General features: G+C 59.9%; 208 protein-coding genes, 4 tRNA genes and 2 pseudogenes. 92 read left to right on the top strand and 122 right to left on the bottom strand.

The genetic code is table 11. The features are described 5' to 3' along the window. Positions 1-29 precede the first annotated feature (29 nt). The 5 genes from ACLBW8_RS21600 (at position 30) to pstB (ending at position 8859) form a co-directional block, all read left to right on the top strand. Positions 30-4973, top strand: a complete 4944-nt coding sequence (locus tag ACLBW8_RS21600) for a hemagglutinin repeat-containing protein (protein ID WP_447806255.1) — start codon at positions 30-32, stop codon at positions 4971-4973. Positions 4974-5143: 170 nt separating this feature from the next. Beyond that, positions 5144-6160, top strand: a complete 1017-nt coding sequence (gene pstS / locus ACLBW8_RS21595; protein WP_082895948.1) for a phosphate ABC transporter substrate-binding protein PstS — start codon at positions 5144-5146, stop codon at positions 6158-6160. 82 nt (positions 6161-6242) lie between these two features. Then, positions 6243-7211: a phosphate ABC transporter permease subunit PstC gene (pstC, locus tag ACLBW8_RS21590; protein ID WP_447806254.1), complete on the top strand. Its 969-nt coding sequence runs from the start codon at positions 6243-6245 to the stop codon at positions 7209-7211. After that, positions 7208-8080 (top strand): phosphate ABC transporter permease PstA, encoded by an 873-nt coding sequence (pstA, locus tag ACLBW8_RS21585; protein WP_128589850.1) that lies wholly within the window; start codon positions 7208-7210, stop codon positions 8078-8080. The genes pstC and pstA overlap by 4 nt, the downstream gene beginning before the upstream one ends. After that, the gene (gene pstB / locus ACLBW8_RS21580; RefSeq protein WP_447806253.1) at positions 8080-8859 is read left to right on the top strand and encodes a phosphate ABC transporter ATP-binding protein PstB; all 780 of its coding nucleotides are present in this window, start codon (positions 8080-8082) and stop codon (positions 8857-8859) included. Before pstA ends, pstB begins: the two co-directional genes overlap by 1 nt. A 117-nt stretch (positions 8860-8976) precedes the next feature. On the opposite strand, the gene ACLBW8_RS21575 is transcribed toward pstB, so the two are convergent. The 18 genes from ACLBW8_RS21575 to ACLBW8_RS21490 all read right to left on the bottom strand — a co-directional run bounded on the left by ACLBW8_RS21575 (position 8977) and on the right by ACLBW8_RS21490 (position 22734). Beyond that, a tRNA-Lys gene (locus ACLBW8_RS21575) sits at positions 8977-9052 on the bottom strand. Between the two features lie 63 nt (positions 9053-9115). Further along, on the bottom strand, positions 9116-9793 hold the full coding sequence (gene queC / locus ACLBW8_RS21570; RefSeq protein WP_447806252.1) for a 7-cyano-7-deazaguanine synthase QueC: 678 nt from the start codon (positions 9791-9793) through the stop codon (positions 9116-9118). Between the two features lies 1 nt (position 9794). After that, complete coding sequence (gene queE / locus ACLBW8_RS21565) at positions 9795-10442, bottom strand: 7-carboxy-7-deazaguanine synthase QueE (protein WP_447806251.1); 648 nt, start codon at positions 10440-10442, stop codon at positions 9795-9797. Positions 10443-10606: 164 nt separating this feature from the next. Beyond that, positions 10607-11443, bottom strand: a complete 837-nt coding sequence (gene ybgF, locus ACLBW8_RS21560) for a tol-pal system protein YbgF (RefSeq protein ID WP_064453922.1) — start codon at positions 11441-11443, stop codon at positions 10607-10609. A gap of 6 nt (positions 11444-11449) precedes the next feature. Then, complete coding sequence (pal, locus tag ACLBW8_RS21555) at positions 11450-11950, bottom strand: peptidoglycan-associated lipoprotein Pal (protein ID WP_003209827.1); 501 nt, start codon at positions 11948-11950, stop codon at positions 11450-11452. 55 nt (positions 11951-12005) lie between these two features. Next, the gene (tolB, locus tag ACLBW8_RS21550) at positions 12006-13286 is read right to left on the bottom strand and encodes a Tol-Pal system beta propeller repeat protein TolB (protein WP_152745290.1); all 1281 of its coding nucleotides are present in this window, start codon (positions 13284-13286) and stop codon (positions 12006-12008) included. A 17-nt stretch (positions 13287-13303) separates the two neighbouring features. Next, positions 13304-14377 carry a cell envelope integrity protein TolA gene (gene tolA / locus ACLBW8_RS21545; protein WP_064453923.1) on the bottom strand — a complete coding sequence of 358 codons (1074 nt, stop codon included), beginning with the start codon at positions 14375-14377 and terminating at the stop codon, positions 13304-13306. Continuing rightward, entirely contained in the window at positions 14377-14829 is a 453-nt protein-coding gene (gene tolR, locus ACLBW8_RS21540) for a protein TolR (RefSeq protein WP_161630238.1), read from the bottom strand. The genes tolA and tolR overlap by 1 nt, the downstream gene beginning before the upstream one ends. Positions 14830-14852: 23 nt before the next feature. Next, positions 14853-15548, bottom strand: a complete 696-nt coding sequence (gene tolQ / locus ACLBW8_RS21535) for a protein TolQ (RefSeq protein WP_024077143.1) — start codon at positions 15546-15548, stop codon at positions 14853-14855. Position 15549: 1 nt separating this feature from the next. After that, on the bottom strand, positions 15550-16005 hold the full coding sequence (gene ybgC, locus ACLBW8_RS21530; RefSeq protein WP_064453924.1) for a tol-pal system-associated acyl-CoA thioesterase: 456 nt from the start codon (positions 16003-16005) through the stop codon (positions 15550-15552). A 139-nt stretch (positions 16006-16144) separates the two neighbouring features. Beyond that, positions 16145-17203 (bottom strand): Holliday junction branch migration DNA helicase RuvB, encoded by a 1059-nt coding sequence (gene ruvB, locus ACLBW8_RS21525; RefSeq protein ID WP_064453925.1) that lies wholly within the window; start codon positions 17201-17203, stop codon positions 16145-16147. Continuing rightward, positions 17204-17815 (bottom strand): Holliday junction branch migration protein RuvA, encoded by a 612-nt coding sequence (gene ruvA, locus ACLBW8_RS21520; protein WP_064453926.1) that lies wholly within the window; start codon positions 17813-17815, stop codon positions 17204-17206. Positions 17816-17882: 67 nt separating this feature from the next. Then, on the bottom strand, positions 17883-18407 hold the full coding sequence (ruvC, locus tag ACLBW8_RS21515) for a crossover junction endodeoxyribonuclease RuvC (protein WP_024077147.1): 525 nt from the start codon (positions 18405-18407) through the stop codon (positions 17883-17885). Between the two features lie 157 nt (positions 18408-18564). Then, complete coding sequence (locus tag ACLBW8_RS21510) at positions 18565-19311, bottom strand: YebC/PmpR family DNA-binding transcriptional regulator (RefSeq protein WP_447806250.1); 747 nt, start codon at positions 19309-19311, stop codon at positions 18565-18567. A gap of 150 nt (positions 19312-19461) precedes the next feature. Then, the gene (gene aspS, locus ACLBW8_RS21505; protein WP_064453928.1) at positions 19462-21237 is read right to left on the bottom strand and encodes an aspartate--tRNA ligase; all 1776 of its coding nucleotides are present in this window, start codon (positions 21235-21237) and stop codon (positions 19462-19464) included. 107 nt (positions 21238-21344) lie between these two features. Continuing rightward, on the bottom strand, positions 21345-21566 hold the full coding sequence (locus ACLBW8_RS21500; protein WP_017139808.1) for an FmdB family zinc ribbon protein: 222 nt from the start codon (positions 21564-21566) through the stop codon (positions 21345-21347). Positions 21567-21737: 171 nt separating this feature from the next. Beyond that, entirely contained in the window at positions 21738-22079 is a 342-nt protein-coding gene (locus ACLBW8_RS21495) for a ribbon-helix-helix domain-containing protein (protein WP_064453929.1), read from the bottom strand. A 181-nt stretch (positions 22080-22260) separates the two neighbouring features. Continuing rightward, a complete protein-coding gene (locus ACLBW8_RS21490) occupies positions 22261-22734 on the bottom strand; it encodes a Dps family protein (RefSeq protein WP_003193874.1) in 474 nt (157 codons plus the stop codon). 439 nt (positions 22735-23173) lie between these two features. Between ACLBW8_RS21490 and ACLBW8_RS21485 the strand changes: the two genes are divergently transcribed. Beyond that, positions 23174-23776, top strand: a complete 603-nt coding sequence (locus tag ACLBW8_RS21485; protein ID WP_064453930.1) for a cold-shock protein — start codon at positions 23174-23176, stop codon at positions 23774-23776. A gap of 69 nt (positions 23777-23845) precedes the next feature. On the opposite strand, the gene ACLBW8_RS21480 is transcribed toward ACLBW8_RS21485, so the two are convergent. Together ACLBW8_RS21480 and ACLBW8_RS21475 are read right to left on the bottom strand one after the other, a co-directional pair. Then, positions 23846-24052 carry a SlyX family protein gene (locus tag ACLBW8_RS21480; protein WP_447806249.1) on the bottom strand — a complete coding sequence of 69 codons (207 nt, stop codon included), beginning with the start codon at positions 24050-24052 and terminating at the stop codon, positions 23846-23848. Positions 24053-24055: 3 nt separating this feature from the next. Next, positions 24056-24481: an HIT domain-containing protein gene (locus ACLBW8_RS21475; protein ID WP_221295557.1), complete on the bottom strand. Its 426-nt coding sequence runs from the start codon at positions 24479-24481 to the stop codon at positions 24056-24058. A 744-nt stretch (positions 24482-25225) separates the two neighbouring features. Here ACLBW8_RS21475 and ACLBW8_RS21470 point away from each other — a divergent pair. Further along, complete coding sequence (locus ACLBW8_RS21470) at positions 25226-26524, top strand: OprD family porin (RefSeq protein ID WP_447806248.1); 1299 nt, start codon at positions 25226-25228, stop codon at positions 26522-26524. A 190-nt stretch (positions 26525-26714) separates the two neighbouring features. On the opposite strand, the gene ACLBW8_RS21465 is transcribed toward ACLBW8_RS21470, so the two are convergent. Together ACLBW8_RS21465 and ACLBW8_RS21460 are read right to left on the bottom strand one after the other, a co-directional pair. Beyond that, positions 26715-27557: a mechanosensitive ion channel family protein gene (locus ACLBW8_RS21465; protein WP_064453933.1), complete on the bottom strand. Its 843-nt coding sequence runs from the start codon at positions 27555-27557 to the stop codon at positions 26715-26717. 136 nt (positions 27558-27693) lie between these two features. Next, positions 27694-28179: a YajQ family cyclic di-GMP-binding protein gene (locus ACLBW8_RS21460; RefSeq protein ID WP_053257767.1), complete on the bottom strand. Its 486-nt coding sequence runs from the start codon at positions 28177-28179 to the stop codon at positions 27694-27696. A 123-nt stretch (positions 28180-28302) separates the two neighbouring features. On the opposite strand from ACLBW8_RS21460, the gene ACLBW8_RS21455 reads away from it, so the two are divergent. The 3 genes from ACLBW8_RS21455 to ACLBW8_RS21445 are packed head-to-tail and all read left to right on the top strand — an operon-like array spanning position 28303 to position 31884. Continuing rightward, entirely contained in the window at positions 28303-29220 is a 918-nt protein-coding gene (locus ACLBW8_RS21455) for a putative 2-dehydropantoate 2-reductase (protein ID WP_262666187.1), read from the top strand. Positions 29221-29266: 46 nt separating this feature from the next. Continuing rightward, positions 29267-31303 (top strand): sensor histidine kinase, encoded by a 2037-nt coding sequence (locus ACLBW8_RS21450; RefSeq protein WP_064453935.1) that lies wholly within the window; start codon positions 29267-29269, stop codon positions 31301-31303. Between the two features lie 2 nt (positions 31304-31305). Then, positions 31306-31884 carry a cob(I)yrinic acid a,c-diamide adenosyltransferase gene (locus ACLBW8_RS21445; RefSeq protein WP_447806247.1) on the top strand — a complete coding sequence of 193 codons (579 nt, stop codon included), beginning with the start codon at positions 31306-31308 and terminating at the stop codon, positions 31882-31884. A 128-nt stretch (positions 31885-32012) separates the two neighbouring features. On the opposite strand, the gene ACLBW8_RS21440 is transcribed toward ACLBW8_RS21445, so the two are convergent. The 3 genes from ACLBW8_RS21440 to secA all read right to left on the bottom strand — a co-directional run bounded on the left by ACLBW8_RS21440 (position 32013) and on the right by secA (position 37053). Next, entirely contained in the window at positions 32013-32957 is a 945-nt protein-coding gene (locus tag ACLBW8_RS21440) for a Nudix family hydrolase (RefSeq protein WP_064453937.1), read from the bottom strand. 20 nt (positions 32958-32977) lie between these two features. Then, on the bottom strand, positions 32978-34195 hold the full coding sequence (gene argJ / locus ACLBW8_RS21435; RefSeq protein ID WP_064453938.1) for a bifunctional glutamate N-acetyltransferase/amino-acid acetyltransferase ArgJ: 1218 nt from the start codon (positions 34193-34195) through the stop codon (positions 32978-32980). A 122-nt stretch (positions 34196-34317) separates the two neighbouring features. After that, entirely contained in the window at positions 34318-37053 is a 2736-nt protein-coding gene (secA, locus tag ACLBW8_RS21430) for a preprotein translocase subunit SecA (RefSeq protein ID WP_064453939.1), read from the bottom strand. Between the two features lie 305 nt (positions 37054-37358). Here secA and ACLBW8_RS21425 point away from each other — a divergent pair, with 305 nt between their 5' ends. Then, positions 37359-37814, top strand: a complete 456-nt coding sequence (locus ACLBW8_RS21425) for a DUF721 domain-containing protein (protein ID WP_064453940.1) — start codon at positions 37359-37361, stop codon at positions 37812-37814. A 4-nt stretch (positions 37815-37818) separates the two neighbouring features. Here the strand turns inward: ACLBW8_RS21425 and ACLBW8_RS21420 are convergent, their stop codons facing one another. Further along, the gene (locus ACLBW8_RS21420) at positions 37819-39297 is read right to left on the bottom strand and encodes a helicase HerA-like domain-containing protein (RefSeq protein ID WP_447806246.1); all 1479 of its coding nucleotides are present in this window, start codon (positions 39295-39297) and stop codon (positions 37819-37821) included. 205 nt (positions 39298-39502) lie between these two features. On the opposite strand from ACLBW8_RS21420, the pseudogene ACLBW8_RS21415 reads away from it, so the two are divergent. Together ACLBW8_RS21415 and ACLBW8_RS21410 are read left to right on the top strand one after the other, a co-directional pair. Next, positions 39503-40537, top strand: a pseudogene (locus ACLBW8_RS21415) (HAMP domain-containing protein); the annotation flags it as partial. 93 nt (positions 40538-40630) lie between these two features. Further along, entirely contained in the window at positions 40631-41395 is a 765-nt protein-coding gene (locus ACLBW8_RS21410; RefSeq protein WP_407016290.1) for a methyl-accepting chemotaxis protein, read from the top strand. 36 nt (positions 41396-41431) lie between these two features. On the opposite strand, the gene ACLBW8_RS21405 is transcribed toward ACLBW8_RS21410, so the two are convergent. After that, positions 41432-41602 carry a hypothetical protein gene (locus ACLBW8_RS21405; RefSeq protein WP_167353710.1) on the bottom strand — a complete coding sequence of 57 codons (171 nt, stop codon included), beginning with the start codon at positions 41600-41602 and terminating at the stop codon, positions 41432-41434. Positions 41603-41688: 86 nt separating this feature from the next. Next, positions 41689-42537, bottom strand: a complete 849-nt coding sequence (gene purU / locus ACLBW8_RS21400) for a formyltetrahydrofolate deformylase (protein ID WP_447806245.1) — start codon at positions 42535-42537, stop codon at positions 41689-41691. Between the two features lie 347 nt (positions 42538-42884). Between purU and mvaT the strand changes: the two genes are divergently transcribed. Further along, positions 42885-43259: a histone-like nucleoid-structuring protein MvaT gene (gene mvaT, locus ACLBW8_RS21395; RefSeq protein WP_064453943.1), complete on the top strand. Its 375-nt coding sequence runs from the start codon at positions 42885-42887 to the stop codon at positions 43257-43259. 90 nt (positions 43260-43349) lie between these two features. On the opposite strand, the gene sbcB is transcribed toward mvaT, so the two are convergent. Next, complete coding sequence (sbcB, locus tag ACLBW8_RS21390) at positions 43350-44777, bottom strand: exodeoxyribonuclease I (protein ID WP_447806244.1); 1428 nt, start codon at positions 44775-44777, stop codon at positions 43350-43352. 166 nt (positions 44778-44943) lie between these two features. Between sbcB and ACLBW8_RS21385 the strand changes: the two genes are divergently transcribed. From ACLBW8_RS21385 to ACLBW8_RS21360, 6 genes are read left to right on the top strand one after another with little or no spacing between them, the layout of a single operon-like run. Further along, positions 44944-45636 carry an RDD family protein gene (locus tag ACLBW8_RS21385; RefSeq protein WP_447806243.1) on the top strand — a complete coding sequence of 231 codons (693 nt, stop codon included), beginning with the start codon at positions 44944-44946 and terminating at the stop codon, positions 45634-45636. After that, the gene (locus ACLBW8_RS21380) at positions 45633-46613 is read left to right on the top strand and encodes a stage II sporulation protein M (protein ID WP_447806242.1); all 981 of its coding nucleotides are present in this window, start codon (positions 45633-45635) and stop codon (positions 46611-46613) included. The genes ACLBW8_RS21385 and ACLBW8_RS21380 overlap by 4 nt, the downstream gene beginning before the upstream one ends. Then, positions 46600-48126 (top strand): DUF4129 domain-containing protein, encoded by a 1527-nt coding sequence (locus tag ACLBW8_RS21375; protein ID WP_447806241.1) that lies wholly within the window; start codon positions 46600-46602, stop codon positions 48124-48126. The genes ACLBW8_RS21380 and ACLBW8_RS21375 overlap by 14 nt, the downstream gene beginning before the upstream one ends. Further along, on the top strand, positions 48123-49280 hold the full coding sequence (locus ACLBW8_RS21370) for a DUF4350 domain-containing protein (protein WP_447806240.1): 1158 nt from the start codon (positions 48123-48125) through the stop codon (positions 49278-49280). Before ACLBW8_RS21375 ends, ACLBW8_RS21370 begins: the two co-directional genes overlap by 4 nt. Further along, positions 49277-50272 carry an AAA family ATPase gene (locus ACLBW8_RS21365; protein ID WP_064453949.1) on the top strand — a complete coding sequence of 332 codons (996 nt, stop codon included), beginning with the start codon at positions 49277-49279 and terminating at the stop codon, positions 50270-50272. The genes ACLBW8_RS21370 and ACLBW8_RS21365 overlap by 4 nt, the downstream gene beginning before the upstream one ends. Before the next feature lie 7 nt (positions 50273-50279). Then, a complete protein-coding gene (locus ACLBW8_RS21360; RefSeq protein WP_447806239.1) occupies positions 50280-51611 on the top strand; it encodes a DUF58 domain-containing protein in 1332 nt (443 codons plus the stop codon). Between the two features lie 61 nt (positions 51612-51672). On the opposite strand, the gene ACLBW8_RS21355 is transcribed toward ACLBW8_RS21360, so the two are convergent. Both ACLBW8_RS21355 and ACLBW8_RS21350 read right to left on the bottom strand, forming a co-directional pair. Continuing rightward, entirely contained in the window at positions 51673-52032 is a 360-nt protein-coding gene (locus tag ACLBW8_RS21355) for a PilZ domain-containing protein (protein WP_064455007.1), read from the bottom strand. Positions 52033-52257: 225 nt separating this feature from the next. Continuing rightward, on the bottom strand, positions 52258-52632 hold the full coding sequence (locus ACLBW8_RS21350) for a tetratricopeptide repeat protein (RefSeq protein WP_017139782.1): 375 nt from the start codon (positions 52630-52632) through the stop codon (positions 52258-52260). Between the two features lie 174 nt (positions 52633-52806). On the opposite strand from ACLBW8_RS21350, the gene pyk reads away from it, so the two are divergent. Continuing rightward, positions 52807-54258 (top strand): pyruvate kinase, encoded by a 1452-nt coding sequence (gene pyk, locus ACLBW8_RS21345; RefSeq protein WP_064453951.1) that lies wholly within the window; start codon positions 52807-52809, stop codon positions 54256-54258. 191 nt (positions 54259-54449) lie between these two features. Here the strand turns inward: pyk and ACLBW8_RS21340 are convergent, their stop codons facing one another. Further along, on the bottom strand, positions 54450-55199 hold the full coding sequence (locus ACLBW8_RS21340; protein WP_064453952.1) for an enoyl-CoA hydratase-related protein: 750 nt from the start codon (positions 55197-55199) through the stop codon (positions 54450-54452). A 30-nt stretch (positions 55200-55229) separates the two neighbouring features. Beyond that, positions 55230-56162: an iron-sulfur-binding ferredoxin reductase gene (locus tag ACLBW8_RS21335; RefSeq protein ID WP_447806238.1), complete on the bottom strand. Its 933-nt coding sequence runs from the start codon at positions 56160-56162 to the stop codon at positions 55230-55232. A 221-nt stretch (positions 56163-56383) separates the two neighbouring features. Here ACLBW8_RS21335 and ACLBW8_RS21330 point away from each other — a divergent pair, with 221 nt between their 5' ends. The 4 genes from ACLBW8_RS21330 to ACLBW8_RS21315 all read left to right on the top strand — a co-directional run bounded on the left by ACLBW8_RS21330 (position 56384) and on the right by ACLBW8_RS21315 (position 62846). Continuing rightward, the gene (locus ACLBW8_RS21330) at positions 56384-57907 is read left to right on the top strand and encodes a fumarate hydratase (RefSeq protein ID WP_064453954.1); all 1524 of its coding nucleotides are present in this window, start codon (positions 56384-56386) and stop codon (positions 57905-57907) included. 238 nt (positions 57908-58145) lie between these two features. Continuing rightward, positions 58146-59912 (top strand): ATP-binding protein, encoded by a 1767-nt coding sequence (locus ACLBW8_RS21325; protein ID WP_447806237.1) that lies wholly within the window; start codon positions 58146-58148, stop codon positions 59910-59912. Further along, positions 59906-61231, top strand: coding sequence for a sigma-54-dependent transcriptional regulator (locus ACLBW8_RS21320; protein WP_447806236.1), 1326 nt, complete (start codon positions 59906-59908; stop codon positions 61229-61231). The genes ACLBW8_RS21325 and ACLBW8_RS21320 overlap by 7 nt, the downstream gene beginning before the upstream one ends. A gap of 295 nt (positions 61232-61526) precedes the next feature. After that, positions 61527-62846 carry an MFS transporter gene (locus ACLBW8_RS21315; protein ID WP_221295570.1) on the top strand — a complete coding sequence of 440 codons (1320 nt, stop codon included), beginning with the start codon at positions 61527-61529 and terminating at the stop codon, positions 62844-62846. 139 nt (positions 62847-62985) lie between these two features. Here the strand turns inward: ACLBW8_RS21315 and ACLBW8_RS21310 are convergent, their stop codons facing one another. Next, positions 62986-63741, bottom strand: coding sequence for a COG4705 family protein (locus ACLBW8_RS21310; RefSeq protein ID WP_064453958.1), 756 nt, complete (start codon positions 63739-63741; stop codon positions 62986-62988). A gap of 192 nt (positions 63742-63933) precedes the next feature. On the opposite strand from ACLBW8_RS21310, the gene ACLBW8_RS21305 reads away from it, so the two are divergent. Further along, positions 63934-64566: a flavin reductase family protein gene (locus tag ACLBW8_RS21305; RefSeq protein ID WP_447806235.1), complete on the top strand. Its 633-nt coding sequence runs from the start codon at positions 63934-63936 to the stop codon at positions 64564-64566. Positions 64567-64692: 126 nt separating this feature from the next. On the opposite strand, the gene ACLBW8_RS21300 is transcribed toward ACLBW8_RS21305, so the two are convergent. Beyond that, positions 64693-64941: a hypothetical protein gene (locus ACLBW8_RS21300; RefSeq protein WP_447806234.1), complete on the bottom strand. Its 249-nt coding sequence runs from the start codon at positions 64939-64941 to the stop codon at positions 64693-64695. Between the two features lie 43 nt (positions 64942-64984). Then, positions 64985-65326: an antibiotic biosynthesis monooxygenase family protein gene (locus ACLBW8_RS21295; protein WP_064453961.1), complete on the bottom strand. Its 342-nt coding sequence runs from the start codon at positions 65324-65326 to the stop codon at positions 64985-64987. 328 nt (positions 65327-65654) lie between these two features. Here ACLBW8_RS21295 and ACLBW8_RS21290 point away from each other — a divergent pair, with 328 nt between their 5' ends. Next, entirely contained in the window at positions 65655-66584 is a 930-nt protein-coding gene (locus ACLBW8_RS21290) for an AraC family transcriptional regulator (RefSeq protein WP_064453962.1), read from the top strand. 125 nt (positions 66585-66709) lie between these two features. Here the strand turns inward: ACLBW8_RS21290 and ACLBW8_RS21285 are convergent, their stop codons facing one another. The 4 genes from ACLBW8_RS21285 to edd all read right to left on the bottom strand — a co-directional run bounded on the left by ACLBW8_RS21285 (position 66710) and on the right by edd (position 71818). Then, on the bottom strand, positions 66710-68137 hold the full coding sequence (locus ACLBW8_RS21285; protein WP_447806290.1) for an ATP-binding protein: 1428 nt from the start codon (positions 68135-68137) through the stop codon (positions 66710-66712). 31 nt (positions 68138-68168) lie between these two features. Then, on the bottom strand, positions 68169-68903 hold the full coding sequence (locus tag ACLBW8_RS21280; RefSeq protein ID WP_053257795.1) for a response regulator: 735 nt from the start codon (positions 68901-68903) through the stop codon (positions 68169-68171). Between the two features lie 135 nt (positions 68904-69038). Beyond that, the gene (locus tag ACLBW8_RS21275; RefSeq protein WP_128591785.1) at positions 69039-69995 is read right to left on the bottom strand and encodes a glucokinase; all 957 of its coding nucleotides are present in this window, start codon (positions 69993-69995) and stop codon (positions 69039-69041) included. Next, positions 69992-71818 (bottom strand): phosphogluconate dehydratase, encoded by a 1827-nt coding sequence (edd, locus tag ACLBW8_RS21270; RefSeq protein ID WP_064453965.1) that lies wholly within the window; start codon positions 71816-71818, stop codon positions 69992-69994. The genes ACLBW8_RS21275 and edd overlap by 4 nt, the downstream gene beginning before the upstream one ends. Before the next feature lie 221 nt (positions 71819-72039). Here edd and gap point away from each other — a divergent pair, with 221 nt between their 5' ends. The 8 genes and pseudogenes from gap to ACLBW8_RS21230 all read left to right on the top strand — a co-directional run bounded on the left by gap (position 72040) and on the right by ACLBW8_RS21230 (position 81087). After that, positions 72040-73041 (top strand): type I glyceraldehyde-3-phosphate dehydrogenase, encoded by a 1002-nt coding sequence (gene gap / locus ACLBW8_RS21265; protein WP_064453966.1) that lies wholly within the window; start codon positions 72040-72042, stop codon positions 73039-73041. Between the two features lie 221 nt (positions 73042-73262). After that, positions 73263-73781 carry an RNA polymerase sigma factor gene (locus ACLBW8_RS21260; RefSeq protein ID WP_064453967.1) on the top strand — a complete coding sequence of 173 codons (519 nt, stop codon included), beginning with the start codon at positions 73263-73265 and terminating at the stop codon, positions 73779-73781. 74 nt (positions 73782-73855) lie between these two features. Further along, positions 73856-74824, top strand: a complete 969-nt coding sequence (locus tag ACLBW8_RS21255) for a FecR family protein (protein ID WP_447806233.1) — start codon at positions 73856-73858, stop codon at positions 74822-74824. A 116-nt stretch (positions 74825-74940) separates the two neighbouring features. Then, positions 74941-77505 carry a TonB-dependent receptor gene (locus tag ACLBW8_RS21250; protein WP_447806232.1) on the top strand — a complete coding sequence of 855 codons (2565 nt, stop codon included), beginning with the start codon at positions 74941-74943 and terminating at the stop codon, positions 77503-77505. A 138-nt stretch (positions 77506-77643) separates the two neighbouring features. Further along, positions 77644-78252, top strand: coding sequence for a biliverdin-producing heme oxygenase (locus ACLBW8_RS21245; protein ID WP_447806231.1), 609 nt, complete (start codon positions 77644-77646; stop codon positions 78250-78252). Positions 78253-78407: 155 nt separating this feature from the next. Further along, positions 78408-78809: a YbaN family protein gene (locus ACLBW8_RS21240; protein WP_447806289.1), complete on the top strand. Its 402-nt coding sequence runs from the start codon at positions 78408-78410 to the stop codon at positions 78807-78809. 85 nt (positions 78810-78894) lie between these two features. Then, positions 78895-80229 (top strand): annotated as a pseudogene (locus tag ACLBW8_RS21235) (PDC sensor domain-containing protein); the annotation flags it as partial. A 102-nt stretch (positions 80230-80331) separates the two neighbouring features. Then, positions 80332-81087, top strand: coding sequence for a methyl-accepting chemotaxis protein (locus ACLBW8_RS21230; protein WP_407016289.1), 756 nt, complete (start codon positions 80332-80334; stop codon positions 81085-81087). 139 nt (positions 81088-81226) lie between these two features. On the opposite strand, the gene ACLBW8_RS21225 is transcribed toward ACLBW8_RS21230, so the two are convergent. Next, positions 81227-81790: an NAD(P)H nitroreductase gene (locus tag ACLBW8_RS21225; RefSeq protein WP_447806230.1), complete on the bottom strand. Its 564-nt coding sequence runs from the start codon at positions 81788-81790 to the stop codon at positions 81227-81229. 139 nt (positions 81791-81929) lie between these two features. Here ACLBW8_RS21225 and ACLBW8_RS21220 point away from each other — a divergent pair, with 139 nt between their 5' ends. The 3 genes from ACLBW8_RS21220 to ACLBW8_RS21210 are packed head-to-tail and all read left to right on the top strand — an operon-like array spanning position 81930 to position 85565. Then, the gene (locus ACLBW8_RS21220; protein WP_064453974.1) at positions 81930-83369 is read left to right on the top strand and encodes a di-heme oxidoreductase family protein; all 1440 of its coding nucleotides are present in this window, start codon (positions 81930-81932) and stop codon (positions 83367-83369) included. A 31-nt stretch (positions 83370-83400) separates the two neighbouring features. Next, complete coding sequence (locus ACLBW8_RS21215; RefSeq protein WP_064453975.1) at positions 83401-84465, top strand: imelysin family protein; 1065 nt, start codon at positions 83401-83403, stop codon at positions 84463-84465. 2 nt (positions 84466-84467) lie between these two features. After that, complete coding sequence (locus tag ACLBW8_RS21210) at positions 84468-85565, top strand: DUF1513 domain-containing protein (RefSeq protein ID WP_447806288.1); 1098 nt, start codon at positions 84468-84470, stop codon at positions 85563-85565. Between the two features lie 53 nt (positions 85566-85618). Here ACLBW8_RS21210 and ACLBW8_RS21205 read toward each other — a convergent pair whose 3' ends face one another. From ACLBW8_RS21205 to colR, 7 genes are all read right to left on the bottom strand, one after another. Beyond that, positions 85619-87169, bottom strand: coding sequence for an alginate O-acetyltransferase AlgX-related protein (locus ACLBW8_RS21205; protein ID WP_407016225.1), 1551 nt, complete (start codon positions 87167-87169; stop codon positions 85619-85621). 11 nt (positions 87170-87180) lie between these two features. Then, positions 87181-88608 (bottom strand): MBOAT family O-acyltransferase, encoded by a 1428-nt coding sequence (locus tag ACLBW8_RS21200; RefSeq protein WP_237140865.1) that lies wholly within the window; start codon positions 88606-88608, stop codon positions 87181-87183. 512 nt (positions 88609-89120) lie between these two features. After that, positions 89121-89348, bottom strand: coding sequence for a hypothetical protein (locus ACLBW8_RS21195; protein WP_053257809.1), 228 nt, complete (start codon positions 89346-89348; stop codon positions 89121-89123). After that, positions 89345-90064 carry a lipopolysaccharide kinase InaA family protein gene (locus tag ACLBW8_RS21190; protein WP_447806229.1) on the bottom strand — a complete coding sequence of 240 codons (720 nt, stop codon included), beginning with the start codon at positions 90062-90064 and terminating at the stop codon, positions 89345-89347. The genes ACLBW8_RS21195 and ACLBW8_RS21190 overlap by 4 nt, the downstream gene beginning before the upstream one ends. Before the next feature lie 4 nt (positions 90065-90068). Then, complete coding sequence (locus ACLBW8_RS21185; protein ID WP_128591768.1) at positions 90069-90749, bottom strand: class I SAM-dependent methyltransferase; 681 nt, start codon at positions 90747-90749, stop codon at positions 90069-90071. A 189-nt stretch (positions 90750-90938) separates the two neighbouring features. Then, the gene (locus ACLBW8_RS21180; protein ID WP_064453981.1) at positions 90939-92219 is read right to left on the bottom strand and encodes a sensor histidine kinase; all 1281 of its coding nucleotides are present in this window, start codon (positions 92217-92219) and stop codon (positions 90939-90941) included. Next, positions 92209-92892 (bottom strand): two-component system response regulator ColR, encoded by a 684-nt coding sequence (gene colR / locus ACLBW8_RS21175; RefSeq protein WP_016975511.1) that lies wholly within the window; start codon positions 92890-92892, stop codon positions 92209-92211. The genes ACLBW8_RS21180 and colR overlap by 11 nt, the downstream gene beginning before the upstream one ends. 201 nt (positions 92893-93093) lie before the next feature. On the opposite strand from colR, the gene ACLBW8_RS21170 reads away from it, so the two are divergent. The 4 genes from ACLBW8_RS21170 (at position 93094) to ACLBW8_RS21155 (ending at position 97566) form a co-directional block, all read left to right on the top strand. Then, positions 93094-95043, top strand: a complete 1950-nt coding sequence (locus ACLBW8_RS21170) for an LTA synthase family protein (protein ID WP_447806228.1) — start codon at positions 93094-93096, stop codon at positions 95041-95043. A 75-nt stretch (positions 95044-95118) separates the two neighbouring features. After that, on the top strand, positions 95119-95817 hold the full coding sequence (locus ACLBW8_RS21165; RefSeq protein ID WP_447806227.1) for a response regulator: 699 nt from the start codon (positions 95119-95121) through the stop codon (positions 95815-95817). Beyond that, complete coding sequence (locus ACLBW8_RS21160) at positions 95807-97105, top strand: sensor histidine kinase (RefSeq protein ID WP_447806226.1); 1299 nt, start codon at positions 95807-95809, stop codon at positions 97103-97105. Before ACLBW8_RS21165 ends, ACLBW8_RS21160 begins: the two co-directional genes overlap by 11 nt. A gap of 83 nt (positions 97106-97188) precedes the next feature. After that, positions 97189-97566 carry a hypothetical protein gene (locus ACLBW8_RS21155; RefSeq protein ID WP_447806225.1) on the top strand — a complete coding sequence of 126 codons (378 nt, stop codon included), beginning with the start codon at positions 97189-97191 and terminating at the stop codon, positions 97564-97566. A 77-nt stretch (positions 97567-97643) separates the two neighbouring features. Here ACLBW8_RS21155 and groL read toward each other — a convergent pair whose 3' ends face one another. The 5 genes from groL to ACLBW8_RS21130 form a co-directional block, all read right to left on the bottom strand. Continuing rightward, positions 97644-99290 carry a chaperonin GroEL gene (gene groL / locus ACLBW8_RS21150; RefSeq protein WP_064453985.1) on the bottom strand — a complete coding sequence of 549 codons (1647 nt, stop codon included), beginning with the start codon at positions 99288-99290 and terminating at the stop codon, positions 97644-97646. A 50-nt stretch (positions 99291-99340) separates the two neighbouring features. Continuing rightward, positions 99341-99637, bottom strand: a complete 297-nt coding sequence (locus tag ACLBW8_RS21145; protein WP_017846112.1) for a co-chaperone GroES — start codon at positions 99635-99637, stop codon at positions 99341-99343. A gap of 247 nt (positions 99638-99884) precedes the next feature. Continuing rightward, positions 99885-100361 (bottom strand): FxsA family protein, encoded by a 477-nt coding sequence (locus tag ACLBW8_RS21140; protein ID WP_053257817.1) that lies wholly within the window; start codon positions 100359-100361, stop codon positions 99885-99887. A 66-nt stretch (positions 100362-100427) separates the two neighbouring features. Then, the gene (locus tag ACLBW8_RS21135) at positions 100428-101159 is read right to left on the bottom strand and encodes a HugZ family pyridoxamine 5'-phosphate oxidase (protein WP_447806224.1); all 732 of its coding nucleotides are present in this window, start codon (positions 101157-101159) and stop codon (positions 100428-100430) included. Positions 101160-101271: 112 nt separating this feature from the next. Then, entirely contained in the window at positions 101272-102279 is a 1008-nt protein-coding gene (locus ACLBW8_RS21130; RefSeq protein ID WP_064453988.1) for a DUF481 domain-containing protein, read from the bottom strand. A 182-nt stretch (positions 102280-102461) separates the two neighbouring features. On the opposite strand from ACLBW8_RS21130, the gene ACLBW8_RS21125 reads away from it, so the two are divergent. From ACLBW8_RS21125 to ACLBW8_RS21110, 4 genes are all read left to right on the top strand, one after another. After that, positions 102462-102776: an MGMT family protein gene (locus ACLBW8_RS21125; protein WP_064453989.1), complete on the top strand. Its 315-nt coding sequence runs from the start codon at positions 102462-102464 to the stop codon at positions 102774-102776. A gap of 43 nt (positions 102777-102819) precedes the next feature. Further along, positions 102820-104352, top strand: a complete 1533-nt coding sequence (locus tag ACLBW8_RS21120; RefSeq protein ID WP_064453990.1) for an AmpG family muropeptide MFS transporter — start codon at positions 102820-102822, stop codon at positions 104350-104352. Between the two features lie 109 nt (positions 104353-104461). Next, positions 104462-106177 carry a proline--tRNA ligase gene (locus ACLBW8_RS21115; RefSeq protein ID WP_407016218.1) on the top strand — a complete coding sequence of 572 codons (1716 nt, stop codon included), beginning with the start codon at positions 104462-104464 and terminating at the stop codon, positions 106175-106177. A 20-nt stretch (positions 106178-106197) separates the two neighbouring features. Then, positions 106198-107151 (top strand): hypothetical protein, encoded by a 954-nt coding sequence (locus ACLBW8_RS21110; RefSeq protein ID WP_447806223.1) that lies wholly within the window; start codon positions 106198-106200, stop codon positions 107149-107151. Positions 107152-107283: 132 nt separating this feature from the next. Here the strand turns inward: ACLBW8_RS21110 and dinB are convergent, their stop codons facing one another. Beyond that, a complete protein-coding gene (gene dinB, locus ACLBW8_RS21105; RefSeq protein ID WP_064453993.1) occupies positions 107284-108342 on the bottom strand; it encodes a DNA polymerase IV in 1059 nt (352 codons plus the stop codon). Positions 108343-108622: 280 nt separating this feature from the next. Between dinB and ACLBW8_RS21100 the strand changes: the two genes are divergently transcribed. The 4 genes from ACLBW8_RS21100 (at position 108623) to ACLBW8_RS21085 (ending at position 113192) form a co-directional block, all read left to right on the top strand. Continuing rightward, positions 108623-108699 (top strand) — tRNA-Met (locus ACLBW8_RS21100). Between the two features lie 207 nt (positions 108700-108906). After that, positions 108907-108983: transfer RNA gene (locus ACLBW8_RS21095), tRNA-Met, on the top strand. Positions 108984-109263: 280 nt separating this feature from the next. Continuing rightward, positions 109264-111906, top strand: coding sequence for a bifunctional lysylphosphatidylglycerol flippase/synthetase MprF (gene mprF, locus ACLBW8_RS21090; RefSeq protein WP_221295587.1), 2643 nt, complete (start codon positions 109264-109266; stop codon positions 111904-111906). Beyond that, positions 111906-113192, top strand: coding sequence for a virulence factor family protein (locus ACLBW8_RS21085; protein WP_262666211.1), 1287 nt, complete (start codon positions 111906-111908; stop codon positions 113190-113192). Before mprF ends, ACLBW8_RS21085 begins: the two co-directional genes overlap by 1 nt. Before the next feature lie 150 nt (positions 113193-113342). On the opposite strand, the gene recJ is transcribed toward ACLBW8_RS21085, so the two are convergent. Together recJ and ACLBW8_RS21075 are read right to left on the bottom strand one after the other, a co-directional pair. After that, positions 113343-115052: a single-stranded-DNA-specific exonuclease RecJ gene (gene recJ / locus ACLBW8_RS21080; protein ID WP_064453996.1), complete on the bottom strand. Its 1710-nt coding sequence runs from the start codon at positions 115050-115052 to the stop codon at positions 113343-113345. A gap of 172 nt (positions 115053-115224) precedes the next feature. Continuing rightward, positions 115225-115767, bottom strand: coding sequence for a YaeQ family protein (locus ACLBW8_RS21075; protein WP_064453997.1), 543 nt, complete (start codon positions 115765-115767; stop codon positions 115225-115227). Between the two features lie 149 nt (positions 115768-115916). On the opposite strand from ACLBW8_RS21075, the gene ACLBW8_RS21070 reads away from it, so the two are divergent. Both ACLBW8_RS21070 and ACLBW8_RS21065 read left to right on the top strand, forming a co-directional pair. Beyond that, positions 115917-117116 carry a CaiB/BaiF CoA transferase family protein gene (locus tag ACLBW8_RS21070; protein WP_447806222.1) on the top strand — a complete coding sequence of 400 codons (1200 nt, stop codon included), beginning with the start codon at positions 115917-115919 and terminating at the stop codon, positions 117114-117116. Further along, entirely contained in the window at positions 117116-118000 is an 885-nt protein-coding gene (locus ACLBW8_RS21065) for a TIGR02285 family protein (RefSeq protein WP_447806221.1), read from the top strand. Before ACLBW8_RS21070 ends, ACLBW8_RS21065 begins: the two co-directional genes overlap by 1 nt. 169 nt (positions 118001-118169) lie before the next feature. Here ACLBW8_RS21065 and ACLBW8_RS21060 read toward each other — a convergent pair whose 3' ends face one another. Continuing rightward, positions 118170-118454 (bottom strand): DUF3509 domain-containing protein, encoded by a 285-nt coding sequence (locus tag ACLBW8_RS21060; protein WP_064455009.1) that lies wholly within the window; start codon positions 118452-118454, stop codon positions 118170-118172. A 207-nt stretch (positions 118455-118661) separates the two neighbouring features. On the opposite strand from ACLBW8_RS21060, the gene ACLBW8_RS21055 reads away from it, so the two are divergent. Further along, positions 118662-119324, top strand: coding sequence for a response regulator transcription factor (locus ACLBW8_RS21055; RefSeq protein ID WP_259763464.1), 663 nt, complete (start codon positions 118662-118664; stop codon positions 119322-119324). On the opposite strand, the gene ACLBW8_RS21050 is transcribed toward ACLBW8_RS21055, so the two are convergent. The 12 genes from ACLBW8_RS21050 to ffh all read right to left on the bottom strand — a co-directional run bounded on the left by ACLBW8_RS21050 (position 119293) and on the right by ffh (position 133227). After that, positions 119293-120537, bottom strand: a complete 1245-nt coding sequence (locus ACLBW8_RS21050; protein ID WP_407016215.1) for an EAL domain-containing response regulator — start codon at positions 120535-120537, stop codon at positions 119293-119295. The two genes, ACLBW8_RS21055 and ACLBW8_RS21050, sit on opposite strands and share 32 nt — an antisense overlap. 72 nt (positions 120538-120609) lie before the next feature. Continuing rightward, positions 120610-124188 carry a transporter substrate-binding domain-containing protein gene (locus tag ACLBW8_RS21045; protein ID WP_447806220.1) on the bottom strand — a complete coding sequence of 1193 codons (3579 nt, stop codon included), beginning with the start codon at positions 124186-124188 and terminating at the stop codon, positions 120610-120612. A 111-nt stretch (positions 124189-124299) separates the two neighbouring features. Beyond that, on the bottom strand, positions 124300-125709 hold the full coding sequence (gene thrC / locus ACLBW8_RS21040) for a threonine synthase (protein ID WP_064454000.1): 1410 nt from the start codon (positions 125707-125709) through the stop codon (positions 124300-124302). Between the two features lie 67 nt (positions 125710-125776). Continuing rightward, the gene (locus ACLBW8_RS21035; RefSeq protein ID WP_064454001.1) at positions 125777-127081 is read right to left on the bottom strand and encodes a homoserine dehydrogenase; all 1305 of its coding nucleotides are present in this window, start codon (positions 127079-127081) and stop codon (positions 125777-125779) included. 129 nt (positions 127082-127210) lie between these two features. After that, complete coding sequence (locus ACLBW8_RS21030) at positions 127211-127942, bottom strand: thioredoxin fold domain-containing protein (protein WP_053257833.1); 732 nt, start codon at positions 127940-127942, stop codon at positions 127211-127213. A 169-nt stretch (positions 127943-128111) separates the two neighbouring features. Then, positions 128112-129008, bottom strand: coding sequence for a site-specific tyrosine recombinase XerD (gene xerD / locus ACLBW8_RS21025; protein ID WP_447806219.1), 897 nt, complete (start codon positions 129006-129008; stop codon positions 128112-128114). Between the two features lie 151 nt (positions 129009-129159). Further along, positions 129160-129573 carry an acyl-CoA thioesterase gene (locus ACLBW8_RS21020; protein WP_128591738.1) on the bottom strand — a complete coding sequence of 138 codons (414 nt, stop codon included), beginning with the start codon at positions 129571-129573 and terminating at the stop codon, positions 129160-129162. A gap of 82 nt (positions 129574-129655) precedes the next feature. After that, complete coding sequence (gene rplS / locus ACLBW8_RS21015; RefSeq protein ID WP_003175895.1) at positions 129656-130006, bottom strand: 50S ribosomal protein L19; 351 nt, start codon at positions 130004-130006, stop codon at positions 129656-129658. A gap of 45 nt (positions 130007-130051) precedes the next feature. After that, positions 130052-130825: a tRNA (guanosine(37)-N1)-methyltransferase TrmD gene (gene trmD / locus ACLBW8_RS21010; protein WP_173390389.1), complete on the bottom strand. Its 774-nt coding sequence runs from the start codon at positions 130823-130825 to the stop codon at positions 130052-130054. Continuing rightward, a complete protein-coding gene (rimM, locus tag ACLBW8_RS21005; protein ID WP_447806218.1) occupies positions 130807-131343 on the bottom strand; it encodes a ribosome maturation factor RimM in 537 nt (178 codons plus the stop codon). Before rimM ends, trmD begins: the two co-directional genes overlap by 19 nt. A 5-nt stretch (positions 131344-131348) precedes the next feature. Then, the gene (rpsP, locus tag ACLBW8_RS21000) at positions 131349-131600 is read right to left on the bottom strand and encodes a 30S ribosomal protein S16 (protein ID WP_003175899.1); all 252 of its coding nucleotides are present in this window, start codon (positions 131598-131600) and stop codon (positions 131349-131351) included. Positions 131601-131850: 250 nt separating this feature from the next. After that, on the bottom strand, positions 131851-133227 hold the full coding sequence (gene ffh, locus ACLBW8_RS20995; protein ID WP_010207982.1) for a signal recognition particle protein: 1377 nt from the start codon (positions 133225-133227) through the stop codon (positions 131851-131853). Positions 133228-133460: 233 nt separating this feature from the next. Here ffh and ACLBW8_RS20990 point away from each other — a divergent pair, with 233 nt between their 5' ends. The 3 genes from ACLBW8_RS20990 (at position 133461) to ACLBW8_RS20980 (ending at position 137202) form a co-directional block, all read left to right on the top strand. Then, on the top strand, positions 133461-134273 hold the full coding sequence (locus ACLBW8_RS20990; protein WP_447806217.1) for a cytochrome C assembly family protein: 813 nt from the start codon (positions 133461-133463) through the stop codon (positions 134271-134273). 12 nt (positions 134274-134285) lie between these two features. After that, positions 134286-135524 carry a transporter associated domain-containing protein gene (locus ACLBW8_RS20985; protein ID WP_447806216.1) on the top strand — a complete coding sequence of 413 codons (1239 nt, stop codon included), beginning with the start codon at positions 134286-134288 and terminating at the stop codon, positions 135522-135524. 367 nt (positions 135525-135891) lie between these two features. After that, on the top strand, positions 135892-137202 hold the full coding sequence (locus ACLBW8_RS20980) for an MFS transporter (protein WP_053257838.1): 1311 nt from the start codon (positions 135892-135894) through the stop codon (positions 137200-137202). A gap of 105 nt (positions 137203-137307) precedes the next feature. On the opposite strand, the gene purT is transcribed toward ACLBW8_RS20980, so the two are convergent. The 5 genes from purT to ACLBW8_RS20955 all read right to left on the bottom strand — a co-directional run bounded on the left by purT (position 137308) and on the right by ACLBW8_RS20955 (position 140563). Continuing rightward, on the bottom strand, positions 137308-138489 hold the full coding sequence (gene purT, locus ACLBW8_RS20975) for a formate-dependent phosphoribosylglycinamide formyltransferase (RefSeq protein WP_014719785.1): 1182 nt from the start codon (positions 138487-138489) through the stop codon (positions 137308-137310). 69 nt (positions 138490-138558) lie between these two features. After that, positions 138559-139026 carry a preQ0 transporter gene (locus ACLBW8_RS20970; protein ID WP_053257839.1) on the bottom strand — a complete coding sequence of 156 codons (468 nt, stop codon included), beginning with the start codon at positions 139024-139026 and terminating at the stop codon, positions 138559-138561. A 162-nt stretch (positions 139027-139188) separates the two neighbouring features. After that, positions 139189-139404, bottom strand: a complete 216-nt coding sequence (locus ACLBW8_RS20965) for a DUF1289 domain-containing protein (RefSeq protein WP_060754280.1) — start codon at positions 139402-139404, stop codon at positions 139189-139191. Beyond that, positions 139401-139925 (bottom strand): gamma carbonic anhydrase family protein, encoded by a 525-nt coding sequence (locus ACLBW8_RS20960; RefSeq protein ID WP_064454007.1) that lies wholly within the window; start codon positions 139923-139925, stop codon positions 139401-139403. Before ACLBW8_RS20960 ends, ACLBW8_RS20965 begins: the two co-directional genes overlap by 4 nt. 35 nt (positions 139926-139960) lie before the next feature. Further along, entirely contained in the window at positions 139961-140563 is a 603-nt protein-coding gene (locus ACLBW8_RS20955; RefSeq protein ID WP_017736785.1) for a CoA pyrophosphatase, read from the bottom strand. 147 nt (positions 140564-140710) lie between these two features. Between ACLBW8_RS20955 and ACLBW8_RS20950 the strand changes: the two genes are divergently transcribed. The 7 genes from ACLBW8_RS20950 to nagE all read left to right on the top strand — a co-directional run bounded on the left by ACLBW8_RS20950 (position 140711) and on the right by nagE (position 149218). Further along, positions 140711-141259, top strand: coding sequence for an NUDIX hydrolase (locus ACLBW8_RS20950; protein ID WP_064454008.1), 549 nt, complete (start codon positions 140711-140713; stop codon positions 141257-141259). Positions 141260-141299: 40 nt separating this feature from the next. After that, positions 141300-141803, top strand: coding sequence for a L,D-transpeptidase family protein (locus ACLBW8_RS20945; protein ID WP_064454009.1), 504 nt, complete (start codon positions 141300-141302; stop codon positions 141801-141803). 263 nt (positions 141804-142066) lie between these two features. After that, on the top strand, positions 142067-142825 hold the full coding sequence (locus ACLBW8_RS20940) for a GntR family transcriptional regulator (RefSeq protein WP_064454010.1): 759 nt from the start codon (positions 142067-142069) through the stop codon (positions 142823-142825). A 10-nt stretch (positions 142826-142835) separates the two neighbouring features. Beyond that, positions 142836-143942 carry an N-acetylglucosamine-6-phosphate deacetylase gene (gene nagA, locus ACLBW8_RS20935; RefSeq protein ID WP_262666217.1) on the top strand — a complete coding sequence of 369 codons (1107 nt, stop codon included), beginning with the start codon at positions 142836-142838 and terminating at the stop codon, positions 143940-143942. After that, positions 143935-144945: an SIS domain-containing protein gene (locus ACLBW8_RS20930; RefSeq protein ID WP_447806287.1), complete on the top strand. Its 1011-nt coding sequence runs from the start codon at positions 143935-143937 to the stop codon at positions 144943-144945. Before nagA ends, ACLBW8_RS20930 begins: the two co-directional genes overlap by 8 nt. Positions 144946-144974: 29 nt before the next feature. Further along, positions 144975-147485, top strand: coding sequence for a phosphoenolpyruvate--protein phosphotransferase (gene ptsP / locus ACLBW8_RS20925; protein ID WP_447806215.1), 2511 nt, complete (start codon positions 144975-144977; stop codon positions 147483-147485). A 26-nt stretch (positions 147486-147511) separates the two neighbouring features. Then, positions 147512-149218, top strand: coding sequence for an N-acetylglucosamine-specific PTS transporter subunit IIBC (gene nagE / locus ACLBW8_RS20920; protein WP_447806214.1), 1707 nt, complete (start codon positions 147512-147514; stop codon positions 149216-149218). Positions 149219-149346: 128 nt separating this feature from the next. Here nagE and ACLBW8_RS20915 read toward each other — a convergent pair whose 3' ends face one another. The 5 genes from ACLBW8_RS20915 to purL form a co-directional block, all read right to left on the bottom strand. Further along, positions 149347-149610 (bottom strand): DUF6124 family protein, encoded by a 264-nt coding sequence (locus ACLBW8_RS20915; protein WP_064454015.1) that lies wholly within the window; start codon positions 149608-149610, stop codon positions 149347-149349. A gap of 386 nt (positions 149611-149996) precedes the next feature. Next, the gene (locus ACLBW8_RS20910; protein WP_447806213.1) at positions 149997-150284 is read right to left on the bottom strand and encodes a HigA family addiction module antitoxin; all 288 of its coding nucleotides are present in this window, start codon (positions 150282-150284) and stop codon (positions 149997-149999) included. Positions 150285-150298: 14 nt separating this feature from the next. Then, positions 150299-150577, bottom strand: coding sequence for a type II toxin-antitoxin system RelE/ParE family toxin (locus ACLBW8_RS20905; RefSeq protein ID WP_447806212.1), 279 nt, complete (start codon positions 150575-150577; stop codon positions 150299-150301). 330 nt (positions 150578-150907) lie between these two features. Beyond that, positions 150908-151219 carry an NGG1p interacting factor NIF3 gene (locus ACLBW8_RS20900; RefSeq protein WP_447806211.1) on the bottom strand — a complete coding sequence of 104 codons (312 nt, stop codon included), beginning with the start codon at positions 151217-151219 and terminating at the stop codon, positions 150908-150910. A gap of 4 nt (positions 151220-151223) precedes the next feature. Further along, a complete protein-coding gene (gene purL / locus ACLBW8_RS20895; protein ID WP_407016208.1) occupies positions 151224-155120 on the bottom strand; it encodes a phosphoribosylformylglycinamidine synthase in 3897 nt (1298 codons plus the stop codon). Between the two features lie 286 nt (positions 155121-155406). On the opposite strand from purL, the gene mltF reads away from it, so the two are divergent. Continuing rightward, the gene (gene mltF, locus ACLBW8_RS20890) at positions 155407-156867 is read left to right on the top strand and encodes a membrane-bound lytic murein transglycosylase MltF (RefSeq protein WP_447806210.1); all 1461 of its coding nucleotides are present in this window, start codon (positions 155407-155409) and stop codon (positions 156865-156867) included. Between the two features lie 138 nt (positions 156868-157005). On the opposite strand, the gene ACLBW8_RS20885 is transcribed toward mltF, so the two are convergent. The 5 genes from ACLBW8_RS20885 to treP form a co-directional block, all read right to left on the bottom strand. After that, positions 157006-157284: a PTS transporter subunit EIIB gene (locus ACLBW8_RS20885; protein WP_221295593.1), complete on the bottom strand. Its 279-nt coding sequence runs from the start codon at positions 157282-157284 to the stop codon at positions 157006-157008. A 2-nt stretch (positions 157285-157286) separates the two neighbouring features. Then, positions 157287-159818, bottom strand: coding sequence for a phosphoenolpyruvate--protein phosphotransferase (gene ptsP, locus ACLBW8_RS20880; protein WP_447806209.1), 2532 nt, complete (start codon positions 159816-159818; stop codon positions 157287-157289). Positions 159819-160002: 184 nt separating this feature from the next. After that, the gene (locus ACLBW8_RS20875; protein ID WP_064454023.1) at positions 160003-161223 is read right to left on the bottom strand and encodes a maltoporin; all 1221 of its coding nucleotides are present in this window, start codon (positions 161221-161223) and stop codon (positions 160003-160005) included. A gap of 72 nt (positions 161224-161295) precedes the next feature. Next, on the bottom strand, positions 161296-162942 hold the full coding sequence (treC, locus tag ACLBW8_RS20870; RefSeq protein WP_447806208.1) for an alpha,alpha-phosphotrehalase: 1647 nt from the start codon (positions 162940-162942) through the stop codon (positions 161296-161298). Between the two features lie 124 nt (positions 162943-163066). After that, entirely contained in the window at positions 163067-164509 is a 1443-nt protein-coding gene (gene treP / locus ACLBW8_RS20865) for a PTS system trehalose-specific EIIBC component (RefSeq protein WP_064454025.1), read from the bottom strand. Positions 164510-164760: 251 nt separating this feature from the next. Between treP and treR the strand changes: the two genes are divergently transcribed. Then, complete coding sequence (gene treR / locus ACLBW8_RS20860; RefSeq protein WP_447806207.1) at positions 164761-165465, top strand: trehalose operon repressor; 705 nt, start codon at positions 164761-164763, stop codon at positions 165463-165465. Between the two features lie 206 nt (positions 165466-165671). Here the strand turns inward: treR and guaA are convergent, their stop codons facing one another. From guaA to ACLBW8_RS20840, 4 genes are all read right to left on the bottom strand, one after another. Continuing rightward, a complete protein-coding gene (gene guaA / locus ACLBW8_RS20855) occupies positions 165672-167249 on the bottom strand; it encodes a glutamine-hydrolyzing GMP synthase (RefSeq protein ID WP_064454028.1) in 1578 nt (525 codons plus the stop codon). Between the two features lie 81 nt (positions 167250-167330). Continuing rightward, entirely contained in the window at positions 167331-168800 is a 1470-nt protein-coding gene (guaB, locus tag ACLBW8_RS20850) for an IMP dehydrogenase (RefSeq protein WP_003209646.1), read from the bottom strand. Between the two features lie 104 nt (positions 168801-168904). Further along, the gene (locus tag ACLBW8_RS20845; RefSeq protein WP_058422675.1) at positions 168905-169453 is read right to left on the bottom strand and encodes a hypothetical protein; all 549 of its coding nucleotides are present in this window, start codon (positions 169451-169453) and stop codon (positions 168905-168907) included. 150 nt (positions 169454-169603) lie between these two features. Then, positions 169604-170371, bottom strand: a complete 768-nt coding sequence (locus tag ACLBW8_RS20840; protein ID WP_447806206.1) for a sulfite exporter TauE/SafE family protein — start codon at positions 170369-170371, stop codon at positions 169604-169606. 99 nt (positions 170372-170470) lie between these two features. Between ACLBW8_RS20840 and ACLBW8_RS20835 the strand changes: the two genes are divergently transcribed. From ACLBW8_RS20835 to leuA, 4 genes are all read left to right on the top strand, one after another. After that, entirely contained in the window at positions 170471-171361 is an 891-nt protein-coding gene (locus ACLBW8_RS20835) for a LysR family transcriptional regulator (protein WP_447806205.1), read from the top strand. A 10-nt stretch (positions 171362-171371) separates the two neighbouring features. Next, on the top strand, positions 171372-172751 hold the full coding sequence (gene xseA / locus ACLBW8_RS20830) for an exodeoxyribonuclease VII large subunit (protein ID WP_064454031.1): 1380 nt from the start codon (positions 171372-171374) through the stop codon (positions 172749-172751). 3 nt (positions 172752-172754) lie between these two features. After that, positions 172755-173576 carry a peptidoglycan DD-metalloendopeptidase family protein gene (locus ACLBW8_RS20825; protein WP_262666229.1) on the top strand — a complete coding sequence of 274 codons (822 nt, stop codon included), beginning with the start codon at positions 172755-172757 and terminating at the stop codon, positions 173574-173576. A 323-nt stretch (positions 173577-173899) separates the two neighbouring features. Further along, the gene (gene leuA, locus ACLBW8_RS20820; RefSeq protein WP_053257867.1) at positions 173900-175579 is read left to right on the top strand and encodes a 2-isopropylmalate synthase; all 1680 of its coding nucleotides are present in this window, start codon (positions 173900-173902) and stop codon (positions 175577-175579) included. Positions 175580-175731: 152 nt separating this feature from the next. On the opposite strand, the gene ACLBW8_RS20815 is transcribed toward leuA, so the two are convergent. The 21 genes from ACLBW8_RS20815 to trmJ all read right to left on the bottom strand — a co-directional run bounded on the left by ACLBW8_RS20815 (position 175732) and on the right by trmJ (position 194570). Further along, entirely contained in the window at positions 175732-176523 is a 792-nt protein-coding gene (locus ACLBW8_RS20815) for an amidohydrolase (RefSeq protein ID WP_221295598.1), read from the bottom strand. Continuing rightward, entirely contained in the window at positions 176511-177659 is a 1149-nt protein-coding gene (locus ACLBW8_RS20810) for a pyridoxal phosphate-dependent aminotransferase (RefSeq protein ID WP_221295599.1), read from the bottom strand. The genes ACLBW8_RS20815 and ACLBW8_RS20810 overlap by 13 nt, the downstream gene beginning before the upstream one ends. Before the next feature lie 134 nt (positions 177660-177793). Next, on the bottom strand, positions 177794-179263 hold the full coding sequence (gene der / locus ACLBW8_RS20805; RefSeq protein WP_064454035.1) for a ribosome biogenesis GTPase Der: 1470 nt from the start codon (positions 179261-179263) through the stop codon (positions 177794-177796). Between the two features lie 135 nt (positions 179264-179398). Further along, on the bottom strand, positions 179399-180550 hold the full coding sequence (bamB, locus tag ACLBW8_RS20800) for an outer membrane protein assembly factor BamB (RefSeq protein WP_064454036.1): 1152 nt from the start codon (positions 180548-180550) through the stop codon (positions 179399-179401). Further along, the gene (locus tag ACLBW8_RS20795; protein ID WP_177410102.1) at positions 180543-181160 is read right to left on the bottom strand and encodes a tetratricopeptide repeat protein; all 618 of its coding nucleotides are present in this window, start codon (positions 181158-181160) and stop codon (positions 180543-180545) included. Before ACLBW8_RS20795 ends, bamB begins: the two co-directional genes overlap by 8 nt. A 65-nt stretch (positions 181161-181225) precedes the next feature. Further along, entirely contained in the window at positions 181226-182515 is a 1290-nt protein-coding gene (hisS, locus tag ACLBW8_RS20790; RefSeq protein WP_064454038.1) for a histidine--tRNA ligase, read from the bottom strand. 21 nt (positions 182516-182536) lie between these two features. Then, the gene (gene ispG, locus ACLBW8_RS20785; protein WP_064454039.1) at positions 182537-183646 is read right to left on the bottom strand and encodes a flavodoxin-dependent (E)-4-hydroxy-3-methylbut-2-enyl-diphosphate synthase; all 1110 of its coding nucleotides are present in this window, start codon (positions 183644-183646) and stop codon (positions 182537-182539) included. A gap of 2 nt (positions 183647-183648) precedes the next feature. Further along, positions 183649-184650 carry a RodZ domain-containing protein gene (locus ACLBW8_RS20780; RefSeq protein ID WP_447806204.1) on the bottom strand — a complete coding sequence of 334 codons (1002 nt, stop codon included), beginning with the start codon at positions 184648-184650 and terminating at the stop codon, positions 183649-183651. Beyond that, positions 184650-185408 (bottom strand): type IV pilus biogenesis/stability protein PilW, encoded by a 759-nt coding sequence (gene pilW, locus ACLBW8_RS20775; protein WP_128590182.1) that lies wholly within the window; start codon positions 185406-185408, stop codon positions 184650-184652. The genes ACLBW8_RS20780 and pilW overlap by 1 nt, the downstream gene beginning before the upstream one ends. Before the next feature lie 12 nt (positions 185409-185420). Continuing rightward, positions 185421-186569, bottom strand: a complete 1149-nt coding sequence (gene rlmN / locus ACLBW8_RS20770; RefSeq protein WP_064454042.1) for a 23S rRNA (adenine(2503)-C(2))-methyltransferase RlmN — start codon at positions 186567-186569, stop codon at positions 185421-185423. 29 nt (positions 186570-186598) lie between these two features. Further along, positions 186599-187024, bottom strand: coding sequence for a nucleoside-diphosphate kinase (gene ndk, locus ACLBW8_RS20765; protein ID WP_003175956.1), 426 nt, complete (start codon positions 187022-187024; stop codon positions 186599-186601). An 88-nt stretch (positions 187025-187112) separates the two neighbouring features. Continuing rightward, the gene (iscX, locus tag ACLBW8_RS20760) at positions 187113-187313 is read right to left on the bottom strand and encodes a Fe-S cluster assembly protein IscX (protein ID WP_064454043.1); all 201 of its coding nucleotides are present in this window, start codon (positions 187311-187313) and stop codon (positions 187113-187115) included. Between the two features lie 14 nt (positions 187314-187327). Continuing rightward, positions 187328-187669, bottom strand: coding sequence for an ISC system 2Fe-2S type ferredoxin (gene fdx / locus ACLBW8_RS20755; RefSeq protein ID WP_015885743.1), 342 nt, complete (start codon positions 187667-187669; stop codon positions 187328-187330). Positions 187670-187672: 3 nt separating this feature from the next. After that, positions 187673-189535: a Fe-S protein assembly chaperone HscA gene (gene hscA, locus ACLBW8_RS20750; protein ID WP_064454044.1), complete on the bottom strand. Its 1863-nt coding sequence runs from the start codon at positions 189533-189535 to the stop codon at positions 187673-187675. A 51-nt stretch (positions 189536-189586) separates the two neighbouring features. Then, the gene (gene hscB / locus ACLBW8_RS20745) at positions 189587-190108 is read right to left on the bottom strand and encodes a co-chaperone HscB (RefSeq protein ID WP_064454045.1); all 522 of its coding nucleotides are present in this window, start codon (positions 190106-190108) and stop codon (positions 189587-189589) included. Between the two features lie 8 nt (positions 190109-190116). Further along, entirely contained in the window at positions 190117-190440 is a 324-nt protein-coding gene (gene iscA / locus ACLBW8_RS20740) for an iron-sulfur cluster assembly protein IscA (RefSeq protein WP_003209680.1), read from the bottom strand. 28 nt (positions 190441-190468) lie between these two features. Beyond that, a complete protein-coding gene (iscU, locus tag ACLBW8_RS20735; RefSeq protein WP_003175965.1) occupies positions 190469-190855 on the bottom strand; it encodes a Fe-S cluster assembly scaffold IscU in 387 nt (128 codons plus the stop codon). Positions 190856-190954: 99 nt separating this feature from the next. Next, positions 190955-192169 (bottom strand): IscS subfamily cysteine desulfurase, encoded by a 1215-nt coding sequence (locus ACLBW8_RS20730; RefSeq protein WP_010207898.1) that lies wholly within the window; start codon positions 192167-192169, stop codon positions 190955-190957. Between the two features lie 50 nt (positions 192170-192219). Then, positions 192220-192711, bottom strand: a complete 492-nt coding sequence (gene iscR / locus ACLBW8_RS20725) for a Fe-S cluster assembly transcriptional regulator IscR (protein ID WP_003194020.1) — start codon at positions 192709-192711, stop codon at positions 192220-192222. Between the two features lie 300 nt (positions 192712-193011). Further along, on the bottom strand, positions 193012-193797 hold the full coding sequence (cysE, locus tag ACLBW8_RS20720) for a serine O-acetyltransferase (RefSeq protein ID WP_447806203.1): 786 nt from the start codon (positions 193795-193797) through the stop codon (positions 193012-193014). Between the two features lie 2 nt (positions 193798-193799). Next, positions 193800-194570: a tRNA (cytosine(32)/uridine(32)-2'-O)-methyltransferase TrmJ gene (trmJ, locus tag ACLBW8_RS20715; RefSeq protein ID WP_447806202.1), complete on the bottom strand. Its 771-nt coding sequence runs from the start codon at positions 194568-194570 to the stop codon at positions 193800-193802. A 145-nt stretch (positions 194571-194715) separates the two neighbouring features. On the opposite strand from trmJ, the gene suhB reads away from it, so the two are divergent. Next, positions 194716-195531 carry a type III secretion system regulator SuhB gene (gene suhB, locus ACLBW8_RS20710; RefSeq protein ID WP_038446303.1) on the top strand — a complete coding sequence of 272 codons (816 nt, stop codon included), beginning with the start codon at positions 194716-194718 and terminating at the stop codon, positions 195529-195531. Positions 195532-195736: 205 nt separating this feature from the next. On the opposite strand, the gene ACLBW8_RS20705 is transcribed toward suhB, so the two are convergent. From ACLBW8_RS20705 to queA, 6 genes are all read right to left on the bottom strand, one after another. Continuing rightward, positions 195737-196279: a glycine zipper 2TM domain-containing protein gene (locus ACLBW8_RS20705; protein ID WP_053257883.1), complete on the bottom strand. Its 543-nt coding sequence runs from the start codon at positions 196277-196279 to the stop codon at positions 195737-195739. Positions 196280-196402: 123 nt separating this feature from the next. Continuing rightward, positions 196403-197317, bottom strand: a complete 915-nt coding sequence (gene secF / locus ACLBW8_RS20700; RefSeq protein WP_053257884.1) for a protein translocase subunit SecF — start codon at positions 197315-197317, stop codon at positions 196403-196405. A gap of 9 nt (positions 197318-197326) precedes the next feature. Beyond that, on the bottom strand, positions 197327-199198 hold the full coding sequence (secD, locus tag ACLBW8_RS20695; protein WP_221295603.1) for a protein translocase subunit SecD: 1872 nt from the start codon (positions 199196-199198) through the stop codon (positions 197327-197329). Positions 199199-199260: 62 nt separating this feature from the next. After that, on the bottom strand, positions 199261-199599 hold the full coding sequence (gene yajC, locus ACLBW8_RS20690; RefSeq protein ID WP_053135483.1) for a preprotein translocase subunit YajC: 339 nt from the start codon (positions 199597-199599) through the stop codon (positions 199261-199263). A 43-nt stretch (positions 199600-199642) separates the two neighbouring features. Further along, positions 199643-200758 carry a tRNA guanosine(34) transglycosylase Tgt gene (gene tgt / locus ACLBW8_RS20685; protein WP_003175976.1) on the bottom strand — a complete coding sequence of 372 codons (1116 nt, stop codon included), beginning with the start codon at positions 200756-200758 and terminating at the stop codon, positions 199643-199645. Between the two features lie 5 nt (positions 200759-200763). Further along, positions 200764-201828 carry a tRNA preQ1(34) S-adenosylmethionine ribosyltransferase-isomerase QueA gene (queA, locus tag ACLBW8_RS20680; protein WP_447806201.1) on the bottom strand — a complete coding sequence of 355 codons (1065 nt, stop codon included), beginning with the start codon at positions 201826-201828 and terminating at the stop codon, positions 200764-200766. A 108-nt stretch (positions 201829-201936) separates the two neighbouring features. Between queA and ACLBW8_RS20675 the strand changes: the two genes are divergently transcribed. Together ACLBW8_RS20675 and ACLBW8_RS20670 are read left to right on the top strand one after the other, a co-directional pair. Continuing rightward, a tRNA-Leu gene (locus tag ACLBW8_RS20675) sits at positions 201937-202021 on the top strand. 94 nt (positions 202022-202115) lie between these two features. Further along, entirely contained in the window at positions 202116-202445 is a 330-nt protein-coding gene (locus tag ACLBW8_RS20670; RefSeq protein WP_447806200.1) for a hypothetical protein, read from the top strand. On the opposite strand, the gene ACLBW8_RS20665 is transcribed toward ACLBW8_RS20670, so the two are convergent. Next, complete coding sequence (locus ACLBW8_RS20665) at positions 202395-203042, bottom strand: LysE/ArgO family amino acid transporter (RefSeq protein WP_447806199.1); 648 nt, start codon at positions 203040-203042, stop codon at positions 202395-202397. The two genes, ACLBW8_RS20670 and ACLBW8_RS20665, sit on opposite strands and share 51 nt — an antisense overlap. A gap of 134 nt (positions 203043-203176) precedes the next feature. Here ACLBW8_RS20665 and ACLBW8_RS20660 point away from each other — a divergent pair, with 134 nt between their 5' ends. Beyond that, complete coding sequence (locus ACLBW8_RS20660) at positions 203177-203869, top strand: NBR1-Ig-like domain-containing protein (protein WP_447806198.1); 693 nt, start codon at positions 203177-203179, stop codon at positions 203867-203869. A 6-nt stretch (positions 203870-203875) separates the two neighbouring features. Here the strand turns inward: ACLBW8_RS20660 and ACLBW8_RS20655 are convergent, their stop codons facing one another. Next, positions 203876-204511: a LysE family translocator gene (locus ACLBW8_RS20655; RefSeq protein WP_064454052.1), complete on the bottom strand. Its 636-nt coding sequence runs from the start codon at positions 204509-204511 to the stop codon at positions 203876-203878. A gap of 133 nt (positions 204512-204644) precedes the next feature. Between ACLBW8_RS20655 and ACLBW8_RS20650 the strand changes: the two genes are divergently transcribed. Together ACLBW8_RS20650 and ACLBW8_RS20645 are read left to right on the top strand one after the other, a co-directional pair. Beyond that, complete coding sequence (locus ACLBW8_RS20650; protein WP_053257892.1) at positions 204645-205016, top strand: PH domain-containing protein; 372 nt, start codon at positions 204645-204647, stop codon at positions 205014-205016. A gap of 155 nt (positions 205017-205171) precedes the next feature. Further along, positions 205172-205948, top strand: coding sequence for a M12 family metallopeptidase (locus ACLBW8_RS20645; RefSeq protein WP_447806197.1), 777 nt, complete (start codon positions 205172-205174; stop codon positions 205946-205948). 215 nt (positions 205949-206163) lie between these two features. On the opposite strand, the gene ACLBW8_RS20640 is transcribed toward ACLBW8_RS20645, so the two are convergent. Further along, positions 206164-206472 (bottom strand): DUF3077 domain-containing protein, encoded by a 309-nt coding sequence (locus tag ACLBW8_RS20640; RefSeq protein WP_447806196.1) that lies wholly within the window; start codon positions 206470-206472, stop codon positions 206164-206166. A 550-nt stretch (positions 206473-207022) separates the two neighbouring features. On the opposite strand from ACLBW8_RS20640, the gene ACLBW8_RS20635 reads away from it, so the two are divergent. The 4 genes from ACLBW8_RS20635 (at position 207023) to ACLBW8_RS20620 (ending at position 209308) form a co-directional block, all read left to right on the top strand. After that, positions 207023-208159 (top strand): colicin E3/pyocin S6 family cytotoxin, encoded by a 1137-nt coding sequence (locus tag ACLBW8_RS20635; RefSeq protein WP_447806195.1) that lies wholly within the window; start codon positions 207023-207025, stop codon positions 208157-208159. Further along, entirely contained in the window at positions 208156-208380 is a 225-nt protein-coding gene (locus tag ACLBW8_RS20630; protein ID WP_064454056.1) for a DUF7683 domain-containing protein, read from the top strand. The genes ACLBW8_RS20635 and ACLBW8_RS20630 overlap by 4 nt, the downstream gene beginning before the upstream one ends. A gap of 165 nt (positions 208381-208545) precedes the next feature. Further along, on the top strand, positions 208546-208833 hold the full coding sequence (locus tag ACLBW8_RS20625) for a colicin E3-like toxin immunity protein (RefSeq protein ID WP_447806194.1): 288 nt from the start codon (positions 208546-208548) through the stop codon (positions 208831-208833). 4 nt (positions 208834-208837) lie between these two features. Further along, entirely contained in the window at positions 208838-209308 is a 471-nt protein-coding gene (locus tag ACLBW8_RS20620) for a hypothetical protein (RefSeq protein WP_064454057.1), read from the top strand. Here the strand turns inward: ACLBW8_RS20620 and ACLBW8_RS20615 are convergent. Both ACLBW8_RS20615 and ACLBW8_RS20610 read right to left on the bottom strand, forming a co-directional pair. After that, positions 209265-210647, bottom strand: a complete 1383-nt coding sequence (locus ACLBW8_RS20615; RefSeq protein WP_447806193.1) for an ATP-binding protein — start codon at positions 210645-210647, stop codon at positions 209265-209267. The two genes, ACLBW8_RS20620 and ACLBW8_RS20615, sit on opposite strands and share 44 nt — an antisense overlap. Beyond that, positions 210644-211306 (bottom strand): response regulator, encoded by a 663-nt coding sequence (locus ACLBW8_RS20610; RefSeq protein WP_259763449.1) that lies wholly within the window; start codon positions 211304-211306, stop codon positions 210644-210646. Before ACLBW8_RS20610 ends, ACLBW8_RS20615 begins: the two co-directional genes overlap by 4 nt. Before the next feature lie 147 nt (positions 211307-211453). On the opposite strand from ACLBW8_RS20610, the gene ACLBW8_RS20605 reads away from it, so the two are divergent. The 5 genes from ACLBW8_RS20605 to ACLBW8_RS20585 all read left to right on the top strand — a co-directional run bounded on the left by ACLBW8_RS20605 (position 211454) and on the right by ACLBW8_RS20585 (position 216262). Continuing rightward, a complete protein-coding gene (locus ACLBW8_RS20605) occupies positions 211454-211720 on the top strand; it encodes a PepSY domain-containing protein (RefSeq protein WP_053257899.1) in 267 nt (88 codons plus the stop codon). Continuing rightward, a complete protein-coding gene (locus ACLBW8_RS20600; RefSeq protein WP_447806192.1) occupies positions 211720-212265 on the top strand; it encodes a cytochrome b/b6 domain-containing protein in 546 nt (181 codons plus the stop codon). Before ACLBW8_RS20605 ends, ACLBW8_RS20600 begins: the two co-directional genes overlap by 1 nt. A gap of 23 nt (positions 212266-212288) precedes the next feature. Continuing rightward, positions 212289-213557 (top strand): sialidase family protein, encoded by a 1269-nt coding sequence (locus ACLBW8_RS20595; protein WP_447806191.1) that lies wholly within the window; start codon positions 212289-212291, stop codon positions 213555-213557. Further along, positions 213557-214168 (top strand): hypothetical protein, encoded by a 612-nt coding sequence (locus tag ACLBW8_RS20590; RefSeq protein WP_064454062.1) that lies wholly within the window; start codon positions 213557-213559, stop codon positions 214166-214168. Before ACLBW8_RS20595 ends, ACLBW8_RS20590 begins: the two co-directional genes overlap by 1 nt. Before the next feature lie 72 nt (positions 214169-214240). Beyond that, the gene (locus ACLBW8_RS20585; RefSeq protein WP_447806190.1) at positions 214241-216262 is read left to right on the top strand and encodes an LTA synthase family protein; all 2022 of its coding nucleotides are present in this window, start codon (positions 214241-214243) and stop codon (positions 216260-216262) included. Here the strand turns inward: ACLBW8_RS20585 and ACLBW8_RS20580 are convergent, their stop codons facing one another. Then, a complete protein-coding gene (locus ACLBW8_RS20580; protein ID WP_064454063.1) occupies positions 216263-216637 on the bottom strand; it encodes a c-type cytochrome in 375 nt (124 codons plus the stop codon). It abuts the gene before it with no gap. Between the two features lie 182 nt (positions 216638-216819). Here ACLBW8_RS20580 and ACLBW8_RS20575 point away from each other — a divergent pair, with 182 nt between their 5' ends. The 4 genes from ACLBW8_RS20575 to ACLBW8_RS20560 all read left to right on the top strand — a co-directional run bounded on the left by ACLBW8_RS20575 (position 216820) and on the right by ACLBW8_RS20560 (position 222382). Continuing rightward, positions 216820-217200, top strand: a complete 381-nt coding sequence (locus ACLBW8_RS20575) for a response regulator (RefSeq protein ID WP_128590155.1) — start codon at positions 216820-216822, stop codon at positions 217198-217200. 195 nt (positions 217201-217395) lie between these two features. Continuing rightward, entirely contained in the window at positions 217396-218010 is a 615-nt protein-coding gene (locus tag ACLBW8_RS20570) for a biliverdin-producing heme oxygenase (RefSeq protein ID WP_447806189.1), read from the top strand. After that, entirely contained in the window at positions 218007-220235 is a 2229-nt protein-coding gene (locus ACLBW8_RS20565) for an ATP-binding protein (RefSeq protein WP_447806188.1), read from the top strand. The genes ACLBW8_RS20570 and ACLBW8_RS20565 overlap by 4 nt, the downstream gene beginning before the upstream one ends. 248 nt (positions 220236-220483) lie before the next feature. Continuing rightward, entirely contained in the window at positions 220484-222382 is a 1899-nt protein-coding gene (locus ACLBW8_RS20560; RefSeq protein ID WP_447806187.1) for an alkaline phosphatase D family protein, read from the top strand. Between the two features lie 112 nt (positions 222383-222494). Here ACLBW8_RS20560 and ACLBW8_RS20555 read toward each other — a convergent pair whose 3' ends face one another. Further along, complete coding sequence (locus ACLBW8_RS20555) at positions 222495-223523, bottom strand: amino acid ABC transporter substrate-binding protein (RefSeq protein ID WP_064454068.1); 1029 nt, start codon at positions 223521-223523, stop codon at positions 222495-222497. Between the two features lie 144 nt (positions 223524-223667). On the opposite strand from ACLBW8_RS20555, the gene ACLBW8_RS20550 reads away from it, so the two are divergent. From ACLBW8_RS20550 to ACLBW8_RS20535, 4 genes are all read left to right on the top strand, one after another. Then, positions 223668-224561, top strand: coding sequence for a LysR substrate-binding domain-containing protein (locus ACLBW8_RS20550; protein WP_407016183.1), 894 nt, complete (start codon positions 223668-223670; stop codon positions 224559-224561). 89 nt (positions 224562-224650) lie between these two features. Beyond that, entirely contained in the window at positions 224651-225901 is a 1251-nt protein-coding gene (locus ACLBW8_RS20545; RefSeq protein ID WP_262666244.1) for a 2-aminoadipate transaminase, read from the top strand. A gap of 161 nt (positions 225902-226062) precedes the next feature. Then, entirely contained in the window at positions 226063-226533 is a 471-nt protein-coding gene (locus tag ACLBW8_RS20540; protein WP_447806186.1) for a DUF6622 family protein, read from the top strand. A 69-nt stretch (positions 226534-226602) separates the two neighbouring features. After that, on the top strand, positions 226603-227319 hold the full coding sequence (locus tag ACLBW8_RS20535) for a hypothetical protein (protein ID WP_447806185.1): 717 nt from the start codon (positions 226603-226605) through the stop codon (positions 227317-227319). Positions 227320-227740 lie beyond the last annotated feature (421 nt).

The raw sequence follows: 227740 nt of genomic DNA, 5'->3' as shown, positions 1-227740 counted from the left end.
GGATCAGCCAACACAGAGCGAAATTATTTATGCCGACTGACACACATACGTTTCACCTTTCACCTCAAGGCAGACTGCGCTGGGCCATCGCCAGCCTGTTTCTGCTGCCGCAACTGGTGGTGGCCGCAGGGTTGACCGTCGTCGAAGGGCCCGGCGGTACGCCGCAACTGCAAAACCAGGGGGGCGTGCCGATCATCAACATCGTCGCGCCGAATGCCGGTGGCCTGTCCCATAACCAGTTTCTGGACTACAACGTCGACCGCCAGGGCGTCGTGCTGAACAACGCCTTGCAGGCCGGCCAATCCCAACTCGCCGGGCAGTTGGCAGCCAACCCGCAGTTCCAGGGCCAGGCGGCGAGCGTAATCCTCAACGAAGTGATCAGCCGCAACGCCTCAACCCTCAACGGCGCCCAGGAGATTTTTGGCCGGGCGGCCGACTATGTGCTGGCCAACCCTAACGGCATCTCTGTCAACGGCGGCAGTTTCATCAACACCCCGAATGCCAGCCTGGTGGTGGGCCGCCCTGAACTCAACGACGGCAAGCTGCAAGCCTTGAACACCCGTGATGCCCGTGGCCAGCTGACGGTACAAGGCCAGGGCCTGCAAAACCGCGAGGGTTCGATCAACCTGATCGCGCCGCGCATCGACAGCGACGGTCGCCTGAGTGCGCGTGATCAATTGAACCTCACCGTCGGCCGCAACCAGGTCGACTACGCCAGCGGCCAGGTGCGCCAGGTAGACCCGGCCAGCAAAACCCAGGACCAGCGTATCGACGCCCGTCTGTTCGGGGCGATGCAGGCCGGGCGCATCAACATCGTCAGCACCGCCGACGGCGCCGGCGTGCGCGTGGGTGCCGTAAACGTGGAGGGGCGTGATGGGGTGAAGATCAGCTCGGCCGGCGACCTCGATATCAGCGGCCAAGTCCACGCCAACAGCCTCGACGCCACCCGCGCGAGCGTGCAAAGCCGCCAGGGCGATGTCGACGTGCACAGCGCCAAGGACCTGAGCCTGGCCGCCACCGATGTCAGCGCGCGCAACGTCAAACTCGACGCCGGCCGCAACCTGACGCTTGGCAGCCTGGAAAGCCGCAAGCTCCAGGAAAAGCGTGAACAGTGGGACAACAGCAACTTCCTGTTCACCTATGAAACCTATGACCGCACCACCACCGACAAGGACTCGCGCCAGCACGGCAACAAGGTCGTAGCGCAACAGGACGCAGCGCTCTCGTCCGGCGCCAAAACCGAGATCAAAGCCAGCAACGTGGAAGCGGGGGCTGCTTTACACGTCAACAGCGGCGCCGACCTTCAGGTGATCGCTGCCACCGAAACCCATGAAACACGCGATCAGGGCAATCATCGCAAGCACCTGTGGAAAGCCAACTGGGACACCTCCAGCAGCGAACAGCGCAGCGTCACCAGCAGCCTCAAGGCCGGCAAGGCCCTGGAGCTGACCAGCCAGCAGAAACTGCAATTGCAAGGCGCCGAGCTGAAAACACCGGGTGACCTCCAATTGGCCGCCCGCCAAGTGGACATCACCAGCGCCAGCCGCACTCAGCGCAGCAGTAATACCGCGTACTCCGGCGACCTGACAGGTGGCAGCTTCTTCGGCAAAAACGGCGACGGGGATAAAGGCAAAACCTTGAACACCGGCAGCAAGGTCAACGCCGACGGCAAGCTGATCGTCAAGGCGGATGAGGTGCGCATCAGCGGCAGCCAGGCCCGTGGCGGCAAACAGGCCAGCGTGATCAGCGACAAAGGTTCGCTGGTGATCGACGGCGTACAAGACACGTCCCACGACAATAGCTACAGCAAGGACAGCAAATTCTTCGGCATCTCCAAGGATGAAAGCCGCCAGAACCTCAAGGACAGCACCGTGGTTGCCAGCAACCTGCGCTCGGACAGCAACCTCAAGCTGCAAAGCGCCAAGGACATCCACGTCAGTGGCTCACACGTGTCCGCCGCCGGTGAACTGCAGGCGGATGCCAAGGGTGATATCAAGGTCACTGCTGCTGAAAACACCTCCCACGACACCACCAGCACCCACACCCGAGGCTTCGAGGGCTACGCCAGGGAAACCGCCGATGGCACCCGCCAGTACCGCGCGGGCGTGAGCTACGAAGACCAGCAGCACACCAACAAGACCGACACCACGCAACAGCAGGCGTCCAGCCTCAGCGGCGGCAGCGTGGCCGTTACGGCCGGTGGCGACGTAAGCATCAAGGGCTCCGACCTCAAGGCCACCGAGGGCGATGCGACCTTGAGCGGCAAAAACGTCGAACTGCTGTCGGCCCATGACAGCACTCACAGCGACACCGACCAGACCACCATCGGCGGCGGCGTCTACTACACCGCAGGCCTTGACCGCGCCGGCAACGGCGCGCAGTTCAGCCACCAGAGCAGCAATGACACCCGCAGTACAACCACCGCGCAAACCAGCAACGTCGCGGCGGCCGGCAAACTGACCCTCAACGCCGGCAACACCCTCACCAGCCAGGGCGCGCAGGTGCAGGCCGGTGCCGAGTTAGTGGTCAATGCAGGTCAGGTCGATAACCAGGCGGCGCACAACAGCGAGACCAGCACCCACAAGGAGAACGGTTGGACCGCCGATGTCGGCGCCAATGTCGAATACAAAGGTGTCACCCGGCCTATCGAAAAAGCGATCGAAGGCATGGCCCAGGCCAAATTCCATCAGCCAGGTTTGCTTGATGCCTTCGAGCAACCCAATGTCGGGCTGGATGTGGAAGTCGGTCATACCAGCAAAAGTCGCACACAGCAGGACAGCACGGCCGTGGTCAGCCAGTTCAGTGGTGCCACGGTGCAGGTCAATGTTGCCAACAAGTTGCAGGATGAAGGCACTCAATACCGCGCCACCGATGGCGGCCTGAAGATCGATGCCGGCGAGCATGTCGCCACGGCGGCGGCCAATACCCACAGCAGCAGCGAGCAAGGCGTGGACGCCAAGACGGGCGTGCGGGGCTACACCACCACCGGTGAAGACCTGAACCTACGCGGCAGCGGCACAGGCGGCAGCAGCGACGTGCGCCAAACCGCCAGCACGGCGGTGGTCGGCAGCTACGCCGCCACCCAAGGCGTGAACATCGAGGCCAAGGGCGATGCACGTTATGAGGGCAGCCAGTTCAACGGTGGCCAGGCGGGCATCAACCTCAAGGCGGGGGGTGAGTTGGCGCTCAATCAGGCCAACGATACCCAGAGCGAAACCAGCAGCAGTCTGCGCGGCAATGGTTCATTGACCGTGGGCACGGCGCCAGGCGCGAACGGCACAAACGTCAACCTCGGTGCCGGTGTGCAGTTGGACCATAAGCAACTGGACACCCGCGACAGCCAGGCACGTGTCGCGACGCTTCAGGGCAGCGGGCCCGTCGCACTCAGCAGCGGCGGCGACATGACCCTGCAAGGCACCCAGGTCGGCAGCAGCACCGCCAACACCGGCGATATCAGCCTGACTTCCGGCGGCAAGCTGGACCTGCAAGCGGCAACCGACACCCACGTGAGTAACGGCAGCAACCTGGGCGGCGGCCTGACCGTCGGTGCCGGCAAGACCAGCAGTGCCGAAAGCAGCGGCAAGACCGGCAACCTGAGCGCCAACTTCAACATCGGCAAGGTCGCCGAAAACGATCAGACCGCAGTCGTTGGGCAGTTGCACAGCAACGGCAAGGTCAGCCTCGCCAGCGGCGCGGATGCGAAGGATGCCATCCACTTGCAAGGCACGCAGATCACCGCTGCCAGCGTCAAACTCGACGCGCAAAACGGCGGCGTCCTGCAAGAGTCGGCGCAGTCCACTCAGGCCCATGACAGCTGGGGCGTCACCCTCGGCGCGGGCGGCAGTGGCGGCAAGACCACCCTGGCCGATGCCGGTGAGCACGACACACCCAAGACCCAACTTGGCATCAATGCCCGGGCCAAGGTCGATGTGGATCACCTGCAAAGCACTGCACAGCACGACAGCCTGATCAAGGCAGATAGCGTGACGATCAACAGTGCCGGCGATACCCACCTGGCTGGCGCACGGATCGAAGCGGGTCAGGTGAGCGGCAAGGTTGGCGGGGACTTGGTGGTCGAGAGTCGCCAGGACCACATCAGCAGTACTCAGGTCAATGTCGATGCCAAGCTCGACGTCGAGAAAAACCAGCCCGGCGTGGTCAACAAACTGGCCAAGACCACCGGGCCGCTCAAGGACAAGGTGCAAGCCAAGGCCGAGGGCGCCTTCGACAAGCACCGCGAAAAGCTGGAGAACGCCGTCGACAAGGGCACCGAACACCTCGCTTCGGCCAGGGAAAACGTGGCCAACGCCAAGGAGCGCCTGGGCGAGAAACTCACCCGTAGCGACAGCTACGACGTGAACCCGCAACCCCGTGGAGCGATCGGTACCCGCGTCGACAAAGCCAAGACGTACCTCGCGGACAAGAAGGATGCTTTGGGCTCTCACCTGTCCAACCTCAAGGATAAGGTTTGGCCAAAAACCAGTGACAGCGTTGCCGTCAGTGGCAAGAACACCCCTGGCAGCTCGGTGGCTGATACCGCAGAAAGCGTGCTGTTCGGTGACAAGAGCGGTAAAACCACCTACACCCCGACCTTGAACCTGGATGTCAGCCGTGTCGCCAAAGACAGCGTCGCTCAAGCGTCCGGTATCCGGGGTACTCAGGGCGTCAATCTGCAGGTGAGCGGTGAAACGCACCTGACCGGCGCACGGATCAGCGCGCCGGCAGGCAACGTCGATCTGGGCGGTTCCAAGGTGAAGGCAACGACGTTGGCAGGCAGCGATTATCGCGTCGATGTCGGGCTGAACGTTTCAAAATCACCGGTCAACCTGGTGCTGGGCGCCAAGGACGAATTAACCCAGAAACAGGACGACGCCACACGTAAGGATCAAGCCATCAACCTTGGGCCGCTGCGGGTAGGCGGGCACAGTGACAGCCAGCAATTGCAGGCGGGGATTGATCAGGACGTCAACTAAGCAGCAATGCCCCGGTGGAAAACGTTAAGCCCTTTTCACCGGGGTAAACATTTCTAAATGTTTCTTCATAAAGCCAAACCGTCATTAAACAGACACATCCCAGGAATTAAATCGTCACGTCTTAGACAGGTGGACCTATCCACTTACCCCTTCCTTGAGGTGTTGTCGTGATGTTGCCGAGCAAAAAAAGTCTGTCCGTTTTGTTGACCGCCCTGTGCCTGAGCGGCGTGGCCCACGCCACTGACGTTACCGGTGCCGGGTCGAGCTTCGTCTACCCGGTGCTGTCCAAGTGGTCACAGGACTACAGCAAGAACTCCAGCAACCGCATCAACTACCAGTCAATCGGCTCCGGCGGCGGTATCGCCCAAATCAAGGCGGCCACCGTTGACTTCGGCGCCTCTGACGCGCCGCTGTCCGCCGATGAACTCAAAGCCGGCGGCCTGGGCCAGTTCCCCAGCGTGATTGGCGGCATCGTGCCGGTGATGAACGTCGAAGGTGTGGCCGCAGGCCAGTTGAAACTCGATGGTGACGTCCTGGCGAAGATCTTTCTCGGTGACATCAAGGCCTGGAACGACCCGGCAATCGCCGCGCTCAACCCCGGCTTGAACCTGCCGGTGGCGAACATCACCGTGGTGCACCGCTCCGACGGCTCGGGCACTTCGTACAACTTCACCAACTACCTGTCCAAAGTCAGCGAGAGCTGGAAAACCAAGATCGGCTTCGGCACCACCGTGCCCTGGCCGGTCGGCGTGGGTGGCAAGGGTAACGAAGGCGTTTCTGCCTACGTGAAGCAGATCAAAAACTCCATCGGCTTTGTGGAATACGCCTACGCCTTACAGAACAAGATGACGTACGCCCAGTTGAAGAATGCTTCGGGGAAGTTCGTCAAACCTGACGCCAAGGCGTTCCAGGCCGCCGCAGACACCGCCGACTGGGCCAACGCCAAAGACTTCAACCTGATCATGACCAACGCGCCAGGCGAAGGCGCGTGGCCAATTACGGCCACCACCTGGATCATCATGTACAAGCAGCCCAAGAACGCCGAGCAGAGCCAGGCGGCGTTCAGCTTCTTCAAGTGGTCACTGGAAAAAGGTCAGCAACAGGCAGCGGCACTGGACTACGTAGCATTGCCGGACTCTCTGGTGACGCGAATCGAAGGTTACTGGAAGTCTGACTTCACCAACTGATTCGCCCTATGACCGCCTTCCTCATTGCTTGAGGAAGGCGGTGAGCACATCTGATATGAACGAAAGCGTCCAAACCCTGGTTATGACAACTCACGCCGGCGACTCAAGGAGCGACAGCCGCGCGGCCCGCGATCAACGCCACGATCTGTGGTTCAAACGCACACTGTTCGGCGCAGCCATGTTGGTCTTACTGCTGCTGGCAGCCATTGCAGCCTCGACGCTTTGGGGAGGCGCACTGGCGTTCAAGACCTTTGGTTTCGATTTCATCACCAGCACCGAGTGGGATGCGGTCAATAACCACTTTGGCGCCGTGGTGCCGATCTACGGCACCCTGGTGACCTCGTTTCTGGCCTTGCTGATTGCCGTCCCGGTCAGTTTCGGCATCGCGATTTTTCTCACGGAAGTCGCGCCGCCCTGGCTGAAGATGCCGGTCGCATCAGCCATTGAATTGCTCGCTGGTATTCCATCGATCATCTATGGCATGTGGGGCCTGTTCGTTTTCGGGCCGTTTATGGCCGAACACCTGTCGCCCTTGATCAATGACTACCTGGGCGCCCTGCCCTTTGTCGGCTCGCTGTTCCAGGGCCCACCGCTGGGGATTGGCATGCTGACCGCCGGCATCGTGCTGGCAGTGATGATCATGCCGTTTATCACGTCGGTGATGCATGAGGTGTTTCGCAGTGTGCCGACGCAATTGAAAGAATCCGCTTACGCCTTGGGCAGCACCACCTGGGAAGTGGTGTGGGACATCGTCTTGCCTTACACCCGGTCGGCGGTGGTCGGCGGCATCTTTCTCGGCCTGGGTCGTGCCCTTGGCGAGACCATGGCCGTGACCTTCGTACTGGGTAACGCCCAGCAGTTTTCCGCCTCGTTGCTGATGCCCAGCAGTTCCATCGCGTCCGTCATCGCCAACGAGTTCAGCGAGGCCTACACCGACCTGCATCGCTCGGCGCTGATCGCCTTGGGCTTCCTGCTGTTTATCGTGACCTTCGTCGTGCTGGCGTTGGCGCGGCTGATGCTGATGCGCCTGTCGCGTAAGGAAGGGCTATGAACGCGAACGAACGCCTTTATCGAAAACGCGCGCTTAAAAACGGCGTGGCCATGTTCCTCAGTTGCGGCGCTACGGCCTTTGGCCTGCTGTGGCTGGCGTGGATTTTAGTGACGACCATCATCAACGGCTTCCAGGCGCTCAACCTGCGCCTGTTTACCCAGATGACCCCACCGCCCGGCACCGAAGGCGGCCTGGCCAATGCGTTTTATGGCAGCGCACTGATGTCCGCTATCGCGTTGCTGATCGGCACACCCATCGGGCTGATGGCGGGCATCTGGTTGGCAGAGTTCGCACGACACTCGCGCCTGGGAACTACCGTGCGGTTCATCAACGACATCCTGCTGTCCGCGCCGTCAATTGTGCTGGGGCTGTTCATCTACACCGGCGTCATCTTGCCGCTGAACCTGCTGACCAATCATCAGGTCGGCTTTTCTGCCATCGCGGGGGCATTGGCCTTGGCCCTGCTGGTAATACCGGTGGTGGTACGCACCACCGATGAAATGCTCCAACTGCAACCCTCGACCATGCGCGAGGCGGCCCTGGCACTGGGTGTGCCGCAATGGAAGCTGACGCTGCAGATCGTGTTGAGGGCGGCCAAAGCCGGCGTGGTCACCGGCATCCTGCTCGCGCTGGCCAGGATTACCGGGGAAACGGCCCCGCTGCTGTTCACCGCCTTCGGCAATCAGTTCTGGAGCAGCAACCTGCTCAAGCCGATTGCCAGTGTGCCTGTGGTTATTTTCCAGTACGCCATGAGCCCGTTCGACGACTGGCATGCGCTCGCGTGGGCCGGTGCATTGGTCCTCACGCTGTTCGTGCTGGTACTCAGCCTGGCATCCCGCCTGATTCTTTTACGCAATAGGTCTCACTGATGGACGCCATCGGCATTGCTCACGAAAAAACCAAAATCCAGGTGCGCGGGTTGGAGTTTTTCTACAACAACCAACGCTCCCTGAAATCCATCGACATCGACATTCCGGAAAAGCGCATCACCGCCATCATCGGTCCCTCGGGCTGCGGCAAGTCCACCTTGCTGCGGGTGTTCAACCGCATCTACTCGATGTACCCCAAGCAAGAAGCGCGTGGCGAAGTGCTGCTCAATGGCGAAAACATCCTCGCCCCCGGCTACTCGATGAACCGCCTGCGCAGCCATGTGGGCATGGTGTTCCAGAAGCCCGTGCCATTTCCAATGTCGATCTTCGACAACATCGCCTACGCGGTGCGCCATCATGAAAAATTGTCCCGGCGCGAAATGAATGACCGCGTCGAGCAAGCCTTGCGCGGCGGCGCCCTGTGGGATGAAGTGAAAGACAAACTCAACCAGAGCGCGCAGAGCCTCTCGGGTGGCCAGCAACAACGACTGTGCATCGCGCGCACCATTGCCCTGCGACCGCAGGTGTTACTGCTGGACGAACCGACCTCAGCGCTCGACCCCATCTCGACCGGGCGCATCGAGCAGTTGATTACAGAGTTGAAGACGCAGTACACGGTGATCATCGTGACCCACAACATGCAGCAAGCCGCGCGGGTGTCGGACAACACCGCGTTCATGTTCATGGGGGAATTGATTGAGTATGGGAATACGGACGAGATCTTCACCAAGCCGCAGATGAAGCAGACGGAGGACTATATTACCGGGCGGTTTGGCTGAGGGCCGCCGATGCACGGCAGTCGGCCGCGTCTGTGCAGGCGGCTTTTTCAGAAGGCAAAAAAAAACCCGGAAATCCTCACTTGCGTGGGCCTTCCGGATTTTCTAAACCGCCAAAAATGGTGGGTCGTGTGGGATTCGAACCTACGACCAATTGGTTAAAAGCCAACTGCTCTACCAACTGAGCTAACGACCCGCTGTGTTGTGGCGCGTATAATACTGATTTCTAAGGATTATTCAACACCTTATTTGAAATAAATCAGAAATAACGCGTTGGGTCTGTAATTCCAGCCGTTTGGAAGCCTTCTGCACGCAGTCGGCAAGCGTCACATTTCCCACAAGCGCGGCCAGCATCGTCTGCCTGGTAGCAGGAAACAGTCAGCGCGTAATCCACGCCAAGTCCTACGCCAGCCTTCACAATGTCTGCCTTGCTCATGTTCTGCAGCGGGGCCTGGATACGAAATCTTTGCCCTTCCACACCAGCCTTGGTCGCCAGGTTGGCCATGCGCTCGAATGACTCGACGTACTCTGGACGGCAGTCCGGATAACCGTTGTAGTCCAGTGCATTGACGCCGATGAAGATGTCACGGGCATTCAAGACTTCGGCCCAACCAAGGGCCAGCGACAGGAACACGGTGTTGCGCGCCGGCACGTAGGTCAGCGGGATGCCTTCGCTGGGCGCCTCGGGCACATCGATGCTGCTGTCGGTAAGAGCCGAGCCGCCGATGCCATTGAGGTTGAGTCCGATCACTTTGTGCTCGACCACACTCAGGTCACGGGCGACACGCGCGGCGGCGTCCAGCTCGGCGCGGTGGCGTTGGCCGTAGTCGAAGCTCATGGTGTAGCAGCGGTAGCCTTGCGCCTGCGCCATGGCAACCATGGTGGCGGAGTCAAGGCCGCCGGACAGCAAGATGACGGCGCGCTTTTGATCCGTCATGTCAGCGCCCCGGCTCGTCATTCCACAGGTATTTATGCAACTGCAATTGCAGGCGTACCGGCAGGTTGTCCGCCACGACCCAGTCGGCCAGGTCGCGGGCGTTCAGGTCATGATGGCTCGGCGAGAACAGCACTTCGCCGGCACGGCGGTCGAGGCCGTATTGGATCAGCTTGGAAGCCGCCCAGTCATAATCGTCACGCGAACAGATCACGAACTTGACCTGATCGTTGGCCGTCAGCAGATCGATGTTCTCGTAAAGGTTACGGTGCGCTTCCTTGGAGCCTGGGGTCTTCAGATCGACCACTCGGCTTACGCGCGAATCCACAGTAGAGATGTCCAGAGCACCGCTGGTCTCCAGCGAGACTTCGTAACCGGCATCACACAGTTGCTTGAGCAACGGGATGGCATTGGGCTGGGCCAGAGGCTCGCCACCGGTCACGCAGACGTAGCGCGGCTTGAAGCCGGCAACCTGCTCAAGGATATCGTCGAGAGTGCGCACAGTGCCGCCACTGAAAGCGTAGGCGCTGTCACAGTATTGGCAACGCAACGGGCAACCGGTCAGCCGTACAAATACGGTGGGCAGGCCAGCGGTTCGCGTTTCACCCTGCAACGAGTAAAAAACTTCGGTAATACGTAATGTGTCTTGCATAGTCGCCACGGGCGTAACAGCTAAACAGGCTGTCCGCCTCCGTCAGGCACTTCAAGGGATTGCGCCAACGCGCCAACCCCGGGAAGCGTGTTTCATAAAAGGGCGTGGATTCTAACGAAAAAACCCGCGCCAGGCGCGGGTTTCTTCTAAACGGGCTACATCGCTTACAAGCGCTGCAGATCCCGCTGGGCCAACTGGGCAGCAGACGTACCCGGATATTGGGCAACCACTTGCTGCAGAATGCCTTTGACCTTGTCGGTATGACCCAGGCGGCGCTCTACGTCAGCCAGTTTGTACAGCGAGTCAGGCACCTTGGCGTGCTTTGGGTACAGCTGGCTGACCTTGGCAAATGCCTGGCCCGCCGCTTGTAAATCACCCTTTGCCAGGTTCACCTCACCCAACCAGTACTGGGCATTGCCCGCGTATTGGCTGTTCGGGTATTTGCGCAGGAATGCGGTAAAAGCCTGGCTGGCCTTATCGAAATCCTTGGCTTTGATCAGGTCGAAGGCTGCATCGTAATACAGTTTTTCCTTCGCCGGATCACCCGGTTCGCTGCTGGCGGCAGGGGCTTGGCCAGCAGCCGCTGCCCCTGCTGCGGCACCACCGGCGGCAGCGCTTGGCGCACCACCGGCAGAAGAATTATCAGGAGTTGCGGCAGGTGTTACGCCGGCTCCAATACGTCGATCAAGATCCTGGTAACGCTCCAGGCCTTCTTGCTTCAGCTGGTTCACTTGATTCTGCAGAACTTCAATGGTGCCTTGTTGCTGCGACAATTGATCCTGCATGCGTTGCAGCTGGTTGAACAGTTCGCCCTGTGCCGAGGGGGCGGACGTAGCCGCCCCCCCAGCATAGGCGCCGTTCGTGCCATAACCCGCTGGCGGATAACTGCTCCCGCTATTGTTATAGCCAGAGTTGCTATCTTCCACAGGAACCGCAGCCCACACCGCAAGCGGTGCGAGGCTGAGAGCCAATACAGTTAGAGCACGACGGCACGTTCGCATGACGAATTACTTACGCAGTTCGACGCGACGGTTTTGAGCCCAGGACTGCTCGTCGTGGCCAGTAGCAACTGGACGCTCTTTACCGTAGGAAACCAGTTCCAGTTGGCCCGGAGCAACACCTTGCAGTACCAGGTAGCGCTGAACGGCTTTCGCACGACGCTCGCCCAGTGCCATGTTGTACTCACGAGTACCACGTTCGTCGGTGTTACCTTCCAGAACAACGCGAGCGCCGTTAGCTTTCAGGTCCTTCGCGTGAACGTCCAGAGCGCGCATGGCTTCTGGCTTCAGGTCCGAACTGTCGTATTCGAAGTAGAAAGTGGTGATAGCGCGCAGAGCAGCTTCTTCGCTCAGGGAGCCGTCAACTGCACCAGTGTTAGCGCCGTAACCAGCGTTTGGATCAACAGCTGCGCCTTCACCGGCATTGTCGCCGCCTTTAGACGAGCAACCAACGGCTACGGACAGAGCCAGAGCCAGAGCAGCAAACTTACCAAACTTCAGCATTTCCATCGTGAAACTCCTAATGAACCCCAGTGTGTTAAGCAAATCTTTTTGTAGCGCCGCGTCAGTTCAGGTAAGGGGACCAGGACGGTTCTCTGACTTCGCCTTGTGCGGTAGGAAGCGGGAGCCTTACGCGTCCATTAATGGACACGAGCATCAAGACTCCCCGGCCCTGCTGGCGGGTGGCGTAGATTACCATGGTGCCGTTGGGCGCAACAGTAGCTGACTCATCAAGGTTGGTGTCTGTGAGGATTTTTACCGTTCCACGCTGCAAATCCTGGGCCGCAACCCGGAAATTAGTGAAACCATCCTGACGGTGAATCATCACCAACGTCTTTTCATCAGCCGAAAGCTTAGGGTTGGCATTGTAGTTACCAATAAAGGTCACGCGTTCTGCGCCACCGCCACCTACGCTTGTTTTGTAGATTTGAGGCTTGCCGCCACGGTCAGAGGTGAAATAGATGGTCGAACCATCCTTACCCCAGAACGGTTCGGTGTTGATGCCCGGGCCGCTGGTAACTCGGCTGATCTGGCGCGAAGCCATGTTCATCACGTAGATATCCGGGTTGCCATCCTTGGACAGCACGAATGCCAGGCGCGAACCATCCGGTGACCATGCCGGTGCACCGTTGAGGCCTTCGAAGTTGGTGATCTGCTCACGACGGCCAGTATCGATGTGCTGGACGAAGATACGCGGACGGCGCTGTTCGAAAGACACGTAGGCAATACGCTTGCCATCCGGCGCGAAGCGCGGCGACAGGATTGGCTCACGGGACTGCAGCAAGGTCACGGCACGTGCACCGTCGTAGTCCGAGCGCTGCAACGTATAACGAGTGTTGTCTACAGAGAAACGCTCAGCCGTTACATAAAGCAGGCGTGTCGAAAACGCACCTTTGATACCGGTGAGCTTTTCAAACGACTGGTCCGAGATGTAGTGGGCCATGTCCCGCAGTTGTTCGGCGGTGCCGGATACGCTGCCGGTCAAGACCTGCTGCTCGGTAGCCACGTTGAACAACGTGTACTGGATCTGCAGGCGACCACCGGCTGGCGTGATGTTGCCGACCATCAGGTACTGGGCGCCAACGGCCTTCCAGTCACGGAACACAACTTCGCTGGCCTGGTTCGGCTGGCTGATCATGTTGCCTTTCGGAATCGGCGCGTAGTAGCCGGAGTTGCGCAGGTCGTCGCTGACGATCTGGGCCATGTCGTCCGGCAGCACGCTGCCGCCCTGCCAGCCGAACGGTACTACCGCGATCGGGGTGGCCCGATCACTACCGCTGGTGACCAGGATGTTCTTTTCATCCGCCGCCGCTATCCCTGCCATACAGCAAATAACGACAAGCATTCCTCGAAGAAGGTTTCTCACAAGGCTAGATCCTCAGGTGTGAATGTCATCTTGAATGAACGATAGGGAGCGAAGTCGCTTGGTTTCATTCCCTGCATCTCGGTCAACCGGCCAATGTTCTTGACCGCGGCAACCGCCGAACTGTCGAACGAACCGTCACCACTGGACTTGGCCACGCTGACCGAAGTCACCGTACCGTCCGGCAACATGCCGATCTGCAGCACTACTGTCATGCCTTTGCGTGCCGAAGGTGGACGTGTCCAGCCTTCCGCTGCCCGTGCCCGAATCAGGTCGTCGAAACTGCCCGCGACTTCATCACCACGTTCATCGGCCAAGGCTTGCTGACGCTGCGGCGTGTCGGAAAGCAAATCTGCCAAGGCCTGGGCCTTTTTCTCTTCGGCGGATTTACGTGCTGCTTCCTGGGCCTTTTTCTTGGTGGCGTCGGCGGCAGCTTTCTTCTTCGCGTCGTCGGCGATCTTTTTCTTCGCCTCGTCTGCTTCAGCTTTTTTCTTGGCGTCTTCGGCGGCTTTCTTCTTCGCGTCTTCGACTATCTTTTTCTTGGCGTCTTCAGCGGCCTTTTTCTTGGCCTCTTCTTCGGCCGCTTTTTTGGCTTCTTCTTCAGACTTCTTCTTGGCTATATCAGCCAATTGTTTCTCTTCAGCCTTTTTAGCTTCGGCAGCTTTGTCGGCTTTCTTGGCTTCATCAGCCTTTTTCGCCTCGTCAGCCTTCTTGGCTTCGTCAGCCTTTTTCGATTCCTCGGCCTTTTGAGCCGCCTCTTCTTTCTTTTGTTCCGCAGCAGCCTTCACCGCTTCCTGCTCGACCTTCTTCTGTTCCATCTGCTCGACTTCGGTCTGGCGCGCAGCCGACTTCTGGGCCTCACCCGCAATCTTCTGATTGGTCTGGGTAGTGGCCTGACTTTTCGATTTCAGCTGATACAGGGTCGCCTGCACGATCGGCTTGGCTGGCGGCAGGTCCGGGGTCATGGCAAAGCTGACGAACAGCATGCCAAACACCAGGACGTGCAGGGCAATTGCCCAGACGCTAGGCCAGAAGAAGCTTTCCGAGGCGGACGGCTCTCGCTGTTGGTGCATCAGGGCGCCTCGGTAATCAAGCCAACGTTACCGACGCCGGCCTTCTGCAGCCCACCCATGGCGCCCATGACGGAGCCATAGTCGACCACTTTGTCGCCGCGAATGAACACTTGCGTGTGCTTGCCGCCTTCGTTGCCGGACCGGATGATCTTGGTCACGGCGTCGGTCATCTGCGGCAAGGTCATGGCCTTGTCCTGCTGTTTCTGAGTGTCGACTTCGCTGCCAAGGTTCCAGTAATAGGTCTTGTCAGCCTTGATCGAAATGGTCAGGACCTGAGTGTTGTTGTCTTGCGGCAAGGCTTCGCTGGAAACCTTGGGCAGATCAACCTTCACGCCCTGATTGAGCATCGGCGCGGTCACCATGAAGATGACCAGCAGCACCAACATCACGTCGATGTAGGGCACTACGTTCATCTCGGCGACCGGCTTGCGCTTTTTGCGAGCTCGAGCGATTAAAGCCATTGGGAATTACCTGCTTATTCTTCGCTGGTGTGCACTTTACGGTGCAGGATCGCCTGGAACTCGTCGGCGAAGGTGTAGTAACGGCTGATCAAGGTTTCGCCGCGTGCGGCAAAACGGTTGTAAGCGATTACTGCTGGGATAGCAGCGAACAGGCCGATCGCGGTAGCGACCAGGGCTTCGGCGATACCCGGGGCCACAGTGGCCAGGGTCGCTTGCTGGGCCTGAGCCAGGCCACGGAAGGAGTTCATGATCCCCCAGACGGTGCCGAACAGACCGATGTACGGGCTGACGGAGCCGACGGTAGCGAGGAACGGCAGGCTCTGCTCCAGTTTCTCTTCTTCGCGTGAAATCGCGACGCGCATGGCACGGGCCACACCTTCCATGACCGCTTCAGGGTCGACGCCCGGCTGCTGGCGCAGGCGCGAGAATTCCTTGAAACCGGCGCGGAAGATCTGCTCGACGCCCGAATCCGGGTCCGGGTTGCTGCCCGCCTGACGGTACAGCTTGGACAGGTCGATACCCGACCAGAAGCGCTCTTCGAAGCTCTCCAGGGCACGTCGACCGGCACGCAGCAAGTTGCTGCGCTGAAAAATCATGACCCAAGAGGTAACCGATGCGGCTACCAGGATCAGCATTACCAGTTGAACCACAACACTGGCATTGCTGACCAGGCTCCACATGGAGGAATGGTCGACGACGGTAGGTTCCACGCTAAATCTCCTGCTTTGATTGTTTACCCGCGCCGCTTACGCCGGCAAAGGCCGCACGTAGAGCTTCGGGAATGGCCCGGGGTTTCAAACTATTGGTGCGCACACAGGCCACCAGGAACTGCCCCTCACAGAGCAGCGTTGCATCCGTTGCCCGCCTGACTTGCTGTTTAAAGCGCAGGCTGACACGGTTCAATTCGATTACTTGCGCGCTGACCAGCAATTCATCGTCCAACCGCGCCGGCGCGTGGTAACGCGCCTCGCTGGAATGCACGACAAACAACAGGTCTTCCCCCGCAAGCGTGGATTGGGCAAAGCCCAACTCCCGTAGCCGCTCGGTTCGAGCCCGCTCCATGAACTTGAGGTAGTTGACGTAATACACGATGCCGCCAGCATCGGTGTCCTCGTAATAAACGCGACAGCGATGTACGAACGACTGATCCCCGTTTTGCGCGCGCATACTCTAGTGCTTACTCCTCAGGTTGCCAATCCGGCCAGGCAACTGTTTTTTCATTCCAAGCAACATTTCTAACGACTGAATGACGACACCAGCCACTAGGACAGCACAAACTTCAGATAAATCGACTGGCGTGACCTTTTTAATCGTCCACTGCATCGAGGAATTCGTCTACTACAGGCATCTCGCCCAATCGTGACGGAATGTTTAACCCGAAGTGCAGATAGGCGTGACGCGTCACCACTCGCCCCCGTGGCGTGCGCATGATGTAGCCCTGCTGGATCAGGTACGGCTCCAGCACATCCTCAATGGTATGGCGCTCTTCACTGATCGCCGCCGCCAAGCTGTCGACGCCTACCGGGCCGCCGTCGAACTTCTCGATCATGGTCAAGAGTAGACGTCGATCCTGATGATCGAAGCCATGCTCGTCCACATCCAACAGGTTCAAGGCCAGGTCGGCCACGGCCTTGGTGATATGCCCCTTGGCCCGCACCTCGGCAAAATCGCGTACGCGACGCAACAAACGGTTGGCGATCCGTGGCGTGCCACGGGCCCGGCGGGCGATTTCAAAGGCGCCTTCCGGGTCCAGGGGCAAGCCGAGAATGCTCGCAGACCGGCTGACGATGGTCGCCAGGTCAGCGGTGCTATAGAACTCTAGACGTTGAACAATGCCGAAACGGTCTCGTAGCGGGTTGGTCAGCATGCCCGCGCGGGTGGTTGCGCCGACCAGTGTGAAAGGCGGCAGGTCGAGCTTGATCGAGCGGGCCGCCGGGCCCTCGCCGATCATGATGTCGAGCTGGAAGTCTTCCATGGCCGGGTACAGCACTTCTTCGACGATCGGCGACAGCCGGTGGATCTCGTCGATAAACAGCACGTCGTGGGGTTCAAGATTGGTCAGCAACGCCGCCAGGTCACCCGGACGCTCCAGCACCGGGCCGGAGGTGGACTTGATCGACACGCCCATTTCATGGGCGATAATCATGGCCAGCGTGGTTTTACCCAGCCCCGGCGGACCGAAGATCAACGTGTGGTCGAGGGACTCACTGCGCCCGCGCGCGGCCTGGATGAACAGCTCCATCTGCTCGCGCACGGTGGGCTGGCCAATGTAGTCGGCCAGGCTCAGGGGGCGGATGGCGCGGTCCTGGACCTCTTCACGGTCGCGCGGGCCGGTGGCCGCGATCAGACGATCAGCTTCAATCACTTAAATCATTCCCTTCAGGGCTCGGCGGATCATGTCTTCGCTGCTCAGGTTCTTATCCTTGATGGCCGACACTGCTTTGCTGGCCTCCTGCGGCTTGTAGCCCAGGGAGATCAACGCGCTGACGGCATCGCTTTCGGCACTGGCAACCTGCCCCACCGGCATATCCGGCTGGTTCGGCACCAGGGCAAACATGCTCGGTACGACTTCCCAGGCCTTGAAGCGGTCCTTGAGTTCCACCAGCAGGCGCTCAGCGGTTTTCTTGCCGACACCCGGCACCTTGGTCAGCGCGGAGGTGTCCTGGGCCGAAACAGCGCGTACCAATTCATCCACTTCCAGGCTCGACATCAACGCCAGCGCAAGCTTGGGCCCCACGCCATTGAGGCGAATCAGTTCGCGGAAGAAGTCGCGGTCGCGCTTGCCTATGAAACCATAGAGCAATTGCGCATCTTCGCGCACCACCAGATGTGTGTGCAGCGTTATTGGCTCGCCGATCGACGGCAGGCGATAGAGGGTGGTCATGGGCACTTCCAGCTCATACCCCAACCCATTTACATCCAGAATCAGGTGCGGCGGCTGTTTTTCAGCCAGGGTGCCGCGCAAGCGTCCAATCACGGTTCAGATCCTTAAAGCTTGGGGTCAGAACAAGGCCTGACCGGAAATAACGATTGCGCTGATGCTATCAGAGACGCAGCCGCCCGCCACGACTGCGTGCCGTGCCCAGGCCATGTGGCAACAGGCTGGAGCGGGTGTGGGCATGGCAAATGGCAATGGCCAGGGCGTCGGAGGCGTCGATTTGCGGTTTTGAGGTGAGCTTGAGCATGTGCATGACCATCATCTGCACCTGCTCCTTGTTTGCCGCACCGGTGCCCACCACGGCCTGCTTGACTTGGGTCGCCGTGTATTCGGCGATTTCCATGCCCTCTTCCGCACCGGCGACGATCGCGGCGCCACGGGCCTGGCCGAGTTTCAGGGCGGAGTCGGCGTTTTTGGCCATGAAGACTTTTTCGATGCCCATGGTGACCGGCCCGTAGGTCTGGATCACTTCACGCACGCCGCGATAGACGATCTGCAGGCGCTCGGCCAACTCGCCCGCGCCAGTGCGGATGCAGCCCGAGGCAACGTAGACGCAGCCACGCGGGGTGTGTTGCACCACGCCAAAACCGGTAATGCGCGAACCGGGGTCGATACCTAGGATTAAAGTCATAACGCCTGCGGGGTGGGGGAAACACAATTCTTGCGGCCAACATCGATCAACTGTGGGAGCTGGCTTGCCTGCGATGCAGGCACCTCGGTGCGTCTTCTAAACCGAGGTGATGCTATCGCAGGCAAGCCAACTCCCACATGTTGATCTACATCATTCTTCAGACTAGCTGTACTGCGACTTCTTCTGGAATGTCGGCATTGGAATAAACGTTCTGCACATCGTCCAGGTCTTCGAGCATATCGAGCATCTTCAGCACTTTCTGCGCGCCGTCCAGGTCCAGCTCGGCGCTGGTGGTCGGCAGCATCACGATTTCCGCGTCAGTGCCTTTGAAACCGGCCGCCTCCAACGCATTACGCACGGTATAGAACCCGGCAAACGAGGTGAATACGTCGATGGAGCCGTCTTCGTTGGTGACTACGTCGTCGGCGTCCGCTTCCATGGCGGCTTCGATCAGTGCGTCTTCGTCCACGCCCGGGGCGAAGGAGATCTGCCCCTTGCGCTCGAACAGGTAGGCCACCGAACCGTCGGTGCCGAGGTTGCCGCCACATTTGCTGAACGCATGGCGCACGGCTGCCGCCGTACGGTTGCGGTTGTCGGTCATGCACTCGACCATCACCGCCACGCCACCCGGGCCATAGCCTTCATAGCTCAGCTCGACCATGTCGTCGGTGTCAGCTGCACCGGCACCACGCGCCACGGCGCGATCAATAATGTCGCGGCTCATGTTGGCGCCCAACGCCTTGTCCAGCGCCAGGCGCAGACGCGGGTTGGAGCCCGGGTCACCGCCACCCTGGCGAGCAGCGACGGTCAGCTCGCGAATCCACTTGGTGAAGATCTTGCCTTTCTTGGCATCCTGACGCTCTTTGCGGTGCTTGATGTTCGCCCACTTGGAATGGCCAGCCATAACACAACTCCGAAATTCTCTAGAAACCTTATCAATCCAGCCCCAGGCCGGACTTCTCTCTTTAAAGCACAACCCTTGTAACGCAAAGGCGCATCCGAAGATGCGCCTTTTTAGACTGCGTAAACCTCAGTGCGCTTTCACGCAGCGGCCTTACTCAGCCTTCGGCGCCTCACGCAGACGGATGTGCAGTTCGCGCAGGGCTTTGGCATCCACCACGCCCGGAGCCTGGGTCATGACGTCCGCAGCACTCTGGGTTTTCGGGAAGGCGATCACTTCACGGATCGACTGGGCGCCGGTCATCAGCATCACCAGACGGTCCAGACCGAACGCCAGGCCACCGTGCGGCGGCGCGCCGTATTTCAGGGCGTCGAGCAGGAAGCCGAATTTCTCTTCCTGTTCCGCTTCGTTGATGCCCAACAGGCGGAAGACCGCTTGTTGCATCTCTTTGCGGTGGATACGGATCGAACCGCCACCCAACTCAGTGCCGTTCAACACCATGTCGTAGGCGCGGGACAGAGCGCCAGCGGGGTTGGCTTCCAGCTCTTGCGGCGAGCACTTCGGCGCAGTGAACGGGTGGTGCAAGGCGCTGAAGCTGCCGTCGTCGTTCTCTTCGAACATCGGGAAGTCGACCACCCACATCGGTGCCCACTTGCAGGTCAGCAGGTCCAGGTCGTGGCCCAGCTTGATCCGCAGCGCGCCCAGGGCTTCGCTGACGATCTTGGCTTTGTCGGCACCGAAGAACACGATGTCGCCGTCAACCGCGCCAACGCGATCGAGGATCGCGTTCAGGTTGTCCAGCGGGATGTTTTTCACGATCGGCGATTGCAGACCATCAACACCGTTAGCACGCTCGTTGACCTTGATGTACGCCAGGCCTTTGGCACCGTAGATGCCGACGAACTTGGTGTAGTCGTCGATCTGTTTGCGCGGCATGCTCGCGCCGCCTGGTACACGCAGGGCGGCGATACGGCATTTAGGGTCGTTGGCCGGGCCGCTGAACACCTTGAAGTCGACTGCTTTGAGCTGGTCGGCCACGTCCACCAGTTCCAGCGGGTTACGCAGGTCTGGCTTGTCGGAACCGTAGCGGCGCATGGCTTCTTCGAAGGTCATGTGCGGGAACTCGCCGAACTCCAGGTCCAGCACTTCCTTGAACAGGTTGCGGATCATTTGTTCGGTCAGGCCCATGATCTCTTTTTCATCGAGGAAGCTGGTCTCGATGTCGATCTGGGTGAATTCAGGCTGGCGGTCGGCACGCAGGTCTTCGTCGCGGAAGCACTTGGCGATCTGGTAGTAACGGTCGAAGCCGGCCACCATCAGCAGTTGTTTGAACAGCTGCGGCGATTGCGGCAAGGCGAAGAAGGAGCCGGCGTGGGTACGGCTTGGCACCAGGTAGTCACGCGCGCCTTCCGGGGTGGCCCGGGTCAGGATCGGCGTTTCGACGTCGAGGAAGCCGTTCTCGTCGAGGAAGCGGCGGATGCTGGTGGTCATGCGCGAACGCAGACGCAGCTTCTCGGCCATTTCCGGACGACGCAGGTCCAGGAAGCGGTAGCGCAGGCGGGTTTCTTCGCCCACGTCGGAATACTCGTTGAGTGGGAACGGCGGGGTTTCCGACTCGTTCAGCACTTCCAGCTCGTAGCCCAGCACTTCGATGGCGCCGGAGGCCATGTTCGCGTTCACGGCACCGGCCGGACGCAGGCGAACCTTGCCGGTGATCTTGACAACGTACTCGCTGCGCACGCGGTCGGCGGCGGCGAAGCTCTCGGCGCGGTCCGGATCGAACACCACCTGGGCCAGACCATCACGATCACGGATATCGAGGAAAATCACCCCGCCGTGGTCGCGGCGACGGTGAACCCATCCGCAAAGGGTGATTTCCTGACCTTCCAGGGTCTCGTTCAGTTGGCCGCAATAGTGGCTGCGCATCATGGTAGTGGTTTCACTTCTCGTAATTCGAAATTCGGTGGAGGCTCGCCTCGTCACCGTACAGTTAAGCAGGGGACGGATAATGCAGGAGCCTGCGCGTAGAGTTCAACTCAGTCTGCTTTGTCGCCGCCCGCCAGGTTCTTCTTGGCGCCGGTCTTGAAGTCGGTCTCGTACCAGCCGCCGCCGCTCAGGCGGAAGCCCGGCATGGACAACATCTTCTTCAGCTCAGGAGCCTGGCAGGCAGGGCAATCGACCAGCGGCGCTGCGCTGATCTTCTGAATGGCTTCCAACTGATGACCACAGGAAGCACATTGATAGTCGTACATGGGCATGGAGATGTCTCGGCGATCAGATCGTTACTGCGCCACGCCCTGCCCTGTGGATAAACCCCAGGCATGCGCAGCAAAGCGCGGGATTATATCTGGTAAATCGAGGCAGTGCAGCCGGCTTTCTGCCCGAAGCCTGGCCCGCCTTGACGGTGGACCCGCTTCGCAACGGCCGTATTAATCGAGGTCAAGGGCGCTGACACGCCCTTTTAATACGTGAACCACGCACACCACCCTGACCAGCCCGCTGAAGTTCTTCACCCCTCCGTACCTCAAATGCACTTCCCGGTCGACGTAAGACAGCAACGCACTGACCGAGCAGGCATTGATCCCGGCTATCTCCGTGAGGATATTCCAGTAGATCTGTTCGAGCCGCAGGCAGGTCGAAAACCCGTTGAGCCTGACTGACCGGGACAATGGCTTGGCCAGCCCCATGTCGAACCCTTTTGCAAAGGGGTCGACCTTTATCTTATGAAAACCACCGGCTTCCATCACTCCATTACCCACACCACGTGACATACACCTGACACTCCATTGCCAAACAGCAGCCCACGGGTTTCTCCCATTGGACAGTGGCTCTATAAAACAGCAGGACGAGAGGGGCAGCCAGAAGACGGGGCGTTGATAATCGTAGGACAACGCCAGGAAGCGCAGAGAAACAAGCGAGCGGCGCCAGGAAGGCGCCACTCAGGCACGAAGCTTATTGATTTTCGAGCAGGGAACGCAGCATCCACGCGGTTTTCTCGTGTACTTGCATGCGCTGGGTCAACAAGTCCGCCGTGGGCTCATCGCTGACCTTGTCGAGCAATGGGAAGATCCCGCGTGCGGTACGTGTCACTGCTTCCTGGCCGGCCACCAGCTGCTTGATCATTTCTTCGGCGCTAGGCACACCCTCCTCTTCCTTGATGGAAGACAGGCGGGCGTAGATCGAATAAGCCCCCGGTGCCGGGAAGCCCAAGGCGCGGATACGCTCGGCAATGGAGTCCACGGCCAGTGCGAGTTCGTTGTACTGCTCTTCAAACATCAAGTGCAGCGTACGAAACATGGGGCCCGTGACGTTCCAATGGAAGTTGTGGGTTTTCAAATACAGTACATAGGTATCGGACAGCAGTCGTGAAAGCCCATCGACGATGGATTTACGATCTTCTTCACTGATACCAATATCGATTGCCATGTTTTTCCCCTTCAATTGACGAATATTCATTGATCAGGTGCAGGACCACTCTAGCAAGAGTACCGCCTGTATGCAGCCCACCTCACGCAGGTGCCGTGCGACAAATCGCCCCGCTCCCCCAAGGCGGTCGCTCGCCTGCGACCGGCGGACAAGCCTTTGCGCCGGTCAGGAAACATTCAAAATGTCGCCCGAACAGCCCGCACCTGTCTAGGACAAGCGTTTGCCGCACAAATGCCCCGCTGGCTTTAACGCCCCGAAATGCTTGATTTGAGTAGGCACAGCCTTTGCTGTTAAATAGACGTCGTGTGGCTAGCCGTTTATTTCTGCGGCCGCCACATAGGCTGATACCCGCGCACGTGCTCAACGCCTCCCATTGTTCAGAAGCGAACCGTGCCAGTCAGCTCTTCCTTGTGATCCTTCTTAACGTGAGTTAATCAAAATGTTGAAAATCGTCCACCTGCTAACGGGCGTTGCAGCTTTGCTGCTGTCCTTTATACCGAGCTTGCAACAGGGAAGCCCTCCCTACCTGGAACAACACGACGCTCTGTACCTGGCCTTGTTCGGCCTTCTTAACCTGACGCTGGTACCGGTAATCCCTTACTGGAACAAAGGCACGCGTCATCAACTGCAAAACCTGGTCAGCGCGTTGCTGGTACTGACCGTTGTCGTTCAAACCCTCACCCTCCTGGCACCGATGCCTGAAGTGGGCGGCCACCCGGCCATACTGCTCAGCCTGGTGATTGCTGTGGTCGCCATCGTTCTTCACCTGGCCATCAGCTTCTACCGTTCGTCCCCTGCCGCTGCGTCGCAAAACTACGACATGACCAACCGGGATACCGGGACCGTCAAGTGGTTCAACACCTCCAAAGGCTTCGGCTTTATTTCCCGCGATTCGGGCGACGATATCTTCGTCCACTTCCGGGCCATCCGTGGCGAAGGCCACCGCGTCCTGGTTGAAGGCCAGCGCGTGGAGTTCTCCGTCATGAACCGCGACAAGGGCCTGCAGGCCGAAGACGTGATTGCGGCATTACCGCGTCGCTGATTCCCACCCGCAGCGCAAAAAAAACCGCGATCCAGCTTGGCTGGGTCGCGGTTTTTTATTGCGTGCTTATTAATAGTGAGGCGGCGGCGCCTCTTCTTCGGATGACTCGAACTGGCCACCCATTTCTTCCTGGCGCTTGAGCAGCGCCATCATCTGCAGTTGCAGGCGCTCAACCACACGTTGCTGAGCGACGAGGATGCCATTGAGGGTATCGATGGTGTCGTCCTGAAAGGCCAGGCGGCTTTCCAGGTCGGTGACGCGTTCTTGCAGGTCCATGAGTCAGTCCTGGGTAAAGATGAAGCCGGCGGGCAATAACACGCGCAGTCGGCTGCGGATCGCCGCCACTTGCTCCTCGGTATAAGGCAAGGCCGGGTGTTTGCCCCAGACCGGTGCGGGCCACGCGGCGTCATCCCGTTTGCGCACAATCACATGCACATGCAGTTGGCTGACAACGTTGCCCAAGGCGCCAATGTTCATCTTGTCGGCCACAAAGCCTTCATTGAGCAGTTGCGCCAAGGCCGTTGTTTCTTGCCACAGTGTTTGTTGATCTGCGACATCCAGCTGAAACACTTCACTGATACCCTCAATGCGCGGCACCAGGATGAACCAGGGGTAATTCGAGTCATTGGACAGCAGCAGGCGACAGAGCGGAAAGTCCCCAATGGCCAGTGTGTCTTGTTGCAGGCGTTGATCTAAGGCGAACACGCGGGCACTCCGTTCGGCAGGTCGATATCAGGTGCCCAGCATACCTTTGAATGCTTGAGGCTTCACAGCGAATGCAGGGGAGCCGTGATGCAACCGAATAAAAAACCTGCCCCCTTTCGAGGCAGCCGAATAATTGAGCTACGCTGATTCGGGCCTGAACGGGGTGCACCAAAATGACCCACCTGTGCTTCAAAGAGATCCGCCAACTACCCACTCAAGGGGGTGAACCGGTAACGTTTTGTTCTGGCGCAGGATTTATGTACCTCCTCACCGGTGACATGCCCGGGCGTCAAGCCCAAACCAAACGACGTAAGAAGCCCGTGCTTATGCGGTTTTTACACTGCCGTAACGGTTTTCACGAAAAAATGACATTCGGTTACCGCTTTGTGCACGCTTGTTGCATTGACACCCGTATAGTCGGCAAGGGCACCCGCCTGGAAGCAGGTGTTTCGCGATAAAAATCAGCAGCGTTTGAGTGCACACCAAGGACGAATTCAAACTTCGAAAGCGGTCTGAAAACAGCACTTAAGTTGTCAGCCTTGTTACATTCGGGCTGTGAATTTGCGACATGGAACTAGCAATTTACGACAGCCTCGTAAAGAAGCTGAAAGGATAGATGGGTAAGTATCGTCAATAGGGTCTGCGTGATATAACTTTGCGCCGACACAAAAAAGAAAGAGCCGCCCAGATAAAAATACAGGTGGGACGGCAGTACTCTTCCTAAAACCAAAGGAGCAAATCACGATGCGCGTGATGAAGTGGAGCATGATCGCCCTGGCTGTTTCAGCAGGCACCTCGCAATACGCAATGGCGTCCGCACAAGACGACGCCAAGGGTTTTGTTGAAGACAGCACTTTCAGCATCAACACCCGGTTGCTGTATTTCAGCCGTGACAAGCGCAACAACGACTCCGGCCAAAGCCGCAGCGAAGAAACCGGTCTTGGTTTCAACGGCCTGTACCAATCCGGCTTTACCCAAGGCACCATTGGTGTCGGTGTTGATGCCATTGGCCTTTTGGGCGTCAAGCTCGACAGCGGCAAGGGTCGCGCCGGTACCGGCCTGTTCCCAACCGGTTCTGACGGTCGCTCGGAAGACGATTACTCCAAAGGCGGCGCTGCGGTTAAGTTCCGTATTTCCAACACCGTGCTGAAAGTAGGTGATCAATACACTACCGCACCGGTGTTCGCCTCCGATGACAGCCGTCTGCTTCCAGAGCTGCCGCAAGGCTTCTCTCTGACCAGCAACGAAATCAAAGACCTGAAACTTGAAGCCGGTCACTTCACCTCGATCGTTGCCCAGGACCACACCTACAAAGACAGTATCAGCAGCTCCGAACCCAACACCGGTCGCGGCCTGAGAGATGCGAACTTCGTGGGTGGCGTTTACGCCTGGACGCCTGAGTTCACCACTAGCCTCTACTACTCGAAAGTCGAAGACTATTGGAAGAAACTCTACGCCAACGTGAACTGGACCCACGCGCTTACCGACAACCAGTCGGTGGCCGTTGACTTCAACATCTACGACACCAAGAGCGATGGCGCCGGTCTGCAACGCGCTGAAAAAGACAACACCACCAAGCTCAACAACCGTGCATTCAGCTTGCAAGGCGCGTATACCCTCGACGCTCACACCTTTACCCTGGCCTATCAGAAGGTTAGCGGTGATGGCGACTACGGCTACGGCGTAGATGGCGGCGGCTCGATCTTCCTGGCTAACTCCGTTGCACGTTCCGACTTCAACGCCGAGGGTGAAAAATCCTGGCAAGCTCGCTACGACCTGAACATGGCCAAATTCGGCGTTCCAGGCCTGAGCTTCATGACCCGCTATGTCACTGGCAGCGGCGCCGACAACGGCACCACCACCAATGCCAAAGAATGGGAACGTGATATCGAAGCCAAATACGTGATCCAGAGCGGCCCAGCGAAAGACCTGAGCCTGCGCGTACGTCAAGCGACCTATCGTTCGTCTGATGGTGTGTACTACGGTTCGGCGTCTATCGACGAGCTGCGTCTGATCGCGCAATACCCGCTGAACATCTTGTAATTGGCTGTTTGATTACAACGATGACTTAAGGCTTCGGCCTTAACTAAAAAGCCGCTCCCTTGCATGCAAAGGAGCGGCTTTTTTATTGCAGTTTTATTTCAATGACGGCATAACTAGCAAGCTAACTAACGAGATTAAACGCTTGCATCGAACCTGACCTATCGGCCAAGTTCGACGTTCGGCTGCTTAGTTATTTTGCAACCGGTTCCTGCATCACGCGAATCACTCGCTGCGGGAACGGAATATCAATCCCCGCGCCTTTCAGGCGGTCACGCGACAGTTCATTCAGCATGAACACAACGTCCCAATAATCTGCAGTCTTGGTCCAGCAACGCAACGACACCGTGATCGAGCTGTCGCCCAGGGTCGACACCACGACCACTGCCGCCGGGTCAGCCATTACGCGCGGGTCTTTCGCCAGTTCCAGCAGCACTTCACGGGCTTTCTGCAGGTCGGCTTCATAGTCGACACCCACGTCGAACACCACCTTGCGGGTAGGCTGACGGTTGGTGTTGGTGATGATGCCGTTGGAGAGGATGCCGTTCGGCACGATCACGGTTTTGTTGTCACCGGTGCGCAGCACGGTATGGAAGATCTGGATGCTGTCGACAGTGCCGGAAGTGCCTTGGGCTTCAATCCAGTCACCGATGCGGAACGGGCGGAACAGCAGAATCAGCACACCACCGGCGAAGTTGGCCAGGCTGCCTTGCAGCGCCAGGCCGATCGCCAGGGTAGCCGCACCGATCGCGGCGACGAACGAGGTTGTTGCCACGCCAATCATCGAGGCCACGCTGACGATCAGCATGACTTTCAGCGCGATATTCGCAAGGCTGGTAATAAAATGCTGCAGTGCCAAGTCCGCGTTACGCAGCGCCAGCAAGCGTCCCACCCGGTGCGTCAGTCGGTTGATGAGCCACCAGCCGATGGCCAGGGTGATTACCGCCAGCAACACCCGGCTGCCATATTCCATAATCATCGGGATCCAAGACTGCGAGGTCTTGATCAGGCGATCCACTTCAGCATTCAAATCCATCTACATTCTCCAGTTTTGCGGATGTGCGGCTTTATTGACTACCTGAAAACGCAATTGAGCCCCGTAGGGCTCAAGTGTAGGCGCAGGTTCTGGGGCGTGGGACGTCAAAAACGCCCACAGGTTCCACAAAGTGCCATCAGTCGCGGAAGTTATTGAACTGCAGCGGCATGTCGAAGGTCTTCGCGCGCAGGGCAGCGATTGCTTCCTGCAAATCATCACGCTTCTTGCCAGTGATGCGAACCTGCTCACCCTGGATGGCGGCCTGGACTTTCAGCTTGGCATCCTTCACATGAGCAACGATCTTCTTCGCCAGCTCTTTGTCGATGCCTTCCTTGAGAACCGCTTCCTGCTTCATCAGCTTGCCGGAGGCGTAGGCTTCTTTGATTTCAAGGCACTGCGCGTCAATCTTGCGCTTGACCAGGGACAACTTAAGGATCTCGATCATCGCTTCCAGCTGGAAATCGGCTTCAGCGGTCAGGTTGACGGTCAGTTCCTTTTCCTTGAATTCGAAGCTGCCCTTGCCTTTCAAGTCATAGCGACGGTCCAGTTCCTTGACGGCGTTCTCGACGGCGTTGGTGACTTCGTGTTTGTCCAGTTCGGATACCACGTCGAACGAAGGCATGTCATTTCTCCAATATAAGGGGCGGGCTCAGTAGAGATGGAGCGCGCCCGAGCTAAAATGCGCAGGCATTATAGCGGTTCTTTCGCCCCGTTCACTGTGAGCGACCCTACGGAGCACAAACTCATGTCGACCACCTGGCATATTCTCGGCGCCGGCAGCCTGGGCACACTGTGGGCCACACGACTGGCGCGCGCGGGCGTGCCCGTCAGACTGATCTTGCGCGATCAAACCCGCCTGGCCAGCTATCAGACGGCAAAAGGCCTGACCCTGGTGGAGCAAGGAGTAGAAAGCACCTACCCAGTGATCGGCGAAACACCTGACAGCCCCGAGCCGATTCATCGGCTGCTGGTGGCGTGCAAAGCCTACGATGCCCAGAGCGCCATCGCACAATTGCAACACCGATTGGTGCCGAACGCCGAACTGATCCTGCTGCAAAACGGCCTCGGCAGCCAGGACGCGGTAGCCGCGCAACTGCCCCAGGCTCGCTGCCTCTTTGCCTCCAGTACCGAAGGCGCATTCCGCGACGGCGACTGGCGCGTAGTGTTTGCGGGCCATGGCTACACCTGGCTGGGGGACGTTGGCCACCCGACTGCGCCGCTATGGCTGGAAGACCTGCACACCGCCGGCATCCCCCACGAATGGAGCACCGATATCCTCACCCGTCTGTGGCGCAAGCTGGCCCTTAATTGCGCGATCAACCCGCTGACCGTGCTTTACCAGTGCCGCAACGGCGGCTTGCAAGCCCATCAGTGTGAAGTCGCGACCCTGTGCGCCGAGTTGGCCGAGTTGCTTGAATGCTGCGGTCAACCGGCTGCCGCCGAACATTTGCACAGCGAAGTGGAAAGGGTGATCCAGGCCACTGCCGCCAATTACTCCTCCATGTATCAGGACGTGGCCAACGCCCGGCGCACCGAAATCAGCTACCTGCTGGGCTATGCCTGCCTGGCGGCTGCCCGCCATCAATTGGTGCTGCCACATCTGCAACAGGTGCAGGCGCGCCTGGTCGACTACTTGCACGCACGCGGATTGGCCAGCGACTGAGGCACGCGCTACCCTGCCTACCTGTCTATCACCTGGGAAAACCCTGATGCCACTGCGCCAGCGTCTTGAAAATCTACCGGTAGGGCAGAAACTGCTGGCCGCCCTGCTGGTGCTGTTGACCACTGTATTGCTGGTGGCCAACCTGACGTTTATCAGTGCTGCCTATTGGATCTCCCAGGAAAGCATGGCGCCCCAGGCACTGCAGGCCATCGGTCGGCTGGTTTCGAGCCCTTCACTTGCCGCCGAAGCCCTCGAGTCCCCAGCCAAGGCCGACGCCCTGCTCAATGAGCTGACCAGCTATTCGCCGTTGCGCGCGGCGGCGTTGTACGACGGCGAGGGCACCCGCCTGGCGCAGATGCAGCACGGCAATCGCCTGCATCTGCCGGACAACTACCGGCATATCGAGGCGTGGCGCCTGACCGAGTTTCGCAGCAACCAGGTCATCACCCTGCCCCGAGCCGGCCAGCCTTCCGGGCATTTACTGTTGGTGGCAAGCAGTGAGCTACCGATGGCCTTCTATACCGGCACGTTGACCGCCAGCCTGGGCATCCTGATTTTCAGTGTGTTGCTCTGGCTGGTCATCGCCCGGCAGATCAAACGCCTGATCACTCGCCCGATCCACGAACTGGAAGAACTGTCGCGCCAGGTGACTCGCGAGGAAAACTACGCCCTGCGCGCCGGACGCGGCAACCATGATGAAATCGGCAGCCTGGCCGAAGCGTTCAACACCATGTTGTCGCGTATCGAAGCCCGCGAGCAACAGCTCAAACGTGCGCGCGACGACTCGCAGGCTGCGTACGACCAGGCCCAAGGCCTGGCCGAGGAGACACGCCATACCAACCGCAAGCTGGAACTCGAAGTCCAGGTTCGCAGCAAGATCGAGAAAAAACTCACCGGTTTCCAGAACTACCTGAACAGCATCATCGACTCGATGCCCTCGGCGTTGATCGCGCTGGACGAACAGCTTTATGTCACCCAGTGGAACCAGGAAGCGACGGCCCTTTCCGGCACGCGCCTGGATGAAGCGTTGAATCAGCCGATCTTCCTTGCGTTCCAGCCGCTCAAGCCCTACCTGCCGCAAATCAAGGCGACGGTTGAGCAGCACACGGTGGAGCGCATTGAGCGGGTCACGTGGGTCAAGGATGACGAGCCCAAGCATTACGCCCTGACCTTCTATCCATTGATGGGCGGCGCCGGGCGCGGCGTGGTCATTCGTATCGACGACATCACCCAGCGCTTGTCCCTGGAAGAAATGATGGTGCAGTCGGAAAAAATGCTCTCCGTCGGCGGCCTTGCCGCGGGCATGGCCCATGAGATCAACAACCCGCTGGGGGCTATCCTGCATAACGTGCAGAATATTCGCCGCCGTCTGTCCCCCGACCTGCCCAAGAACCTGGAGTATGCCGAACAGGCGGGCCTCGAGCTGGACACGGTCAACCACTACCTGCAAAGCCGCGAAGTACCGCAACTGCTCGACGGAATTCAGCAAGCCGGCGCCCGGGCGGCGAAAATCGTTACCCACATGCTCAGTTTCAGCCGCCGCAGTAATCGCCAGATGGCGCCTTGCGATTTGCCGGCACTGATTGATCAGGCCGTGGAAATTGCCGGTAATGACTTCGACCTGACGATCGGTTTCGACTTCAAAGGCCAGGCGATCATTCGCCAGTTCGACCCGCAACTGGGCCCGGTTCCCGGCACTGCCAACGAACTGGAACAGGTGCTGCTCAACTTGCTGAAAAACGCCGCCCAGGCCATTCACCTGCGCGAAGACGACCGCGAGCCGGGACGAATCATCCTGCGCACCCGCCTCAATCCGCCGTGGGCGGAGATCCAGGTGGAAGACAACGGCATCGGCATGAGTGAAAACGTGCGCAAACGCACCTTCGAGCCGTTTTTCACCACCAAGGAAATTGGCCAAGGCACCGGGCTTGGGCTGTCGGTGTCGTACTTCATCATCACCAACAACCATAAGGGCCAGATGGAGGTGCACTCCACCCTCGGCCAGGGCACCTGCTTCACGCTGCGCCTGCCTTTGGCCGGCAGCCAAATGCCACCCAATGAACTGACTCAACTGGAGCAATGACCATGGGCTTTCGCCTGTCGAAGATCTACACCCGCACCGGTGACAAGGGCGAGACGGGCCTCGGCGACGGCCGCCGCGTCCCCAAGGACCACCCTCGGGTGGAAGCGATTGGAGAGGTCGACACGCTGAACAGTCAGTTGGGTTTGCTGCTGGCCAATCTTGAAGAGCAGAGCGGCAAGCATCCGGCACTGACGGATGTGATTGAGGTGCTCACACCCTGCCAGCATCGTTTGTTCGACCTCGGCGGTGAACTGGCAATGCCGGTGTACAAGGCGTTGAATGCGGCCGAAATCGATCGGCTGGAAGCCGCGATTGATCGCTGGAATGAGGAAGTCGGGTCGTTGGAGAACTTCATCCTGCCCGGTGGTTCAGCGCTGATTGCCCAGGCCCACGTGTGCCGCAGCGTAGCGCGCAGTGCGGAACGGCGGTGTCAGCATTTGAATGCGGTTGAGCCGTTGGAAGGCTTGGGGTTGGCGTATATCAATCGGCTGTCGGATTTGTTGTTTGTGGCGGCCAGGGTGATTGCCAAGCGCCAGGGTGTTGCTGAAATTCTTTGGCAGGCAGCTGCTAAGCCACACTGATGTTTTTTTAGTGACTGACCTGGCCTCTTCGCGAGCAAGCCCGCTCCCACATTTGACTGCATTCCAACGTTGGAACTCGGTCGAGTGTGGGAGCGGGCTTGCTCGCGAAGAGGCCCGTCAGAACACCATTAAACCTCAGGCCAGAACGCCCGAATGCCCGCCACACCCTGAGCCCCAGCTTCCCAAGCCTGTTCCCGCTCGGCAGGCCCAACCCCACCCAACAGAAACACCGGCTTGCTGAACCCACGGATCAACTCTGCCGCCTGCTCCCAACCCAGTGGCTGGGCATCAGGATGAGTCTGGGTCGGTTGCACCGGCGACAGCGTGACGAAATCCACATCCATCATTCGCGCCAGCGCCAGTTCTTCGGCGTTATGGCACGAGGCCGCCAACCAGCGATCCTTCGGCAGCGGACGGCCCTTGCTCGCATATTTACGCAACTGCGCCGAAGTCATGTGCCAGCCCGCCGCCGGGAAATCCCCCAGCCATTCAAACGGCCCCTTGAGCATCAACTGCGCCTTGCCGGCACACAGGCCTACAGCGTCCACCGCCAGGTCACGGTATTTCGGGTCGTAACCATTGGGCGCACGCAGTTGAATCAGCTTGATGCCACCCGCGATGGCTTTTTGAATACCGCGCAACAGCGTCGGGGTCTCCAGCTCACCCGGGGTAATCAGGTACTCGGCCGGTAAACGCGCCGCCGCAACGATCGGGGCATTGGCCGCAGGGAACTCATAGTTGGGCAAATCCCGAGGAGCAACCCATTCCAACGGTTGCCCTTCGGCACCATGGGGCTCGCCGGTAAAGGCCGATACTTCCCAGACATCCAGCAACACCTGCTTGTCCGAGTAGTCATGCTGCACCTTGATCAGCGGTCGCGCCGTGGTGACCTGAATGCCCAGCTCTTCCTTCAACTCGCGGGACAGCGCAGTGGCGACCGATTCCTCAGCCTCCACCTTGCCGCCGGGGAACTCCCAAAGGCCGCCCTGGTGCTGAGTATCCGCGCGGCGCGCCAGCAGGATTCTGCCATCGACACCACGGATCACTGCTGCTGCTACATGCACTCGTTTCACCGCGCTTATCCTCTTGGCTATCAGGTGCGGTATTCCGCATTGATCTTCACGTACTCGTGGGACAGGTCGGTGGTCCAGATGGTTTCGCTGCACTCACCGCGACCCAGCTCGATACGAATGGTGATTTCTTCCTGCTGCATCACTGCCGAGCCTTGGGCTTCGGTGTAGGTTTCGGCGCGAGCGCCACGGCTGGCAATGCACACGTCGCCGAGAAATACGTCGATCTTGCTCACGTCCAGGTCAGGCACGCCGGCACGGCCAACGGCTGCGAGGATACGGCCCCAGTTCGGGTCGGAGGCGAACAAAGCGGTCTTGATCAGCGGCGAATGCGCCACGGTGTAACCGACATCCAGGCATTCCTGGTGATTGCCGCCGCCGTTGACTTCAACGGTGACGAACTTGGTCGCGCCCTCACCGTCACGCACGATGGCCTGGGCCACGTCCATGCACACCTCGAACACCGCCTGTTTCAGCGCCGCGAACAGCGGGCCCTCGGTGGAGGTGATTTGCGGCAGGTTGGCCTGGCCGGTAGCGATCAGCATGCAGCAGTCGTTGGTCGAGGTGTCACCATCGATGGTAATGCGGTTGAACGACTTGTTGGCGCCGTCCAGCATCAGGCGCTGCAGCACGTCGCGGGAGACTTTGGCGTCGGTGGCAATATAGCCGAGCATGGTGGCCATGTTCGGACGGATCATGCCAGCGCCCTTGCTGATGCCGGTCACAGTAACGGTCACGCCGTCGTGCACGAACTGACGGCTCGCGCCCTTGGGCAGCGTGTCGGTGGTCATGATGCCGGTGGCCGCGGCAGCCCAGTTATCCACAGACAGGTCGTCCAGTGCCGCTTGCAATGCACCTTCGATCTTTTCCACAGGCAGCGGCTCACCGATCACGCCGGTGGAGTAAGGCAGCACTTGGCTGGCGTCGACGCCGGCCAGTTGCGCCAGCTTGGCGCATGTGCGGGCTGCGGCGACAAGACCAGGCTCGCCGGTACCGGCGTTGGCATTGCCGGTGTTGGTCAGCAGGTAACGGATCGGGCCGGCAACGCGTTGCTTGGCCAGGATAACCGGTGCAGCGCAGAAGGCATTAAGGGTGAACACACCCGCGACAGTCGAGCCTTCGGCACAGCGCATCACCACCACATCCTTGCGCCCCGGGCGTTTGATGCCGGCCGAAGCGATACCGAGTTCAAAACCGGCAACCGGGTGCAATGTGGGCAAAGGACCAAGACCAACAGCCATGAATGCGCTCCTTAAAAATAGGTGATGTGTGTGCCGTCGCTATCGACGGTGAATTAATGGCAAAACGCCGCGACGGCAAAAGCCGGTCGCGGCGCGGGGTGTTGCAGCGTCAGGCAAAAATCTTAGTTGATTTCGCCGTGGCAGTGTTTGAACTTCTTGCCCGAACCGCACCAGCACAGTTCGTTGCGACCCAGCTTCTGATCATTGCGAACCGGGGCTTGAGCCAAGGCCACATCGACCTCCTCGCCCAAGACTTCCGGCGCTTCCAGACCTGGTGCTTCGTCATGCTGGAACTGCATGCGCGCGGCCAGTGCTTCGGCTTCCTGACGCAGGCGAGCTTCTTCCTCGATCGGGTCTTCGCGACGCACCTGAACGTGGGACAGCACACGAATCGAATCGCGCTTGATCGAATCCAGCAGCTCGGAGAACAGCGTGAACGACTCGCGCTTGTACTCTTGCTTCGGGTTCTTCTGGGCGTAGCCACGCAGGTGAATACCATGACGCAGGTGGTCCATGGTCGACAGGTGGTCTTTCCACAGGTCATCCAGCACGCGCAGTACGATTTGTTTCTCGAAGGTACGCAGTGCTTCGGCACTCGCCTGCTCTTCTTTCTCGTTGTACGCGGCGAGCAGCTCGGTCATCAGCTTCTCGCGCAGGGTTTCTTCGTACAGGTGATCGTCTTCGTCCAGCCACTGTTGAACCGGCAAGTCGACACCGAAGTCGTTCTTCAACGCGGCTTCCAGGCCGGCAACATCCCACTGCTCAGGCAGGGACTGTGGCGGGATATGGGCGCTGACGGTGGCGTTGAGCACGTCCTGACGGAAATCGGCAATGGTCTCGCCAATGTTGTCGGCGGCCAGCAACGTGTTACGCATGTGATAGATCACTTTACGCTGTTCGTTGTTGACGTCATCGAACTCAAGCAGCTGCTTGCGAATGTCGAAGTTACGGCCTTCTACCTTGCGCTGGGCCTTCTCGATGGCGTTGGTCACCATGCGGTGCTCGATCGCTTCACCGGACTGCATGCCCAGGGCTTTCATGAAGTTCTTCACCCGGTCCGAGGCGAAGATACGCATCAGGCTGTCTTCCAGCGACAGGTAGAAACGGCTGGAACCGGCGTCACCCTGACGACCGGCACGACCACGCAGCTGGTTGTCGATACGGCGTGACTCGTGACGCTCGGACGCGATGACCTGCAAGCCGCCGGATTCGAGCACAGCCTGGTGGCGTTTCTGCCAGTCGGCCTTGATCTGGGCGATCTGCTCAGGGGTCGGGTTGTCGAGCGAGGCCACTTCCACTTCCCAGTTACCGCCCAACAGGATGTCGGTACCACGACCGGCCATGTTGGTGGCGATGGTGAGTGCGCCTGGGCGACCGGCCTGGGCGATGATCTCGGCTTCTTTTTCGTGGAACTTGGCGTTGAGGACCTTGTGCTCGATGCCTTCCTTGTTAAGCAGGTTGGACACGTGCTCGGAAGTTTCGATGGTGGCGGTACCCACCAGGATCGGACGACCCTGGGCCATGCCGTCCTTGATGTCGTTGATGATTGCCGCGTATTTCTCTTCGGCAGTCAGGAACACCAGGTCGTTGAAATCTTTACGCGCCAGCGGCTTGTTCGGTGGAATCACCATCACGGCCAGGCTGTAGATCTGGTGGAATTCGAACGCTTCGGTGTCGGCCGTACCGGTCATGCCGGACAGCTTGTTGTACAGACGGAAGTAGTTCTGGAAGGTAGTGGAGGCCAACGTCTGGCTTTCAGCCTGGATGTTGAGCCCTTCCTTCGCTTCGATAGCCTGGTGCAGGCCTTCGGACAGACGACGACCCGGCATGGTACGGCCAGTGTGTTCGTCAACCAGTACGACCTGGCCGTCCTGGACGATGTATTCAACGTTGCGATGGAACAGCTTGTGGGCGCGCAGGCCGGCATACACGTGGGTCAACAGGCCCAGGTTGTGCGCCGAGTACAGGCTTTCACCCTCGGCCAGTTCGCCGATCTGGGTCAGCATGTCTTCGACAAACTGGTGACCGGCTTCGTTGAGTTCGACCTGACGAGTCTTCTCGTCGATGGTGAAGTGACCTTCTTTGGTCACCACGCCTTCCACTTCCTCGATGTGCTGCTCCAGACGCGGGACCAACTTGTTGATCTCGGTGTACAGGCGCGAGCTGTCTTCGGCCTGGCCGGAGATGATCAGCGGGGTACGGGCTTCGTCGATCAGGATGGAGTCGACTTCGTCGATCACGGCAAAGTTGAGTTCGCGCTGGAATTTTTCTTCCATGCTGAACGCCATGTTGTCGCGCAGGTAGTCGAAACCGAATTCGTTGTTGGTGCCATAGGTGATGTCGGCAGCGTAGGCGGCGCGCTTCTCTTCCGGCGGCTGGAACGGCGTTACCACGCCGACGGTCAGGCCGAGGAATTCATACAGCGGGCGCATCCAGTTGGCGTCCCGGCGGGCCAGGTAGTCGTTCACCGTCACAACGTGCACGCCCTTGCCGGACAGTGCGTTGAGGTAAACACCCAGGGTTGCCACCAGGGTCTTGCCTTCACCCGTACGCATTTCGGCAATCATGCCTTCATGCAAGGTCATGCCGCCGATCAACTGGACGTCGAAGTGGCGCATGCCCATGACACGCTTACCGGCTTCACGGGCGACCGCAAAGGCTTCGGGAAGCAGCTTGTCGAGGGTTTCACCTTTGGCTATGCGGGCCTTGAACTCTTGGGTCTTGGCGCGCAATTGCTCGTCCGAAAGGGCAACCATCTGCTCTTCGAAGGCATTAACCAGCTGCACCGTCTTGAGCATGCGTTTGACTTCGCGCTCATTCTTGCTTCCAAAAAGTTTCTTTAACAAAGGCGCAAACATATCGGCAGGTTCTTCCACACATAGGGATGGAGGGCGCACCGTGAGTGGCCCGAGCAGCCCTCACGGCCGCATGCGAACGCGCATTCTACCCGGAATCGTGGGTGAGGAAAGTGGCGTTGTTCCCCGATGCTGGCATGGTGCTGTGAGAGGGCCTGTTTAAAATAAGGGCTTTTGCTGGAACTTCAACCCATGGAGCGCAGAAGTTAACTATTGATTTCACGGGCATTGCCCTGTTATCGCATTGCCTGGGGCCGCTCAGGCGCTTTCTGCTAAGATAGCCGCTCTGTTACTTAAGGTGTCTAAACATGGCATTTCGCCCTCTTACAGCCCGCGCCCCCAGCGTGTTGCTTCGCGAAGCCAAGCCGTTGAAAGCCATCTTCGGCCACGCGCAACGCTTGGGCCATTTGCAACGCCTGGTAGAAAGCCAGCTGCAACCTGCCGCCCGCGAGCATTGCCATGTGGCGTCCTGGCGCGAGGGTAATTTGCTGTTAATTGTCACCGATGGCCATTGGGCGACCCGTTTGCGCTACCAGCAAAAACGCCTGCAGCGACAATTGATGGCATTTGATGTATTTGCCAGCTTGACCCGTATCCAGTTCAAAGTGCAGCCACCCACCGTACAGCAAGGCGCGGTGGGGCATACGATGGACCTTTCGGAGAATGCAGCCGAAACCATTCAGGCAACGGCTGACGGGATCAGTGATCCGGGCTTGCGCGCGGCGCTCGAGCGGTTGGCCGCCCACGGCAAACCCAAATCCTGAACCCCTATTTGCGCTTGCTGCCGCCCAGCAACGACCCCAACAACCCCCGCACCAACTGCCGGCCCATCTGATTGGCGGCCTGCTGCATCGCCGACTTGAGTGCCTTGCCAGCCGTAGTGCCCAGAAAGGCACCCGCTTTGTCGGTAAAGCTCGGTTCTTCGGCCGCGGGCTTCGCCTCTTCGGTCACCCCAAGCTCTTTGCGCGCCATCAGCACTTCATAGGCCGACTCCCGGTCAATCGGCTTGTCATACCGCCCCAGCAACGGCGAACTGGCGATCAATGCCGCACGTTCGGCCTCACTCAGTGGCCCGATTCGCGACTGTGGAGGCGCAACCAGCACGCGTTGGACGACTTCCGGTGTGCCCTTTTCCTGCAACGTGCCCACCAATGCCTCACCGGTGCCCAACTCAGTCAGTACCGACAAGGCATCGAACGCCGGGTTGGGCCGGAAACCGTCCGCCACGGCGCGCAAGGATTTCTGCTCTTTAGTTGTGAACGCACGCAGACCGTGCTGAATACGCAAGCCCAATTGCGCCAATACCGTGTCCGGCAAATCACCTGGAGACTGAGTGACAAAATACACACCTACCCCTTTGGACCGGATCAAACGCACCACTTGCTCCAGGCGATCCTGCAACGCCTTGGGTGTATCGGCAAACAACAAATGCGCCTCGTCGAAAAACAACGCAAGCAGCGGTTTATCGGCGTCACCGCGTTCAGGCAACTGTTCGAACAGCTCGGCCAGCAGCCACAGCAGGAAGGTCGCGTAGACCTTTGGCGCTTCATGCACCAATCGGCTGGCGTCGAGCAGGTGGATGCGCCCACGGCCATCGCTGGCCGGCTGCAAAATATCCTCAAGTTGCAGGGCCGGCTCACCAAACAAGGCTTCGGCGCCCTGCTGCTCCAGCACAGCCAGGCGCCGCAACAGCGCCTGGCTGGAGCCGGTAGTCATCAGTGCCGCATCATCGCCCAGCAGCTCCGGGTGATAACGCAGGTGGTTGAGCAATGCCTTGAGGTCTTTGAGGTCGAGCAGCAACAAGCCTTCGCGGTCAGCCACCTTGAACGTGGCATAGAGTGCCGACTGCTGGCTGTCGGTGAGTTCCAACAGGCTGCCGAGCAATAACGGCCCCATTTCGCTGATGGTGGTGCGAAGCGGATGACCGGACTGCCCGTGGATATCCCACAGCGTCACCGGATAAGCCTTGGCCGTATAGTTAAGGAAGGGCATACCCGCGATGCGCTCGGCCACTTTACCTTGCGGGTTGGCCGCTGCCCCCAGACCACATAGGTCGCCCTTGATATCCGCGGCGAACACCGCCACACCCGCATCACTGAAAGCTTCCGCCAGGCGCTGCAACGTGACGGTCTTGCCCGTGCCGGTGGCGCCGGCAATCAACCCGTGACGGTTGGCCAGACGCATGGCCTGGGCGATGGGTTGGCCGTCAAGGCCGGCGCCGATAAGGAGTTGCGAGGAATCAGGCATTTCGTCACCTTTGGTTAATCTTTAGTGCCGCCAGGTCGATACAGACGGATGTACGACCCACAAAGTCTAAAAATAGGTCAGATAGCTCCTATAAGGGACCCACAGAGCTATCACAAGAAATATCACACCTTTTTTGACGCTGTCATTTTGCGTATCCCAAGAGGATGCGCTTCGGATATTAAGACCATAGCGGACCCTACAAGCCATGAATAAAAACCTGCGCTTCAGCCACAAGATCCTGCTTGCAGCCTCCCTTATCGTCATCGCCGCTTTCGCGCTGTTTACCCTCTATAACGACTACCTGCAACGCAACGCGATTCGCGACGACCTCAATAATTACCTGCATGAAATGGGCGATGTCACCGCCAGCAATATTCAAACCTGGCTGACCGGTCGCATTGCCCTGGTGGAGAATGCGGCACAAAACATCGCCATCAATCCTGAACCCAGTGTGGTTGCCAGCCTGCTCGAGCAGAAAGCGCTGACCTCCTCGTTCATGGCAACCTACGTGGGCGACAGCAAAGGCGCCTTCACCATCCGCCCTGACACCAAGATGCCGGATGGCTTCGATCCACGGGTTCGCCCTTGGTACAAAGGCGCCCAGAGCAGCAACGGCTCGACCCTGACCGAACCCTACATCGACGCCGCTACCGGGCAGTTGATCATTTCTGTTGCCACCCCCAGCAGTACCAAGACCGGCCAGAGCATCGGCGTGGTGGGCGGCGACCTGAGCCTGCAAACCCTGGTGGATAACATCGGCGCACTGAACTTCGGTGGCATGGGCTATGCCTTCCTGGTCAGTGCCGATGGCAAAGTGCTGGTGCATCCGGACAAAAACCTGGTGATGAAAACCCTGGCTGACGTGTACCCGAAAAACACACCGAAAATCAGCGGGGACTTCAGCGAAGTTGAAGCCAACGGCAAAGACAACATCGTCACGTTTACACCGATCAAGGGCCTGCCGTCGGTGAACTGGTACCTGGGCGTTTCGGTGGATAAAGACAAATCCTTCGCCATGCTCAGCAAATTCCGCACCTCGGCCGTGATTGCCACGATCATTGCCGTGGTGATCATCATCGCGCTGCTCGGCATGCTGATCCGAGTGCTGTTGCAACCCTTGCACGTGATGACCCGTGCCATGCAGGACATCGCCGATGGCGAAGGTGACCTGACACGCCGCCTGAGCATCCAGAATCACGACGAATTCGGCACGCTGGGTAACGCATTCAACCGCTTCGTGGAACGGATTCATACCTCCATTCGCGAAGTGTCCTCGGCCACCGAGCAGGTCAACGAAGTCGCCCTGCGCGTGGTCAGTGCGTCCAACTCGTCCATGGTCAATTCCGACGAGCAGGCCAACCGCACCAACAGTGTCGCCGCCGCCATCAACGAACTGGGCGCCGCTGCACAAGAGATCGCCCGTAATGCTGCGCAGGCTTCCGGCCAGGCCAGCGATGCGCGGCAATTGGCCGAAGACGGCCAGCAAGTGGTTGATCGCAATATCACGGCGATGACCAAGTTATCCGCGATGATCAGCGCTTCCAGCAGCAATATTGAAGCGCTCAACAGCAAGACCGTGAATATCGGGCAAATTCTGGAAGTCATCACCAGCATCTCCCAGCAAACCAACCTGCTGGCACTTAACGCCGCGATCGAAGCGGCGCGTGCAGGGGAAGCCGGACGCGGGTTTGCGGTAGTGGCCGATGAAGTGCGCAACCTGGCCCACCGCACCCAGGAATCGGCGCAACAAGTGCAAAAGATGATTGAAGAGCTGCAAGTCGGCGCCCGGGAATCGGTCAGCACCATGAGCGAAAGCCAGCGCCACAGCCTCGAGAGTGTGGACATCGCCAACCTGGCCGGCGAACGCCTTAACAGCGTGACCCAGCGCATTGGCGAGATCGACGGCATGAACCAGTCAGTGGCCACCGCTACCGAAGAACAGACCTCAGTGGTGGAGTCGATCAACATGGACATCACCGAGATCAACACACTCAACCAGGAGGGTGTGGAAAACCTGCACTCAACCCTGCGGGCCTGTACCGACCTGGAACAACAGGCAGCACGCCTGAAGCAGTTGGTGGGCAGTTTCCGGATCTGATGCAAGCAGCCCGCCGCCTGGCATGGCGGCGGGCCACTATTCTTCCTTGGGTTCGGCTTTAGCCTGTTCGCGCGCCCATAACTCGACCGCACCGGGAAACTCGGTGCCGTCCTCTGCGTCCAGCTCATCCGGGTCGAACCGGCTCAAACACCCCTCCCCCAGCGTCGCTGGGGCTTTGGAGGTGGCTTTGTCCAGCGGATCGCTCATCAATCAATCCTCAATGACGGGCAAAGAAAAAGGGCCTGGGACGATTTAACGCCCAGGCCCCCTATTCTTCAATAAGCACGTCGCTATCAGAACACGACGGTCTTATTGCCGTGCACCAGCACGCGATCTTCCAAGTGGTAACGCAGGCCACGGGCCAGGACCATCTTCTCGACGTCACGGCCGAAACGCACCATGTCTTCGATGCTGTCGCTGTGGCTGACGCGCACTACGTCCTGCTCGATGATCGGGCCAGCGTCCAGCTCCTCGGTGACGTAGTGGCAGGTTGCGCCAATCAGCTTCACGCCACGCAGGGAGGCCTGATGGTAGGGCTTGGCACCCACAAACGACGGCAGGAAGCTGTGGTGAATATTGATCACCTTACCCGCGTATTCGCGGCACAGTTCCGGCGGCAGGATTTGCATGTAGCGCGCCAGCACGACGACGTCAGCCTTATGCTGCTTGACCAGGCGGGAGACCTCGGCGAACGCCGGCTCTTTATCCTGTGGGTTGACCGGTACGTGGTAATACGGGATGCCATGCCATTCGACCATGCTGCGCAGGTCGTCATGGTTGGAGATCACACAGGCAATCTCACAGTCCAGCTCATCGCTGTGCCAGCGGTGCAACAGGTCAGCCAGGCAATGGGACTCACGACTGGCCATCAGTACGACGCGTTTTTTCTGCTCCGTGTCGGTGATGTGCCAGGTCATCGAAAACTCTTCGGCGATCGGCGCAAACGCCTCACGAAAAGCTTCAAGACCAAAGGGCAGCGTGTCGGCACGAATCTCGTGACGCATGAAAAACCATCCGCTGAGATCGTCCGAGTGATGGCTCGCCTCGGTGATCCAGCCGTTGTGGGAGGCCAGAAAGTTACTGACTTTGGCAACGATGCCAACCCGGTCCGGGCAAGCAATCACCAGCCGAAAAGTGCGCATTAGGGGAAAACTCCAGAACTTCGCAAAGGTCGCCATTCTAGCGATTACGCAGAAAAACTGCAGTATTCCTTGCGGCTTAATCTGCACACATGGCCTGGCGACATCCCTTAATAGCGTAAGGTTTTAGCGCCGCTATATGACGATGCCACCTCACACTCAGGCAGTTATCAAAAATAAAACGGGATTATCTTTACACCCACCACCTACTAATTAACTCGATTGCATAGCTTTGCCACAAACATTCAACGTAATTCACATAAATGTCTCCTTAAATGTTTACTTGGGGAAATTGCCTGACTATTATTGGGCCACTCCTGTCAATCAGTGCTCTACATAAGGTAGTCCCCATGTCTCTGATCAACGAATACCGCGCCACCGAAGAAGCTATCAAAGAGCTGCAAGCCCGTTTGAAGAACCTGTCCCAAGACGACAAGCTGCAAACCGAGCTGGAATTCGAAGGCAAACTGCGCACCCTGATGGGTGAATACTCCAAATCCCTGCGTGACATCATCGCGCTGCTGGATCCGGAATCGAAAATCAAAGCACCCCGTGGCGCTGTGAAAACTACCGGCACCAAGCGTGCTCGCAAGGTCAAGCAATACAAGAACCCGCACAACGGCGAAGTGATTGAAACCAAAGGTGGCAACCACAAGACGCTGAAAGAGTGGAAAGCCAAGTGGGGCGGCGACGTCGTTGAAGGTTGGGCTACCCTGCTGGGCTAAGCCTGGTCGGGCTATCGCCTGATATGCAACACATTAAAAACGCCAGCTTGCTGGCGTTTTTTATTGTCCGAATATTCTCCACTTACCTGACTACAGGTCCAGGCGAGCCGCTAAAGAGTCGGCATATTCCTGCCATTGATCCAGCACCTCGCACTGAACCGATGTAGCACTAACGGCCAACTCCTCACGTGCCTGCTTAAATGCCAACAAGGTATTCGGTGCGCCCCATTCCGGGTTTGACAAACGTTGCTGGCAAAAAAGTTTCCAGCGCTGTTGCTCCTCGTTGTTCAAGGTGTCAGGAAAGTTACGTGCGCGGTAGCGGAATAATAATTCCGGCAATCGATGATCATCAAAAGGCCACTGCTGATGTGCTAACTGTGAAGGTTCTGCCGCCCGGACTTGTTCGCATAAACGCCGGTCGCGGTCACCTATAAAACCGTCATAGAGCTGCTGCTCAGGGTCCTGACTCGGCACAAAATCTTCCTCGGCATAAATCGCCGCCAACTTGTCGCGCCAAACTTCCTGTGCGTCAGTTAGTCGCAGCGCCCGCGCCTGGCAGACATCCATATCCAACTGAAGGCGCTCACGATCCTGCGCCCTTAGCACATTCAAGGGCGCAACGACCGGACAACGGTTGATATGCAACAACTTGAGCGGCACCGGCAGTTCACCGTCCGTCAGGTCTTCACGGCGCGTGTAGAGCCGCTGGCGCAAGGTATTGGCGTCCAGGTCCAGTAAACCCTGCGGGTCGAGCCCGAGGTCACAGACAATCAACGCATTGCGATTGCGCGGGTGCCAGGCCAGGGGCAGTACCACGCCCAGGTAATGACGCGCGGCGGAAAAACGACCTGAGATATGCACCATGGGTTGCAACAGGCGAACCTGATCCATCACACGCTGCTTGCTGCGCAGTTGGAATAGCCAGTCATACAGCTTGGGCTGTTTGTCGCGGACCAAACGGGCCAAGGCAATGGTGGCACGCACGTCCGACAAGGCATCGTGGGCCTGGCCATGGTCTATGCCATTGGCTTCGGTCAAACGCTCAAGCTTGAGGGTGACACGACCGTCCTGCTCGGGCCAGACAATGCCTTCGGGGCGCAGCGCATAGGCTGTGCGGACCACATCGATCAAGTCCCAGCGACTGTTACCGCCCTGCCACTCACGGGCATAGGGATCAAAAAAGTTGCGGTAGAGGCTGTAGCGCGTCATTTCATCATCAAAACGCAAGGTGTTGTAACCGGCTCCACAGGTACCCGGCGCGGCCAACTCGGCGTGCACGCGGGTCATGAAGTCGGCTTCGGCCAGGCCCTTTTCCGCCAGGATGCCGGGGGTAATACCGGTTATCGCGCAGGCGGCCGGGTGCGGCAGGATGTCATCGCTCGGCCGGCAATAAAGGTTGACCGGCGGGCCGACCTCGTTGAGTTCGAGGTCGGTACGAATACCGGCGACCTGGAGCGGGCGATCGCTGCGCGGGTTGATGCCGGTGGTTTCATAGTCGTACCAGAAGATGGTGGTCACGGGCTGTTCCTGTCCTGAAGATCGGCAAAGTCTAGGCGCTGTAATACGTCCGGGGCCAGCGATACCTTACCTGTACAAATATCCAGCAAAACCTTGAATGGTTGCTTCCACCGTCGACACTGCTAGCATCCGTGCATTCCAGCCGCACGCACTGCCAAGGATCGCGATGCCATCAGTTCCATTGGATACCCATTACCAGATCGAGACCCCGGAGGGCATAGACTTGCCCTTGCGCCCGGCCGGGCTGATGCCACGTGCACTGGCCTTTGCTTTCGATTTGGGTTTGCGCGGCCTGGTCATGGGCATCCTGCTCGTACCGCTGGCGCTGCTCGGCAATATCGGTTTCGGCCTGGGTTCGCTGCTGCTGTTCCTGATCAGTTGGTGGTACATGGTGCTCTTTGAGGTGCTCAACCAGGGTTGCTCTCCGGGCAAGCAGGTCATGGACTTGCGGGTAGTACAGGATGACGGCACACCCATTGGCTGGTCCGCCTCACTCATTCGCAACCTGCTGCGTTTTGTCGACATGCTGCCTTTCGGCTACTTCCTCGGCGCCATCAGTTGCCTGCAACACCCCCATTTCAAACGGCTTGGCGACCTTGCCGCCGGCACGCTGGTGATCTACCGCGAACAACCATTGGCTCGCCCCAAGGTGCCTCAGGCCGTCGCCCTGCGCCTGCCCTTTACACTGGAGCTCAGCGAGCAACGTGCCATCCTTGGTTTCGCCGAACGCCAAAGTGAGCTCTCCGCCGAGCGGGTACAGGAACTCGCTTCCATCCTTGCAACGCCGCTGCAAGTCTCTCCAGCTCGCGCCGTGGAGCAACTCAATGGCGTGGCTCGCGGCTTGCTGGGGCCGACATGAAGCAGAGCCTGTTCGAAAGCCGCCATCAGCCGCAGTGGCAAGCCTTTGCCGAACAACTCAAGCAGTTGGAGCAAGGCAAGACCAAAGCCAGCGACGTGGCTGACTTTCCACACCATTATAGACGCGTGTGCCAGCACCTCGCGCTGGCCCAGGAACGTGGCTACAGCAGCTACCTGATAGACCCATTGCAACAACTGGCTCTACGCGGCCACCAACAGCTGTACCGCCATCGGAGCCAATTGGGGGCGAACGTATTGGGCTTCGTCCTGGCTGACTTTCCTCGTCTGGTACGTGAACAGTGGCGCTTCGTTTTGATCGCCAGCCTGCTGTTCTTCGGCAGCCTGGTCGGGGTTGGGTTGCTGGTCTACCTGTTTCCAGACCTGATCTACAGCATCGTCAGCCCCCAGCAGGTGGCCGAGATGCACAGCATGTATGACCCGGATGCCGGCCGCCTGGGACGCGCCGCCGATCGTGCATCCAGTGAAGACTGGATGATGTTTGGCTACTACGTGATGCACAACATCGGTATTGCCTTCCAGACCTTTGCCGCCGGCCTGCTGTTCGGCCTGGGCAGTGTGTTCTTTTTGATTTTCAACGGCCTGATCATCGGCGCCGTATCCGGGCACCTCACAGAGATCGGCTATGGCCAGACGTTCTGGTCATTTGTCATCGGCCATGGTGCTTTCGAGCTCAGTGCCATTGCGCTGGCCGGTGCGTCAGGTCTGCAGATGGGCTGGGCATTGATCGCCCCCGGGCAACTGACACGCGGCGAATCTCTGCGCCTGGCGGCACGCAAGAGCGTGCAGATGCTCTGCGGGGTCATGTTATTCCTGTTGATAGCGGCATTTATTGAAGCCTACTGGTCTTCTTCCAGCGCAATCGCCCCCTGGATCAAATACCTGACAGGCGCCGGGCTGTGGCTGCTGATGGCCGCTTACCTGACCCTTGCCGGACGGACTCACCATGCGCCTGAGTGATGCCAGCGTGGTGATTCGACCCCGCACTTCCTGGGAAGCCATGGACCTGGGCGTATTAATGGCTCGGGAACATCGCCTGCTATTGATGACCAGTTGGGCAATGGTGAGCCTGCCGATCTTCATTGTGCTGACCGCCCTGCTGTGGAATTACCCTTCCACCGCCATGTTTTTGTTCTGGTGGCTAAAACCGGCCTTTGACCGGCTACCGTTGTACATCCTGTCAACGGCCTTGTTTGGCGAGACACCCAGCCTCAAGCAGGCAGTACGCCATTGGCCGCGCCTGCTCAAAGGTCAACTGCTGGCCAGCCTGACCTGGAGGCGATTCAGCCTGAGTCGCAGCTTTGTGATGCCGGTGAGCCAACTCGAAGGCCTGGACGGCCAAGCCCGCCAAAGACGCTTAGGAGTGCTCCTGCAGCGCAACGCCGGTGCTGCACGCTGGCTGACCACCATCGGGGTGCATTTGGAAATAGGCCTTTGGTTCGGTTGCATGGCACTGTTCTATCTATTCATTCCGCAACAACTGGAACTGGATTGGGACTGGCAACGGCTGGCACTGGCAACCGGTTCAGAGGGGTTGTGGCTGGAGCATTTGGGCAACGCCTTTTACGCGTTGATCCTGGTGTTCTGGGAACCCATCTATGTCGCATGCGGTTTCAGCCTGTACCTCAACCGCCGCACTGTATTGGAGGCCTGGGACCTGGAATTGGTGTTCCGCCGGCTGCGCCAACGCCTGAGCAGTATCGTACCGTTGCTGCTGATGGCCGGGTTGATGCTTCTACCGTTCAGCCGCCCTGCCATGGCCGACGCCCCGGAATCTCCCAGGCAGGTCACGACCCAGGCCGCCAGCCAATCGATCAAGACGCTGCTGGACACTCCCCCGTTCAAAAATCGGGAAACCGTCACCCGTTACCGTTTTGGCGATGAACCCCCCACTGCGAAGCACAAGGCGCGCGGTGACGGCAAACTTCCGGCCTGGCTTCAGTCACTGCTGGACACCTTCAACAGCAATACTTTCAAACACGCAGCCTTTGGCCTGGAAATATTGTTATGGAGCCTGCTCGCGGGCTGCGTGGCGCTATTGGTCTGGCACTATCGCGACTGGCTGCGCACCTTTGTCAGCCGACGCGGGTCACTCAAACCCAACGTTGCCAAACCGGCACCCACACACTTATTCGGCCTGGCGCTGGGCACCGACACCTTGCCTGAGGACGTCGCCAGCGCTGCCGAAGAGCTATGGCTGACCCAACCAAGGGAAGCGCTTGGCCTGTTGTATCGCGGCCTGCTCAACCGACTGTTGCACGACTTCAACCTGCCTCTGAAAAGCGCGGACACCGAAGGCCAGGTCCTGGAACGCGTTCATCAATTGCAACAACCGCAGCTACTGGCCTTCAGCGATGAACTGACTCACCACTGGCAAAACCTCGCCTATGGCCACCGTCTTCCCCCCACCTGGGTACAACAGCAACTGTGTCGCGATTGGCGTGCCCTCTTCAGCCCGGGAGCCCCCCAATGAACCGACCCATGCTGTGGGTCGGCCTGCTGCTGGTATGTTTGCTGGGAGCCGGAGGCCTTTACGTTTGGCATATCGCAACGCCCTACGACGAGGTAGTCGACCGTGGCCCGTCGCCGCAAGTCATGGCAAACACCTACCTGGCGGCCGAATACTTTCTACGCCAGCAAGGCCTTGCAGTGGAGCATGCCAACAGTCTTGAAAGGCTTGCCGACCTGCCAGCCAAAGGGCACAGCTTGTTGCTGCTGGGTGAGCGCAGCAACATGACGCCACGCCAGGTGGACCAACTGCTGGACTGGGCAAAATCCGGTGGCCACTTGCTGCTGGTCGCCGAAGCGCTATGGGATGAAGAGACAGGCAACAGCGGCGACCTGCTGCTTGATCGGTTGAACATCCACCAAACATTGAGTGAGGCCGCTGACGAACCTACCTCCTCGCGCAAAAAGACAGCGCCGGACCTAACCAAACTCTATGTCGACAATGAAACCGCCCCGGCCTACTTCAGCTTCGATACCGACTTCAACCTCACCGATCCCAAGCACCTGGCGCAGTTTTCCGCCAACAGCGCCAGGTCCAGCCATTTGATGCAACGCAACTTCGGGCACGGCACCGTAACGGTTGTGACCGACAGCGATCTGTGGAAAACCCCGAGTATCGGCAAACACGATAACGCCTGGCTGTTGTGGTACCTCAACCAGGGCACGGACGTAATCTTGCTGTTCAATAGCGACGTGGACAATCTACTGACCCTGTTGATACGCAACTTTCCCCAGGCCCTGGTGGCGCTCATCGCGCTGATTGCCCTGGCACTCTGGCAGGCCGGTATGCGCCAAGGCCCAATCCGTACACCAGCACCCAAGGCACGCCGGCAGTTGCAGGAACACTTGAAGGCCAGTGCCGACTTCCTGCTGCGACGCAGTGGCCAAGGCACGCTGTTGCAAGCGTTACAGGGTGATGTCCAGCGTGCTGCAAGGCGTCGCCACCCAGGCTTTGAACACCTCGAAACCGCTGAACAGTGGCAGGTACTTGAACGCCTGACGCGCCAACCCTCCCACGTCATCCGCCAGGCCCTCGGCCCACTCCCGGCAAAACGGCTCTCCAGCGCCGATTTCAGCCGGGAAGTAGCATGCCTGCAAACTCTGAGGAACGCCCTATGAGCGATTTTCCAACGGCCACTGACCAGACTGCCGAAAGCCTTCAACACGCCAGCCAACAGGCACAGGCCCTGCGCGTTGAACTGCGCAAGGCAGTGATTGGCCAGGATCAGGTGATCGACGACGTGCTCACCGCACTGATCGCAGGCGGCCATGTACTGCTTGAAGGCGTACCCGGCCTTGGTAAAACGCTGCTGGTGCGCGCGCTGGCCCGTTGTTTCGGTGGCGATTTCGCACGCATCCAGTTCACGCCGGACCTGATGCCCAGCGATGTCACCGGTCACGCCGTGTACGACCTGCACACCGAACAATTCAAGCTGCGCAAGGGGCCGCTGTTCACTCACCTGTTGCTGGCCGACGAAATCAACCGCGCCCCGGCCAAGACTCAGGCCGCCCTGCTTGAAGCCATGCAGGAGCGTCAAGTCACCCTTGAAGGTGAGGCACTGCCCATCGGCCAACCCTTCATGGTGCTGGCGACGCAAAACCCCATTGAACAGGAAGGCACCTACCCGCTGCCCGAGGCCGAGTTGGATCGGTTCATGTTCAAAGTGCGCATGGACTACCCCGATTCACAGCAGGAACTGGATATGGTGCGCGAAGTAACGCGCTCATCCCGGGCCGATATGCTGGACGTGCAGCCATTACGCACCGTGCTGCAAGCCGAGGATGTGCTGCAGTTACAGCGGATTGCCAGCGAACTGGCACTGGATGAACACGTACTCGACTATGCCGTACGCCTGGCCAGGGCTACTCGCAGCTGGCCGGGGCTGACCATCGGTGCAGGCCCTCGCGCCTCCATCGCACTGGTACGCGGCGCCCGCGCCCGTGCTTTGCTGCGCGGGGGCGCGTTCGTCACTCCAGACGATATCAAGGGCTGCGCGTTGGCGGTGCTGCGCCACCGGGTTCGTATCGCTCCCGAACTGGACATCGACGGATTGGAAGTGGACCAGGTGCTCAAGCAGTTGCTGGACCAGATTCCGGCACCTCGGCAATGACCCGTCCATGAAGCCGACTCGTCTGCTGCTGATCTGGCTCGGCGTACTGCTGGGTTTGAACACCCTGCTGGGTGCCGCTGCGGCCTTACAATTCAAGGTGCCCGACACCCTGTATTCGGTGGCTTGGGGCCTGCTGCTTGCGCTGTTTCTACTGGCGCTGCTGGACGCCTTGCGCTTAAGCCGCCTGCCGTGTGCTCGCGTGCGGCGGCAGATGCCAGGCAGCCTGGCCCTGGGTCGCTGGGGCGAGGTGCGTCTGACGCTCGAACATAATTACCCACAGCCGCTGACGGTACAGGTATTCGACCATGCGCCTGACGGCCTGAGCATGGAGAATATGCCCCAATCCATCGAACTGCGCCCCGGTCTAAGCAGCGAACTGGGCTATCGCCTGCGCCCCTTACGACGCGGGCACTTCAGTTTCAGCCGTTGTGAGATTCACCTGCCCAGCCCCTTGGGGCTCTGGTCCGCAAGGCGTCTGGTTGAGGCCCGCGATACGACCCGTGTTTACCCGGACTTCGCCCATCTGTATGGCGCACAGTTATTGGGGGTCGACAATTGGTTGAGCCAACTGGGCATACGTCAACGCCAGCGGCGAGGGCTGGGGCTGGAGTTTCATCAGTTACGCGAGTTTCGCGAAGGCGACAGCCTGCGGCAGATCGACTGGAAAGCCACCGCGCGCCAGCGCACGCCAATCGCCCGGGAATATCAGGACGAGCGCGACCAGCAAATTGTGTTCATGCTTGATTGTGGCCGGCGCATGCGCAGCCAGGACGCAGAACTCTCTCACTTCGATCACGCCCTCAATGCGTGTTTGCTGCTCAGCTATGTCGCCTTGCGCCAAGGCGACGCGGTGGGGCTATGCACTTTTGCCTGTGACCAGCCCCGCTACCTGGCGCCCGTCAAGGGCACCGGCCAACTGAACCTGTTGCTCAATGCCGTATACGACCTCGACACCACCCGCCGCACCGCCGACTACCAAGCCGCCGCCAGCCAGTTACTGGCCCGACAAAAACGCAGGGCGCTCGTCATTGTGGTCACCAATCTACGGGATGAAGACGATGAAGAACTGCTGACGGCGGTTAAACGCATCGGCCGGCAACACCGGGTACTGGTCGCCAGCCTGCGGGAAGACGTGCTCGACCAACTGCGCCAATCCCCCGTGCAAACCTTGCCCGAAGCGCTGGCCTACAGCGGCACCATCGACTACCTCAATAAAAGAAACGATCTGCATGAGCGCTTGAGCGCGCACGGCTTGTCGGTACTGGATACGCTGCCCTCAGGGCTTGGAGCTGCCTTGGTGACGCGTTATCTGGGCTGGAAAAAAGCGGGCGTATTGTGAAACATGCGCACGACCACGGCCTGGTTAATCACACCCAGGCCGGGGCGACAGCGCGCAATGTCTAGGCGGAAGCCTGCAAAGGATCAAAACTGAAGTAATGCCACAGGGCATTGATCAATTGCTCATATGCCTCGGGCGCTTCGACCACACTGAACCCTGAGTCATAGTGTTGCGGGTTGACGTCTTCATGGCTCCATAAGCAGGTTGCGGTGAGGTCAATTGCCTGGAAATCACCGTCAGCTGTAGGAATTTTCAAACGCAGCTCAAACGCCACGTCGACCATCATGGGTAATTGGCTGATCAACATCAGCCCGTCTTTGGACACGTTACCCAAGTAGCCAATAGGCTTGTCCGTTAGCCGGTTGAATACTTTCAGGAAACATGACAACTGGTGCCGCTCAATCCGTCGGTCGGTAAACATGTTGAAATCGCCATCCATTGGCCATGAGTCTGGCCGCGCCAGTGATTCGGAACGGGCGATAGGGCCCGCTCTCCCTGGGGATCAGCGCGACTACAGCATGCGCTATGTCGCTCTACAGCTGCCAACCCCAAGCATTCCATTCGTTTGAACATTACCTTGTACAAACGAACACTCAAAGAATAGCTCAAGACTGGCGCCGGGCGAGCTATAGAATGACAAATATCATCAAAGTGACGCCGGGCGTGGTTGCGCAACGCTCGCGCCGGAATAATGTCCCAGTTGCTGCAGGGTGTCGAGCCGGGCACGGGCACGGTAGGCGTACTCGCTGGACGGGTACTGATTGATGATGAACTGGTAGGTTTGCACCGCATCGACAAACAATTTTTGCCGTTCCAGGCATTGCCCGCGCAACATCGAGACTTCCGGTTGCACATAGCGACGGGTACGGCTCTCGCGGTCTACCTGGGACAACTCCAGGGTAACGCGCTCGCAATCACCCACCCCATAGGCACGGTAAGCATTGTTCAAATGATGGTCCATCGACCAGCGGGTACAGCCGACGACACTGACGGCCAAGGCAGCAATGAGCAAAATTCGCATGGGGTTCTCCTGTCTTGTGCAGTGTATCGACCCCTCGTCGAAAATCTTCAAGGATGTTCGTCTATTCGATTGGAGCGAAAACAAGCGAATCATCGATAAGTAGTGCAAACGAACAATGACTACAACCAAAGAGCATAGTAGCCTTCCCCAGCGCTTGAACTCAGGAGTCTGTGCATGTCCGTCCGTCGTACCAAAATCGTCGCCACCCTTGGCCCGGCCAGTAACTCGCCGGAAGTCCTCGAACAGCTGATTCTGGCTGGTTTGGACGTTGCCCGTCTGAACTTCTCCCACGGCACCCCGGACGAGCACAAGGCTCGCGCCAAGCTGGTGCGTGACTTGGCCGCCAAGCACGGCCGCTTCGTGGCATTGCTGGGTGACCTGCAAGGCCCGAAAATCCGTATCGCCAAATTCGCCAACAAGCGAATCGAACTGAAGATCGGTGACAAGTTCACCTTCTCCACCAGCCATTCGCTGACCGAAGGCAACCAGGACGTCGTAGGTATCGACTACCCGGACCTGGTCAAGGATTGCGGTGTCGGTGACGAACTGCTGCTGGACGACGGTCGCGTGGTCATGCGCGTCGACACAGCGACCCCCACCGAACTGAACTGCACCGTGATCATCGGTGGTCCGCTGTCCGACCACAAAGGCATCAACCGCCGCGGCGGTGGCCTGACGGCGCCGGCCCTGACTGAAAAAGACAAGGCCGACATCAAGCTCGCCGCCGAAATGGAAGTGGACTACCTCGCCGTGTCCTTCCCGCGCGACGCCGCCGACATGGAATACGCCCGTAAACTGCGCGACGAAGCCGGCGGCACCGCTTGGCTGGTGGCGAAGATCGAACGCGCCGAAGCCGTGGCCAATGACGAAACCCTCGACGGCCTGATCAAGGCGTCCGACGCAGTCATGGTTGCCCGTGGCGACCTGGGCGTGGAAATCGGTGACGCCGAGCTGATCGGTATCCAGAAGAAGATCATCCTGCACGCACGCCGCCACAATAAAGCGGTGATCGTGGCGACCCAGATGATGGAGTCGATGATCCAGAACCCGATGCCAACCCGTGCCGAAGTGTCTGACGTGGCCAACGCCGTGCTCGACTATACCGACGCCGTGATGCTCTCGGCTGAAAGTGCTGCCGGCCCGTACCCGCTCGAAGCCGTCCAGGCCATGGCGCGTATCTGCGTCGGTGCCGAAAAGCACCCGACCAGCAAGACCTCCAGCCACCGTATCGGCAAAGTGTTCGAAAGCTGCGACCAGAGCATCGCGCTGGCAGCCATGTACACCGCCAACCACTTCCCGGGCGTTAAAGCGATCATCGCCTTGACCGAAAGTGGCTACACGCCGTTGATCATGTCGCGCATCCGTTCCTCGATCCCGATCTACGCGTTCTCCCCGCACCGCGAAACCCAGGCCCGCGCGGCCATGTTCCGTGGCGTGTACACCGTCCCGTTTGACCCGGCATCCCTGCCGCCAAACCAAGTCAGCCAGGCGGCTATCGACGAACTGCTTAAACGTGGCGTTGTGGAAAAAGGCGACTGGGTCATCCTGACCAAGGGCGACAGCTACCACACCATCGGCGGCACCAACGGCATGAAAATCCTGCACGTTGGCGACCCAATGGTCTGAGTGACACGCTGAAAAACAAAAGCCCCGCCATGTGAATGGCGGGGCTTTTTGTTTTGAAGGCTGGCTTATAGGTTGGATTCAGTGGCCTCTTCGCGAGCAAGCCCGCTCCCACATTCGACCGAGCTCCTTCAGGGGGTACGCAGTAAAATGTGGGGCTTGCTCGCGAATACGTCGGTCCCGTCAACGCACATTCATCGCCGAGAAATAAAGGCCGACAACGCCGCAATCGCTTCCGGCGATTTCAAGCGCTGAGTAAACAACGCCCCCTCTTCCTCGATCACCTGCCGCAACTGCTCGCGATCAACACTTTTCATCAGGTGTTTACTGACCTGCACCGCCCCTGGCGCCAGGGTTTCAAAGCGCTCGGCAATCTCTCGCGCTTTGGCCAACGCCGCTTTGCCGCTGCCCAACGCCTCGGTCGCAATCCCCCATGCCGCCGCCTGCTCGCCCGTAAAACCTTCGCCTAGCAGCAACAATTCTGCCGCTTTCGCATGCCCCAACAGACGCGGCAGGATCAGACTTGAGCCAAACTCGGGGCACAACCCCAAATTAACGAATGGCATGCGCAAGCGTGCATCGCGACTGATATACACCAGGTCGCAATGCAGCAGCAGGGTCGTGCCGATACCGACTGCCGCGCCCGCTACAGCGGCAATGACCGGTTTGCGGCAGTTGAGCAGGCTTTTCATGAAGTGGAACGGTGGGCTGTCGAGGTCACTGGGCGGTTGTTCGAGGAAGTCGGCAATATCGTTGCCGGCCGTGAAGCAGTCGCTACTGCCCTGGATCAACACGGCACTGACGCCTGAGTCCGCATCAGCCTGTTCCAGCGCCTCGGCCAGTTGCGTGTACATGGCGCGCGTCAGGGCGTTTTTCTTGTCGGGACGATTGAGCTGCAAGGTCAGCAGCCCGCGTTCGCGTTGCAGCAGGATGGCGTCAGTCATGGCGAATCTCGCGGCTGTAGAATTCAGCGCTCAACCACGAGGCAGGAACACATCGGCCAGCAGTTGATTGCGCGGCAGCCCGGCCAGGAACAGGCGCTTGGAAAACGCCTCTACGCTGACGGGGTGCCCGCAGAGTAAGGCCAGAGTTTGCCGCGAAACAAGCCGCAGTTGCGCCAATACCGAGTCCAGCTCAGCCGAGGTCCACAGCTCAACCGTCAGGTTCGGATGCTGCGCAGCCAGCTGCGCGAGGGGCTCAGCCAAGTAATGCGCCTCGCCATCATGGGCCAGGTGAATCACGCGAATAGCGCCCTGATGATCCTGGCGCAACGCCTCACGCAACACACCCCACAAAGGGCCCAGGCCCGTGCCGGACGCCAACAGCCATAGCGGCCGCGATTGCCAGTCGGGATCGTAGTGCAATGCCCCTCCCCTTAACTCGCCCAACTGCAACACGTCGCCTACCTGCAACTGCCGGGCGATATCGCTGAACTGGCCGGGCTGACGGCAATCGAGATGAAACTCCAGAAATGCATCTTCCTGGGGCAAGCTCGCCAACGAATACGGACGCGCCACCTGCCCCGCCCACACCACCAGATGCTGGCCGGCCCGGTAGCGAAGGCCACGCTCCGGTTGCAGGCGCAGGCGCAGCACATTCACATTCAACCAATCAACACCCACCACCTTGGCCGGCAAACCGTCACGCAGCGGGTCAAACGCGTCGACCTGCACATCTGCGATGACCTGGCACTGGCAGGCCAACCGCCAGCCATCCTGGCGTTGCGCCGGGGTAAGGGCATCGGGTTGCTTGTCTTCGACCTCACCCCGGCACCGCACCAGACACGCATGGCAACTGCCCGCCCGGCAACTGTAAGGCACAGCCACACCCGCCGTATTCAAGGCATCCAGCAGGTTGCTGCCGGTGGCGACCGACCAGTGGCGTTCGCCGACACGCAGTTCAGGCATATAAGGTCTCAATCAGAAGGGGCTGCGTACAGGGAATCACGCCCGACACAGTTTGACCATAGTCGGGTGTATCGGCCACCGCGCCGGGTTATACTGCCGCGCCTTTTTAGCGTCGCGCCTGCTGCACTCGGCGTGCCTTGGAAAGGTGACTTCAGCCGACCGATGTACCCCACTGAAGCCACCTTTATTGAATGTTCCCGTCTTATAGAGGAGCGCGACTCATGACCGTGATCAAGCAAGACGACCTGATTCAGAGCGTTGCCGACGCCCTGCAATTCATTTCCTACTACCACCCCGTTGACTTCATTCAGGCGATGCACGAAGCCTACCTGCGCGAAGAATCCCCGGCAGCCCGTGACTCCATCGCGCAGATCCTGATCAACTCGCGCATGTGTGCCACCGGCCATCGCCCGATCTGCCAGGACACCGGTATCGTCACCGTATTTGTACGTGTAGGCATGGACGTGCGCTGGGATGGCGCCACGATGAGCCTGGACGACATGATCAACCAAGGCGTGCGCCAGGCCTACAACCTGCCGGAAAACGTCCTGCGCGCATCCATCCTGGCCGACCCGGCTGGCGCGCGTAAAAACACCAAGGACAACACCCCTGCAGTCATCCACTACTCCATCGTCCCGGGTAATACCGTGGAAGTGGACGTGGCCGCTAAAGGTGGTGGTTCCGAGAACAAGTCGAAGATGGCCATGCTCAACCCGTCCGACTCGATCGTCGACTGGGTGCTCAAGACCGTTCCGACCATGGGCGCCGGCTGGTGCCCACCGGGCATGCTGGGCATCGGCATCGGCGGCACCGCCGAGAAAGCCGCCGTGATGGCCAAGGAAGTGTTGATGGAATCCATCGACATCCACGAGCTGAAAAAGCGCGGCCCGCAGAACCGTATCGAAGAGATGCGCCTGGAGCTGTTCGAGAAGGTCAACCAACTGGGCATCGGTGCCCAGGGCCTGGGTGGCCTGACCACCGTGCTCGATGTAAAAATCATGGACTACCCGACCCACGCAGCCTCGCTGCCGGTGTGCATGATCCCCAACTGCGCCGCCACCCGTCACGCGCACTTCGTGCTCGACGGTTCGGGCCCGGCGTCGCTGGAAGCGCCACCGCTGGACGCTTACCCGGAAATCGTCTGGGAAGCCGGCCCGTCGGCCCGTCGCGTCAACCTCGACACCCTGACCCCGGAAGACGTGCAAAGCTGGAAGCCGGGCGAAACCGTCTTGCTCAACGGCAAGATGCTCACCGGCCGCGACGCTGCGCACAAGCGCATGGTCGAGATGCTCAACAAGGGTGAAACCTTGCCGGTGGACCTCAAGGGTCGCTTCATCTACTACGTCGGCCCGGTTGATCCGGTGCGCGAAGAAGTGGTTGGCCCGGCAGGCCCGACCACCGCGACGCGGATGGACAAGTTCACCCGTCAGATCCTCGAGCAAACCGGCCTGCTGGGCATGATCGGCAAATCCGAGCGCGGCCCGACCGCCATCGAAGCGATCAAGGACCACAAAGCCGTGTACCTGATGGCCGTTGGCGGCGCCGCTTACCTGGTGGCGCAAGCCATCAAGAAGTCGCGCGTGGTCGCGTTCGCCGAACTGGGCATGGAAGCTATCTACGAGTTCGACGTGAAAGACATGCCGGTCACCGTAGCGGTGGACAGCAAGGGCGAATCCGTCCACATCACCGGTCCTGCCATCTGGCAGAAAAAGATCAGTGAAAGCCTGGCGGTAGAGGTGCAGTAAGCACTTCCCTCGCAAGGATAAAGGCGACTGCGGCCCCATGGCCCAGTCGCCTTTTTTATTGTGTACGCGGTCATGTGGGAGCGGGCTTGCTCGCGAAAGCGGTGGGTCAGTCAATTCAACTGTCACTGATACACCGCATTCGCGAGCAAGCCCGCTCCCACACAAGCCGCGCTCGCCACAAAATACAGTCCTACTCATGCTATGGTGCTTGCCCCTTACCGCGCCTGCCCATCACCGTATGATCGTGATTCCACGCCCCCTGCGCCTGACCTTCTACTCACTGTTGATCATCGCCGGTGCGGTGCTGGCCGCCGCCTTGGCCACCCGCCATGCCGAGCGCCAGGCCCTGGTGGATGGCGCCGCTCGCGCCAACCAACAGCTGGCGCTGTACGCCAACTCCCTGCACACCCTGATCGAACGCTACCGCGCCCTGCCCGCCGTACTGGCACTGGACTCGGAAATGATCAGCGCCTTGAAAGGCCCGCTGGATGCCACCACCCAGGACCTGCTTAACCGCAAGCTGGCGCGCATCAACGGTGCCGCGCAATCCTCCACCCTGGAGCTGATGGACCGCACCGGCCTGGCCGTGGCGGCCAGTAACTGGAACCTGCCCAGCAGTTATGTCGGGCACAACTACGCGTTTCGGCCTTATTTCAGCCAGACCCTGAGCCAGGGCACCGGGCGTTTTTATGCGGTGGGGGTAACCACAGGCATTCCGGGCTACTTCCTCTCCAGCGCGGTGGTCGATGAACACGAACAGTTCCTCGGCGCCATGGTGGTGAAGCTGGAATTTCCCGAACTCGAACGCGAATGGGCCCAAGGCAATGACCTGCTGCTGGTCAGCGACGCGCGCGGCATCGTGTTTATCGCCAATCAACCGGGCTGGCGTTACCGCAACTTGCGTCCGTTGTCGGCCAGCGACCTCACTGAACTCAAAGCCACCCGCCAATACGACAAAAAACAACTGCGGCCGCTGGACACCCAGACGTTGCAGCGCTTCGACGAGAACAGCCACCTGATGCGCGTCAACGGCCCCGACGGCAGCGCCAACTACATCTGGGAATCCCTGCCGCTGAAGGCCGAAGGCTGGACCTTGCACCTGTTGCGCAAGCCGCAGTTCGCCTTTGAAGACCAACGCAATGCCGGGCTTGCGGCTGCCGGCTCCTGGCTGGCGCTGGTGTTCCTGGTGCTGTTCCTGACTCAACGCTGGCGCCTGGCCCGCTTGCGCCAACGCAGCCGCGAAGAGCTCGAACAGCTTGTAGAGGAGCGCACTCAGGCCCTGCGCACGGCGCAAGATGGCCTGGTGCAATCAGCCAAGCTGGCGGCACTGGGGCAGATGTCCGCCGCCCTCGCCCATGAAATCAACCAGCCACTGACCGCCCAGCGCATGCAGTTGGCGACCTTGCGGCTGCTGCTGGACCATGGCCGCGTGGACGATGCCTACAAGGCGCTCACCCCGCTGGACGACATGCTCACGCGCATGGCCGCACTCACCGGCCACCTCAAGACGTTCGCCCGTAAAAGCCCCAGCGGCCTGCGCGAAAGGTTGGACCTGGCGACAGTCGTCGACCAATCCTTGCACCTGCTCGACGCGCGGTTGCGCGATGAAGCCATCGGCGTGGTGCTGGACCTGACCCGCCCTGCCTGGGTCCGCGGCGATGCTATCCGCCTGGAGCAGGTACTGATCAATCTGTTGCGCAACGCCCTCGACGCCATGGCGGACAAACCGCGCAAACGCCTGGAAATCCGCCTGCACGCCGACCAGCAACTCTGGCAATTGACCGTCAGTGACAGCGGCGGCGGGATTGCCGAAGAGCACTTGAACAGTGTCTTCGATCCGTTCTTTACGACCAAACCCGTGGGGGATGGGCTCGGCCTCGGGCTGGCGGTTTCCTACGCCATCGTGCACGAACTCGGCGGGCGCCTGCTCGCCGGCAACCGTGGCGACGGTGCGGTGTTTACCCTGACCTTGCCGATTGTGCTGGAGACGCCTGAGCTATGTTGAACGCGGTGATTGTGGTCGATGACGAAGCCAGCATTCGCACGGCCGTCGAGCAATGGCTGAGCCTGTCGGGGTTTGACGTGCAGTTGTTCAGCCGCGCTGAAGAATGCCTGGCGCAATTGCCCAAGGATTTCCCCGGGGTGATCTTGAGCGACGTGCGCATGCCGGGCCTCAGCGGCCTGGAGCTGTTGGCCGAAGTGCAACGACGCGATGCCGACTTGCCGGTGATATTGCTCACCGGCCATGGCGACGTGCCGATGGCGGTGGAAGCCATGCGCGACGGTGCCTACGACTTTCTGGAAAAACCCTTCAGCCCGGATGCCTTGCTCAACAGCCTGCGCCGCGCGCTGGACAAGCGCGGGCTGATCCTGGAAAACCGCCGCCTGCATCAACAGGCCGACCATCGGGCGCAGCTGGAATCCAGCCTGCTGGGCGTGTCCCGGAGTTTGCAGAACCTGCGGCGCCAGGTACTTGATCTGGCCAGCTTGCCCGTCAACGTGTTGATTCGTGGCGAGACCGGCAGCGGCAAGGAATTGGTCGCCCGCTGCCTGCATGATTTTGGCCCGCGCGCGAAAAAGCCGTTTGTCGCGCTCAACTGCGCAGCGATCCCCGAGCAGTTGTTTGAGGCCGAGCTGTTCGGCCACGAAAGCGGCGCGTTCACCGGCGCCCAGGGCAAGCGCATCGGCAAGCTGGAGTACGCCCATGGCGGCACACTGTTTCTCGATGAAATCGAAAGCATGCCGCTGGCCCAGCAGGTGAAACTGTTGCGCGTGTTGCAGGAACAGAAACTCGAGCGTCTGGGCTCCAATCAAAGTATTCACGTGGACTTGCGCATCATCGCCGCCACCAAGCCCGACTTGCTCGAAGAGGCCCGCGCCGGGCGTTTTCGCGAAGATTTGGCCTACCGACTGAACGTCGCGCAACTGCGCCTGCCGCCGTTGCGCGAGCGCCGTGAAGATATTCCACTACTGTTCGAGCACTTTGCACACAGCGCCGCCGAGCGCCTGGGCCGCAGCGCAGAACCCTTGAGCGGCGCGCAACTGGGGCGCCTGCTCAGCCATGACTGGCCGGGCAATGTGCGTGAGTTGGCCAACGTCGCCGAACGCCAGGTGCTGGGCCTTGGCGAACCGGAGCCGGAAGGTATCGAAGCGGGGCAATCCCTGGCAGCGCAGCAGGAAGCCTTCGAGGCTCATTGCCTGAAAGCGGCGCTGGTTCGGCACAAAGGCGATATCAAGGCGGTACTGGCCGAGTTGCAACTGCCGCGTCGAACCCTCAATGAAAAGATGCAGCGGCATGGGTTGGTGCGGGATACGTTTCTGTAGGCTGAATTTTTTATTGCCTGGCAGGACGCCTTCGCGAGCAAGCCCGCCCCCACATTCGACCGCATCCCTCCAGTTGGAATGGGATCGAATGTCGGAGCGGGCTTGCTCGCGAAGGGGCCAGTAGCGATAAGCGGATTTCCGCTCATCACCCTCAAACTATCAGCGACTTTCCGCTCAAAAAAATCTTGTAACCCTTCTAAACCGGGCCTTCAGCTATTTGGCACAGCTCCTGCTATAGCCGAACCAGGCAGCGTTCGCGCCGCTCCACAAAAACAATTAGATGAAGGATCCTTCAATGGATAACTCCAACACCTTGCCTCTGGGGTCGGCGGCTGCGCCGGCAAAAGAACGCAGTACGTCCAGCCGGATCAAATCGATCTTCAGCGGCTCCGTCGGCAACATGGTCGAGTGGTATGACTGGTACGTCTACGCCGCCTTCTCGCTGTACTTCGCCAAAGCCTTCTTCCCCGCCGGTTCTTCCACCGCCCAGTTGATGAACACCGCCGCCATCTTTGCCGTGGGCTTCATCATGCGCCCGATCGGTGGCTGGCTGATGGGCCTCTACGCCGACTACAAGGGCCGCAAGGCCGCACTGATGGCCTCGGTATTGCTGATGTGCTTCGGCTCGCTGCTGATCGCATTGACCCCGGGCTACGACACCATCGGCATCGGCGCACCGATCATGCTGGTGTTCGCACGCTTGCTGCAAGGCCTGTCGGTCGGCGGCGAGTACGGCACCTCGGCCACCTACTTGAGTGAAATGGCGACCAAGGAACGTCGCGGTTTCTTCTCCAGCTTCCAGTACGTGACCCTGATCTCCGGCCAGCTCATCGCCCTGGCCGTATTGATCATTCTGCAACAAACCCTGACCACCGAGCAGCTGTATGCCTGGGGCTGGCGCATCCCGTTCGCCATCGGCGCCTTGTGCGCAGTGGTCGCGCTGTTCTTGCGTCGCGGCATGGAAGAAACCGAGTCGTTCACCAAAAAGGAAAAAGCCAAGGAAAGCGCGATGCGCACCTTGATGCGCCACCCCAAGGAAGTGTTGACCGTGGTCGGCCTGACCATGGGCGGCACGCTGGCGTTCTACACCTACACCACCTACATGCAGAAATACCTGGTGAACACCGTCGGCATGAGCATCTCCGACTCCACCACCATTTCAGCCGCCACGCTGTTTCTGTTCATGTGCCTGCAACCCCTGGTCGGCGGGCTGTCCGACAAAGTCGGCCGGCGGCCGATCCTGATCGCGTTCGGCATCCTCGGCACGCTGTTCACCGTGCCGATCCTCACCACCCTGCACACCATCCAAAGCTGGTGGGGCGCGTTCTTTCTGATCATGGCAGCGCTGATCATTGTCAGCGGCTACACCTCGATCAATGCGGTGGTAAAAGCCGAGCTGTTCCCTACGGAAATCCGCGCCCTGGGCGTGGGCCTGCCGTATGCACTGACCGTTTCGATTTTCGGCGGTACCGCTGAATACATCGCGCTGTGGTTCAAGAGCATTGGCATGGAGACCGGTTACTACTGGTATGTGACCGCGTGTATCGCGGTGTCGCTGGTGGTCTACGTGACCATGAAAGACACCCGCAAGCATTCGCGGATTACCACGGACTAAAGGCTGGGCGCAGTAAAAAATGTGGGAGCGGGCTTGCTCGCGAACGCGGTGGATCAGTCAATATTTCCGTTGACTGAAACCCTGCATTCGCGAGCAAGCCCGCTCCCACATTTCGTTGCGTAGCGTTTCTTAAACAGGGTCAGGTCAGCTCTACGGACTGCTGACGACCATACCGGCGCTGCGCATACGACGCCCCGGCAATCATCACCACCAGTACCGCCGCCAACACCGCCGATGAACCGATGGTGCCGAAATCCAGCCCGCCCTTTTCATGAGGTTTGGTGAGGAAGTCGCCCAGGGTCGCACCAAACGGCCGGGTCAATACAAACGCCACCCAGAACAACAGCACCGAGGAGATTTTGGTGAAGTATTTGAGTGCCACTACCACCGCAATAGCCGAGCCGATCAGCAAAGCGCCGCCAGCGAAACCCAACCCGGAATCATCCGCGAGGAAGTCGCCCAACGCGGTGCCCAAGGTGTTCGAGAACAGAATCGCCATCCAATAAAACAGTTCGCCCCGAAAAGTCTGGACCTTGTTCACGTTCAGCGAATCACCGCTGACATGCCACAGGGCAAAGATGATCATCAGGATCGCGATCAGGATCATCGAGCCCGTCGCATAGCCAAGGCCCAGGGTACGGTCCATGAAATCCGACATCGTGGTGCCCGCCGTGCTGGTGGACAGAATCACGATCCAGTACAGCACCGGGTTGTAGGTTTTCGACCAGAGCTGTGTCACCAGGGTGACGAGAAACACACTGATCAGGATCATCGAGCTGATGGCGTACCCGACATTCAGGGTCATCGAGAGCAAATCCCCGGCGGTTTCGCCCAGGGTCGTTGCGCAGATTTTCATGACCCAGAACGCCAGGGTGATCTGAGGAAGTTTGTTCATGGTGCAGAAGGCTCCGAAGCTCAGTCTTTCAATGGGCCGACTTAGGGGGGTGTCGACCTGCCGCGCAGACTGAACGTGGCGCTGTGAAAAATAGGTGGGCACTAAATGAAAATTCCATACAGCCGATGGAAATTCGCCGCCATGAATTGCAGTATGGCGCCTTCAACGAACCCAACAGCAGGAACCCCGGCCATGTCTGACGATATCCATTTTTACGAACCCGCCAATGGCCACGGCTTGCCACACGACCCGTTCAATGCCATCGTCGGCCCACGGCCCATCGGCTGGATTTCCTCCCACGACAGCGAAGGCCGTCTGAACCTGGCGCCCTACAGTTTCTTCAATGCGTTCAACTACATCCCGCCGATCATTGGGTTTTCCAGCATCGGGCGCAAAGACAGCCTGAACAACATCGAGCAGACCGGCGAGTTTGTGTGGAACCTGGCCACCCGCCCGCTGGCCGAGCAGATGAACCAGAGTTGCGCAGCGGTAGCGCCGCAGGTGAATGAGTTCGAACTGTCCGGCCTGACGCCGGTGGCCTCGAAAATCGTCGGCGTGCCGCGTGTGGGCGAGAGCCCGGTGTCGTTCGAATGCAAGGTGACGCAGATTATTCAGCTGCAGCGCGCCGACAAGCAGTTGGTGCCAAGCTGGCTGGTGCTCGGCGAGGTCGTTGCCGTGCACATCGCCAAGTGGCTGCTCAAGGATGGGATTTACGACACCGCCGCCGCCGAGCCGATATTGCGTGGCGGTGGCCCGGCGGATTACTTCCAGTTGGGGCCGGAGGCACTGTTCAAGATGTATCGTCCAGGCGCCACTGCGCGCTGATTGGGATGCAATAAAAATGTGGCAGCGGGCTTGCTCGCGAAAGCGGTGGATCAGTCAATATTTCCAGTGACTGACGCTCTGCATTCGCGAGCAAGCCCGCTCCCACATTTGGATCGGCGGTGTTGTTTAGTTGGCGGCTGTTGACCAGGTCAACTGACCCTCTTCGTCCACATCGACCAGCCGCACCAATTGCGCGGCAGCCGCATCGTCGGCGTCGTCAGCGGTCTTGAACGTTTGTCCCTCAAGGACCTTGTGAAAGCGCGGTGCGCCCATGCCATCCAGTGCCTTGACGGCAATGGCAGCGCTGTAGCCACCCTCTTCTTCTCGCACCAAGGCGGAAACGGCTTCGTGGTGGGCAAACTCTTTACGTGCCATGTTGCAAATCCTGGCCAATGGGAAAGTCGGCCATTCTAAAGCACTAACCGGCCAGTTGCAGGTACTCGCCGTAGGCATGCGCAGCGGATGCCTCGGTAAAGGTCTGGAAGTCCATGCTGCGCACGACCATGTCGTTCAACAGCTCGGTAAAGATCATCAGGGCCGGCGAACTGAAGTAGGCGCTCATCGCCTGCTCGCTGCTCCAGAAGCCAGAGACCAGCCATACATCGGGATCGACCTGGGAATGCTGCAATGAAAACTGCAGGCAACCCTGAGCCTGACGGCCCGGTTCGATCAAACTGCTCAAACGTGCACCGAGTTCGGTGCTGCACCCGGTACGGGCGCGGATAAAGGCCATATGGCTCGCGGGAATGGGGGTGGACATGTTCGACTCTCCCGTTGAGAAGTGATGCTCGGCAAACACTGTGAGGGCGTGTTGCCACAGGATCAAAGATAGCGGCGCAGGTGTGGGCGTGGTTAGTCAATTCCTGCAGGCTTATTGCACAATCCTGCGAGAAGCGTAGATAAGACGTTTGGCACCCGGGATTTATTCCATGCACAGGCTCAGTGTTTCAGGCAGATGACAGGCATCGCGCTTGCCTGATTCACGACGTATCGCAGGATCAGGCAAGGATTGTGCAGAATCGACGTAACACTTTTTGAAACGTCACCGCTAAGCTGAGCCCATCAAAGAAGCTTGTAGAGGACACCCCATGTCGTCGCCGGAACATACGTCCATTCCCCTCGATGCCGAGACGGAAAAACAGCGCGTCGAACTCGCCAGCATCGTGCACCGACATACCTGGGAAGATGGCTCCTACGGCACGGCGATTACCTCGTTGTTCCTGAACCGCCACAACACACCGCGCGACTTCATGCCGGTGCTGGTCGAACCGGCCCTGTGCATCCTTGCCAGTGGTAGCAAGGAAGTGCGCCTGGCAGACGAGATTTTTGCCTACGACCCCCTCAACTATTTGGTGTTTTCGGTCGCAATGCCGGTGGCCGGCCGGATCATCGACGCGACGCCGCAAGACCCTAACCTGTCGGTGCGGATCAATATCGACCCGGCGCAACTGACGGCGCTGATTGCCGAGGCCGGCCCAATGGGCGTGCCATCGCGTCCGACTTCTCGCGGCATGTACGTCGACCGCATCGACGCCCAATTGCTGGACGCCGTGCTGCGCCTGACGCGCTTGCTGGACACCCCGAAAGACATCGCGATGCTCGCACCGTTGATCAACCGCGAAATCCTCTACCGGTTGCTGCGTGGTCCGCAAGGCTACCGACTGTATGAAATTGCCGTGGCCAACAGTCAGAGCCATCGTGTGAGCCAGGCGATCAAGTGGCTGAACGGCAACTATGAGCAGCCGCTGCGTATTGATGACCTGGCCAAGGAAGTGAACCTCAGTGTCTCGACCTTGCACCACCGCTTCAAGGCGATCACCGCCATGAGCCCGTTGCAATACCAGAAGCAGTTGCGTTTGCAGGAGGCGCGACGGTTGATGATCGCCGAAGGGCTGGAGGCCTCGGCGGCGGCGTATCGGGTGGGGTATGAAAGCCCGTCACAATTCAGCCGGGAATACAGCCGGTTGTTTGGGGCGCCACCGCTGAGAGATTTGGCCCGGTTGCGCCAAAGCATCTGACCCAAAGGCGTTCAAAATGTGGGAGCGGGCTTGCTCGCGAAAGCGGTGGATCAGTCAAAGTTTTCGGTGACTGACACTCTGCATTCGCGAGCAAGCCCGCTCCCACATTTGATCCTCTGTGTGCTTTAGTCCAGGGTTCGCGGGAGCTTTAAGGTGACTCGCAAACCACCCTCGCGCAGGTTCTGCAAACTCACTTCGCCGCCATGGCTGTGGGCGATGTTACGTGCGATACCCAGGCCCAGGCCATAACCCTGCTGCTGACCCGCGAGGCGAAAATGCGGTTCAAAGACTTGCTCCAGCCGCTGCTCCGGCACGCCTGGCCCCTCGTCATCAACGTGCAGGATGAATTCCGCGCCATCGTCCTCGATATGCAAGTGGGCGTTCTGCCCGTACTTCAACGCGTTATCGATCAGGTTGCCGATGCAGCGTTTAAGCGCCAGCGGCTTGCCCGGGTACGGTGCCAGGGCGCGGCCTTGCTGGGTGATGCGGCCGTTGCCGTTGGGCGCCAAGTACGGTTCTACCAGGCAATCGAGCACGTGATTGAGGTCGACCGGTTCGATGTTTTCATGGATATCGGTGTCTTTCACGCATTGCAGCGCGCCCTTGACCAACAACTCCAGTTCATCCAGGTCACGGCCGAATTTGTTTTGCAGGTTCTCGTCTTCAAGCAGTTCCACACGCAGGCGCAGGCGCGTGATCGGCGTGCGCAAATCATGGGATATCGCACTGAATAATTGGCTGCGCTCGGTCAGGTAGCGGCTGATGCGTTCACGCATGGCATTGAATGCACGGCCCACTTCCACCACTTCACTGCCGCCGCCTTCGGCCACCGGCTCCACATCCGCGCCCAGGGACATGTCGCGTGCCGCCCGTGCCAGGCGCTTGAGCGGCCGGCTCTGCCAGTGCACCAGCAGGCCGATAAACAACAACAGAAAGCCGCTGGTCAACACGATGAACCACACCTGCTGCGAAGGCAGGCCTTGTTCTTCAAGGCTGGTGTAGGGCTCGGGCAACAGCGAGGCAATGTACAACCACTCGCCCGGCGCAAGCTGGATCTGAGTGACCAACACGGGCGGGTTGACCGGTTCGAGCGTCAGCGCGTAATGCGCCCAGGAGCGCGGCAGTTCATCGAGCTTCAAGCCGGCATTGAAAATACGCAGGTCCTCGGCGCTGACGAATTCCACCGAAATATGCACGTCGCTGCCCAGGGTCTGGCGCAGCACTTCGTCCACCGCTTGCAACACCGCCTGCTTGCGCGGGGTCTGCGGCAATATCTGCATATCCAGTGGGCGATCGTTGAGCGTCACCACAAAGCGGGTGCCACCCATGCTGCGCAGTTGATCAAGCACTAACGGGCGGTAGGCCACCGGCAACGAGCGGAAATAACTCACGCTGGCCGTCATCGAATGCGCCAGGCTGCGGGCGCTGGTGACCAGGCCTTCGAGCTGGGTGGCGCGCAGTTGCGAGACCCAGATCACGCTGGACAGCGCCTGGGCGAACAGCACCGCAAGCAAGGTCAGCAGCAACATCCGCCCCAACAGTGAGCGCGGCACCGGGAAGCGCCGGCGACGCTCGGTCAACGGCTCAGTGGGCATTGCCGGCAACCACGCTGGCTGCCAGTTGATAACCGCTGCCGCGCACGGTGCGGATCAGCCTTGGAGGTTTTTCGGTATCGCGCAGGCGTTGGCGAAGGCGGCTGACGGCCATGTCGACGATTCGGTCCAGCGGCATCAGGTCGCGGCCACGGGTGGCGTTGCCGATAGTGTCGCGGTCGAGAATTTGTTGAGGGTGGTCGAGAAACAATTTAAGCAGGGCAAAGTCGGCCCCGGAGAGAATCACCTCTTCACCGTCAACGTGAAACAAGCGATGGCTGATCATGTCCAGGCGCCATTCATCGAACACCCACACATCGCCGCCGATGCTGCGTTCCTGGCCAAACTGGGCACGCCGCAGCAGGGCTTTGATCCGCGCTTGCAGCTCGCGAGGGCTGAAGGGTTTGCCGATGTAGTCGTCCGCGCCCAGCTCCAGGCCGATCACACGGTCGGCTTCGTCGGAACTGGCGGTGAGCATGATGATCGGCACCTGCGCCTGGCGCGGGTGCTGGCGAATCCAGCGGCAGAGGCTGAAACCGTCTTCGTCCGGCAACATCACATCGAGGATGACCAGGTCGCACGGCGCCTCGTTCATCGCCTGGCGGAACCCCGCGCCATCCGGCACGCCACGCACCTGGAAGCCGGCGCGACTGAGGTAGGTTTGCAGCAATTCGCGGATTTCCTGGTCGTCGTCGACGAGGAGAATCGATTTACTGATTACGCTCACGGGGTCCTCCTTGTTGTTATGGCCAAGCTTAAGTCATTTGTTGCCCTTCGACCTATCGCGAGCAAGCCCGCTCCCACACTTGGAATGCATTTCAAAATGTGGGAGCGGGCTTGCTCGCGAAGAGGCCATCAGTACCTATGCAAAAGCTTGCTCCAGCGCCACTCCCGCCCCGGTCAACCCGGAATACGGCGCAGTCACCAGCCACACCGGAATACCGTTGAAGTAATCGCTCATGCAGCCTTTGTCGCGAAAACTCTTGGCAAAGCCGCTGTTGATAAAGAAGTCGGCAAACCGCGGAATCACCCCGCCCACGATGTACACACCACCGCGTCCACCGGTGGTCAACACGTTGTTACCCGCCACGCGGCCCAGCCAGATGCTGAACTGGTTCAACACTTCAATCGCTACCGGGTCGCCGGCCAGGCCAGCCGCGGTAATGGCTTCCGGCGTGTCCAGCTCCGGCGTGTGCCCATCGACTGCACAAATGGCGCGGTACACACGCGGCAGGCCGCCACCGCTCAAGGCCGTTTCGGCGCTGACATGGCCGATCTCATTGTAGATGTGCTGCCACAGCTGGGTTTCACGCGGGCTGCTCAGCGGCAGGTCGACATGACCGCCCTCCCCCGGCAGCGCCGCCCAGCGACCTTCGCCAAAATCCAGCAAGGTGCCAACGCCCAGGCCAGTGCCCGGGCCGATGACCACAGCAGGGCGCAACGGCTCCGGCGTGCCTTCGCAGACCACGCGGAATTCGTCGGGTTTGAGGCGAGTCATGCCCAGGGCCATCGCCGTGAAGTCATTGACCAGCAGCAGCTCATCCACCTGCAAGGTTTTGCAAAATGCAGTTTTGCTCAGGCGCCAGTGATTGTTGGTGAATTTAAATTCATCGCCACTCACCGGCCCGGCGACCGACAGGCACACCGCACCGATGTCCCCGCTTTCCAGGCCCTCTTCCTTGAGGTAGACCTTGATGGCCTCCTCAGGGCTCTGGTGATCCGCAGTGGCATGCACGCGGATCGAATGCAGTTCCTGATCCCGCCACAACGCAAAACGGGCGTTGGTACCCCCAATATCACCGACCAGCGCAAGCTTCACTTAAGCGTCTCCAAGGCAGAGGTAAAGGCGCTGGCGCCTTGCTCTGCGGAGCTTGCGGCCATGCGCATAAATGCAAACAGTTCGCGACCGGCCCCCACGTTATTGCCCAACAGGCCCGTGGCAGGCGTGCGCGCTGCGAATTCTTCGGCGTCCACCTTAAGCTCCAGGGTGCCCTTCACGCCATCGACGCGAATGATATCGCCATCTTGGACCCGTGCCAGTGGCCCGCCGCTCTGAGCTTCGGGGTTGACATGAATCGCGGCGGGGATCTTACCCGACGCGCCGGACATACGCCCGTCTGTTACCAACGCCACTTTGAAACCACGGTCCTGCAACACGCCGAGGAACGGCGTCATTTTGTGCAGTTCCGGCATGCCGTTGGAGCGCGGGCCCTGGAAGCGCATGACCGCGACAAAGTCTTTTTCCAGTTGGCCGGCCTTGAACGCGTCGGCCAAATCCTGCTGATCCTGGAACACCACCGCCGGGGCTTCGACGATCTGGTGCTCAGGCGCCACGGCGGAGACTTTCATTACGCCGCGACCAAGGTTGCCCTCCATCACGCGCAGGCCGCCTTCCGGTGAAAACGCGCGGGCCACGGGGCGCAGGATGGTTTCGTCGAGGCTTTCGATCGGGCCGTCGCGCCAGATCAGCTCGCCGTCGACCAGGAACGGCTCCTGGGTGTAACGGCTCAGGCCCTTGCCGGCCACGGTGTTGACATCTTCGTGCAGCAAGCCGGCTTCAAGCAGTTCGCGGATCAGGAACGACATGCCGCCCGCTGCCTGGAAGTGGTTGATGTCGGCTTTGCCGTTTGGATACACGTGGGACAGGGTCGGTACCACCTCGGAGAGGTCGGCCATGTCCTGCCAGGTGAGGATGATGCCTGCCGACATGGCGATCGCCGGCATGTGCAGGGTGTGGTTGGTGGAACCGCCGGTGGCATTGAGCGCCACGATGGAGTTGACGATGGATTTCTCGTCGACGATCTCGCCGATCGGCGTGAAGCTGCCGCTGGCCTTGGTCAGGCGGGTGACCTGGTGCGCGGCTTCGCGGGTCAGCGCATCACGCAGCGGCGTGTAGGGGTTGACGAACGAGGCGCCCGGCAAGTGCAGGCCCATGACTTCCATCAGCAACTGGTTGGTGTTGGCGGTGCCGTAAAAGGTGCAGGTGCCGGGGCTGTGGTAGGACTTCATCTCCGATTCCAGCAGCTCTTCGCGGGTGGCCTTGCCTTCGGCGTAGCGCTGGCGCACATCGGCTTTCTGCTTGTTGGAAATGCCCGACGGCATTGGGCCGCCCGGTACGAAGATCATCGGCAGATGACCGTAGCGCAACGCGCCCATCATCAGGCCCGGCACGATTTTGTCGCAAATGCCCAGCATCAGCGCCGCATCGAACATGTTGTGGGACAACGCTACCGCCGTGGACATCGCGATGACTTCGCGGCTGAGCAGGCTCAGCTCCATGCCGGGCTCACCTTGGGTCACGCCATCGCACATGGCAGGCGTGCCACCGGCGAACTGGCCGACCGAGCCGACTTCGCGCAGGGCTTTCTTGATGTGTTCAGGGAAGTGTTCGTACGGCTGGTGCGCCGAGAGCATGTCGTTATATGAAGAAACAATTGCCACGTTGGCGGCATTCATCATGCGCAGACTATTTTTATCTTCAGTGCCGCAGCCGGCGACGCCGTGGGCAAAGTTGGCGCATTGCAGCTTACCGCGCATCGGGCCGTCGCTGGCGGCGCCGCGAATGAGCGCAAGGTAAGCCTCGCGGGTTGCACGACTGCGGGCGATAAGCCGTTCGGTGACCTCAATAACGCGGGGATGCATGTGTAGAACTCCAGGCTAACGGATGTGGCGACCTGCGTTCCTATGCTGATCAAACGCCCGCAGCTCATGGGATGGCAGGGTGTCGTTTGAATCATCGGACCAGTTGATTCAGGTCACTCGTTGTAGATTGAACAAAATATTGCCACTAAAAAGGCTTGTTTTCTATTTTTATGCGAATAATCTTGTAATTCTTACAACAAATCGACGACAGGCACTTTCCAATGACTCTTCGTATCGCAATCAATGGTTTTGGCCGTATCGGCCGTAATGTCCTGCGCGCACTGTATACCCAAGGCTATCGCCAGGATTTGCAGATCGTCGCCATCAACGATTTGGGCGACAGCTCGATCAACGCCCACCTGCTCAAATACGACACCGTACATGGCACTTTCGAAGCAGAGGTCGCCCACGATCAGGAAAGCCTGACCGTCAATGGTGACCGGATTGCCGTCAGTGCCATTCGCAACCCGGCCGACCTGCCGTGGGCTGCGCACAAGATCGACGTGGTGTTCGAGTGCACCGGTCTGTTTACCGACCGTGACAAGGCTGCCGCCCATATTACTGCTGGCGCACGCAAGGTGATCATCTCGGCCCCGGCCAAAGGCGCCGATGCCACCGTGGTTTACGGTGTGAACCATGACATTTTGCGTCAATCGCACCAGATCATCTCCAACGCGTCGTGCACGACTAACTGCCTGGCGCCGGTCGCCCAGGTGCTGCACCGCGAGCTGGGCATTGAAAGCGGCCTGATGACCACCATTCACGCCTACACCAACGACCAGAACCTGACCGACGTCTACCACACCGACCCGTACCGTGCGCGCTCGGCGACCCAGAACATGATCCCGAGCAAAACCGGCGCCGCTGAAGCGGTAGGCCTGGTGCTGCCGGAACTGGCGGGCAAACTGACCGGGATGGCAGTGCGTGTGCCGGTGATCAACGTGTCGCTGGTGGACCTCACTGTGCAGTTGAAAAAAGACGCCACGGCCGAGCAAGTCAACGCCCTGCTCAAAGAAGCCAGCCAGCACTCGAAAATCCTCGGTTACAACACCCTGCCGCTGGTTTCCAGTGACTTCAACCATAACCCGCTGTCGTCGATCTTCGATGCCAATCACACCAAGGTAAGCGGCAAACTGTTGAAAGTGCTGGCCTGGTACGACAACGAATGGGGCTTCTCCAACCGTATGCTGGATAACTGCCTGGCGCTGTGCAACGCCGAGTAATGCTCGGCCTGTGTGGGAGCTGGCTTCTATGGGGGCTGGCTTGCCTGCGATAGCATCACCTCGGTTTGACTGAAATACCCAGGTGCCTGCATCGCGGGCAAGCCCGGCGCCCACAAAAAACCCTTCCCACATTTGATCGGTGCTGGCTCACAGCAATAGCCACTTGCCATTTCAGTTGATGATAAGCATTATCATTAACTGCCTATCGGTCTGGTGTCACTGTGAGCCAATCTCGCTTCAACCAAGTCTTTCTCACCCAACGGGTGATTCTGCTACGCACTTTGCAGCGGATGGTGAATAACCCCAGCACCGCCGAGGACCTGTTGCAGGAAACCTATCTGCGCGTCACCCGGGCCCTCAGCGAGCGGCCGATCGACCACCTTGAACCCTTCGTCTATCAAACCGCGCGAAATCTTGCGTTGGATCATCTGCGCTCGCGCAGGATCCAGGCGCGCACGCTGCAGGAAGATGTCCCGCTGGACGTGCTGCAAAGCGTCGCCGATCCCATCAGCACACCCGAAGACGCGACCCAGGCCGAGCAACTGCTCGAACACCTGAGCGTCAGCCTCGGCCAGTTGAGCGCCCGCCAGCAGCAGATTTTCATCCTCAGCCGCCTGCACGGTTGCAGCTATCAGGAGATTGCCGACCAGTTGCAAGTGTCCTTGAGCACCGTGCAAAAGGAACTGAAATTGATCATGGCCATCTGTGTAGGTGTGGCCGAACGTCTGGATCAGCCTTAAGCTTCACCCGACAGAAGTGTCGATCCAGATTGCAGGAAAAATGAATAGAACGTGGCGAAGACCCGAGGAACACCGTGACGGCCCCGAATAAACTGCGTCCCCATGAGCTGGCTCATGAGGTGTTGCAAGACACGGCTATGGACCAGGCTCTCGACTGGCTGATCGCCTTGCAGTGCCCACAACCCGGGCAGCAAGCCGAGTTCGACGCCTGGCTGGCCAGCGACCCGGCGCACCCGCACGCATTCAGCAAAGCCCAGGCCGCCTGGGGTGGCGCGCCGGTGTACAGCGCCGCTGTGGCGCTGGCCGCGCCGCGCAAGCCGACGGTCTGGCGCCGTATCAAACCCCATTGGAAACCGATTGCCACCGCCGCCGTGCTGTTGGTCGGCCTGTTCAGCTTCAGCAACCTGCCCGTTCGCCTGCAAGCCGACCACCTCACGGTGGTCGGCGAACGCCAGCGTCTGCAGTTGGACGACGGCTCCAAAGTGCTGCTGAACACCAACTCGGCGTTTTCCAGCAGCATCAAGGACCAGCAGCGCGTCGCCCGCCTTTACCAGGGCGAGGCGTTTTTCGAAGTGACGCCCAATCGTGGCCTGCCCCTGGAGATTGACGCAGGCCCCGTGCGCGCCAGCGTGCGCGACACCGACTTCGCCGTGCGTTATCTCAACGGCGAGGCCCAGGTGCAGGTGCAGCGCGGTGATGTCGACCTGAGCAACACGTTCGATGATGCCCGCGTTCGCCTGAGCGCCGGCGAGAGCATCCGTATCGGCCCAAAGGGTTTCGGCCAACCCGCCAAGCTGGATGCCAGCAAGGAGCTGGCCTGGGTCCAGGGCCGGCTGGTGTTCGAAAACTGCCCAATGAGCGAAGTGCTCGCCGAGCTGCGACGCTATTACCCAGGCTGGATCGTCAACAACAACGACAAGCTCGCCAGCACCGCCGTCACCGGCAACTACCGCCTCGACCAGCCCCTCAACGTGGTGCGCTCGCTGGCGCACATCACCTCGGCCAAGCTTTCGGAATACCCGGCGCTGGTGATCCTGAACTAAATGAGAATTATTTTTACTCGATAGTAACCGGCGGTACGTCTCGTTATAGCCAATGCAACTGATTCCTATTTGATTCGGTTCGCAACTATAAGATTCGTATCTCCGGAGCGCTCTCGATGTACTCTCGTTTCAACCGCCGGTCCTCTTCGCCCGTCCTGTCCTTGCTGACCGCTGCCCTCCTGCTGGCCAGCGCGCCGGCCATGGCCGCCACCGCCGCCGAACCTGCCGCGCGCAGTCACGGCAATTACAGTTTCAGCATTGAGCAGCAACCTCTGGTTTCGGCATTGAATGCCTTTACCGCCGTGACCGGCTGGCAAGTCGGCCTGCCCGCGGAGTTGGGCCAGGGCGTATCGTCCCCCGGCGTGCGCGGTGCACTGTCGCCGGAAAAAGCCCTGGACCGGCTGTTGGTGGGGACCAACCTGAGCTATCGCAAACTGGGCAATAACACCATCGTCCTGGAGAAACGTGCGGCGGGCAGCGTGCTCAACCTGCAACAGGTGACCATCAGCGCCACCCGTAACGAGCAGGACGTCAGCAGCGTGCCAAGCACCGTCACTGTTCAGGATCGCAAGGCGCTGGACCGCCAGAACGTCAACACCATTCGTGAACTGGTGCGCTACGAGCCCAACGTGTCGGTCGGCGGCGCAGGCACCCGCGCCAGCAACGCGGGCTACAACATTCGCGGCATCGACGGCGACCGCATCCTCACTCAGGTAGACGGTGTGGAAGTGCCGGACAACTTCTTCAACGGCCCCTACGCCAAGACGCGCCGCAACTACGTCGACCCGGAAATCGTCAAGCGCGTGGAAATCCTCCGTGGCCCGGCCTCGGCCCTCTACGGCAGCAGCGCGATCGGCGGCGCAGTGAGTTACTTCACCCTCGATCCGGACGACATCATCAAGCCCGGCCAGGACGTCGGCGCCCGCCTGAAAACCGGCTACAGCTCCGCCGACGACAGTTGGCTGACTTCCGGCACCGTCGCCGGCCGCGTGCAGGACGTCGACGGCTTGCTGCACCTGAGCCAGCGTAATGGCCATGAAATGGAATCCTACGACGGCAACAACGCCACCGGCCTGGCCCGCACCGGGGCGAACCCGGAGGATGCGCGCACCACCAATATCCTCGCCAAGTTGGGCTGGAACTACGGTGACGACAATCGCCTGGGCCTGACCTACGAGAAGTTCAAGGACGATCGCGACGTTAACTTGAAGAATGCCGTGGGCGGACCGTTCATCGGTGGTCGTGGGATGAATCTGTACCGCGCCCGCTCAGGCAACGACACCATCACCCGTGAGCGCTTCGGCCTGGAAAACACCTTTGCCCTTGAGTCGCCGGTTGCCGATCGCATCAAGACCAGCCTGAACTACCAGATCGCCAAGACCGACCAGACCACCGCCGAAATCTACCAGGCGGGTCGTCGCGTATTACGCACCCGTGACACGCTTTACGAAGAAAAGCAGTGGGTCTTCGACGCCCAACTGGACAAGGCTTTCAGCATCGGTGAAACCGATCACCAGGTGACCTATGGCACCACACTCAAACAGCAAAAAGTGACCGGCTCCCGCGAAGGTTCAGCCTCCTGCCTCGCCGTTGGCTCGGGTTGCACGGCCGTCGGCGCCCCAAGCCCCATGGCCGCCGACAGCGTGAAAAAGTCCAGCGACTTCCCGGACCCGACCATTAACACCTACTCGCTGTTTGCGCAGGACCAGATCACCTGGAACAAATGGACCTTCCTGCCCGCCGTGCGCTACGACTACACCCAGCTCAAACCCAAGCTGACCCAGGAATTCCTCAACACCGTCGACCCTAACCGGATCTACGATCACAGCAATGCGGAAAAAACCTGGCACCGTGTCACCCCTAAATTCGGCCTGACCTACGCGCTGACCGATCACTACACCTGGTTCGGCCAATACGCTGAAGGCTTCCGCACACCGTCGGCCAAAGCCTTGTATGGCCGCTTTGAAAACTTGAATGAGGGCTACACCGTCGAGCCCAACCCGAACCTCAAGCCTGAGAGCAGTAAAGGCGTGGAAACCGGGATTCGTGGCAACTTCGACGAAGGTTCGTTCGATATCGCTGTGTTTTACAACAAGTACCGCGACTTCATCGACGAGGACGCCTCGGTTGCCGGCGGCACCGTGCAACAGTTCGAAGCCAACAACATCAAGCACGCCACCATCAAGGGCATTGAAGCCAAAGGCCGCCTGAACCTCGACGCCTTCGGCGCACCGCAAGGCCTCTACACCCAAGGCTCGGTTGGCTACACCTACGGCCGCAACGACGACAACGGCGAGCCGCTCAACAGCGTAAACCCACTTAAAGGCGTATTCGGCCTGGGTTACGAGCAAGAGCAATACGGTGCGTTGGTCAGCTGGACGCTGGTCAAGAAACAGAATCGCGTCGACAGCACCACCTTCCACGCACCTGATGGCAGCACCAGTGCCCCGTTCAAAACGCCTGGCTTCGGCATCGTCGACCTGACCGGCTACTACAAAGTTACCAACGACGTGACCATCAACGGCGGCCTCTACAACCTCACCGACAAGAAATACTGGAACTGGGATGACGTGCGCAGCTACGACGGTGTCGGCGAAGCGGGTGTTACAGCGCCCGCCAACCTCGACCGCCTGACCCAGCCCGGCCGCAACTTTGCGATCAACCTGATCTGGGACATCTGACCACTTCCTCCTTACCTCGCCACGATTAAACAGCGGCGAGGTGAGGATTTTTTACTGTGCCGCGTCTTCTTGTTCGTCTAGTTGATAACCGCTCTCTTTAGGGCACCCAGGCGCTACTCTTCTCAAGGACTTTTTTCGATGACTGCTTCCCCTACCGCAGAACGCCCAAGCCTGCGCTCCCAGCGCCTGAACCAGATCACTCACGTGCCGCACACCCAGCTCGATGCGCTGGTCAAAGCCCACGCCCCGTTCGAAACCCAAGCCAACTTCGCCCGCTTCGTGGTCGCGCAATACCTGTTCCAATCAGAATTGGTAGCCCTGTACAACGACCCCGAGTTGATCAAGATCGTCCCGGACCTGGCCGAACGCTGCCGCGCCGATGCCGCCAAGCTGGACCTCGGTGACCTCGACACTGAAGTGCCAGCACCGGTCGCCGGCGCCGTGAAAAACCCGAGCAAGGCCGAAGCCCTGGGTTGGCTGTTCGTGTCCGAAGGTTCCAAGCTGGGCGCTGCGTTCCTGATCAAGCGCGCCGTAGGCCTGGGCCTGAGCGAAACCTTCGGGGCCCGCCACCTCGGCGAGCCGGCCGGTGGTCGCGCCGAAGGCTGGAAGCGTTTCACCCGCACCCTCGACGGCCTGGCGTTCAGCGCCGAAGAAGAAGCCGCGGTCGAAAAAGGTGCGATCGATGCGTTTGTGCGCTTCACCGTGTTGCTGGAACAGGCGTACGCTACGGCCCCTGAACTGGCGTAACACTCGAATTGAAATGCAATCAACTGTGGGAGCGGGCTTGCTCGCGAAAGCGCAGGGTCAGTCATGAATATATTGACTGACACACCGCATTCGCGAGCAAGCCCGCTCCCACAGTTGAATCTCATTGCATACTGACTTCTGTGATCACCCAACCCATGACCGGCAAAACCCAATCCACCTCAAAAATGGCGCAGATCCTCTTTGGCCTGCTGGCCTACGTCAGCCTGGGCATTGGGTTGGTGGCGATTGTGATACCGGGTCTGCCCACCACCGAATTCATCCTGCTGGCCGCCTGGGCCGCGACTAAAAGCTCGCCGCGCTTGAGTGCCTGGCTGGAAAACCACCGGCTGTTCGGGCCGATTCTGTTCAACTGGCGCAACGGCAAGATCATCGCGCGCCGGGCCAAAGTCAGCGCCACTGTGAGCATGTTGCTATGTGCCGGTTTGATGCTGGTGATGCTCGACCACGGCTGGCCGATCTACCTGGCGATTGCCGGGATGAGCCTGGGCAACCTGTGGATCTGGTCACGCCCGGAACGGCTTGCAACCCCCGTGTAACGCCGCGTTCAAGCTTTTGCCTACCGCTCATCGCCTCCGCCTCATGAAACATCACGTTACGCCGATGTTCCGGACATAGCGCCGAATGGACTTGGCTCGCCCTGCTTGCTTTCTAACAAGTCCAATCGCGAGTGAACCTATGTTCGACACCCTCTCCATCCGCTTGAAAATAGTGCTGCTGTCGGGCCTTTGCCTCCTGGGGGTGATCGCGCTGATCGTCGGCATCAACCTTTACGAAGCCGACCAGAACAACCGACTGGTCAGCGAATCAAGCTCGCGAATGCTCACCAACAGTGTGCAGAACCTGTTGCAGGCCAAGGCCGCTGAACAGGCCGTACAACTGCAAAAAACCTTCGGCGAAAGCCTGGTCGTCGTCACCGCGCTGGCCGACCAGATCAAGGGCCTGCGCAACACGGCCGCCAAGCGCGGGCTGGACGCAAGCGCCCTGCGTGAAGAACTCAACCAGAGCCTCAAGACCGCCTTCGAGCGCAACAGCAAAGTGCTGGGTATCTGGCTGTCGTTCGAACCCAACGCCCTGGATGGCAAGGACAGCGAGTTCGTCGACGACAAAGCCCGCGTTTCCAACGAAAAAGGTCGCTTCTCCAGCTACTGGAGCCGCGCCGGCGGCGATGGCCTGAACACCGTGATGGTCGAAGACGACCTGATCAAGACCACGCCCAATCTCAGCGGTACGCCCTACAACATCTGGTACACCTGCCCACGAGACACGCGCACTGTGTGCCTGCTGGACCCGTACGCCGACGAAGTCGCCGGCAAGCAGGTGCTGATGACCACCATTTCGCTACCGTTAATCGTGGACGGTAAAGTCATCGGTGTGGTGGGCATCGACCTGGCCTTGAATGCCCTGCAAGCCGCCACGGATGCGGCGCAAAAAGACCTGTTCAACGGTGCCGGCTACCTGGAAATCCTCTCCAGCACCGGCTTGATTGCGGCATTCAGTGGCCAACCGGACAAGGTCGGCAAAAACCTGATCGACACCATTGGCGCCGAAGGCAAAGACATCGTGCAACTGCTGGCCAGTGAAACCCGCATGATCCGCGAACAGGACGACACGATTCGCGCCGTGTACCCGGTGAAACCCATTGCCGATGCAAAATCCTGGGGTGTGGTCATCAAACTGCCGAAAGAAGTGATGCTGGCCGACGCACTGAAACTGCAAGGGATACTCGACAAGGCCCAAAACGCCTCCACGCTCAAAGCGCTGCTGGTCGGCGCGGCCGCCGCCTTGCTCGGCTTGCTATTGATCTGGCTGACCGCCACCGGCGTCACCCGCCCAATCAATACCGTCGCCGCCATGCTCAAGAACATCGCCAGCGGCGAAGGTGACCTCACCCAGCGCCTGAGCTATGCCAAGAAAGACGAATTGGGCGAGCTGGCAAACTGGTTCAACCGCTTCCTCGACAAGCTGCAGCCGACCATCGCACAGATCAAGCAAAGCATCACCGAAGCACGTGGCACGGCAGATCAGTCTTCAGCCATCGCGCGCCAGACCAGCGAAGGCATGCAGGTGCAGTTCCGCGAAATCGACCAGGTCGCCACCGCCTCCAATGAAATGAGCGCTACCGCCCATGAAGTGGCCAACAGCGCCTCCAACGCCGCCAGCGCGGCGCGCGGGGCGGATCAGTCGGCGCGTGATGGCATGTCGATCATTGAACAGAGCACCCGTGATATCACCACCCTCGCCGACGAAGTCAGCAAAGCGGTGAGTGAAGTCGAAGCCCTGGCGGTGAACAGCGAGCAGATCGGCTCGGTGCTGGAAGTGATCCGCAGCATTGCCGAGCAGACCAACCTGCTGGCACTCAACGCCGCCATCGAAGCCGCACGCGCCGGGGAAAGCGGGCGTGGCTTTGCGGTGGTGGCCGACGAAGTACGCAACCTGGCCAAACGTACCCAGGATTCGGTGGAAGAGATTCGCCTGGTGATCGAACGCATCCAGAGCGGAACGCGGGGCGTGGTAGCGACTATGCATTCCAGCCAACACCAGGCCCAGAGCAATGCCGGGCAGATCCATCAAGCGGCGCAAGCGTTAGGCAAGATCAGCGATGCGGTGACAGTAATCAGCGACATGAACCTGCAAATCGCCAGCGCCGCAGAACAACAGAGCGCTGTGGCCGAAGAGGTCAATCGCAATGTTTCGGCAATCCGCACCGTGACCGAAACCCTCACCAGCCAGGCCACTGAGTCGGCGGCCATCAGCAGCCAACTGAACGCGTTAGCCAGCCAGCAGATGAAGTTGATGGATCAGTTCAAGGTGTAACGCCTGACTTGAAAATGATGATGAGCAAATGTGGGAGCGGGCTTGCTCGCGAATGCGGTGTGACAGTCACTGGATGTATTGACTGATCCACCGCTTTCGCGAGCAAGCCCGCTCCCACATAAAGCAGATCTGCGCTTTCTTACAGACCAGTCCAGGCTGTAACAAACGGCGTCAGGTCTTCTTTCGGCGCAGTGCGCGGCGGGTTCTGCGGGGTGCCCAGGTAGAGGAAGCCAATCACTTCCTCATTTGCCGTCAGCCCCAGGCCTTTGGCGACGTGAGCCGAGTAGGACAATTCGCCGGTGCGCCACACGGCACCAATCCCCTGAGCGTACGCCGCCAGCAGAATGCCGTGGGCCGCACAGGCGGCCGCCAGCAGTTGTTCGGACTTCGGCACTTTGAAGTGTTCTTGCAAACGGGCAATCACCACAACGACCAGCGGTGCGCGCAATGGGCCGTTCTGGGCCTTGTCGATGGCGGCTTGCGGCGCGTCGGCGTCCTGCAGTCGCGCGGCTTCGGCCAGCAGCGTGCCCATTTGCTCACGGGCCGCGCCTTCCACGGTCAGAAAACGCCATGGGCGCAGTTGGCCATGGTCGGGCGCGCGCATGGCGGCGGCGAACAGCACGTCGCGCTGCTCCTGGGTCGGTGCCGGTTCCAGCAAACGCGGCACGGAAACACGGTTGAGCAAAGCGTCGAGAGCCTGCATTGGCCACCTCCAGATAAAAATGTGCGGCCATTCTAGCGGTAATGAATCGGATTCCACCAAACGATAATTGCTCTTATTCAATCCGCCCTGCCCTGTTAGACTTTGCGGCCTTATTTTCCGCCTTCGTTCAGGGAATTCGATGTTCCGTTCGTTTCTTCGCCTATGCGCAACATTGATGGCCTTGAGCCTGACTGCTTGCGATGACGCCCCACGCTTCACCAAGGCTGAGCCCGGTGAAGCGCGAGCTGGCGGCGCGACGACGGTCAACAAGCGCGACCAGAACGCGTTTTCCCTGCCCTCGGCCAACCTTGCACCCAGCCGCCGCCTGGACTTCAGCGTCGGCAACAGCTTCTTTCGCAGCCCCTGGGTGATTGCGCCGTCCACCACCACTGCGCGCGATGGCCTGGGCCCGCTGTTCAACACCAACGCCTGCCAGAACTGCCATATCAAGGATGGCCGTGGTCACCCGCCGCTGCCCGATGCGCCCAATGCGGTGTCGATGCTGGTGCGCCTGTCGATCCCCGCGCCTACCTCAGACCTGCCGGCCTATGCCAAGCTCATTGAACAGATCGGCGTGGTGCCAGAGCCGGTGTACGGCGGGCAACTGCAAGACATGGCCGTGCCGGGCGTAGCCCCCGAAGGCAAAGTGCGGGTCGACTACACGCCCGTCAACGTGACGTTCAAGGACGGCACGCAGGTCGAGTTGCGCAAGCCCGCCCTGCAAATCACCCAGCTCGGCTACGGCCCGATGCACCCGGATACACTGTTCTCGGCGCGAATCGCCCCGCCGATGATCGGCCTGGGCCTGCTCGAAGCGATCAGCGACGCCGATATTCTGAAAAACACCGACCCGAACACCGCCGACAAAGACGCCATCGTCGGCCGCGCCAACCAGGTCTGGGATGACGCCCGGCACACCACCGTCCTCGGGCGTTTTGGCTGGAAAGCCGGGCAACCCAACCTCAATCAACAGAATGTTCACGCGTTCTCCGGTGACATGGGCCTCACCACGTCGCTGAGACCCTTCGATGACTGCACCGACGCCCAAGTCGCCTGCAAACAGGCCCCTAACGGCAATGGCCCCGACGGTGAGCCGGAAGTCAGCGATAACATCCTGCGCCTGGTGCTGTTCTACACCCGCAACCTCGCCGTGCCGGTACGCCGTGGCGTCAACACGCCGCAGGTGCTGGCCGGGAAAAACCTGTTCTACCAGGCCGGTTGCCAGGGTTGCCATAAACCAACGTTCACCACGGCCGCCAACGCTGCCGAACCCGAGCTGGCCAACCAAGTCATTCGCCCCTACAGCGACCTGCTGTTGCACGACATGGGCGAAGGCCTGGCCGACCACCGCAGCGAATTCAAAGCCAGTGGCCGCGACTGGCGCACGCCGCCGTTGTGGGGCATTGGCCTGACGCAAACCGTCAGTGGCCACACTCAGTTTTTGCATGACGGCCGCGCCCGCAATCTGCTTGAAGCCGTGCTCTGGCATGGCGGCGAAGCGCAGGCGGCGCAGCAGCATGTGTTGTCCTTTAATGCCGAGCAGCGGGCTGCGTTGCTGGCGTTCCTGAATTCTCTATAAGCTTTGCCCCACTTACCGAAGGGAGCTCGACATGTTTCGTCCCAAGTTGTTGTTCACCAGCCTGGCCGCCCTCGCACTCGGCGCCTGCTCGCCTCAGGACCCGCAAGCCGTGACCTCGGCGGCCATCGCCAAGCAAGTGATCCTGCCGACCTACAGCCGCTGGGTTGACGCCGACCGCCAACTGGCCGTCAGCGCCCTCGCCTACTGCCAGGGCAAGGAAAGCCTGGAGACCGCCCGTGCCGACTTCCTCCACGCGCAAAAAGCCTGGGCCGAGTTGCAACCGCTGCTGATCGGCCCACTGGCCGAGGGCAACCGTTCGTGGCAGGTGCAGTTCTGGCCGGACAAGAAAAACCTGGTGGGTCGCCAGGTCGAGCAACTGGTCACCGCCCAGCCGCAGATCGACGCCGCCGCCTTGGCCAAGTCCAGTGTCGTGGTGCAGGGCCTTTCGGCCTATGAATACATCCTCTACGACGCCAGGACTGACGTCGCCGACGAAACCCAGAAAGCCCGCTACTGCCCGTTGCTGGTCGCCATCGGCGAGCGCCAGAAGGCCCTGGCCGAAGAGATCCTGGCCAGTTGGAACAGCACCGACGGCATGCTTGCGCAGATGACCAAGTTTCCGAACCAGCGCTACGCTGATTCCCACGAAGCCATCGCCGACCTGCTACGCGCGCAAGTGACAGCACTGGACACCCTGAAGAAAAAACTCGGCACGCCAATGGGTCGCCAGACCAAAGGCATCCCGCAACCGTTCCAGGCCGATGCCTGGCGCAGCCAGTCGTCCCTGCAGAGCCTGCAGGCCAGCCTCGCGGCGGCCCAGACCGTGTGGGTCGGTGTCGACAACAAAGGCCTGCGTGGCTTGTTGCCGTCGGAGCAGAAGCCGTTGGCCGACAAGATCGACGCCGCCTATGCCGCTTCCCTGAAACTGTTCGCCGGCAACCCGCGCACCCTCAATGAACTGTTGGCCGACGATGCCGGGCGCCAGCAGCTCAACGATATTTACGACAGCCTCAACGTCGTCCATCGCCTGCACGAAGGCGAGTTGGCCAAAGCGCTGGGCATCCAACTGGGCTTTAACGCCAACGACGGTGACTGATGATGCTCAGGCGACAGGCTTTGGCGGTTGGCAGCGTGCTGCTCAGTGCGATCACGCTGGGTGGCTGGACGCTGTTCAAGCAAAAGGACAAAGGGCCGCTGCTGCTGTCGGCGCGCGATGATGCGGACGGCAAGCACTACGCCGTAGGCTATCGCCTGGACGGCAAGCAGGTGTTTGCCACGCAGGTTGGCCAGCGCTGCCACGACATCATCAACCACCCGACGCTGTTGATTGCGCTGTTCGTCGCCCGTCGCCCGGGCACCGAAAGTTACCTGATCGACCTGCGTGATGGCGCGCTCCTGCAAACCATCACGTCGAACGCCCATCGCCACTTTTATGGCCATGCGGTCATTCACAAAAGCGGCAACTGGCTGTACGCAACCGAGAACGACACCTCCGATCCGGGCCGCGGCCTGCTTGGCGTGTACACGTTCGAAGGCGAGCGACTGGTACACAGCGGCGAAATTTCCACCCATGGTATCGGCCCGCATCAGGTGTCATGGATGCCCGACGGCGAAACCCTGGTGGTGGCCAACGGCGGCATTCGCACCGAAGCCGAAAGCCGTGTGGAGATGAACCTCAACGCCATGGAGCCGAGCCTGGTGTTGATGCGCCGCGATGGCAGCCTGATCAGCAAGGAAACCCTCGGCCAGCAGATGAACAGCGTGCGCCATATGGGGATTGCCAGCGATGGCACGATCCTCACCGGGCAGCAGTTCATGGGGCCGTCCCAGGAGCGTTCCGAGTTGCTCGCGATCAAGCGCCCGGGGCAGCCGTTCGTGGCGTTCCCGGTGGCCGATGAGCAATTGCAGGCGATGGGGCATTACACCGCGAGTGTCGCAGTGCACAGCGAACTGCGCCTGGTCGCACTGACGGCGCCACGGGGCAATCGCTTTTTTATCTGGGACATGGACAGCGGTGAGCTGCGCCTGGATGGGCCTTTGCCGGACTGTGCCGGCGTGGGCGCGGTGGCGGATGGGTTCGTCGTCACGTCAGGCCAGGGGCGCTGCCGCTTCTACGATTGCCGCCAGCAGCAGTTGGTCGCCAAGCCACTGGAATTGCCGGCCGGGCTTTGGGATAACCATCTGCACCTGATCTGATCGCCGTCATGCATAGGGCCACGTATGGCCCTATAGCGGTGGCAGCGTCTTTGTTACTTCTTTTTAACTGCGTCTGCGTTCACGCCGGTAGCCAGGTTCTTGAGTGAAAACCCTGAACAGGCAGTGGTGCTGTCGATGTCAAAGCGAACATTGACGACTTGCTCTGTGGTCGGCCAGCCAGGCGCGCCGGACAGGTCCACAGACGTAGTGCCCTGGTTAATAAAGAACCGGGCGCTGTGGCTTTCCATGAACCCTTCAGTGGGCGTGGACCAGAAAATCTGCACAGGCGTGAGTTTTTCCGCTGGGTTGAAGCATTCTGCATCGAAGGTCAACTGATGCGACTTTGAACCCGTGGCCTGTGGGGCCATGGTGAACACGATGAAAGGGTCCGGGCCAGTAATGTCATAGCGCCCTGCCGTTTTCGTCGTTTTGACGTCGTTGATCAGCGAGACCGTGCCCTTGGCGGACGGCACAAACTCATCGCTATTGGGCGACATCGCATACAGCTCAGGCGGCGAAACGAACAAGCCGATTCGCGACCCGCGCTCTACCACGGAATACACAACGTAGTCAGGTTTGAAGCGCTCAACCAATTTGGTCAGGCTGTCACTGTCGAGGGCATCGTGGTGCACCTGAACCACATTGGAAAAGGTTGCGGCCATGAAGGGAGACATCGCGATGCCATACGAATCGCGCAGCCACAGGACCTTTTTATCATTCAGAGCGTCCTTGGAGACAAATAGCTCAGCGTGATGCGGTGGCTCTGATGGCATATTCTGGCTCGTACCCAGCAATTTCCCCGAGTTGTAGTCGTAACGATCAACCTTGATTTTGTATTTTTCGTCAAAGCTCAGGACAACTCTCTGATCACGCGTCGAGTTTTGCACGCGCTGGAACTTGGCCAAATCACCGCCGCCCTGCGGGAGAATAGAAGCCACTTTACCGTCGGCAGGATCCGGCCAAACCAGCTTCGGCTCAGCTTTGCGCAAGTTATCCGCCAAGGCGGTAAAGGCGATCCAGGCACCCAGGTTGTTCCAGTGAGTGTCGGTCTTGAAGTACAGCGGTGGGTTTTTGTCTTTCGCTGCCAGGAGCGGTGTGAACGCATCGACGTACACCCCTTGCGGAGCAACTTTCAGCAACTGCGCGGTCACAGGGTTGGCCGAATGGGCCGCCCAAGCGGGCAAGAATTCCGGGTAAATGGAATCTTTATCGGGGCCAATCAGCACGCGGTACTGCTTAACGCCGTGGTGTTTGTACCACTTGTCCCACTTGGCCTGCGTGTCCGCGACTTTCTCGACAGTGCTGGCCTCTTGCGGCGTCATACCGGTGCGTTTAACCGAAATAGACTTTATGTAGTCATCGCCCAGGAACAGCCAGCCATCCTTGCCCAGGATCACTTCACCCGGATCGATAGAAACGCCGACCATGCTGTAGAGGCTGCCTAACAACGGCATCGCAAAATCAACGTTATAGAGGAACGAGAGTTCCCACCATTTCACATTTTCATCGGTATGGCCGGGCAAGCGTGTTGCAAGATTGAAGACCGGCGAAATCATCAGGATCAGAAATGCAGAAATGAAAAAGACCGCTATTTTATTTTTCATCACGACACCGATCAAAAGTTAAAATACAAGAAGACGGTGCTGGTCGTCTTCAGGGTGGAATACATGGCAATCGCAAATACCAGCGTCATCCAGATGGTTTTTTTCCAACCAAATGCGCCTTCGACTGTCAACGTGAACGAGTTCTTCATCGGGGTGATAATGAAACCAATCAGAATCATCGCGAAGCAAATCGCGTTCACGGCGATACCCTGTGGAAGCAGGCTCAGCAAGTGATCCGACAGCACGCCGCCCCACGCCAGGTTGGCGGTGGGTATGGCGCTGACCGGTGTACCGGTGATGGAGCCGAAATCAAACATTTTGATAATGATGTTATTCGCGTCCTGCATCGAGGTCGCGCGGAAAAACACCCAGGTGATATTGATAAACAGAAAAGTAACCAGCCAGGCCAGCGGGTTCGGCATGCTCATGCCCAACTGCTTCCAGACTCGATGGATAACCAGTGCACCACCGTGCAACGCGCCCCAGATGACAAACATCCAGCTCGCCCCGTGCCACAGGCCGCCGAGAATGAAGGTCAACATCAGGTTCATGTAGATACGCGGGGATGAACAGCGGTTGCCGCCCAACGGGATATACAGATAATCACGCAGGTAGCGACTCAAGGTCATGTGCCAGCGACGCCAGAAATCCTGGATGTCGAGGGACTTATACGGCGAGTTAAAGTTGATCGGCAGCCAGATATTGAACAACAGCGCCGCGCCGATCGCCATGTCGCAGTAGCCACTGAAGTCAAAATACAATTGGAACGTGTACGACAGGCTGGTGGCCCAGGCGCTGTAGAAGTCATGATGAGCGCCGGGTGCATAGCCTGCGTCCGCCCACACCGAGAAGGTGTCTGCCAAAATGACCTTTTTGAACAGGCCCACGCTGAAAATGAAGATACCCATCAGAATGTTTTTGTGGCGAACAAACAACGTCCAGCGCGATTCAAACTGGGACATCATTTCTTTGTGGTGAAGAATCGGGCCTGCAATCAGATGCGGAAAGAACGTCACAAACAAGGCGTAGTTAATGAAGTCATATTCTTTCGCCTCGCCGCGGTAGCTATCGACCAGGAAAGCGATTTGCGTAAAGGTGTAAAAACTGATGCCCAGTGGCAAGATGATTTGCTCAAACCCGACATGACCACCGGCCAGCGCGTTAAAGTTATCAATCAAAAAGTTTGTGTATTTGAAATAGGCAAGCAACGAAAGGTTTATCGCAATCGCACCGGCCAGCGCCCACTTTTTGGCCCGCGCCGTTTGAAGAGCCTTTGTATACGGCGAGACTAACCAACCGCCCGCGTAGTTAAAGACAATTGAGCCCAGCAACAGCGGCAGGTAGGCGACACTCCAGTAACCATAAAAAAACAAACTGGCCAATACCAACCAGATCTTCCCGGCTGATACCAACCTGGCTTTGTTTAAAATAAAGTACACGGCAAACACTATTGGCAAATACACCAATATGAATATAGAAGAGCTAAAAATCATTGACCCACCCCAAAAAAACAAAACTTGCAGTTAAAGACCACTGCGTTCCAACCCTTATAAGAGCCGCAGGTACCTATTCTTCATGTTTACCACTGCAAGCGTTCATCTTGAGCTATTAACGTTCATCAACATTCACCCGTTCCTTCAGCTACCGATATCCGGTCGATTTTCCTTCTCTCCCCCTTCTGCAATACGCAAAGCGTCGACAGAAGCCCCAGTCGCTGGAAAAAAGGAGAGCGAAGATACCATAGCGCGCAGGAATTCGAGCGTTTGAAACAGGAAAATTCCGACACGTCCGCCAGACATTTCCCAAGGACTCCCTGCACCAATGCATGCTATAGGCGTCAATTTTCAAACAAGGTGAGTCATTGGAACGGACGTCTTTCGGCGGGTATCTGCACCTGCAACAACGTAAAAGGCCCCGCAGTGCGGGGCCTTTTACGTTGGCTGTGATGTATTCAACTCTGCGGTCTCATCCCTTGGGACATCCCGAACATGAATAACAGCAAATCATGATCAGGCTTGACCGCCACACTGGCCTTGGCAACACGTGGTAACAGACATTGCCCGCTACCCTGCACCGCGCTCAGCACTTGTGTGCGAGGTTGTTCCCACGCAGCCAGCGCCAGGGCTGCAATGCCCAACGCGCCTACCAGGAACAAACCTCGTGCTATTTCTAGCTTCATCTGGTTAAACCCTTGATAGCGCTGCCAAACGCCGTCTCGTAAAAGTAGCTGAGTTTTTCCCAGTCGGTACTGCTCCACGACGAATGGCGCCGCAGTTGCAGCATGTCATGGGAAGCCGCCCGATAAGCGGTCAAACGCTGGCGGCACTTTTCGAAATCCAGCAGCGCCACTTCCACATTGGCCGCGTCGCCCTCGCCAGTCACCCGTACAAAGATGTGTTTGATGTACAGGCAACCATGCTGCCAGCGGCCCTTGTGCATGCGTGCCAGGGTGTAGGCCAACTCCTTGAGCACGCGTTCGTGAACCAACTCGCCGTACTGCTCGCGGCCACCGGCGGCGTACCAGTTTTCGATTTCATCGAATCCGTCTAATGACGCGGTCACCAACAGCGCTTTCCACTGGTGCTCCGGATCACGGCGCGCGCCGCAGAACACCAGTTCCGGTACGCGTACATCCAACGAGCGCAGGCCCTTCAGGGCATCGCGCTCGCGCAACACGGTCGGACGTCCAAATGGGTGGAGCCAACTGCGGTAGATGTGCCCGGTCTGGCGCTTGCTGTAGAGCAAGCGGCCATTGGGGCTGATCACCCGTTGCACACCACTTTCCCCCCCACGTCGACGGTTGGGCTCCTCGACCCACTCGCCCCGTTGGCGCCAGAAATAATCAAATCGCTCTTCGGGAGCTACGTGACTGCCTGATACGCACTCAACTGCCATCCTGTTACCTCTTACGCAATACATATACTCGCCACATGGCGTAGAGCGGCATGAAGTCCAGGGACTCCTGAACCCGGAAACCGGCCTGCTCAAACTCTGCCTCAACAGTAGCAGCCGGTAACACAAACCGGTTTTGATAACCTTCCTGCTCACCTTTCTCGCGACGTTTCGCTTCGAGGCGCTTGCGTTTCCAGGCCTTGAAATTGCCATCTACCCACAGCGAAACAATCACGCTGTCGCGGGTAACTCGTTGAAATTCCTTCAGTATCGCCAGCCTGTGTTCCGCATCACCAATGTGGTGCAGCAGGCGCATACAGAAAATGCTGTCGACCGAGTTATCCGGTAAATCAATATCGAACGCAGACGTCTGCAAAGGACGTACCCGTTTCACCACGTCAGCCGGTTGGGCAATAGTGGCGACGTTTAACATCGATGCCGAATTGTCGGCCCCGATAATCACCCGATTGGGCTTTTCCGCCAGTAACGGCCAGAAACGTCCAGCCCCACAGGGCAGGTCCAACACCAAGCCTGGCTCGCCGGCCATGGCCAACGCGCCGCGCGCCAATTGCTCGTCGCGTTTGTGGGACAACCGGCGAGCCAGATTGTCCTGATGTTTGAGCAAATATTCCTGCGCGTGCTGATCGTCGTACTTTTCAGAAAAATCGAGCTTGATCGGGGTAGACATCAACGGTTCTCCAGTTGCTGATGCCTACAACCTTAAGCAGCGAAGTGTGACTAACAGGTCAACCCGTTGTGAAAAACTTGTCCTGTCCAGCCCCATACATTTCAAGACTTTACAGACACAATCAGTGGCATGGGGCCATCTTCGCCGAAAAGCGGGGTACCTGCCGCAGGATAGCGGCAGGGAGGGTGCTCAGGGTTTGACCTGGCTCAACTGCACATGAAAGCGGCAGCCATTGGGCTCCATGGTGCTCAGGCTGACGCTCCAGCCCTGGCTCTCGCAGATCCGTTGCACCAACGACAAGCCTAAACCGAGGCCTTCACCGCGCTTTTCGCTGCCGCGCACAAAGGGCTCGAACATCGCTTCACGCTTGTCTTCGGGAATCCCGACGCCGGAGTCTTCCACGACAAAGCCGCTGGGTTCGAGTGTCAGGCGGATAAAGCCTCGCTCGGTGTAGTGCAGCGCGTTGCGCAGCAAGTTGCCCATCACTGCATGCAAGAAGGTGGTGTTGTAGCGGGTATCCAGGGGATTGCCCGGGAGGTAGATCAATTCAAGGCCTTTGTGCTCGATGGGCTCGCGCCAGATGCCGAGCAAATCTTCGGCCACCTGGGTCAGGTTGACCTGGGGCGACATGGCCGCATCATCGTGTTTGGCACGGGCCAGCATCAGGAAGGTTTGCACCAGCTCGCGCATTTCTTCGCAGGCCCGGGCAATGCGCAGCACCTGATTGCGGCCGCGCTGATCAATGGCGGGGTTTTCCAGCAGCAGCTCACAGGAGCTGGCCAACACCATCAGGGGGGTGCGCAACTCGTGGCTTACATCGCTGGTAAACAATTGCTCACGGGACAATGCCTGCCGCAAGCGGCCCAGGGTGGCGTCGAAGGCCACGGCCAGCTCCCCGACTTCATCGGCCGCGTAATCCGGCGCCAGGGGCGGCGCCAGACCCAGCAACTGGTCACGATGACGAACCTGGCGCGCCAGACGCACCACGGGCGCCATCACCTTGCGGGCCAGCACCCAACCGAGGAACACCGCCAGCGCCAGGCTGAGTACAAAACCCACCAGCACTACGGCAAACAGTACGCGCTCGCGCTCTTCGAAATCGCTTTGGTCTTGCAGCAGGACGTAGCGCCGGCCATCGACCACTTCGACCATGGCGTGGTACGACAGCGACTCGCGAAACACCTCATGAAAGCCCGGTTCCAGATGGCGCAAATCCTTGGGCAGTTCGAAATCCCCGGGCCCGCCGCTGAAATAGAACAATTGATCCGGCTCTGGGCGATGGCTCCAGTCCTCGACACTGTCCATCAGCAACAGGCGCTGCAGGTCGCCGCCCAGGCCGGCCGAAATCAGTTTTTCTTCCACCAGGTGCACGGTCGCAACGATGCCCATGGCGAACGCCCCCGCCACCAGTGCGCTCATCAAGGCAAAGGCGATGATGATCCGCTGGGCGAGGCTTTGCTTAAACTCCATCACGCCCCTCGGCCAGGCGATAACCCACACCGTGCACGGTTTGCAGCAACGGCTTGGCGAAGGGCTTATCGATCACTTGGCGCAATTGGTGAACGTGGCTGCGCAGGCTGTCGCTGTCCGGGCAGTCGTCGCCCCACAGGGCTTCTTCGAGAATTTCTCGGCGCAACACGTGCGGGCTCTTTTGCATCAGCACCGCGAGCAATTTCAGGCCCACCGGGTTGAGCTTGAGCAGGCGCCCTTCGCGGGTCACTTCCAGGGTATCAAGATCGTAATGCAGGTCGGCCACTTGCAGCGCGCGACGGCCGCCCCCTTGCGCACGGCGCAGAACCGCTTCGATGCGCGCGGCCAATTCCGACAGGGCGAACGGTTTGAGCAGGTAATCATCGGCCCCGGATTTGAAGCCCTGCAGCCGGTCATCCAGCTGGTCGCGCGCGGTGAGCATAATTACCGGCGTATCGCGACGAGCGTCTTCACGCAGGCGTTTGCACAAGGTGTAGCCATCGATGCCAGGCAGCATGATGTCGAGCACGATCAGGTCGTAATGCTCGGTGGCGGCCAGGTGCAGGCCCGACAAACCGTCCTGCGCACAGTCTACGGTATAGCCTTTTAGCCCCAGGTAATCGGCCAGATTGGCCAGAATATCGCGGTTGTCTTCAACCAATAAAATTCGCATGGGCAGTGTCTCCGTACGCGGTAACGGCCGTGTTGGCTCGCGCAGCTTAAGGCCAAGCGCGGCTCAGGGATAGAGCTGGACGCCACGTCGATATAGGTTTTCAACCAATTATACAAACCAACAAGTTTTTCACTATAGCTTCACAAACTGGCTACAGTGACAGGCCGAATATCGGCGTCCATTGATATAAGGAATATGGACATGGGGTTTTTCAACACCGCGCCGATGCGCTTTCTGCTGCTCGTAACCGGCGCATGGCTGGTTATTTTCCTGCTTACCCGCACTGTGCTGCTGATCACGCATTTGGATGAAGTCGGTGGCAACCTGCTGCCGGTGTTTGGCGTTGGCTTGCTGTATGACCTGGCTTTCCTGGCCTATGCCGCTTTGCCGCTGGGGCTGTATCTGCTGCTCTGCCCACCCGCACTGTGGCGCCGCCGTGGCCATCGCTGGTTCCTGCAGGCGGTGCTGACCATCAGCCTGTTCGCCATGTTGTTTACGTCGGTGGCCGAGTGGCTGTTCTGGGATGAATTCGGCGTGCGCTTCAACTTTATCGCCGTCGATTACCTGGTGTATTCCAACGAGGTGATGAACAACCTGCTGGAATCCTACCCGATCGGCAAGCTGCTCAGCCTGTTGGCGATGCTAGCGATTGTGCTGAGCCTGGCCTTGCGCAAGCCGTTCAACAGCGCCATGAACGCGCCCCTGCCGCCCCTGCGTGGTCGCTTGTTGAATGCCCTGTGCCTGTTGGTAGTCGCCGGTCTCTTCATGCAATTGATCAGTCAGGACAGCCCACGTTCCTCGGGTGGCAACGCTTACAAGAATGAATTGGCGAGCAACGGCCCGTATCAGTTTTTTGCCGCGTTCCGCAACAACGAGCTGGATTACACACAGTTCTATAAAAGCCTGCCCACCGAGGTTGTCGCCAAGCAATTGCGTGCTGAACTCACCGAGCCCAATGCGCGCTTCATCGGCACCGACCCGCTGGACATCCGCCGTGCAATCACCAACCCCGGCACTTTGCGCAAACCCAACATCGTGCTGGTGACCATCGAAAGCTTCAGCGCCAAATACATGGGCAGCAATGGCGACGACCGCAACCTCACACCCAACCTCGACGCCTTGCGTAAACAAAGCCTGTATTTCAATAACTTCTATGCCACCGGCACCCGCACAGACCGTGGCCTGGAGGCGATCACCCTGGCGATTCCTCCCACGCCCGGCCGTTCAATCGTCAAGCGCATCGGCCGTGAAAGCGGTTTCGCCAGCCTGGGCCAACAACTCGGCGCCATCGGTTACGACAGTGTCTTTGTCTACGGCGGACGCGGTTACTTCGACAACATGAACGCGTTTTTCAGCGGCAACGGTTATCGGGTCGTGGACCAGAGCAGCGTGGCGGAATCGGAAATCTCGTTCAAAAATGCCTGGGGCATGGCCGACGAAGACCTCTACCGGCAAACCCTGAAACTGGCCGATGCCGACTACGCCAAGCAGCAGCCCTTCCTGCTGCAACTGATGACCACATCCAACCATCGCCCTTACACCTATCCGGAAGGTCGCATCGATATCAAATCCGGCAACGGCCGTGACGGCGCGGTGAAATACACCGACCACGCCATCGGCGAGTTCCTCGACGCGGCACGCCAGAAGCCGTGGTTCGATAACACGATTTTCGTGTTCGTCGCCGACCACACCGCCGGCAGCGCAGGCAAGGAAGACTTGCCTATCGCCAACTACCAGATCCCGCTGTTTATCTATGCACCCAAGCTGATCGAGGCCCGGGAAACCGCGCAACTGGCCAGTCAGATCGACCTGGCACCTACGTTGCTGGGTTTGATCAACCTGAGCTACGAATCCACCTTCTTCGGCCGCAACCTGTTGCAAGACAGCCCGCTGCCACCGCGCGTAGTGGTCGGCAACTACCAGCACCTGGGCTTGTTTGATGGCAAGGACCTGGCGATCCTCAGCCCACGCCAAGGCCTGCGTCGCCACGATCAGGCCTTGGGCGAGAGCCAGGAGTTACGCGTGGGCACGGATGACCCGTTGATCCAACGCGCAATTACTTACTATCAGGCCGCCAGTTACGGGTTCACACAGCAATTATTGAGCTGGAAAGCGCCCAAGAACGCGGCGCCTGCCATCAGCGTGCGCTGACGCCCTCGTGAGCCCTTGCCTCCCCATGGCAAGGGCGTAACACTTGCGCCCATTCTCCGGCGATGGCGCCCTCTCATGTCCGACACCCTGCTGCTGATTGAAGACGACCGCCCCTTGGCCGCACTGACGGCCGAATTCCTGCGTGCCGAAGGGTTTACCGTGGCGGTTGAGCACCGTGGCGATCGCGCCGCACAGCGCATTCTTGACGAACAGCCGGCGCTGTTGATCCTCGATGTCATGTTGCCGGGCATCGACGGGTTTACCCTGTGCCGACAGATTCGCGATCAGTACCCCGGGCTGATCCTGATGATGACCGCGCTGGATGAAAACGCCGAGCAACTGACCGGCTTCAACGTCGGCGCGGATGACTATGTCGTCAAGCCTGTCGACCCGCTGCTGTTGCTGGCCCGAATTCGCTCGTTGCTGCGTCGCCATCCTCAAGCCCCGCGTGCTTATTACCAGTGGGGCGCCTTTCGGCTGGACCTGAACAGCCATTTCGCCTGGCTCGACGAGACCCCTTTGCAGTTCTCGGTTGCCGAGTTCGAATTACTGGCGATTTTCGCGCGCCATTGCGGGGTGTTGCTGACGCGGGAAAAACTCCTGCAGAGCCTGCGCGGCCTGGAATACGACGGGCTCAACCGTTCCATCGATATGCGTGTGTCGCGCTTGCGTAAAAAGCTGATGAGCCTGGAATGCCCGGTGACCATCCAGACCATCACGGCCCAAGGCTATCTGTTCGTGGAAAGCCCGCGGGAGGCCCGACATGTTGACTAAGGTGCGGCCCTGGATGGTCGCCGTAGCAGGCGCGGGCTGGGCGAGTTTGACGTTTTATCTGTTGTGGCTATGCGCCAACGCCTCGGTGTTTGTCGGCGAAGACAGCTTTTTGCGCCTGATGGCCGGGCCGGCCTACCTGGTAGCCGAACAGCTCAGAGCCTTGCCGGCCGACCAACGTGAAGCACGCATGGACATCCTGCGCGCGCACTTCCAGTACCCGGTAAATCTGATCACGCTGGACGAGGTCGAGTTGCCGCCGGAAGCGTTGGTCATGCTGGAACATAAACAACCGGCACTGAGCAGCGACGAAGACATCAGCTACTTTCCGCTGGATGACGACACCGTGATCCAATTCGGCCCTATGTGGGGCAGTGCCGAGGTCAAGGATCTGCTGAAATTCCCGGTTTACTGGATCACCGCCGGTGTAGCAGGCCTGCCGGTGCTACTGCTACTCGGGATCGGTTTACGCCTGCACCGCCGTCGCACCACTGACCTGAACACCCTCAAGACCTGCCTTGGCACACTGGCACGCACCCCGAATGTGATGTTGCCTGCCATGGGCAAGGAATGGACGCCGTTGCTGATGACGTTGCAGCAGCACGCGCGGGATATCAGCGCCATGAACGAACGCCACCGCGAAGTCTCCCAGGCCGTGTCCCACGAACTGCGTACGCCTTTGGCGCGCATGCGTTTTGCCTTGACGCTTCTGGGTAAAAGCGAAGACCCGCTCACCCGTACACGCCTGCAAGAACGCTTGCTCACCGATGTCGAAGAGCTCGAAGCCCTGGTTCGCGCCAGCCTCGCCTTTGCCCGACTGGCGGGCGCACCGACCGACCTGCAGCATGAGCCGATCAACCTGCGAGAATGGCTGCACCAGGAGTTTGCCTTGCTCGACGGGCACCACCGCCAGTTGAGCCTGGAAACCGAGCCCGCCCACCTTGAACTGATCGGTGACCGTGCCCTGCTGCACCTGATCGTGCGCAACCTGTTGAGCAACGCCATCACCTATGCACGCGATCAGGTGTGCGTCAGTGCCACTTACCACGGCCAACATCACCTGGTGCTGCATGTAGACGATGATGGCCCCGGCATATTGGCGGAGAACCGCGACAAGATCTTCGAGCCCTTTGTGCGGCTTGCCCTGGGCGGCGATGAGCCCACTGGCTCCGGCCTTGGCTTGGCACTGGCCAAGCGCGCAACCCAGTGGCATCACGGTGAATTGTCGGTATCGCGCAGCCCTTTGGGCGGCGCACGCCTGAGCCTTATTCTGCCACTAAGGCCGATGTAACCTGCGTGTTACAGCCTGTGACAGTGAAGCTTTCGCATTGCTCGTAACCTCACCAACTGAATCCCAGGTTGGAGAGTTCTTTCATGCGTCCCCGTAAGAAGCATTTGTCCACGTTGATGCTGTCGCTGTGCATCGTTTCCGGCTCACTCTTGCCCGGCAATGCGTCGGCCTCGCGCCTGGCGGTCACAGACTCGCCATCGCCACGAATGGAAGACAAACACGCTGGCGACCACACCGCGAATACGGCGCGCCCCGCAAAAACCCAGGGTCTGGTCGTCACACCCGCGCCTGGGAGGCGGCCCAGGCCCTCCGCCCCTGAAAAACTCGCGCACCTGCCTGTCCCTCGCCCACTCAAGGAAGTTGCTGCACCGCAACCCCTGGCACTTATGCCGACTGCCCAAGTGACCTTGGCGCGGGGAATGACCTTCAGGAAGCTGTTGCGACGGCGCACCCTCGGCTGATTCATCATCAAGCCCCATAAAAAAAACCCCGCCTGCATCGCTGCAGGCGGGGTTTTTATTAGCCGGGTAAGGCTGGCTTACATCATGCCGCCCATGCCACCCATGCCGCCCATGTCTGGCATACCGCCGCCAGCCGAGCCTTCTTTCTTCGGTGCATCAGCGATTGCCGCTTCGGTGGTCAGGATCAGACCGCCGATGGAAGCTGCTGCTTGCAATGCCGAACGAGTCACCTTGGTAGGGTCCAGGATGCCCATTTCGATCATGTCGCCGTAGACGCCAGTGGCAGCGTTGTAACCGTAGTTACCTTTGCCGTTCTTGACTTCGTTGACCACAACGCTTGGCTCGTCGCCGGAGTTGGCAGCGATCTGACGCAGTGGTGCTTCAACAGCACGACGCAGTACAGCGATACCCACGTTCTGGTCAGCGTTGTCGCCTTTGAGGTCAACCAAAGCTTCCAGAGCACGGATCAGCGCAACGCCACCGCCAGGTACCACGCCTTCTTCGACGGCTGCACGGGTTGCGTGCAGGGCGTCTTCAACGCGGGCTTTCTTCTCTTTCATTTCAACTTCGGAACCAGCGCCAACCTTGATTACTGCAACGCCGCCGGACAGCTTGGCCAGACGCTCTTGCAGTTTTTCACGGTCGTAGTCCGAGGAAGTTTCAGCAACCTGGGCACGGATCTGAGTGATGCGAGCCTGGATGTCCTGCTCTACGCCAGCACCGTCAACGATGATGGTGTTTTCCTTGGAGATGGTCACGCGCTTGGCGCTGCCCAGGTTTTCCAGGGTAGCGCTTTCCAGGCTCAGGCCGATCTCTTCGGAGATAACGGTACCGCCGGTCAGAACAGCGATGTCCTGCAGCATGGCCTTGCGACGGTCGCCGAAGCCTGGAGCCTTGACGGCTGCAACTTTAACGATGCCACGCATGTTGTTCACAACCAGCGTCGCCAGGGCTTCGCCTTCAACGTCTTCGGAAACGATCAGCAGCGGACGGCCGGCTTTGGCAACGGCTTCCAGCACTGGCAGCATTTCGCGGATGTTCGAGATCTTTTTGTCGACCAGCAGGATCAGCGGGCTGTCCAGTTCGGCAACCATGGTTTCCGGCTTGTTGACGAAGTACGGGGACAGGTAGCCACGGTCGAACTGCATGCCTTCTACAACCGACAGTTCGTTTTCCAGGCCAGTGCCTTCTTCAACGGTGATCACGCCTTCTTTACCGACTTTTTCCATGGCTTCGGCAATGATGTCGCCTATGGAGCTGTCGGAGTTGGCGGAGATGGTGCCTACCTGAGCGATAGCCTTGGTGTCAGCGCATGGCTTGGACAGGTTTTTCAGCTCAGCAACAACGGCGATGGTCGCCTTGTCGATGCCGCGCTTGAGGTCCATCGGGTTCATGCCGGCAGCGACGGCCTTGTAGCCTTCGTTGACGATTGCCTGAGCCAGAACGGTAGCGGTGGTGGTGCCGTCGCCTGCGTCATCGTTGGCACGGGAGGCAACGTCTTTGACCAGCTGCGCGCCCATGTTTTCGAAACGGTCTTCCAGTTCGATTTCTTTAGCGACCGAAACGCCGTCCTTGGTGATGGTCGGAGCGCCGAAGCTCTTCTCGATGATCACGTTACGGCCTTTAGGGCCCAGGGTCGCTTTTACTGCGTCAGCCAGGACGTTGACACCGGTGAGCATTTTTTTGCGGGCGGAATCGCCGAATTTAACTTCTTTAGCAGCCATGATCGATATTCCTTAAATTCTTTGGAGTAACGGAAAAATGAGCGGGAAAATCAGCCTTCCAGTACAGCGAGAATTTCGTTCTCAGCCATTACCAGCAGGTCTTCGCCGTCAACTTTCACAGTGTTGCTGCCGGAGTAAGGGCCGAAAACAACCTTGTCACCGACTTTAACGGCCAGCGCACGCACTTCACCGTTTTCCAGAGTCTTGCCTGGGCCTGCAGCGACGATCACACCGTGGTTGGCTTTTTCAGCAGCCGAACCTGGCAGAACGATACCGCCAGCGGTTTTCTTTTCTTCTTCGCTGCGACGGATAACGACGCGGTCGTGCAGAGGACGAAGCTTGCTCATTGTCGATCTCTCCTAATTGTGTTTTTCATCGGCCGGTATTGGTACCGGCGGGTTGTATTCCGGCTGTGCCGGTCGCGCCTCGCCAAGCAAGACGCGGAAGTCTGTCTGGTGTCGCCACCAGAAACCTTGCGGTGACCGTTACATAAGGGCGCATAAGCTTATTTCAAGGGGCCGCGGCGGAAATTTTTTGCGTGTGCCGGGCGGTAAACGCAACACGGCACCCGAAGGTGCCGTGCCGATTAAGCGGTTATTTACTGTCGCGGTGCTCGAACTCACCTTCGATCACATCACCTTCACGCCCCAACGGTTGGCGCGGAGCCGGGCCACCACGAGGTTGCAGGTCATCGGCGAATGCACGCTGGCGAATCGCAGCCTCCTCGGCACGCTGGCGCATCTTGCCGGCCAGCAGCTTGCGGGTGAACGGCAACAGCATGACCAGGCCAACCACATCGCTGATAAAACCCGGCAGGATCAACAGGCCACCCGCCAGGGCCATCATCAGGCCTTCAAGCATGGTCTGCGCGGGCAGTTCGCCACGGTTCAGGCTTTCACGGGCACGCAACGCAGTTGCCAGGCCGGCGACGCGCAGCACCAGGACGCCGAGCATCGAGCCCGCGATTATCAGCAACAGTGCCGGGAAGAACCCGATCGCACTGCTGACTTGAACGAATACGAACAGCTCCAACACCGGAAACAGCAGAAAGAGCAATAAAAAAGGGCGCATCAAATGGTTCCTCAACGCAAGAATGCCTTGCCAGTTCACCTTAGATGACGTCGCCGTTTCGTGATTTCAAGCGTCGGCGGGTTCTTTTTTCGGCCAAACGTCGGCGTGAGCCAATGAAACCAGGGCTTCGCGTACTTGTGTCGGAGTGTTGCAAGGCTCTGCGAAGGGCAGCCAATGCAGGGACTGACCGATACGCAGGTGCATGCCTTCGCTGTCGATACCGGCCAATTGCGCCGGCTCATGTGCAGGCAAGCCGGCGAGTTCGACGTAATGCGCAATGGCCTTGGTGTGGTCGCTGTTCATGTGCTCGATCATGCTGCGCTCGGTCTTGCCGGCGAACGGGTTGGCGAGGGTCAGCTGATCGACCCAGTGAATCGCGCCAAACCCGCCGATATAGCGGTGCCGCACGGGCTTGAGCACCCAGAAGTCGAAATCGTGGGCTTTGTGATAGTTGGCAGAATCCGGGAAGTAGCGGTAATACCGCTCGGCGGCCGCTTCAATCGCAACCTCATCCTCAAGCTTTTCAGCTTCGGCCAGGTAGGTCAGGCGCCCTACCGCTTGTATATCATCGGCCTCGCGCTCACCCACCAGCAGCGAACACTTGGGATCTTTCTGCAGGTTATGGGTGTGCTGGGCGATACGGCTGATCAGGATAATCGGGCGGCCCTGCTCGTCGAGGCAATAGGGCACGACCGAGCCGAAGGGAAACCCGGGCATGGCTTTGGACAATGTGGAGAGAGCCCCACGGTATTCCTTGAGCAACAGCTCTCGGGCGTTCTTGGCAACCTGCGCGCTCAATGTATGACTCCTCGGGTGTTCAGCCGCCCACAGCGTACGACGTCTATGGGAATGAATCTCAACACAAGGTAATCAATATCCGCGCAGGTTGCCAGAGTGACCGATGCAGCTTTTACCAGGCCACGCCGAACCCTGCGGTGTAGCGAGTCTTGTCCAGGCTGCTCTGCGATTCGCCATTGATGATGTCGCGCTCAGCCTTGAGGTTGAGCGAAGCCCATTCAGTGACTTTGTAACGCAGCCCCATTTCCGCATCCAGGGAGTATTCGGACGGCCCGGCAAGTGGTTTGCCCAATTCACCATTGGTGAAGAACTCCACGGTCTTGCCCACCAGGTAGCGGTTGTAGCTCCACTTCATGGCCAGTGAATAGAAGTTGGTCTTGCCGCCGTCGGCATATTCATAATCGGTGCGGTTAACCAGCGAGCCGAGGGAGAACGCGCCCAGCTCATCGTCCCAGAACTGGTAGCCCGGGCCGGTACCGACGGTGCGCTGGCGGGACAAGTCTTCGACTTTGTCGCGTTTGTAGGTCAGACGCCCCTGCCAGAACCAATGCTCGGTGATAAAGCGGTCCAGGTCATATTCCAGCGCCCAGTTATCGGTGGTGGTCACGTCATCCTGGAACTCGCGGTTGTATTCACCCTTCGCGGTATGGCGCCACTGGCCGTGACGGGCCGAGGTCTTGAAGTCAACGTCGTAGTCGTTGGTGTCTTTGTCGGCGCGCTTGTAATCCAGCGCCAGGTCGACGTTGCCCTTCCACACCAGGTCTTCGATGACCGGCTTGGGCTTGATGATTTGCTGGATGCTGGCCAAGTCCACAGTCTTGGGCGCTTCGCCATTGGCGAGAACGACCTTGCCGTCCTCCGCCGCTTTCAGGGACTTGGCTTTCTCGCCGCTGTAGGCGTCCTGCTTGACCAGCAGTTCCTGATCGCTCTCCAGGGTCTTGACCTGCTTCCAATCTACCGGGATCGCCCCCGCGTAGCTGGTCTGAATCAGCAGTTTGCCACCGTCGAAAACTTTGATCTTGCCGGTCAGGCGGTCACCGTTCTTCAGCCAGACGGTGTCGGCGAGCAAGGGCGTGGAGGCGCTGAAAACAGCAAGGCACAGCAGGGTTCTGGACAACATAAGCGGATTCGGGGCTCAGGATTGGCGAAAAAAGGGGCGCTATCGTGTTAGATAGGTACGACTGACTCAAGTATTTATGATGAGTTCAATGCTCACCACAAAGCTTACAGACGTTTCTTACAAATCAACCGACGATACCTACAGTGAATCAACCTGCCGAGACACCACAAAGCCCCGCCGAAATGCGCCGTACGGCGTTGTACCTGACATTGGCGCAAGTGCCCGAAGGTTGCGTGGTGAGTTATGGCGAGCTGGCGCAGCTGGCCGGGCTGGGCCGTGCCGCCCGCTGGGTCGGGCGCACGCTCAGCCAACTGCCCGAGGACACCCGGTTGCCCTGGCACCGGGTACTGGGCGCCGGTGGTCGGATAAGTCTGCCGGCGGGCAGTGCGTCAGGCGACGAACAACGTGCGCGTTTGCGCAGTGAAGGCGTCAGTATCCTGAACAATCGCGTTGATATTCAGCGTCATGGCTGGCGCCCGGTAGAGCACAGCGGTTAGAGTGCGCGCTTTGTTTCCGCAAATCTGAGGCAGACTCCAGCCCATGCCCCGTAAAACCTGGCGCGCCGCGCTCGCCGCCTATGCCAGCCCCTCGACGTTAGTGCTGTTGTTGCTCGGCTTTGCCGCCGGCTTGCCTTACATGTTGGTGTTTTCGACGCTTTCTGTGTGGTTGCGCGAGGCCGGCGTGGCCCGCGAGACCATCGGCTATGCGAGCCTGATCGGCCTGGCCTATGCCTTTAAATGGGTCTGGTCGCCGCTGCTCGACCAATGGCGCCTGCCGCTGCTCGGTAAACTCGGGCGTCGTCGTTCCTGGCTGGTACTTGCCCAGACGCTGGTGATCCTCGGGTTGATCGGCATGGGCTTCTGCGACCCGCAGAAACACCTCTCCTGGCTGATCGCCATTGCCGTCATCGTTGCCTTCGCCTCAGCCACCCAGGACATCGCGGTAGACGCCTATCGCCTGGAAATCGCCGACGACAGCCGCCAGGCCGCGCTGGCCGCCAGTTACATGTCCGGTTATCGCATCGCCGCCCTGCTGGCCACAGCTGGCGCGCTGTTCTTTGCCGAAGGCTTCGGTTCGACCGGCTTCAACTATAAGCACTCGGCATGGACCGGCACTTATGTGCTGTTCGGCTTGCTGATGATCCCGGCACTGCTGACCACCTTCTTCATGCGTGAACCCGATGTGCCACTGCGCACCCAGTTGCAGGCCGGCCGCTACAGCTTCGCGCACCAATTGGTCTCGGTGTTCGTGCTGATCGTACTGCTGGTGTCGGTCCCCGCGATGTTCACCCAGTTGTACAACACGGATTTCGCCAGCGTGCTGTTCCACGGTGTAAGCCTGTGGGAATTGCTGATGGAAGACCGCGCCTTCCTGCGCGCCATCTTGTACATCATCCTTACCACCCTGTGCCTCTCGGCCATGGGCCGGCGTGGCTTGGCGCCGGTACTGACGCCGGTCAATGACTTTATCCTGCGCTACCGCTGGCAGGCGCTGCTGCTGCTCGGGCTGATTGCGACCTATCGCATGTCCGATACGGTGATGGGCGTGATGGCCAACGTGTTCTACATCGACCAGGGCTTTACCAAGGACCAGATTGCGGGGGTCAGCAAGATCTTCGGCCTGATCATGACCCTGCTCGGCGCCGGTATGGGCGGCCTGTTGATTGTGCGGTTCGGTATCCTGCCGATCCTGTTCATCGGCGGCGTAGCCTCGGCGGCCACCAACCTGTTGTTCGTGATGCTCGCCGACATGGGCCCGGACCTGCAGATGCTGATTTTCACCATCTCCCTGGATAACTTCAGCTCAGGCCTGGCCACCTCGGCCTTTGTCGCCTACCTGTCGAGCCTGACCAACCTCAAGTTCTCCGCCACCCAATATGCGCTGCTCAGCTCCATCATGCTGCTGCTGCCGCGCCTGATTGGTGGCTACTCGGGCGTGATGGTCGAGAAGTTCGGTTACCACAACTTCTTCGTCATCACCTGCCTGCTGGGTGTGCCGACGCTGTTCCTGATTGCGTTGCATTGGTTTCAGGAAAGTCGGCGGGCTCGTTTGAGCCCTTCACAGGAAGACTGACACGACTCGGTCACACATACCCCTCTGCATTCTGATACCTGTACTCCAGCAGTTTGCGCCCGTACAATCCCAAGTCATTTCAAGTCCAAGCAACCGACAACGGCCTACCATGCGTACCAGTCAATATTTGCTCGCCACACAGAAAGAAACGCCTTCCGACGCGGTCGTGATCAGCCATCAGCTGATGCTGCGCGCGGGCATGATCCGCAAACTGGCCTCCGGCCTGTACACCTGGCTGCCCATGGGCTTGAAGGTGATGCGCAAGGTCGAAGCGATCGTTCGCGAAGAAATGAACGCCGCCGGCTCTCTGGAAGTGTTGATGCCAAGTACCCAACCGGCTGAGTTGTGGCAGGAGTCCGGGCGCTGGGAAGAGTACGGCCCTGAGTTGCTGCGCTTCAAGGACCGTCATGGCCGCGATTTCTGCGCCGGCCCGACCCATGAAGAGGTCATCACCGACCTGATGCGCAACGAGCTGAGCAGCTACAAACAGCTGCCGCTGAACCTGTATCAGATCCAGACCAAGTTCCGTGACGAAATCCGCCCACGCTTCGGCTTGATGCGCGGCCGCGAATTCATCATGAAGGACGCCTATTCGTTCCATGCTGACCAGGCGTCGCTGCAGGTCACCTACGACCGCATGCACACCGCCTACTGCAACGTGTTTACGCGGCTGGGCCTGAAGTTCCGCCCGGTTGAAGCGGACAACGGCTCCATCGGTGGCGCCGGCTCCCACGAGTTCCATGTACTGGCCGACTCCGGCGAAGACGACATCGTGTTCAGCAACGGCTCCGACTACGCGGCGAACATCGAAAAAGCCGAAGCCGTACCACGCGAAACGTCCCGCCCGGCGCCAAGCGAAGAGCTGCGCCTGGTCGACACGCCAGAAACCAAGACCATCGCGGCCCTGGTGGAAAAATTCAATCTGCCGATCGAAAAGACCATCAAGACCCTGATCGTGCGCGCCGAAGAAGAAGGCAAGCTGATCGCCCTGGTCATCCGTGGCGACCACGAGCTCAACGAAATCAAGGCAGCCCAGCAGCCAGGCGTTGCCAGCCCGCTGGTCATGGCCACCGACTCCGAGCTGCGCGACGCCATTGGCGCCGGTGCCGGTTCGCTCGGCCCACTGAACCTGCCGTTGCCGATCATCATCGACCGTTCGGTCGAGCTGATGAGCGACTTCGGTATCGGCGCGAACATCGACGACAAGCACTATTTCGGCGTGAACTGGGAGCGTGACCTGCCGGTTCCGACCGTGGCCGACCTGCGTAATGTGGTAGCCGGTGATCCAAGCCCGGATGGCAAGGGCACTCTGGAAATCAAGCGCGGCATTGAAGTCGGGCACATCTTCCAGCTGGGCAACAAGTACAGCAAGGCGATGAAGTGCGAAGTGCTGGGCGAGAACGGCAAGCCGATCACCCTGGAAATGGGTTGCTACGGCATTGGCGTGTCCCGCGTGGTTGCCGCTGCGATCGAGCAGAACAACGACGAGAAAGGCATCATCTGGAGCGACGCCCTGGCGCCGTTCCAGATTGCCCTGGTACCGCTGCGTTATGAAACTGAGCAAGTACGCGAAGCCACCGACAAACTGTATGCCGAACTGACGGCTGCCGGTTTTGAAGTGTTGCTCGATGACCGGGACAAGAAAACCAGCCCGGGCATCAAGTTCGCCGACATGGAACTGATTGGCATCCCGCACCGGATCGTGGTCAGTGACCGCGGCCTGGCCGATGGCAATCTGGAATACAAGAGCCGGACCGAAGCCGAAGCCCAACCGTTGCCGGTGGCTGACGTGCTGTCTTTCCTTCAGGCGCGTATTCGTCGCTGAAAACCAGATCAAGAGAAGTCATGTTCAAGCGAAACACCAGAGCCCTGGGGGGCGCCGCCTTGTGCGGCGCCCTGCTGCTCAGCGGCTGCGCCAACCAGATGTCGCAACGCAGTGAGCACGAGGAGCGGGTCGAGCGTAAGTTGCTCGATCACAGCCTGCAAATCGATGTAGGCGAACCCAAAGTATTGGAGCTTCCACAACGCCGGGTTCGCATTCACGAGCAAAAGACCTTCGAGGTCACCGAATTCGAAGTCACCCGCCGTTACGATCGCTACACCCCCTACCAACCCTGGCGCAAACTCTATGAGATGCCCCTGGGTGCGGTCGCCCTGGTGGCGGGCGCAGGCGCCAACGTGGCGAATATCTTCGCCCTCGGCAACTTGCCCACCAGCATGACGCGCGATTGGCTGACGTACGGCGTGGATGGCATCAACCCGTTCATGAACGTGCAATCCCATGGCCGAGCGCAACAGAACCTGGCCGGTATCGATGAGGTCCAGCGCGACAAGCGCACGGAGTATTCGAGCCTGCCTTGGAGCGAGCGTCCGGTACAGGTCACCGCCGGCAAGCAAACCCATGAGCTGACCACCGACCGCGACGGCGTACTGCGCCTGAACCTGTTGGACAGCCCATTTGCCGAGCAGGACCTGAACCGCATCACCACCTTGAAAATCAGTGTGGAAGATGGCCAGGACGACGTGCATTCGGACTCGACCCTGGCGATCAGCACCACTTTGCGCGGCAAGTTGCTGGAAGCTCATGGCCTGATCTACGACGATCTGGAAGACGACGAAGTCAACCAGTGGGTCCACCGGGTCAAGCGCCTGTCGGAACTGGGCCTGGAAGAAGAAGCCAGCGAACTGGAACAAAGCCTGATCGAACTGACCCGTAACGATCCCGAGTTGCAGCAGGAATTCCTGCAAGCGCTGACCAGGGATGCGGGGCGGCTGGTGGCGGACCCTGCGGCGCGCTGAGAGTCCAGGCCGGGTGACAATCCAAAGGTGGGAGCTGGCTTGCCTGCGATGGCGGTGTATCAGTCAAAGCGTGAGTGACTGACACTGCGCTATCGCAGGCAAGCCAGCTCCCACCGTTTTTTGATCCGGTTTCTACCAGGGAAATTGCAGCTGCTCGTTGCCGCTGCTGAGGTCGAGCAACCGCACCCCAATCCCCAACAACCGCACCGGCTTACCGCCGCGATTGAACGCCTGGCTCAACAGCTGTTGATAACTCTCCAGGTCCCGCCCTGCCCCGGCCTGCTCCAGGGTGGTCTGGGTAAAGTCATGAAACTTCACTTTGACGAACGGCTTGCCCGCGCGGTAACTGCTGTCGATGCGCGCCATGCGCCCGGCCAGGGTTTCCATCAGCTCGGGAAGTTTCGCCAAACAACTTGAAAGATCCGGCAGGTCTACATCGTAGGTATTTTCCACGCTGATGGATTGCCGCCGGCTGTCGTTCTGCACCACGCGGTCATCAATCCCACGGGCCAGGCTCCAGAGCCGCTCGCCAAAGCTGCCGAATTCGCGCACCAGTGACAGCTTGTTCCACTCGCGTAATTGCAGGCAGTCTTCAATGCCCAGGCGCGCCAGCTTATCGGCCGTGACCTTGCCGACGCCGTGCAACTTGTTCACCGGTAACTGCGACACAAAATCTTCGACCTGATCCGGCGTAATCACAAACAGGCCGTTGGGCTTTTTCCAGTCGCTGGCAATCTTGGCTAAAAACTTGTTGGGCGCCACGCCTGCGGACACGGTGATGTGCAACTGGTTGGAGACCCGACGGCGAATGTCCTGGGCGATACGTGTGGCGCTGCCGCCAAAATGCGGGCTGTCGGAGACATCAAGATAGGCTTCGTCCAGCGACAGTGGCTCGATCAGGTCGGTGTATTCGCGAAAGATCGTCTGGATTTCCTTCGACGCTTCTTTATAGGCATCCATGCGCGGCTTGACGATGGTCAGGTCCGGACACAGCTTCAAGGCGTGGCGCGAGGACATGGCCGAGCGAACACCATATGCCCGCGCTTCATAGTTGCAGGTGGCGATCACCCCTCTTCTATCCGCCGAGCCGCCGACCGCCAGGGGCTTTTGCGCCAAGCTCGGGTCGTCGCGCATCTCGATGGCGGCGTAGAAGCAATCACAGTCGACGTGGATGATTTTGCGCTGCGTCATATAAACAGAGGGTGTAATCCAACGGGTGGCCAGTATCGCACTCACCCCTGTATATAGCACCAGTAGTTTGAATCTTCCGTTCGAGCGGTAGGAAAACGCCAGGTTGAATTTATTTTTTCAATCGAAATCAGCCTACCGATAGAGCTGAAACCCTCGGCCAGACTGGCCCGGAGGCGTTTCTACCAGCGCTTTGGAGAGCTAACCGATTGAACCACAAGCGCTTTTCTTCAATTCACAGGTTGACACACCTGCGTTCCGCTGTAGAATGCCGACACACAGACGCGGGATGGAGCAGTCTGGTAGCTCGTCGGGCTCATAACCCGAAGGTCGTCGGTTCAAATCCGGCTCCCGCAACCAAACATCAAAAAAGGCTACTCGAAAGAGTGGCCTTTTTTGTGCGCCTCAATTTTACCCCTGTATAAAAATTGTAAGACAAAAAACTCTTTCCCCATCGCGGACTTACCGCACATAGGCAACACGCAGCGGCTAATTCACACTTATTTGACCCATCGGCCGATTAACGGTTGACACCCCGCCGCTGGGCTGTAGAATGCCGGCCACAGACGCGGGATGGAGCAGTCTGGTAGCTCGTCGGGCTCATAACCCGAAGGTCGTCGGTTCAAATCCGGCTCCCGCAACCAAACATCAAGAAAGGCCACTCGAAAGAGTGTCCTTTTTTGTATCCGGTTAAAAAAGTTCTTCTGAAACAATGGCATGGCATCTTTCATGAAACCGTATACGGTTTGCAGAGTCCATGTCATTGCAAGCTATGCTCAGTACTCAAGCACGACCCTCTACGACCAATGGCCGCATTCGCCCCACCCGGCGATAAGCGTTAATATTTGTAATTATTTTGTCCATAGGGATTGGTAACTTGGCTGGATACCTCCATCCTGTCGCGCACAATCCACGAGGTGATTGATGCGCGCCAACTCGTCTGAACCACAAGACACCGTCACAGCGGAACAACCGATTACTCCCACCCGTTTGCGTTGGCTGGATCTGTTGAGCAAATACCGTCAACCCATCGGGCTGGCCGTCACCCTGTTGCTGTTCGCAATTGCCCTGATCGCCTGCCGACACCTGCTGCTGGAACTGGACCTGTACGCCCTCCACGACTCGATCCTGGAAGTGCCCAAACCGGCATTGCTGGGCGCGTTTGCGGCCGCGGTCGCCGGTTTCATCATTCTGTTGGGTTACGAGTTCTCTGGCGCCCGCTATGCCGGGGTGAAACTGCCTGCCAAGACGCTGGCTCTGGGTGGGTTCACGGCCTTTGCGATTGGCAACGCCATAGGCCTGTCGATGCTTTCCGGCGGCTCGGTGCGTTACCGCTTATATGCACGCCATGGCATCGGGGCCTCGGAAGTTGCCCACATGACCGTATTCGCCAGCCTGGCCCTGGGCACTGCCCTGCCGCCGCTGGCCGCACTGGCCACGCTGAGTAACCTGCCGGCTGCGTCCACCTACCTGCATCTGTCGCAAGGTTTGCTCGGCAGCATTGCCGGCGTGGTATTGCTGTTGTCGGTCGCGCTGTGCATCGGCATTTATCGTCGCCGCCTGCCGGAACAACCCTACCCGGACAACCTGCTGGTCAAGGCCGGGCGCCGCACGCTGCGCCTGCCGGGCCGGCGCCTGACCTTCCTGCAGTTGATCATCACCGCACTGGACGTGGCGGCTGCCGCCACTGTCCTCTATATGTTGCTGCCGGAAGCGCCGCCGTTCGGCCCCTTCCTGCTGGTGTATCTGCTGGCCCTGGCCGCCGGCGTACTCAGCCATGTTCCGGGCGGCGTGGGTGTATTCGAAGCGATTCTGCTCGCCGCCTTCGCCGACAAGCTCGGTGCCGCGCCTTTGGCCGCGGCCCTGCTGCTGTACCGGATGATCTACGTGGTCCTGCCGCTGCTGATCGCCTGCGTGTTCCTGCTGGTCAACGAAGCTCAGCGCCTGTTCCAGACCCAACAGAGCCTGCGGGTGGCATCCGGCCTGGCCGCACCCGTGCTGGCCGTACTGGTTTTTTTGTCCGGCGTGGTCCTGCTGTTTTCCGGCGCAACGCCGGAAATCGACACACGCCTGGAAAACATCGGTTTTCTGATTCCCCACCGCCTGATTGATGCCTCGCACTTTGGCGCCAGCCTGATCGGCGTGCTCTGCCTGTTGCTCGCCCAGGGCCTGCGTCGGCGCTTGTCGGCTGCGTGGATGCTGACCATGGTGTTGCTGCTGACCGGCGCCCTGCTCTCGCTGCTCAAAGGCTTCGACTGGGAAGAAGCCAGCCTGATGATCATGACGGCGGTGCTGCTGGCGATCTTCCGTCGCTCGTTCTACCGCGCGAGCCGCCTGACCGAACTGCCGTTCTCGCCGTTGTACCTGGTGGCCAGCGTTTGCGTGCTGGGCGCCTCGATCTGGCTGCTGCTGTTTGCCTATCAAGACGTGCCGTACAGCCATCAACTGTGGTGGCAGTTCACCCTGGATGCCAACGCCCCTCGCGGCCTGCGCTCATTGCTCGGTGCGGCAGTGTTGCTGGTGATCGTGTCGTTGACCTGGCTGCTGCGTACTGCGCGGCCGGTGATCCACTTGCCGACACCCGACGAACTGGAGCGCGCCACCAAGATTCTGATGGCCTCGTCCCAGCCCGACGGCGGCCTCGCACTGACCGGCGACAAGGCGCTGCTGTTCCACCCTAACGACGAAGCCTTCCTGATGTACGCCCGTCGTGGGCGCAGCCTGGTGGCCTTGTATGACCCGATCGGCCCGACCCAGCCCCGCGCCGAGATGATCTGGCAGTTCCGCGACCTGTGCGACATCCATCACGCCCGCCCGGTGTTCTACCAGGTGCGCGCCGAGAACCTGCCGTACTACATGGACATCGGCCTCACCGCGATCAAGCTGGGCGAAGAAGCCCGCGTCGACCTGAAACGCTTTGACCTGGAAGCCAAGGGCAAAGAGATGAAGGATTTGCGCTACACCTGGAACCGTGGCACCCGGGACGGCCTGTCCCTGGAGATCTGCGAACCGGGCCAGGCGCCGATGGATGAACTCAAAGTCATCTCCGATGCCTGGCTGACCGGCAAGAACGTACGGGAAAAGGGCTTCTCCCTTGGCCGTTTCAGCGACGACTACCTCAAGCACTTTCGCATTGCGATCATTCGCTTCGAAGGGCGCCCGGTGGCCTTCGCCAACCTGCTCGAGACCTACAACCATGACCTGGCCAGTCTCGACCTGATGCGTGCGCACCCGGACGCGCCGAAGCTGACCATGGAGTTCATGATGGTCGGCCTGATTCAACATTATAAGAACCATGACTACGCCCGCTTCAGCCTCGGCATGGTGCCGTTGTCGGGCCTGCAACCACGCCGTGGCGCCCCGCTGACCCAACGCCTGGGCTCAATGGTGTTCCGCCGTGGCGAGCAACTGTATAACTTCCAAGGTTTGCGCCGCTTCAAAGACAAGTTCCAGCCTGACTGGGAACCCCGTTATATGGCCGTGCCCGCAGGACTTGATCCGCTGGTGGCACTGGCCGATACCGCCGCCCTGATTGCGGGCGGCTTGACTGGATTGGTGAAACGCTGATGATTCGACGCTCCTGGCGGTATGTATTGGCCTTTGTAGTGCTGCTCGCCCTGATCGCAGGCGGCGGCTTTTGGTTCTGGAACCGCCCTGCCCCGCAACCGACCCTGGAACAACTGCCACAGGCTGATGGCACGGTTATGACCCGTGTGACACCCAACGGCTCGGCAAAAGCCCGTGTGGCCGTGGCCGTGATGGCTGATGAAACCCTGACCGACAGCCAGCTGATTGCACTGAGCCAAGGTGGCGCTGCGCAAATCGTTCAAGTGATCCTGCCGAAGGATGACTGCAAGTTGCAGGAACAAGCCCTGCAAAGCGCCCTGGGCCAGCTTAAAGGCCCGGCAACCCTGGTCAGCGGCATTGGCCCTGGCGCTGCGCTCGCCTGGCGCTGGCTGGCCACACAGAACGATGACAAAGCCAACGCCATCTCCGTCGGCTTCACCCTGGTACAGGAAGGTTGCAAGGACCCGCTGCCGAAAACCTCTGCCCATGGCAACTGGCTGGTGGCCTGGAACGACAACCCTGACGACGAAAGCGCCAGTTTCGTACGCGACACCCCGCGCGCAACCACCAGCATCAGCGACTACGACATTCACTACCCGCAAGTGTTGAACAACGAACTGCGTAAGCAACTGGTCGGTTCGGACAACGGCGGCCTGGCGATTCCTGTAGTGGAAGTACCGGCTGGCCAAGCCAAAGATACCGTCACCCTGTTCCTCTCCGGTGACGGTGGCTGGCGTGACCTGGACCGCGACGTGGCCGGTGAAATGGCCAAGATCGGCTACCCGGTGGTCGGCATCGACACGCTGCGCTACTACTGGCAGCACAAGACCCCGGAACAAAGCGCCAAAGACCTCAGCGAACTGATGCAGCACTACCGGCAGAAGTGGGGCACCAAGCGTTTCGTACTGACCGGCTACTCGTTCGGCGCCGACGTACTGCCCGCCATCTACAACCGCATGCCGGAAAACGAACAGCAGCGTGTCGACGCCATTATCCTGCTCGCCTTCGCGCGCACCGGCAGCTTTGAAATCGAAGTGGAAGGCTGGTTGGGCAACGCAGGCAAAGAGGCCGCTACCGGCCCGGAAATGGCCAAGCTGCCCGCTGACAAGGTGGTGTGCATCTACGGTGCCGAAGAAGTCGACGAGAGTGGCTGCACCGACAAGACCGCTGTGGGCGAAGCCGTGAAGCTGCCGGGCGGGCATCACTTTGATGAGAACTACCCGGCGCTGGCCCAGCGTTTGGTGGACATCATCGTGAAGCACCAGGCCAAGGATAAAGCCGAGTAATCCTGCGCTGTACGCCAAACAAACGGTGTGCTGGCTTGTGTGGGAGCTGGCTTGCCTGCGATAGCATCACCTGGGTGTGTCAGTCACACCGCAGTGATGCCATCGCAGGCAAGCCAGCTCCCACATTTGGTTTTGCGGTGCTGGTCGGATTTAGCGCGGTTCGATATGCGCGATCATCAACTGCACGGTTTCCTGCCCACGAAATTCGTTCACGTCCAGCTTGTAGGCCAATTCCACCCAACGCACCGTCGGGTTAGGCCAGACCTCTCGGTCCACGCCAAACGCAATGCCATCGAGCTTCACTGACCCGCATTCGCTCTTGAGCACCACCTTGAGGTGCCGCTCCCCTACTACGCGCTGCTCGACCAACTGAAACACACCGTGAAACAGCGGCTCAGGAAAGTGCTGGCCCCATGGCCCGGCATGCCGCAATGCGCGCGCCAGTTCCAAGTGAAACTCTTCCACAGCCAAGGTGCCGTCGGACAACAGCCGCCCGGTGAGGTCTTCTTCGCGCAGTTGCCGACGCACTTCAGCGTCAAAGGCTTCGGCAAACAGTGGGAAATTCGCCTCGGGCAAGGTCAAACCGGCCGCCATCGCATGGCCGCCGTATTTGGCGATCAGGTTGGGATGCTGGCTCGCGACGACCGCCAGGGCATCACGGATGTGGAAACCCTGCACAGAGCGCCCTGAGCCCTTGAGCAGGCCATCACCGGCGTCGGCGAAGGCGATGGTCGGGCGGAAATACCGCTCTTTCATGCGCGACGCCAAAATGCCGATGACGCCCTGGTGCCATTCCGGGTCGAACAGGCACAAACCGTAGGGCATCGATTCCACCGGCAAGTCCTTGAGCTGGGCGAGCGCCTCGCGCTGCATGCCCTGCTCGATGGATTTACGGTCCTGGTTCATGCCGTCCAGTTGCGCCGCCATTTCCCGTGCCGCCGCGAAGTCGGTGGTGAGCAGGCATTCGATGCCCAGGCTCATATCATCCAGGCGGCCGGCGGCATTCAGCCGCGGCCCAAGAATAAAGCCAAGGTCGGTCGAGGTGATACGGGCATGGTCGCGCTTGGCGACCTCGAGGATCGCCTTGATTCCCGGCCGGGCGCGACCGGCGCGAATACGCTCCAGCCCCTGATGGACCAGGATGCGGTTGTTGGCATCCAGCGGCACCACGTCGGCGACGCTGCCCAGGGCGACCAGGTCGAGCAATTCACCGATGTTCGGTTGCGGCGTGTTGTCGTACCAGCCCAGGCTGCGTAAACGCGCGCGCAAGGCCATCAACACATAAAAGATCACGCCGACACCCGCCAGCGCCTTGCTCGGGAACTCGCAGCCGGGTTGGTTCGGGTTGACGATGGCATCCGCCGCCGGCAATTCATCGCCGGGCAAGTGGTGGTCAGTGACCAACACCTTCAAGCCCGCCGCTTTTGCCGCCGCCACGCCTTCGACGCTGGAGATGCCGTTATCCACGGTAATCAGCAGCTGCGGCGTGCGCTGCAGCGCCACGGCGACGATTTCCGGCGTCAGGCCATAACCGTACTCAAAGCGGTTGGGGACCAGGTAATCGACATGGGCCGCGCCGAGCAAACGCAGGCCCAGGGTGCCCACGGTGCTGGCCGTGGCGCCGTCGGCGTCGAAGTCACCGACGATCAGGATGCGCTGGCGCTGCTCGAGGGCGGTCACCAGCAGGTCCACCGCCGCGTCGATGCCCTTGAGCTGCTGGTAGGGAATCAACCGCGCCAGGCTCTTGTCCAGTTCGGCTTCCGACTGCACCCCGCGTGCGGCGTAGAGACGGGTCAACAGCGGTGGCAATTCACCGAGAAACGGCAGGACAGCGGGCAACGGGCGAGGATCAATACGCATGGGGTGACGGAAGCTTCTCTTCTGGTACAACGGTTAAACAAAGATATTCACAGCGACATAGAACAAATGTGGGGCTGGTTTGCCGGCGATGCAGACACCTCGGTAGGTCAGTTACGCTGCGGTGATGCTTTCGCGAGCAAGCCCGCTCCCACACACGCCAGCTCCCGCATGTTTAATCACGCTCGCCGACCAACCATTCCAACTGCACTTCATGCTGGCCACGATCATCCGTCACGAAGATCGTGCCTTCGCTGATCATCACGTCCCACTTGATAACGCGCGGCATGTCCTTGGCCAGGGTCTCGAGGATTTCCTGAGGCACAGCGGCGATGTGTACGTTCTTCAGGTTTTTTGCCACCGGCACCACTTTGCCTTCCCACACACGCAGGCTGCCGTAGGCCAGCAAGCTGGTGCGTTCGGTACGGCGCGAGCACCAGGTGAGACGATCGGCGTCAGGCTGGCCGACCTCAATCCAGTGCAGAACACGATCATCCAGGCTTTTTTCCCACAGGGCTGGCTCGTCCACATCTGACAGACCACGGCCGAACGACAGATGCTCGTTGTACCAAAGTGCGTAGGCCAACAGACGCACGGTCATGCGCTCTTCGGTTTCCGAAGGATGGCGGGCGATGGTCTGTTTGACGCTCTCGTACACCGAGCGATCAAGGTCGGTGAGGTTGAGTTCGAATTTGTAGGTCGTGGACGGCTGGGCCATGAACGGGCTTCTAGAGACAGGGAAAGGCGGCCAGTCTAACCGATGGCGCGGCCATTCAACGAATACTGCGCTGCATCATCCTTATCCCTGGGCCGCTCGCCTATGTTAAAAGGCATCACACCACCGTTCCACGCTTGATAAGGATCCTCATGTCGTTTAATGCCAAACCGCTGGCCGGCCTGAAAGTCATCGAACTGGGCACCTTGATCGCCGGCCCGTTTGCGTCACGCATCTGCGCCGAATTCGGTGCCGAGGTGATCAAGGTCGAATCCCCGGACGGCGGCGACCCGCTGCGCAAATGGCGCAAGCTGTATGAAGGCACCTCACTCTGGTGGTTCGTGCAGGCGCGCAACAAGCAGTCGCTGACGCTGAACCTCAAGCACCCGGAAGGTTTGGCCATCCTTAAGCAATTGCTGGCGGATGCCGACATCCTGATTGAGAATTTCCGCCCCGGCGTCCTGGAAAAACTCGGTCTGAGCTGGGAAACCCTGCATGCGCTGAACCCGAAATTGGTGATGGTGCGGCTCTCGGGTTTTGGCCAGACCGGCCCGATGAAAGACCAGCCGGGGTTCGGCGCGGTGGGCGAGTCCATGGGCGGCTTGCGCTATATCACCGGTTTCGAAGACCGCCCGCCGGTACGCACGGGGATTTCCATCGGCGACTCGATTGCCGCCTTGTGGGCGGTCATCGGCGCGCTGATGGCGCTGCGTCATCGCGAGGTCAACGGCGGGCTCGGCCAAGTCGTGGATGTGGCACTGTACGAAGCCATCTTCGCGATGATGGAAAGCATGATCCCGGAGTTCGACGTGTTCGGGTTTATTCGCGAGCGCACCGGCAACATCATGCCCGGCATCACGCCGTCATCGATTCATACCACTGCCGACGGCAAGCATGTGCAGATCGGCGCCAATGGCGATGCAATCTTCAAGCGTTTCATGAGCGCCATCGGCCGCGAAGACCTGGCCAATGACCCGCAGCTGGCGAGCAATGACGGGCGCGATAGCCGCCGTGATGAGCTGTACGGCGTGATTGATCGCTGGGTCAACTCGCTGCCGCTGGACCACGTGATTGAGCAACTGAACAAGGCCGAGGTGCCCGCCAGCCGCATCTACAGCGCCGAAGACATGTTGGGCGACCCGCAGTTTCTGGCGCGGGAAATGTTTCTCGAGGCTCAGTTGCCGGGCGGCAAGGGCTTCAAGATGCCGGGGATCGTGCCCAAGCTGTCGCAGACACCGGGTAGTTGTGAGTGGGTCGGGCCGCAGTTGGGCGAACATAACAGCACGGTCCTCAATGAACTGGGTTACGACGCCGCAGCTATCACCCGTTTGCGCGAGGTTGGCGCGATCTGATGGCTCGCCCGTACCAATGCCGGTTTATCCCTCTGTGCCTCATGAGCGTGATGCTCGGCGTGTGGCCGCTCTCGGCGCATGCCGAGGACACGCTGATCTGGCTGTTGCGCGACCTGCCGCCCATCACCATCTTTGAAGGGCCTCAGAAAGGCCAGGGGGCACTGGATGAGTTGTTGCCGATACTCGCCAAGCGCCTGCCGCAATACCGCCACACCGTGATGCACGTCAACCGAGCTCGCGGCATTCAAATGCTGCGCTCGCCTTCCCTGACCTGCGACCCCTCGCTGCTGTGGACGCCGGAGCGCGCGAAGTACATTGTGTTTTCGGCCCAGGCATTCGTGGTGGTCAGCAACGGGGTGACGATCCAACGCAGCCAGCAAGAGGCAATGGCACCCTTTATTGCCGAGGGTCAATTTGATCTGCAAGCCTTTCTCGAATCCCATAAAGCACGCATTGGCGCCACCGCCGAACGCAGCTACGGCCCCGCCATCGACGAACAGCTCAAGCACGCCGCTCCCCACACCCTGGCATTGCATTACGGCAATGACGCTCTTGGCAGCCTGTTGCAAATGCAGCGTCTTGGGCGGCTGGAAGCGGTGTTGGGTTACCCGCCGGAAATCCGCTATCACGCCCGGCAACAGGGTATCGCTGCCCAGGACCTGATGTTCTATCCCATCAAGGGCTCAGCGCGTTATCAACGTTCGCATATTGGTTGCTCGGATACGCCTCAAGGCCGTCAGGCCATGCAGCGAATCGATCAGGCGATACGGGATATCCCGCAGGCGCGGGTCCAGCAATCCTACGCATCATGGTTGGACCCCGTGATGCGCGCGCAGTATTTGTTGGACAACCCGAGTTTTTTCCAGAATTCCCCTGAGCCCTGACAAATCGCAGGCAAAAGAAACCCCGAGCAGTGGGGAGACAACTCGGGGTTAAACGTGGCCTACAAAGACCAGTACAACAAGCCACAAACACCGGAGCACAATGTTTGCTCTTGCTGTTATGAAATCTGACCGGGCATGGGGTAGGAAGTTTCCATCATTAAACAATTCTTCATGCGAGGGCGGCGCCACGGGTTTGGGCTGCGTTACGCAATGCTGCGATAACCGAGGGTTCCAGGCGCCCTTCAGCGATTTTCAGATCGCGTAGCAAGCAATCCACCACATCCACCAGTACACGCTTATCGGTCAATTGGGCCCGATCGACTTCACGCTCGACGACGATAGCGCCAGCAGGGTTCTTCACGGTCACCAGGCACTCGCCCTGTAGGCCCGAGGTGGTCAACGTAACCTGATAAGGGCTCAGTGCTTCTTCGAGCAATAGGCTGATACTTTCCATCTCGATCACCACTCAATCATTCGAATAAGGTTCGAAAAACAAAAATGTCATTAAGGTGCTTACATTCAAGTGACCCGTGCTCAAAGCAGAAAGTTCGACCTTTTGTGTAGCCTCCTGCCCGAGTCAAGCGAGCATGCACGGCAAAGATGACAGAGAGAAAACATCCACCGACAGGCTAGAATCCCTGGATTACCCTGGGAGCCTGCCTTGAAAGCCGCGTCTGAACAGCCACTGCGCATCGTCCTTGCCGACGACCACCCGATTTTCCTGATTGGCTTGCGCGCCGTTCTGGAGCAGGACGAGCATGTGCGCATCGTGGCAGAGGCCAATTCACCCCAAGCCCTCATCGAGCTGCTACAAACCTGTGCCTGTGATGTACTGGTGACCGACTTCATGATGCCCGCCGAGCCTCACGCCGACGGGCTGCGCTTGATCGGGCAACTGCGCCGGCACTATCCGGACCTGCCCATTGTGGTGGTGACCATGCTCAATAACGCCGGCTTGTTCCATTCCATTCTGGAACTGGGGGTCATGGGGCTGCTGAGCAAAGCCAGCCTGGCGGGTGAGCTGCCGGAGGCGATTCGACAAGCCCGGCAACAGCGCACGTACGTGGCCCACGCCATTCGTCAGGCACTGAGCCTCGCGGGGGAAGTTGGCGCCGATCGCCTGCATTCCCAGGAACAGCTTTCACCTCGGGAACTGGAGGTCATCCGCCTGCTGGCCGCCGGGTTGACGGTGGGCGAGATCGCCGCGCAACTGCATCGCAGCAAACAGACCGTCAGCGCGCAAAAAGTCAGTGCCATGCGCAAGCTCGGCCTGGGCAACGATGCCGCGCTGTTTATCTATGTGCAGGAACACGGGCTGGCATAGCCTGAAACGCGATCCATTGCTTGAGTGCCTCGGCATCCATCGGCCGGGCAATAAAACACCCTTGCAGCCAGGCTGCTCCGAGCTTTCCTACGGCGTGATAGTCGGCGGCGCTTTCAACCCCGGTAACCACGACACCGACATCCAGGTGCGCAGCCATGCTCATGGCGCCCGCCACCACCGCCGCTTTGCGATCGTCATTGGCCATCCCGCTGGCAAACGCCGGGGGGATTTTCAATTCGGTGAAGGGCAGTTCCAGCAAGCTCTGCAGGCTGGTGCCGCCCACGCCGAAATCACCAATGGACAACTGGCAACCCATCATTCGCAAGCGCAGTAACCCCGTTACGTGGGCGCTGTCGGTTTTCAACCTTGAGGTCTCCACCAGCTCCAGGGTAAGGCCGTGGGCAGGCACGCCGTGAAGTTGCAGCAAGCCTTGCAGCACTTGGGGAAAGTGCGAGCGTTCCAGCATCCGCCCAGGAATATTCACCGCCACCGGCAACAATTGGCCCGTCTGGCCCATGACCTGGCCAGCCAGCCCCAGCGCCTGCTCCAGCACATGCCAGGTAAAGGCTTCCTCCATGCCGGCAAATTCCAACACCGGCAAAAAATCGTCAGGCAGCAGCAGGTCATTCCCGCACGACTGCCAGCGCGCCAGTGCCTCGACCCGTTGCAGCACACCCGCCTGGCTGACGATGGGCTGATACCAGACCCTGCCACAACGCGCGATACCGGCCTGGCTGACATCCGCCGAGGGTGGCAACGCGTCCCTTTCGTCAAGATCCAGCAAATGGCGCACCCGCGCCCATGACAACACCGGCGGCCCCGGACGCAAACGCGCCTGGCAGTCCGTTAGCACTTGCCCGATCAGCGTAGCCGACGCTGGTTTCTGCAAACATGCCAGCACGTTCAAACCCTGTTGCCGTGCCATATTCGCCACACCTTCGAGCACGTCCGGCTCAGCATTGCTGAGCAGTATCAGCACTTGAGCCAGACCGTGCTCGGCCAATTCACGGATCAACTCCAGGCCATCGCCCTGCTCCAGGTACAGATCGCAAATAGCAATGTCCACGGGGCCTTTGCTTTCCAGGGACTGGCGGGCTGCCTCGACGGTCTCGGCGGTCAGTACATTGAACACGCCGTTGGCGTTAAGCATCTGATGCAGCGCCATCAATTGAAACGGGTTGTCTTCAAGGATCAGGACTTTGAGGGAACGCATAGGCAACTCTGTCGGCATCGGGCAAAGACGGCACAGTAACCAAAAGCGGCAGGGTGCCCCATAGGACGTGTCCTAATCGTGTGAATCCAGATAAGGCTGCAGATCACGTCGAAACGTCATCAGGGTTTCGGACAACCGCAGCCAGGGTGCTTGAAGTTCGGCGCCGCGCTGCTCGCGCGCGCAGCGTTCAAGGGCCATGCAGGCCTTGGCCAGCGGCAGTGCGTCCACCAGCGAGCAAACGCCCTTGAGCCGATGCAGCGCCGCATTCAAACGCGCCATGTCCTGCTCGGCCAGGGCCAACGCCAATACCTCATGTTCGTGGTCCAGGCTCTTTGCCAATGCCTGCAACATGCTGTGCAGGACCGGCCAGTCGGCCTGGGTCATGGTACGCAACGTCTCGATATCGAACGAGCGTTGCGCCGTTACGCGTGTCAGTACCTCGGCCCAGTGCTGCAACGTAATGGGCTTGACCAGCAATTCATCCATACCGGCCTCCTCGCCGCGCCGTTGTTCATCATCCAAGGCATTCGCAGTGCAACCTATGAGTGCGCAACGGGGCCGTTGTGTCTCGGCTTCGATCCGCCGGACGGCCTCGCTCAGGCCATAGCCGGACATGCCCGGCATCTGGCAATCGGTCACCAGCACGTCAAACCGCTGATCACGCCAATAGTGCAAAGCGGCTTCAGCCGAATCGACGGCAATCACCTGATGACCGAGGAACTCGAACTGCTGCGCCAACACCAGACGATTGGCAGCCAAATCATCGACAACCAGCACCGACAGATTGCGACCAGCGGGTGGCAAGGACGTGGCGGCCAGCACGGGCACATTGTCAGTGCTGACCCGAGCCAGGCACAGGTCGATACACACCTTAGTACCCTCGCCGATGACACTGTTGAGGCGAATGCTACCGCCCATCAGCTCCACCAACTGCTGGCAGATACTCAGGCCCAAACCAGTTCCGCCGTGTTCGGCAGCAGTCAGTGCACTTGTCTGAATAAAAGGCTTGAACATCGTTGCCTGCTGTTCAACGCCAACCCCCGGGCCGCTGTCCTCGACGCATAAATGCAAGTATTCAGCGCCCGCCTCATCGTGCTGGCAGGTGACACTGACACGCACCCCGCCCTGCTCGGTAAACTTCAGCGCATTGCCCAACAGGTTGTGCATGACCTGGCGCAAACGCAGCGGGTCGAACCAGTAATAGCCCTGCGCCGCCGGATCAAACGTCAAGGTCAGGAGCAGGCCTTTTTTTTGCGCCGTGGCTTCGAACAGCCGTTGGATGCCCTCGAAAAACCCTTTCAACTCGGTAGACTGCGGCGCCAGTTGCATATGACCCGCCTCGATCTTGGCGAGGTCCAGGCTGTCGCCCATCAACGCGATCAACTCACGCGCCGAACGATGGACCACCTGCAACCCCTCGGATATAGGGAAACCGGCTGCCAGGCAGCGTTCCTGTTCCAGCTCGAGCAAACCAATGATCGCGGTCATCGGTGTACGAATCTCGTGGCTGAGAGTGGAGAGAAACGCACTTTTTGCGTAATTCGCCTCGTCGGCGACCTGGCGTGCATCCATCAATTGCTGCTCGAGTACTTTGCGCTCGTTGATGTCGATCCAGCCGCCAAGCAGTCCCTGCAAGCGATTCTCAGCGTCGAAGAACGGCACCGTCCACTGGTAGACATGAAAGCTGCCGCCGTTGAACTCCAGTTGCCGGTCGACAAACAACGGCTGTTGCGTGGCCAACTGCTCCATATGGCCGGCGTGCAGGCGCGCAGCGGTCGCTTCGGGCATCACCCCGCTTTCCATCAAGGTCAGACCCTGGATCTGTTCAAGCCGGGTTGCCAATTGCTGCTCATAACTTTTGTTGCAGGTCACCAGGCGCCCAGCCAGGTCGCGGACAAACAGCGGGTTGGGCATGCCATCGAGCAAGGCGCGTTTGAAGGCCAACTGATCGTTGAGCCTGCGCTCGGCCTCCAGCCGCTGACGTATCTGGCGCTTGAGCCGGCTGTTCCACACCTGCGAGACCAGTACAAACAGGATCGCCATGGCGACCGTCCAATAGGCCCAGGCAGGCACCCGTTGCCAGGCAGGCACGGGAAGCGCGACCGCCCCGATCCAGCGCAGGTGCAACGCGCTCAACTCGGCCACCGGCAAGGCCTCCAGGGCTTTGTTCAGGATACTCAGCAGCTCCGGCTGGTCCTTGGGCACCGACAGGCTGTTGGCCGACCACATGCCATCGACACTGCGACCTATACGCAAGTCATCCTGCGGGTAACTCTGCACTTCCACTTCGGTCTGGAGCGTCGCCGCCGCCTCACCTCGTCGCACCAACTCTCGGGCCTGGGCATAATTGCCGACCAACCGCAGCTGGATTTGCGGATGCATCTGGCGAAGGTAGCCCTCAAGCACATGCCGCGCCGGCAGCGCCAGGACCTTGCCGGCCAACTGATCCAGACCGGTCAGCGGTGCTGCATCGACAGGCTCGACAAACACCCAGCCGGAGCCGCCGAAACTATGGCTGAAATTGAGCAGCGCCTTGCGCTCCTGGCTCTCGGCCAGGGTGGTGTTCATGTCCGCCCTGCCCGTTTCCAGCCAATTCAGGGTTTGCGCGGTGGAATGCACCTCTTCGAAGACAAAGCGCAAACCGGTCATGCGCGAGATCCGATTGAGCAGGTCAACGTTCAGGCCAACCCACCGACCGTCCTTGTCCTTGAACACGTAAGGCGATAGCTGCTGGGCCGCGACCACAATATGCCGATGGCGTACTACCCACGCCTGCTCCGAAGCGGAAAGCTCAATGCGTTCAGCACCGATACCCACGCCAAGCCCAGTGGTCCAGCGTGCAAGGATTTCGCGCTGCACTGATTCCTCAATGCTCCCCAGAGCGCGGTCCATCATGGCGCCCAGCAATGGGTCGGCCTGACGGGTGGCGAAGGCGAAACCGATGGGGGGCAGCCGACTCTCTTCCTTGATTTGCAAGCCCAGGTAAGGCCGCAGCGACTTGTAGGCACGCACAATCACTTCATTGCCGATAAACGCATCGGCGTCGTGTTGCTTAAGCGCTTCCAGCCCGCTGTAGAGGTTGGGCGCAAGCATAATGTCGCTGCCAGGATAGGCCGCGTGCACGTTCTTGACGTTGGCATAGCCGTCGAGCAACACCACCTTCTTGCCCGCTAGGTCGTCGCCCCGGGTGTCGTCTCGGCGCAGCACCACCACCGAACGGTCAGGCATGTAGTCGCGGGTAAACTGCAGGCCGGGCACATCACGCTCATAGCCGTTGGCGCTGGTGAGAATATCGATAGCACCGCTGCGCAACGCTTCAACCGCCTGGGCTCGTTCGGCAAAGCCCAGCACCTGCATCGGCATATCCAGACGCGCGCCGACCAGGCTCAGGTAATCGGCACTGATGCCCTGGTAGCGATTGCGGTCGCGGGTAATATCAATCGGTTGATAATCATCAATCGAAATGCCCACCTTCAATGTCGGATGAGCGGCCAACCACTGCTGCTCCGCCGGTGCCAGGGGCAAAGGCTGCAGCGGGATAAACGCCGGCACCAGCTTGAAAGGCAGGCTGACAGCCGCCTGGCCCATAGACAGATGGCCGAGCAACAGCACGCAAGCCAGCCGCACCGCCCATTGAATCACTACACGCACCGATTGAGTTTCCTTGAGTTTGCTGGTTGGCCGCCCGCGCAAGTATGGCTCGCCAGAATGAAAAAGCCCGTCACGAAGACGGGCTTGACCTACCGCGTAGCAAGCTGTGGATCAGAGCGGCTTACCGCGATTGCCGTGCTGGCTGACAAACGCCTGCATGGCTTTCAGATCGTTCGCCAACACCGTGCAGCGCTCTTCACGCTCGAACAGGTCAGCCAGGTGCTCGGGCAACTCCAGCGCTTTGCCAACACCGGCCTTCTCCACCGCTTCCGGGAATTTGACCGGGTGGGCAGTGCCCAGAATCACCATCGGGATGTCCAGGCTGCGACGGCACTCGCGTGCGGCCTTCACACCGATGGCGGTGTGTGGGTCGAGCAGTTCGCCGGTCTGGGCGTAGACCTCAGCGATGGTTTCACAGGTCTGCGCATCGTCCACGGCCAGTGAGTCGAACAGCTTGCGGGTTTCGGTCCAGCGCTCTTGCTCGACGCTGAAACCGCCACCTTGCTTGAAGCTGTCCATCAGGCCAGCCAGGGCGGCGCCATTGCGACCGTGCATGTCGAACAGCAGGCGTTCGAAGTTCGACGACACCATGATGTCCATGGACGGCGACAGTGTGGCGTGCAGGGTTTCCTTGACGTACTGGTTGCCGCTCATGAAGCGGTGCAGGATGTCGTTGCGGTTGGTGGCGACGATCAACTGGTTGATCGGCAGGCCCATGTTGCGCGCCAGGTAGCCGGCAAAGATGTCGCCGAAGTTGCCGGTCGGCACCGAGAACGACACCGAACGCGCCGGGCCGCCCAACTGCAGGGACGCGTGGAAGTAGTAGACGATCTGGGCCATGATCCGGGCCCAGTTGATTGAGTTCACCGCCACCAGGCGCGTACCTTTCAGGAAGCTCTGGTCAGCGAAGCTGTTCTTGACCATTTCCTGGCAGTCATCGAAGTTGCCTTCGATGGCGATGTTGTGAATGTTTTCACCGAAAATGGTCGTCATCTGGCGACGCTGCACTTCCGACACGCGCTTGTGCGGGTGCAGGATGAAGATGTCGACGTTTTCGCAGTGCTTGCAACCTTCGATGGCGGCCGAACCGGTATCACCGGACGTAGCGCCGATGATCACCACACGCTCGCCGCGCTTTTCCAGCACGTAATCGAGCAGGCGACCCAGCAATTGCAGGGCGAAGTCCTTGAACGCCAGGGTCGGGCCATGGAACAGCTCCAGCACCCATTCGTTGCCGTTCAGCTGACGCAGAGGGGCGATGGCGCTGTGGGAAAACACGCCATACGTCTCTTCCAGAATCTTTTTGAAATCCGCATCCGGAATGCTGCCGGTGACGAACGGGCGCATCACCCGGAACGCCAGCTCGTGGTACGGCAGGCCCGCCCAGGACGCAATTTCTTCCTGGGTGAAACGTGGCAGGTTTTCCGGTACATACAGGCCGCCGTCAGTGGCAAGGCCTGCCAGCAAAACGTCTTCGAAATTCAGGGCCGGTGCCTGGCCGCGGGTGCTGATATAACGCATGACTGGCTCCTCTAAAACATTCTCGAACAGAGGCCGCCGAACACACGGGGCCCCTGGATCAAATCGGTTAGTTCAAGTGTTCAACGCGAATCCGCACCACCGGGCCCACCACGCCTTGCAGGGCTTCGAGGGCGGCGATGGCATCGTTCATGCGTTGTTCGAGCACGCGGTGGGTCAACAGGATCATCGGCACCTGGCCGTTTTGCTCCTCGACTTCCTTCTGCATGATCGACTCGATATTGATGCCGCGCTCCGACAGGATGCTGGCAACCTGGGCCAACACGCCCGGATGATCCTGAGCCTGGATGCGCAGGTAGTAGGCACTTTCGCAGGCTTCGATCGGCAGGATCGGGTGGGCCGACAGCGAGTCCGGCTGGAAGGCCAGGTGCGGCACGCGGTTTTCCGGGTCGCTGGTCATGGCGCGGACCACGTCCACCAGGTCGGCGATGACCGAGGAGGCCGTCGGTTCCATACCGGCACCGGCGCCGTAGAACAGCGTGGAGCCGGCTGCATCACCGTTGACCATCACGGCGTTCATCACGCCGTTGACGTTGGCGATCAGGCGGTCGGCCGGGATCAACGTCGGGTGCACACGCAGCTCGATACCGGCCGGAGTGCTGCGCGCCACGCCCAGGTGCTTGATGCGGTAGCCCAGGGCTTCGGCGTAGTTCACGTCGGCAGTGGTCAGCTTGGTGATGCCTTCGGTGTAGGCCTTGTCGAACTGCAGCGGGATACCAAAGGCGATGGAGGCCAGGATGGTCAGCTTGTGGGCCGCGTCGATGCCTTCCACGTCAAAGGTCGGGTCGGCTTCGGCGTAACCCAGCGCCTGGGCTTCGGCCAGCACGTCTTCGAAGGTACGGCCCTTCTCGCGCATTTCGGTGAGGATGAAGTTGCCGGTGCCGTTGATGATGCCGGCCACCCAGTTGATACGGTTGGCGGACAAGCCTTCACGGATCGCCTTGATCACCGGGATGCCGCCGGCCACAGCCGCTTCGAACGCAACGATCACGCCCTTCTCGCGCGCCTTGGCGAAGATCTCGTTACCGTGCACGGCGATCAGCGCCTTGTTGGCGGTGACCACGTGCTTGCCGTTCTCGATGGCCTTGAGCACCAGCTCGCGGGCCACGGTGTAACCGCCAACCAGCTCGATGACGATATCGATTTCAGGATTGGTGGCCACGGCGAAGACATCGTTGGTAATCGCAATACCGGTCGTTTGGAACTGAGGCTTTGGCGTACGCGTGGCAATTTGTGCCACTTCAATCCCACGCCCTGCACGGCGGGAAATTTCTTCAGCATTACGCTGAAGTACGTTCAAGGTGCCGCCACCGACGGTCCCTAACCCACAGATGCCTACTTTGACCGGTTTCACTGAAGAACTCCCCATGAAACGGCCGACTCAAGGTCGGCCGTGGTAAACAGCCGCACAACTGCGGCTCTCAATTAATGCCCCGTCGACTGTTCGGCGGGGCATGATCGTCAAAGGCTCGACGATGACTGCTTACTTTGCACCCAGCGCCAGTTTGGCAACTTGTGGCGCAGGCTGGTAGCCCGGAATTACTTGGCCATCAGCCAAAACGATGGCCGGTGTACCGTTCACACCAATCGACTGGCCCAGGGCGAACTGCTTGGAAACCGGGTTGGCGCATTTGGCCGACTTGATTTCCTTGCCATCGACCATTTTGTCCATGGCGGCTTTCTTGTCGGCCGAGCACCATACGGCTTGCAGTTGTTCGTCACCCGGCGAGCCCAGGCCCTGGCGCGGGAACGCGACGTAGCGCACTTCGATACCCATTTTGTTCAGCGCAGGCACTTCGGCGTGCAGCTTGTGGCAGTACGGGCAGGTGGTGTCGGTGAACACGGTGATGTGAGTCTTGGTCTCGCCGATGGCCGGGTAAACCACGGTTTCAGCCACTGGAATGCCGTTGATCAACTTGGACACGCCCAGGCGCTCGGCTTTCTCGGTCAGGTTGACCGGCTTGCCGTCTTTCAACTGGAACAGGTAGCCCTGGACGATGTACTGGCCATCGGCACTGGCGTACAGCACACGGCTGCCCTTGAGCTTGACTTCATACAGCCCGGCCATCGGGCTGGCACTGATACTTTCAATCGGCGTGTCGAGTTGCAGGTTGGCCAAGCTCTTGCGAATGGTCTGCTCGGCGGCGTCATCGGCGACAACAAAGGTGGAAACCAACGCAATGGCTGCGGCGGCAATAATCTGGGTCAAGCGCATGGGAACTCCTGAAGGCAGATGCAGGGACGGGCGCATGAACACCGATCTGGAAACACGGGGCTGTCAATACGAGCCTGGGCGCCGTCCCCTTTGCGAACCGGCAAAGCCTACCACAGTTGGGCCGGGGGGCAGACTGCGGCAGGTAAATTGGGCCTTTTCCGACGTAATTTTATCCGCGAGGGTGATGCTTGGCGTGCATCTCCTGCAGACGTGCGCGCGCGACGTGGGTGTAAATCTGGGTTGTGGATAAGTCACTGTGCCCCAGCAGCATTTGCACCACACGCAAATCCGCACCGTGGTTGAGCAAATGGGTGGCAAACGCGTGGCGCAACGTATGTGGCGACAGCGCCTTGCCGATCCCAGCCACTTTGGCCTGGTGCTTGATACGGTGCCAGAAAGTCTGGCGGGTCATCTGCTCACCGCGCAGGCTGGGGAACAGCACGTCGCTGGGCCGCCCGCCGAGCAATTCGCCACGGGCATCACGCATATAGCGCTCAACCCACACAATCGCCTCCTCGCCCATCGGCACCAGTCGCTCCTTGCTGCCTTTGCCCATGACGCACAGCACGCCCTGACGCAAGTTGACTTGCTCCAGCGTCAGGCTGATCAGTTCAGTCACCCGCAGGCCGCAGGCGTAGAGCACTTCGAGCATGGCGCGGTCACGCTGGCCGATGGCTTCACTCAGGTCGGGCGCGGCGAGCAAGGCATCGACGTCGGCTTCCGACAGGGATTTGGGCAATGGCCTGCCGAGTTGCGGCATATCGATTTGCAGGGTCGGGTCGACCGCGATCAGCTTTTCCCGCAGCAGGTAGCGATAAAAACCACGCACGCCAGATAGAAATCGCGCAGTGGAGCGAGGCTTGTAGTTCTGCTCAAGGCGCCAGGCCAGGTGATCAAGGATCAGCTCGCGACCGGCATTGATCAGCTCGAGGTTTTTCTCCTGCAGCCAGCCGTTGAACAGGGCCAAGTCACTGCGATAAGCCTGGCGAGTGTTGTCCGACAGGCCTTTTTCCAGCCACAGGGCATCAAGGAAGCGGTCGATCAGGGGGTGGTCAATGGCGGGCATAGGGGCTCAAGCGAATGAATGTAGTGTCGGGGAGATCCTATCGCAGGCAAGCCAGCTCCCACATGGGTTTTGTGTCATGCCTGATCTCATGATCAACATCGATCAAATGTGGGAGCTGGCTTGCCTGCGATGGCCACGACTCGGTTTCAGATCAGTCTACAAACCCAGGCAACACCGGTACCGGCCGCTTATCGGCATCAATCGCGACAAAGCTGAACACACCCTGGATTGCCTTTTCGCGGCCATCGGCACTCATGCTTTCCACAAACACTTCGACTTCAACCTTGAGGCTGGTGTTACCGACTTTGACCACGCGCCCGATCAGCTCAACGATGGAGCCGGCCGGGATCGCGTGATTAAAGTCGATCCGATCAGTGGAGACCGTCACCAGCGGCAAACGACAAAAACGCGTCGCCGTGATGAACGACACTTCATCCATCCACGCCAGCGCCGTACCGCCGAACAGGGTGTTGTGGTGGTTAGTGGTCGGCGGGAACACGGCCTTGGTCACGTGGGTCACGGACAGGTCGGTACGACGCTGGATTTCTTCGAGGCGGGTGGTCATGGGAAAATACCGGCAAATTGACAAATTTCAGGCACAAAAAAGCAGCCCGTAGGCTGCTTTTTTCTGCATCGGGAAGCTGGACTTAAGCCAGTTTTTCCTTGATGCGAGCTGCTTTACCGGACAGGTCACGCAGGTAGTACAGCTTGGCTTTACGTACGTCACCGCGACGCTTAACGGCCATGCTGTCGATTTGCGGGCTGTAGGTCTGGAAAGTACGCTCTACGCCAACACCGTTGGAGATTTTACGAACAGTGAAAGCACTGTTCACACCACGGTTACGCTTGGCGATTACCACGCCTTCGAACGCTTGCAGACGCGAACGGTCGCCTTCCTTCACTTTCACCTGAACGACAATAGTGTCGCCCGGGGCAAAGGTAGGGATCTCTTTGGTCATCTGCTCTGCTTCGAGTGCAAGGATGATTTTGTTAGTCATGCTGTGCTCCTAAGGTAAGTCATCGGACCTACCATCGATACGTTGTTAACTATCGTCCCGCGCGAGGATGTATTCCTCGAGCAGCTTCTTCTCTTCTCCAGAAAGCGAGCGGCTTTCCAGAAGATCGGCGCGTCGTTCATAGGTCCGACCAAGGGACTGCTGTAAACGCCAACGCCGGATGTGTGCGTGATTGCCACTTAGCAATACGTCGGGAACACGCTGATCCGCATACACCTCCGGTCGGGTGTAGTGCGGGCAATCCAGCAAACCATCCGTGAAGGAATCTTCCTCCGCGGAGTCCGCATGCCCTAAAGCTCCAGGCAGCAGTCGTGTAACCGCATCTATCAGGACCATCGCCGGCAGCTCGCCGCCAGACAGGACATAGTCCCCAATCGACCACTCTTCATCGACATGAGCTTCAATAAACCGCTCGTCAATGCCTTCATAGCGACCGGCAATCAGGATTAATGCTTCCTCATTCGCCAGTTCGCGAACCCCAGCCTGTTTCAGCTGACGGCCTTGAGGGGACAGGTAAATTACCTTCGCCTTCTCCCCGGCAGCTGCCTTGGCCTGGGCCAACGCGTCTTCCAGGGGCTTGATCTTCATCACCATGCCCGGGCCACCGCCAAATGGGCGATCGTCCACAGTGTGATGTCGATCCGTCGTGTAGTCTCGCGGGTTCCAACAGGTAAGCTGCAACAGCCCCTGTTTCACCGCCCGACTGGTGATGCCGTACTCGCTGATGGCGGAAAACATCTCGGGAAACAAACTGATCACTTCAATGCGCAAATTAGCCACGCTTAGAAGTCCGCGTCCCATTCCACCTTCATCTCGCCCGCTGCCAGGTCGACGGCCAACACGCATTGCCCGGTATACGGCAACAGGCGTTCGCGATCATCCAGGCTGCCAGCGCAAGGCTTGACCACCATTACATCATTGGCGCCGGTTTCCAGAAGATGATCGATTTTCCCGAGCAATTGCCCCAGTTGATCAATAACCTTCAGACCTTCCAGCTGGTACCAGTAGTACTCGCCGTCGGTCAATTCAGGGAACAGGTTGCGCGGCACGCAGATCTCATAACCGGCCAGAAGACGAGCTTCTTCACGATCATCAAAACCCTTGAGCTTTGCGACCAGGAACTTATCGCTCCCGCGTCCACTGACCAGCTCGACCTGTTTCACACTACCTTCGCGCTTGAGCGTCCAGGTTTTGTACTGCAACAGGTTTTCAGTCGGATCAGTAAAGGAATACACCTTCACTTCGCCGCGAACGCCATGAACAGAGTAAATCTTGCCGATAACGATCAAATCATCAGCAACAGCTGGCGTCGCGTTCATATTGCTCAGGCTGCGGCCTTAGCCGAGTCCTTCAACAACTTGGCAACACGCTCGGATGGCTGTGCACCAACGCTCAGCCAGTAGGCTACGCGCTCTTGGTTCACGGACAGACGAACTTCTTGACCACGAGCAACAGGGTTGAAGAAACCAACCTGTTCCTTGTGCGAACCGTCACGCGGGTTGCGGCTGTCGGTTACGGTCAAGTGGTAAAACGGGCGCTTTTTGGAGCCGCCAAGGGCAAGACGGATTGTTAGCATGTGAACATCGTTCCTGTAGTCGGTGCTGCAAATCTAAATGCACAGCGGGCATAGGTGCCCGAAAGGCCGCATATTCTAAGGAATATCCGGACTTTTGCAAATGTCTTTTTCTGGCGCCTATCAGCGTGCCACTCAGATCTGCTATAGAGCCGTCGGTTAAAACGGCGAGTCAGCTCCCGCTAACCGCGGGTTTGCTGGAGATCCCACATCCTTGTGGGTCGGAGCGCAAGCATGCTTGCGCTCGAATACTTTACATTTTGGGCATGCCACCGCCGGGCAACATACCACCCATGCCGCGCATCATCTTGGCCATTCCGCCTTTGGCGGAGAATTTCTTCATCATCTTCTGCATCTGCTTGTGCTGCTTGATCAAGCGACCGATGTCCTGCACCTGGGTGCCGGAGCCCATGGCGATCCGACGTTTGCGCGAACCACTGATCAGCTCAGGGTCACGGCGCTCGGCCGGGGTCATGGAATTGATGATGGCTTCCATCTGCTTGAATTGCTTCTCTGCCGCGCCCTGGGCATTGCCCATTTGCGCCAGGTTCACACCGCCGATGTTCGGCAACTTGTCCATCAGGCCGCCGAGGCCGCCCATGTTTTTCATCTGTTGCAGCTGGTCGCGGAAGTCTTCGAGGTCGAAGCCCTTGCCCTTCTTCAGCTTTTTGGCCAGTTTGTCGGCCTTGTCTTTGTCGAGTGTGGCTTCGGCCTGTTCGATCAGGCTGAGCACGTCACCCATGCCGAGGATGCGCGAGGCGATCCGCTCTGGGTGGAACGGCTCGAGCGCGTCGCTCTTCTCGCCCATACCAATGAACTTGATCGGCTTGCCGGTGATGGCACGCACCGACAGCGCGGCACCGCCACGGGCGTCGCCATCGACCTTGGTCAGGATCACGCCGGTCAGCGGCAGTGCGTCACCGAAGGCCTTGGCGGTGTTGGCCGCATCCTGGCCGGTCATGGCGTCGACCACGAACAGCGTTTCGACCGGGTTGATCGCGGCATGCAGCGCCTTGATCTCGCCCATCATCTCTTCGTCGATGTGCAGGCGACCGGCGGTATCGACGATAACCACGTCGATGAATTTCAACTTGGCTTCTTTAATAGCCGCGTTGGCGATGTCGACCGGCTTCTGGCTCAGGTCAGACGGGAAGAAGGTCACCCCCACTTCGCCGGCAAGCATTTCGAGTTGCTTGATGGCCGCCGGACGGTACACGTCGGCCGACACCACCATCACGGACTTCTTCTTGCGCTCTTTAAGGAAGCGCGCCAGCTTGCCGGCGGTGGTGGTTTTACCCGCACCTTGCAGACCAGCCATCAGCACAACCGCTGGCGGTACGGCGCTGAGGTTCAAATCTTCGTTGGCCGCGCCCATCAGGCTTTCGAGTTCGGCCTGGACGATCTTCACAAAGGCCTGGCCCGGGGTCAGGCTGCGGGACACTTCGGTGCCGACCGCGCGCTCTTTGACCGAGTTGACGAAGTCCTTGACCACAGGCAAGGCCACGTCGGCTTCCAGCAACGCCATGCGCACTTCACGCAGGGTGTCTTTAATATTGTCCTCGGTCAGCTTGGCCTTGCCGGTTACGTGGCGCAGCGTCTGCGAGAGACGGTCAGTCAGGTTTTCAAACATGCGCGATCCTTTCAGGCCCTATTCATCGAAATGCAGTGGTGACCGAGGTAATGGCGGCCCAGGCTGTGGTAAATCGCTATTAAAAACAGCGCTCGGCGAGCCTGCGGCGTGGGCAGGTCGCGGATTATAGCGAAGACTGCGCCTGTGCACACCCGCTGTCTGGCCCGGGAGTCTTTCGTGGAGCGCAGGTGTGTGCCAAACTCAGCGCCTTTCGGGCTTGTCTATCAGGATTTATGGTCCCCTTGTCACCCAGTTTGCTACCCAGCCTCGCCGCCGCCCTTTTGTATGCCGCTGCGACTCTCTATCAGGGCACTCGTCTGGCCCAGGGCACAAAAGCCGACAAACGCCTGCTGGTGGGCTTTGGCGTCATCGCCCTGCTGGCTCACGCCGCCAGCCTGTTCACGCATCTGATGACGCCGGTCGGCCTGGGCCTGGACTTTTTCAGCGCCGCCAGCCTGATCGCCGCAGCCGTCATCGCGCTGACGCTGATGGCCTGCTATCGCATCCCCGTCGAGAACCTGTTGGTGCTGCTATTCCCGCTGGGCATGCTGACGGTACTGCTGGCGCAATTTGCCCCGACCGGCACCGTGCAGGTCATCGACGAGGAACCGGGCATCCTCGCCCACATTCTGTTGTCGATTCTCGCCTACGGCATGTTCACCATCGCCGTGTTCCAGGCATTGCTCGTGCTGCTGCAAGACCACCAGCTTAAAAACAAGCACCCGTCCGGGCTGATCAAGAACTTCCCGCCGCTGCAAACCATGGAAAGCCTGCTGTTCGGTTTCCTGTGGGCCGGCTGGACACTGCTGTCGTTGTCGCTGATTTCCGGTTGGCTGTTCGTCGAAAACCTGTTCGCCCAGCACCTAGTGCACAAAACCTTGCTGGCGTGCCTGGCCTGGGTCGTGTTCAGCGTCTTGCTGTGGGGTCGCAACCGTCTCGGCTGGCGTGGGCACAAAGCGATCCGCTGGACCCTGGCCGGTTTCTGCCTGCTGATGCTGGCCTATTTCGGCAGCAAGCTGGTTCGCGAATACATCCTGCATATCTGACGGGCAGCGATCATGGACAACTTGCCCCTTGGGCCGATGCTCGCGGTAATCACCTTGCTGGTGTTATGGGCGGCGCTGTTTACCGCCATCGAAGCCGCACAACAACACCTGCTGGCACTGCGTCCTGGTACACGCCAGGGTGACAAGGCGGCCGCCCGCCTGAACTTCCCGCGTCACAGCCTGATCCTGTGCAACAGCTTGTGTCGCGCTGCAGTGGTTATTCTCTGCACCTTGCTGGCGATCTATGCCTGGGCGCAGAACGGCCCGTGGCTCGGTTGGCTGATTTCTTGCGCAATCCTGCTGGTGCTCGCCGACTACCTGCCCCGCGCCCTCGCGGTTCGCCATCCCCAGGCCGTACTGGGCTTTGGCAATACGCTGCTGGGCGTGCCGCTGAAAATTCTTTATCCGCTGGCGTGGCTGCTCAATGGCATCAGCCTGCTGCTGCTGCGCCCCTTCGCACGCAAAACCGGCGTGGTGAAAAAAAGCGACGAGCCGCTGCCCAATCACGATGATGAACCGGAGCCCGAGTCCGACGACAACCGCACCCCCGGCATGCCCGGTATTCACGCCCTGGACAACATCACGGTCAACGACATTCTGGTACCGCGCAGCGAAGTGGACGGCATCAACCTGGACGATCCGGTTGAAGAAATCATCGAGCAATTGCGCGCTTCCCAGCGCACGCGCCTGCCGGTGTTCCACAGCGACATCAACCAAGTCGAAGCGGTGCTCAACACCCGGCAGATCCAACACCTGCTGCCTGATGCCAGCCTGACCAAAGATGCCTTGCTCGCCGCTTGCCACGAACCTTACTTCGTCCCGGAAAGCACCCCGCTGCAACTGCAGCTGCTGAATTTCCACAAGCAGCAGCGACGCCTGGGCATGGTGGTAGACGAATACGGTGAAGTGCTGGGCATCGTCACCCTGGAAGACATCCTCGAAGAAATCGTCGGCGAATTCGAAAACGATCAGACGGTGGATAACCCGCATATCGACGCGCAACCCGATGGCCGTTTCATCATCGACGGCGCCGCCTCGATCCGCGAACTGAACAAGAGCCTGGGCTGGCACCTGCCCAGCGATGGCCCCAAGACCCTCAACGGGTTGGTGACCGAAGCGCTGGAGACCATTCCGGATTGCGCGGTGTGCCTGAAAATCGGCCGCTATCGCCTGGAAATCCTCGAGACCGAGGACAACCGCGTCAGCAAAGTGCTGATCTGGCACACCAGCCGCGTTCCGGTCGCCGCATAACCTCTTGGCATAACACAATCCAATGTGGGAGCGGGCTTGCTCGCGAAAGCGGTGGATCAGTCAGCTCATCTAGACCTGACCCACCGCTTTCGCGAGCAAGCCCGCTCCCACAGTTGATTTGCAGCGTTTGATAGATCGTGATTGAGCCCCTTGTTCTCTGTTCAACCCCCTTCCTATAATCGGCTCGGCTTACCCAAGCCCCGCCCGACCGCGTGCTACCCGCACTCAGCGCGTCCAGGCACCGCTTTACCGTGTCTGACCGGTGTTTGCTCCCATCCCGAGCCGCCCCGTCTACGCCCCTGATCCTTGGGTGTTCGACCAATAATAATCCGCGTCCAAACGCGCAATGACCGTCAGGGATACCGCCATGAGCACCACCTATAACGAGGCTGCAACCGCCGCCCCGCTCAACTCGACCGCACGGGTCGCGACCGCGAGCATCGTCGGCACCGCCATCGAGTTCTACGATTTCTATATCTACGCCACCGCTGCTGCGCTGGTGATCGGCCCGGTGTTCTTCCCGCAGACGTCCGGTACCGCGCAGATGCTGGCGTCGTTCCTGACCTTCGGCATCGCCTTCATCGCCCGTCCATTGGGCTCCGCGCTGTTCGGCCATTTCGGTGACCGTATCGGGCGCAAGTCAACCCTGGTCGCCTCGTTGCTGCTGATGGGGGTGTGCACCACACTGATCGGCTTGCTGCCGGGCTACGACAGCATCGGCGCCTGGGCCCCGATTCTGTTATGTGTGCTGCGTTTCGGCCAGGGCCTCGGGCTTGGCGGGGAATGGGGTGGCGCGGCATTGCTGGCGACCGAGAACGCCCCAAAGGGCAAGCGCGCCTGGTTCGGCATGTTCCCGCAACTCGGCCCGTCGATTGGTTTTCTGGCCGCCAACGGCTTGTTCCTGATCCTGGCCATGAGCCTGAACGACGAGCAATTCCGCAGCTGGGGCTGGCGCATTCCGTTCATCCTCAGCGCAGCGTTGGTGATGGTCGGCCTGTATGCGCGCTTGAAACTGCATGAAACCCCGGTGTTCGCCAACGCCGTGGCCAAAGAAGCACCGGTAAAAGTGCCGTTGGTGGAACTGTTCAGCCAGCATTGGTTGCCGGTACTGCTGGGCGCGGCGTCGATGGTGGTGTGTTATGCACTGTTCTACATCACCACTGCGTTTTCCCTGAGCTACGGCGTTTCCACCCTGGGCTACAGCCGCGAAACGTTCCTGGGCTTGCTGTGCTTCGCCGTGCTGTTCATGGGCCTGGCCACGCCGTTGGCAGCCTTGGCCAGTGACCGCTACGGGCGCAAGCCGGTACTGATCGTCGGCGCAGTGCTGGCGATTCTGTCGGGCTTCACCATGGAACCCCTGCTGACCCACGGCTCGACCTGGGCGGTGGCGTTGTTCCTGGCGCTGGAGCTGTTCCTGATGGGCGTGACCTTCGCGCCGATGGGCGCCTTGCTGCCGGAACTGTTCCCGACGCGCGTGCGTTATACCGGCGCTTCGGCGGCGTATAACCTGGGTGGGATTGTCGGTGCGTCGGCGGCGCCGTTCTTCGCGACCAAGCTGGTGGCAATGGGCGGGCTGAGTTATGTCGGCGGGTATGTGTCGGCGGCAGCGTTGCTCAGCTTGATCGCTGTGCTGTGCCTGAAAGAGACGCGGGATAATGATTTGAACAAGGTCGCCTGATAGACCGCCTTCGCGAGCAAGCTCGCTCCCACATTCGACCGCATTTATCCTGTAGGAATGCGGTCAACTGTGGGAGCGGGCTTGCTCGCGAAAGGCGCGCCTCGGTTACAGCTCTACGACAACAGCTTTGGAAGCACGGGTAGCCTTCGCACGAGCCGCCTCAATCGACTCATCCCGCGCCAACGCCACCCCCATCCGACGCTGACCATTCACTTCTGGCTTACCAAACAGACGCAACGCCGTGTCCGGCTCGCTCAAGGCGGCGCCGAGGTTGGCGAATGCCGTCTGGGTGGACTGCCCTTCCACCAGGATCACCGCCGAAGCCGAAGGCCCGAACTGACGGATCAATGGAATCGGCAGGCCCAGAATCGCGCGAGCGTGCAGGGCAAATTGCGACAAGTCCTGAGAAATCAGGGTCACCAGGCCAGTGTCATGCGGGCGCGGCGACACTTCGCTGAACCACACCTGATCGCCCTTGATGAACAACTCCACGCCAAACAGGCCGCGACCACCCAGCGCCTCGGTGACCGCTTTGGCCACGCGCTCGGATTCCGCCAGGGCAATCGGGCTCATGGCTTGCGGCTGCCAGGACTCCTGGTAGTCGCCCTTCTCCTGACGGTGGCCGACCGGCGCGCAGAAGGTGGTGCCGCCGATGTGGCGCACGGTCAGCAGGGTGATTTCGTAGTCGAAGTCGATGAAGCCTTCGATGATCACGCGACCTTTACCCGCCCGCCCGCCTTCCTGGGCGTAATCCCAGGCTTTCTGCACGTCATCAGTGCTGCGCAGCAGGCTCTGGCCCTTGCCCGACGAACTCATCACCGGCTTGACCACGCACGGGAAGCCCAGGTCCTGCACGGCCTTGCTGTAGTCTTCGAAGGTGTCGGCAAAGTGGTACGGCGAAGTCGGCAGGTCCAGCTCTTCAGCGGCCAGGCGACGGATGCCTTCACGGTTCATGGTCAGCGACGTGGCGCGCGCAGTCGGGATCACGGTGAAGCCTTCGGCCTCCAGCTCCACCAGGGTGGCGGTGGCGATGGCTTCGATTTCCGGCACGATGAAGTGCGGTTTTTCCGCTTCGATCACGGCACGCAGGGCGGCGCCGTCGAGCATGTTGATCACATGGCTACGGTGCGCAACCTGCATGGCCGGCGCGTTGGCGTAGCGATCCACGGCAATCACTTCAACGCCCAGGCGTTGCAGTTCGATTACCACTTCCTTGCCCAGCTCACCGCAGCCACACAGCAAAACGCGGGTCGCGGTTGGCGACAATGGAGTTCCGATTCGGGTCATCTCAGGTCCTCAGGGGAGCGGATCATGGGGAGAAAGGCCGGCATTTTACATGAACTGTAAAAATTGGCCTCAGTTGGCGACGGCCCGTTTGCGCAAACGCCACGCCATGATCAGCCACACCACCGTGACCCCGGCGAATTTCGACACCAACGCCGTGCCGGCCACCGCTGGCGTCAGCGCGCCGATCAGGCCAAAGAAGATAAAGGTATCGATGGGAATGCTCAGCGCCGAACTTATCCACAGGCGATCATGCAGCGGGCGCTTGGTGATGCTGAACACCAGCCAGTCGATGCACTCGGACACCGCGAATGCCGTGGCGCTGGCCAGGGCGATGGACGGGTCGGAGGTGATATACGACAGCACCAGCGCCGCCAGCATGGCAATGATCGCGCCGTGGCCGAAACGGGTTTGCACCATGTCGCGCAGGATAAACACCAGGCCACCCCAGGCGGACCAGATAACGTCCAGGTGCGGGGCTGTGGAGAAAGCGAAGTTAATCAGCACGACACTGCTGATGTAGGCGATCAGGAAGAACATGAGGGGATTGGCCTGTGGGTAATGCGCAACAGGGTACACAAATAAAGGGATATCGTCTGGCAGGGCCTCTTCGCGAGCAAGCCCGCTCCCACACTTTGACCGTATTCCTACAGGATAAACATGATCAAATGTGGGAGGGGGCTTGCTCGCGAAAGCGGTCTATCAGGCCCCCGACTTACCGGGCATCATCCACACCAACCCACTCGCCTTCGCCCGCTCATGGCACAACCCCAGCACCACCCGGCGTTCGGTGTTGTCCATGCGACTCCAGCGCGTAATCTCATCCACGGTGCGCTGGCAGCCGGTGCAAATATCGTCATCATCCAACGCGCAAATACTCACGCACGGTGAGGCGACAGGCCGTTCTACCGGGTTCATTCTTCTTGCTCAGCCAAATCACGCGCATACCGCTGCGCGTTATGCACATAGTGTGCAGCGCTGGCTTCGAGCATACGCTTTTGCGCTTCGGTCAGTTCCCGCACCACCTTGCCCGGCGAGCCCATCACCAACGAGCCATCGGGAATTTCCTTGCCTTCGCCGATCAACGAATTGGCGCCGATGATGCAATGCTTGCCGATCCTGGCGCCGTTAAGGACGACTGCGTTAATGCCGATCAAACTGTAGTCGTCGACGGTGCAGCCATGCAGCATGGCGTTATGACCGATAGTCACGCCGGTGCCCAGGGTCAGCGGATAGCCCATGTCGGTGTGCATCACGCTGCCGTCCTGCACGTTGCTGTTCTTGCCGATCAGGATCAGTTCGTTGTCGCCACGCAACACCGCGTTGAACCAGACGTTGGCGCCCTCCTCCAGCTTGACCTTGCCAACCAGCGTGGCATTCGGCGCCACCCAGCTGCGTGGATGAGTCTCGACGCGGGCGTCGCCCAGGCGGTATTTCATGGTTTTTCCTCACGGCTGGCCATTCAAGCGATGGCTTATATATTGATAAAGCTCTTGGGCGGCTGATGCAGGCTGATCTTCGCGTCGTCATAGAGCAGGTTGATCAGCTCGACAATCATGATCGCCGTCAGCCCCCAGATCTTGTATTCGCCAAACCGATAGCTGGGCACATACCAACTGCGGCCCTGGTAATCGATTCGGTGGGTATGTTCGCGCGGGTCCTGACGGAAAAACTCCAGGGGCACGCTGAAGACCGCAGCGATCTCGGCATCATTGGCCAGGTATTCGACGTAATCGGGGATAACCCCGACATAGGGCGTTACACGGATGCCGTGCAGGGAAATCAAGGGGCTCAACGGGCCGATGACCTCCACCAGGCCAGGCGGCAAGCCGATTTCTTCTTCGGCTTCACGCAGTGCGGTAAAGATCAGGTCCGGGTCTTCGGGGTCACGTCGCCCGCCCGGAAACGCCACTTCGCCACCGTGGGTCGACAGGCCGCTGGCGCGCAAGGTCAGGATCAGCTCAGGTTCGTCACTGCGAGTAATCGGCACCAACACCGCGGCCTCGGGAAAACGCCCGTCGGTCTCCAGCGTGTGAGGGGTGTGATTGCTTACCCGGCGGAGTAGCTCGTCCAGCATGAGTCATCTCGGTCTGTTGGCTACCTTGCATCATGCACCAAAGCGTGCAGGTGCCCAACCCCAAAACCCGGTGCATGTCGCGAAACGACAACTTGCAGGAAAGCCTGGCACCGAGCCAAGATGTGCCGACTCTCCAGGAACCCCAGCATGAACTTCTGCAGCCAGTGCGGTAAACCGGTTACCCAGCGCATTCCCGAAGGCGACGCACGCCTGCGCTTTGTGTGTGATCACTGCTCGACCATTCACTACCAGAACCCCAATATCGTCGCCGGCACCGTACCGGTGTGGGGCGATAAAGTGCTGCTGTGCCGCCGCGCCATCGAGCCCCGCCTGGGTTACTGGACACTCCCAGCCGGTTTCATGGAGAACGGCGAGACCGTGGAACAGGCCGCCATGCGCGAAACCCTGGAAGAGGCCTGCGCCCGCGTGCGCAACCTGAGCCTCTACACCCTGATCGATGTGCCGCACATCAGCCAGGTGCATATCTTCTACCGCGCAGAGCTGGTCGACCTGGACTTTGCCGCAGGCCCCGAAAGCCTTGAAGTGAAGCTGTTCGATGAAGCCGACATCCCTTGGTCAGAGCTGGCTTTCCGCACAGTCGGGCGTACCTTAGAATGCTTCTTCGCTGACCGTCAGCAACAGCTGTTCCCGGTTCGCAGCGAGTCGGTGCCGCCCATGACGCGGCCGGCCAAATAACAACACTCCAGGCAGCACCTTTACTAGGGAAACCGTTTTAATGCGTTGGTTGCTCGCTCTTATCTGCCTGTCGTTCGCTACCCTGTCTTCGGCCTCTTCGGTGGAAACCCTCGGCGGCAAACCTGTCGAGAAAATCCTGGTGCTCAAGTCCGCCCATCAGTTGCAACTGATCAACGACGGCAAGCCGCTCAAGAGCTATCGCATCTCCTTGGGCAAAAACCCTAAAGGCACCAAGCAGTTCGAAGGTGACCGCCGCACGCCGGAAGGCTTTTATTGGATCGACTGGCGCAAGACCAGCGACCGCTTCAACCTGGCCATGCACATCTCCTACCCGAATATCAGCGACTCCGCCCGTGCGCGCCGCGAAGGCGTGAGGCCAGGCAGCATGATCATGATCCACGGTACGCCCGACACCGAGGAATACCCCGAGCAGTGGTTCCACACCCTGGACTGGACCGACGGCTGCATCGGCATGCGCAATGTGGATATGCGCGAAGTCTGGAACCTGGTCAAAGACGGCACCATGATCGAGATTCGGCCGTAAAGCCGTACCGCTCGTAAAATAATTCAAAAATAATTTCCTGCCCACGGCAGCACCTGCCGGTGAATACCAGTTCACCGCGCGGGCTGCGCACTTGCGCGCGTCATAAAGACCTCTCTAATACCACTTGATACCAGGCACCATTAAAGCGCCCTGAAACCGGCACTCGCACCGTTTTGGCAGCATTGACATGGTATTTAAGTGGTATTAATTTCCGGCCATTACCGGGCGACAACACTCCAATAACCGCATCGGAAACTTCACAGATGAACCCTATCCTGACGCTGCGCCCCGACGACAAACAATCCACGCCGCTGTACCTGCAACTGGCCCGCAACCTTGAAGCGGCGATCCATGCCGGCCAGTGGAAATCCGAGCAGGCACTGCCATCGGAACGCGCCCTCAGCGAGCAATTAAGCATCTCGCGGGTCACCGCCCGTAAAGCGCTGGAAGTGTTGTTTGCCCAAGGCCTGATCCGCCGCAGCCAAGGTTCTGGAACCTTTATCACACCGCGCCTTGAACAACCGCTGTCACGCCTCTCAGGCTTCAGTGAAATGTTGCGCCTCAAGGGGTTTGTGCCGAGCTCCCAGTGGCTGGAGCGCGATATCACCCAGCCAACCCACGAAGAGCTGATCCGCCTGGGCCTGTCGCCCACTGACAAAGTGGCGCGCCTCAAGCGTCTGCGTAAAGCCGACGACACCGTCATGGCGATTGAAATGACCGCCATGCCTGCCTCAGTGCTGCCGCACCCGCAAGCCATTGGCAATTCGCTGTACGAATACCTGGAAAGCATCGGCAAGCCCATCGTGCGCGCCCTGCAACATATCCAGGCGATCAATGCCTCGGATGAGTTCGCCAAGCTGGTGGGCATCGCCCCCGGCACCGCCATGTTGCTGATGACCCGCGTCGGCTACACCGCCGACAACACGCCGATTGAAATCACCGACACCTACTGCCGCAACGATTACTACGACTTTGTCGCAGAGCTGCGCCGCTACGATTTTGCCGCTGAATTGCGGCCTTAGAGAACTGCCCATGTCCGAAGATAATATCCTCACGCCCCACGGCTGGATTCGCGGCCGCCTGGTGCACGAACACGGCAAGGTGGTCGCCATTGAAGGCGCGCCGTGCGACCCCGCTGAAAACGATTTGCCGTACCTGCTGCCGGGCTTTATCGACCTGCATGTGCACGGCGGTGGCGGCAAAGACATCATGGAAGGCGTCGACGCCTTCGAGACCATCACCCGCACCCACGTGCGTTTTGGCACGACGTCGCTGCTGGCCACCACGATGACGGCACCGGTGGACGAAATCTCCCGCGTGCTTGGCCAGCTCGGCACTTTCTGCGAGCAGCGCCCCACCGGCAGCGCCCGTGTACTCGGCGTGCACCTGGAAGGGCCGTACATCAACCCCGGCAAACTCGGCGCCCAACCCAACTTCGCCCACACCGCGCTGATGGCCGAAGTGGAGGCCTATCTGCGCCTGGCGCCGATCCGGGTGATCACCATTGCTCCGGAGATCGCTGGCCACGATGCCCTGATCCGCGCCCTCAGCCAACGCGGTGTGCGCATGCAGATCGGCCACACCCTGGGCAGTTATGAAGAAGGCGTCGCCGCCCTCGCTGCCGGCGCTACCAGCTTCACGCATTTATATAACGCCATGAGCCCGCTGCATCACCGCGAACCGGGCATCGTTGGCGCCGCCCTGGCGCACGCCAAATACGCTGAGTTGATTCCGGATTTGCTCCACGTACACCCCGGCGCCATCCGCGTGGCCCTGCGCTCGATCCCATGCCTGTACTGCGTCACTGATTCCACCGCCGCCGCCGGCATGCCCGACGGTGAATACAAGCTGGGCAGCCACACCGTGACCAAATGCCTGGGCGGCGTGCGCCTGGCGGACGGGACCCTGGCCGGCAGCACCCTGACCATGGATCAGGCGCTGCGCAACCTGGTGAAAATTGGCCTGCCCATCAGCGAAGCCTCACAACGCCTGTCGCAATTTCCTGCGGATTACCTGGGCCTGGAAGAACGCGGGCGCCTGCAACCGGGCAGCTTTGCCGACTGCGTGCGCCTGGACCGCTCCCTGCACCTCACCGACGTAATGGTCGAAGGAGAAACCATTGACTTCAAAAATGCTTGAAGAGGCCTTGGCCTCCTGTGACGCCGTCGCGGCGCAACTGCAACGCCTGAACCCGATGCTGGAGGAAGTGGCCGGGCGCCTGCGCCGCCAGCCACCGCAAGTGGCGATGACCATTGCCCGTGGCAGTTCGGACCATGCCGCCAGCTACTTCGCCTACCTGGCCATGCAGCATGTCGGCATTCCGGTGGCGTCGTTGCCGATGTCGGTGGTGACGTTGTTGCAGGCGCCGCTGAAAGTCAGCGGCCAGGTCGCGTTCGGTTTCTCCCAATCGGGGCAAAGCCCGGACCTGGTCAACAGCCTGCGCTTGCTGCGCAAACGCGGCGCCTTGAGCATTTCGATGGTCAACGCCGAGGACTCGCCGCTGGAAGCCGCCTGCGAATTCCATGTGCCATTGTGCGCTGGCCCGGAACAAAGCGTGGCCGCCACCAAAAGCTTTATCGCCACCCTCAGCGCCAGCGCGCAGTTGATCGGCCACTGGAACCAGGACCTGTTGCTGCTGCAAGCCTGCCAGGCGTTGCCCGCCGGCCTGCGCGAAGCCGCCACACAGGATTGGACCCCAGCGATCGACGCCTTGCGCACCAGCCAACGGCTGATTGTGATTGGCCGAGGCGCCGGTTTTGCCATCGCCCAGGAAGCTGCGCTCAAGCTCAAGGAGACGTCGGCGATCCAGGCCGAAGCCTTCAGCAGCGCCGAAGTGCGCCACGGGCCGATGGCCTTGATCGACCAAGGCTACCCGTTGCTGGTGTTCGCCCCACGCGGTGCAGAGCAAGCCGGCCTGCTGAGCCTGGCCGCCGACATGCGCCAACGCGGTGCCCGCGTGCTGCTGGCCGCGCCGGACGATATCAGCGAGCGCGACCTGACCCTGACCCGCGCCGAACACCCAAGCCTTGACCCGATCCTGGCGATCCAAAGCTTTTACGTAATGGCCGCTGGCCTGGCTGAAGCGCGGGGCATGGACCCGGACCAGCCACGTTACCTGAGCAAAGTTACCCGCACTCACTGAGTAGCGTTTTCCTGATGAGTACCGTGCCCATGTCTTACAAAAATAATGAATTGACCCTAAGCGCCCCACTCAGTGGCCCGGTGCTGACCCTGGGCAACGTTCCCGACGAAGTGTTCGCCAGCGGCGCCATGGGCGACGGTATTGCCATCGACCCGCTGAACGACTGCCTGCACGCGCCCTGTGACGGGGTGATTATCCATGTCGCCCGCACCGGGCATGCGCTGACGATTCGTGCCGAAAACGGTGCCGAGGTGCTGATGCATGTGGGCATCGACACCGTGGAGCTGAATGGCGAAGGGTTTGCGCTGCTCGTAAAGGAAGGCGCACGGGTGAGTCAGGGCCAGGCGCTGGTGCAGTTCGATCTGGACCGGATTGCGCGCCAGTGCAAGAGCCTGATCAGTCTGATCATTCTGACTAATGGCGAGCACTTTGAGCTGCGGCCGGTGGCGGGAAAAATCGTCAAGCTTGGTGAGCCGTTGCTACACATCGTGGCGCGCTCGGCAACACCGGCTCAAACGCCTGTGGATAACGCGTTCACCGAAGTCCGTGCCAGCGTGCGTATCACTCACCGGGGTGGTTTGCATGCGCGCCCCGCCGCGTTGATCCGCAAGACCGCCCAAGGTTTCAGCAGCCAGGCGCAGCTGCACTTCGCCGGTAAATCGGCGGCGTGCGACAGCCTGATCGGCCTGATGGGGCTGGGTATCGGCGAAGGCGACGAGGTACGTGTCACTTGCCGCGGCAAGGATTGCGAGGCCGCGTTGCAGGCGTTGGTTGCGGCACTGTCTGTCGCCATCAGCGAAGAACCGCACGCGCCGGTTGCCGTCGCGCCACGCAAGGCAAATACCGAAGCCGGTGTATTACAAGGCGTGTGTGCAGCGCCCGGCCTGGTGTGCGGGCCGCTGTTTCGCCTGACCGGTATCGAGCTGCCGGCAGACACCGGCAACCATCGTGCCGACGAACAACTGCAACGGCTGGATACGGCCCTTGAGCACGTGCGCGGCGAGATCCGCACTACGCTGGACCACGCACGCCAACGCAAAGCCGTCGAGGAAGAAGAGATCTTCGCCGCCCACCTCGCGCTGCTGGAAGACCCGACGCTGTTGGACGCCGCCACCGGTGCCATCGAACACGGCAGCGCCGCCACCCACGCCTGGCGTGATGCGATCCAGGCGCAATGCGCCGTGTTACTGGCGCTGGGCAAACCGCTGTTTGCCGAGCGCGCCAATGACCTGCGGGATCTGCAACAACGCGTGCTGCGCGCACTGCTGGGGGAAACCTGGCACTTCGAATTGCCCGCCGGTTCGATTGTCAGCGCCCATGAACTGACGCCATCCGACCTGCTGCAATTGAGTGCGCAAAACGCCGTAGGCATTTGCATGGCCGAAGGCGGAGCCACGTCCCACGTCGCCATTCTAGCCCGCGGTAAAGGCTTGCCTTGCGTTGTGGCATTGGGCGCCGCAGTGCTCGATGTGCCCCAAGGCCAACGCGTGGTACTCGATGCCGCCAACGGTCGCCTGGAACTGGCTCCCAGCGAGGCGCGCCACGCCGAAGTGCACCAGATTCGCGACGCACAAACACTGCGCCGCCAACAGCAACAGGCCCACGCGCAGGAACCGGCCCGCACCACCGATGGCGTGAGCATTGAAGTCGCCGCCAATGTCGCCTCCAGCGCCGAAGCCCAAGCGGCCTTTGAAAACGGTGCCGATGGCGTCGGCCTGTTGCGCACCGAATTCCTTTTCGTCGACCGTCGCACCGCGCCGGATGAGCAGGAGCAGCGCCAGGCCTATCAAGCCGTGTTGGACGCTATGGGCGACAAGTCGGTGATCATCCGCACCATCGACGTGGGCGGCGACAAACAGCTCGACTACCTGCCGCTGCCCGTCGAAGCCAACCCAGTGTTGGGCCTGCGCGGGATTCGCATGGCTCAGGTGCGGCCTGAACTGCTCGACCAGCAATTGCGCGCCCTGCTGCAAGTCAGCCCGCTGGAACGTTGCCGCATCCTGTTGCCGATGGTCAGCGAGGTCGACGAACTGCTGCAGATCCGTCAGCGCCTGGATGAATTGTGCGTGGAGCTGGAATTGACCCAACGCCCGGAGCTGGGGGTGATGATCGAAGTCCCCGCCGCCGCGCTGATGGCCGAGCAGTTGGCCCAGCATGCGGACTTCCTGTCCATTGGCACCAATGACCTGTCCCAGTACACCCTGGCCATGGACCGCGACCACGCCGGCCTCGCCGCACGGGTCGATGCGCTGCACCCGGCCTTGCTGCGGCTGATCGCCCAGACTTGCGCGGGGGCTGCTAAACATGGGCGTTGGGTCGGCATCTGCGGCGCCCTCGCGTCCGACCCGCTGGCCACGCCGGTACTCATCGGCCTGGGTGTCAGCGAGCTGTCCGTCAGCCCGCCGCAAATCGGAGAAATCAAGGACCGTGTCCGCCACCTGGACGCGGCTCAATGCCGGCAATTGAGCCAACGCCTGCTCGACCTGAGCAGCGCCAAAGCCGTTCGCCAAGCCTGTCAACACCACTGGCCGCTGAGCTGAAAACAACAAGAATAGGGAGACACGCCATGCACCAACACTTTATCGAAGGCTTGCAACGCCTCGGCCGTGCGCTGATGTTGCCGATCGCGATCTTGCCGATCGCCGGCCTCTTGCTGCGCCTGGGCGACACCGACCTGCTCAACATCGCCGTGATGCACGATGCCGGGCAAGCGATCTTCGCCAACCTCGCGCTGATCTTCGCCATCGGCATCGCCGTGGGGTTTGCCCGCGACAATAACGGTACAGCGGGCCTGGCGGGCGCAATCGGTTACCTGGTGATGGTCTCCACGCTCAAGGTGATGGACACCACCATCAACATGGGCATGCTCGCCGGTATCGCCAGCGGCTTGATGGCCGGCGGGCTGTACAACCGCTTCAAGGATATCAAGCTGCCGGAGTACCTGGCGTTCTTCGGCGGGCGGCGGTTTGTGCCGATTGCCACGGGTTTTTCGGCCGTTGCGCTTGGGGTGATCTTTGGTTTGATCTGGCCGCCGATCCAGCACGGCATCAACAGCTTCGGTGTGTTGTTGATGGAAAGCGGCAGCATTGGTGCCTTCGTATTTGGCGTGTTTAACCGTCTGCTGATCGTCACCGGCCTGCACCATATCCTCAACAACATGGCGTGGTTTGTGTTCGGCAGCTTCACCGACCCGGTAACCGGTGCAGTGGTCACCGGCGACCTGACCCGCTACTTCGCCGGCGACCCGAAAGGGGGCCAGTTCATGACCGGTATGTTCCCGGTGATGCTGTTCGGCCTGCCCGCCGCGTGCCTGGCGATGTACCGCAACGCGCTGCCGGAACGCCGCAAAGTCATGGGCGGGATTTTCCTGTCGATGGCGCTGACCTCATTTTTGACCGGTGTGACTGAGCCGATTGAGTTCGCCTTCATGTTCCTCGCGCCGTTCCTGTATTTGATCCATGCGCTGCTGACGGGCCTGTCGATGGCGGTCACTGACCTGTTGAATATCCACCTGGGCTTTACCTTCTCCGGCGGCTTTATCGACATGGTGCTGGGCTGGGGCAAGTCCACCAATGGCTGGCTGGTGTTCCCGGTCGGGTTGGCTTATGCGGTGATCTACTACAGCGTGTTCAACTACTGCATCCGTCGCTTCAACCTGAAGACACCGGGTCGCGAAGATATCCCGGTGGTGCAGGCCGAGGCGATGAGCGAGAACCAGCGGGCCGGTGCGTACATCCGTGCGCTGGGCGGTGCGGCTAATTTGTTGAGTGTCGGCGCCTGCACCACGCGCCTGCGGTTGGACATGGTGGATCGCAACAAGGCAGTGGACGCGGAACTGAAAGCACTTGGCGCGATGGCCGTGGTGCGGCCGGGCAATGGCGGGAGTTTGCAGGTGGTGGTGGGGCCGATGGCCGACAGCATTGCTGATGAGATTCGCTTGGCCATGCCGTCATTTGTTGCCACTGCACCGGTAGCGGCTGCGCCTGTGGATAAGCCGGTTGCGGTGAATGTGCACGAGGCCGAGAAATGGCTCAACGCCTTGGGTGGACGCGGGAATGTGCGGCAGCTGGAAGCTGTGGCGATGACCCGGTTGCGCGTGGAGTTGGGGGATGACTCGGTGTTGTCCGAGGCCGACCTGACTGCACTGGGTTGCCAGGGTGTGAGCCAGCTGGACAGCGGGGTTTGGCACCTGTTGATTGGTGACAAGGCCTTGGGGTTGGGCGAGGCGCTGGAGCGGTTGGTCAGTGGCCGTGAGGTCGGCGCCAGGGTCTAGAGGTGTAGCGGCTGTTCTGGCCTCATCGCGGGCAAGCCCGGCTCCCACATTTTGATCGGTGCCCGACTTGGCAATGCGATCAAATGTGGGAGCGGGCTTGCTCGCGAATGGGCCTAAAAGGCACCCGATCACTTCTGTTCAGGCACCTCAACTAAATCCAACACCCGATCCACCATCAACTGGATACCCTCCAGCATCCGATGAATCCCCAGCACCGCATCACGCTGCGGGCCGTCGATATCAAACGCCAGATTGCCCGCCAGCGCCTGCACGGATGCCAGGTCTTGGGAGGCGTTGGCGAGCAGGGTTTCGCTGTTCAGGTTGGGCAGTACGGTGAAAATATGGTCGGTAGATTGAGAATCAGATGGAGGATTGGGACTGTCTTTGATCATGGTAAACCTCTGGTGTGAGATGAGAACTACCAGCATCACTTGCAGTGTGATGGGTGGCAGCTGTGCGCAGGCCTGCAAGACCAAGATTCACCAGCAAATCCCGGTAGACCCGAAGGTCTCCCGCACACAACCGCCATAAATGGCGACCATGAAAAAACGCCGCAATTATAAAGGCGCTTTTGACTAACTGGTGAGGTTTCGACGGGCTTGCAGTCCCGATCGCTGAATTGGCAGCGACTGGCGAAGGTTAATGAGGCCAGTTCCGAGGGACAACCTGAAAGGCCTGTGGGAAATCTCCGAGACTTGAAGAAATCGCAGACAATAAAAAACCCGGTCTAAGCCGGGTTCTTTGATCGCCCTGTACCCTATCATCCCTCGGCAAAGAATCACTCAACCCGAGCAAATCGTTCAATCACAGGCTGCTCTCGATGCTCTGCCTGCCACAGGTCATAGCTGCTCTGCATGGACAGCCACATCTGCGCTTTGCTGATGCCTGCACGCTCAAGCCGTACCGCCAGATCAGGACTGACGGGGGCATGTCCATGAAGAATCCTCGAAAAGGTTTCCCTCGCGAAACCCAGGCGTCGAGCAACTTCAGTGATCGTCATTCCCAGGCTGGGAATGACATCCTCAAGCAGTATTTCCCCAGGGTGAGGAGGATTGTGCATACCCATAAACAGAGCCCTTCTCAGTGGTAATCGAGATAGTCGACCAGCTCGACTTGATCGTCAAACATGCGAAAAATGATGCGCCAGTTACCACTGATGCTCACCGACCAATAGTCGACAAGGTCCCCTTTCAAGCGATGGAAGCGCCAACCTGGCAGTTCCAGATCACTCCAGTGACTCGCGCTGTTTAAAATCAGCAAGACACGGCGCAGGCGGTTTACATGGTTCGTATTGATCCCTTTCGTAGAGCCAGTCTCATAAAAAACACGAAGGCCTTTATGTTTCCAGCTAACAATCATGGGTAATTGTGATGTGATACATCACACCCAGCAATAGCCGCCTATCAGTTTTGATCGTCAGACTCATCACTTTCCACCGCAGAGAAGATTCAAAGCAGGAAGGCTAGAAGGACAGGTTCCGAGGGACAACCTGAAAGGCCTGTGGGAAAGATCTCAGGCGCCTGTCCCGGCGCGTTCGCGAGCAAGCTCGCTCCCACGTTTGATCGGTGCCCGACGTGGCAATGCGGTCAAATATGTGAGCGGGCTTGCTCGCGAATAGGCCCTTGCAAACAACAAAAAACCCGCTGACCAAACTGGCCCAGCGGGTTTCTTGTTTCTGCAATCTGCGAATCAAAAATCCGCCAACTGCCACACCTCATACGCCGGTGTCTCATAGGGATGGCTCAGTTTCAACGCGGCCACAACCGCCACGATCAACTCATCTGCCACCACCAGCTCAACCTTCCATTCTTCAACCACTTCAACCTGGCCGACTTGCCCGATAAACGGCTGACTGCCGTCCAACGCGCGAAATTGGCCCTGGCCCAGCACCTGCCAGGCACAGCTGTCGTAATTGCCGATGCGCCCGCCGCCGGCGGCAAAGACGGCGGTTTTCACCGTCTCCACATGGCTTGCGGGCACAAAGAAGCTGAGCTTGTACACCGCCTTAGTTCACCCACACGCGGGCGTTGCGGAACATGCGCATCCAGGCGCCGTCTTCGTTCCACTCTTCCGGACGCCACGAGTTCTGCACGGCGCGGAACACACGCTCCGGGTGCGGCATCATGATGGTCACGCGACCGTCGCGGCTGGTAAGGCCGGTGATCCCGCGCGGCGAGCCGTTCGGGTTGGCCGGGTAGCTTTCAGTGACCTTGCCGTGGTTGTCGACGAAACGCATGGCCACACAGCCGGACAGGTCGGCTTCGAGCAAGGCTTCTTCGCTGGAGAACTCAGCGTGACCTTCACCGTGGGCAATGGCGATCGGCATGCGCGAACCGGCCATGCCTTGCAGGAAGATCGAGTTGGATTCCTGCACCTGCACCATGGCGACACGGGCTTCGAACTGCTCGGAACGGTTACGCACAAAGTGCGGCCAGAACTCGCTGCCCGGGATCAGCTCGTGGAGGTTGGACATCATCTGGCAACCGTTGCACACACCCAGGGTGAAGCTGTCGTTGCGCTCGAAGAAACCCTGGAACGCATCGCGAGCACGGCTGTTGAACAGGGCCGACTTGGCCCAGCCTTCACCGGCACCCAGCACGTCGCCGTAGGAGAAACCGCCGCAGGCCACCAGGCCTTTGAACTCGTTGAGGTCAACGCGACCGGCAAGGATGTCGCTCATGTGCACGTCGATCGCATTGAAGCCGGCGCGGTCGAACGCGGCCGCCATTTCCACCTGGCCGTTGACGCCCTGCTCACGCAGTACCGCAACTTGTGGGCGGATGCCTTTCTTGATGTAAGGCGCGGCGATGTCCTGGTTGACGTCGAAGCTGAGCTTGGTGCTCAGGCCCGGGTTGTCTTCTTCCAGGATCACGTCGAATTCCTGCTCGGCGCACTCCACGTTGTCGCGCAGACGCTGGATCTGGTAGCTGGTTTCAGCCCACTGGCGTTGCAGCAGACGGCGCTGGCCGGCAAACACCGTGTCGCCGTTGAAGGAGATATTGATCTCGCCATTGTTGATCGGCTGGCCGATCACGGCCACGCAGTCGTCCAGGCCAGCGGCGCTGAATTGTGCGAGTACGTCCGGCGTAGCGTCCTGGCGAACCTGGATCACGGCGCCCAACTCTTCGTTGAACAGGATGCCGTTGATTTCGGAGGCGTCCTCGGCAACGCTGTCGAGCACGATGTTCAGGCCGCAATGACCGGCGAAGGCCATTTCCACAACGCTGGTCAGCAAACCACCGTCCGAACGGTCGTGGTACGCCAGCAGGTGGCCGTCGGCATTCAGGCCCTGGATGACGGCGAAGAAGGCTTTCAGGTCTTCAGCGTCATCCACGTCCGGCGCGTGCTTGCCGAGCTTGCCATGGGTTTGCGCGAGGATCGAGGCGCCCATGCGGTTCTGGCCACGGCCCAGGTCGATCAGGATCAGATCGGTGGTGCCCTTGTCCATGCGCAGTTGCGGGGTCATGGTTTGGCGGATGTCGGTAACCGGTGCGAAACCGGTGACGATCAGCGACAGCGGCGAGGTGACGCTCTTGTCGGTGCCGTCTTCGTTCCAACGGGTGGCCATGGACATCGAGTCCTTGCCCACCGGAATGGTGATACCCAGTTCAGGGCACAGCTCCATGCCGACCGCCTTGACGGTGTCGTACAGGCGCGCGTCTTCACCCGGGTGACCGGCAGCGGACATCCAGTTGGCCGACAGCTTGATGTCGGACAGCTTGCCGATGCGGGAAGCGGCGATGTTGGTGAGGGTTTCACCAATGGCCATGCGACCCGACGCCGGGGCGTCCAGCAGGGCCAGCGGCGTGCGCTCGCCCATGGCCATGGCTTCACCGGTGTAGACATCGAAGCTGGTGGCGGTGACGGCAACATCGGCCACCGGCACTTGCCATGGGCCGACCATTTGGTCACGGGCAACCAGGCCGGTGATGGTGCGGTCGCCGATGGTGATCAGGAAGCTTTTGCTCGCCACGGCCGGGTGGTGCAGCACGCGTTCGATGCTGTCGGCCAGTTCCAGCGTGCTTGGGTCGAAGTCATCGCCCAGCTCGGCTTCACGTACCGCCGAGCGGTGCATGCGCGGGGCTTTGCCCAGCAGCACTTCGAGTGGCATGTCGACCGGGCTGTTGCCGAAGTGACTGTCGGTAACCGTCAGTTGCGGCTCGGCAGTGGCTTCGCCGACCACGGCGAACGGGCAACGCTCGCGTTCGCAGATGGCCTGGAAGCGCGCGAAGTCTTCAGGGCCGACGGCCAGCACGTAGCGTTCCTGGGATTCGTTGCTCCAGATTTCGTGCGGGGCCATGCCCGGCTCGTCGTTTGGAATGTTGCGCAGCTCGAAACGGCCACCACGGTCGCCATCGTTGACCAGTTCCGGGAAGGCGTTGGACAAACCGCCGGCGCCGACGTCGTGGATGAAGCTGATCGGGTTCTTGTCACCCAACTGCCAGCAACGGTCGATGACTTCCTGGCAGCGGCGTTCCATTTCAGGGTTTTCGCGCTGTACGGAAGCGAAGTCCAGGTCAGCCGAGCTGGTGCCGGTGGCCATGGAGGAAGCTGCGCCGCCGCCCAGGCCGATCAACATCGCCGGGCCGCCGAGTACGATCAGCTTGGAGCCGACCAGGATTTCGGCTTTCTGTACGTGTTCTTCACGGATGTTGCCCATACCGCCGGCCAACATGATCGGCTTGTGGTAGCCGCGCACTTCATCGCCACGCGGGGTGGTGATGGACTGCTCGAACGTACGGAAATAGCCGGTCAGCGCCGGGCGCCCGAATTCGTTGTTGAACGCGGCGCCGCCCAGTGGGCCTTCGATCATGATGTCCAGCGCGGTAACAATGCGCTCAGGCTTGCCGTACGGCACTTCCCACGGCTGTTCGAAGCCCGGGATCTGCAGGTTGGACACGGTAAAACCGGTCAGGCCCGCCTTTGGCTTGGCGCCACGGCCGGTAGCACCTTCGTCACGGATTTCGCCACCGGAACCGGTGGCGGCGCCCGGGAACGGGGCAATCGCGGTCGGGTGGTTGTGGGTTTCAACCTTCATCAGGATGTGCACCGGCTCCTGCACCGCGCCGTACTGGCGGGTTTCAGGGTCCGGGAAGAAACGCCCGGCGACGGAGCCGACGATCACCGAAGCGTTGTCCTTATAAGCCGACAGAACGCCTTCGCTGTGCATCACGTAGGTGTTCTTGATCATGCCGAACAGGCTTTTTTCCTGGCTTTCGCCGTCGATGTCCCAACTGGCGTTGAAGATCTTGTGACGGCAGTGCTCGGAGTTGGCCTGCGCAAACATCATAAGCTCGATGTCGTGCGGGTTGCGCTTCAAGCCAATGAAGGCGTTGACCAGGTAGTCGATCTCGTCTTCAGCCAGGGCCAGGCCCAGTTCGGTGTTGGCCTTCTCGAGGGCGGCGCGGCCACCGCCCAGCACGTCAATCGCGGTCAGCGGCTTGGGTTCGGCGTGGCTGAACAGACCGGCAGCCTGTTCCAGCTGGCTGACGATGATCTGGGTCATGCGATCGTGCAGGCTGCTGGCGATCAGCTCGGCCTCGGCATCGCTGAACTGGCCGGCGACGTAGAAAGCGATACCGCGTTCCAGGCGCTGGATTTTTTCCAGGCCGCAGTTACGCGCGATATCACTGGCCTTGCTCGACCAGGGCGAGATGGTGCCGAACCGCGGCAGAACCAGGAACAAGCGGCCGGTCGGCTCTTGAACGGGAACGCTGGGGCCGTACTTCAGAAGGCGTGCGAGCACTTGCTGTTCGTCGGCGGTCAACACGCCGGTAACGTCGGCGAAGTGAGCAAATTCAGCATACAAGCCTGTAACCGCTGGAACCTTTTGGCTCAATTGCTCAAGGAGTTTGCTGTGGCGAAAGGCAGAAAGGGCAGGAGCGCCGCGCAGGATCAACATCTTCGGGACAGCCTCGGGAAGGGGTGTGCTTTGAGGCCGTGCATTCTAGCGTAAACCGCCGCCAACGGCACCCGAAACGGCACGGCTGGCGGCTGCCGAACGTCAGTTGGCACGGATTGCACGGTATCGGAGCGTTTTCCAAGGGTTTGCGCGCAGTTATTTTAACCGTCACAAACCCTCGTCAACCCACGTTTCTGCGGGCTTCAGCCCGGTTTTGCGGGCGCTAGCAGACAAGTCCCCTGCTGTCGAGATATGGCGCCGAGGGTCGTTTGCGTATACTGCGCAGATGTTCTCCCCTACTGCTTTACGCCCGCGATACGCCAAATGGCTCATCGCAACCGGACTCTTCCTGATGCTCAGCGCCTGTGTTGATAAGCCCAGCACGCTCGAGCGAATCAAGGAGGATGGCGTATTGCGGGTGATCACCCGGAACAGCCCGGCGACCTATTTCCAGGACCGTAACGGTGAAACCGGTTTCGAGTACGAACTGGTCAAGCGTTTTGCCGATGACCTGGGTGTGAAGCTGGAGATCGAGACCGCTGATAACCTCGATGACCTGTTCGGCCAATTGGGCAAACCCAAGGGCCCGGTTCTGGCCGCCGCCGGCCTGGTCAGCAGCGAGCAACGCGCGCAGCAGGTGCGCTTCTCCCATCCGTATCTGGAAGTGACGCCGCAGATCATCTACCGCAATGGCCAGTCTCGCCCGACCACCCCGGCGGACCTGGTGGGCAAGAAGATCATGGTGCTCAAGGGCAGCACCCACGCCGAGCAATTGGCCGAGCTTAAAAAGCAGAACCCTGCGATTGAATACGAAGAGTCCGACGCCGTTGAGGTGGTCGACCTGCTGCGCATGGTGGACGAGGGGCAAATCGACCTGACCCTGGTGGACTCCAACGAAGTCGCGATGAACCAGGTGTACTTCCCCAACGTGCGCGTGGCGTTCGACCTCGGCAATGCCAGCAACCAGAGCTGGGCCGTGGCGGCGGGAGATGACAACAGCCTGCTCAACGAGATCAACAGTTACCTGGACAAGGTCGAGAAGAACGGCACGCTGCAGCGCCTTAAAGACCGCTATTACGGGCACGTTGATGTACTCGGCTATGTCGGTGCCTACACCTTCGCGCAGCATTTGCAGCAGCGCCTGCCCAAGTACGAAAAGCACTTCAAAGCCTATGCCAAGGAAGAAAAAGTCGATTGGCGCTTACTGGCAGCCATCGGCTATCAGGAATCGCTGTGGCAGCCGGCCGTCACCTCCAAGACCGGCGTGCGCGGCCTGATGATGCTGACCCAGAACACCGCCCAGGCGATGGGCGTGTCCAACCGCCTGGACGCCAGGCAAAGCATCATGGGCGGCGCCAAGTACCTGGCCAAGATCAAGGATGAGCTGGACGACAGCATCGCCGAGCCGGACCGCACCTGGTTCGCCCTCGCCGCCTACAACGTCGGCACCGGCCATCTGGAAGATGCGCGTACGCTGGCCAAGCGAGAAGGCCTGAACCCGAACAAGTGGCTGGATGTGAAGAAGATGCTGCCGCGCCTGGCGCAAAAGCAGTGGTACAGCAAGACCCGCTACGGCTATGCGCGCGGCGGTGAGCCGGTGCACTTTGTGGCGAACATCCGGCGCTACTACGACATCCTCACGTGGGTGACCCAGCCGCAGCTGGAAGGCAACCAGGTGGTCGAAGGCAACTTGCATGTGCCGGGTATCGACAAGACCAAGCCGCCTGAAGACACCCCGCCGTTGTAAATCCAATCATCAAAACAGCCTAAAACCAATGTGGGAGCGGGCTTGCTCGCGAAAGCGCTGGATCAGCCAATACATCTGGCGACTGACACGCCCTTTTCGCGAGCAAGCCCGCTCCCACATTTTTGATCTCCGCCTGGCTTAGAGGCCGGTGAGCAGATGCACGACGCCGCCAGTCAACACCATCACCCCCGCAACACCCGCCGCCTTCAGCGCCTGCGCATCCAACCGCCCGGCATCCTGCAGCTGCACGCGCACCCGCGTCAGCGCCACGCGCTGCTGCGACTTGAGATTATCCGCGCCACCCAACGCATTCAGCATTTCGGCCGACAACAAACTCGGTGGCGGCGCCACCACCGTCTCAGCAATCAGATCCGGGGTCAGGGCTTTCCAGAACGCCCGCTGCAATTTCTCGAACATGCTCAGTGCTCCACGACAGGTGAGGTTTCAACGGTGGCCGCGTGATAGAGGCGCAGGGCCTCGCGCACTTGGGCAGCTTCTTCCAGGCCGAGCACCTGGCGGGCGATGATCTGGCAGTCGGCCAGGTCCAACTCGCGCACCGTGGCCTTGATGGTCGGGATCAGCGGTACGCTCACTGACAATTCATCCACGCCAAGCCCGATCAACACCGGCACCGCCAGCGCTTCGGACGCCAACGCGCCGCACACGCCGACCCACTTGCCATGCGCATGGGCGGCCTTGACCGTGGTGGCGATCAACCGCAGTACCGACGGATGAAAACTGTCGGCCTGGCTGGCCAGCCGTGGGTGGTCGCGGTCCATCGCCAGCGTGTATTGGGTCAAGTCATTGGTGCCGATAGAGAAGAAATCCACATGCGGCGCGAAGACGTCCGCCATCAACGCGGCAGAAGGCACCTCGATCATGATCCCCAGCTTCGGTAGTTCGCAGAGCCCCAGCGCCAGCGCTTCTTCTTCAAGAATCTTGCGCGCCAGGTGCAGCTCCGACAGCAGGCTGACCATCGGCAGCATGATATGCAGCCGCGCAAACCCGGCACTCGCCAGGATCGCACGGAACTGCTCGCGCAATAACGCGGGGCGTTCCAGGCACAGGCGAATACCGCGCAAACCGAGGAAGGGGTTGGTCTCGCTCTCCATCGGCACGTAGGCCAATGGTTTGTCGCCACCGACGTCCAAGGTGCGCACGACCAAATTGCGCTCGGTGCCCAGGGCGCGGGCGATAGCGCTATAAGTACCGGCTTGCTCCTCGGGGCTCGGTGCGCGATTGCGGTCCAGGTAGAGGAACTCCGAGCGCAGCAGGCCGACGCCTTCACCGCCCAGGCTCAGGGATTGCTCCACCTCCTGCAACGACGCGACGTTAGCCGTGACCTCAACGTGATGACCATCGCGTGTGGTGGCCGGTAAGGCCGCCTGTGCCACTTCGCGTTGACGGCGCAGCACCTGCTGCTGGCGGGCTGCCTGCAGTTGTTCAATTTCGGCCAGGTCCGGGTCCAGGTGCAGCTCGCCTTTGTCGGCGTCGAGCAGTACTTGTTTGCCGTTGGCCAGCGCCAGCACGTGCGCTGGCACACCGCAAATAGCCGGAAGACCCAGTGCCCGGGCGAGGATCGCGACATGGCTGGTCGCGCCGCCGCCGACCGTGACAAAGCCCAGGACCTTGCGTGTGTCCAGGCTGGCGGTCTGTGACGGGGTCAGTTGCTCGGCGATCAGGATGGTTTGCTCAGGCAAGTCCCAGGCACGCTCCTGGACACCGAGGATCAGTTTAAGCACGCGCTGGCCGACATCCGCCAAGTCTGCCGCGCGCTCGGCGAGCAGCGCGTTGCCCAGGCCCTGGAACAATGTGGCGGTGTTTACCGTGGCGCGGTTCCATGCAAAGGCAGCGCTTTTGCCATTGGCCAGCAGAGCATGGGCTTGCTCCAGCAGGGTTGGATCTTCAAGCAGCTCTTGATGGGCGCGGAAGATCTCCGCCTGGGCACTGCCGGCCGCCTTGGCCTGCAAGGCTTGCAGCGCCTCGGTTGCCGCCAGCAGGCCACGTGCCAATATGGCCCGCTCGGTCGCCTCTCCTGCGCCCGCTTCAGTAATCGTCAGCTCAGGCTCGGCCACTTGCACCACCTGGCCAAACGCCGACCCCGGGGACGCACATACGCCCCGCAGCAAGGTCGCCGACGATACCGGCGCAACAGCCTCGACCACCTCGGCCGGTGCCGCGACCGTCTCGCCACACCCTTCAGCCAGTAGCGCGACCAATGCCTCGATCGCCGCCTCGGCATCCTCACCCGCCGCACTCACCTGCAAGGTATCGCCCTGCACGGTTTGCAGCGCCATGATCGCCACCAGCGACTTGGCGTTGGCACTTTGGGTTTGCTTGTGCAGGTAAATGCTGGCACTGAACCCTTTCGCCGCCTGAGCAAAGACCGCCGCAGGACGGGCGTGCAAACCGTTGGTATTGGGCAAGGTCAGCGGCTTGGAAAACCGCGCATCGCCCTCCTCCTCGACCGCTGCGGGAGCGCCCTCCCCCGGCGATACTCGCAACAGCGGCTGGCCTGCATCCACCACACCGCCGTCCTCGGCCAGCAGCGTAAACGGTTCGCCACTGACCACCAGCATCAAGGTCAGCAAACTGCGCGCATTGAGCGCCACGTAGTCGGCATCGAACTCAATCAGCGGCTGCCCGGCCTCCACCCGCTGGCCTTCCTGCACCAGCCGGCGGAAGCCCTGACCCGCCAGGTTCACGGTGTCCAGGCCGATATGCATCAGCACCTGGACGCCATTGTCGTCGGTCACGCTGACCGCATGACCACTGTCCTGGATATTGGTGATCACCCCGGCCAACGGCGCGCACAGGGTTTGCGAGGTGGGATCGATGCACAGGCCGTCGCCGATCACGCGACTGGCGAACACTGGGTCGGGCACCTGATCCAGCGCCAGCAGCACCCCGGACAGGGGCGCCAGCAGTTCCAGGGGTTGAGTTGTGGTCATGACTTCACCTGCTGTTTTGTTCTGTAAAAATCATAGGGTGGATGTGAGTCCTGGGATGACGAAGATCAAATGTGGGAGCGGGCTTGCTCGCGAATGCGGTGTATCAGGCGACACATGTATTGGATGACCCACCGCTTTCGCGAGCAAGCCCGCTCCCACATTTAGTCCGCGTACATTTACAGATTTACTTCCACCAGTATTCGACCTGCACACCCACATTCGACCCGTGCCGCGCCGTACCGTACGCGCCGGTGTCGGACAACGCCGAACCTGCCGCCAGTTCATTCGCCGCGCGCTTGGCCGCTTCGTTCCAGGTTGCATAGGTGTAGTACAAACGCACCTCCGGACGCGCCCAGAAATCCGGGCCGTTGGGCGACCAGGTCGGGGCGAAGGTAAATTTGCTCAACTTGCGCGTACCACCGGCGGCCTCAACCTGATCATGCCCAAGTTCGGTGACCAGTTTGAACTGCTCGCTGATGGCGTACGCCGGGCGCACGCCGATGGACATCCAGGTCTGGTCCTGGCTGCCAGGACGGATGTCTTTCTGGTACACCGCCTCGATCTGCCCGCCGAATCGCGGGGTCACCTGCCAGTCAAAAAACTCCACGGCGCGGTAACTTTTGCTGCTCTTGTCCAGCGCGGTGTCGCCGGTATAACCCAAGCCCGTTCCGGGGCCTTCGCCGTACTGCAAGGCGAATTTGTTCTTACCGCCAAGGAAAGGTTTTTGCACGTGCTGAGCCGTGATCGCCCAACCGCTGTTGGCGTCACGCCCGCCGGCTTTTTCGATGTAGCTCAAGCCGAACTCCAGCTCACCGCCGGGGTTGGTCTTGAAGCCTGCGACGTTGAAGTCGTGACGGGTGGCGTATTCCTTCTGGTACAGGTTGTCCTTGCGCGAGAGGGCGTAGCTGTACTTGAGGTCACCGATCAACACGTCCTCGATACCGCCGCCCGTGGCGCTCTGGTTCCAGTAGTAGAAGTCGGAGATATGGATGTCGTTACGCTTGTAGTAACGCCGGCCGGCCCACAACGAACCGCCATTGAGACTGGGCAGGTTGGACCACTGCGCATACATCTGCGGCATGCGCGCCGAGCCGTTGTCTTCACCCTGGAATTTCAGGGCGCGGTCGTACTTGTTGTACAGGGACGCCATGGCATCGACGCTGAGCACCGAGCCGTCGTCGAGGGTCAGCAGGTCCTGGCGCAATTCAAATTCAGCGTACTGCTCGCATTCGTTACCCAGACGGTATTTCGATTGCGCTCCCGGCAGTTGGAAACACTGTTGCTTGCCACTGCCCGTCGACGTGCCCGCGCCGCTGCGCAAGTAACCGGCAAATTCGAGGGCCTGAGCGGCAAAAGGGGCGGTAAGACACGACGCAATAAGGCCCAGCTTTATTGTTGTTTTCATGAAGCACTCCAATATTTTTATTATGTTTTGGTGAAGCGCCCCTGCACTCCCATACAGGGGTTGAAGCGGGTCTCAGTCCTTGAGGTGCAGCACAAACGACTCATAAGGTCGCAACACCACCGTGCTCGAACGCAATGGGCATTCGGGGTAATTGCTGATCAGCAGGCGTTGCTCGTTCGCCGCACTGATGACGCCTTCCGGCAGTTGGATTTCGCAGGGTGTGCCGTAAAAATTGTTCAGCACCAACAAGCGCTCGCCATCGCCTTCGCGCAGATACGCCCAGACCTGGAGGTGGTCTTGCAGCAGTTGGCGATAAACACCCTCCTGGATCAGCGGCTCGTGACGACGCAACGCAATCAGCGCGCGGTAGTGATGCAGCACCGAATCCGGGTCGTCCAGTTGGCTTTCGACGTTGATCTGCGCCGCGTTGTCCGGAATACCGATCCACGGTTCCCCGCTGCTGAAACCGGCATTGGCCTGCGTGCTCCACTGCATCGGCGTGCGGCCGTTGTCGCGCGACTTCTGCATGATCGCCGCCATGCTCGACGCCTCGGACTCACCGGCATCGCGCTTGAGCCGGAAGATGTTCAGCGTCTCGACATCTCGGTACTGATCAATCTTGTCGAACCCCGGATTGGTCATGCCCAGTTCTTCGCCCTGGTACACATACGGCGTGCCCTGGAGGAAGTGCAGCGCGGTGGCGAGCATCTTGGCCGAGACCACGCGGTACTCACCGTCGTCACCAAACCGCGAGACCACCCGCGGCTGGTCGTGGTTACACCAGAACAGCGCGTTCCAGCCGCCACCGGCCTGCATGCCCAGCTGCCAGTCGGAAAAAATCTGCTTGAGTTGCAGGAAATCGAAGTCAGCCTTCACCCACTTTTGCAGGTTCGGGTAATCCACTTTCAGGTGATGAAAGTTGAAGGTCATCGACAACTCTTTCGATGCAGGATTCGAATAGCGGATGCAGTGTTCCAGGCTGGTCGACGACATCTCGCCAACGTTGATCAGGTCATGGCCCTCGAAGACTTCGCGGTGCATTTCCTGCAGGTATTCATGCACGTTCGGGCCGTCGGTGTAGAAGCGGCGGCCGTCGGTGTTGTCTTCGGGGAAATCGGCAGGCTTGGAGATCAGGTTGATCACATCCAGGCGGAAGCCACCCACGCCTTTGTCACGCCAGAAGCGCATCAGCTTGAACACTTCGGCACGCACTTTGGGGTTGTCCCAATTCAGGTCAGCCTGGGTGTGGTCGAACAGGTGCAGGAAGTACTGGCCGGTTTGCGCCTCGTATTCCCAGGCCGAGCCGCCGAACTTGGATTCCCAGTTATTCGGCTGGTCGCGCCAGATGTAGAAGTCGCGGTACGGGTTGTCGAGGCTGCTGCGCGCCTGCTGGAACCACTCATGCTCGATGGAGGTATGGTTGACCACAATGTCGAGCATCAGCTTGATGCCGCGCTTGGCCGCTTCGCTGATCAGCAGGTCACAATCGGCCATGGTCCCGTAGCTGGGGTCGATGGCGTAGTAGTCGCTGATGTCGTAGCCGTTATCGCGTTGCGGCGAGCGCAGGAACGGGGTGATCCACAGGCAGTCCACGCCCAGCCATTTCAGGTAATCGAGTTTGTCCACGATGCCCAGCAGGTCACCGGTGGCGTTACCCGCGTGGCTGTGGAAGCTTTTCGGGTAGATCTGGTAGATCACCGAGTGTTGCCAGTTTTGCATGGTGGACTCCTTCAATTAAGTTGTGTGTTGGCTTTGAGGGCCTCATCGCGGGCAAGCCCGGCTCCCACTTTGATTTGTGAACACATTCAAATGTGGGAGCTGGCTTGCCTGCGATAGCGATCGATCAAGCGACGCGATACCCCGGCCGCACAATCTTCATGCTCAACGCACAGGTCAGAACAAACGGCACCACAATCGCGATGACCATGCCGATGACAAAAACCGGGATGTACTGCGGAAGAATTGAGATAAACGCCGGCAAACCACCGACGCCGATGGCCGAGGCGGTCACCTTGTTCAACGACAGGAAAATGCTGCCCAACGCCGAGCCCAGCAGCGCGGCATAGAACGGAAACTTGAAGCGCAGGTTCACCCCGAACATCGCCGGTTCAGTGATACCGAAGTAAGCAGAAATGGCCGAGGTGGAAGCCATGCTTTTGTCCCGCGCGTTGCGGGTCATGTAGAACACACCAAGCGCGGCGCTGCCCTGGGCCAGGTTGGACATCACGATCATCGGCCAGATAAAGGTGCCCCCCTGGGTCGAGATAAGCTGCAGGTCCACGGCGAGGAACATGTGGTGCATGCCGGTGATAACGAGCGGCGCATACAGCAGGCCGAAAATCGCTCCGCCGACCATCGGCGCCAGGTCAAACAGGGTGACTACGCCTTCGGTGATCAGGATGCCGAGGTGGCGGGTGACCGGGCCGATGATTGCCAGGGCCAGCACGCCGGTGACGACGATGGTGGTGATGGGCACAACGAGCAGTTGAATCGCATTCGGCACCCGTGCGCGCAGCCATTTTTCAATCACGCTCATCACATAGGCCGCCATCAGAATTGGCAGGATCTGCCCCTGGTAGCCGACTTTTTCGATCTTGAACCAGCCGAAAATATCGAAGTAAGGCAGGCTCTGGCCATCGAGCCCGGCGACTGCCTTGCCGTAGTTCCACGCGTTGAGCAGATCGGGGTGCACCAGCATCAGGCCGAGCACGATGCCGAGGATTTCACTGCCGCCAAAGCGCTTGGCCGCCGACCACCCCACCAGCGCCGGCAGGAACACGAACGAGGTGTTGGCCATCAGGTTGATCAGGCTCCACAGGCCGTCCAGGTTCGGATAGGCCTCCAGCAGCGTCTTGCCCTCGATGAACATGCCTTTGGCGCCCATCAGGTTGTTCACGCCCATCAGCAGGCCGGCGATGATCAGTGCGGGCAGGATCGGCATGAACACATCGGAGAACACCCGCACCAGACGCTGCATCGCGTTGGTCTTGTCGGCGCCCTTCTTCTTCACGTCGGCGATGGTGGCGGCGGCGAGGCCGGTCTGTTCGCGCAGTGCGGCGTAGACCTTTTCCACTTCACCCGGGCCGATCACCACCTGAAACAAACCACCGGTGAAGAACGAGCCTTTGACCAGATCGACCTGGTTCAACGCACTGCTCTTGACCAGGCTCGGGTCCTTGAGCGCGAGGCGCAGACGCGTCACGCAGTGGGCAGCTTGCTCAAGGTTGTCGCTGCCCCCGAGGTTCTCGAGAATCTCGCGGGCGATATTCGAATAATCGTGGCTCATGCTTGGTATCCACTTTGATTTTTTTATTTGGGGGCAGTCATTGGCAGCACGCCGAGGGCAAAAATACTCGTCTGTACGAGTTAAAGCAATAACTCGTCTGTACGAGTTAAGAAATGTTTATTTTTCTGAGTTTTAAGTCAGACATTTCTCTTATTCCACTTGGGCCCAATGGACAAAGCCCACCTCTGCCACTAAGGTTCCTGCCTTGAACACCGTTCACCCTTCATCACGTCGGGCACAGAGCCATCGCCATGAGCAAATACAACCAGATCTATACCGATCTGCTTGCCAACATCACCACTGAACGCCTGCAACGCGGCACGCGCCTTCCCTCCGAAACCGAACTGATGGACGTCTACCAAGCCAGCCGTGGCACCGTGCGCCGCGCTATCGAGCAGCTGCAGGAACGCGGGTTTGCGCAAAAAATCCACGGCAAGGGCACCTTCGTGCTGTCGCCCAACCCGATCGAGTTCCAACTGGGTGGCATCGTCAGCTTCCACGAAACCCACGCCGACCTGGGCGATGACGTACGCACCGACGTCGTCGAATTCAGCCAGTTGCCGCTGGAAGGCTCACTGCTGCAACACATCGAAGCCGAGCCCGGCACGCTGATCACGCGGATCAAACGGGTACGACGCATCGGCGGCAAACGGGTGATCCTCGACATCAACCACTTCGTCGCCGACCTGATCCCAGGCCTGGACCGTGACATCGCCGAGCAGTCGATCTATGCGTTTATCGAAGACACCTTGCAGCTGCAGATCAGCTACGCGCAGCGCACCATCGAAGCCCTGCCCCGCAGCAAAGACGACCAGGCACATCTGGACCTGGATGGGCAAAGCCATGTGATCGTGGTGAGTAACCAGACGTTTTTGCAGGACGGGCGGCAGTTCGAGTACACCGAGTCACGGCATACGTTGGATAAGTTTTATTTTTCGGACATTGCCCGGCGCTGAGGCCCGAGCGAAGATCAAATGTGGGAGCGGGCTTGCTCGCGAATGCGGGGTATCAGTCACCTGTTCATCAACTGACACACCGCATTCGCGAGCAAGCCCGCTCCCACACTTTTGATCGATGGTGTTTGATTTAGCGTATTCCAGAAACACAAAACCCCGGCACATGGCCGGGGTTTTGTTATTCAGCGCTCACCTGCTACGCAGGATCACTCCCACTCAATCGTCGCCGGCGGCTTGCTCGACACGTCATACGTCACGCGCGAAATACCTTCGATCTCATTGATGATACGGCCGCTGACAGTTTCCAGCAGTTCGTACGGCAGGTGCGCCCAACGTGCGGTCATGAAGTCGATGGTTTCTACGGCACGCAGGGCCACAACCCAGGCGTAACGACGGCCATCGCCTACAACGCCAACCGATTTCACCGGCTGGAACACCACGAACGCCTGGCTGACTTTGTGGTACCAGTCGGCTTTGCGCAGTTCTTCGATGAAGATGTGGTCGGCGCGACGCAGCAGGTCGGCGTATTCCTTCTTCACTTCACCCAGGATGCGCACGCCCAGGCCCGGGCCTGGGAATGGGTGGCGGTAGACCATGTCGTACGGCAGGCCGAGTTCCAGGCCCAGACGGCGGACTTCGTCCTTGAACAGTTCGCGCAGCGGTTCTACCAGCTTGAGGTTCATTTCCTCAGGCAGGCCACCCACGTTGTGGTGGGACTTGATCACGTGGGCCTTGCCGCTCTTGGCGCCGGCCGACTCGATCACGTCAGGGTAGATGGTGCCCTGGGCGAGGTACTTGATGTTGTCCAGGTGTTTGGCCTGGGCATCGAAGACGTCGATGAAGGTGCGGCCGATGATCTTGCGCTTCTTCTCCGGGTCGGACTCGCCGGCCAGGTTATTCAAGAACTGATCTTCTGCGTTGGCGCGGATCACTTTGACGCCCATGTTCTCGGCGAACATGGCCATCACTTGCTCACCTTCGTGCAGGCGCAGCAGGCCGTTGTCGACGAAGACGCAAGTCAGCTGGTCGCCGATGGCTTTGTGCAGCAGCGCGGCAACTACGGAGGAGTCAACGCCGCCGGACAGGCCGAGCAGCACGTTGTCGGTGCCGACCTGGGCACGCACGTTGGCAATCGCGTCTTCGGCGATTTTCGACGGGGTCCACAGGGCTTCACACTCGCAGATGTCGAGGATGAAGCGCGACAGGATGCGGCCGCCTTGCTTGGTGTGGGTCACTTCCGGGTGGAACTGCACGCCGTAGTAGCCGCGCTCGTCGTTGAACATGCCGGCGATCGGGCAGCTCGGGGTGCTGGCCAGGATGTGGAAGTCTTGCGGCATCTTGGTGACCTTGTCACCGTGGCTCATCCATACGTCGAGGCCGAACAGGCCGTCGGCGTCGATGTGGTCTTCGATGCCGTCCAGCAGGCGGCTTTTGCCGACCACGTCGACACGGGCATAACCGAATTCACGCAGCTCGGAACCTTCAACCTTGCCACCCAGTTGCTCGGCCATGGTCTGCATGCCGTAGCAGATACCGAAGACAGGCACGCCCAGGTCAAATACGGCTTGCGGGCAGCGCGGGCTGTTGGCTTCGTGCACGGACTCGGGGCCACCGGCGAGGATGACGCCTTTAGGTGCGAATTCGCGGATCGCTTCGTCGTCCATGTCGAACGGGTGCAGTTCGCAGTACACGCCAATTTCACGCACGCGGCGGGCGATCAGTTGGGTGTACTGGGAACCGAAGTCGAGGATCAGGATGCGGTGGGCGTGAATGTCGAGGGCCATGAAGTCAGTCTCGTCTAATGAATCAGAAACAACTCGGGGCTGAAAGAACAGCCCCGGTTACTTAACGTTTTGCTGGAAGCCTCAACCTACGCGGTAGTTTGGCGCTTCCTTGGTGATCTGCACGTCGTGGACATGGGATTCAGCCATGCCGGCGCCGGTGATCCGTACGAACTCTGGCTTGGTGCGCATTTCTTCGATGTCGGCGCTGCCGGTGTAGCCCATCGAGGAACGCAGGCCGCCCATCAGTTGATGGATGATCGCGCTCAGGGTGCCCTTGTAAGGAACACGGCCTTCGATGCCTTCCGGAACGAGCTTCTCGGCGCCTGCCGAGGAGTCCTGGAAGTAGCGGTCGGAGGAGCCTTGTGCCTGGGACATGGCGCCCAGCGAACCCATGCCACGGTAAGCCTTGTACGAACGGCCCTGGAACAGTTCGATCTCGCCCGGCGCTTCTTCAGTACCGGCGAACATCGAGCCCATCATCACGCAGGAAGCACCGGCAACGATGGCCTTGGACAGGTCACCGGAGAAACGGATGCCGCCGTCGGCGATCAACGGAACGCCAGTGCCTTCAAGGGCAGCGGCAACGTTGGCGATGGCGCTGATTTGCGGCACGCCCACACCGGCGACGATACGCGTGGTGCAGATCGAGCCAGGGCCGATACCAACCTTGACCGCATCGGCGCCGGCTTCGGCCAGAGCCTTGGCGGCTGCGCCGGTGGCGATGTTGCCGCCGATCACCTGCACGTCAGGGAAATTCTGTTTGACCCAGCGAACGCGGTCGATCACGCCTTTGGAGTGACCGTGGGCAGTGTCGACCACCACCACGTCAACACCGGCAGCGACCAGGGCCGCAACACGGTCACCGGTGTCTTTACCGGTGCCGACTGCCGCGCCAACACGCAGACGACCTTGGTCATCCTTGCTGGCCAGCGGGTAAGCCTTGGCTTTTTCGATGTCGTTGACGGTCATCATGCCTTTGAGGGCGAATTTGTCATCGACGATCAGCACGCGCTCGATGCGGTGCTTGTGCAGCAGTTCGCGCACATCGTTCTTGTCGGCGCCTTCCTTGACAGTGACGAGGCGCTCTTTAGGCGTCATCACTTCGCGGACGGTGACTTCAAGACGGTTCTCGAAACGCACGTCACGGGAAGTGACGATGCCGACCAGGTCGCCATCGTGCAGCACCGGAACGCCGGAGATGTTGTGCAGGCGGGTCAGGTCGAACAGGTCACGCACGGTGGCGTCGGCTTCGATGGTGATGGGATCTTTCACCACACCGGCTTCGTAACGCTTGACCTTGCGCACTTCGGCAGCTTGCTGCTCGATGGTCATGTTCTTGTGGATGATGCCGATGCCGCCTTCCTGAGCCATGGCGATTGCCAAACGGGCTTCGGTGACGGTGTCCATGGCAGCAGAAACCAGGGGAATATTCAGCTCGATGCCACGGGTTAGGCGGGTCTTGAGACTGACTTCGTTAGGAAGCACCTCGGAATAACCGGGCACTAGGAGAATGTCGTCGAATGTCAGAGCTTCTTGGCTGATACGCAGCATCGCGGGGGCTCCCGAGCGGGAAAATGGAAGCGCGCCATTATATACATGCACCCGGTCAGGCTCAATGTAAAACTCTGACAAACTTGGTAATACTGATAGATGGATTAAAGCTCGACTTTGACCCAACTCATCTTCTGGTCCAGCCAGTCGGCAAATTCGTCGATAAAGCTCTGCTTGAAACCCGCCTCCGCCCAATTGTTGAAGATGAAACCCAGGTTGGAAAACCCGCATTCCTGCAGGAACAGAAACCCGTTGATGTCATCCTCATGCCCACACAGCGGGCAGGTGAAGTTGTCGGTGTGGCCGGGCATCCAGTCTTCGAGGCTTTCGAACAGCGCCTCGCCAACTTCCTTGAGGCATTCCGGGCAGCCGGCCTCTTCGAGAAAGCCCTTGGCCGGGGTATAGATGCAGCGCTTGTAGATGATCTCCAGGCCGTTGACCGGCTCGTTGAACGGCAGCGCTTCGGGGTGCAGCACCACGGCGCGGGCGCCATCGGCCAGCGCGTAAGCCATGCGGTTGCCGGTGCGGCCGCAGGTGGTCAGTTCTTCCTTGATGATGTTCTTGCGCACCAGCCAGCGCACGATCGCCCGCGCGCGGGGTTCGTGGACGGGCAAGGTGGAGATTTTCGGGACAAGGATGCTTTGCGAGTTCATGGTGCCTGGGAGCCCTGCGGTGTGGCGTCTGGCGCCTTCGCGAGCAAGCCCGCTCCCACATTTTGATTTGCGAATACATTCAAATGTGGGAGCGGGCTTGCTCGCGAAGAGGCCCTAAAGGCTGGCAGCTTAATCCCTGAAGAAATCAGGTCAAGTGCTCAAGTACCGCCCGATCAACGCAATGCCACTGGCCAACACCAACCACGTCACCAGCTTTACAAAGGCTTCACGGGACATACGCATCGTCAGCCGGCGCCCGAACCACAGCCCCAGGGCCATCGCCGGCAACAGGCACAACGCCAACATCAACAGCGGCACGTCAGCATACACCCCGGCAATCAGAAACAGGCTCAGGCGCACCACCGTGCTGCAACTGATCAGCGCACTTTGCGTGGCGCGCGCCGCGTCCTTGGGTAAACGGCTGTTCAGGTAGATCGCATATAAAAAGCCGCCACTGCCAAACAACGCACCAAACAGCCCGCCGACGGTGCCCATGGGAATCGACCAGCCCGCCGCCAGCTGTGTCGGACGGGTTTTTACCGCCAGGCTGTAGATCGCGTAGGCGCTGATAAACAGCCCCATCAATAGCAGCAACAGGTCTGAATGCAGGTTGAGCAAGAAGATCACGCCGAGTATGCAACCCACCGCCATGCACGGCAGCAATCGCAACAGCTCGGGCGTGTTCACGTCCCGCCGCGATTGCAGCAGGTTGCCAAAGGCGGCGACAAAATCCAGCAGCACCAGCAGCGGGATGATCTTCGACAATGGCATAAACACAATCAGGATCGGCCCCGCGACCAGCGCCGTGCCAAACCCGGCGATACCAAACACGATATAGGCCACGACAATACCGAGGCCGATCATCAGCCAATCAACGCTGCCAAACGACCACTGACTCATCAGCTCAACCGGGCTCATGGGCACTTCCTTGAAAGAGATGGCCGTCACTTTAGCCATCATCGAGCGTTGCGACTAATATCTACAAAGTCCTCCACCCATCTCGAAAAGGCATGACGCGTGATCTCTACTCGCCAACTGCGCTACTTCGTCGAAATTGCCGACAGCGGCAGCTTCAGCGCCGCGGCCGAACGTTTGTTTGTGGCGCAGTCAGCCTTGAGTCGACAGATCAAGGCGCTGGAAAAACAGCTGCAAACTCCCTTGTTCGAACGCACCGCGCGCCAACCCCGGCTCACGGCGGCCGGTGAAGCCTTCTACCCTCGGGCGCGCAACCTGCTGAGCGAGTTGCTCAAAGCCAGCGAAATGGCCACGCAGGTGGGCAATGGCCAGTTTGGCACGCTGCGCCTGAGCCATTCGAGCACCGTGCCGATGAGCGGGCCGTTGCTGCACGGCATCAGCACCTGGCTGGCGCGCTGCCCGGGCGTGTCGATGGACATCGTCAAACTGTCCTCTGAAGCGCAACTGGAGGAAATTGCCGACGGCCGCCTGGACGTTGGGCTGTTGCGCTTGCCGGTGTTGCGCCAGCGCGAAGGTGTGCGTGTGGTGCCTTTATACAGCGAGCAGCTGTTGCTGGCGGTGCCGCCGGATCACCCCTTGGCGCGCAGCGACACACCGGTCGAATTGGCGCAGCTCAGGGAAGAAGCGTTTATCTCTATTCCTCACCCACAACGCGGTGGCCTGAGTTACCTGTCAGCCGAGCTCTGTATGCGCGCAGGTTTTTTCCCCAAGGCGGCGCGAGTGATGTCGCGCAAGACGACCCAGCTGCAATTGATCCAGGCCGGCTTCGGTATTGCCTTGTTACCAAAATCCATGCAGGACATCGCCCCTGCCAATCTGCACTTTTTGCCCCTGGCCGACCCGGACAGCCTCAGCACCGTCGCCCTCGCCTGCCACCAGGCGCCGAGCGCGCTGGTCGAGCAATTCTGCCAAACCTTGCACGAATGCCTATAAACTGCCGCCCATGATTAAAGATCCTTTTGCCCGTCTGGGCCTGGACCGCGAAGTCCTGACTGTCAGCCAGCTCAACGGCCGCGCGCGGGTGTTGCTGGAGGACGTGTTCACCAATATCTGGGTCGAAGGCGAGATCTCCAACCTCGCCCGCCCGGCCTCTGGCCACGTGTATTTCACCCTCAAGGACAGCGGCGCCCAAGTGCGTTGCGCGTTGTTTCGCAACAATGCCGCCAGGGTGCGCCAGGCATTGAAGGACGGCCTGGCCGTTAAAGTGCGTGGCAAGGTCTCGCTGTTTGAGGGCCGTGGCGACTACCAGTTGATCCTCGACACCGTAGAGCCTGCCGGTGATGGCGCGCTGCGCCTGGCCTTCGATGCATTAAAGGAAAAGCTCAGCGCCGAAGGCTTGTTCAGTGCCGAACGCAAGGTGCCGTTGCCGGCGCACCCTCGGCGCATCGGCATTATCAGTTCGCCAACCGGCGCGGTGATCCGCGACATCATCAGCGTGTTCGGCCGCAGGGCGCCGAACGTTGAACTGACATTGATCCCCACTGCCGTGCAAGGCCGCGAAGCCGTTTCGCAGATTGTGCGCGCCCTGAAGCTGGCCGATGCGCGAGGGTTTGATGCGCTGATCCTGGCCCGTGGCGGTGGTTCGCTGGAAGACCTGTGGTGCTTCAACGAAGAAGCCGTGGCGCGCGCGGTGGATGCCTGCGTAACGCCGATCGTCAGCGCCGTCGGCCATGAGACCGATGTGTCGATCTGCGACTTCGTCGCCGACGTGCGCGCGCCTACACCCTCCGCTGCCGCCGAGTTGCTCGCACCCGACGCCAGCCATTGGGTGCGCCAAGTCGAAAACCTGCACCGCCGGCTGGTGATGCTGATGCGCAACCGGCTGTCCCACGACCGTCTGCGCCTGGAAGGCATGGCTCGCCGCCTGCGCCACCCGGGCGAACGCCTGCGCCAGCAGGCCCAGCGCCTGGATGACCTGGACATGCGGATGCGCCGTGCTTTCGAGCGCAGCCTCAATACCCGTCGCGAACGCTTGATCCGCCTGGAAACCCGCCTCGCCGGCCAGCACCCCGGCCGTCAGTTGGCCCTGCTGCGCCAACGCCTGGACAGCCTCGCCGAACGCCTGCCCCGCGCCATGCGCGAAGGTCTCAAGGCGCGTCGCCTGCAACTGCAAAGCCAGGTGCAGACGCTGCAAGTGGTCAGCCCGCTGGCGACTCTCGGCCGTGGTTACAGCATCTTGCTGGACGAGCGTGGCCAGGCGATCCGCAACGCCGCGCAAACCCACACTGGCCAGCGCCTGACCGCACGCCTCGGTGAAGGCCAACTGCAGGTGCGGGTGGAAGATAACCACCTGACGCCCGTCACCCTTTCGTTACTGGATTGATTGATGCCACGTTTATTGAGCTTGTTGATGCTGTTGTGCCTCACCTTCACCGCCCATGCCGACAGCTACATTACTCGGCTGCTGAACAAGCCGGTGCCCGGTGGCGTCGCGGTGGTTGACCTGGGTACTTCAGCGGCAGCGCCTAAAGCCACCTACCAGAACCGGCCAGTGTTAGTGGTCAAGGAACAGAACAACTGGCTGGCGATTGTCGGGATACCGCTGACGGTCAAACCTGGCACTCAACGCATCAGCAGTGGCGGGCAAAACCTGCCGTTTGTGGTGGGGTTCAAGAAGTACCCCGAGCAGCACATCACCCTGAAGAACAAAAGCCAGGTGAACCCGGACCCGGCGCAACTCAAACGCATCGAGGGCGAACTGGCCGTTCAGCTCAAGGCCTACCGCAGCTTCAGCCCGAACACGCCCAGCAACTTGCTGCTGGACAAGCCGGTCAACGGGCCGCTGTCGAGCAAGTTCGGCGTGCGTCGGTTCTTCAATGGTGAAGAACGCAATCCCCATTCAGGCCTGGACTTCGCCGTAGGTGCCGGCACGCCGATCAAGACCCCGGCGGCAGGCAAGGTGATCCTCACCGGTAATTACTTCTTTAACGGCAATACCGTGTTTGTCGACCATGGCCAAGGCTTTATCAGCATGTTCTGTCATATGTCGAAGATCGACGTAAAGGTCGGTGACACACTGGCGCGCGGCGCGGTGGTGGGCAAGGTCGGTTCAACAGGCCGTGCGACCGGGCCACACATGCACTGGAACATCAGCCTCAATGACGCACGGGTGGACCCGGCGATCTTTATCGGCGCTTTCCAGCCCTGAATGACACAATTGCGCGCCCCTTAAAGGGCGCGCAATTAAAACAAGCAACCCAGTTGTTTCCCACCATAAAATCTCGTTTCCCACACCCATAGCAGAACTTCTCTCAATTTTTCTCGACTGCTTGCCATCTTTCACCCCGGCGGTTAGGGTTGAGCTTATGAAAACCTCTCACACCCTCATTCAGCTCCGCCAGCACCGCAGCCTGTGCCTCGTCAGCGCACGACTGCCAGGCTGAATCGTTCTGCCTCGTCCCCAGCTTCGCCCCCAATAACAGTTTTACGGCAGGCCGCCTTTTCTCGGCCCTTACCACAAAGGATTTCCCGATGAGCATGCTCAAAGACCCGTCTTCGAAGTACCGTGCGTTCCCGACCATCGATATCCCGGACCGCACCTGGCCGTCGAAAACCATCACCGAAGCGCCGATCTGGTGCAGCTCCGACCTGCGTGATGGCAACCAGTCGCTGATCGAGCCGATGGACGCGGTGAAAAAGCTGCGCTTCTGGAAGACGCTGGTCGCCGTCGGCGTGAAGGAAATCGAGGCCTCGTTCCCAGCCGCTTCGCAAACCGACTTCGACTTCGTGCGCACCCTGATCGAAGACAACCACATCCCCGAGGACACCACCATCCAGGTGCTGACCCAGGGCCGTGAAGACTTGATCGCACGCACCTTCGAATCACTGCGCGGTGCGAAAAAAGCCATTGTGCACCTGTACAACGCGACCTCGCCGTCGTTCCGCCGCATCGTGTTCAACCAGGACAAGGACGGCATCAAGGCCATCGCAGTCAACGCGGCCAAGCTGTTCGTCAAATACGCCGCGCAGCAGCCGGAAACCCAGTGGACCTTCGAATACTCCCCGGAAACCTTCAGCGCTACAGAGCTGGAGTTCGCCAAGGAAGTCTGTGACGCGGTGATCGAGGTATGGAACCCGACACCAGAGCACAAGATGATCCTCAACCTGCCGGCCACGGTTGAATGCGCCACGCCGAACATCTATGCCGACCAGATCGAGTGGTTCGGTCGCCATATCAACCGCCGTGACAGCGTGATCATCAGCCTGCACACCCACAACGACCGTGGCACCGGCGTGGCCGCCACCGAGCTGGGCCTGATGGCCGGCGCCGACCGTGTCGAAGGCTGCCTGTTCGGCAACGGCGAGCGTACCGGCAACGTCGACCTGGTCACCGTGGCCTTGAACATGTACACCCAGGGCCTTGACCCGCAACTGGACTTCTCCGACATCGACGGCGTGCGCAAAGTCGTCGAGGAGTGCAACCAGATCCAAGTGCACCCACGTCACCCCTACGTTGGCGACCTGGTACACACCGCGTTCTCCGGCTCCCACCAGGACGCGATCCGCAAGGGCTTTACCCAGCAAAAAGCCGACGCGCTGTGGGAAGTACCGTACTTGCCGATCGACCCGGCCGATATCGGCCGCAGCTACGAGGCGGTGATTCGTGTAAACAGCCAGTCGGGCAAAGGCGGCATCGCCTACCTGCTGGAGCAGGAATACGACATCAGCTTGCCGCGCCGCATGCAGATCGAATTCAGCCAAGTGGTACAGGCTGAAACCGATCGCGTCGGCCTGGAAATGACCGCACCGCAGATCTACGCCTTGTTGCAGCGTGAATACCTGCAAGCCAATACGCCGTATGCGCTGGTCAGCCATCGCCTGCAGGAAGAGAACGGCAACAGCACGGTGGAAGTGGAAGTCTCGGGCAAAGGCCAGGGCGAAACCAACCTGCGCTGGCACGGCAAGGGCTACGGCACCCTCGAAGCGCTGGTTGCCGCGCTGCCGATCAAGGTCGAGATCATGGACTACAACGAACACGCCATCGGTGCCGGCACCAACGCCAAAGCCGCGGCTTACATCGAACTGCGCGTGAATGGCGAGCGTCCGGTGCACGGTGTGGGGATTGATGAAAACATCACCACGGCCAGCTTTAAAGCGGTGTTCAGTGCGCTGAACCGCTCGTTGAGCCAGCTGGAAGCAAAAGCGGCGTAAGCCTTACCCCTGAAATGCAAAAGGCCCCTGGGTGAGAATCCAGGGGCCTTTTTATTTGTGGTGTCTACTAGGGCCTCATCGCGGGCAAGCCCGGCTCCCACATTTGGAATGCATTCACCTGTGGGAGCGGGCTTGCCCGCGATAGCGGCCTATCAGACAAACTGAAAGTCATCGGCATCCAGATTCGCCGGAAACTTGGTGCGATACGCCGCCAACTCCGCAGCATTCAGGCACACCTGAAACACCCCGTCCGCCTCCCCCGCGCTCAGCAGTGTCTCACCCTGGAAATCCAGCACCTGACTGTCCCCGGTGTAGGCAAAGCCTTTGCCATCCGTACCCACCCGATTCACTGCAGCCACGTAGCACAGATTCTCGATGGCTCGCGCCGGTAACAGCCGATTCCAATGCTGGCGCCGCGCACCCGGCCAGTTGGCGGTATACAGCAGCAAATCCGTGTCCTGAGCATCTCGACTCCACACCGGGAAGCGCAGGTCGTAGCAAATCAGCGGACGGATACGCCAGCCCTTCAACTCAAACTGCACCTGACGCTCGCCCGGCGTGTAATGGTCGTGCTCGCCCGCCATACGGAACAGGTGGCGCTTGTCGTAATGCAGCACCTCGCCATCCGGCCGCGCCCACAGCAGGCGGTTGCGGTGGCTGCCGTCGGCGGCCTGGATGATCACGCTCCCGGTGACCACAGCGTTGTATTTCGCCGCCTGAGCTTGGAGCCAGTGCTGGGTCGGGCCGTTTTCCCGCTCTGCTAGGGTCTGCGATTCCATTGAGAAACCGGTGGTAAACATCTCCGGCAACACAATCAGATCGGCGCCCCTGGCCTGTTCCAGCAGCAGCTCAAAATGTTCGAGGTTGGCCTGACGGTCATGCCACACCAGGCTGGTTTGGACCAGGGCGATATTCAGGTCGGGCAATGTACTCAAATCACGCATAGTTTCTCCGCCGCTTGTTGCAGCGTCTCCTCGCGTTTGGCAAAACACAGGCGCACCAGGCGCTGGCCTTCGGGTGGGTGCTGATAGAACACCGACACCGGAATCGTCGCCACACCGTGTTCGCGGGTCATCCACAACGACATGGCGACGTCATCCAGGTCCGGGCGAATCTGTGAGTAATCCACCAGTTGGAAGTAGGTACCGGCCACCCGGGTAAAGCTGAAGCGCGATGGCGTCAGCAGGTCGCAGAACAGATCACGCTTGGCCTGGTAAAAAGCCGGCAGTTCTTCGACGTGTTCCGGGTGTTCGGCCATGAAGTCAGCCAACGCGTACTGCAAAGGGGTCACCCCGCAGAAGTTGACATATTGATGCACCTTGCGCAGTTCAGCGGTCAGCGCTGGAGGCGCAACCACATACCCGGTTTTCCAGCCAGTGACGTGGTAAGTCTTGCCGAAGGAACTGACCACAAACGCCCGCTGATAGAGCTCTGGGTGGGCCAGCACGCTGGCATGGGCCACGCCGTCGAACACCAGGTGTTCGTAGACCTCATCGCTGACCAGGTAAATATCACGGTCGCGGATCAGTTCGGCCAATTGGTCCAGCTCGGCACGGTTGATCAGTGCACCGGTGGGGTTGTGCGGGGAATTAAGGATGATCATGCGCGTGCGCGGTGAGAGCGCGGCCTTGATCTTCTCAACGTCCAGGGCGAAGCCTTGCAGGCTCAGTTGCACGTGCACGCAGCGACCACCGGCCAGCTCAACCGAGGGCTCATAGCTGTCATAGCTGGGGTCGAACACAATGACCTCATCGCCGCTGCGAATCACCGCCTGAATTGCGCAGAAGATTGCAGCAGTGGCGCCAGGCGTGATGGTCACTTCGCTGTCGGGGTTGACCGTGGCGCCATAGCTGCGCGCGATCTTGGCCGCCACTTGCTGACGCAGGGCCGGCAAGCCGGTCATCGGTGAATATTGGTTATGCCCGCTGGCAACGTGTTTGCCCACCGCATCCAGCAACGCCTTAGGGCCATTGAAATCAGGAAAGCCCTGGGACAGGTTGAGCGCGCCGGTTTCGGCAGCGAGTTGCGACATGGTGGTGAAAATGGTCGTGCCGACATTCGGCAGCTTGCTGGTGATCATCGGAGGCCCCTGCAGGTGAGACCCAAGTTTTAAGCTGCCGGCCGCGTGGGGTCAAGGCACAAACCGCCAGGCACAAAAAAGGGCTCCAAAGGAGCCCTCTCTTGCAGCGTGTAGCTTACAACTTGAAGCGGCGCTTATTTCTTATCGCGGCGCTTCTTGTCGGCCTTTTTGTGGTGAGTCATCAAACGACGCTTCTTGTTCACCTGACGGTCAGTCAAGGTGTTCTTGTTGCCTTCGTATGGGTTCTCGCCACCCTTGAACTCGATACGGATCGGCGTACCGACCAGTTTCAAGACACGGCGGTAGGTGTTTTCCAGGTAACGCACATAGGACTTTGGCACCTTCTCGATCTGGTTACCGTGAATCACGATAATCGGCGGGTTGGCACCACCCAAGTGGGCGTAACGCAGTTTAATGCGGCGGTTGTTGACCATCGGCGGCGCGTGCTCGCCGACTGCGTCTTCCAGGATCTGGGTCAGACGGTTGGTCGGCCAGCGGGTAACCGCGGACTTGAACGAGTTCTGTACGGAGGCGTAGAGGTTGCCCACGCCGGTGCCGTGCAGCGCCGAGATAAAGTGGATATCGGCGAATTCAACGAAGAACAGGCGACGCTGCAGCTCGATCTTGACGAAATCGCGCTCGCTCGGCGTCATGCCGTCCCATTTGTTGATCGCGATCACCAGGGCGCGACCGGCTTCCAGGGCAAAGCCCAGCAAGTTGAGGTCGTGGTCCACCACGCCTTCGCGGGCGTCCATCACGAAGATCACCACGTTGGCGTCTTTGATCGCCTGCAGGGTTTTGACCACCGAGAATTTTTCAACTTCCTCGTGGATCTTGCCGCGCTTGCGCACACCAGCGGTGTCGATCAGCGTGTACTTCTCGTCGTTACGCTCGAACGGGATGTAGATACTGTCGCGGGTGGTGCCGGGCTCGTCATACACGATGACCCGGTCTTCACCGAGCATGCGGTTAACCAGCGTCGACTTGCCGACGTTCGGGCGGCCGATGATGGCGATCTTGATACCGTCTTTTTCGCTCGGGCCAGGAATGCGCTTGGCTTCCTCACCTTCGGCGACGATCTCTGCTTCGCCCTCTTCTTCCTCGTCGTCATCCTTGGGGAAGTCGCGCAGGGCGATTTCCAGCATCTGGGTGATGCCGCGACCGTGCGCACCGGCGACCGGGATCGCGTCGCCCAGGCCCATCGGGCTGAACTCGGCGCGGGCAGCCTCAGGATCGATGTTATCGATCTTGTTGGCGACCAAATAGGACCGCTTGTTGCGCTTGCGCAGGTGCTCGCCAATCATCTGGTCGGCAGCGGTGTAGCCCGCACGGGCGTCCACCAGGAACAACACAACATCGGCTTCTTCAATGGCCAGCAGCGACTGCTCGGCCATCTTTTCGTCCATGCCATGCTCGTCACCGGAGATACCACCGGTGTCGACAATAATGTAGGAGCGCCCTTGCCACTTTGCCTCACCGTATTGGCGATCACGGGTCAGACCGGACAAGTCGCCGACGATGGCGTCGCGAGTCCTGGTCAGGCGGTTGAACAAGGTGGACTTGCCGACGTTAGGTCGGCCCACCAGGGCGATTACGGGAACCATGCGGCTCTCCACTTCGTTATTTCAGAAAATACAAAAGCCGCTGCAAGGCAGCGGCTGGTGCTCGGGGCAGCATATTCAAATGCCGCATGCCCCGCCGAAGCGGGGCCGCCTGGGTTTTACCCCAAGCATAATTCTTTACTTGATGGTCAGGGCTTCCAGCTTGCCGCTGTTGCCAAACACGTAAAGCATGTTACCCACAACCAGCGGACGTGCACGCAGGCCGTCGCTGTCGATACGCTCGCGGCCGACAAAACGACCGTCCACCTGGCTCAGCAGATGCAGGTAACCTTCGAAGTCACCTACCGCTACGTAGCTGGAGAACACTTCCGGTGCCGACAGTTGACGGCGGGCCAGGGAGTCGTTGCTCCACAATGCAGTGGTGGAACGCTCGTCGACACTTTCAACAGTGCCGGACGCCAGGCTTACGTAGACGCTGCCAAACCCTTGGGCGACACCGGCATAACTGGAAGCATCACGCTGCCAGTTGATGCGGCCGCTTTGCAGGTCCAGCGCAGCAACACGGCCCTGATAGGTGGCGACGTAGATGGTTTCGCCCGACAGCAGCAAGCCGCCGTCGATGTCCACCACGCGGTCCAGTTCGGAACGACCCTGAGGGATTGCCACACGGGTTTCCCAGGCCGGCACGCCGTTCTGGGTATCCAGGGCGACCACTTTACCGGTCGACAGGCCTGCGATGGCCAGGTTGTTGGTCACAATCGGACCACTGGTGCCGCGCAGGGTCAACACCGCAGGGGTGCTGTCGTACAACCAGCGCTGGTTGCCGGTGGCGGCGTCCAGGCCAATCACACGGTCGTCCTGGGTTTGCACCACGACGATATCGCCGTTGGTGGCAGGCGCGGAGAGCACTTCACTGGTCACGCGAGCGCGCCATTTCTCTTCACCCGTTGCGGAGTCCAAAGCAACCACGTCGCCTTTGAGCGTACCCACCAGCACCATGCCGTAGCCGACGCCCACGCCACCGGAAACCGGCAGCTCGAGGTCTTTCTTCCACTTGACGTCGCCATTCATGCGATCCATGGCAATGATCACGCCGGTGGAGTCAGTGGCCACGATGTTGTCGCCGTCGATTGCCGGCTGCAACAGGTTGTACAGGTCGCCCTGACCATCACCCACGGAGCGGCTCCACTGCTTTTGCAGGACCACTTCTTCCTTGAAGCTGGTCAGCTCGGCAGGAGGCAGTTCTTTTTTACTGTTGCTGCTGCAACCCGCGGCCAGAACGGCCAGAGCCAGCAATGCTGCATGTTTCCAACGGATCACGTCACGCATCCCCTTTGGCCAAGTCGTCCAGCTTGATTTGTAAGCCACCGACCGCCGCTTCATCAGACAGCGCCGCCTTGGCTTTTTGGTACGCAGCATGGGCTTCGTCGGTACGACCCAATTGGACCAAGAGGTCGCCCTTGAGCTCTTCGCGAGTGGCCACGAATGCCTTGTCAGCATCGCCGTCGAGCAGTTTGAGTGCTTCGTCAGCCTTGTTCTGTGCCGCCAACACCTGGGCCAGGCGCTGACGTGCGATTTCACCCAGGGTCGGGTTCGTCGGCTTGTCGGCGATGGCCTTCAGCTCAGTGGCCGCGTCGTCCAGTTTGCCGGTGTCGACCGCGACTTTCGCGACGAACAGGCTGCCGTACTGGGCGTAAGTGCTACCGCCAAATTCGCTTTTCAGCTTGCCGGCCAGGTCCGCCACTTGGGCAGGATCGGGCTTGCCGTCCGGCGTCAGGGTGGTTTCCAGCAATTGCTGATAGAGGACCGAGGCGCCTTGGGACTGGTTGGCCTGATACTTGTGCCAGGCTTGCCACCCGAACACCACCACTAAAGCCAGCAGGCCGCCAGTAACCAGGGGCTTGCCGTTACGCTGCCACCAGTCCTTGAATTCGGCCATCTGCTCATCATCAGTACTCGACACCCCAATACTCCTTAATCGCTAAATTCGGCTGTTCGACAGCTTCAACCCTGCACGACGCAGGTGGCCAAGTGCGCGGCGAGCGCATCAAAGGCAATGTTCTGTTGCTCGCCCTGACCACGCAGGGGTTTGAAACCTATCACTTGCTGGGCCAGTTCGTCATCGCCCAGGATCAGTGCATACAGCGCACCGCTCTTGTCGGCCTTCTTGAACTGGCTCTTGAAGCTGCCGGCGCCGGCATTGATCTGCAGGCGCAGGTTCGGCAGCTGGTCGCGCACTTTTTCGCTCAGGGCCAGGGCTGCCAGTTCGGCGGCCTCGCCAAAGGCGCAGAGGTACACGTCCACCTGACGGGAAATTTCTTCCGGGACCTGCTCCAGGGTTTCCAGCAGCAGGATCAGCCGCTCGATGCCCATCGCAAACCCTACGCCCGTGGTCGGCTTGCCGCCCATTTGCTCAACCAGGCCGTCGTAGCGACCACCGGCACATACGGTGCCTTGGGCACCAAGCTTGTCGGTGACCCACTCGAATACGGTCTTGCTGTAGTAATCGAGGCCGCGAACCAGCTTAGGGTTGATCACGTAGGGAATACCGGCCGCATCCAGGCGAGCCTTGAGGCCCTCGAAGTGCGTGCGGGATTCGTCGTCCAGGTAGTCGGCCATTTTCGGCGCGTCGACCAGTACGGCTTGGGTGTCGGCGTTTTTGGTATCGAGGACGCGCAACGGGTTGGTTTTCAGACGGCGCTGGCTGTCTTCATCCAATTTGTCCAAGTGAGCAGACAGATACTCGACCAGGGCGACGCGATAGCGACCCCGGGATTCGCTGGTGCCCAGACTGTTGAGTTCAAGCTTGACCGCGTCGCGGATGCCAAGCAGGCCCCACAGGCGCCAGGTCAGCACGATCAGCTCGGCGTCGATGTCCGGACCGTCGAGGTTGAACACCTCGAGGCCGATCTGGTGGAACTGGCGATAACGGCCTTTCTGCGGGCGCTCGTGGCGGAACATCGGGCCGATGTACCACAACTTCTGCGGCTGGCCACCACCGGTGAGGCCATGCTCAAGCACGGCACGCACGCACGCAGCGGTACCTTCCGGACGCAGGGTCAGGGAGTCGCCGTTACGGTCTTCAAAGGTGTACATCTCTTTTTCGACGATGTCGGTCACTTCACCGATGGAGCGCTTGAACAGCTCGGTGAATTCAACGATCGGCATGCGGATCTGCTTGTAACCGTAGTTATCCAGCAGGCGCGCGACCGTGTTCTCGAAGTAGCGCCACAGTGGCGTCTGCTCCGGCAGGATGTCGTTCATGCCACGAATGGCTTGCAGAGACTTGCTCACATCTAATCCTTAAATTCGTTCTTAGCCGCGCGCGATCAGCGCTGCGTCAGCCGCGACCTTTTCGGCCGCTTTCTGGCGGATCAGCTTTTCCAAGTGATCCACCAGATTCTCATTCGTCAACTTCTGCGACGGCTTGCCGTCGATGTAAATCAGGTTTGGCGTACCGCCAGTCAGGCCGATGTGCGCCTCTTTGGCTTCACCCGGGCCGTTGACCACGCAACCGATCACCGCAACATCGAGCGGCACCAGCAGGTCTTCAAGGCGCAACTCCAGGTCGTTCATGGTTTTCACCACGTCGAAGTTCTGCCGCGAGCAGCTCGGGCAGGCAATGAAGTTGATGCCACGGGAACGTAAACGCAGGGATTTGAGAATGTCGTAGCCGACTTTCACTTCCTCTACGGGGTCTGCCGCCAGCGAGATGCGGATAGTATCGCCAATCCCTTCGGCGAGCAGCATACCGAGACCCACCGCAGATTTCACTGTGCCTGAGCGCAAACCGCCCGCTTCAGTGATACCCAGGTGCAGCGGCTGCACGATTTCCTTGGCCAGCAGGCGGTAGGCTTCTACCGCCATGAACACGTCGGAGGCCTTTACGCTGACCTTGAAGTCCTGGAAATTCAAGCGCTCAAGGTGTTCAACGTGGCGCAGCGCCGATTCAACCAGCGCCGCCGGAGTCGGCTCGCCGTATTTCTTCTGCAGGTCTTTTTCCAGGGAACCGGCGTTGACGCCGATACGGATCGGAATCCCGCGGTCACGGGCTGCATCCACCACCGCGCGCACACGGTCTTCACGACCGATGTTGCCCGGGTTGATGCGCAGGCAGTCGACGCCCAGTTCGGCCACGCGCAATGCGATCTTGTAGTCGAAGTGAATGTCGGCAACCAGCGGCACCTTGACCAGTTGCTTGATGCGACCAAATGCTTCGGCAGCGTCCATGTCCGGCACGGAAACCCGCACGATGTCCACACCGGCCGCTTCCAGACGGTTGATCTGGGCGACGGTGGCGGCGACATCATTGGTGTCGCTGTTGGTCATGCTCTGCACCGCGATAGGGGCATCGCCACCCACCGGCACCGAGCCGACCCAGATCTTGCGCGATACGCGACGTTTGATTGGAGATTCGCCGTGCATGACTATTGTCCCAACTTGAGGCGAGCGGTCTCGCCACTGGTGAACGGCGCCACGTCCACAGGCTGGCCGTTGTAGGCCACTTGCGCGCCACGGGCATAACCCAGACGCAGCGTCAAAGGAGGCTTGCCGCCCTGGTCAAGCGTATCTCCCTTACGCTTCAAACCGCTAAACAGCACTTTGCCATTGCCATCGGTGACTTGCGTCCAGCAGTCAGAGATGAAGGTAATCTGGATATGCCCATCGCCGGCCACCAATGCGGGTGTGCTGGACGGCGAGACTGCCGGCGTTGCCGGTGCAGCTGGAGCAGTGGTCGCTGGAGCCTGTGCCGGAGCGACTGGAGCATGCGCCTGGGCAACGGGGGCCACCGGAGTGGCAGGCACCGCCGGTACTGGCACAACGGCGGTCGCAGCAGCTGCCGTGCCGGCTTCCGGAACGGGCTGCTCGGCAGTGGCTGGCGCTTCCGGCACGGCCTGGCCTTGAGCAACGGCCTGGTCTTCCGGCTCATCCAGCGGATGAATCTGGGTGGTGCCGTCGGCGCTTTCGACTTCGACATGCTCCAGGGCGTTACTGGTCAGGTCCTTGGTGCGCTGGGAGGCCTGATCCTGCCACCAGACGAAGCCTCCGCCGATCACGGCGATCAGCAGCAAGAGGCTGACAATACGCAAAATCGTGTGGGAAACCCGCACCGGCTCTTCGATGCGACCGAGGCCATGCACATTGCTGCCCTGGGAGTCGGTGCCGGTGAATTGGTCGAACGCTTGGACCAGTACGGTTTGGTCAATGCCCAGCAACTTGGCATAGGCGCGAATATAGCCGCGGGCAAAGGTGTGCCCAGGCAGCTTGTCGAACGCGCCGGCTTCCAGGTTGCCCAGGGACGTGGCGGTCAAATTGAGCTTGAGGGCCACTTCTGCCAGCGACCAACCATTGCTTTCGCGGGCCTGACGCAAGGTCTCGCCTGGGTTTACGCGATTAGCTGCTACAACTTCCGGGTGCGCCGCTTTCATCATTGCTCCGACAGGTATTGCTGATATTCCGGCGTACCGGGATAGAGTCGTTCGAGTTGCTGGCCAAAACGTGCGGCCGTGTCGCGTTCTTCATGAACCGTCGCCAGCCGCACACCGAGCAATAGACTACGTGCATTTTGCCCGCTGAGCAGGCTAAAACGCTCGTAATAGTCACGTGCCGGCACATAATGCCTGTCTTCGTAAGACAACTCAGCCATTTCGAGCAACGCGCGTGGCTGGCTACCGTTCAGGTGCAGGGCTTTTTCCAGCTGCCGACGGGCGCTGTCGCGCTGGCCAAGACGCATTGAGGTCACCCCAAGGTTCTCGAAGACGCGCGAGCGTTCAGGATAAAGAGTATCGGCGCTGGCTTGTTGGAAATAACGGGAGGCCTGGTCATAACGTTTCTGCTCGAACAGGAAGCTGCCGTAATTGTTCAGCAGCCGAGGGTCGGCAGGACGCACGGACAAGGCCTTGTGGAAATACTGATCAGCCAGCTCGGGCTCGGCCTGCGCCTGGAATACCAAAGCCAGTGCTGCATTCGCGTCGGCATCGGCGCTGTCCAGCTCCAGGGCCTTTTTCAACGGCACCTTGGCCTGCTCGCTCATGCCTTGGCGCAGATACCCCAAACCCAGTTGCACATAGGCAACTCGCGCCTCATCACGGCCTTTATCGGTGTGCAAAGGGCTGTCATGGCCCGATGAAACACAACCGGCCACGAGGCCGGTAAAAAGTAAAAGCAGCGCAAGGCGCAAGGGCATAGAGATCCTCTCTCAGATTCGATTCACAGCAATTTGCGGCAAATCTTCGGCGGCGTTAAGTTCGCGCACGGCGATATAACGTTCGCTGCGACGGGTGCGATCCAGCACCTGCCCTACCAATTGGCCACAGGCGGCGTCGATGTCTTCACCGCGAGTGGTGCGTACGGTGACGTTGTAGCCGGCCTGGTGCAGTTGATCCTGGAAACGGCGGATGGCGTTGTTGCTCGGCCGCTCGTAACCAGAATGTGGAAACGGGTTAAACGGAATCAGGTTGATTTTGCACGGGGTGTTCTTGAGCAGCTCGATCATCTCGACCGCGTGCTCGACCTTGTCGTTGATGTCCTTGAGCATGGTGTACTCAATGGTCAACACACGCTTCTCGCCCAAGGTCGCCATGTAACGCTGGCAAGATTCGAGCAGCATCTTAAGCGGATACTTCTTGTTGATCGGCACCAATTGGTTACGCAATGCGTCATTGGGTGCGTGCAGCGACAACGCCAGGGAGACGTCGATGTGCTTGGCCAGCTCATCGATCATCGGCACCACGCCTGAGGTCGACAGGGTCACACGGCGCTTGGAGATGCCATAGCCCAGGTCGTCCATCATCAAATGCATGGCGGCAACGACGTTATCGAAGTTCAGCAGCGGCTCACCCATGCCCATCATCACCACGTTGGTGATGGCACGGTCGACGGTCGCCGGGACGCTGCCAAAGGATTTGTTGGCAATCCACACCTGGCCAATGACTTCGGCGGCGGTGAGGTTGCTATTGAAGCCTTGCTTGCCGGTGGAGCAGAAACTGCAGTCCAGGGCACAGCCAGCCTGGGACGAAACGCACAATGTGCCGCGCTTGCCCTGGGGAATGTAAACGGTCTCGACGCAGCTGCCGGACGCCACGCGCACCACCCACTTACGGGTGCCGTCGCTGGAGATGTCCTCGCTGACCACTTCGGGGCCACGGACCTCAGCAATGACCTTGAGCTTGTCGCGCAGGGCCTTGCTGACGTTCGTCATGGCGTCGAAATCGTCGACGCCAAAGTGGTGAATCCACTTCATTACCTGACCGGCACGGAAACGCTTCTCCCCGATTGAGTCGAAGAATTTTTCCATTTCCTGTTGAGTCAGACCCAGCAGGTTGGTTTTAACAGTCGATGTAGTCATGGATTCACCCTCACTCTTTAAGCCGATGCTTAGCGAGCGGTTACTTCAGTAGCAGCGAAAAAGTACGAGATTTCGCGAGCAGCAGCGGCTTCGGAGTCCGAACCGTGAACAGCGTTGGCGTCGATCGATTCAGCGAAATCAGCACGGATGGTGCCGGCAGCAGCTTCTTTAGGGTTGGTAGCGCCCATCAGCTCACGGTTCAGAGCGATAGCGTTTTCGCCTTCCAGAACCTGAACAACAACAGGACCGGAGATCATGAAGGCAACCAGGTCGCCGAAGAAACCACGAGCGCTGTGCTCAGCGTAGAAGCCTTCAGCTTCAGCTTTGGACAGTTGCTTGAGTTTCGAAGCTACAACCTTCAGGCCGGCTTTTTCGAAACGAGTGGTGATCTCGCCGATGACGTTTTTTGCAACAGCGTCAGGCTTGATGATGGAGAAAGTACGTTGAACAGCCATGGTGTAACTCCAGAAACGGTAATTTACGAAAAATTAAACCCGCGAATTATACGCGGGTTATTGGGTATTGCCTAACCTGCGGGGATGATCAGTCGATTTCTTCGATCCAGAGCGCCTGGACCGCTTCCAATACCTTCTCGCCACAACGGCCAGAGGTATTGTCAAAATCAGGCAGCTCCATGATCCAGCGCTGCAGATCAACGAAGTTGACCGTCAACGGACTCACATCCGGCTTGGCTTCAGCGAGCTCTTCAGCAATGCGCTGTACATCATTCCAACCATAGTTCATGACAATACTACCCATCAGTGCGGCGCTTCGGCCGCATGGTTGAGCGAATATTTCGGAATTTCGACGGTGATGTCTTCTGTCCCGACTTTTGCCTGACAGCTTAGGCGAGAAGTCGCCTCCAGGCCCCAAGCGCGATCCAGAAAGTCCTCTTCCAGCTCATCCGCTTCTTCCAGAGAGTTGAAACCCTCACGAATCACGCAGTGGCAGGTGGTGCAGGCGCAGACACCGCCGCAGGCACTCTCGATCTCGATGTGGTTGTCATGGGCAACTTCGAGGATGGACTTGCCGGTCTCAGCCTCAACAACCATACCGTCCGGGCAATGCTCGGCGTGTGGCAGAAAAATGACCTGCGGCATTAATTATTCCTCGATTTCATTCAGATTGCGTCCCGCCAGGGCGGCTTTTACCGACTGGTCCATACGACGGGCGGCAAAAGCATCGGTCACTTGCGACAAACGCTTGGTCTGTTGCTCGATGGCATAACCATCGTTGCCTTTCATCAGTTCGGCCAGCTCCTGCATCTGCAGGTCGATGACCATGCGCTCTTCGGCGTCCAGCAGACGCTCGCCATCAGCATCAAGGGCACCCTGCACCGCTTCAAGCAGGCGCTGGGCATCGACTTGCTGCTCGCGCAGTACACGGGCGACCTTGTCATCACCGGCGTACTGGAACGAATCCTTGAGCATCTTGGCGATTTCGCCGTCGGTCAGGCCGTATGACGGTTTGACCTGGATGCTGGCTTCAACGCCCGAGGCCAGTTCACGCGCAGCCACGCTGAGCAGGCCATCGGCGTCGACCTGGTAGGTGACGCGAATCTTCGCTGCACCCGCCACCATCGGCGGAATGCCGCGCAATTCAAAGCGCGCCAGGGAGCGACAGTCGCTGATCAGCTCGCGCTCGCCTTGCAGCACATGAATCATCATGGCCGTCTGGCCATCTTTATAAGTGGTGAAATCCTGAGCGCGGGCGACGGGGATGGTGGTGTTGCGTGGAATCACCTTCTCCATCAAGCCGCCCATGGTTTCCAGCCCCAGGGACAGCGGAATCACGTCGAGCAGCAGCAATTCGCCACCATCGCGCTTGTTGCCGGCCAGGGTGTCGGCCTGGATCGCAGCACCGATGGCGACAACTTGATCCGGGTCGATTTCAGTCAGCGGCTGGCGACCGAAGGCTTCGGCGACGGCTTCGCGAACGCGTGGCACACGGGTCGAACCGCCAACCATGACCACGGCGGCTACGTCTTCCAGTTCGACACCGGAGTCACGTACGGCGCGACGGCACGCCCTGAGGCTGCGAGCGACCATCGGCTCGATCAGCGCATCAAAGGCTTCCCGGGTCAGTTGAGCCGACCAGGAACCGTAGGAAACGTCTACAGAATTGGCGTTCGTCAGTGCTTCTTTGGCCGCACAGGCGGTTTGCAGCAATTTACGCTGCGCGCCCGGGTCCAGGTCGGCGGACAAGCCGGCGCTGGTGATGATCCAGCCGGCAATCGCGTGATCGAAGTCATCGCCGCCCAGGGCGGTGTCGCCACCGGTGGCCAACACTTCAAACACACCGCCGGTCAGGCGCAGGATCGAAATATCAAAGGTGCCGCCACCCAGGTCATAAATAGCAACCAGGCCTTCGGCGTGCTGATCCAGGCCATAAGCCACAGCAGCGGCAGTCGGCTCGTTGAGCAGGCGCAGCACGTTCAGGCCGGCAAGCTTCGCCGCGTCCTTGGTGGCTTGGCGCTGAGCATCATCGAAATACGCAGGAACGGTGATCACCGCGCCGACCAATTCGCCGCCCAAGGTGGTTTCGGCGCGCTGGCGCAGCACCTTGAGGATATCAGCCGACACTTCCACCGGGCTTTTCGGGCCCTGGACGGTGTCGATGAACGGCATATGGGATTCGCCGCCGACAAAGCGGTACGGCAGTTGCTCGCCCAGTTGCTTGACGTCGGACAGACCACGACCCATCAAGCGCTTGACCGACAGCACGGTGTTCAAAGGGTCGGAAGACGCCGCCAGCTTCGCCGACTCACCGACTTCGGTGCGATCAGCGTGATAGCGCACGGCGGACGGCAGGATAACCTGGCCATCGGCGTCGGGCAGCGGCTCGGACAGGCCGCTGCGCAAGGCGGCGACCAGGGAATTGGTGGTGCCCAGGTCAATCCCGACCGCCAGACGACGCTGGTGCGGTTGAGGGCTTTGGCCGGGTTCGGCGATCTGCAGTAGAGCCATGGTAATCAGGTCTTATCTGTCTATCAGGCGTGCAACACGGGCAGCACTGGGTTAATCGTCGAGGCGCTCTTCTAGCTGGCGCACTTCGTAGGTGAGCTTGTCGAGGAACTGCATGCGCCGCATCAGGCGTTCGGCCTGTTCACGTTGCGCGGCATCATTCCAACAGGCTGCGAAGCTTTCGTTGAGCTCATCCTGGGCCACTTTCAGACGACGCTTGAAGACGGCGACACCGGCCACATCGGCTTCGTCCTGCAAGTCTTCGAGCTCTTCGCGCCATTGCATCTGCTGCATCAGGAAGTCCGGGTCGTGCACCGTGACTTCAATCGGCAACTCACCACCGTTCATCGCGAGCAGATAGCGCGCGCGTTTCGGGGGGCTTTTGAGCGTCTGATAGGCTTCATTGAGGCTGGCCGATTGCTCCAGCGCCAGGCGTTGCTCACGCTCGGAAGCGTCAGCGAAGCGGTCCGGATGCACCCCACGCGCCAATTCTCGGTAGCGCGTGGCAAGCTGCTCAAGGTCCAGCCGAAAGCTCGGCTGCAGCTCGAATAAAGCGAAATGACAAGGAGTGCCCACAAATAGCCTCAGATGTTGAAGCTTTCGCCGCAGCCACACTCACCGCGCACGTTGGGGTTGTTGAACTTGAAGCCTTCGTTCAACCCTTCCTTGACGAAATCGAGTTCGGTGCCGTCCAGGTAGGTCAGGCTCTTAGGGTCGATGATCACTTTCTCGCCGTGACTTTCGAACACTTGGTCCTCTTCAACCACCTCGTCGACAAACTCCAGCACGTAGGCAAGGCCGGAACAGCCCGTGGTGCGAACACCCAGACGAATCCCCTCACCTTTACCGCGCCCATTCAGGGAGCGGCGAATGTGCTGCGCAGCCGCTTCTGTCATGCTGATAGCCATCGTTGACTCCTTACTCGTCGCCAAATGCTTAGATCAAGCCTTTCTTCTGCTTGTAGTCGCGAACGGCCGCTTTGATAGCGTCTTCGGCGAGTACGGAGCAGTGAATTTTCACTGGCGGCAGTGCCAGTTCTTCGGCCAGCTGGGTGTTGCTGATGGTCACAGCCTCATCCAGGGTCTTGCCTTTCATCCACTCGGTAGCGAGGGAGCTGGAGGCAATGGCGGAACCGCAGCCGTAAGTCTTGAACTTGGCGTCTTCGATAACGCCAGCGTCGTTGACCTTGATCTGCAGGCGCATAACGTCGCCGCACGCCGGAGCGCCGACCATGCCAGTGCCGACATCAGGGTCTTCCGCGTTCATCTTGCCGACGTTGCGCGGGTTTTCGTAGTGGTCGATGACCTTTTCGCTGTAAGCCATGGTACTGAATCCTCACTCATCAGGGCCGCTCTGGAACCCTGTAAAAACGCCTGCGTTTTCCGCCACGTTTTTACAGAGCTTGGGTGGCGGCTTCTATAGTTAGTGTGCCGCCCACTCGATCTTGGAAATGTCGACACCGTCTTTGTACATGTCCCACAGCGGCGACAGAACGCGCAGCTTGTTGACGGCTTCGCAGACTTTCTGCGCGGCGTAATCGACTTGCTCTTCGGTGGTGAAACGGCCGAACGTAAAGCGGATCGAGCTGTGTGCCAGTTCGTCGTTGCGGCCCAGGGCGCGCAATACGTACGAAGGCTCAAGGGAAGCCGAGGTGCAGGCCGAACCGGACGAAACTGCCAGGTCCTTGAGCGCCATGATCAGCGACTCGCCTTCGACGTAGTTGAAGCTCAAATTCAGGTTGTGCGGTACGCGGGCAGTCATGCTGCCGTTGATGTACAGCTCTTCAAGGTTCTCGACCTGCTTGTAGAAGCGGTCGCTCAACGCTTTGATGCGCACGTTTTCGGCAGCCATGTCTTCTTTGGCTACACGGAAGGCTTCGCCCATGCCAACGATCTGGTGGGTCGCCAGGGTGCCCGAACGCATTCCGCGCTCGTGACCGCCGCCGTGCATGGTGGCTTCGATACGCACGCGAGGCTTGCGGCTCACGTACAGCGCGCCGATGCCTTTAGGACCGTAGGTCTTGTGGGCGGAGAACGACATCAGGTCGACTTTCAGTTTCGAAAGGTCGATGTCGACCTTGCCGGTGGACTGAGCAGCGTCGACGTGCAGCAGAATGCCCTTGGAGCGGGTCAGTTCGCCGATGGCTGCGATGTCGTTGATGGTGCCGATTTCGTTGTTCACGTGGATCACGGAAACCAGGATGGTGTCTTCACGCAGCGCGGCTTCGATCATGGCCGGGGTGACGATACCGTCAGTGGTTGGCTCGAGGTAGGTAACCTCGAAACCTTCACGCTCCAGTTGGCGCATGGTGTCGAGGACAGCCTTGTGCTCAATCTTGGTGGTGATCAGGTGTTTGCCTTTGGTCGCGTAGAAATGCGCCGCACCCTTGATTGCCAGGTTGTCGGATTCGGTGGCACCGGAGGTCCAGACGATTTCGCGCGGGTCGGCATTGACCAGGTCGGCGACTTGGCGACGGGCGTTCTCGACCGCTTCCTCGGCTTTCCAGCCGAATACGTGGGAGCGGGAGGCCGGGTTGCCGAAGTTTCCGTCGACCAGCAGGCATTCGCTCATCTTTTGCGCGACACGCGGATCAACCGGGGTGGTCGCTGAGTAATCAAGGTAAATCGGCAATTTCATGGACTTTCTCCTAAATCAGGCTGGCTGGCGTGCCGTTAGCTCTGCGGCTGTCACTCGACGGCGGACGCTTCGATCTTGTCCAGACGCGGCGCCTTGGTGTTGCAACGGCGCTGGTCCTGACGCTGGGCTACTTCTTGCACCTCACGGCGAGTCACAAGATCAGCCAAGCTGATACCACTCAAAAACTCATGGATCTGCAGGCTCAAGTCACACCACAAGTGGTGGGTCAGGCAGGTGTCGCCAGCGTGGCAATCACCCAAACCCTGGCATTTGGTGGCATCGACGGATTCGTTGACCGCGTCGATCACCTGGGCTACCTGGATGCCCTGCATGTCGCGGGACAGTTGATAGCCGCCACCCGGCCCACGTACGCTGGAAACCAAGTTGCTACGGCGCAATTTGGCGAATAGCTGCTCGAGGTAGGACAGGGAAATGCCTTGGCGCTCGGAGATATCGGCCAGGGACACCGGCCCAGTTTGCGCGTGCAAGGCCAGGTCAAGCATGGCGGTTACCGCGTATCGGCCTTTTGTAGTCAGTCTCATGGACAAGTACCAAGGTGTTTCAGAATGGGAGCAAGTATGCGATTCCCGAGTATTTAAGTCAACTATAAGACCTAGTGCTTTAGTCGGGATTACCCGTAAAAAGGGCGCGCGAATCATAGCAGGGTGGGGTGGGATGGAACAGCGGGAACGGACAACCAGCACTGCCAGACACAACGAAGATCAAATGTGGGAGCGGGCTTGCTCGCGAAGGCGCTGGGTCAGCCAGTATATTCAGCGACTGACACACCGCTTTCGCGAGCAAGCCCGCTCCCACAGGGGTCTTGCGGTGATTGCGAGACCTCAGCCAGCCTTGGTGGTGGCAGCCTCGCTCTTGATCTCGGCGAAGTCTTCTTCGCGCAGCTCAGGCAGGTCCTTGGCGCAGTAGCTGCTGCCCAGCTCCTTCAGCGCGCCGCACATACCGTCCAGCTTGCCGTCGACTGCCTGCAAGTGGTCAAGCAACTGGCCAATGGCGCGCGCCACCGGGTCGGGCATGTCTTCGCTGACGCCATAGGCATCGAAACCGATCTTCTCCGCCATGGCCTTGCGCTTGGCTTCCTGCTCGTCGCCGACTTCCGGCTTGACGATGATGCGCCCAGGAATACCTACCACGGTGGCGCCAGGCGGCACGGCCTTGGTGACCACGGCATTGGAGCCGACTTTGGCGCCCGCACCAACGGTAAACGGGCCAAGCACCTTGGCGCCCGCCCCCACTACCACACCATCACCCAGTGTCGGGTGGCGCTTGCCTTTGTTCCAGGTGGTGCCGCCCAGGGTCACACCCTGATAAAGGGTGACGTCATCACCGATTTCGGCCGTCTCGCCAATCACAATGCCCATGCCATGGTCGATAAAGAAGCGACGCCCAACTTTGGCCCCCGGGTGAATCTCGATCCCCGTCAGCCAGCGACCGAAGTTCGACACCAGCCGCGCCAGCCATTTCCAGCCCATACCCCACAGGGCGCCGGACAGGCGGTGAATCCAGATCGCGTGCATGCCCGGGTAGCAGGTCAGCACTTCAAAGGCGTTGCGCGCCGCCGGGTCACGGTGGAAAACACTCTGGATATCTTCTCGCAAACGCTCGAACATTTTTAATCCTTCCGCTTAAGAAGCTCGCCACGGGCCGCTTTCTGGGTTTCCGTGAGGATGCCACGCAATATATTCATTTCCGCTCGGCTGACCGAGCTGCGCCCGTACAGGCGACGCAGGCGCGCCATCAAGTGCCGTGGTTTTTCCGGATCGAGGAATTCGATGGCCACAAGGGTTTGCTCCAGGTGCTCATAGAACCGCTCCAGCTCGTCCATGGTGGCCAACTCGCCACTTTTGGTCGACGCGACTTCATCCTTCTCTACCTTGCTCGGCTGACCTTCAGCGGCCAGCCAGGCCATGCGCACTTCATAACTCAACACCTGCACCGCTGCCCCGAGGTTCAGCGAGCTGAACTCAGGGTCGGATGGAATGTGCACGTGGTAATGACATCGCTGCAGCTCTTCATTGGTCAGGCCGGAATCTTCACGACCGAACACCAGGGCGATTTCGGCACCGCCGGCGGCCTCTTCCACCACTTTGGTGCCGCATTCGCGCGGATCCAGCAGCGGCCAAGGGATACGACGGTCGCGGGCGCTGGTGCCGAGCACCAGGTTGCAGCCGACCAACGCGTCTTCCAACGTGGCGACAACCCGGGCTTTCTCCAGAATGTCATTGGCGCCGGACGCACGGGCGTCGGCCTCGTGGTGCGGGAACAGGCGCGGCTCGACCAGCACCAGGCGCGTCAGCCCCATGTTTTTCATGGCTCGCGCCACCCCGCCGATGTTGCCGGGATGACTGGTATTGACCAAGACGACACGAATGTTTTGCAGCAAGGGAGGCGCTCTCGGACACGGGAAAGGGGAGCAAATCTTACAGAACAGCCTAAGGTTATGCCATGAAAGGTAACGTCGTCCTTCACCTGAAGAAAGTTTCTGCTAGAATGCCCGGCTTTCTTTAACAACCTTAGGTGACACATCCATGCAGCCCATGCTGAATATCGCGCTGCGCGCCGCCCGCAGCGCCAGTGAATTGATCTTCCGCTCCATCGAGCGCCTGGATACCATCAAGGTCGACGAAAAAGACGCCAAGGATTATGTATCCGAGGTGGATCGCGCCGCCGAACAGAAAATCATCGACGCGCTGCGCAAGGCCTACCCTACCCACGGCATCCTCGGCGAAGAAACCGGCTTGCACAAAGGCAGCGGCGAAGGCGAAGACTACCTGTGGATCATCGACCCACTGGATGGCACCACCAACTTCCTGCGCGGCATCCCACACTTTGCCGTGAGCATTGCCTGCAAATACCGTGGCCGCCTGGAACACGCTGTCGTGCTCGACCCGGTTCGCCAGGAAGAATTCACCGCCAGCCGTGGCCGTGGCGCCCAGCTGAACGGTCGTCGCCTGCGTGTAAGCGGTCGTACCAGCCTGGACGGCGCCCTGCTGGGCACTGGCTTCCCGTTCCGTGACGACCAGATGGACAACCTGGAAAACTACCTAGGCATGTTCCGCACCCTGGTTGGCCAAACCGCCGGCATCCGTCGCGCCGGTGCTGCCAGCCTGGACCTGGCTTATGTTGCCGCCGGTCGTTTTGATGCGTTCTGGGAGTCGGGCCTGTCCGAGTGGGACATGGCGGCAGGCGCCCTGCTGATCCAGGAAGCGGGTGGCCTGGTGAGCGACTTCACCGGTGGTCACGACTTCCTTGAGAAAGGCCACGTCGTTGCCGGTAACACCAAATGCTTCAAGGCAGTATTGACGGCGATCCAACCGCACCTGCCGGCTTCGCTGAAGCGTTAAGCGAGCGAGCACAAAAAAGCACCCCGAGGGGTGCTTTTTTTATGCCTGGGATTTGGGCGATACGGCAATTTCAGCTACAACCGATACCCAATGTGGGAGCGGGCTTGCTCCCGAAAGCGATGGGTCAGTCAATAAATCTGTTGATTGACACTACGCCTTCGCGAGCAAGCCCGCTCCCACATTTTGAACCGCACCCGACTTGGAATTACTGCTGGTTCTGACCCAGGATCAGACGACCTTCTTTATCGACTGGAATCTGGCCACCGGGATCACGGTCCATGCGCACCGAACCTTCCTTGCCATCCAGGGTGTACCGCACGTCATAGCCGACAACCTTGTCGCTGATGTCGTTGACGGTGTTACAACGGGTTTGCGTAGTGGTGTAGGTATCGCGGTTCTGCATGCCTTCCTGAACCTTGTTACCGGCGTAACCTCCACCCACCGCACCGGCTACAGTCGCCAGCTTCTTGCCATTACCGCCACCGACCTGGTTACCCAACAGGCCACCCGCCAGCGCACCGACCACGGTACCGACGATTTGATGTTGATCCTGCACAGGCTTCTGCCGGGTCACGGCGACGTCCTTACAGACTTCGCGCGGGGTTTTAATCTGGGTTTTCACCGGCTGCACCGCCAGCACTTGCGCATACTCAGGGCCGCTTTTTACCAGGCTGTAGGTGGCAACAGCACCCCCGGCAGTCACACCGACAGCACCCAATACCGCACCAACCAGCAACGACTTGTTCACGTGAACCTCCTGACCATCACAAACGGACCGAAACGTCCGCGCTATACCCAGCCTTGGAGCGAAAAAAAAGGCGCGAGTTCAATACTCGCGCCTTCTTTGTAACAGCGTGTCAACAAGCGCCCATCAAGGGCGGTCGTCGACCTCCTTGCCGGTAGTGGCAGGCGGGATCAAATCCTCGCTGTTAAGGTTCAGCCAGATCAGCACCACGTTGGCGATGTAGATCGACGAGTAGGTGCCCGCCAGAACGCCGATGAACAGCGCCAGGGAGAAGCCCCATAGGTTGTCGCCACCGAAGATCATCAGCGCAGCAATCGCCAGCAAGGTGGAGATCGACGTCGCCATGGTCCGCAGCAGGGTCTGAGTGGTGGAAACGTTGATGTTCTCGATCAGCGACGCCTTGCGCAGTACGCGGAAGTTCTCACGAACCCGGTCGAATACCACGATGGTGTCATTGAGGGAGTAACCAATGATCGCCAGCACCGCCGCCAATACCGTCAGGTCGAAGGTAATCTGGAAGTACGCCAGGATACCCACGGTCACGATGACGTCGTGGATCAGCGACACAATGGCGCCGACACCGAACTTCCACTGAAAGCGGAACGCCAGGTAGATCATGATGCCGGCCAGCGCCATCAGCATGCCGAGGCCGCCCTGGTCGCGCAGCTCTTCACCGACCTGCGGGCCCACGAACTCGACGCGCTTGACCGACGCCGGGTTGTCGCCGCCGACCTTCTGCAAGGCCTCGGCTACCTGGTGACCCAGTTGCGGATCTTCGCCCGGCATACGCACCAGCAGGTCGGTGGTCGCACCAAAGCTCTGCACGATGGCTTCGTGATAACCGGCCTTGACCAGCTCGTTGCGCACCAGGGTAACGTCGGCCGGCTTCTCGTAGGTCAGCTCGATGAGCGTACCGCCGGTGAAGTCCAGACCGTAGTTCAAGCCCTTATGGAACCAGCTGAACAACGCCAGAACGGTGAGGACCATGGTGAAGCCGAACGCAACGTTGCGAACGCCCATGAAGTTGATTGTACGTAACATGGCAGCCCCTTAAATCCACAACTTCTTGAAGTCACGCCCGCCAAAGATCAGGTTGACCATTGCGCGGGTCACCATGATGGCCGTGAACATCGAGGTAAAGATACCGAGGGACATGGTCACCGCAAAACCTTTGACCGGGCCGGTGCCCATGGCAAAGAGAATCCCGCCGACCAGCAAGGTGGTCAAGTTGGAGTCGAGAATCGCGGTAAATGCCCGGCCGAAGCCTTCGTTGATTGCACGTTGTACGGTCATGCCCGCCGCGATCTCTTCACGAATCCGCGAGAAGATCAGTACGTTGGCGTCTACCGCCATGCCCATGGTGAGCACGATACCGGCGATACCTGGCAGGGTCAGCGTAGCGCCCAGCAGCGACATCAGGGCCAGCAGCATGACCATGTTGCCCGCGAGGGCCACGGTGGCGATGACGCCGAAGAAGCGGTAGATGGCGATAATGAACAGCGACACAAACAGCATGCCCCACAAGGCTGCGTCGATACCCTTGGTGATGTTGTCGGCACCCAGGCTCGGGCCAATGGTGCGTTCTTCAGCGAAGTACATCGGCGCCGCCAGGCCACCGGCACGCAGCAACAGCGCCAGTTCGGACGATTCGCCCTGGCCGTTCAGGCCAGTGATGCGGAATTGAGCACCCAGCGGCGACTGGATGGTCGCGAGGCTGATGATCTTCTTCTCTTCCTTGAAGGTCTGCACCGGCACGTCTTTCTCGACGCCGTTGACCATTTGCTTGGTGTAGGTAGTAACCGGACGTTGCTCGATGAAGATCACCGCCATGCTGCGGCCGACGTTGCTGCGCGTGGCGCGGCTCATCAGGTCGCCGCCGTGGCCATCCAGACGGATGTTCACTTCAGGCGTACCGTGCTGCGAGTCGAAACCCGCCTTGGCGTCGGTCACCTGGTCACCGGTGATGATCAAGCCACGCTCGATCAACGCTGGAGGACGGTTGCCTTCACGGAACTCGAATTCTTCGGCAGTGGCACGTGAAGCTCCCGGCTCAGCGGCCAGACGGAATTCCAGGTTGGCCGTTTTACCCAGGATACGCTTGGCTTCAGCAGTGTCCTGCACGCCCGGCAGTTCAACCACGATGCGGTTGGCACCCTGACGCTGAACGATTGGCTCGGCTACACCCAGCTCGTTGACGCGGTTACGTACCGTGGTCAAGTTCTGCTTGATGGAGTACTCGCGGATTTCCGCGATCTTGGCCGGGCTCATCGCCAGACGCAGTACAGCCTGACCATTCAGGTCGGCCGGTACGATGTCGAAATCATTGAAATTCTTGCGGATCAGCGCACGGGCCTGTTCGCGGGAAGCTTCGTCAGCGAAGCCCAGCTGGATGGCACCGTTGAGCTGCGGCAGGCTGCGATAACGCAACTTCTCTTTGCGCAGCAGGCTCTTCACGTCGCCTTCGTAGACTTTCAGGCGTGCGTCGAGGGCTTTGTCCATGTCGACTTCCAGCAGGAAGTGCACACCACCGGACAAGTCCAGACCCAGCTTCATCGGGTGCGCGCCAATGCTGCGCAGCCATTTTGGCGTAGTCTGTGCCAGGTTCAGCGCGACAACGTAGTCGTCACCCATGGCCTTGCGCACAACGTCTTTGGCCGGCAGTTGGTCTTCTGCCTTGGTCAGGCGCAACAAGCCGCCCTTAGCATCAGCCGCCAATGTTGCCGCTTTAACCTGGATGCCCGCGTCGTTGAGCGCTTTGCTCGCGCGTTCCAGGTCAGCCTGATTGACCTGCAGCGAAGTGCTGGCGCCCGTGATCTGGATCGCAGGGTCATCAGGATAAAGATTGGGAGCGGAATAAATAAAACCGATCGCCAGCACCGCCAGGATCAGTACGTATTTCCACAGAGGGTATTTGTTCAGCATCACGCCGCCCGCTTATAACGCGGGGCGCCTTGCGCGCCCCGTCGATTGGTAAAAGTTGTTACTCAGATCGCTTTGAGCGTGCCTTTTGGCAACGTGGCGGCGATGGCGCCCTTCTGGAACTTCATTTCGACGGTGTCGGAGACTTCCAGAATCACGAAAGCATCGGAAACCTTGGTGATCTTGCCGGCGATGCCGCCAGTGGTCACGACTTCGTCGCCTTTCTGCAGGCTGCCCAGCAGGTTTTTCTGCTCTTTGGCGCGCTTGGCCTGTGGACGCCAGATCATCAGGTAGAAGATGACCAGGAAGCCGACCAGGAAAATCCACTCGAAACCACCGCCCATTGGGCCGGCAGCGGCAGGCGCAGCGGCGTCAGCCATGGCATTAGAGATAAAAAAGCTCATTTAGCACTCCAGTTGCAAATAGTGAATCTTAGGGTCGGAAAACTCAGTCCAAGGGCGGCACAGGGAGCCCGCGCTTGGCATAGAAGGCATCGACGAAGGCGGCCAATGTACCCTGTTGAATAGCCTCGCGCAAACCAGCCATCAGGACTTGGTAGTGACGCAAATTGTGGATGGTATTCAACATGCTACCCAGCATTTCCCCGCACTTGTCCAGATGGTGCAGATAAGCACGCGAGAAGTTCTGGCAGGTGTAGCAGTCACAGGTGGGATCCAGCGGCGAATCATCATGGCGATGGAACGCGTTACGGATCTTCAGCACGCCTGTATCGATGAACAGATGCCCATTGCGGGCATTACGGGTTGGCATCACGCAATCGAACATGTCCACACCGCGGCGCACACCCTCTACGAGATCTTCCGGTTTGCCAACGCCCATAAGGTAACGAGGTTTGTCAGCCGGCATCAGGCCCGGCAGGTAATCCAGCACCTTGATCATCTCGTGCTTGGGCTCGCCCACCGACAGGCCGCCGATGGCCAGGCCGTCAAAGCCGATCTTGTCCAAGCCTTCCAGCGAGCGCTTGCGCAGGCTTTCGTGCATACCGCCCTGGACGATACCGAACAGCGCCGCGGTGTTGTCGCCGTGGGCATTCTTCGAGCGCTGGGCCCAACGCAGCGACAGCTCCATGGAAATGCGCGCCACGTCTTCATCCGCAGGGTACGGCGTGCACTCGTCAAAAATCATCACGATGTCGGAGCCCAGGTCACGCTGCACCTGCATCGACTCTTCCGGGCCCATGAACACCTTGGAACCGTCGACCGGCGAGGCGAAGGTCACGCCCTCCTCCTTGATCTTGCGCATGGCGCCCAGGCTGAACACCTGGAAACCACCGGAGTCGGTAAGGATCGGGCCTTGCCACTTCATGAAGTCATGCAGGTCGCCATGCTTCTTGATCACTTCCGTGCCCGGGCGCAGCCACAGGTGGAACGTGTTGCCGAGGATGATCTCGGCGCCGGTGGCGACGATGTCACGCGGCAGCATGCCCTTGACGGTGCCGTAGGTGCCCACAGGCATGAAAGCCGGGGTTTCGACGGTGCCGCGTGGAAAGGTCAGGCGACCACGACGAGCCTTGCCGTCAGTGGCCAATAATTCAAACGACATACGACTCATAGTGGTTCCTCAGGGCCCGCTTCTTTAGGAGCAGTCGGCGCCGGGTTACGGGTGATAAACATCGCATCACCGTAGCTGAAAAAACGGTACTCGTTGGCGATGGCGGCTTGATACGCGGCCATGGTTTCCGGGTAACCGGCAAATGCCGACACCAGCATCAACAGCGTGGATTCCGGCAAATGGAAGTTGGTCACCAGGCAGTCGACCACATGGAACGGCCGGCCCGGAAAGATAAAGATATCGGTGTCACCACTGAACGGCTTGAGCACGCCATCACGCGCCGCACTCTCCAGCGAACGCACGCTGGTGGTGCCCACCGCAACAACCCGACCGCCGCGCGCCTTGCACGCCGCCACGGCATCCACGACGCTTTGGCTGACTTCCAGCCACTCGCTGTGCATATGGTGGTCTTCGATGTTATCCACACGCACCGGCTGAAACGTGCCGGCCCCCACGTGCAGGGTCACATAAGCGCTCTCGACGCCTTTGGCGGCAATCGCATCCAGCAACGGCTGGTCGAAATGCAGCCCGGCCGTCGGTGCAGCCACCGCACCCAGGCGCTGGGAGTACACCGTCTGATAGCGCTCGCGGTCCGCGTCTTCGTCGGGGCGGTCTATATATGGAGGCAACGGCATATGGCCGACACGCTCCAGCAACGGCAACACCTCTTCGGCAAACTTGAGCTCAAACAGCGCGTCATGGCGCGCGACCATCTCGGCCTCGCCACCGCCATCGATCAGGATGCTCGACCCCGGTTTCGGCGACTTGCTGGAGCGCACATGGGCCAGCACGCGATGGCTGTCCAGCACCCGCTCCACCAGAATTTCCAGCTTGCCGCCGGACGCTTTCTGGCCAAACAGCCGTGCCGGAATCACCCGGGTATTGTTAAACACCATCAAATCGCCTGGGCGCAAATGCTCAAGCAAATCAGTGAATTGACGGTGTGCGAGGGCACCGCTCACCCCGTCCAGGGTCAGCAGTCGACTGGCGCGACGCTCGGCCAAAGGGTGGCGAGCGATCAGCGAATCAGGGAGCTCAAAAGTAAAGTCAGCAACGCGCATGATGGGGTTCGTCTAGCAGGGCCGGGAAGTCTAGCGGAAATAGTGAAAATAGACCATGAAACGTGATTGACCAACGGTAATCTCATCTCTATACTTCGCCGCCATTGAGCCCTGATGGCGGAATTGGTAGACGCGGCGGATTCAAAATCCGTTTTCGAAAGGAGTGGGAGTTCGAGTCTCCCTCGGGGCACCATCTTAAAGAAAGACCTTGAAATTCAAGGTCTTTTTTTTCGCCTGTAGAAAAGCGCGTATGCACGGGCGAACGCAGACGCTAAGGAGCCGGGACCATGGAGTTGACGCTGGAAGCTGTTGCGCTTTTTGCTCTCAAGCTGGTGCATGAGACCGAAGGCGCGAGCCCGATTCTGCGGGATGATTTGGTCATGGACGGGTATGAGCGGGAAGTGTTCGGGTTGTTGGTGCGCCAGGGTGATTTGGCCACGATTCAGGTGAAGCTTGATGAGTGTATTGCCCAGGCACTGAATACGTTAGGCGGTGCCGACACCGTACTCGGGCGTGAATTGCTCAAGCTGTCCGCCGATGTACAACAGGTCCGCTGCCTTGATGAGCTAAGCCCGCCGCTGATTACTCTCAAGGACTACCTGAAAGATATCCAGTGAGTCGGTGATCAACACACCGGCCAGATACACCATCAATACGGCGACGCCAGCGTCCAGGCATCGCCAGACCACCGGTGAACGAAACAGCCCGGCCAATCGCTGACATCCCAGCGCCAGCACCACAAACCACACCAACGATGCCGTCATGGCACCGGTTGCGAACAGCACTTGTTGGCCTGCGGGTTTGGCAGCACCCATAGCGCCGATCAGCACGACCGTATCGAGCCAGGCGTATGGGTTGGCAAAGCCGAGCACCATCGCCGTACGTAACAGCCCGCGTTGCGAATTGCCGCCCTGAGTGTCCGGCATGGACTGGTTACGGATGCAGGCCAATAAGCGCTGGGCACCAAACCACAGTAGATAAAGCGCGCCGGACAGCAGCATTAGCACCATCACCTCTGGCCAACTTCCCAGCAGCGAACCTAAACCCGTGACGCCAAAAGCGATCAGCAGGATGTCGGCCAACACACAAATAGCGACAACGCCGCAGATAGGGCCACGGCCGACAGCTTGGCGGATGACCAAGGTGTCTTTTGGGCCTGGGGCAACAAAAAGCCCGAGGCCAAGTACCAGCCCCTCGATAAAGTAAGGCGTCATGGCTACCTTTCAATCCTGGTGTAAAGGAATGCAACACACGCCAGAATCCCAAGGCGTAGCGCGGCGTGTAGTGTGCATACCTCGCTAAACGCAGCGGCGAGCAGGTTGTCTTTTTTGGCGTACAAAGGTGAGGCATGACGATCAGGACGCGGGACACCCTAAGGGCGCTGATTACTCGACGCAGCCGGGAACTGGGCAAATCCATGACCACCCTGGCCAAGGAAGCTGGCATTTCCAGAACCTATCTCTACGGATTGGCAGGCGGCGCCTCGCAAGATCCCTCGGTACGTACACTGATCAAACTTGCCAAGGCATTGCAGGTTTCGCCGCTGCTGCTGTTCCGCTACTTCGCCGACCTGGCAGGCGCTCCGGCTGACGCCAACTCAATGGCCACCACCAACCGAGCCATTGGCCTGCATGACTCGAGTGACATCGCCGTCTTCAATGCAGACGTAACCACGCCCGATCAAACCGTCGTGCTGCCCGGCGAAATCTTTCAGAAAACCTGGGAAATCCAGAACCTTGGCTCCCGCCCCTGGCGTGGCCGCAGGTTGGTGCGAGTAGACGGCGAATACGTCATCGCCCAACGCACCGCCACGGGCGCGCCACTGGAAGTGGTGATGGACACACACCTGCGCAGCCTGAACAACGAGGTCGCTATTGCAGAAACACTGCACGGCCAGCCGGTGCACATCACTGTGGAGTTTGCCGCGCCCAAGGAAACCTGCACGGTCACGTCCATCTGGCGGATCGAGGATGAACACGGTCAGCCCTGCTACGGCCCCGCCTTCATCCTGCATGTAATCGTCAACGTCATGGCGCGCTGAATGGCCTCACCGCCGCCCTTCAACCGCCATCCGCACCGCCAACCCCATCAACACCGAGCCCATCACCCAGCGCTGCACCACTTGCCAACCCGGGCGGGTGACAAAGAACACCGCGATGGAGCCCGCCATGATGGCAATCACCGAGTTAACGCTCACGCTGATGGCAATCTGCGTAAAGCCCAGCACCAGGGACTGCGTCAGCACACTGCCATGGCCGTTCGGGTCGATGAACTGCGGCAGCAACGACAAATACATCACCGCCACCTTGGGGTTCAGCAGGTTGGTCACAAAGCCCATCATGAACAGCTTGCGCGGGCTGTCCTGGGGCAAGTCCCGCACTTGAAACGGCGAACGGCCACCCGGCTTGACCGCCTGCCAGGCCAGATACACCAGGTACAACGCCCCGCCGAGCCGCAGCGCGTCGTAGGCAAACGGCACTGCCATCACCAACGCGGTGATGCCCAATGCCGCGCACAGCATGTAAACCACAAACCCCAACGCAACGCCGCCCAGGGAAATCAACCCGGCCTTACGCCCCTGGCAAATCGAGCGGGAAATGAGGTAAATCATGTTCGGCCCGGGCGTGAGCACCATGCCGAGTGAGATCAGGCCATAGGCAAGCCAGCTGGACAGTTCGGGCATGGTGTCGCTCCAGAAATAGTGTGTTGGACGCCATGGTATGGCGTTGGAAAGCCGGGCGTTAGATACAGATCCGCGAGCAAAACGTCATACACACTCACAGGCGTTTGCCGCACCACTCACCCAGGACAGGCACATGATCGACTTCAACAACAAAGGCTTCTTCAAACTCAAACAAAACAACGAATACGCTGAACGCGTCTCCGCCCTGCTGCTCGACGGCGAAGAAGTGATCGACGCCTACAAAGCCATGCGCGACGGCGTGGTCTTCACCACCAAGCGCATCATCGCGGTGAACGTGCAGGGGATTACCGGCAGCAAGAAGGACTTCACCTCGCTGCCGTACAAAAATATCGTCGCGTACTCGGTGGAAACCTCCGGCACGTTTGATCTGGATTCGGAGTTGGAGATTTACTTTTCGTCGCTGGGGAAAGTGAAGTTTGAATTCACTGGGAAGACTTCGATTGTGGAAATTTCGCGGATCATCTCCAAGCACCTGCTGAGCTGATCCCTTATGCGCTTAATTGTTTATCAGCCGCTCGAGCTAGGTCGTTTGGAGGCCAGCGACAGATAAAGTAATTGACTGAAACAAGCCTGCACAGGGAACTGTAGACCTCACCGGCAACACCCAAAGGTTCCTATAGCCTTTGGGTGATATGTCTTATGATCAATGCTCCCAGTCTCTTTCAACCGTTTCATACCGCAACCTACGCGGACAACGCCTCAAGCCCTGATGCGCAGTCTGTCAGCCCGATACGAACCAAGCGCAACGTGATCGACAAAACCCAGCTCTGGCCCAATGGTTCGACGATCACGATAGCGCTATATGACGTTAACGAAGAGGAGGCAAAGGCGATAAGGGACGTGATCAACGAATGGCTGCCTTACGTCAATCTCAAGTTCAATTTCGTCCGGGGCGAAGAAGGCGACATCCGTATCGCTCTCAACCATATCAATGACACCTTCGGCTCTGCGGTAGGGACAGGCGCGAAAAAAAAGCCGCCACACCTGCCCACGATGATCCTGCCGGGCGATATCCATTCACCCAGATTCCGTTTCGTGGTGCTGCATAAGTTCGGGCATGGCTTGGGCGCGCTGCATGCTCACCAACACCCTAATTCAGGCATTCCTTGGGACAAGCAGAAGGCGTATGACCACATGCTCAAGCACTATGGTTGGACCCAGGACCTCGTCGACAAAAATATCTTACCCCTAGAGCGTAGCGATGAGCATAGCTACCAACCTTACGACGGCGATTCGATAATGCATTACGAGGTCAGCCCCGACTGGACAGATGGCAGTTGGGGTCAATCGGAAACCTGGGATATCAGCGACGGCGATATCGCCCAAATGCAACAGGCTTACCCCATGCCGAAGCCACCTGCGCCGGCGCCTCTTTGCCAAGCGTTGCTTAAGTGGCACCCCGATGAGCCAACATAATCCCTGACCAAGCGATACCGCCCGACTTGACGCACGCAGGGCATCAAGCACTTGCTCACCTCGATCAGCAGGCAAAAAAAGACCTTGGCGTCCCAAGGTCTTTTTTACTGCCTACCCGGTTTAGCTGGTGCGCCTCGATCCAAACGTGGGAGCTGGCTTGTCGGGTCGCTGCATCGCTGCGAAGACGCCAGCCGCCACACCCTCAAATCACCCGCTTACACCGAAACCGCCTCGCCCTCCTCCATCACCCCATTCGGCAACATCCCATTCGCCAAATCATCCACTACCGCCTTCGCCATCTCCCCCAAATAATGCGCCGCCCAGGCATAACGGTCCGCGCTCTTGTCCATGGCGGCATCCAACGCGAGCATTTTGGAACAGTGCAGCAGCTCGGAGGCATGCTCCAGGGCATCGCGAATGGGCACGCCGGCATTGACGCGGAATAGACGGTGGAGGTTGGGCTGTTTGCCGCAGGTGGAGAAAGTGATGACGCCGAGGGTTTTGTTGAGGGGTGGGTTGATCATTGGGCACCTCCGGACAGCGTAGAGGTGTGGACTGCGGTATTGCGAGGATAAAACCGTTCAGAAACGCTCATTGGTATAGCTCCCATTCTTCGAAGAGAGCTGCCGCATTCGTTTCCAGGCGAATGGGTGGCAGCTGTGCGCAGGCTGGAAACCGGGGAATAGGCAAACCCGGCAGACTCGAAAGCCTCCCACGCACAGCCGCCATAACACGCATATGCTGGCACAAAAGTGGCGCCAGCGGTCGTGATAAATGGTGGCGCCTGTGCGCCTATACCCACGGGTTTCCAGGCCCGGTCGCCGTATAGACAGCGACGAGCGAGAACTTAGCTTTAAAAACTGGACGGGCAAAGCCGAGCCTTGTGACGAGAAATGTCCAAAGCGCACTACTTAAAATGCTGAAGATAGCTAAGTAGAAAAGTCTCATCGCCCCTTTTTAATTATCGTCGCTAACAGCGATGACTTTTCCCACATCCACCATCGAGCAAAGCCGACATCACCCTCTGATCCCCCCTCGTACGCTCACTCCCTCGCACAAGGAAGTGAGCCGGTCATGTCAGAGCGCTTTTACCCCATCACCGAAGAAGAACAACTCAAACGGCGAATCCTGATTCCGCAGCCGAAGCGGAAGTCCTATTCGCCGCCCATAGAGTTACTCGACTCAACACCCGCCCTGGCGCCTACGCCCGCAAAGCTTCCCGGTTGCGTGTTCACCAAACCCTGCCAACTGCCCGACGGCATCATTCGCTACAACGACCCCACCGGTTACGTACCGTTGGAGCTGATCAAGGATTACGGCCATTTCAGCCTGTTGGGTGGGCGCGAGGTGGACAGCCGAGGCGCAGTCGCCTTGCGCAAGATCAGCGGCAGCGCCCTGCCTGTTGGCTTGGGGCAGTTGGCGTTGCGTTCGGCGGTGGTGGAATCCGCAGCAACTGCCGCTGGCACTGTAGCCGGTGGCTTATTGGCGGGTTTGGTAGCGCTGGCTTGGCCGTCGGAGCTGGGTGATAGCGCGCTCTACAGCGAGGAGCAGTTGCGTTCGCTGCAACGGGCGCGGTCGCAGATGCGTTTGCATGTGGAGCAGCGTGGGGACGGCACGCTCAAGGGGTACGGGTTTTACACGGGCAACACTGCCGATTGGCAGATGATTGATGTGGTGCAGTTCCAAAGCCGTGGCGATCAGTTTGTGGCGGATTTGGGTGAGGGCGTGGAACTGATCTGGACGCCTGCGGTAGATCCGGGCGATACCCTGGGTATTCCGGTATTGGAGGCTGCGCCGCAAGCGCCGGTGATTTGGATTTACCCGCCGACGGAGAAAGCCACGCAGATTCTGGTGAACCCGATTTATCCGCCGGAGTATCGGGATTTTATTCTGGTGTTCCCCGTGGAGTCTGGGGTTCGGCCGCTGTATGTGGTGGTTAGCGTTCGGGCTGGGGATCACAAATATCAACCGAGTCCAAGGTTTTTAACTGCGTTTCCAGAAGCCGTACGCGCGCCTTCCAAATCCAGCGTCAGGGGCGGAGGTCATCTTAGGCCCCGCTGGAAGGATCCCCATGGCTATATCTACGAATGGGACTTCGAACGAGGCAAGGTCGAGAAGTACAACAAGCGAGGTAAGCACTTGGGCGAATTCGATCCTATAACAGGTGAACGAACCAAAGACGCAAAAGACACGAGAAGGATAGACCCATGAAACACCTGATCTACGTAGTCCCAGCGGGAAGCGAGAATATTTCGACTGAAATACCGCTCAACCTGAAAGCTGCCGATTTGCTGCCAATTATGGGTTGGGAGGACGAACACGAATGTGTCTATGACTACCTACTTACTCCGCAACAAATCGAAGGTATCGAAAACCTTACCTCATTGGTCTTTCCAAAAAATGCGTCGCTGTATTTGGCATGCGACGCGTAACCATTTTAAAGAGTCGAAACCTCATTCGCCGACGTTCACTTTCAGGGAAAAGACTCCGAAAGATCCCCTGGCATCTCAGGGTTCTCACCCGACTCGCAGGGTCCGCAATACCAAGGAACGGCGCAACCTGAGCGTCGAATTTACCGATATAGAGGACTAGCAAAAGTGGTCATGAAAATCAGATTGTGCTGGTACGAAAAGAACAGTGATGACTTAAAAGAAAATGAGTACTCAGCGGATATCCATGACGCAGACAGTTCTTTTGAAGCTCTGGGGTTGAGCGAAGAAACCGCAATATATGCCGGGGGTTTCAACGTTCTCCCTACCTGGATAAAAATTCTCCAGCCACACTTCCAGCATGTAATACAGCCCAACCTATTCGACTACCAAATTTCCTTCCGCTATCAAGGCGCTTGGCCGCCACCTCCAAAGCAACCCAGGAAGGAATCCTGAAGCAATGAAAAAGCCCCTTCTCTACCGCTCAGTCAACACCCGTACCCACGGTGTGCGCCACGGTAGCGGTTTCGCTTATCGCTATGAACGGCATACCAAAAGTGCACAGCGTTCACTGTCCACCCGCGGTTCAATGCACAGCCGTCAACGACACGGTTTTGACTACACGCCGCTATTCCGATTTCTCCTGTCCAACGTTGGTCGGCCATGGGACAAGGTGTTCAGCGAAGCCAATGCTCGCCTGGATCGCCCGGAGCCCGTGTTCTGGATGGTTGCTCTGCATGAAAATGACAAAGACGACTATGTGCTATTGGGTGATTTCAGCTATTACAGCGGTTTGTGGGTCGACGCGGCAGGCCTGCTGCAAAAGGTTAACCCCCAATTGACGCCCGAACAGATGAAGCCCAGTTGTGACTGCTGCACCCACACGTTCAACGGTGTGGTATTCCCGCAGGCGCTTGCGCGCAAGCCGTGAAGCTCAGCCGCGCGCGCAAGCCGCCCTGCTGCAAATTTTGCAACGTCAACGCACTGCCGATCTTGCCCACGATCATCTCCACAATCGCCAACCCCAACCCCGCGCCGTTCGCGTTATCCCGGCTATAAAACCGCTCAAACAAACGCCCCATTTCCGCTTCATCAATCCCCGGGCCCTGGTCTTCCACGCTCAAGCAGTTAACGCCAATCACCACTTTCACTTCGCTGCCCGCCGGGGAAAAATTCAGTGCATTGGTCACCAGGTTCTGTAGCGCGATGGCCAGGGCCACCGGCTCGGTTTGCACCCAACACTCTTCTTCGCCTTCGAGCACCAACTCCACACCTTTCTCCATGGCCAGCGGCGTTAATTCGGCCAGTTCTTCGCGCACCAGTTCCGTCAATTGCACAGGCTTGCGCACGGGGTTGCTCAGTTGCGGCTCGATGCGCGCCATGGTCAGTAATTGGCTGCCAATGCGTGTGGCGCGGTCCACGCCATTGACCAGGAAGTCCAAGGCTTCGCGCCGTTGCGCTTCGGTCGCAGCACTTTGGGCGTTTTGTGCATGGATGCGCAGGATCGCCAATGGCGTGCGCAGTTCGTGGGCGGCGTCGGCGATGAAACGGCGTTCGCGCTCCAACAGGTCATCCATTTGCACCAACAGCCGGTTAAGCGCGGTTTGCATGGGCTCCAGATCGGTCGGCAACGGCTTGAGGTTCAGCGGTTGCAAGGTGTCGGTATTGCGCCCCCGAATCGACCTCACCATGGCGCGCAACGGGGTGAGCCCCCAGCCAATGGTCAGCCAGATCAACACGGTCAGCAGTGGCACGCCGATCAAGGTGGGCCAAAGGGTGTGGCGCACAATGCGCTCGATCAGGTCCTGGCGAATGTCGTCGCGCTCGCCCACCCAGATCAGCAGTCCCTGTTGCGGGTCGGCGAGGAGGTAGGCGCACCAGTCATTATCGTTGTCCATGATGTCGTGGGCGCCGAGGGTGGCCGGCGGTGCAGTCAGCACGGGGGCTTCGGCGGAACGTACGAGCAATTGCCCGTCACTGCGCCACACCTGGAAGGTCAGGCGAGTTTCGTACGGGTGGGCCACGCCCTCCTCCCCCACTCGGCTCATGGCCTGGTCGAACGCCTGATATAAGCGGTCCCAGTCGGCTTCGCCGGGGTCGCGTTGGCGCAGCACACCTTGCAGCAGGCGCGCACTTTGGGCGAGTTGGGCGTCGTAGACTTCTTCGATTTCGTGGTGGCTGTCGCGCAGCACGAGCCAGCTGATCAGCGCGTCACCGAGCAAAATAAACACCAACACCGGTACGAGGATGCGCGCGCGAACCGAGGTCATGGTTTAAGCGCCAGCACATAGCCAACACCGCGCACGGTGCGGATCAGGTCGGTGGAGAGTTTTTTACGCAGGTTGTGGATAAGTACTTCGAGGGTGTTGCTCTCGACCCGGTCCTGCCAGCCATACAACGCCCGGGCGAGGCGCTCGCGGGTCACCACTTTGCCGGGGCGCACCATCAGTTGGTGCAGCAGCTGGTATTCCATCGGCGTGACGATGATCTCTTCATCCTGGTAACGCACTTGCTGGGTGGCCGGGTCGAGGCTGACGCCGGCATGTTCCAGCATCGGTTGCGCGCGGCCCTGGCTGCGGCGCAACAGGGCGCGCACGCGGGCTTTGAGTTCTTCGACGTCGAAGGGTTTGATCAGGTAGTCGTCGGCGCCCGCGTCCAGCCCGGCGATGCGTTCGGCGGTGCCGTCGCGGGCGGTGAGGATCAGCACTGGCAAGTCGTGTTGGCCGGCGCGCAGTTGCTGCAACAGGTCGAGGCCATCCAGGCGTGGCAGGCCGAGGTCGAGCAGCAGTAAATCGAAGCTTTCAGTGCGCAGCGCGTGCAAGGCGCTGAGGCCATCTTGCAGCCAATCCAGCGTGTAGCCTTCAGCGCTCAATGCCACGCGAATGCCCTGGCCGAGGGCACGATCATCTTCGACAAGGAGTAGGCGCATAACGAAATCTCTGTAGGAAACGGCGGAATCATGCCGGTTCTACGGTGGGTCATTCCGGGAAAGATGTTACGGCGCGTTGCCAACTAAGGTTGCACTAAGGTTGGTTTTGCACTGTGAAATCCCCCCACATCTGCTGAGAGCTTTTTCATGCGCAAAATTCTCCTGCTGTCTCTGCTTATCGCCAGCCCAATGGCCCTCGCCGGCCCGCAGTGCACCACCGCCGAGCGTTCGCAATGGCAAGACGAAAAGGCCTTTCAGGACAAGCTCAAGGCCGACGGTTACACCATCAGCAAGTTCAAGGTCACTGACGGCAACTGCTACGAGATCTACGGCTTCGACAAGGACAAGCGCAAGGTCGAGATCTACCACGACCCGGTCACCGGCAAGGCCGTGAAGACTGAGATCAAGGGCTGATGCCAGGCGAATCCCTGCGCCTGTGGGACCCGCTGGTGAGGCTGTTTCATCTGTCTATCGCCGGGGTCTTTATCGCCAATTACTTCTTTAACGAAGCGGGCGATGACTGGCATGTGTGGCTGGGCTACTACGCCATGGCCTGGCTGCTGGTGCGGTTGGTTTGGGGGTTTGTAGGGCCGCGCAGTGCGCGCTGGTCGGATTTCTGGCCATCGCCTGCGCGCTTCGGTAACCACGTGCGCATGGTTTTCACCGGACGAGCACTGCATCGCCTCGGCCATTCGCCCATCGGCGCGCTGGTGATGCTGTTGATGATGTCGGCGCTGCTGACCCTCGGTATCAGCGGCTTCCTGATGCAGGAAGTCGACGCGCTATGGGGCGCCGATTGGCCGCTGCAAGTCCACGAGACCGCCGCCAATGTGCTGCTGGCCCTGGTCTGTGTGCATGTACTGGCCGCCGTGTATGAAAGTCTCCAGGTGAAGGACAACCTGCCGTTATCCATGCTCACCGGTCGCAGGAAGCGCCTGCCGGATGATCGTGCGCAGTAATCCTTTTCACTGACAGGTTCTCTATGCGCTCCGCCCTACTGATCTGCAGCCTGCTAGGGGTATTTATTGCCGCCTGGCTCAGCCATCCGCCGCACGTGCTCGCACCGTTTGCGCAAGCGAGCCCGAACACCGCCAAGGTCGCGACGGCGCCGCACTACACCAGCCGCTTCGTGTCCTCGCAACTCACCGACTTTGTGCACTCCTCGTCCGTCACCGCGCTGCCCGGCGGCGACTTGATGGCCGTGTGGTTTGCCGGTTCGCGCGAAGGCGCCGCCGATGTGCAGGTGCGCACCGCACGGTTTGATGCGCGCAGCGGCGAATGGGGCGCCGAGCATGTGCTGGCGACGCGGGAAAGCACGCGGGACGGCACTCAGCGTTACATCCGTAAACTGGGCAACCCGGTGATTGCGATGGGGCCGGATAAACGCCTGTGGATGTTTTACGTGTCGGTGTCGGTCGGCGGCTGGGCCACCAGTGCGATCAACGTGATGGTCTCCGAGGACCTTGGCGCGAACTGGTCGGCACCTCGGCAATTGGTGACCTCGCCGTTCTTCAACATCAGCACGCTGGTACGCGCCGCGCCGGTGTTTCACGCCGACGGCTCGATCGGCCTGCCGGTGTATCACGAGTTCATGGGCAAGTTCGCCGAATACCTCTACTTGAGCGCGGACGGTGCGGTGATCGACAAGTTCCGCATCAGCCGTGGCAAGCATTCCCTGCAACCGACCATCGTGCCGCAGGATGGCCAGCGCGCCGTGGCGATGTTGCGTTACGCCGGCGAAACCCATCACCGCGTGCTCGCCAGCCGCACCGAGGACGCCGGGCAAACCTGGAGCGAGCCGTACCCGCTGGAACCGGCCAATCCCAATTCATCGCTGGCGGCGGTGGGCACCGAAGACGACGGTTTGCTGGTCGCCCTCAACGACCTGCAGGACGGCCGCTTCAAACTCAGCCTTTACGGCACCGACGCCAAGCTGAGCCAATGGCGCACGGTGGTGGAGCTGGACCAATCCCCCGACCCGCTGGGCCAACCGTTTTCCCCCGAGGCCTATAAAGCGATCATCGGCGAAGGCTTTCGCGCGTCCAGCGGCGCCAAACGCCTGCCGCTGGAACAACGTTTCCTGAGCAATCTGGATTACCGCGTGTGCAAACCCCGTGGCTGCGACTTCGAATACGAGTACCCGTATTTCAGCCGCAGCCCGGACGGCATGTATCACTTGGTGTACTCGTGGAATAACACCTTTATCAAACATGTCAGCTTCAACGAAGCCTGGCTGGCGGAGCGTCTGTGATGGTTTCTGTGTGGCAAGCCCATTTGAGTTTTGTGTTGCTGGGGTTTGTGGCGCTGTGTGCACTGCGCTTTACCGCGCCGTGGCGACCGTGGTTGCTGCCCGTGCTGGTGGTGGTGAGTTTTATCCCGGTGAATGAACTGCCCTTGGCGGCGTACGTACGCAGCTTTACCGATGACCTGGCGATCAGCACGTTGGTGTTGTTGGCGTGGGTGGGGCTGTGCCGGTTGGGCGTGGTACAGCCGCTGGGCCGTCAGCACCTGGTGCAATTGCTGGTGCTGTTTGGCGTGCTGAGCCTGCTGTTGTATCCCGCCACGATGGGCCTGACGTATTTCGACCCTTACCGCTGGGGCTTTAACCCTCGGCCGATGATTGTGCTGGTAGGGGCGGCGGCGCTGTTGATGCTGTGGCTGCGCAATGCATTGGCGGTGTGGATGTTGGCGATCGGCACCCTGGCGTTCGCGTTGCGGCTGAAGGCTTCGGAGAACTATTGGGATTACCTGGTTGATCCGCTGTTGGCGGGCTACTGCGTAGTCGCAGGATTAATGCAATGCAAACTGTGGGAGCGGGCTTGCTCGCGAATGCGGCGTGTCAGGCAACAACTCTGGCACTGATACACCGCTTTCGGGAGCAAGCCCCCTCCCACATTTGATCTGCGTCGTTTTGGACATTGGGAAGGGTCAATGATGGGTGCGTTGCAATCACGCCGCCTGCGCTACGGCGTGGGCGCGATCGGGTTGGTGTTTGTGTTGCTGGCGGCGTTGCGGCTGGTGTTTTTAATCAGCTTTTCCGGCTTGGATTTAAACACCCCGGCGCTGCTGGAAACTCTGGGCATCGGCCTGCGGTTCGACCTGCGTCTGGCGGTGTTGATCCTGTTGCCGCTGGCGCTGCTGGCCTGGCTCCCGCGCTGGAACCTCACGACCTCGTCCGCGCTGCGCTGGCTGGCGCGCGGCTATCTGGTGGTGGCGCTGGCCGGGGTCGGCCTGGTGTACATCATCGACTTCGGCCACTACGCCTACCTCGGTGTGCGTATCAACGCGACCGTGTTGCGCTACCTGCAAGACGCACAGATTTCGCAACAGATGGTGTGGGAAACCTACCCGGTGCTGTGGATAACCGCCTGCTGGCTGGCAGCAGTCGCCATGTGGGTGTGGGCGTTGGTGTGCCTGGAGCGATTGACCCTGGACCGCGAACCCAACACCATCGGCAAATGGGCGGTGGCGTCTGTGGCCGTGGTCGGCGTTGTCGCCGTGCTGCTGGCGCTGCTCGGCCGCGTAGCCAACCTCAACCTGGAAAACCCGGTGCCGCTGCGCTGGAGCGATGCGTTCTTTTCCGGCAATAGCCAGGTCGCCGCCGTGGGCCTGAACCCGGTGCTGTTTTTATACGACACGCTCAAGGTCGGCCAAGCGCAATTCGATGAAGCCAAGGTGCGCGAGCACTACCCGCAGGTGGCCGCGTATTTGGGCGTTGATCAGCCCGATCCCAAGCAATTGAATTTCACCCGTGAGCAAGGCGTGCAGCAATATCGCCTGCAAGGCGAGCGCCCGCCCAATGTGATCTTCGTGATGCTCGAATCCCTCGGCACCAGCGCCGTCGGCGCCTACGGCAACCCGCTGAACCCCACGCCGAACCTGGATAAACTGGCGACGCAAAGCTGGTTCTTCAAACACTTCTACGTGCCCGTCACCGGCACCGCCAAAACCGTCTGGGCGAGCATCACCGGCGTGCCCGATGTCACGCGCCAGGAGACCGCCACACGCAACCCGCTGATTACGCGGCAACACACGCTGATCAACGCGTTCGAGGGCTACCAGAAGTTCTACATGATCGGCGGCAACGCCGGTTGGGCGAATATCAATGCGTTGATCCGCCAGAGCATCGACGGCGTGCAGCTGTTTGACGAAAGCCACTGGCGCTCGCCACGGGTGGACGTGTGGGGCATCTCCGACCTGGACCTGTTCAAGGAAGGCGACTCACTGCTGCGCGCGGTGCCAAAAGACCAGCCTTTCTTCGCCTACGTGCAAACCTCCGGCAACCATCGCCCGTTTACCATCCCCAAGCAAAACGATGGCTTCCAACTCAATAACGTGACGCTGGAGCAAGCCCAGGCCGCCGGTTCACGCAGCGTCGAGCAATACAACGCGGTGCGCCTGCTGGATTACAACATCGGCCGCCTGATGGACATCGCCAAGGCCGGCGGCTGGTACGACAACAGCATTTTTGTGTTTTTCGGCGACCACAACACCCGCATCAGCCAGATCCCGCACATGGCGCCCGCCTTCGAGCAATTGGGCCTGGAAAGCAACAATGTGCCGCTGCTGATCCACGCCCCGGGCCTGCCACCGCGGGTGATTGAAGAAGCCGTGGGCCTGGCGGACTTGCTGCCGACAGTCGCCGGCATGGCGGGCATACCGTTTCGCAACGGCGCGATGGGCCGCGACATCCAGCAACCGGCGCCGGAAGGCGAACGCGTGGTGCCGCTGGTGCTGCATGAGGGCACGTTCCCGATTATCGGCGGCGTGACCAAGGACTTCCTGCTGCAGATGCAACATGACGGCAGCTCGCCGACCCTGCATGACCTGGCCTCGCAAACGCCGAGGGAGGATGTGGCCGAACAGCACCCTGAAGAGTTTCAACGCTTACAGGGGCTGACGCGCGGGCTGCATGAGAGTGCGCGGTTGATGTTGTTCAGGAACGTGCGCGAGTGATTACTTGGGCTGGAAGGTTTCCAGGTACGCCAGGATGTTTTCAATTTTTTCCGGGTCGCTGATGCCCCAGAAGATCATGCGCGTGCCGCTGACCACCTTCTTCGGCGCCTCGATATAGGCGGCGAGTTTGTCGCGGGTCCAGACCACGCCGGAATTTTTCATCGCGTCGGAGTACTGATAGTCAGTGGTGGTGCCGGCGGGGCGGCCGATGATGCCGTTAAGCTCCGGCCCAAAACCGCCGCGTGCACCTTCGCCGATGCTGTGGCAGCCGCCGCAGGTCTTGGCGAAGAGCTTGCCGCCCGCCTCGGCATCGCCCGCCGCAAAGGCCGGGCCGGTGTTGAGGATCAGGGCGAGGGTCAACAAGGCGTACTTCATTTATGGCTCCACAGCGGGCAACGGTGAGTCGATTATGCCTGTATCAACCTTACTGTGCCGCTGCGGCCCACCACCGCGCAACCGCTCTAAAACGACCACCCATCGCCCCGCACATATCCAATCGAACCTATTCACGCCCGCCCCACTCCACCTTACTGAACCCTGATGGTGGAGTAAGGATCATGGCCCAGCCATCGATTTTAGTGCTGGAAGACGACGAGATTATTCGTTCGTTAATGGTCGACGTACTGGAGGATTTCGGGGCTCATGTCACTTCGTTTCCTTCGGCGGATGAAGGCATGATTTACCTGGAACGCGGCGACGACCCGGTAGACCTGATTGTCAGCGATATCCAAATGCCCGGCCTGCTCAACGGGTATGACCTGAGCAAGGTGGTGGCGCATCGTTGGCCATCAGTGCCGGTGGTGCTGACCTCCGGCAATACCAAACTGGCGGCGCAACTGGGCGGTTCCGTACGTTTTTTGCCCAAGCCGTGGAGTGCCGAACATTTGGTTGAGTGCGTGCAAAACGCACTGACCCAACAGGGTTCATCCCTGCATTGATAGCACCGCAATATCACTCAAACCGAACTTGATGCGCCGCCCTGTGGTCATTAATCACGCAAGGAGCGACTTTTCTGATCTGCCGGTCAGCCTTTTCGCCTAGTGCGTGCAGTTGACGGTAATGCGTTGTGTAGAATCGTCGCCATTTTACTCGCGTCATTCATGGCCGAAAGGCCCACAGTTCGAGCTCATTGAATGCATTTACAGGCCCCTGACCTTGCTGCGCCCTCATTGCTGGAAGCGTTGCGCTCAGGCACCGGCCTGCTGCATGTAGCGTTGGAAAAACGCCTGCCGTTTTTCTCCGAACGTCTGGATGCCGACTGGTACCAACGCCTGCTTCAGGCGTACTACGGTTTTTATGGGCCGATGGAAGCGGCGTTGTATGACAGTGGTTTGATCCCCGATGGTTTCGATACCGCGTTGCGGGTGAAAACACCAACATTGCTGTGCGATCTCTACGCCCTTGGCTTGACTGGCGCCGACGTCAGCGCCCTCCCCCGTTGCAGTCAACGCCCAACGTTCGATAACCCCGCCGCCTGCCTCGGTGCTTTGTACGTACTGGAAGGTGCGACCCTGGGCGGCCAGGTATTACGCAGGGAAATGGGCAAGCGCCTGGATATCGATGCGGATAACGGTGGCGCGTTTCTCAACGTCTACGGCGCCGAGACCGGTCGGCGCTGGAAAGACTTTCTCGATTACCTGGGCGGTCAGTCACTGGATGCGCCAGCCAAACAGCGCGCAGTGGAGGCGGCCTGTTCGACATTCAGCGGCTTTGAGCAATGGCTCGCCAGCCAGGAAGTACTGCTATGAAACCTGAAGATTTTGAAGAACTGCTTGCCAACTGCGCCGACGAACCCATCCGCACCCCGGGGGCGATTCAGCCCCACGGTGTGTTGCTGACACTGTCGGAGCCAGGCCTGAACATCATTCAGGTCAGCGCCAACGTAGGCGTATTGTTCGGCCACGCGCCAGAGTCGCTGTTGGGCCAACCGCTGCACACCTTGATTGGCGCAGAGCATGCCCAAACCGTACAAGCCATGGCTGAACACAGCACGTTTTTCGAAGCACCCGCGCTGCATGTCACCTTCAACGGTGCGCAATTTGAGGGCCTGCTGCATCGCCATCAGAACGTATTGGTGCTGGAGTTCGAACCTCGGCTCGAAAATTTTAAACCCCGCGCCCTGAATGGCCGCGCCAGCAACTTGGGCAAAATGCTGCAACGCCTGCAGTCGGCGAAAACCCTGCAAGCGCTGTACGAAATCAGCGTGAATGAAATCCAGGCCATCACCGGTTACGACCGTGTGCTGATCTATCGCTTCGAAGAAGAAGGCCATGGCCAGGTGATCGCTGAAGCGTCGGCGCCATCCATGGAGCTGTTCAACGGTCTGTTCTTCCCCGCATCCGACATCCCCGAGCAGGCCCGCGAGCTGTACCGCACCAACTGGCTACGCATCATCCCGAATGCCGCCTACGAGCCGGTGCCGCTGCTGCCCAAGCTGCGCCCGGACACTGGCCAGCCGCTGGATTTGAGCTTTGCCACCCTGCGCAGCGTGTCGCCAATTCACTGCCAGTACATGCAAAACATGGGCGTGCTGTCGTCCATGAGCATCTCCTTGATGGCGGGTGACAAGCTCTGGGGCCTGATCAGTTGCGGCAACCGCGAGCCGCTGTTGGTGCCCAATGATCTGCGCATCACCTGCCAAACCATCGGCCAGGTGCTGTCGTTGCAGATCAGCGCCATGGAAGCCCTGGACGTGAGCCGTCAGCGCGATGAGAAAGTCGAGGCACTGGCCCTGCTTGATCAGGCGATGAAAGCCTCTGAGCAAAATGTGTTCGAAGGCCTGGCCCAGCAGCCGCAGGTGCTGATGGAACTGACGCTGTCGGGTGGCGTGGCGATCATCGAAGACAAGCAGCTGCATCGTTACGGCAATTGCCCTGAGCCGGAGCAGATTCGCGCCTTACACAAATGGCTGCAAGCAAGCGGCCAACCGGTGTTTGCCAGCCATAAGCTGGCGTCGGTGTACCCGCCCGCCGCCGAGTATCAGCAAGTGGCCAGCGGCGTCCTGGCCATGAGCCTGCCCAAGCCGGTAGACAATGGCGTGCTGTGGTTTCGCCCGGACGTGAAAGAGAACATCCACTGGAGCGGCAACCCGAACAAGCCGCTGAACCTGGAAAACTCCGACGCTGGCTTGCATCTTCGCCCACGCACCTCGTTTGAAATCTGGAAAGTGGAAATGGCCGGCATCTCCACCAAGTGGGGCCATGGCGACCTGTTTGCGGCCAACGACCTGCGCCGTTCCGCCCTGGAAAATGACCTCGCGCGCCAAGTGTTGCGTGAGCAGCAAGCGGTGCGTGCGCGTGATGAACTGGTGGCGGTGGTGTCCCACGATTTGCGCAACCCGATGACCGTTATCTCGATGCTCTGCGGCATGATGCAAAAGACCTTCAGCTCCGACGGCCCACATACTTCGCGGCGGATTTCCAAGGCCATCGACACCATGCAACAAGCCGCCGGGCGCATGAATGTGCTGCTGGAGGACTTGCTCGACACCTCGAAAATCGAGGCCGGGCGTTATGTGGTTAAGCCGGTGGTGTTGGACGTCAGCCAGATGTTTGAAGAAGCCTATGCCTTGCTCGCGCCGCTGGCGATGGAAAAAGGCATCGACCTGTCGTTCAACGCAGCGCCGGGCCTGCAGATCAACGGCGACCCGGAGCGCCTGTTCCAGGTGCTGTCGAACCTGATCGGCAATGCCATCAAGTTCACCCCGCGCCTGGGCAACATCGAAGTCAGCGCCGTGAGCAATGGCGAAGAAATCGTGTTTTCGGTGTGCGATTCCGGCGAAGGCATTGCGCCTGAACAGTTGCCGCAGGTGTTTGATCGTTATTGGACCCAGACCGAAAACAACCCCACCGGCAGCGGGCTGGGGCTGTACATCACCCAGGGCATCGTTCAGGCCCACGGGGGGCGGATGGAAGCTGAAAGTGAGTTGGGGCGGGGCAGTGAGTTCAGGTTTACGGTGCCTAAGGCGGACTGAAACGCCCTCGGCCAGCGACGGCAGCCTGTCGGGCAAACGCAGCCGCAATCGCATCAATCCTCTCTGGATTCGATCGCACAAGGCCGACAGCGTTGATGCAACAAGGCCGCTCAACGCGCAGGCCGGGCGGCCTGCGCCGCGCCTGATCACCCCAAGGAGTGCAGCACTTCGCGCTGCACTCTGTTAACAAAACACTGACATCCTCTGCGCTACCCTTTTCAGCCCTACCTTGTGAGAGCTGCGTCCTCATGCCTCAACCCGATTCTTTGCCCGCGGTGATTGCTGGCCCGATGCTACGGCGCCTGGAACCGCGGCGCCTGGTCTTGTGGTTGGTGGGAAGTCGTACCCTGCAAGTGCGCTTGAGGCTGCAGTTACCCACAGGCGAGACGCTGGATATCGGCCTCGACGCGCAGCACTGCCAAGTCGTCCCGGTTGGGCGTCATGCCTTTATTCACCTGATCGACGTATCGCTGAGTGCCCCTCTGCCCCAGGACGTCGCCATTGGCTACGACGTGGTGGTCGACGGCTCCGGCATCGCCGAGTGGGCGCCACACCTTCTGTACGCCAACGCCGAGTCTGCGAGCTTCGTGCTGCACAGCCGCATCCACCAGTTGGTGCACGGCTCCTGCCGCAAACCGCATCACTGGGCCGACGAAGGCTTGCTGTGCGTCGACCGCCTGCTGGCTGATGCCCGCACACCGGCCCAACGCCCGGCCCTGCTGATGATGAGCGGTGACCAGATCTACGCCGACGATGTGGCCGGTCCGATGCTGCGGGCGATTCACACACTGATCGCTCGCCTGGGGCTGTTCGACGAATACCTCGAAGGCGCCGTGGTGAACGACAGCGCCAGCCTCTACACGCATCACGCCAGCTATTACCATCGCGCTGACCTGCTCCCGGCGCTGGACAGCAACGAGACGTTGCGCGAGCGCTTCTTTGGCGGGGTGAAAAAACCGATTTTCACCAGCAGCACCGCCGACAATCACCTGGTGACCTTTGCCGAAGTAATAGCGATGTACTTGCTTGTATGGTCGCCCACACCCTGGACGCTGATCGCGCCACAACCGCCGCAACTGAGCGTCGAAGAACAGCAGCGCTATGCCCGTGAACAGGTGCACATAGATCAATTCCGTGATGGCCTGCCAGGCGTCGCACGGGTGTTCGCCCACCTCTCGACGCTGATGATCTTCGACGATCACGACATCACCGATGACTGGAACCTCAGCGCCCAGTGGGAGCAAACCGCCTACGGCCACCCGTTCTCCAGCCGCATCATCGGCAATGCGCTGCTCGCGTATATGTTGTGCCAGGGCTGGGGTAACCAACCGGATGTGTTTGGCGAATTGCTGAACCAAACCCAGGCACTGACCAGCGAGGCGCAAGACAACCCTCTGCAGGCCTGCGCACACGATGCCCTGCTGCAAGCGCTGCTGAAATTCCAGCAATGGCATTACGTGCTGCCCACCTCCCCCGCCCTGGTGGTGCTCGACACGCGCACCCGGCGCTGGCGCAGTGAGTTCGCCCTCAAGCAACCTTCCGGCCTGCTGGACTGGGAAGCCTTGAGTGAGTTGCAACAGGCGCTGCTGGACCACCGCTGCGCCATCATCGTCTCGCCCGCGCCGATCTTTGGCGTCAAGCTGATCGAGGCGGTGCAGAAGGTATTCAGCTGGTGCGGCTACCCGCTGCTGGTGGACGCCGAAAACTGGATGGCCCATCGCGGCGCCGCCCAGGTGATCCTCAACATTTTCCGCCACTCGCGCACGCCGGGTAACTACGTGATTCTCTCGGGCGACGTGCACTACTCATTTGTCTACGAAGTGCTGATCCGCCATCGCAACGCCGGCCCGAGGATCTGGCAGATCACCAGCAGCGGCATCAAGAACCAATTCCCACCACGCTTGCTGGAGTGGTTCGATCGCCTGAACCGCTGGCTCTACTCGCCACGCTCGCCATTCAACTGGTTCACCCGCCGGCGCATCATGCAGGTAGTGCCGCATATCCCGGAGCATGCGCAGGCAGGTGAGCGGCTGTGGAATTCGGCGGGGATCGGCCAGGTGTTTTTCAACGAGCAGGGTGAGCCTGAGGCCATTTACCAGCACAACGCCGATGGCACGCCCCAAACGAGGATGGTCGCGCCGAAGTAATGGTCTGTAGCAGCCAACCTGAAGCAGCAACCCCCTGCGATTCAAACAACGCAAGCCCCGATGCACTGCAGGGCTTGCGTCGCAGCCTCGCTAAAACTCGACAGCACTCACCTCAGCGTACCGGCGGCGCGTACTGGATGCCGCCGTTGCTCCACAACGCATTGAGCCCACGCTTGATCTTCAACACGCTGCCCTGGCCGATATTGCGTTCGAACACTTCGTCGTAGTTGCCCACTTGCTTGACGATCTGCACCACCCAGTCCTTGCGCAGCTTCAGGTCTTTGCCGTAATCGCCGTCGGCACCGAGCAGGCGGGCGACATCAGGGTTCTTGGTGGACTTGGCCTGCTCTTCGACGTTCTGCGAATTGATGCCCATCTCTTCGGCATTGAGCATGGCAAACAGGGTCCACTTGACGATGCTGAACCACTCATCGTCGCCCTTGCGTACCAACGGCCCCAGCGGCTCCTTGGAGATCACCTCGGGCAGCACCACAAACTCATCCGGGTGAGCCATCTTGATGCGCTGCGCATACAGGCCCGACTGGTCGGTGGTCAGCACATCGCAACGCCCGGCTTCAAGGCCCTTGGCGCTTTCGTCGGCGGTGTCGAAGGTGATCGGCGTGTACTTCATGCCGTTGGTACGAAAGTAATCCGAAACATTGAGCTCGGTGGTGGTACCGGCCTGGATGCAGACGGTCGCGCCGTCCAATTGCTTGGCGCCGGTTACGCCCAACTTGTTGTTCACCAGAAAGCCGATGCCGTCGTAATAGGTCACGCCAGTGAACACCAGGCCCATGCCGGAATCGCGGGAACTGGTCCACGTCGTGTTGCGTGAGATCAGGTCGATTTCACCCGATTGCAGCGCAGTGAATCGCTCTTTGGCGGTCAACTGGCTGAACTTCACCTTTGACGCATCACCAAACACGGCAGCGGCGACCGCGTGGCACACGTCCACGTCGATGCCGGTCATCTTGCCGTTGGCGTCGGGCACGCCGAAGCCCGGCAGGCCATCACTGACGCCACACTGGATAAACCCTTTCTTCTGGATCGCATCCAGGGTTACGCCCGCGTGGGCGCTGCCCGCCAGGCTCACGGCAGCAGCCGCAGTGAGCGCGGCCAACGTGGTTTTGAGGTGTTTCATGCGTGGCACTCCCTGTCGAACTTTATTATTCGGCGCCGCACAGCCCGCGCCGGTTTATAGTGTTGCCGCGCAGTATCGACGGCTTTACTCCCCTGTCACAAACGACCTTTAGGCAAAGGCTCCTTCCGATTTGGAATGAACTGCATGATCTCAAAACGCTTGACCCCTTCGATGACCGCCCTGCAATGCTTCGAAGCCGCCGCCCGCCACTTGAGTTTCACCCGCGCCGCCGAAGAGTTGCACCTGACCCAAAGTGCCGTGAGCAAGCAGGTGGCGCAGCTCGAGGAAATGCTGTGCCATAACCTGTTCGAACGGGTGCGCCAGCGTTTGTATCTGTCGCCGGCGGGCTCGCTGTACCTCGCCGAGGTGCACAAGATCCTGACCCAGGTGGACATCTCCAGCCGCTACATCCTCACCTATGGTGGCGAGACCGAGGTGCTGCGCATCGCCACCCAGCCGACGTTCGGCGACCGCTGGTTGGTGCCCAAGCTCAAGGATTTCGCCGCCAAGCACCCGAATATCCACCTCGATGTGCGCAACGAGCTGGAGCCCTTTGACGTGCTGCAGGCCAAGGCCGATATCGCGTTTTTCTTCGGCCAGGGCTCGTGGCCGGGAGCAACCTGCATCGAGCTGTTTCGCGAAGCCGTGGTGCCGGTGTGTGCGCCCGGGTTTGTCACCGAGGGCAGCGATGCTTCGTCACGCCACACGTTGCTGCAATGCACGTCGCGCCCGGAAGCCTGGCATGAGTGGTTTCTGGAACAGGGCCTGCACTCGCAGAACAGCTACCACGGGCCGCGCTTCGACACGTTCTACATGTGCATCCGCGCGGCGCAATCGGGCTACGGCGTGGCGTTGGTGCCGCAGTACCTGGTGGCCGACGAGTTGGCCAACGGCAGCCTGATGACCCCTTGGAATTACGCCATGCCCAGCGCCGGCGCCCACTTTATCGCCCACGCCGAACATGCCGGTGAGGTCCCTAAAGTAAAAGCCTTCCTGAACTGGATGGTGAACTACACACACGCACATCCCGACTTTTAATAATGACCCGGCGACTTTATTTCGTTTGCGACAGGGCATGGCGCGCGGCTTAGATAAAAAGAAGCCCGCCATTGCCGAGTCCGAGATTCATGAGCCGCGAAACCATCAGCCAGTCGATTTCCATCGTTCACCCCATCAGCCTCAGCCATGGCAAGAACGCTGAAGTCTGGGATACCACGGGCAAGCGCTACATCGATTTTGTCGGCGGCATCGGCGTGCTCAACCTCGGGCATTGCCATCCGGGCGTTGTCGCGGCGATTCGCGAACAGGCGACCAAGCTCACCCACTACGCGTTCAATGCCGCGCCGCACGCGCCCTATATCGAACTGATGGACCGCCTGACCGCGTTTATCCCGGTGGGCTACCCCGTCAGCGGCATGCTCACCAACAGCGGCGCGGAAGCGGCGGAAAACGCCTTGAAGATCGTACGCGGCGCCACTGGCCGTACGGCGGTAATCGCCTTTGACGGCGCCTTCCACGGCCGCACCTTGGCCACGCTCAACCTCAATGGCAAGGTGGCGCCCTACAAGCAAAAAATCGGTGTGCTGCCCGGCCCGGTGTATCACCTGCCCTACCCCAGCGCCGACAACGGCGTGACCTGCGGTGAGGCACTCAAGGCCATGGACCGGCTGTTCAGTGTTGAAATCGACGTCGACGATGTCGCCTGTTTCATCATCGAACCGGTGCAGGGCGAAGGCGGTTTTCTGGCCCTGGATATCGAATTCGCGCAGGCCTTGCGCCGCTTCTGTGATGAGAAAAACATCCTGCTGATCGCCGATGAAATCCAGTCCGGGTTCGGGCGTACCGGCCAGCGTTTTGCGTTCTCGCGCCTGGGCATCGAACCGGACCTGATCCTGCTCGGCAAAAGCATCGCCGGTGGCGTGCCATTGGGCGCGGTGGTCGGGCGTAAAGCGCTGCTCGACAACTTGCCCAAAGGCGGTTTGGGCGGCACCTATTCCGGCAACCCGATTGCTTGCGCGGCCGCCTTGGCGACACTGGATGCGATGACCGATGAACACTTGAGCACCTGGGGTTCACAGCAGGAAGAAACCATCGTCAGCCGGTATGCCGCCTGGCGCGAACAGCGCCTGTCACCCTATTTGGGCCGACTGACCGGCGTCGGTGCCATGCGCGGCATCGAACTGGCCAACGCCGACGGCACGCCCGCGTCCAGGCAACTGACCCAACTGCTGAGCCTGGCGCGGGATGCCGGCTTGCTGCTGATGCCCAGCGGCAAGTCGCGGCATATCATCCGGCTGCTGGCTCCGCTGACCATCGAGCCCGCCGTGCTGGAGGAAGGCCTGGATATCCTGGAGGACTGCCTCAAGCAGTTGGCTTAATACCGCGCATTGTTCGTTGACGTTGTCCGGCGTGGCGTGTTGCTGCGCGCCAGTCCCAATTCGATGGACAAACCCGTAGCCGCTCAACGACTATTCAGCGCCTACCCACACACCGCACGGAAGCGCCCATGCTCGATATCCTCTAAGGCACGCCCCTTTGGGTGTACGCCATTTACCTGTGGATTTGTTACTACGGCATCAAGGCCTGCCTGGGCGGGCGCGAGAATCGTCGCTCGTTGATGATCCTGCCGGGGGTGCTGGTAGTGTGGTCGCTGATGTCGCTGGCGCCTTCGATCCTGTCGAGCAGCGCCTGGGTTGCCGGCGCACTGGCAGGCAGCCTGCTGGGAATGTGGCTGTTCAACGCACGAGGCGCGCGGCTTGATGCCAATGGCGAAACCCTGGTGCTGGCGGGCACCTGGAAGACCCTGCTGATCTCGCAGCTGTTCTTTGCCGTGAAGTACTACTTCGGCTACCAGCAGGCGGTGCACCCGCTGCTATTGAGCACGCACGAGATGCTGGTGGCGGTAGGCGGGGTGTCCGGGTTTACCGTCGGTCTGTTCTGCGGGCGGGCCGTACGGCTGCAGCGGGCGCTGGCTGCCTTGCGCCGCGATAAGGGCATTGTGCTGCCTTGACCTGATCCCTCTACCCACTGAAAATGCGCGACGCTTTTTTGTTCCGTTTATTGAAGTAGTGAAATTTTAATGTCCGATTCTTACACTGAAAAATCCGCCGAAGAGTCCGTAGTCGCCTTGCATTCCAAAGCTGAATACGAAAACGCCATCAATCTTTCACAGCATGTGCCTGCCGCCAAGATCATCAGCGAAATGGTGCTGGACGCGTTTCACACCTCCAAGGAAAGCGACCAGATCCGCGAATTGCGCGTGGCGATCCGCCAAGCCCACGACGCCTTTGACGACGACAAGGCCTACGACTTGATGGGCCAGCTCAAGCAACTCAAAGATGCCGAGGCCGCCGACAACATCGCCCTGGAAGACCTCAGCAGCAAATTCTCGATCAGCCGCCTCTTGTCCAGTTTCAAGGACGACCCCGAGTTCCAGGAGCTGGTCTACGGCCTGGCCCTCAAGGTGCTGAACCAGTCCCACCAGGCCATCAGCAACCCGAGCGCCGGCAAGAGCAAAGCTGCACGGCCCAAGAAAGAAGCCGAAGTGTTTGTCATCAGCAAGGACGGCATCAGCGTCACCCTGCCGCTGCGCACGCCGCGCTCCAAGCTCAACGTTGACCGCGAGGCGTTCGAGTTCCTGGGTTTCAGCTTTGTGGGTGAAGGCGATGAAGCGGAGCTCGATGTCGAAAGCTTTGTGGATAACGCCGGCGCTGAGCAGCCGTTGAGCCGCAAGAGCGTGATTACTGCACTGCAGCAACAGACTGCGTTTGATGGGTACAGCATCGCGCAGCAGTAACCCGGTATCTGCAACACAGCTGCACTAAAAATGTGGGAGCTGGCTTGCCTGCGATAGCATCACCGCGGTGTGACGGATACACCGGGGTGCCCGCATCGCAGCATAGGTATCTACACATCTTTTTTTACGAGTTGAGTGCCGTGGTTGTCGGGGGGCGCTGAGTACATATCCGTTGTTTGGGGCACGGCTGACATGGGTTTCGCCCTTACGGCGACTCACTTTGGAAAAGCCCCAAAGTAAGCAAAGGGCTCTTGCCCCACCACTCGGCACCTCGCCTAGGCTCGGTGTGCCCTCACGCAGGCTTTGGACCGTGGGCCGCCGCCATGGGCCATCGTTGGCCCATCGCGGCTAACCCGGCGTCCTGCCGGGTTACCCACGCTCCAAAGCCTGCGTTCGGCCAGCGTGGTTAACGGGGCGCCTA

This window comes from Pseudomonas sp. M5A4_2d, assembly GCF_053345295.1.
The sequence above is the reverse complement of the archived record's forward strand: the minus strand, read 5'-3'. Positions and strand labels throughout refer to the sequence as shown.

Excerpts from the sequence above, each read along its gene's own strand:
- ACLBW8_RS21600 (WP_447806255.1), top strand. The coding sequence starts at position 30 with ATGCCGACTGACACACATACGTTTCACCTTTCACCTCAAGGCAGACTG.
- pstS (WP_082895948.1), top strand. The coding sequence starts at position 5,144 with ATGTTGCCGAGCAAAAAAAGTCTGTCCGTTTTGTTGACCGCCCTGTGC.
- pstC (WP_447806254.1), top strand. The coding sequence starts at position 6,243 with ATGACAACTCACGCCGGCGACTCAAGGAGCGACAGCCGCGCGGCCCGC.
- pstA (WP_128589850.1), top strand. The coding sequence starts at position 7,208 with ATGAACGCGAACGAACGCCTTTATCGAAAACGCGCGCTTAAAAACGGC.
- pstB (WP_447806253.1), top strand. The coding sequence starts at position 8,080 with ATGGACGCCATCGGCATTGCTCACGAAAAAACCAAAATCCAGGTGCGC.
- queC (WP_447806252.1), bottom strand. The coding sequence starts at position 9,793 with ATGACGGATCAAAAGCGCGCCGTCATCTTGCTGTCCGGCGGCCTTGAC.
- queE (WP_447806251.1), bottom strand. The coding sequence starts at position 10,442 with ATGCAAGACACATTACGTATTACCGAAGTTTTTTACTCGTTGCAGGGT.
- ybgF (WP_064453922.1), bottom strand. The coding sequence starts at position 11,443 with ATGCGAACGTGCCGTCGTGCTCTAACTGTATTGGCTCTCAGCCTCGCA.
- pal (WP_003209827.1), bottom strand. The coding sequence starts at position 11,950 with ATGGAAATGCTGAAGTTTGGTAAGTTTGCTGCTCTGGCTCTGGCTCTG.
- tolB (WP_152745290.1), bottom strand. The coding sequence starts at position 13,286 with ATGCTTGTCGTTATTTGCTGTATGGCAGGGATAGCGGCGGCGGATGAA.
- tolA (WP_064453923.1), bottom strand. The coding sequence starts at position 14,377 with ATGCACCAACAGCGAGAGCCGTCCGCCTCGGAAAGCTTCTTCTGGCCT.
- ybgC (WP_064453924.1), bottom strand. The coding sequence starts at position 16,005 with ATGCGCGCGCAAAACGGGGATCAGTCGTTCGTACATCGCTGTCGCGTT.
- ruvC (WP_024077147.1), bottom strand. The coding sequence starts at position 18,407 with ATGACTTTAATCCTAGGTATCGACCCCGGTTCGCGCATTACCGGTTTT.
- ACLBW8_RS21510 (WP_447806250.1), bottom strand. The coding sequence starts at position 19,311 with ATGGCTGGCCATTCCAAGTGGGCGAACATCAAGCACCGCAAAGAGCGT.
- aspS (WP_064453928.1), bottom strand. The coding sequence starts at position 21,237 with ATGATGCGCAGCCACTATTGCGGCCAACTGAACGAGACCCTGGAAGGT.
- ACLBW8_RS21500 (WP_017139808.1), bottom strand. The coding sequence starts at position 21,566 with ATGCCCATGTACGACTATCAATGTGCTTCCTGTGGTCATCAGTTGGAA.
- ACLBW8_RS21495 (WP_064453929.1), bottom strand. The coding sequence starts at position 22,079 with ATGTCACGTGGTGTGGGTAATGGAGTGATGGAAGCCGGTGGTTTTCAT.
- ACLBW8_RS21490 (WP_003193874.1), bottom strand. The coding sequence starts at position 22,734 with ATGGCAATCGATATTGGTATCAGTGAAGAAGATCGTAAATCCATCGTC.
- ACLBW8_RS21485 (WP_064453930.1), top strand. The coding sequence starts at position 23,174 with ATGTTGAAAATCGTCCACCTGCTAACGGGCGTTGCAGCTTTGCTGCTG.
- ACLBW8_RS21480 (WP_447806249.1), bottom strand. The coding sequence starts at position 24,052 with ATGGACCTGCAAGAACGCGTCACCGACCTGGAAAGCCGCCTGGCCTTT.
- ACLBW8_RS21470 (WP_447806248.1), top strand. The coding sequence starts at position 25,226 with ATGCGCGTGATGAAGTGGAGCATGATCGCCCTGGCTGTTTCAGCAGGC.
- ACLBW8_RS21465 (WP_064453933.1), bottom strand. The coding sequence starts at position 27,557 with ATGGATTTGAATGCTGAAGTGGATCGCCTGATCAAGACCTCGCAGTCT.
- ACLBW8_RS21460 (WP_053257767.1), bottom strand. The coding sequence starts at position 28,179 with ATGCCTTCGTTCGACGTGGTATCCGAACTGGACAAACACGAAGTCACC.
- ACLBW8_RS21455 (WP_262666187.1), top strand. The coding sequence starts at position 28,303 with ATGTCGACCACCTGGCATATTCTCGGCGCCGGCAGCCTGGGCACACTG.
- ACLBW8_RS21450 (WP_064453935.1), top strand. The coding sequence starts at position 29,267 with ATGCCACTGCGCCAGCGTCTTGAAAATCTACCGGTAGGGCAGAAACTG.
- ACLBW8_RS21445 (WP_447806247.1), top strand. The coding sequence starts at position 31,306 with ATGGGCTTTCGCCTGTCGAAGATCTACACCCGCACCGGTGACAAGGGC.
- argJ (WP_064453938.1), bottom strand. The coding sequence starts at position 34,195 with ATGGCTGTTGGTCTTGGTCCTTTGCCCACATTGCACCCGGTTGCCGGT.
- secA (WP_064453939.1), bottom strand. The coding sequence starts at position 37,053 with ATGTTTGCGCCTTTGTTAAAGAAACTTTTTGGAAGCAAGAATGAGCGC.
- ACLBW8_RS21425 (WP_064453940.1), top strand. The coding sequence starts at position 37,359 with ATGGCATTTCGCCCTCTTACAGCCCGCGCCCCCAGCGTGTTGCTTCGC.
- ACLBW8_RS21420 (WP_447806246.1), bottom strand. The coding sequence starts at position 39,297 with ATGCCTGATTCCTCGCAACTCCTTATCGGCGCCGGCCTTGACGGCCAA.
- ACLBW8_RS21410 (WP_407016290.1), top strand. The coding sequence starts at position 40,631 with ATGGTCAATTCCGACGAGCAGGCCAACCGCACCAACAGTGTCGCCGCC.
- ACLBW8_RS21405 (WP_167353710.1), bottom strand. The coding sequence starts at position 41,602 with ATGAGCGATCCGCTGGACAAAGCCACCTCCAAAGCCCCAGCGACGCTG.
- purU (WP_447806245.1), bottom strand. The coding sequence starts at position 42,537 with ATGCGCACTTTTCGGCTGGTGATTGCTTGCCCGGACCGGGTTGGCATC.
- mvaT (WP_064453943.1), top strand. The coding sequence starts at position 42,885 with ATGTCTCTGATCAACGAATACCGCGCCACCGAAGAAGCTATCAAAGAG.
- ACLBW8_RS21385 (WP_447806243.1), top strand. The coding sequence starts at position 44,944 with ATGCCATCAGTTCCATTGGATACCCATTACCAGATCGAGACCCCGGAG.
- ACLBW8_RS21380 (WP_447806242.1), top strand. The coding sequence starts at position 45,633 with ATGAAGCAGAGCCTGTTCGAAAGCCGCCATCAGCCGCAGTGGCAAGCC.
- ACLBW8_RS21375 (WP_447806241.1), top strand. The coding sequence starts at position 46,600 with ATGCGCCTGAGTGATGCCAGCGTGGTGATTCGACCCCGCACTTCCTGG.
- ACLBW8_RS21370 (WP_447806240.1), top strand. The coding sequence starts at position 48,123 with ATGAACCGACCCATGCTGTGGGTCGGCCTGCTGCTGGTATGTTTGCTG.
- ACLBW8_RS21365 (WP_064453949.1), top strand. The coding sequence starts at position 49,277 with ATGAGCGATTTTCCAACGGCCACTGACCAGACTGCCGAAAGCCTTCAA.
- ACLBW8_RS21360 (WP_447806239.1), top strand. The coding sequence starts at position 50,280 with ATGAAGCCGACTCGTCTGCTGCTGATCTGGCTCGGCGTACTGCTGGGT.
- ACLBW8_RS21355 (WP_064455007.1), bottom strand. The coding sequence starts at position 52,032 with ATGTTTACCGACCGACGGATTGAGCGGCACCAGTTGTCATGTTTCCTG.
- ACLBW8_RS21350 (WP_017139782.1), bottom strand. The coding sequence starts at position 52,632 with ATGCGAATTTTGCTCATTGCTGCCTTGGCCGTCAGTGTCGTCGGCTGT.
- pyk (WP_064453951.1), top strand. The coding sequence starts at position 52,807 with ATGTCCGTCCGTCGTACCAAAATCGTCGCCACCCTTGGCCCGGCCAGT.
- ACLBW8_RS21340 (WP_064453952.1), bottom strand. The coding sequence starts at position 55,199 with ATGACTGACGCCATCCTGCTGCAACGCGAACGCGGGCTGCTGACCTTG.
- ACLBW8_RS21335 (WP_447806238.1), bottom strand. The coding sequence starts at position 56,162 with ATGCCTGAACTGCGTGTCGGCGAACGCCACTGGTCGGTCGCCACCGGC.
- ACLBW8_RS21330 (WP_064453954.1), top strand. The coding sequence starts at position 56,384 with ATGACCGTGATCAAGCAAGACGACCTGATTCAGAGCGTTGCCGACGCC.
- ACLBW8_RS21325 (WP_447806237.1), top strand. The coding sequence starts at position 58,146 with ATGATCGTGATTCCACGCCCCCTGCGCCTGACCTTCTACTCACTGTTG.
- ACLBW8_RS21320 (WP_447806236.1), top strand. The coding sequence starts at position 59,906 with ATGTTGAACGCGGTGATTGTGGTCGATGACGAAGCCAGCATTCGCACG.
- ACLBW8_RS21315 (WP_221295570.1), top strand. The coding sequence starts at position 61,527 with ATGGATAACTCCAACACCTTGCCTCTGGGGTCGGCGGCTGCGCCGGCA.
- ACLBW8_RS21310 (WP_064453958.1), bottom strand. The coding sequence starts at position 63,741 with ATGAACAAACTTCCTCAGATCACCCTGGCGTTCTGGGTCATGAAAATC.
- ACLBW8_RS21305 (WP_447806235.1), top strand. The coding sequence starts at position 63,934 with ATGTCTGACGATATCCATTTTTACGAACCCGCCAATGGCCACGGCTTG.
- ACLBW8_RS21300 (WP_447806234.1), bottom strand. The coding sequence starts at position 64,941 with ATGGCACGTAAAGAGTTTGCCCACCACGAAGCCGTTTCCGCCTTGGTG.
- ACLBW8_RS21295 (WP_064453961.1), bottom strand. The coding sequence starts at position 65,326 with ATGTCCACCCCCATTCCCGCGAGCCATATGGCCTTTATCCGCGCCCGT.
- ACLBW8_RS21290 (WP_064453962.1), top strand. The coding sequence starts at position 65,655 with ATGTCGTCGCCGGAACATACGTCCATTCCCCTCGATGCCGAGACGGAA.
- edd (WP_064453965.1), bottom strand. The coding sequence starts at position 71,818 with ATGCATCCCCGCGTTATTGAGGTCACCGAACGGCTTATCGCCCGCAGT.
- gap (WP_064453966.1), top strand. The coding sequence starts at position 72,040 with ATGACTCTTCGTATCGCAATCAATGGTTTTGGCCGTATCGGCCGTAAT.
- ACLBW8_RS21250 (WP_447806232.1), top strand. The coding sequence starts at position 74,941 with ATGTACTCTCGTTTCAACCGCCGGTCCTCTTCGCCCGTCCTGTCCTTG.
- ACLBW8_RS21245 (WP_447806231.1), top strand. The coding sequence starts at position 77,644 with ATGACTGCTTCCCCTACCGCAGAACGCCCAAGCCTGCGCTCCCAGCGC.
- ACLBW8_RS21240 (WP_447806289.1), top strand. The coding sequence starts at position 78,408 with ATGACCGGCAAAACCCAATCCACCTCAAAAATGGCGCAGATCCTCTTT.
- ACLBW8_RS21230 (WP_407016289.1), top strand. The coding sequence starts at position 80,332 with ATGCAGGTGCAGTTCCGCGAAATCGACCAGGTCGCCACCGCCTCCAAT.
- ACLBW8_RS21225 (WP_447806230.1), bottom strand. The coding sequence starts at position 81,790 with ATGCAGGCTCTCGACGCTTTGCTCAACCGTGTTTCCGTGCCGCGTTTG.
- ACLBW8_RS21220 (WP_064453974.1), top strand. The coding sequence starts at position 81,930 with ATGTTCCGTTCGTTTCTTCGCCTATGCGCAACATTGATGGCCTTGAGC.
- ACLBW8_RS21215 (WP_064453975.1), top strand. The coding sequence starts at position 83,401 with ATGTTTCGTCCCAAGTTGTTGTTCACCAGCCTGGCCGCCCTCGCACTC.
- ACLBW8_RS21210 (WP_447806288.1), top strand. The coding sequence starts at position 84,468 with ATGCTCAGGCGACAGGCTTTGGCGGTTGGCAGCGTGCTGCTCAGTGCG.
- ACLBW8_RS21205 (WP_407016225.1), bottom strand. The coding sequence starts at position 87,169 with ATGAAAAATAAAATAGCGGTCTTTTTCATTTCTGCATTTCTGATCCTG.
- ACLBW8_RS21195 (WP_053257809.1), bottom strand. The coding sequence starts at position 89,348 with ATGAAGCTAGAAATAGCACGAGGTTTGTTCCTGGTAGGCGCGTTGGGC.
- ACLBW8_RS21190 (WP_447806229.1), bottom strand. The coding sequence starts at position 90,064 with ATGGCAGTTGAGTGCGTATCAGGCAGTCACGTAGCTCCCGAAGAGCGA.
- ACLBW8_RS21185 (WP_128591768.1), bottom strand. The coding sequence starts at position 90,749 with ATGTCTACCCCGATCAAGCTCGATTTTTCTGAAAAGTACGACGATCAG.
- ACLBW8_RS21180 (WP_064453981.1), bottom strand. The coding sequence starts at position 92,219 with ATGGAGTTTAAGCAAAGCCTCGCCCAGCGGATCATCATCGCCTTTGCC.
- colR (WP_016975511.1), bottom strand. The coding sequence starts at position 92,892 with ATGCGAATTTTATTGGTTGAAGACAACCGCGATATTCTGGCCAATCTG.
- ACLBW8_RS21170 (WP_447806228.1), top strand. The coding sequence starts at position 93,094 with ATGGGGTTTTTCAACACCGCGCCGATGCGCTTTCTGCTGCTCGTAACC.
- ACLBW8_RS21165 (WP_447806227.1), top strand. The coding sequence starts at position 95,119 with ATGTCCGACACCCTGCTGCTGATTGAAGACGACCGCCCCTTGGCCGCA.
- ACLBW8_RS21160 (WP_447806226.1), top strand. The coding sequence starts at position 95,807 with ATGTTGACTAAGGTGCGGCCCTGGATGGTCGCCGTAGCAGGCGCGGGC.
- ACLBW8_RS21155 (WP_447806225.1), top strand. The coding sequence starts at position 97,189 with ATGCGTCCCCGTAAGAAGCATTTGTCCACGTTGATGCTGTCGCTGTGC.
- groL (WP_064453985.1), bottom strand. The coding sequence starts at position 99,290 with ATGGCTGCTAAAGAAGTTAAATTCGGCGATTCCGCCCGCAAAAAAATG.
- ACLBW8_RS21145 (WP_017846112.1), bottom strand. The coding sequence starts at position 99,637 with ATGAGCAAGCTTCGTCCTCTGCACGACCGCGTCGTTATCCGTCGCAGC.
- ACLBW8_RS21140 (WP_053257817.1), bottom strand. The coding sequence starts at position 100,361 with ATGCGCCCTTTTTTATTGCTCTTTCTGCTGTTTCCGGTGTTGGAGCTG.
- ACLBW8_RS21130 (WP_064453988.1), bottom strand. The coding sequence starts at position 102,279 with ATGTTGTCCAGAACCCTGCTGTGCCTTGCTGTTTTCAGCGCCTCCACG.
- ACLBW8_RS21125 (WP_064453989.1), top strand. The coding sequence starts at position 102,462 with ATGCGCCGTACGGCGTTGTACCTGACATTGGCGCAAGTGCCCGAAGGT.
- ACLBW8_RS21120 (WP_064453990.1), top strand. The coding sequence starts at position 102,820 with ATGCCCCGTAAAACCTGGCGCGCCGCGCTCGCCGCCTATGCCAGCCCC.
- ACLBW8_RS21115 (WP_407016218.1), top strand. The coding sequence starts at position 104,462 with ATGCGTACCAGTCAATATTTGCTCGCCACACAGAAAGAAACGCCTTCC.
- ACLBW8_RS21110 (WP_447806223.1), top strand. The coding sequence starts at position 106,198 with ATGTTCAAGCGAAACACCAGAGCCCTGGGGGGCGCCGCCTTGTGCGGC.
- dinB (WP_064453993.1), bottom strand. The coding sequence starts at position 108,342 with ATGACGCAGCGCAAAATCATCCACGTCGACTGTGATTGCTTCTACGCC.
- mprF (WP_221295587.1), top strand. The coding sequence starts at position 109,264 with ATGCGCGCCAACTCGTCTGAACCACAAGACACCGTCACAGCGGAACAA.
- ACLBW8_RS21085 (WP_262666211.1), top strand. The coding sequence starts at position 111,906 with ATGATTCGACGCTCCTGGCGGTATGTATTGGCCTTTGTAGTGCTGCTC.
- recJ (WP_064453996.1), bottom strand. The coding sequence starts at position 115,052 with ATGCGTATTGATCCTCGCCCGTTGCCCGCTGTCCTGCCGTTTCTCGGT.
- ACLBW8_RS21075 (WP_064453997.1), bottom strand. The coding sequence starts at position 115,767 with ATGGCCCAGCCGTCCACGACCTACAAATTCGAACTCAACCTCACCGAC.
- ACLBW8_RS21070 (WP_447806222.1), top strand. The coding sequence starts at position 115,917 with ATGTCGTTTAATGCCAAACCGCTGGCCGGCCTGAAAGTCATCGAACTG.
- ACLBW8_RS21065 (WP_447806221.1), top strand. The coding sequence starts at position 117,116 with ATGGCTCGCCCGTACCAATGCCGGTTTATCCCTCTGTGCCTCATGAGC.
- ACLBW8_RS21060 (WP_064455009.1), bottom strand. The coding sequence starts at position 118,454 with ATGGAAAGTATCAGCCTATTGCTCGAAGAAGCACTGAGCCCTTATCAG.
- ACLBW8_RS21050 (WP_407016215.1), bottom strand. The coding sequence starts at position 120,537 with ATGCGTTCCCTCAAAGTCCTGATCCTTGAAGACAACCCGTTTCAATTG.
- thrC (WP_064454000.1), bottom strand. The coding sequence starts at position 125,709 with ATGCGTTATATCAGCACCCGCGGCCAGGCACCGGCCCTGAATTTCGAA.
- ACLBW8_RS21030 (WP_053257833.1), bottom strand. The coding sequence starts at position 127,942 with ATGCGCTTGACCCAGATTATTGCCGCCGCAGCCATTGCGTTGGTTTCC.
- xerD (WP_447806219.1), bottom strand. The coding sequence starts at position 129,008 with ATGCCCGCCATTGACCACCCCCTGATCGACCGCTTCCTTGATGCCCTG.
- ACLBW8_RS21020 (WP_128591738.1), bottom strand. The coding sequence starts at position 129,573 with ATGACCACCCGCCTCGAAGAAATCCAGCGTCGTACCGACCTGTCCGTG.
- rplS (WP_003175895.1), bottom strand. The coding sequence starts at position 130,006 with ATGACTAACAAAATCATCCTTGCACTCGAAGCAGAGCAGATGACCAAA.
- trmD (WP_173390389.1), bottom strand. The coding sequence starts at position 130,825 with ATGGGACGCGGACTTCTAAGCGTGGCTAATTTGCGCATTGAAGTGATC.
- rimM (WP_447806218.1), bottom strand. The coding sequence starts at position 131,343 with ATGAACGCGACGCCAGCTGTTGCTGATGATTTGATCGTTATCGGCAAG.
- rpsP (WP_003175899.1), bottom strand. The coding sequence starts at position 131,600 with ATGCTAACAATCCGTCTTGCCCTTGGCGGCTCCAAAAAGCGCCCGTTT.
- ffh (WP_010207982.1), bottom strand. The coding sequence starts at position 133,227 with ATGTTTGAAAACCTGACTGACCGTCTCTCGCAGACGCTGCGCCACGTA.
- ACLBW8_RS20990 (WP_447806217.1), top strand. The coding sequence starts at position 133,461 with ATGGTCCCCTTGTCACCCAGTTTGCTACCCAGCCTCGCCGCCGCCCTT.
- ACLBW8_RS20985 (WP_447806216.1), top strand. The coding sequence starts at position 134,286 with ATGGACAACTTGCCCCTTGGGCCGATGCTCGCGGTAATCACCTTGCTG.
- ACLBW8_RS20980 (WP_053257838.1), top strand. The coding sequence starts at position 135,892 with ATGAGCACCACCTATAACGAGGCTGCAACCGCCGCCCCGCTCAACTCG.
- purT (WP_014719785.1), bottom strand. The coding sequence starts at position 138,489 with ATGACCCGAATCGGAACTCCATTGTCGCCAACCGCGACCCGCGTTTTG.
- ACLBW8_RS20970 (WP_053257839.1), bottom strand. The coding sequence starts at position 139,026 with ATGTTCTTCCTGATCGCCTACATCAGCAGTGTCGTGCTGATTAACTTC.
- ACLBW8_RS20965 (WP_060754280.1), bottom strand. The coding sequence starts at position 139,404 with ATGAACCCGGTAGAACGGCCTGTCGCCTCACCGTGCGTGAGTATTTGC.
- ACLBW8_RS20960 (WP_064454007.1), bottom strand. The coding sequence starts at position 139,925 with ATGAAATACCGCCTGGGCGACGCCCGCGTCGAGACTCATCCACGCAGC.
- ACLBW8_RS20955 (WP_017736785.1), bottom strand. The coding sequence starts at position 140,563 with ATGCTGGACGAGCTACTCCGCCGGGTAAGCAATCACACCCCTCACACG.
- ACLBW8_RS20950 (WP_064454008.1), top strand. The coding sequence starts at position 140,711 with ATGAACTTCTGCAGCCAGTGCGGTAAACCGGTTACCCAGCGCATTCCC.
- ACLBW8_RS20945 (WP_064454009.1), top strand. The coding sequence starts at position 141,300 with ATGCGTTGGTTGCTCGCTCTTATCTGCCTGTCGTTCGCTACCCTGTCT.
- ACLBW8_RS20940 (WP_064454010.1), top strand. The coding sequence starts at position 142,067 with ATGAACCCTATCCTGACGCTGCGCCCCGACGACAAACAATCCACGCCG.
- nagA (WP_262666217.1), top strand. The coding sequence starts at position 142,836 with ATGTCCGAAGATAATATCCTCACGCCCCACGGCTGGATTCGCGGCCGC.
- ACLBW8_RS20930 (WP_447806287.1), top strand. The coding sequence starts at position 143,935 with ATGCTTGAAGAGGCCTTGGCCTCCTGTGACGCCGTCGCGGCGCAACTG.
- ptsP (WP_447806215.1), top strand. The coding sequence starts at position 144,975 with ATGTCTTACAAAAATAATGAATTGACCCTAAGCGCCCCACTCAGTGGC.
- nagE (WP_447806214.1), top strand. The coding sequence starts at position 147,512 with ATGCACCAACACTTTATCGAAGGCTTGCAACGCCTCGGCCGTGCGCTG.
- ACLBW8_RS20915 (WP_064454015.1), bottom strand. The coding sequence starts at position 149,610 with ATGATCAAAGACAGTCCCAATCCTCCATCTGATTCTCAATCTACCGAC.
- ACLBW8_RS20910 (WP_447806213.1), bottom strand. The coding sequence starts at position 150,284 with ATGGGTATGCACAATCCTCCTCACCCTGGGGAAATACTGCTTGAGGAT.
- ACLBW8_RS20905 (WP_447806212.1), bottom strand. The coding sequence starts at position 150,577 with ATGATTGTTAGCTGGAAACATAAAGGCCTTCGTGTTTTTTATGAGACT.
- purL (WP_407016208.1), bottom strand. The coding sequence starts at position 155,120 with ATGTTGATCCTGCGCGGCGCTCCTGCCCTTTCTGCCTTTCGCCACAGC.
- mltF (WP_447806210.1), top strand. The coding sequence starts at position 155,407 with ATGTTCTCCCCTACTGCTTTACGCCCGCGATACGCCAAATGGCTCATC.
- ACLBW8_RS20885 (WP_221295593.1), bottom strand. The coding sequence starts at position 157,284 with ATGTTCGAGAAATTGCAGCGGGCGTTCTGGAAAGCCCTGACCCCGGAT.
- ptsP (WP_447806209.1), bottom strand. The coding sequence starts at position 159,818 with ATGACCACAACTCAACCCCTGGAACTGCTGGCGCCCCTGTCCGGGGTG.
- ACLBW8_RS20875 (WP_064454023.1), bottom strand. The coding sequence starts at position 161,223 with ATGAAAACAACAATAAAGCTGGGCCTTATTGCGTCGTGTCTTACCGCC.
- treC (WP_447806208.1), bottom strand. The coding sequence starts at position 162,942 with ATGCAAAACTGGCAACACTCGGTGATCTACCAGATCTACCCGAAAAGC.
- treP (WP_064454025.1), bottom strand. The coding sequence starts at position 164,509 with ATGAGCCACGATTATTCGAATATCGCCCGCGAGATTCTCGAGAACCTC.
- treR (WP_447806207.1), top strand. The coding sequence starts at position 164,761 with ATGAGCAAATACAACCAGATCTATACCGATCTGCTTGCCAACATCACC.
- guaA (WP_064454028.1), bottom strand. The coding sequence starts at position 167,249 with ATGGCCCTCGACATTCACGCCCACCGCATCCTGATCCTCGACTTCGGT.
- guaB (WP_003209646.1), bottom strand. The coding sequence starts at position 168,800 with ATGCTGCGTATCAGCCAAGAAGCTCTGACATTCGACGACATTCTCCTA.
- ACLBW8_RS20845 (WP_058422675.1), bottom strand. The coding sequence starts at position 169,453 with ATGAACTCGCAAAGCATCCTTGTCCCGAAAATCTCCACCTTGCCCGTC.
- ACLBW8_RS20840 (WP_447806206.1), bottom strand. The coding sequence starts at position 170,371 with ATGAGCCCGGTTGAGCTGATGAGTCAGTGGTCGTTTGGCAGCGTTGAT.
- xseA (WP_064454031.1), top strand. The coding sequence starts at position 171,372 with ATGATTAAAGATCCTTTTGCCCGTCTGGGCCTGGACCGCGAAGTCCTG.
- ACLBW8_RS20825 (WP_262666229.1), top strand. The coding sequence starts at position 172,755 with ATGCCACGTTTATTGAGCTTGTTGATGCTGTTGTGCCTCACCTTCACC.
- leuA (WP_053257867.1), top strand. The coding sequence starts at position 173,900 with ATGAGCATGCTCAAAGACCCGTCTTCGAAGTACCGTGCGTTCCCGACC.
- ACLBW8_RS20815 (WP_221295598.1), bottom strand. The coding sequence starts at position 176,523 with ATGCGTGATTTGAGTACATTGCCCGACCTGAATATCGCCCTGGTCCAA.
- ACLBW8_RS20810 (WP_221295599.1), bottom strand. The coding sequence starts at position 177,659 with ATGATCACCAGCAAGCTGCCGAATGTCGGCACGACCATTTTCACCACC.
- der (WP_064454035.1), bottom strand. The coding sequence starts at position 179,263 with ATGGTTCCCGTAATCGCCCTGGTGGGCCGACCTAACGTCGGCAAGTCC.
- bamB (WP_064454036.1), bottom strand. The coding sequence starts at position 180,550 with ATGCGTGACGTGATCCGTTGGAAACATGCAGCATTGCTGGCTCTGGCC.
- ACLBW8_RS20795 (WP_177410102.1), bottom strand. The coding sequence starts at position 181,160 with ATGGCCGAATTCAAGGACTGGTGGCAGCGTAACGGCAAGCCCCTGGTT.
- ispG (WP_064454039.1), bottom strand. The coding sequence starts at position 183,646 with ATGCACGGCGAATCTCCAATCAAACGTCGCGTATCGCGCAAGATCTGG.
- ACLBW8_RS20780 (WP_447806204.1), bottom strand. The coding sequence starts at position 184,650 with ATGAAAGCGGCGCACCCGGAAGTTGTAGCAGCTAATCGCGTAAACCCA.
- pilW (WP_128590182.1), bottom strand. The coding sequence starts at position 185,408 with ATGCCCTTGCGCCTTGCGCTGCTTTTACTTTTTACCGGCCTCGTGGCC.
- rlmN (WP_064454042.1), bottom strand. The coding sequence starts at position 186,569 with ATGACTACATCGACTGTTAAAACCAACCTGCTGGGTCTGACTCAACAG.
- ndk (WP_003175956.1), bottom strand. The coding sequence starts at position 187,024 with ATGGCTGTTCAACGTACTTTCTCCATCATCAAGCCTGACGCTGTTGCA.
- iscX (WP_064454043.1), bottom strand. The coding sequence starts at position 187,313 with ATGAACTATGGTTGGAATGATGTACAGCGCATTGCTGAAGAGCTCGCT.
- fdx (WP_015885743.1), bottom strand. The coding sequence starts at position 187,669 with ATGCCGCAGGTCATTTTTCTGCCACACGCCGAGCATTGCCCGGACGGT.
- hscA (WP_064454044.1), bottom strand. The coding sequence starts at position 189,535 with ATGGCTCTACTGCAGATCGCCGAACCCGGCCAAAGCCCTCAACCGCAC.
- iscA (WP_003209680.1), bottom strand. The coding sequence starts at position 190,440 with ATGGCTATCAGCATGACAGAAGCGGCTGCGCAGCACATTCGCCGCTCC.
- iscU (WP_003175965.1), bottom strand. The coding sequence starts at position 190,855 with ATGGCTTACAGCGAAAAGGTCATCGACCACTACGAAAACCCGCGCAAC.
- ACLBW8_RS20730 (WP_010207898.1), bottom strand. The coding sequence starts at position 192,169 with ATGAAATTGCCGATTTACCTTGATTACTCAGCGACCACCCCGGTTGAT.
- iscR (WP_003194020.1), bottom strand. The coding sequence starts at position 192,711 with ATGAGACTGACTACAAAAGGCCGATACGCGGTAACCGCCATGCTTGAC.
- cysE (WP_447806203.1), bottom strand. The coding sequence starts at position 193,797 with ATGTTCGAGCGTTTGCGAGAAGATATCCAGAGTGTTTTCCACCGTGAC.
- suhB (WP_038446303.1), top strand. The coding sequence starts at position 194,716 with ATGCAGCCCATGCTGAATATCGCGCTGCGCGCCGCCCGCAGCGCCAGT.
- secF (WP_053257884.1), bottom strand. The coding sequence starts at position 197,317 with ATGTTACGTACAATCAACTTCATGGGCGTTCGCAACGTTGCGTTCGGC.
- secD (WP_221295603.1), bottom strand. The coding sequence starts at position 199,198 with ATGCTGAACAAATACCCTCTGTGGAAATACGTACTGATCCTGGCGGTG.
- yajC (WP_053135483.1), bottom strand. The coding sequence starts at position 199,599 with ATGAGCTTTTTTATCTCTAATGCCATGGCTGACGCCGCTGCGCCTGCC.
- tgt (WP_003175976.1), bottom strand. The coding sequence starts at position 200,758 with ATGTCGTTTGAATTATTGGCCACTGACGGCAAGGCTCGTCGTGGTCGC.
- queA (WP_447806201.1), bottom strand. The coding sequence starts at position 201,828 with ATGCGCGTTGCTGACTTTACTTTTGAGCTCCCTGATTCGCTGATCGCT.
- ACLBW8_RS20670 (WP_447806200.1), top strand. The coding sequence starts at position 202,116 with ATGGAGTTGACGCTGGAAGCTGTTGCGCTTTTTGCTCTCAAGCTGGTG.
- ACLBW8_RS20665 (WP_447806199.1), bottom strand. The coding sequence starts at position 203,042 with ATGACGCCTTACTTTATCGAGGGGCTGGTACTTGGCCTCGGGCTTTTT.
- ACLBW8_RS20660 (WP_447806198.1), top strand. The coding sequence starts at position 203,177 with ATGACGATCAGGACGCGGGACACCCTAAGGGCGCTGATTACTCGACGC.
- ACLBW8_RS20655 (WP_064454052.1), bottom strand. The coding sequence starts at position 204,511 with ATGCCCGAACTGTCCAGCTGGCTTGCCTATGGCCTGATCTCACTCGGC.
- ACLBW8_RS20650 (WP_053257892.1), top strand. The coding sequence starts at position 204,645 with ATGATCGACTTCAACAACAAAGGCTTCTTCAAACTCAAACAAAACAAC.
- ACLBW8_RS20645 (WP_447806197.1), top strand. The coding sequence starts at position 205,172 with ATGATCAATGCTCCCAGTCTCTTTCAACCGTTTCATACCGCAACCTAC.
- ACLBW8_RS20640 (WP_447806196.1), bottom strand. The coding sequence starts at position 206,472 with ATGATCAACCCACCCCTCAACAAAACCCTCGGCGTCATCACTTTCTCC.
- ACLBW8_RS20635 (WP_447806195.1), top strand. The coding sequence starts at position 207,023 with ATGTCAGAGCGCTTTTACCCCATCACCGAAGAAGAACAACTCAAACGG.
- ACLBW8_RS20630 (WP_064454056.1), top strand. The coding sequence starts at position 208,156 with ATGAAACACCTGATCTACGTAGTCCCAGCGGGAAGCGAGAATATTTCG.
- ACLBW8_RS20620 (WP_064454057.1), top strand. The coding sequence starts at position 208,838 with ATGAAAAAGCCCCTTCTCTACCGCTCAGTCAACACCCGTACCCACGGT.
- ACLBW8_RS20615 (WP_447806193.1), bottom strand. The coding sequence starts at position 210,647 with ATGACCTCGGTTCGCGCGCGCATCCTCGTACCGGTGTTGGTGTTTATT.
- ACLBW8_RS20610 (WP_259763449.1), bottom strand. The coding sequence starts at position 211,306 with ATGCGCCTACTCCTTGTCGAAGATGATCGTGCCCTCGGCCAGGGCATT.
- ACLBW8_RS20605 (WP_053257899.1), top strand. The coding sequence starts at position 211,454 with ATGCGCAAAATTCTCCTGCTGTCTCTGCTTATCGCCAGCCCAATGGCC.
- ACLBW8_RS20600 (WP_447806192.1), top strand. The coding sequence starts at position 211,720 with ATGCCAGGCGAATCCCTGCGCCTGTGGGACCCGCTGGTGAGGCTGTTT.
- ACLBW8_RS20595 (WP_447806191.1), top strand. The coding sequence starts at position 212,289 with ATGCGCTCCGCCCTACTGATCTGCAGCCTGCTAGGGGTATTTATTGCC.
- ACLBW8_RS20590 (WP_064454062.1), top strand. The coding sequence starts at position 213,557 with ATGGTTTCTGTGTGGCAAGCCCATTTGAGTTTTGTGTTGCTGGGGTTT.
- ACLBW8_RS20585 (WP_447806190.1), top strand. The coding sequence starts at position 214,241 with ATGGGTGCGTTGCAATCACGCCGCCTGCGCTACGGCGTGGGCGCGATC.
- ACLBW8_RS20580 (WP_064454063.1), bottom strand. The coding sequence starts at position 216,637 with ATGAAGTACGCCTTGTTGACCCTCGCCCTGATCCTCAACACCGGCCCG.
- ACLBW8_RS20575 (WP_128590155.1), top strand. The coding sequence starts at position 216,820 with ATGGCCCAGCCATCGATTTTAGTGCTGGAAGACGACGAGATTATTCGT.
- ACLBW8_RS20570 (WP_447806189.1), top strand. The coding sequence starts at position 217,396 with ATGCATTTACAGGCCCCTGACCTTGCTGCGCCCTCATTGCTGGAAGCG.
- ACLBW8_RS20565 (WP_447806188.1), top strand. The coding sequence starts at position 218,007 with ATGAAACCTGAAGATTTTGAAGAACTGCTTGCCAACTGCGCCGACGAA.
- ACLBW8_RS20560 (WP_447806187.1), top strand. The coding sequence starts at position 220,484 with ATGCCTCAACCCGATTCTTTGCCCGCGGTGATTGCTGGCCCGATGCTA.
- ACLBW8_RS20555 (WP_064454068.1), bottom strand. The coding sequence starts at position 223,523 with ATGAAACACCTCAAAACCACGTTGGCCGCGCTCACTGCGGCTGCTGCC.
- ACLBW8_RS20550 (WP_407016183.1), top strand. The coding sequence starts at position 223,668 with ATGATCTCAAAACGCTTGACCCCTTCGATGACCGCCCTGCAATGCTTC.
- ACLBW8_RS20545 (WP_262666244.1), top strand. The coding sequence starts at position 224,651 with ATGAGCCGCGAAACCATCAGCCAGTCGATTTCCATCGTTCACCCCATC.
- ACLBW8_RS20535 (WP_447806185.1), top strand. The coding sequence starts at position 226,603 with ATGTCCGATTCTTACACTGAAAAATCCGCCGAAGAGTCCGTAGTCGCC.